Origin of the sequence: Ramlibacter sp., assembly GCF_050250995.1 — a bacterium.
Classification (GTDB): Bacteria; Pseudomonadota; Gammaproteobacteria; order Burkholderiales; family Burkholderiaceae_C; genus Ramlibacter.
Genome location: NZ_JBFWNP010000002.1, coordinates 110,273 through 333,414 on the forward strand (window position 1 = coordinate 110,273; position 223,142 = coordinate 333,414).

At 69.0% G+C, this 223,142-nt stretch carries 204 protein-coding genes and 3 tRNA genes (2 of these 207 running past the window's edge); 94 read left to right on the forward strand and 113 right to left on the reverse strand.

Annotation, left to right across the window (positions count from 1 at the left end):
- The 4 genes in view from AB7E83_RS02380 to egtB are tightly spaced (at most 10 nt apart) and all read right to left on the reverse strand, a layout consistent with a single transcriptional unit that may run on beyond the window.
- A protein-coding gene (locus AB7E83_RS02380) for a 2OG-Fe dioxygenase family protein (RefSeq protein ID WP_428565029.1) crosses the window boundary here: on the reverse strand, positions 1–372 show its 5' portion. 363 nt of this gene lie to the left of the window's left edge; 372 of the gene's 735 nt are visible here — the first part of the coding sequence; its start codon is at positions 370–372; the stop codon falls past the left edge of the window.
- Positions 369–650 (reverse strand): DUF427 domain-containing protein, encoded by a 282-nt coding sequence (locus AB7E83_RS02385; RefSeq protein WP_428565031.1) that lies wholly within the window; start codon positions 648–650, stop codon positions 369–371. The genes AB7E83_RS02380 and AB7E83_RS02385 overlap by 4 nt, the downstream gene beginning before the upstream one ends.
- 10 nt (positions 651–660) lie before the next feature.
- A complete protein-coding gene (egtD, locus tag AB7E83_RS02390; RefSeq protein ID WP_428565468.1) occupies positions 661–1,683 on the reverse strand; it encodes an L-histidine N(alpha)-methyltransferase in 1,023 nt (340 codons plus the stop codon).
- A complete protein-coding gene (egtB, locus tag AB7E83_RS02395) occupies positions 1,683–2,945 on the reverse strand; it encodes an ergothioneine biosynthesis protein EgtB (protein WP_428565033.1) in 1,263 nt (420 codons plus the stop codon). The genes egtD and egtB overlap by 1 nt, the downstream gene beginning before the upstream one ends.
- A 155-nt stretch (positions 2,946–3,100) precedes the next feature.
- Here egtB and AB7E83_RS02400 point away from each other — a divergent pair, with 155 nt between their 5' ends.
- Positions 3,101–4,156 (forward strand): NADP-dependent oxidoreductase, encoded by a 1,056-nt coding sequence (locus tag AB7E83_RS02400; RefSeq protein WP_428565035.1) that lies wholly within the window; start codon positions 3,101–3,103, stop codon positions 4,154–4,156.
- Positions 4,157–4,286: 130 nt separating this feature from the next.
- On the opposite strand, the gene AB7E83_RS02405 is transcribed toward AB7E83_RS02400, so the two are convergent.
- From AB7E83_RS02405 to AB7E83_RS02415, 3 genes are read right to left on the reverse strand one after another with little or no spacing between them, the layout of a single operon-like run.
- Complete coding sequence (locus AB7E83_RS02405) at positions 4,287–4,733, reverse strand: response regulator (protein WP_428565037.1); 447 nt, start codon at positions 4,731–4,733, stop codon at positions 4,287–4,289.
- Positions 4,733–5,752, reverse strand: a complete 1,020-nt coding sequence (locus AB7E83_RS02410) for a methionine synthase (protein ID WP_428565470.1) — start codon at positions 5,750–5,752, stop codon at positions 4,733–4,735. The genes AB7E83_RS02405 and AB7E83_RS02410 overlap by 1 nt, the downstream gene beginning before the upstream one ends.
- A 28-nt stretch (positions 5,753–5,780) precedes the next feature.
- Entirely contained in the window at positions 5,781–6,800 is a 1,020-nt protein-coding gene (locus tag AB7E83_RS02415) for an LLM class flavin-dependent oxidoreductase (protein WP_428565039.1), read from the reverse strand.
- Between the two features lie 58 nt (positions 6,801–6,858).
- Here AB7E83_RS02415 and AB7E83_RS02420 point away from each other — a divergent pair, with 58 nt between their 5' ends.
- Positions 6,859–8,208 (forward strand): NAD(P)/FAD-dependent oxidoreductase, encoded by a 1,350-nt coding sequence (locus AB7E83_RS02420; RefSeq protein ID WP_428565041.1) that lies wholly within the window; start codon positions 6,859–6,861, stop codon positions 8,206–8,208.
- On the opposite strand, the gene AB7E83_RS02425 is transcribed toward AB7E83_RS02420, so the two are convergent.
- On the reverse strand, positions 8,181–8,381 hold the full coding sequence (locus AB7E83_RS02425) for a hypothetical protein (RefSeq protein WP_428565043.1): 201 nt from the start codon (positions 8,379–8,381) through the stop codon (positions 8,181–8,183). The two genes, AB7E83_RS02420 and AB7E83_RS02425, sit on opposite strands and share 28 nt — an antisense overlap.
- A 13-nt stretch (positions 8,382–8,394) precedes the next feature.
- On the opposite strand from AB7E83_RS02425, the gene AB7E83_RS02430 reads away from it, so the two are divergent.
- Positions 8,395–8,784: a DUF488 domain-containing protein gene (locus AB7E83_RS02430; protein WP_428565044.1), complete on the forward strand. Its 390-nt coding sequence runs from the start codon at positions 8,395–8,397 to the stop codon at positions 8,782–8,784.
- A gap of 2 nt (positions 8,785–8,786) precedes the next feature.
- Here AB7E83_RS02430 and AB7E83_RS02435 read toward each other — a convergent pair whose 3' ends face one another.
- From AB7E83_RS02435 to AB7E83_RS02475, 9 genes are all read right to left on the reverse strand, one after another.
- Positions 8,787–9,023 (reverse strand): hypothetical protein, encoded by a 237-nt coding sequence (locus AB7E83_RS02435; RefSeq protein ID WP_428565046.1) that lies wholly within the window; start codon positions 9,021–9,023, stop codon positions 8,787–8,789.
- 84 nt (positions 9,024–9,107) lie between these two features.
- Positions 9,108–9,497: a polyhydroxyalkanoate granule-associated phasin gene (locus tag AB7E83_RS02440; RefSeq protein WP_428565048.1), complete on the reverse strand. Its 390-nt coding sequence runs from the start codon at positions 9,495–9,497 to the stop codon at positions 9,108–9,110.
- A gap of 95 nt (positions 9,498–9,592) precedes the next feature.
- Entirely contained in the window at positions 9,593–10,036 is a 444-nt protein-coding gene (locus AB7E83_RS02445) for a TA system VapC family ribonuclease toxin (protein WP_428565050.1), read from the reverse strand.
- A gap of 2 nt (positions 10,037–10,038) precedes the next feature.
- Entirely contained in the window at positions 10,039–10,284 is a 246-nt protein-coding gene (locus tag AB7E83_RS02450; RefSeq protein ID WP_428565052.1) for a CopG family transcriptional regulator, read from the reverse strand.
- 33 nt (positions 10,285–10,317) lie between these two features.
- Positions 10,318–11,211, reverse strand: coding sequence for an ion transporter (locus AB7E83_RS02455; RefSeq protein WP_428565054.1), 894 nt, complete (start codon positions 11,209–11,211; stop codon positions 10,318–10,320).
- Between the two features lie 75 nt (positions 11,212–11,286).
- The gene (locus AB7E83_RS02460) at positions 11,287–13,023 is read right to left on the reverse strand and encodes a response regulator (RefSeq protein WP_428565056.1); all 1,737 of its coding nucleotides are present in this window, start codon (positions 13,021–13,023) and stop codon (positions 11,287–11,289) included.
- A complete protein-coding gene (locus AB7E83_RS02465; protein WP_428565058.1) occupies positions 13,013–14,521 on the reverse strand; it encodes an ATPase domain-containing protein in 1,509 nt (502 codons plus the stop codon). Before AB7E83_RS02465 ends, AB7E83_RS02460 begins: the two co-directional genes overlap by 11 nt.
- 134 nt (positions 14,522–14,655) lie before the next feature.
- Positions 14,656–16,341 (reverse strand): long-chain fatty acid--CoA ligase, encoded by a 1,686-nt coding sequence (locus tag AB7E83_RS02470; RefSeq protein WP_428565060.1) that lies wholly within the window; start codon positions 16,339–16,341, stop codon positions 14,656–14,658.
- A 91-nt stretch (positions 16,342–16,432) separates the two neighbouring features.
- Positions 16,433–16,714, reverse strand: coding sequence for a hypothetical protein (locus AB7E83_RS02475; protein ID WP_428565062.1), 282 nt, complete (start codon positions 16,712–16,714; stop codon positions 16,433–16,435).
- Positions 16,715–16,878: 164 nt separating this feature from the next.
- Between AB7E83_RS02475 and AB7E83_RS02480 the strand changes: the two genes are divergently transcribed.
- Complete coding sequence (locus AB7E83_RS02480) at positions 16,879–17,877, forward strand: P1 family peptidase (protein ID WP_428565064.1); 999 nt, start codon at positions 16,879–16,881, stop codon at positions 17,875–17,877.
- Between the two features lie 6 nt (positions 17,878–17,883).
- Here the strand turns inward: AB7E83_RS02480 and AB7E83_RS02485 are convergent, their stop codons facing one another.
- The 4 genes from AB7E83_RS02485 to ettA form a co-directional block, all read right to left on the reverse strand.
- A complete protein-coding gene (locus AB7E83_RS02485) occupies positions 17,884–18,750 on the reverse strand; it encodes a hypothetical protein (protein ID WP_428565066.1) in 867 nt (288 codons plus the stop codon).
- Between the two features lie 270 nt (positions 18,751–19,020).
- Positions 19,021–21,963: a penicillin-binding protein 1A gene (locus AB7E83_RS02490; protein WP_428565068.1), complete on the reverse strand. Its 2,943-nt coding sequence runs from the start codon at positions 21,961–21,963 to the stop codon at positions 19,021–19,023.
- Between the two features lie 111 nt (positions 21,964–22,074).
- Positions 22,075–24,309 carry a DUF1631 family protein gene (locus tag AB7E83_RS02495; RefSeq protein ID WP_428565070.1) on the reverse strand — a complete coding sequence of 745 codons (2,235 nt, stop codon included), beginning with the start codon at positions 24,307–24,309 and terminating at the stop codon, positions 22,075–22,077.
- The gene (ettA, locus tag AB7E83_RS02500) at positions 24,306–25,967 is read right to left on the reverse strand and encodes an energy-dependent translational throttle protein EttA (RefSeq protein WP_428565072.1); all 1,662 of its coding nucleotides are present in this window, start codon (positions 25,965–25,967) and stop codon (positions 24,306–24,308) included. Before ettA ends, AB7E83_RS02495 begins: the two co-directional genes overlap by 4 nt.
- Before the next feature lie 138 nt (positions 25,968–26,105).
- Between ettA and AB7E83_RS02505 the strand changes: the two genes are divergently transcribed.
- Together AB7E83_RS02505 and AB7E83_RS02510 are read left to right on the forward strand one after the other, a co-directional pair.
- Entirely contained in the window at positions 26,106–27,083 is a 978-nt protein-coding gene (locus AB7E83_RS02505) for a Bug family tripartite tricarboxylate transporter substrate binding protein (RefSeq protein WP_428565074.1), read from the forward strand.
- Positions 27,084–27,087: 4 nt separating this feature from the next.
- Positions 27,088–28,146 (forward strand): amidohydrolase family protein, encoded by a 1,059-nt coding sequence (locus AB7E83_RS02510; protein ID WP_428565076.1) that lies wholly within the window; start codon positions 27,088–27,090, stop codon positions 28,144–28,146.
- Here the strand turns inward: AB7E83_RS02510 and AB7E83_RS02515 are convergent.
- The 7 genes from AB7E83_RS02515 to AB7E83_RS02545 form a co-directional block, all read right to left on the reverse strand.
- Positions 28,099–29,598 (reverse strand): Fic family protein, encoded by a 1,500-nt coding sequence (locus AB7E83_RS02515; protein WP_428565078.1) that lies wholly within the window; start codon positions 29,596–29,598, stop codon positions 28,099–28,101. The two genes, AB7E83_RS02510 and AB7E83_RS02515, sit on opposite strands and share 48 nt — an antisense overlap.
- 90 nt (positions 29,599–29,688) lie before the next feature.
- Positions 29,689–30,657, reverse strand: a complete 969-nt coding sequence (locus AB7E83_RS02520; protein WP_428565080.1) for a flavin reductase — start codon at positions 30,655–30,657, stop codon at positions 29,689–29,691.
- Between the two features lie 18 nt (positions 30,658–30,675).
- Complete coding sequence (locus tag AB7E83_RS02525; RefSeq protein WP_428565082.1) at positions 30,676–31,824, reverse strand: acyl-CoA dehydrogenase family protein; 1,149 nt, start codon at positions 31,822–31,824, stop codon at positions 30,676–30,678.
- On the reverse strand, positions 31,821–33,023 hold the full coding sequence (locus AB7E83_RS02530) for an acyl-CoA dehydrogenase family protein (protein ID WP_428565084.1): 1,203 nt from the start codon (positions 33,021–33,023) through the stop codon (positions 31,821–31,823). The genes AB7E83_RS02525 and AB7E83_RS02530 overlap by 4 nt, the downstream gene beginning before the upstream one ends.
- A 7-nt stretch (positions 33,024–33,030) precedes the next feature.
- Positions 33,031–34,005, reverse strand: coding sequence for a tripartite tricarboxylate transporter substrate binding protein (locus AB7E83_RS02535; RefSeq protein ID WP_428565086.1), 975 nt, complete (start codon positions 34,003–34,005; stop codon positions 33,031–33,033).
- 5 nt (positions 34,006–34,010) lie between these two features.
- Positions 34,011–35,192: an LLM class flavin-dependent oxidoreductase gene (locus AB7E83_RS02540; protein ID WP_428565088.1), complete on the reverse strand. Its 1,182-nt coding sequence runs from the start codon at positions 35,190–35,192 to the stop codon at positions 34,011–34,013.
- A gap of 33 nt (positions 35,193–35,225) precedes the next feature.
- Positions 35,226–36,041, reverse strand: a complete 816-nt coding sequence (locus AB7E83_RS02545; RefSeq protein WP_428565090.1) for an alpha/beta fold hydrolase — start codon at positions 36,039–36,041, stop codon at positions 35,226–35,228.
- A gap of 84 nt (positions 36,042–36,125) precedes the next feature.
- On the opposite strand from AB7E83_RS02545, the gene AB7E83_RS02550 reads away from it, so the two are divergent.
- Both AB7E83_RS02550 and AB7E83_RS02555 read left to right on the forward strand, forming a co-directional pair.
- Positions 36,126–36,950, forward strand: coding sequence for an enoyl-CoA hydratase-related protein (locus tag AB7E83_RS02550; RefSeq protein WP_428565092.1), 825 nt, complete (start codon positions 36,126–36,128; stop codon positions 36,948–36,950).
- Positions 36,951–36,955: 5 nt separating this feature from the next.
- Positions 36,956–39,100: an acetate--CoA ligase family protein gene (locus AB7E83_RS02555; RefSeq protein ID WP_428565094.1), complete on the forward strand. Its 2,145-nt coding sequence runs from the start codon at positions 36,956–36,958 to the stop codon at positions 39,098–39,100.
- Between the two features lie 9 nt (positions 39,101–39,109).
- Here the strand turns inward: AB7E83_RS02555 and AB7E83_RS02560 are convergent, their stop codons facing one another.
- Complete coding sequence (locus AB7E83_RS02560; protein ID WP_428565096.1) at positions 39,110–40,078, reverse strand: LysR substrate-binding domain-containing protein; 969 nt, start codon at positions 40,076–40,078, stop codon at positions 39,110–39,112.
- Positions 40,079–40,112: 34 nt separating this feature from the next.
- Complete coding sequence (locus tag AB7E83_RS02565; RefSeq protein WP_428565098.1) at positions 40,113–42,344, reverse strand: DUF1631 family protein; 2,232 nt, start codon at positions 42,342–42,344, stop codon at positions 40,113–40,115.
- Positions 42,345–42,615: 271 nt separating this feature from the next.
- On the opposite strand from AB7E83_RS02565, the gene AB7E83_RS02570 reads away from it, so the two are divergent.
- Positions 42,616–44,361 carry a DEAD/DEAH box helicase gene (locus AB7E83_RS02570; protein WP_428565100.1) on the forward strand — a complete coding sequence of 582 codons (1,746 nt, stop codon included), beginning with the start codon at positions 42,616–42,618 and terminating at the stop codon, positions 44,359–44,361.
- Positions 44,362–44,460: 99 nt separating this feature from the next.
- Here the strand turns inward: AB7E83_RS02570 and AB7E83_RS02575 are convergent, their stop codons facing one another.
- Together AB7E83_RS02575 and AB7E83_RS02580 are read right to left on the reverse strand one after the other, a co-directional pair.
- Positions 44,461–44,658 carry a ribbon-helix-helix protein, CopG family gene (locus AB7E83_RS02575; protein WP_428565102.1) on the reverse strand — a complete coding sequence of 66 codons (198 nt, stop codon included), beginning with the start codon at positions 44,656–44,658 and terminating at the stop codon, positions 44,461–44,463.
- Between the two features lie 89 nt (positions 44,659–44,747).
- Positions 44,748–44,975: a ribbon-helix-helix protein, CopG family gene (locus tag AB7E83_RS02580; RefSeq protein ID WP_428565104.1), complete on the reverse strand. Its 228-nt coding sequence runs from the start codon at positions 44,973–44,975 to the stop codon at positions 44,748–44,750.
- Positions 44,976–45,140: 165 nt separating this feature from the next.
- Between AB7E83_RS02580 and AB7E83_RS02585 the strand changes: the two genes are divergently transcribed.
- Together AB7E83_RS02585 and gloA are read left to right on the forward strand one after the other, a co-directional pair.
- Positions 45,141–45,674 carry a PaaI family thioesterase gene (locus AB7E83_RS02585; RefSeq protein WP_428565106.1) on the forward strand — a complete coding sequence of 178 codons (534 nt, stop codon included), beginning with the start codon at positions 45,141–45,143 and terminating at the stop codon, positions 45,672–45,674.
- 7 nt (positions 45,675–45,681) lie between these two features.
- Positions 45,682–46,077 (forward strand): lactoylglutathione lyase, encoded by a 396-nt coding sequence (gloA, locus tag AB7E83_RS02590; protein WP_428565108.1) that lies wholly within the window; start codon positions 45,682–45,684, stop codon positions 46,075–46,077.
- A gap of 29 nt (positions 46,078–46,106) precedes the next feature.
- On the opposite strand, the gene AB7E83_RS02595 is transcribed toward gloA, so the two are convergent.
- A complete protein-coding gene (locus AB7E83_RS02595; RefSeq protein ID WP_428565110.1) occupies positions 46,107–46,745 on the reverse strand; it encodes a bifunctional 4-hydroxy-2-oxoglutarate aldolase/2-dehydro-3-deoxy-phosphogluconate aldolase in 639 nt (212 codons plus the stop codon).
- The gene (edd, locus tag AB7E83_RS02600) at positions 46,736–48,559 is read right to left on the reverse strand and encodes a phosphogluconate dehydratase (protein WP_428565112.1); all 1,824 of its coding nucleotides are present in this window, start codon (positions 48,557–48,559) and stop codon (positions 46,736–46,738) included. The genes AB7E83_RS02595 and edd overlap by 10 nt, the downstream gene beginning before the upstream one ends.
- Before the next feature lie 98 nt (positions 48,560–48,657).
- On the opposite strand from edd, the gene AB7E83_RS02605 reads away from it, so the two are divergent.
- Positions 48,658–49,248 (forward strand): gamma-glutamylcyclotransferase, encoded by a 591-nt coding sequence (locus AB7E83_RS02605; protein ID WP_428565114.1) that lies wholly within the window; start codon positions 48,658–48,660, stop codon positions 49,246–49,248.
- On the opposite strand, the gene AB7E83_RS02610 is transcribed toward AB7E83_RS02605, so the two are convergent.
- Positions 49,229–49,786 carry a nucleotidyltransferase family protein gene (locus AB7E83_RS02610; RefSeq protein WP_428565116.1) on the reverse strand — a complete coding sequence of 186 codons (558 nt, stop codon included), beginning with the start codon at positions 49,784–49,786 and terminating at the stop codon, positions 49,229–49,231. The genes AB7E83_RS02605 and AB7E83_RS02610 overlap by 20 nt on opposite strands.
- A gap of 26 nt (positions 49,787–49,812) precedes the next feature.
- Here AB7E83_RS02610 and pdxH point away from each other — a divergent pair, with 26 nt between their 5' ends.
- The 3 genes from pdxH to AB7E83_RS02625 are packed head-to-tail and all read left to right on the forward strand — an operon-like array spanning position 49,813 to position 51,124.
- Positions 49,813–50,460 carry a pyridoxamine 5'-phosphate oxidase gene (gene pdxH, locus AB7E83_RS02615; RefSeq protein WP_428565118.1) on the forward strand — a complete coding sequence of 216 codons (648 nt, stop codon included), beginning with the start codon at positions 49,813–49,815 and terminating at the stop codon, positions 50,458–50,460.
- Between the two features lie 56 nt (positions 50,461–50,516).
- Positions 50,517–50,741, forward strand: a complete 225-nt coding sequence (locus AB7E83_RS02620; protein ID WP_428565120.1) for an AbrB/MazE/SpoVT family DNA-binding domain-containing protein — start codon at positions 50,517–50,519, stop codon at positions 50,739–50,741.
- The gene (locus AB7E83_RS02625; RefSeq protein WP_428565122.1) at positions 50,738–51,124 is read left to right on the forward strand and encodes a type II toxin-antitoxin system death-on-curing family toxin; all 387 of its coding nucleotides are present in this window, start codon (positions 50,738–50,740) and stop codon (positions 51,122–51,124) included. Before AB7E83_RS02620 ends, AB7E83_RS02625 begins: the two co-directional genes overlap by 4 nt.
- Positions 51,125–51,127: 3 nt before the next feature.
- Here the strand turns inward: AB7E83_RS02625 and AB7E83_RS02630 are convergent, their stop codons facing one another.
- From AB7E83_RS02630 to msrA, 5 genes are read right to left on the reverse strand one after another with little or no spacing between them, the layout of a single operon-like run.
- Positions 51,128–51,619, reverse strand: coding sequence for a DUF3299 domain-containing protein (locus tag AB7E83_RS02630; protein ID WP_428565124.1), 492 nt, complete (start codon positions 51,617–51,619; stop codon positions 51,128–51,130).
- A gap of 18 nt (positions 51,620–51,637) precedes the next feature.
- On the reverse strand, positions 51,638–51,877 hold the full coding sequence (locus tag AB7E83_RS02635) for a hypothetical protein (protein WP_428565126.1): 240 nt from the start codon (positions 51,875–51,877) through the stop codon (positions 51,638–51,640).
- A gap of 4 nt (positions 51,878–51,881) precedes the next feature.
- On the reverse strand, positions 51,882–53,084 hold the full coding sequence (locus AB7E83_RS02640; protein ID WP_428565128.1) for an ABC transporter permease: 1,203 nt from the start codon (positions 53,082–53,084) through the stop codon (positions 51,882–51,884).
- On the reverse strand, positions 53,081–53,782 hold the full coding sequence (locus tag AB7E83_RS02645) for an ATP-binding cassette domain-containing protein (RefSeq protein ID WP_428565130.1): 702 nt from the start codon (positions 53,780–53,782) through the stop codon (positions 53,081–53,083). Before AB7E83_RS02645 ends, AB7E83_RS02640 begins: the two co-directional genes overlap by 4 nt.
- A complete protein-coding gene (gene msrA / locus AB7E83_RS02650; RefSeq protein WP_428565132.1) occupies positions 53,783–54,322 on the reverse strand; it encodes a peptide-methionine (S)-S-oxide reductase MsrA in 540 nt (179 codons plus the stop codon).
- A gap of 91 nt (positions 54,323–54,413) precedes the next feature.
- On the opposite strand from msrA, the gene AB7E83_RS02655 reads away from it, so the two are divergent.
- Genes AB7E83_RS02655 through AB7E83_RS02680 form a run of 6 tightly spaced genes read left to right on the forward strand, consistent with a single transcriptional unit; the run spans position 54,414 to position 61,924 of the window.
- A complete protein-coding gene (locus tag AB7E83_RS02655; RefSeq protein ID WP_428565134.1) occupies positions 54,414–55,091 on the forward strand; it encodes a TetR/AcrR family transcriptional regulator in 678 nt (225 codons plus the stop codon).
- A complete protein-coding gene (locus AB7E83_RS02660; protein WP_428565136.1) occupies positions 55,088–56,221 on the forward strand; it encodes an efflux RND transporter periplasmic adaptor subunit in 1,134 nt (377 codons plus the stop codon). Before AB7E83_RS02655 ends, AB7E83_RS02660 begins: the two co-directional genes overlap by 4 nt.
- Positions 56,222–56,255: 34 nt before the next feature.
- Positions 56,256–59,468 carry an efflux RND transporter permease subunit gene (locus tag AB7E83_RS02665; protein ID WP_428565138.1) on the forward strand — a complete coding sequence of 1,071 codons (3,213 nt, stop codon included), beginning with the start codon at positions 56,256–56,258 and terminating at the stop codon, positions 59,466–59,468.
- 35 nt (positions 59,469–59,503) lie between these two features.
- A complete protein-coding gene (locus AB7E83_RS02670; RefSeq protein ID WP_428565140.1) occupies positions 59,504–60,193 on the forward strand; it encodes a protein-L-isoaspartate O-methyltransferase family protein in 690 nt (229 codons plus the stop codon).
- A 10-nt stretch (positions 60,194–60,203) separates the two neighbouring features.
- The gene (locus tag AB7E83_RS02675; RefSeq protein WP_428565142.1) at positions 60,204–60,548 is read left to right on the forward strand and encodes a rhodanese-like domain-containing protein; all 345 of its coding nucleotides are present in this window, start codon (positions 60,204–60,206) and stop codon (positions 60,546–60,548) included.
- A gap of 53 nt (positions 60,549–60,601) precedes the next feature.
- The gene (locus AB7E83_RS02680) at positions 60,602–61,924 is read left to right on the forward strand and encodes a TolC family outer membrane protein (protein ID WP_428565144.1); all 1,323 of its coding nucleotides are present in this window, start codon (positions 60,602–60,604) and stop codon (positions 61,922–61,924) included.
- Between the two features lie 65 nt (positions 61,925–61,989).
- Here the strand turns inward: AB7E83_RS02680 and AB7E83_RS02685 are convergent, their stop codons facing one another.
- From AB7E83_RS02685 to AB7E83_RS02700, 4 genes are all read right to left on the reverse strand, one after another.
- Positions 61,990–62,610: a hypothetical protein gene (locus tag AB7E83_RS02685; RefSeq protein ID WP_428565146.1), complete on the reverse strand. Its 621-nt coding sequence runs from the start codon at positions 62,608–62,610 to the stop codon at positions 61,990–61,992.
- Between the two features lie 139 nt (positions 62,611–62,749).
- Positions 62,750–64,060 (reverse strand): 3-deoxy-D-manno-octulosonic acid transferase, encoded by a 1,311-nt coding sequence (locus AB7E83_RS02690; RefSeq protein ID WP_428565148.1) that lies wholly within the window; start codon positions 64,058–64,060, stop codon positions 62,750–62,752.
- Positions 64,061–64,112: 52 nt separating this feature from the next.
- On the reverse strand, positions 64,113–65,123 hold the full coding sequence (gene waaC / locus AB7E83_RS02695) for a lipopolysaccharide heptosyltransferase I (RefSeq protein WP_428565149.1): 1,011 nt from the start codon (positions 65,121–65,123) through the stop codon (positions 64,113–64,115).
- Positions 65,124–65,180: 57 nt separating this feature from the next.
- Positions 65,181–66,566 carry a phosphomannomutase/phosphoglucomutase gene (locus AB7E83_RS02700; protein ID WP_428565151.1) on the reverse strand — a complete coding sequence of 462 codons (1,386 nt, stop codon included), beginning with the start codon at positions 66,564–66,566 and terminating at the stop codon, positions 65,181–65,183.
- A gap of 112 nt (positions 66,567–66,678) precedes the next feature.
- On the opposite strand from AB7E83_RS02700, the gene AB7E83_RS02705 reads away from it, so the two are divergent.
- From AB7E83_RS02705 to AB7E83_RS02715, 3 genes are read left to right on the forward strand one after another with little or no spacing between them, the layout of a single operon-like run.
- Positions 66,679–68,154 (forward strand): DNA-3-methyladenine glycosylase 2 family protein, encoded by a 1,476-nt coding sequence (locus AB7E83_RS02705; RefSeq protein WP_428565153.1) that lies wholly within the window; start codon positions 66,679–66,681, stop codon positions 68,152–68,154.
- A 17-nt stretch (positions 68,155–68,171) separates the two neighbouring features.
- Positions 68,172–68,681, forward strand: coding sequence for a methylated-DNA--[protein]-cysteine S-methyltransferase (locus tag AB7E83_RS02710; protein WP_428565155.1), 510 nt, complete (start codon positions 68,172–68,174; stop codon positions 68,679–68,681).
- A complete protein-coding gene (locus tag AB7E83_RS02715) occupies positions 68,678–69,577 on the forward strand; it encodes a DMT family transporter (protein ID WP_428565157.1) in 900 nt (299 codons plus the stop codon). Before AB7E83_RS02710 ends, AB7E83_RS02715 begins: the two co-directional genes overlap by 4 nt.
- Positions 69,578–69,588: 11 nt before the next feature.
- Here the strand turns inward: AB7E83_RS02715 and AB7E83_RS02720 are convergent, their stop codons facing one another.
- Entirely contained in the window at positions 69,589–69,897 is a 309-nt protein-coding gene (locus AB7E83_RS02720) for a hypothetical protein (protein ID WP_428565159.1), read from the reverse strand.
- Positions 69,898–70,016: 119 nt separating this feature from the next.
- On the opposite strand from AB7E83_RS02720, the gene AB7E83_RS02725 reads away from it, so the two are divergent.
- Positions 70,017–70,757, forward strand: a complete 741-nt coding sequence (locus tag AB7E83_RS02725) for a hypothetical protein (RefSeq protein ID WP_428565161.1) — start codon at positions 70,017–70,019, stop codon at positions 70,755–70,757.
- Positions 70,758–70,764: 7 nt separating this feature from the next.
- On the opposite strand, the gene AB7E83_RS02730 is transcribed toward AB7E83_RS02725, so the two are convergent.
- The 5 genes from AB7E83_RS02730 to AB7E83_RS02750 form a co-directional block, all read right to left on the reverse strand.
- Positions 70,765–70,908, reverse strand: coding sequence for a hypothetical protein (locus AB7E83_RS02730; protein WP_428565163.1), 144 nt, complete (start codon positions 70,906–70,908; stop codon positions 70,765–70,767).
- A 12-nt stretch (positions 70,909–70,920) separates the two neighbouring features.
- Positions 70,921–71,061: a hypothetical protein gene (locus tag AB7E83_RS02735; protein ID WP_428565165.1), complete on the reverse strand. Its 141-nt coding sequence runs from the start codon at positions 71,059–71,061 to the stop codon at positions 70,921–70,923.
- A gap of 27 nt (positions 71,062–71,088) precedes the next feature.
- Positions 71,089–71,250 (reverse strand): hypothetical protein, encoded by a 162-nt coding sequence (locus AB7E83_RS02740; protein WP_428565167.1) that lies wholly within the window; start codon positions 71,248–71,250, stop codon positions 71,089–71,091.
- A 27-nt stretch (positions 71,251–71,277) separates the two neighbouring features.
- Positions 71,278–71,433 (reverse strand): hypothetical protein, encoded by a 156-nt coding sequence (locus AB7E83_RS02745; RefSeq protein WP_428565169.1) that lies wholly within the window; start codon positions 71,431–71,433, stop codon positions 71,278–71,280.
- A gap of 93 nt (positions 71,434–71,526) precedes the next feature.
- On the reverse strand, positions 71,527–71,799 hold the full coding sequence (locus AB7E83_RS02750; protein ID WP_428565171.1) for a hypothetical protein: 273 nt from the start codon (positions 71,797–71,799) through the stop codon (positions 71,527–71,529).
- A 300-nt stretch (positions 71,800–72,099) separates the two neighbouring features.
- Here AB7E83_RS02750 and AB7E83_RS02755 point away from each other — a divergent pair, with 300 nt between their 5' ends.
- From AB7E83_RS02755 to AB7E83_RS02775, 5 genes are all read left to right on the forward strand, one after another.
- The gene (locus AB7E83_RS02755) at positions 72,100–72,408 is read left to right on the forward strand and encodes a hypothetical protein (RefSeq protein ID WP_428565173.1); all 309 of its coding nucleotides are present in this window, start codon (positions 72,100–72,102) and stop codon (positions 72,406–72,408) included.
- Positions 72,409–72,461: 53 nt separating this feature from the next.
- The gene (locus AB7E83_RS02760; protein ID WP_428565175.1) at positions 72,462–73,127 is read left to right on the forward strand and encodes a M15 family metallopeptidase; all 666 of its coding nucleotides are present in this window, start codon (positions 72,462–72,464) and stop codon (positions 73,125–73,127) included.
- A gap of 161 nt (positions 73,128–73,288) precedes the next feature.
- A complete protein-coding gene (glgC, locus tag AB7E83_RS02765) occupies positions 73,289–74,548 on the forward strand; it encodes a glucose-1-phosphate adenylyltransferase (protein WP_428565472.1) in 1,260 nt (419 codons plus the stop codon).
- Positions 74,549–74,711: 163 nt separating this feature from the next.
- Positions 74,712–76,151 (forward strand): NAD-dependent succinate-semialdehyde dehydrogenase, encoded by a 1,440-nt coding sequence (locus AB7E83_RS02770; RefSeq protein ID WP_428565177.1) that lies wholly within the window; start codon positions 74,712–74,714, stop codon positions 76,149–76,151.
- The gene (locus tag AB7E83_RS02775) at positions 76,148–76,777 is read left to right on the forward strand and encodes an HAD family hydrolase (RefSeq protein ID WP_428565179.1); all 630 of its coding nucleotides are present in this window, start codon (positions 76,148–76,150) and stop codon (positions 76,775–76,777) included. Before AB7E83_RS02770 ends, AB7E83_RS02775 begins: the two co-directional genes overlap by 4 nt.
- Positions 76,778–76,836: 59 nt before the next feature.
- Here AB7E83_RS02775 and AB7E83_RS02780 read toward each other — a convergent pair whose 3' ends face one another.
- Positions 76,837–77,160 carry a hypothetical protein gene (locus AB7E83_RS02780; RefSeq protein WP_428565181.1) on the reverse strand — a complete coding sequence of 108 codons (324 nt, stop codon included), beginning with the start codon at positions 77,158–77,160 and terminating at the stop codon, positions 76,837–76,839.
- A gap of 153 nt (positions 77,161–77,313) precedes the next feature.
- Here AB7E83_RS02780 and AB7E83_RS02785 point away from each other — a divergent pair, with 153 nt between their 5' ends.
- Positions 77,314–77,943 (forward strand): ATP-dependent Clp protease proteolytic subunit, encoded by a 630-nt coding sequence (locus AB7E83_RS02785; protein ID WP_428565183.1) that lies wholly within the window; start codon positions 77,314–77,316, stop codon positions 77,941–77,943.
- Positions 77,944–78,144: 201 nt separating this feature from the next.
- Here the strand turns inward: AB7E83_RS02785 and murQ are convergent, their stop codons facing one another.
- The 3 genes from murQ to AB7E83_RS02800 form a co-directional block, all read right to left on the reverse strand.
- Positions 78,145–79,065, reverse strand: a complete 921-nt coding sequence (gene murQ, locus AB7E83_RS02790) for an N-acetylmuramic acid 6-phosphate etherase (RefSeq protein WP_428565185.1) — start codon at positions 79,063–79,065, stop codon at positions 78,145–78,147.
- Entirely contained in the window at positions 79,062–79,280 is a 219-nt protein-coding gene (locus tag AB7E83_RS02795) for a hypothetical protein (RefSeq protein WP_428565187.1), read from the reverse strand. The genes murQ and AB7E83_RS02795 overlap by 4 nt, the downstream gene beginning before the upstream one ends.
- Positions 79,281–79,410: 130 nt before the next feature.
- Positions 79,411–79,893, reverse strand: coding sequence for a hypothetical protein (locus AB7E83_RS02800; RefSeq protein ID WP_428565189.1), 483 nt, complete (start codon positions 79,891–79,893; stop codon positions 79,411–79,413).
- A 143-nt stretch (positions 79,894–80,036) separates the two neighbouring features.
- Here AB7E83_RS02800 and AB7E83_RS02805 point away from each other — a divergent pair, with 143 nt between their 5' ends.
- Complete coding sequence (locus tag AB7E83_RS02805) at positions 80,037–80,270, forward strand: hypothetical protein (RefSeq protein ID WP_428565191.1); 234 nt, start codon at positions 80,037–80,039, stop codon at positions 80,268–80,270.
- Positions 80,271–80,280: 10 nt separating this feature from the next.
- Here AB7E83_RS02805 and AB7E83_RS02810 read toward each other — a convergent pair whose 3' ends face one another.
- Positions 80,281–80,532: a DUF3297 family protein gene (locus AB7E83_RS02810; protein ID WP_428565193.1), complete on the reverse strand. Its 252-nt coding sequence runs from the start codon at positions 80,530–80,532 to the stop codon at positions 80,281–80,283.
- A gap of 18 nt (positions 80,533–80,550) precedes the next feature.
- Here AB7E83_RS02810 and AB7E83_RS02815 point away from each other — a divergent pair, with 18 nt between their 5' ends.
- The gene (locus AB7E83_RS02815) at positions 80,551–80,910 is read left to right on the forward strand and encodes a hypothetical protein (protein WP_428565195.1); all 360 of its coding nucleotides are present in this window, start codon (positions 80,551–80,553) and stop codon (positions 80,908–80,910) included.
- A 43-nt stretch (positions 80,911–80,953) separates the two neighbouring features.
- Here AB7E83_RS02815 and AB7E83_RS02820 read toward each other — a convergent pair whose 3' ends face one another.
- Positions 80,954–81,655, reverse strand: coding sequence for a glutathione S-transferase N-terminal domain-containing protein (locus AB7E83_RS02820; protein ID WP_428565197.1), 702 nt, complete (start codon positions 81,653–81,655; stop codon positions 80,954–80,956).
- Between the two features lie 179 nt (positions 81,656–81,834).
- Here AB7E83_RS02820 and AB7E83_RS02825 point away from each other — a divergent pair, with 179 nt between their 5' ends.
- Together AB7E83_RS02825 and AB7E83_RS02830 are read left to right on the forward strand one after the other, a co-directional pair.
- Positions 81,835–84,597, forward strand: a complete 2,763-nt coding sequence (locus AB7E83_RS02825) for a TrlF family AAA-like ATPase (protein ID WP_428565199.1) — start codon at positions 81,835–81,837, stop codon at positions 84,595–84,597.
- Position 84,598: 1 nt separating this feature from the next.
- Positions 84,599–85,879 carry an ATP-binding protein gene (locus AB7E83_RS02830; protein ID WP_428565201.1) on the forward strand — a complete coding sequence of 427 codons (1,281 nt, stop codon included), beginning with the start codon at positions 84,599–84,601 and terminating at the stop codon, positions 85,877–85,879.
- Positions 85,880–85,894: 15 nt separating this feature from the next.
- Here the strand turns inward: AB7E83_RS02830 and AB7E83_RS02835 are convergent, their stop codons facing one another.
- Positions 85,895–88,594: an excinuclease ABC subunit A gene (locus AB7E83_RS02835; RefSeq protein WP_428565202.1), complete on the reverse strand. Its 2,700-nt coding sequence runs from the start codon at positions 88,592–88,594 to the stop codon at positions 85,895–85,897.
- A 142-nt stretch (positions 88,595–88,736) separates the two neighbouring features.
- Here AB7E83_RS02835 and AB7E83_RS02840 point away from each other — a divergent pair, with 142 nt between their 5' ends.
- The 3 genes from AB7E83_RS02840 to AB7E83_RS02850 are packed head-to-tail and all read left to right on the forward strand — an operon-like array spanning position 88,737 to position 90,770.
- Positions 88,737–89,042, forward strand: a complete 306-nt coding sequence (locus AB7E83_RS02840) for a hypothetical protein (protein ID WP_428565204.1) — start codon at positions 88,737–88,739, stop codon at positions 89,040–89,042.
- The gene (locus AB7E83_RS02845) at positions 89,035–89,943 is read left to right on the forward strand and encodes a hypothetical protein (protein ID WP_428565206.1); all 909 of its coding nucleotides are present in this window, start codon (positions 89,035–89,037) and stop codon (positions 89,941–89,943) included. Before AB7E83_RS02840 ends, AB7E83_RS02845 begins: the two co-directional genes overlap by 8 nt.
- Positions 89,944–89,975: 32 nt before the next feature.
- The gene (locus tag AB7E83_RS02850; protein WP_428565208.1) at positions 89,976–90,770 is read left to right on the forward strand and encodes an alpha/beta fold hydrolase; all 795 of its coding nucleotides are present in this window, start codon (positions 89,976–89,978) and stop codon (positions 90,768–90,770) included.
- A gap of 25 nt (positions 90,771–90,795) precedes the next feature.
- Here the strand turns inward: AB7E83_RS02850 and AB7E83_RS02855 are convergent, their stop codons facing one another.
- Complete coding sequence (locus AB7E83_RS02855) at positions 90,796–91,575, reverse strand: hypothetical protein (RefSeq protein ID WP_428565210.1); 780 nt, start codon at positions 91,573–91,575, stop codon at positions 90,796–90,798.
- 247 nt (positions 91,576–91,822) lie between these two features.
- Between AB7E83_RS02855 and AB7E83_RS02860 the strand changes: the two genes are divergently transcribed.
- The 3 genes from AB7E83_RS02860 to AB7E83_RS02870 all read left to right on the forward strand — a co-directional run bounded on the left by AB7E83_RS02860 (position 91,823) and on the right by AB7E83_RS02870 (position 93,868).
- Positions 91,823–92,191, forward strand: coding sequence for an Hpt domain-containing protein (locus tag AB7E83_RS02860; RefSeq protein WP_428565212.1), 369 nt, complete (start codon positions 91,823–91,825; stop codon positions 92,189–92,191).
- Positions 92,192–92,276: 85 nt separating this feature from the next.
- Positions 92,277–92,999, forward strand: coding sequence for a type IV pilus assembly protein FimV (locus AB7E83_RS02865; RefSeq protein ID WP_428565213.1), 723 nt, complete (start codon positions 92,277–92,279; stop codon positions 92,997–92,999).
- Complete coding sequence (locus AB7E83_RS02870; protein ID WP_428565214.1) at positions 92,996–93,868, forward strand: HpcH/HpaI aldolase/citrate lyase family protein; 873 nt, start codon at positions 92,996–92,998, stop codon at positions 93,866–93,868. The genes AB7E83_RS02865 and AB7E83_RS02870 overlap by 4 nt, the downstream gene beginning before the upstream one ends.
- A gap of 43 nt (positions 93,869–93,911) precedes the next feature.
- On the opposite strand, the gene AB7E83_RS02875 is transcribed toward AB7E83_RS02870, so the two are convergent.
- Positions 93,912–94,124: a hypothetical protein gene (locus AB7E83_RS02875; protein ID WP_428565216.1), complete on the reverse strand. Its 213-nt coding sequence runs from the start codon at positions 94,122–94,124 to the stop codon at positions 93,912–93,914.
- 265 nt (positions 94,125–94,389) lie between these two features.
- On the opposite strand from AB7E83_RS02875, the gene AB7E83_RS02880 reads away from it, so the two are divergent.
- Positions 94,390–94,647, forward strand: a complete 258-nt coding sequence (locus AB7E83_RS02880; RefSeq protein WP_428565218.1) for a hypothetical protein — start codon at positions 94,390–94,392, stop codon at positions 94,645–94,647.
- 34 nt (positions 94,648–94,681) lie between these two features.
- Here AB7E83_RS02880 and AB7E83_RS02885 read toward each other — a convergent pair whose 3' ends face one another.
- Genes AB7E83_RS02885 through AB7E83_RS02910 form a run of 6 tightly spaced genes read right to left on the reverse strand, consistent with a single transcriptional unit; the run spans position 94,682 to position 101,342 of the window.
- Positions 94,682–95,956: an MFS transporter gene (locus tag AB7E83_RS02885; RefSeq protein WP_428565220.1), complete on the reverse strand. Its 1,275-nt coding sequence runs from the start codon at positions 95,954–95,956 to the stop codon at positions 94,682–94,684.
- A gap of 14 nt (positions 95,957–95,970) precedes the next feature.
- Positions 95,971–97,224 (reverse strand): acetyl-CoA hydrolase/transferase family protein, encoded by a 1,254-nt coding sequence (locus tag AB7E83_RS02890; RefSeq protein ID WP_428565222.1) that lies wholly within the window; start codon positions 97,222–97,224, stop codon positions 95,971–95,973.
- On the reverse strand, positions 97,225–98,643 hold the full coding sequence (locus AB7E83_RS02895) for an MmgE/PrpD family protein (RefSeq protein ID WP_428565224.1): 1,419 nt from the start codon (positions 98,641–98,643) through the stop codon (positions 97,225–97,227).
- A 31-nt stretch (positions 98,644–98,674) separates the two neighbouring features.
- Positions 98,675–99,844, reverse strand: coding sequence for an acyl-CoA dehydrogenase family protein (locus AB7E83_RS02900; RefSeq protein ID WP_428565226.1), 1,170 nt, complete (start codon positions 99,842–99,844; stop codon positions 98,675–98,677).
- 33 nt (positions 99,845–99,877) lie between these two features.
- Complete coding sequence (locus tag AB7E83_RS02905) at positions 99,878–100,534, reverse strand: TetR/AcrR family transcriptional regulator (RefSeq protein ID WP_428565228.1); 657 nt, start codon at positions 100,532–100,534, stop codon at positions 99,878–99,880.
- Positions 100,535–100,571: 37 nt separating this feature from the next.
- Positions 100,572–101,342 (reverse strand): enoyl-CoA hydratase/isomerase family protein, encoded by a 771-nt coding sequence (locus tag AB7E83_RS02910; protein WP_428565230.1) that lies wholly within the window; start codon positions 101,340–101,342, stop codon positions 100,572–100,574.
- A gap of 126 nt (positions 101,343–101,468) precedes the next feature.
- Between AB7E83_RS02910 and AB7E83_RS02915 the strand changes: the two genes are divergently transcribed.
- A complete protein-coding gene (locus AB7E83_RS02915; RefSeq protein WP_428565232.1) occupies positions 101,469–102,293 on the forward strand; it encodes an enoyl-CoA hydratase/isomerase family protein in 825 nt (274 codons plus the stop codon).
- A 4-nt stretch (positions 102,294–102,297) separates the two neighbouring features.
- Here the strand turns inward: AB7E83_RS02915 and AB7E83_RS02920 are convergent, their stop codons facing one another.
- A complete protein-coding gene (locus AB7E83_RS02920; RefSeq protein WP_428565233.1) occupies positions 102,298–103,758 on the reverse strand; it encodes a sensor histidine kinase in 1,461 nt (486 codons plus the stop codon).
- On the reverse strand, positions 103,755–104,444 hold the full coding sequence (locus tag AB7E83_RS02925; protein ID WP_428565235.1) for a response regulator transcription factor: 690 nt from the start codon (positions 104,442–104,444) through the stop codon (positions 103,755–103,757). Before AB7E83_RS02925 ends, AB7E83_RS02920 begins: the two co-directional genes overlap by 4 nt.
- A 128-nt stretch (positions 104,445–104,572) precedes the next feature.
- Between AB7E83_RS02925 and AB7E83_RS02930 the strand changes: the two genes are divergently transcribed.
- On the forward strand, positions 104,573–105,064 hold the full coding sequence (locus AB7E83_RS02930; protein ID WP_428565237.1) for a tripartite tricarboxylate transporter TctB family protein: 492 nt from the start codon (positions 104,573–104,575) through the stop codon (positions 105,062–105,064).
- A 21-nt stretch (positions 105,065–105,085) separates the two neighbouring features.
- Positions 105,086–106,597, forward strand: coding sequence for a tripartite tricarboxylate transporter permease (locus tag AB7E83_RS02935; protein WP_428565239.1), 1,512 nt, complete (start codon positions 105,086–105,088; stop codon positions 106,595–106,597).
- Positions 106,598–106,636: 39 nt separating this feature from the next.
- On the opposite strand, the gene AB7E83_RS02940 is transcribed toward AB7E83_RS02935, so the two are convergent.
- Entirely contained in the window at positions 106,637–107,536 is a 900-nt protein-coding gene (locus tag AB7E83_RS02940; RefSeq protein ID WP_428565241.1) for a LysR family transcriptional regulator, read from the reverse strand.
- 102 nt (positions 107,537–107,638) lie between these two features.
- On the opposite strand from AB7E83_RS02940, the gene AB7E83_RS02945 reads away from it, so the two are divergent.
- Positions 107,639–107,932: a type II toxin-antitoxin system RelE/ParE family toxin gene (locus AB7E83_RS02945; RefSeq protein WP_428565243.1), complete on the forward strand. Its 294-nt coding sequence runs from the start codon at positions 107,639–107,641 to the stop codon at positions 107,930–107,932.
- 25 nt (positions 107,933–107,957) lie between these two features.
- Positions 107,958–108,257, forward strand: a complete 300-nt coding sequence (locus AB7E83_RS02950; protein WP_428565245.1) for an addiction module antidote protein — start codon at positions 107,958–107,960, stop codon at positions 108,255–108,257.
- Positions 108,258–108,278: 21 nt separating this feature from the next.
- Here AB7E83_RS02950 and AB7E83_RS02955 read toward each other — a convergent pair whose 3' ends face one another.
- Genes AB7E83_RS02955 through AB7E83_RS02970 form a run of 4 tightly spaced genes read right to left on the reverse strand, consistent with a single transcriptional unit; the run spans position 108,279 to position 113,214 of the window.
- Complete coding sequence (locus tag AB7E83_RS02955) at positions 108,279–109,886, reverse strand: AMP-binding protein (RefSeq protein WP_428565247.1); 1,608 nt, start codon at positions 109,884–109,886, stop codon at positions 108,279–108,281.
- A 55-nt stretch (positions 109,887–109,941) separates the two neighbouring features.
- On the reverse strand, positions 109,942–111,165 hold the full coding sequence (locus tag AB7E83_RS02960) for a CaiB/BaiF CoA transferase family protein (protein WP_428565249.1): 1,224 nt from the start codon (positions 111,163–111,165) through the stop codon (positions 109,942–109,944).
- On the reverse strand, positions 111,162–112,046 hold the full coding sequence (locus tag AB7E83_RS02965; RefSeq protein ID WP_428565251.1) for an HpcH/HpaI aldolase/citrate lyase family protein: 885 nt from the start codon (positions 112,044–112,046) through the stop codon (positions 111,162–111,164). The genes AB7E83_RS02960 and AB7E83_RS02965 overlap by 4 nt, the downstream gene beginning before the upstream one ends.
- Before the next feature lies 1 nt (position 112,047).
- Positions 112,048–113,214 carry an acyl-CoA dehydrogenase family protein gene (locus AB7E83_RS02970; protein WP_428565253.1) on the reverse strand — a complete coding sequence of 389 codons (1,167 nt, stop codon included), beginning with the start codon at positions 113,212–113,214 and terminating at the stop codon, positions 112,048–112,050.
- A 148-nt stretch (positions 113,215–113,362) separates the two neighbouring features.
- Between AB7E83_RS02970 and AB7E83_RS02975 the strand changes: the two genes are divergently transcribed.
- The 4 genes from AB7E83_RS02975 to AB7E83_RS02990 all read left to right on the forward strand — a co-directional run bounded on the left by AB7E83_RS02975 (position 113,363) and on the right by AB7E83_RS02990 (position 118,068).
- Positions 113,363–115,267: a flavin-containing monooxygenase gene (locus AB7E83_RS02975; RefSeq protein WP_428565255.1), complete on the forward strand. Its 1,905-nt coding sequence runs from the start codon at positions 113,363–113,365 to the stop codon at positions 115,265–115,267.
- A gap of 2 nt (positions 115,268–115,269) precedes the next feature.
- Entirely contained in the window at positions 115,270–116,277 is a 1,008-nt protein-coding gene (locus AB7E83_RS02980) for a Bug family tripartite tricarboxylate transporter substrate binding protein (protein WP_428565257.1), read from the forward strand.
- On the forward strand, positions 116,274–117,398 hold the full coding sequence (locus AB7E83_RS02985) for an FAS1-like dehydratase domain-containing protein (RefSeq protein WP_428565259.1): 1,125 nt from the start codon (positions 116,274–116,276) through the stop codon (positions 117,396–117,398). The genes AB7E83_RS02980 and AB7E83_RS02985 overlap by 4 nt, the downstream gene beginning before the upstream one ends.
- Positions 117,399–117,579: 181 nt before the next feature.
- Positions 117,580–118,068, forward strand: a complete 489-nt coding sequence (locus AB7E83_RS02990) for a glycine zipper domain-containing protein (RefSeq protein ID WP_428565261.1) — start codon at positions 117,580–117,582, stop codon at positions 118,066–118,068.
- An 89-nt stretch (positions 118,069–118,157) separates the two neighbouring features.
- Here AB7E83_RS02990 and AB7E83_RS02995 read toward each other — a convergent pair whose 3' ends face one another.
- Both AB7E83_RS02995 and AB7E83_RS03000 read right to left on the reverse strand, forming a co-directional pair.
- Positions 118,158–118,979, reverse strand: coding sequence for a YihY/virulence factor BrkB family protein (locus AB7E83_RS02995; protein WP_428565262.1), 822 nt, complete (start codon positions 118,977–118,979; stop codon positions 118,158–118,160).
- Between the two features lie 132 nt (positions 118,980–119,111).
- Positions 119,112–120,107, reverse strand: a complete 996-nt coding sequence (locus AB7E83_RS03000) for a zinc-binding dehydrogenase (protein WP_428565264.1) — start codon at positions 120,105–120,107, stop codon at positions 119,112–119,114.
- An 88-nt stretch (positions 120,108–120,195) separates the two neighbouring features.
- Between AB7E83_RS03000 and AB7E83_RS03005 the strand changes: the two genes are divergently transcribed.
- Positions 120,196–120,522: a hypothetical protein gene (locus AB7E83_RS03005; RefSeq protein ID WP_428565266.1), complete on the forward strand. Its 327-nt coding sequence runs from the start codon at positions 120,196–120,198 to the stop codon at positions 120,520–120,522.
- 12 nt (positions 120,523–120,534) lie between these two features.
- On the opposite strand, the gene AB7E83_RS03010 is transcribed toward AB7E83_RS03005, so the two are convergent.
- The 3 genes from AB7E83_RS03010 to AB7E83_RS03020 all read right to left on the reverse strand — a co-directional run bounded on the left by AB7E83_RS03010 (position 120,535) and on the right by AB7E83_RS03020 (position 124,367).
- Positions 120,535–121,509, reverse strand: coding sequence for a Bug family tripartite tricarboxylate transporter substrate binding protein (locus tag AB7E83_RS03010; RefSeq protein WP_428565268.1), 975 nt, complete (start codon positions 121,507–121,509; stop codon positions 120,535–120,537).
- The gene (locus tag AB7E83_RS03015; RefSeq protein ID WP_428565270.1) at positions 121,502–122,164 is read right to left on the reverse strand and encodes a hypothetical protein; all 663 of its coding nucleotides are present in this window, start codon (positions 122,162–122,164) and stop codon (positions 121,502–121,504) included. Before AB7E83_RS03015 ends, AB7E83_RS03010 begins: the two co-directional genes overlap by 8 nt.
- A 64-nt stretch (positions 122,165–122,228) precedes the next feature.
- Positions 122,229–124,367, reverse strand: a complete 2,139-nt coding sequence (locus tag AB7E83_RS03020) for an ATP-binding protein (protein ID WP_428565272.1) — start codon at positions 124,365–124,367, stop codon at positions 122,229–122,231.
- 118 nt (positions 124,368–124,485) lie between these two features.
- Between AB7E83_RS03020 and AB7E83_RS03025 the strand changes: the two genes are divergently transcribed.
- From AB7E83_RS03025 to AB7E83_RS03040, 4 genes are read left to right on the forward strand one after another with little or no spacing between them, the layout of a single operon-like run.
- Complete coding sequence (locus AB7E83_RS03025) at positions 124,486–125,586, forward strand: ABC transporter substrate-binding protein (protein WP_428565274.1); 1,101 nt, start codon at positions 124,486–124,488, stop codon at positions 125,584–125,586.
- Between the two features lie 12 nt (positions 125,587–125,598).
- A complete protein-coding gene (locus AB7E83_RS03030) occupies positions 125,599–126,564 on the forward strand; it encodes an alpha/beta hydrolase (RefSeq protein WP_428565276.1) in 966 nt (321 codons plus the stop codon).
- Positions 126,561–128,615, forward strand: a complete 2,055-nt coding sequence (locus AB7E83_RS03035; protein ID WP_428565278.1) for a hydantoinase/oxoprolinase family protein — start codon at positions 126,561–126,563, stop codon at positions 128,613–128,615. The genes AB7E83_RS03030 and AB7E83_RS03035 overlap by 4 nt, the downstream gene beginning before the upstream one ends.
- Positions 128,612–130,234 carry a hydantoinase B/oxoprolinase family protein gene (locus AB7E83_RS03040; RefSeq protein ID WP_428565279.1) on the forward strand — a complete coding sequence of 541 codons (1,623 nt, stop codon included), beginning with the start codon at positions 128,612–128,614 and terminating at the stop codon, positions 130,232–130,234. Before AB7E83_RS03035 ends, AB7E83_RS03040 begins: the two co-directional genes overlap by 4 nt.
- 139 nt (positions 130,235–130,373) lie before the next feature.
- Here AB7E83_RS03040 and AB7E83_RS03045 read toward each other — a convergent pair whose 3' ends face one another.
- The 5 genes from AB7E83_RS03045 to AB7E83_RS03065 are packed head-to-tail and all read right to left on the reverse strand — an operon-like array spanning position 130,374 to position 134,816.
- Positions 130,374–130,913, reverse strand: coding sequence for a hypothetical protein (locus tag AB7E83_RS03045; RefSeq protein ID WP_428565281.1), 540 nt, complete (start codon positions 130,911–130,913; stop codon positions 130,374–130,376).
- 37 nt (positions 130,914–130,950) lie between these two features.
- Positions 130,951–131,943 carry an acryloyl-CoA reductase gene (locus AB7E83_RS03050; RefSeq protein WP_428565283.1) on the reverse strand — a complete coding sequence of 331 codons (993 nt, stop codon included), beginning with the start codon at positions 131,941–131,943 and terminating at the stop codon, positions 130,951–130,953.
- Positions 131,940–133,154 carry a CaiB/BaiF CoA transferase family protein gene (locus AB7E83_RS03055; RefSeq protein ID WP_428565285.1) on the reverse strand — a complete coding sequence of 405 codons (1,215 nt, stop codon included), beginning with the start codon at positions 133,152–133,154 and terminating at the stop codon, positions 131,940–131,942. The genes AB7E83_RS03050 and AB7E83_RS03055 overlap by 4 nt, the downstream gene beginning before the upstream one ends.
- Positions 133,155–133,167: 13 nt before the next feature.
- Positions 133,168–134,157 (reverse strand): Bug family tripartite tricarboxylate transporter substrate binding protein, encoded by a 990-nt coding sequence (locus AB7E83_RS03060; protein WP_428565287.1) that lies wholly within the window; start codon positions 134,155–134,157, stop codon positions 133,168–133,170.
- Positions 134,158–134,168: 11 nt separating this feature from the next.
- Positions 134,169–134,816: a flavin reductase family protein gene (locus tag AB7E83_RS03065; RefSeq protein ID WP_428565289.1), complete on the reverse strand. Its 648-nt coding sequence runs from the start codon at positions 134,814–134,816 to the stop codon at positions 134,169–134,171.
- 169 nt (positions 134,817–134,985) lie between these two features.
- Here AB7E83_RS03065 and AB7E83_RS03070 point away from each other — a divergent pair, with 169 nt between their 5' ends.
- The 8 genes from AB7E83_RS03070 (at position 134,986) to AB7E83_RS03105 (ending at position 141,973) form a co-directional block, all read left to right on the forward strand.
- On the forward strand, positions 134,986–135,852 hold the full coding sequence (locus AB7E83_RS03070) for a fumarylacetoacetate hydrolase family protein (protein WP_428565291.1): 867 nt from the start codon (positions 134,986–134,988) through the stop codon (positions 135,850–135,852).
- Positions 135,853–135,879: 27 nt separating this feature from the next.
- Positions 135,880–136,983: a cupin domain-containing protein gene (locus tag AB7E83_RS03075; protein WP_428565293.1), complete on the forward strand. Its 1,104-nt coding sequence runs from the start codon at positions 135,880–135,882 to the stop codon at positions 136,981–136,983.
- A gap of 7 nt (positions 136,984–136,990) precedes the next feature.
- Positions 136,991–137,473 carry an aromatic-ring-hydroxylating dioxygenase subunit beta gene (locus AB7E83_RS03080; protein WP_428565295.1) on the forward strand — a complete coding sequence of 161 codons (483 nt, stop codon included), beginning with the start codon at positions 136,991–136,993 and terminating at the stop codon, positions 137,471–137,473.
- Positions 137,474–137,486: 13 nt separating this feature from the next.
- Positions 137,487–138,773, forward strand: coding sequence for an aromatic ring-hydroxylating dioxygenase subunit alpha (locus tag AB7E83_RS03085; protein ID WP_428565297.1), 1,287 nt, complete (start codon positions 137,487–137,489; stop codon positions 138,771–138,773).
- 44 nt (positions 138,774–138,817) lie between these two features.
- Positions 138,818–139,801, forward strand: a complete 984-nt coding sequence (locus AB7E83_RS03090) for a Bug family tripartite tricarboxylate transporter substrate binding protein (protein WP_428565298.1) — start codon at positions 138,818–138,820, stop codon at positions 139,799–139,801.
- A gap of 22 nt (positions 139,802–139,823) precedes the next feature.
- On the forward strand, positions 139,824–140,540 hold the full coding sequence (locus tag AB7E83_RS03095; protein WP_428565300.1) for a GntR family transcriptional regulator: 717 nt from the start codon (positions 139,824–139,826) through the stop codon (positions 140,538–140,540).
- A gap of 36 nt (positions 140,541–140,576) precedes the next feature.
- Entirely contained in the window at positions 140,577–140,891 is a 315-nt protein-coding gene (locus tag AB7E83_RS03100) for a non-heme iron oxygenase ferredoxin subunit (RefSeq protein WP_428565302.1), read from the forward strand.
- A gap of 119 nt (positions 140,892–141,010) precedes the next feature.
- Entirely contained in the window at positions 141,011–141,973 is a 963-nt protein-coding gene (locus tag AB7E83_RS03105) for a Tim44 domain-containing protein (protein WP_428565303.1), read from the forward strand.
- Positions 141,974–141,994: 21 nt separating this feature from the next.
- Here AB7E83_RS03105 and nhaR read toward each other — a convergent pair whose 3' ends face one another.
- Positions 141,995–142,885 (reverse strand): transcriptional activator NhaR, encoded by an 891-nt coding sequence (gene nhaR / locus AB7E83_RS03110; protein ID WP_428565305.1) that lies wholly within the window; start codon positions 142,883–142,885, stop codon positions 141,995–141,997.
- A 40-nt stretch (positions 142,886–142,925) separates the two neighbouring features.
- Complete coding sequence (locus AB7E83_RS03115) at positions 142,926–143,873, reverse strand: Bug family tripartite tricarboxylate transporter substrate binding protein (protein ID WP_428565306.1); 948 nt, start codon at positions 143,871–143,873, stop codon at positions 142,926–142,928.
- A 143-nt stretch (positions 143,874–144,016) separates the two neighbouring features.
- Here AB7E83_RS03115 and AB7E83_RS03120 point away from each other — a divergent pair, with 143 nt between their 5' ends.
- On the forward strand, positions 144,017–146,743 hold the full coding sequence (locus AB7E83_RS03120) for a LuxR C-terminal-related transcriptional regulator (RefSeq protein WP_428565308.1): 2,727 nt from the start codon (positions 144,017–144,019) through the stop codon (positions 146,741–146,743).
- An 18-nt stretch (positions 146,744–146,761) separates the two neighbouring features.
- Here AB7E83_RS03120 and AB7E83_RS03125 read toward each other — a convergent pair whose 3' ends face one another.
- Complete coding sequence (locus tag AB7E83_RS03125; RefSeq protein WP_428565310.1) at positions 146,762–147,862, reverse strand: CaiB/BaiF CoA transferase family protein; 1,101 nt, start codon at positions 147,860–147,862, stop codon at positions 146,762–146,764.
- A gap of 221 nt (positions 147,863–148,083) precedes the next feature.
- Here AB7E83_RS03125 and AB7E83_RS03130 point away from each other — a divergent pair, with 221 nt between their 5' ends.
- The 3 genes from AB7E83_RS03130 to AB7E83_RS03140 are packed head-to-tail and all read left to right on the forward strand — an operon-like array spanning position 148,084 to position 151,649.
- Positions 148,084–149,376, forward strand: coding sequence for a hypothetical protein (locus tag AB7E83_RS03130; RefSeq protein WP_428565312.1), 1,293 nt, complete (start codon positions 148,084–148,086; stop codon positions 149,374–149,376).
- A complete protein-coding gene (locus AB7E83_RS03135; protein ID WP_428565314.1) occupies positions 149,373–151,037 on the forward strand; it encodes a long-chain-fatty-acid--CoA ligase in 1,665 nt (554 codons plus the stop codon). Before AB7E83_RS03130 ends, AB7E83_RS03135 begins: the two co-directional genes overlap by 4 nt.
- 45 nt (positions 151,038–151,082) lie before the next feature.
- Positions 151,083–151,649 (forward strand): chlorite dismutase family protein, encoded by a 567-nt coding sequence (locus tag AB7E83_RS03140; RefSeq protein ID WP_428565315.1) that lies wholly within the window; start codon positions 151,083–151,085, stop codon positions 151,647–151,649.
- A gap of 14 nt (positions 151,650–151,663) precedes the next feature.
- Here AB7E83_RS03140 and AB7E83_RS03145 read toward each other — a convergent pair whose 3' ends face one another.
- Positions 151,664–152,548: a LysR family transcriptional regulator gene (locus AB7E83_RS03145; protein ID WP_428565317.1), complete on the reverse strand. Its 885-nt coding sequence runs from the start codon at positions 152,546–152,548 to the stop codon at positions 151,664–151,666.
- Positions 152,549–152,640: 92 nt separating this feature from the next.
- Here AB7E83_RS03145 and AB7E83_RS03150 point away from each other — a divergent pair, with 92 nt between their 5' ends.
- Positions 152,641–153,828 carry an Acg family FMN-binding oxidoreductase gene (locus AB7E83_RS03150; protein ID WP_428565319.1) on the forward strand — a complete coding sequence of 396 codons (1,188 nt, stop codon included), beginning with the start codon at positions 152,641–152,643 and terminating at the stop codon, positions 153,826–153,828.
- 177 nt (positions 153,829–154,005) lie between these two features.
- Here AB7E83_RS03150 and AB7E83_RS03155 read toward each other — a convergent pair whose 3' ends face one another.
- A complete protein-coding gene (locus AB7E83_RS03155; RefSeq protein WP_428565321.1) occupies positions 154,006–154,296 on the reverse strand; it encodes a hypothetical protein in 291 nt (96 codons plus the stop codon).
- Between the two features lie 89 nt (positions 154,297–154,385).
- On the opposite strand from AB7E83_RS03155, the gene AB7E83_RS03160 reads away from it, so the two are divergent.
- Positions 154,386–155,288 (forward strand): LysR family transcriptional regulator, encoded by a 903-nt coding sequence (locus AB7E83_RS03160; protein WP_428565323.1) that lies wholly within the window; start codon positions 154,386–154,388, stop codon positions 155,286–155,288.
- Positions 155,289–155,291: 3 nt separating this feature from the next.
- On the opposite strand, the gene AB7E83_RS03165 is transcribed toward AB7E83_RS03160, so the two are convergent.
- From AB7E83_RS03165 to AB7E83_RS03175, 3 genes are read right to left on the reverse strand one after another with little or no spacing between them, the layout of a single operon-like run.
- Positions 155,292–156,155 carry a TauD/TfdA dioxygenase family protein gene (locus AB7E83_RS03165; protein ID WP_428565325.1) on the reverse strand — a complete coding sequence of 288 codons (864 nt, stop codon included), beginning with the start codon at positions 156,153–156,155 and terminating at the stop codon, positions 155,292–155,294.
- 31 nt (positions 156,156–156,186) lie between these two features.
- A complete protein-coding gene (locus tag AB7E83_RS03170) occupies positions 156,187–157,515 on the reverse strand; it encodes an MmgE/PrpD family protein (RefSeq protein ID WP_428565327.1) in 1,329 nt (442 codons plus the stop codon).
- A gap of 1 nt (position 157,516) precedes the next feature.
- Positions 157,517–158,470 carry a Bug family tripartite tricarboxylate transporter substrate binding protein gene (locus tag AB7E83_RS03175; RefSeq protein ID WP_428565329.1) on the reverse strand — a complete coding sequence of 318 codons (954 nt, stop codon included), beginning with the start codon at positions 158,468–158,470 and terminating at the stop codon, positions 157,517–157,519.
- Positions 158,471–158,582: 112 nt separating this feature from the next.
- On the opposite strand from AB7E83_RS03175, the gene AB7E83_RS03180 reads away from it, so the two are divergent.
- Positions 158,583–159,779 carry an alpha-hydroxy acid oxidase gene (locus AB7E83_RS03180; RefSeq protein ID WP_428565331.1) on the forward strand — a complete coding sequence of 399 codons (1,197 nt, stop codon included), beginning with the start codon at positions 158,583–158,585 and terminating at the stop codon, positions 159,777–159,779.
- Positions 159,776–160,711 (forward strand): fumarylacetoacetate hydrolase family protein, encoded by a 936-nt coding sequence (locus AB7E83_RS03185; RefSeq protein WP_428565333.1) that lies wholly within the window; start codon positions 159,776–159,778, stop codon positions 160,709–160,711. Before AB7E83_RS03180 ends, AB7E83_RS03185 begins: the two co-directional genes overlap by 4 nt.
- A 38-nt stretch (positions 160,712–160,749) precedes the next feature.
- Here AB7E83_RS03185 and AB7E83_RS03190 read toward each other — a convergent pair whose 3' ends face one another.
- Genes AB7E83_RS03190 through AB7E83_RS03200 form a run of 3 tightly spaced genes read right to left on the reverse strand, consistent with a single transcriptional unit; the run spans position 160,750 to position 163,683 of the window.
- Positions 160,750–161,649 (reverse strand): fumarylacetoacetate hydrolase family protein, encoded by a 900-nt coding sequence (locus AB7E83_RS03190; protein WP_428565335.1) that lies wholly within the window; start codon positions 161,647–161,649, stop codon positions 160,750–160,752.
- Between the two features lie 15 nt (positions 161,650–161,664).
- The gene (locus tag AB7E83_RS03195; protein WP_428565337.1) at positions 161,665–162,747 is read right to left on the reverse strand and encodes an alpha-hydroxy acid oxidase; all 1,083 of its coding nucleotides are present in this window, start codon (positions 162,745–162,747) and stop codon (positions 161,665–161,667) included.
- Between the two features lie 18 nt (positions 162,748–162,765).
- Positions 162,766–163,683, reverse strand: a complete 918-nt coding sequence (locus AB7E83_RS03200) for a TauD/TfdA dioxygenase family protein (protein ID WP_428565339.1) — start codon at positions 163,681–163,683, stop codon at positions 162,766–162,768.
- A 207-nt stretch (positions 163,684–163,890) separates the two neighbouring features.
- Here AB7E83_RS03200 and AB7E83_RS03205 point away from each other — a divergent pair, with 207 nt between their 5' ends.
- From AB7E83_RS03205 to AB7E83_RS03220, 4 genes are read left to right on the forward strand one after another with little or no spacing between them, the layout of a single operon-like run.
- Entirely contained in the window at positions 163,891–164,793 is a 903-nt protein-coding gene (locus AB7E83_RS03205) for a TauD/TfdA dioxygenase family protein (RefSeq protein ID WP_428565340.1), read from the forward strand.
- Positions 164,794–164,831: 38 nt separating this feature from the next.
- The gene (locus AB7E83_RS03210) at positions 164,832–165,743 is read left to right on the forward strand and encodes a TauD/TfdA dioxygenase family protein (RefSeq protein WP_428565342.1); all 912 of its coding nucleotides are present in this window, start codon (positions 164,832–164,834) and stop codon (positions 165,741–165,743) included.
- Between the two features lie 4 nt (positions 165,744–165,747).
- The gene (locus AB7E83_RS03215; protein WP_428565344.1) at positions 165,748–166,512 is read left to right on the forward strand and encodes a 2-keto-4-pentenoate hydratase; all 765 of its coding nucleotides are present in this window, start codon (positions 165,748–165,750) and stop codon (positions 166,510–166,512) included.
- Positions 166,509–167,642: an NAD(P)/FAD-dependent oxidoreductase gene (locus tag AB7E83_RS03220; protein ID WP_428565346.1), complete on the forward strand. Its 1,134-nt coding sequence runs from the start codon at positions 166,509–166,511 to the stop codon at positions 167,640–167,642. Before AB7E83_RS03215 ends, AB7E83_RS03220 begins: the two co-directional genes overlap by 4 nt.
- A gap of 36 nt (positions 167,643–167,678) precedes the next feature.
- Here AB7E83_RS03220 and AB7E83_RS03225 read toward each other — a convergent pair whose 3' ends face one another.
- Both AB7E83_RS03225 and AB7E83_RS03230 read right to left on the reverse strand, forming a co-directional pair.
- On the reverse strand, positions 167,679–168,662 hold the full coding sequence (locus AB7E83_RS03225) for a Bug family tripartite tricarboxylate transporter substrate binding protein (RefSeq protein ID WP_428565348.1): 984 nt from the start codon (positions 168,660–168,662) through the stop codon (positions 167,679–167,681).
- A 128-nt stretch (positions 168,663–168,790) separates the two neighbouring features.
- On the reverse strand, positions 168,791–169,933 hold the full coding sequence (locus AB7E83_RS03230; RefSeq protein ID WP_428565350.1) for an acyl-CoA dehydrogenase family protein: 1,143 nt from the start codon (positions 169,931–169,933) through the stop codon (positions 168,791–168,793).
- 378 nt (positions 169,934–170,311) lie between these two features.
- Here AB7E83_RS03230 and AB7E83_RS03235 point away from each other — a divergent pair, with 378 nt between their 5' ends.
- From AB7E83_RS03235 to AB7E83_RS03250, 4 genes are all read left to right on the forward strand, one after another.
- A complete protein-coding gene (locus AB7E83_RS03235) occupies positions 170,312–171,289 on the forward strand; it encodes a Bug family tripartite tricarboxylate transporter substrate binding protein (RefSeq protein ID WP_428565352.1) in 978 nt (325 codons plus the stop codon).
- A gap of 51 nt (positions 171,290–171,340) precedes the next feature.
- Positions 171,341–172,546, forward strand: coding sequence for a CaiB/BaiF CoA transferase family protein (locus AB7E83_RS03240; RefSeq protein ID WP_428565354.1), 1,206 nt, complete (start codon positions 171,341–171,343; stop codon positions 172,544–172,546).
- A 102-nt stretch (positions 172,547–172,648) separates the two neighbouring features.
- On the forward strand, positions 172,649–173,458 hold the full coding sequence (locus AB7E83_RS03245) for an IclR family transcriptional regulator (RefSeq protein WP_428565356.1): 810 nt from the start codon (positions 172,649–172,651) through the stop codon (positions 173,456–173,458).
- Positions 173,458–174,264, forward strand: coding sequence for an IclR family transcriptional regulator (locus AB7E83_RS03250; protein WP_428565358.1), 807 nt, complete (start codon positions 173,458–173,460; stop codon positions 174,262–174,264). Before AB7E83_RS03245 ends, AB7E83_RS03250 begins: the two co-directional genes overlap by 1 nt.
- 28 nt (positions 174,265–174,292) lie before the next feature.
- Here AB7E83_RS03250 and AB7E83_RS03255 read toward each other — a convergent pair whose 3' ends face one another.
- The 5 genes from AB7E83_RS03255 to AB7E83_RS03275 form a co-directional block, all read right to left on the reverse strand.
- Positions 174,293–175,456: an acyl-CoA dehydrogenase family protein gene (locus AB7E83_RS03255; RefSeq protein ID WP_428565360.1), complete on the reverse strand. Its 1,164-nt coding sequence runs from the start codon at positions 175,454–175,456 to the stop codon at positions 174,293–174,295.
- A 109-nt stretch (positions 175,457–175,565) separates the two neighbouring features.
- The gene (gene tcuB, locus AB7E83_RS03260) at positions 175,566–176,687 is read right to left on the reverse strand and encodes a tricarballylate utilization 4Fe-4S protein TcuB (protein ID WP_428565362.1); all 1,122 of its coding nucleotides are present in this window, start codon (positions 176,685–176,687) and stop codon (positions 175,566–175,568) included.
- Positions 176,674–178,053, reverse strand: coding sequence for an FAD-dependent tricarballylate dehydrogenase TcuA (gene tcuA / locus AB7E83_RS03265; protein ID WP_428565364.1), 1,380 nt, complete (start codon positions 178,051–178,053; stop codon positions 176,674–176,676). Before tcuA ends, tcuB begins: the two co-directional genes overlap by 14 nt.
- Complete coding sequence (locus AB7E83_RS03270) at positions 178,050–179,015, reverse strand: LysR family transcriptional regulator (RefSeq protein WP_428565366.1); 966 nt, start codon at positions 179,013–179,015, stop codon at positions 178,050–178,052. The genes tcuA and AB7E83_RS03270 overlap by 4 nt, the downstream gene beginning before the upstream one ends.
- A gap of 51 nt (positions 179,016–179,066) precedes the next feature.
- The gene (locus AB7E83_RS03275; RefSeq protein WP_428565368.1) at positions 179,067–179,816 is read right to left on the reverse strand and encodes a carboxymuconolactone decarboxylase family protein; all 750 of its coding nucleotides are present in this window, start codon (positions 179,814–179,816) and stop codon (positions 179,067–179,069) included.
- A gap of 132 nt (positions 179,817–179,948) precedes the next feature.
- Here AB7E83_RS03275 and AB7E83_RS03280 point away from each other — a divergent pair, with 132 nt between their 5' ends.
- Both AB7E83_RS03280 and AB7E83_RS03285 read left to right on the forward strand, forming a co-directional pair.
- Complete coding sequence (locus AB7E83_RS03280; protein ID WP_428565370.1) at positions 179,949–181,373, forward strand: MmgE/PrpD family protein; 1,425 nt, start codon at positions 179,949–179,951, stop codon at positions 181,371–181,373.
- Positions 181,370–182,140, forward strand: coding sequence for a short-chain dehydrogenase/reductase (locus tag AB7E83_RS03285; protein WP_428565372.1), 771 nt, complete (start codon positions 181,370–181,372; stop codon positions 182,138–182,140). Before AB7E83_RS03280 ends, AB7E83_RS03285 begins: the two co-directional genes overlap by 4 nt.
- Before the next feature lie 9 nt (positions 182,141–182,149).
- Here the strand turns inward: AB7E83_RS03285 and AB7E83_RS03290 are convergent, their stop codons facing one another.
- Positions 182,150–183,802 carry a class I adenylate-forming enzyme family protein gene (locus AB7E83_RS03290; protein WP_428565374.1) on the reverse strand — a complete coding sequence of 551 codons (1,653 nt, stop codon included), beginning with the start codon at positions 183,800–183,802 and terminating at the stop codon, positions 182,150–182,152.
- Between the two features lie 140 nt (positions 183,803–183,942).
- On the opposite strand from AB7E83_RS03290, the gene AB7E83_RS03295 reads away from it, so the two are divergent.
- From AB7E83_RS03295 to AB7E83_RS03315, 5 genes are read left to right on the forward strand one after another with little or no spacing between them, the layout of a single operon-like run.
- A complete protein-coding gene (locus AB7E83_RS03295; RefSeq protein WP_428565375.1) occupies positions 183,943–186,057 on the forward strand; it encodes a hydantoinase/oxoprolinase family protein in 2,115 nt (704 codons plus the stop codon).
- Positions 186,054–187,715, forward strand: coding sequence for a hydantoinase B/oxoprolinase family protein (locus tag AB7E83_RS03300; RefSeq protein WP_428565377.1), 1,662 nt, complete (start codon positions 186,054–186,056; stop codon positions 187,713–187,715). Before AB7E83_RS03295 ends, AB7E83_RS03300 begins: the two co-directional genes overlap by 4 nt.
- Positions 187,716–187,769: 54 nt before the next feature.
- Positions 187,770–189,089: an aspartate aminotransferase family protein gene (locus tag AB7E83_RS03305; protein ID WP_428565378.1), complete on the forward strand. Its 1,320-nt coding sequence runs from the start codon at positions 187,770–187,772 to the stop codon at positions 189,087–189,089.
- On the forward strand, positions 189,082–190,512 hold the full coding sequence (locus AB7E83_RS03310; protein ID WP_428565380.1) for an aldehyde dehydrogenase family protein: 1,431 nt from the start codon (positions 189,082–189,084) through the stop codon (positions 190,510–190,512). Before AB7E83_RS03305 ends, AB7E83_RS03310 begins: the two co-directional genes overlap by 8 nt.
- A 30-nt stretch (positions 190,513–190,542) precedes the next feature.
- A complete protein-coding gene (locus tag AB7E83_RS03315) occupies positions 190,543–191,574 on the forward strand; it encodes a tripartite tricarboxylate transporter substrate binding protein (RefSeq protein ID WP_428565382.1) in 1,032 nt (343 codons plus the stop codon).
- A gap of 51 nt (positions 191,575–191,625) precedes the next feature.
- Here AB7E83_RS03315 and AB7E83_RS03320 read toward each other — a convergent pair whose 3' ends face one another.
- On the reverse strand, positions 191,626–192,408 hold the full coding sequence (locus AB7E83_RS03320) for an SDR family oxidoreductase (protein WP_428565383.1): 783 nt from the start codon (positions 192,406–192,408) through the stop codon (positions 191,626–191,628).
- A gap of 175 nt (positions 192,409–192,583) precedes the next feature.
- On the opposite strand from AB7E83_RS03320, the gene AB7E83_RS03325 reads away from it, so the two are divergent.
- Positions 192,584–193,498, forward strand: coding sequence for a LysR family transcriptional regulator (locus tag AB7E83_RS03325; protein WP_428565385.1), 915 nt, complete (start codon positions 192,584–192,586; stop codon positions 193,496–193,498).
- 141 nt (positions 193,499–193,639) lie between these two features.
- Here AB7E83_RS03325 and AB7E83_RS03330 read toward each other — a convergent pair.
- From AB7E83_RS03330 to gltX, 4 genes are all read right to left on the reverse strand, one after another.
- Positions 193,640–193,716: transfer RNA gene (locus AB7E83_RS03330), tRNA-Asp, on the reverse strand.
- A 50-nt stretch (positions 193,717–193,766) separates the two neighbouring features.
- Positions 193,767–193,842 (reverse strand) — tRNA-Glu (locus tag AB7E83_RS03335).
- Between the two features lie 31 nt (positions 193,843–193,873).
- A tRNA-Ala gene (locus tag AB7E83_RS03340) sits at positions 193,874–193,949 on the reverse strand.
- A 43-nt stretch (positions 193,950–193,992) separates the two neighbouring features.
- On the reverse strand, positions 193,993–195,381 hold the full coding sequence (gene gltX / locus AB7E83_RS03345) for a glutamate--tRNA ligase (RefSeq protein WP_428565387.1): 1,389 nt from the start codon (positions 195,379–195,381) through the stop codon (positions 193,993–193,995).
- 51 nt (positions 195,382–195,432) lie between these two features.
- Between gltX and AB7E83_RS03350 the strand changes: the two genes are divergently transcribed.
- Together AB7E83_RS03350 and AB7E83_RS03355 are read left to right on the forward strand one after the other, a co-directional pair.
- Positions 195,433–195,690 (forward strand): AbrB/MazE/SpoVT family DNA-binding domain-containing protein, encoded by a 258-nt coding sequence (locus AB7E83_RS03350; protein ID WP_428565389.1) that lies wholly within the window; start codon positions 195,433–195,435, stop codon positions 195,688–195,690.
- On the forward strand, positions 195,687–196,103 hold the full coding sequence (locus tag AB7E83_RS03355) for a type II toxin-antitoxin system VapC family toxin (RefSeq protein ID WP_428565391.1): 417 nt from the start codon (positions 195,687–195,689) through the stop codon (positions 196,101–196,103). Before AB7E83_RS03350 ends, AB7E83_RS03355 begins: the two co-directional genes overlap by 4 nt.
- On the opposite strand, the gene purF is transcribed toward AB7E83_RS03355, so the two are convergent.
- The 4 genes from purF to folC are packed head-to-tail and all read right to left on the reverse strand — an operon-like array spanning position 196,104 to position 200,220.
- Positions 196,104–197,621, reverse strand: coding sequence for an amidophosphoribosyltransferase (gene purF, locus AB7E83_RS03360; protein WP_428565392.1), 1,518 nt, complete (start codon positions 197,619–197,621; stop codon positions 196,104–196,106). It lies immediately after the preceding gene.
- A 28-nt stretch (positions 197,622–197,649) separates the two neighbouring features.
- Positions 197,650–198,138 (reverse strand): CvpA family protein, encoded by a 489-nt coding sequence (locus AB7E83_RS03365; RefSeq protein WP_428565394.1) that lies wholly within the window; start codon positions 198,136–198,138, stop codon positions 197,650–197,652.
- Between the two features lie 6 nt (positions 198,139–198,144).
- A complete protein-coding gene (locus AB7E83_RS03370) occupies positions 198,145–198,897 on the reverse strand; it encodes an SPOR domain-containing protein (protein ID WP_428565396.1) in 753 nt (250 codons plus the stop codon).
- Between the two features lie 33 nt (positions 198,898–198,930).
- Positions 198,931–200,220: a bifunctional tetrahydrofolate synthase/dihydrofolate synthase gene (gene folC, locus AB7E83_RS03375; RefSeq protein WP_428565398.1), complete on the reverse strand. Its 1,290-nt coding sequence runs from the start codon at positions 200,218–200,220 to the stop codon at positions 198,931–198,933.
- A 31-nt stretch (positions 200,221–200,251) separates the two neighbouring features.
- Between folC and AB7E83_RS03380 the strand changes: the two genes are divergently transcribed.
- The 4 genes from AB7E83_RS03380 to argG all read left to right on the forward strand — a co-directional run bounded on the left by AB7E83_RS03380 (position 200,252) and on the right by argG (position 203,170).
- Entirely contained in the window at positions 200,252–200,620 is a 369-nt protein-coding gene (locus tag AB7E83_RS03380) for an ArsC family reductase (RefSeq protein ID WP_428565400.1), read from the forward strand.
- Between the two features lie 94 nt (positions 200,621–200,714).
- On the forward strand, positions 200,715–201,422 hold the full coding sequence (locus AB7E83_RS03385) for a glycine zipper 2TM domain-containing protein (RefSeq protein WP_428565402.1): 708 nt from the start codon (positions 200,715–200,717) through the stop codon (positions 201,420–201,422).
- Positions 201,423–201,514: 92 nt separating this feature from the next.
- Positions 201,515–201,832: a pyrimidine/purine nucleoside phosphorylase gene (locus AB7E83_RS03390; protein WP_428565404.1), complete on the forward strand. Its 318-nt coding sequence runs from the start codon at positions 201,515–201,517 to the stop codon at positions 201,830–201,832.
- 9 nt (positions 201,833–201,841) lie between these two features.
- Positions 201,842–203,170 (forward strand): argininosuccinate synthase, encoded by a 1,329-nt coding sequence (argG, locus tag AB7E83_RS03395; protein ID WP_428565406.1) that lies wholly within the window; start codon positions 201,842–201,844, stop codon positions 203,168–203,170.
- A gap of 30 nt (positions 203,171–203,200) precedes the next feature.
- Here argG and AB7E83_RS03400 read toward each other — a convergent pair whose 3' ends face one another.
- From AB7E83_RS03400 to AB7E83_RS03410, 3 genes are all read right to left on the reverse strand, one after another.
- Positions 203,201–204,292, reverse strand: a complete 1,092-nt coding sequence (locus tag AB7E83_RS03400; RefSeq protein ID WP_428565408.1) for a hypothetical protein — start codon at positions 204,290–204,292, stop codon at positions 203,201–203,203.
- Between the two features lie 11 nt (positions 204,293–204,303).
- Positions 204,304–216,816: a YDG domain-containing protein gene (locus AB7E83_RS03405; RefSeq protein WP_428565409.1), complete on the reverse strand. Its 12,513-nt coding sequence runs from the start codon at positions 216,814–216,816 to the stop codon at positions 204,304–204,306.
- A gap of 64 nt (positions 216,817–216,880) precedes the next feature.
- Positions 216,881–223,142, reverse strand: partial view of a filamentous hemagglutinin N-terminal domain-containing protein gene (locus AB7E83_RS03410; protein ID WP_428565411.1) — the 3' portion only. It continues 611 nt past the right edge of the window; only the last 6,262 of its 6,873 coding nucleotides appear in the window; the start codon falls outside the window, past its right edge; the stop codon is at positions 216,881–216,883.

Genomic DNA, 223,142 nt, shown 5'->3' on the forward strand with positions numbered 1-223,142 from the left:
CGAACGCAGCAGGCAGCCCCATGAAGGCGCGGACACCACGTCGCCGTGCATCGGCTCGAACCACCGCTCCATGCCGCCGTGCAGCGCGTTGTATTCGACCGGCTGCCAGTGCGCGCGATGCGGGGCGGGCTCGACACGATCGCCCTCGACGACGAACGACGAATGGCGCCGCTTGCGGTAGCGACCGCCGTCCTTGAGATAGGTATCCGGCGGGAGATCGTTCCACGAGTCGCGCAGGCGCCCGAGCTCGTCGAGCGAGCACGTCGACAGCTCCTGCACGCCGCGCGGGCTCAGCACGGCCCAGCCCTGCTGGCGCAGCTGGACGTCGAGCTGGTCGGGGTAGGTGAAGGCGGGCGAAAGAATCGAGGTCACGCCTCGATTTTGACGCCCTTCCAGAAAGCCACCCGGTCGCGCACCATGTCCGCCTCGGGCTTGGGGTCGGGGTAGTACCAGACCGCCTCGGGATTGAGCTCCCCGTTCACGAGCAGCGAGTAGTAGCTCGCCGTGCCTTTCCAGGGACAGACCGTGTGGTTGTTGCTGAAGGTCGTGTATTCCTTCTTCAGCGAGGACGCGGGGAAGTAATGATTGCCCTCCACCACCACCGTGTCGTCGCTCTCCGCGAGCACGACGCCATTCCAGGTTGCCTTCATCGATCGCTCCTCATTCGGGTGCGTGCAGCCAGTGAACGCTGAACAGGCGTTCCGGATCGGTCCAGACCGGACCGGGCCGGAACCCCGCCTGCGCCGCCAGCGCGCGCAATCCCTCGACGGTGAACTTGTGCGAATTCTCGGTGTGCAGGCTCTCGCCCTCGGCGATGTCGAAGCCTTCGCCTTCCAGCGTCACGCGCTGCGCGCGACGGCTCACCAGGTGCATCTCGATGCGCGCGAGCGGCGCGTTGTAGAACGCATAGTGCGCGAAGCCGTCGAGGTCGAAATCCGTGCCCAGCTCGCGATTGGCGCGCGCCAGCACATTCAGGTTGAACGCCGCCGTGACGCCCTGCGCATCGTTGTACGCGGCATGCAGCACCGCGGGGTCTTTCACGAGATCGGCGCCGAGCAGCAACGCGCCGCCGCGCAACACCTGCGCCGCGGACTGGAGGAAATGCAAGGCCTCGGCAGGCGTGAAGTTGCCGATGGTGGAGCCGGGGAAGAAGCCCACGCGCTGCCCCGCGGTCGCAAGAGGCGCCGGCAACAGAACGCGCTGCGTGTAGTCGGCCGTGACCGGCTGCACATCGAGCGCCGGATAGTCCCGGCGCAGCGCCGCGGCGGATGCGTCAAGGTGCTCGCCCGAGATGTCGATGGGCAGGAAGCGCGAGGGCGCATCGAACGCATCGAGCAGCAGACGCACCTTGCGCAGCGAACCGGCACCGAACTCGACGATCTCGGCACGCGGGCCGGCGAGTTGCGCGATCTCGTTCGCGCGCTCGGCAAGAATGCGCAGCTCGGTGCGCGTCGGGTAGTACTCCGGCAACTCGCAGATCCGGTCGAACAGTTCGGAGCCGCGCGCGTCGTAGAAGTACTTGGGCGAGATGCTGCGCGGCCGCATCGCGAGCGCCTCCCGGAGGTCGTACGCGAACTCGGTCGTGCTCCGCTTCGCTGCAGCGGGAGCAGCAGCACGTACGTGGCCGCGGCCTTCGTGTCGACCCGCGTTCGACTCGGCCCGCGCCTGAACACCCGTCTCCATCAGCATGCCTGATCCTTCGCGAGCCGCAGCCCGCTGAACTGCCAGCGCGCGGCCGGCGGGAAGAAATTGCGATAGGTCGCGCGTGCGTGCCCGGCGGGCGTTGCGACGCTGCCGCCGCGCAGCACGAGCTGGCCGACCATGAACTTGCCGTTGTATTCGCTCACGGCGCCCGCAAGCGGACGAAAACCCGGATAAGGGTCGTAGGACGAGCGCGTCCATTGCCACACATGGCCCGTCGCCTGCGACAGGCCGGGCAGCGCGCAAGCCGCTTCCCATTCGAACTCCGTCGGCAGCCGCGCGCCGGCCCACTCCGCATAGGCCGCGGCCTCGTAGAAGCTGAGCTGGCTCACCGGCGCGGCCGGATCGAGCGGACGCACGCCATGCAAGCCGAACACCTGCCAGGCATCCGAAGGCGCGCGCGCGTCGCCCGGTGCGAGCCAGTACGCGGGCGCCTGCCAGCCCTGCGACTGCACCGCCGCCCACCCATCCGACAGCCACAGCGACGCGTCGCGGTAGCCGCCGTCGGCGATGAAGTCCGCATACTCGCCGCAGGTCACCAGCCGGTCGGCGATGCAATAGGGCCGCAGCAGCGCGGCGTGCCGCGGCGTCTCGTTGTCGAACGCGAAGCCATCGGCTTCGTGCCCGATGCGCACCTCGCCCGACGGACCCGCGATCCATTTCACGGGCGGCGCGGCGAGTCGCAGCGCAGGCGGCGGCGCGGGGTCGTAGGCCGGCAGCAGCGGATTGCACCAGAAGGCATGCAGGATGTCCGTGAGGAGCAGTTCCTGGTGCTGCTGCTCATGGTGCAGGCCGAGCTCGATCAGGGGCGCGGCGGCCCCCCAGGCATCGTCGGACGCATCCGCCATGAAAGACGCCATCGCTTCGTCGACGTGGGCGCGATACGCATGCACCTCGTCGCGCGAAGGGCGCGTGAGCAGGCCCCGCTGCGGGCGCGCATGGCGCGGGCCGAGCGACTCGTAATAGGAATTGAAGAGGAAGAAGAAGCGCTCGTCGTAAGCGCGATAGGAAGGGGCATGGGCGCGCAGCACCACGGCTTCGAAGAACCAGCTCGTGTGCGCGAGGTGCCACTTGGTCGGGCTCGCGTCGGGCATCGACTGCACGCACTGGTCTTCCGCCGAAAGCGGCGCGGCAAGGGCCAGGCTGTGACTGCGAACGGCCGTGAAGCGTGCCGCGAGATCGGCTGCGATGGCGGCTCGGACCGCGGTGCGCCTGAGGGGCGCATGCGACAGGTTGGCGGACATGGGCAGAAGCTCCTTCGTCAATGGGCGCGAAGGCGGGACGCGCCTCGAACAACAGTCTTCGTCCCCTCCGCGGCGATTACAGCACAGGGCTGCGCGTGCTGTCTGCTGTCACGTTCGCAACCGGCGGTGTGGCAGCGGGTGTCTACGATGCCGGCATGAACACCGCCGCCACCCCGCCCGCAACGATGCACGCCAGCACGCACAACCGCCAGATCCGCCTCGCGCGCCGCCCCGTCGGCATGCCGGTGCGCGACGACTGGTCGTTCACGACCGAGGCCGTCGTCGAGCCGGCCGACGGCGGGCTGCTGGTGAAGACGCGCGCCCTCTCGCTCGACCCCGCCATGCGCGGCTGGATGAACGAGGGCAAGAGCTACATCGCGCCGGTCGCCATCGGCGAAGTGATGCGCGCGGGCGGCATCGGCGAAGTGATCGCGTCGCGCAACCCGCGCTTCGCGGCCGGCGACCTCGTCACCGGCGCGCTGGGCGTGCAGGAGTACGCGAGCTTCACGGAGGCGGAGGCGAAGAAGGCGGGCCTCGCGAAGATCGACACGCGCCTGGGCAGCGTGACGCAGTGGCTCAACGTGCTGGGCATGCCGGGCATGACCGGCTACTTCGGCCTGATGGAGGTGGGGCAGGCGAAGGCGGGCGACACGGTCGTGGTCTCGGGCGCGGCGGGCGCTGTCGGGCAGACGGTAGGCCAGCTTGCGCGCATCAAGGGCTGCCGCGTGGTCGGCATCGCGGGCGGGCCGGCCAAGTGCGAGTGGGTGGTGAAGGAGCTCGGCTTCGATGCCTGCATCGACTACAAGGCCGGCAACGTGAAGGCGGCGCTGCGCGAACACTGCCCGAAGGGTGTCGACGTCTATTTCGACAACGTGGGCGGCGACATCCTCGACGACGTGCTGACGCGCATCGGCCGCGGCGCGCGCATCGTGATCTGCGGAGCGATCAGCCAGTACAACAACACCACGGCCGTGCAGGGTCCGAAGAACTACATGTCGCTGCTCGTGAACCGCGCACGCATGGAAGGCATGGTGGTCTTCGACTACGCCGACCGCTATCCGCAGGCCATCGCCGAGCTCGCAGGCTACCTGCGCGACGGGCGCATGAAGAGCAAGGAAGACGTCGTGCTCGGGATCGAGAATTTCCCCAAGGCGCTGCTGAAGCTGTTCTCGGGCGAGAACTTCGGCAAGCTGGTGCTCGAGGTGGCCTGAGGTTCTCAATCGATTCGTTCCTTGCGCCCTGTTGTAGTCGAGCACCCTCGCCTCGCCTTGTAGGCGGCGACGGACAGCTCGCGCGGGAAAACGCTACACGCAGGTAGGACGAGGTCGATTCGATCCGGCGCTACACGCGCGAGTGCCGGTTGGCCTCGTTGCAGGTGATCCAGAAGTCGTACACGCGGGACATCTTCACGCGCAGTTCGTCGAACACGACGGTCTTGCGCACCACGCTGTTGGCCCCGGCGCGGTACGCGCCATCGAGTTCCGACTTGTCGCTCGAACCGGAGAGCGTGACGACCGGGACCGACGCCGTCAGCGGATCGGCGCGCATGGCCTTGAGAACCTCGATTCCGTCCATGCGCTTCATGCGCAGGTCGAGGATGACCAGGCGCGGCTGCTTGCGCGCATCGCGTTTCGCGTACCGGCCGCGGCCGAAGAGATATTCGAGCGCCTCGACGCCGTCGGCCGCCGTGACGATGCGGGACCGCTCGCAGCGCGCCGCGAGAGCATCGAGGATGAGTTCGAGGTGGTCGGGGTTGTCCTCGACGACGAGAATGATCGCGTCGTCCATCAGGCGAGCCGCCCGGCGGCCAGCCGCGCGCCCTGCGCGAGCGCCTGAAGTTTCGCGACCGCGACCTCGCGGGCCATCGGCGCCATGCCGCAGTTGGTACAGGGCATCAGCCGCTCGCGCGGCACGAACTGCAGCGCGCGGCCGATGGTGTCGGCCACCTGCTCGGGCGTCTCGATCACGTCGCTGGCGACGTCGATCACGCCGACCATGACGTCCTTGCCCTTCAGCAGCGCCATCAGGTCGGGCGGCACGTGCGAGTGGTAGCACTCCAGGCTGACCTGGTCGATCGAGCTCGCGGCCAGCGCGGGAAACACCTGTTCGTACTGCCGCCACTCCTCGCCCAGCGTCTTCTTCCAGTCGTTGTTCGCCTGGATGCCGTAGCCGTAGCAGATGTGGACGGCGGTCGTACACGTGAGCCCCCGCGCCGCGCGCTCGAGCGCCTTCACGCCCCAGGTGGCCGCGTCCTTCATGTAGACATTGAATGCGGGCTCGTCGAACTGCACGATGTCCACGCCGTCCGCCTGCAGCGCCAGCGCCTCCTGGTTGAGGAGCTCGGCAAAGGCGAACGCCATCTGCTCGCGGTCGTTGTAGAAGCGGTCGGCCACCGTGTCGACGATGGTCATCGGCCCGGGCATCGTGAACTTGAGTTTCTTCTTCGTGTGCGCACGCGCCAGGCGCGCCTCGGCCTCATGCACGCGCCCCTTGAGCCGCAGCGGCGCCACCACCTGCGGCACCATCGCCTTGTAGCGGTCGTTGCGGATGCCCATCTCGACCTTGTGCGCGAAGTCGATGCCCTCCACCTGCTCGAGGAAGCCGTGGACGAAATGCTGACGCGACTGCTCGCCGTCGGTGACGATGTCCAGGCCCGCGTCCTCCTGCTCCTTGATCCACAGCAGCGTGGCGTCGGCCTTGGCCTGCTTCAGCGCATCGCCTTCGAGCTTCCACTGCGGCCAGAGCTTCTGCGTCTCGGACAGCCAGCCGGGCTTGGGCAGGCTGCCGGCGATGGTGGTGGGAAACAGCATGCGTGAATCTCCTCGTCGCCCTCCATCATGCCGCAAGGCCGAACGCCTCGGCCAGCAGCTCGTACGAGCGCCGTTGCGCGGCCGCATCCCAGGTCCAGGTGATCACGGCGACTTCGCTCACCTGCAATTCCCCGGCAATGCCTTCGATGCGCGCCTTCACCTGCGCGGCGGTGCCGACGATGGCCTTGCGCCGCAGTTCGCGCAGGTGCGGCTGCTCGTGCGCGCCGTAGTCGCGCGGCGCTTCCGCGGGCGGCCGCAGCGGCCCGGGCAGGCCGATGTTGCGGTCCATCCGCGCGCGCTCGCGGCTCGCGAAGAGATGCCACGCCTCCTCTTCCGTCTCGGCCGCGAGCGCCCAGACGCACACCGCGCCCTGCGGCTGCGCGATGACGCCCGGCTTGAACGTGTGGCGGTACAGGGCCATCGCTTCCTCGGCCGATTCCTCCGCGATGAAGTGCGCGAACGCATACGGCAGGCCCAGGTGGCCGGCGAGCTGCGCGCCATAGCCCGAACTGCCCAGCATCCACAACGCCGGCCTGGTCGCGGCCTGCGGAAGGGCCGCGATGCCCCGCGCGGGGTGGCCTTCGGGCCAGGCCACGCCGTCGATCCAGGCCTGCAGCTCCTGCACCTGCTGCGGGAAGTGCTGCGAGCTGCGCGGGTCGGGGTTGAGCAGCAGGGCCGTGCGCTGGTCGCTGCCGGGCGCGCGGCCCACGCCGAGGTCGATGCGGCCGGGCGCGAGCGCATCGAGCACCCGGAACTGCTCCGCGACCTTGAACGCCGAGTAGTGCGGCAGCATCACGCCCGCGCTGCCGATGCGGATGCGGCTCGTGCGCGCGGCGATCGCCGCCATCAGCACCTCGGGCGCCGTGCCCACGATGGTCGGCAGGCTGTGATGCTCGCTCAGCCAGAACCGGTGATAGCCGAGCGACTCGCAGTGCTGCGCGAGCGCGACGGTGTTGCGGATCGATTCGTCCTGGCCGCGGCCCAGACAGGCCACGGACTGGTCGAGCACGGAAAGACGGATCGGGTTCGGGTTCGGTGCCGGCATGCGGCCGAGCTTGTCACACCCGGGCGCGCCGCGCAGCCCGCGCTCCGATAATCCCCACATGAACGCGAACATGGAGCGCCCTCGCGTCGTCATCGTGGGCTGCGGATTCGGAGGGCTCGAGGCGGCGCGGGCGCTGGCGAAGGCGCCGGTCGACATCACGCTCGTCGAGCGGACGAACCACCATCTCTTCCAGCCGCTGCTCTACCAGGTCGCGACGGCGGGCCTGTCCGCGCCGGCCATCGCCGCGCCGGTGCGCCATCTCTTTCGCGCCCAGGCCAATCTCACCACGCTGCTGGGCGAAGTCACATCCATCGATGCCGATGCACGTCGCGTGCTGCTGCGCGACGGCGATGCCCTGCCCTACGACCACCTGATCGTCGCGGCCGGCGCCACGCACAGCTACTTCGGCCGCGACGAATGGGCCGCGCATGCGCCGGGCCTCAAGACGCTCGACGATGCGTTCGAGATCCGCCGCCGCGTGCTGCTCGCCTTCGAGATGGCGGAGAAGGAGCCCGACGAAGCGAAGCGCCGCGGGTGGCTCACCTTCGTGGTGATCGGCGGCGGTCCGACCGGCGTGGAGATGGCCGGCACGATGGCGGAGATCGCGCGCACCACGCTGCCCGGCGAGTTCCGCCGCATCGATCCGTCGAGCGCGGCCATCCTGCTCGTCGAAGGCTCGCCGCGCGTGCTGGGCGCGATGCCCGAGTCGCTGAGCGCGAGCGCGCGGCTGCAGCTGGAGCGGCTCGGCGTGGAGGTGCGCGTGTCTTCGCGCGTGACGGCCATCGATGCGAACGGCCTCGAAGTCTCGCCGCCCGAGCCCGCGGCGCCCTATCGCATCGAGGCGCGCTGCATCGTGTGGGCGGCGGGCGTGGCCGCATCGCCGCTGGGGCGCCAGCTCGCGAGCGCCGTCGGCGCGGAAGCCGACCGGGCAGGCCGCGTTGTCGTGCTACCGGACCTGAGCGTGCCGGGCCACCCGGAGATCAGCGTCATCGGCGATCTCGCGTCGGCGAAGAGTCACGTGGAGGGCCGCGAGCCCGTCCCTGTGCCCGGCGTTTCACCCGGCGCGAAGCAGATGGGCCGCGCCGCGGCCGGCAACCTCCTGCGCCGGCTGCGCGGCGAGGCGACGCAGGCCTTCCGCTATCGCGACTACGGCAACCTCGCGACCATCGGCCGCAACTCCGCCGTCGTCGACCTCACGACGCCCGTCGGCCCGGTGCGCTTCAGCGGCCACCTCGCGTGGCTCTTCTGGCTCTTCGCGCACATCTGGTTTCTCATCGGATTTCGCAACCGCATCGTCGTGCTGATCGACTGGGCGTCGGCGTACTGGAGTTCGCAGCGCTATGCGCGCGTGGTGACAGACATCGAGCGCGTGGTGGCGAATCAGTCGTCCAAGAAGCCGCCCTTGTAGAAACTCCAGGCGGTGCCGTCGTGCAGGTAGAAGTAGCCGTCGGCGCAGCCCTCCTTGCCGGGAAACTCGTCCCGGTACGCCTTCGGAATCACGCGAAGGAGTTCTTCGTCGGAGAGATCGTCGAACTCCTCGGGCGTGATCGCCATGCCGCTTCGCAGCCGCCGCCGTTCCATCTATAGTGGCCTCATGTCGATTCGCATCGTACAACTCGGCACGCCCCGTGCGGCAGACGAGGGCCTGCGAATGGGCACCGTGCGCAGGCCCCCGCGCGGCGTGCCCAAGGCCGATTTCGCGAAACGCGATTTCTACGACGTGTGGCTGCCCAATCTGTCTCCGAGCGCGGAACTCGTGGCCGAGGGACTCGCAGCCGACGACGCGAAGCAATGGAAGATTTTCACGCGGAAGTTTCGCGCGGAAATGAACCGGCCCGACGCATCTCGCTTGCTCGACGTGCTGGCCGCCCTGTCGCACCAGACGAATTTCGCGGTGGGCTGCTACTGCGAGGACGAGTCGCACTGCCACCGCGCGGTGCTTCGCGAGCTGCTGGCCGCACGCGGTGCGGCCCTCGCCGCCTGAGGTTACATCCCCAGCAGTTTCTTCGCGTCGCCGAGCGCCTTCATCGATTCGGTGTGCTTGCCGGCCTTGTGCAGCGCCTCGCCTTCGCTGCGCAGCTTCGATACCTTGTCGAGAACGTCCTTGGCCGGCTTGGCCGACGCGATCTTCGCGTCGATGGCCTTCATTTCGTTCGGGCAGTTGTGCGCCCAGGCGGCGCCCGCCAGCGTGAGTGCGGAAACGAGGACGAGAGTCTTGCGCATCGATGCCTCCAGAGCAGAGTGGAAAGCATCAAGTTAGCGCAGATGAGAGGCGGGCGAATGCGGGTTTTCCCGCCTGCCCCAAGCTCACCGGCCGCGCGAGAGACGCCGCGCGTTGGCCGTCACCGTGCGGTGAACGGGGGCGAGGCCGGCAGCGAACATCGCCGTGGACGCGCGCTCGATGGACTGCTGCAGGACGTTCTGCGAACCCCGTCCGCCGCCGAGCGACTGCACGAAGGCGGGCGCGAGGCGCATCGGCATCATCCACAGGTTCATCCAGATCGCGAGCCACGACTGCGAAAAAGCCGCGACCTTCTCGTCGACCATGCGGCGGTTCTCGGCCTGGTCGCGCGGAGACGGGCTCGCGCCCGCCAGCGCCATGCGCGACAGGCGCATGGCCATGACCTGCGGTGTGGCGAAGCCGACTTCGGCGAGTTTCAAGGCAAGGGGGGCGGCGCTGCGGGTGCTTCGGGACATGCGTTCATTCTGGCGCGGCGGGCCGCTGCCGTGAGCGCGTTCGGTGAAGTCGCGGCGGGCTCCTACGGAGTTTGCAACACGCGCACGCCGCAAGGCTAGAGCGCCAGCACCTGCTTGCGCGTCGCCCCGCGCACGGCCGTCACCGGCAAGGCGGCATCGAACGAGGCGATGGCGCCGCCGCGACGCGTGGCCAGCGCCAGCAGATACGCATCGGTGACTTGCCGATGGCCGTGCAGGCGGCTGAAATCGACGAGGGTGTCGTCGAGCATCGAGACCTCGTCGGGCCAGAACTCGTGGTCCATCGCTCCGGCGAGCGACCGCAGGCCCTCGGCCACCTGTTCCGGCGTGGCCCGGTGCGTGGCCGAATACGAAGGCGCGCTCATGATGCGGATGACGCCGTTCTCGACGATCGGGCAGGTCGCGATGCGGCGCGGCGCGGCATCGAGCCACTCGTTCGCGCGCCGGGAAAACACGTGCGCGTCGTCGAGCAAGGCGATCAGCACGTTCACGTCGAGCAGGACGCGCGGGCCGGCGGCCATGCTCAGACGCCTTCCGCGTCCTGCAGGCCGCGCACGTGCTCGACGGTGATGACCTCGTCGCGCTGCGGCAGGACCGCGAAACGTCCGCCGCGCCGCGCCTTGCTGCGCCCCGCGGGGGACGCGGGCGGACGCCGCAGCGCCTCGCGCGCGAGGCCGGAGATCACGGCGCCGAGCGACTTGCGCTCGCGCGCCGCGTGCTCCTTCGCCGCGAGGAGAACGTCTTCGTCGATGTCGATCGTGGTGCGCATGATGTGCCGCCGTGATGTCGAAGCATCATAGCATCACGACGGCGGTCGGTCGTGGGAAGGGCGCGATACGGCCTCCTGCGCCCCCAGCCCCGCGCCGCACAGCTGGCAGAACCGCGCCTCCGGCCCGTACCCGCTCGCGCCGCACGACGGACACGATCGCGCGATCGGCCCCGGCCGCAGCGCGTGCCGCCGCACCGTCATCTCCGCCGTCACGATCCCCGTCGGCACGGCCAGCGTGCCCCAGCCGATGAGCATCATCACGGAGGCAATGAAGCGACCGAGGTCGGTCTTGGGCGTGATGTCGCCGAAGCCGACGGTGGTGATCGTGGTGATCGACCAGTACACCGCCGTGGGAATGTCGCTGAAGCCGTGCTGGGGTCCCTCCACCACGTAGAGCAGCGTGCCCAGCACCAGGGCGACCATGAGCACGGCGGCAAGGAACACGAGGATCTTGCGCCGGCTCGCCACCAGCGCCTCCCACATCACCTGGTATTCGCTCACGTAGTTCGTGAGCTTGAAGATGCGGAAGATGCGCAACAGGCGCAGGATGCGCACGTCGATCAGCGCATGCAGTTCCGGGACGAACAGCGCAAGCCAGGTGGGTAGCACCGAGAGCAGGTCGACCACGCCGAAGAAGCTGCGCGCATAGCGCCACGGGCGCTCGACGCACACCAGCCGCGCGATGTACTCCGCCGTGAACAGCAGCGTGAAGAACCACTCGACCGTGTCGAACGCGATGCGAAAGCGCAGGCTCCAGTGCTGCACGCTGTCGGCGATCACCACCGCCACGCTCAGCAGGATGGCGACGATGACGATCTTGTCGAAGAGGCGGCCGGCCGGCGTGTCCGACTCGACGACGACCTTGAAGAGGCGAAGCCGCCAGCCGCCCGGCGGGCGGCCCAGTTCATGCTCGATGCCGGGCACCATCGGAATTCGCACCTCCTCGCCGCGCCACCGCGGCCCGGTGCGCAGCATAACCGCCGCCGCCTCGCGGCCCCGCGCTCAGAGCGGCGCCGCCTGCTGCTCCCGCTCCGGCTCCAGTTCGCGGTTCTTCGCGGCTTCGAGCACCTGGTTCACCGCATCGCCGAGCGCGGCGATGTCGAAGGGCTTGCGAAGGATGACGGGCTTGCCGGCCAGCCGTTCCACGGCGGCCATGTCGGCATAGCCGGTCGCGAGGATGACGGGGATTTCACCCAGTATCTCGCGCGCCTTCGAAATCACTTCGGCGCCCGTCATGTCGGGCATCGCGTAGTCGACGACCAGCAGGTCGGGCTTGACCGCTTCGAGCGCAGCCAGGCCTTCGGTTCCGTTCGCGGCTTCCGTCACGCGGTAGCCGATGAGGCTCAGGCACTCCACGATCACGCGGCGTACGTCGGCGTCGTCTTCCACCACGAGGATGTGGCAATTGCGGCTGCGCTCGGGCACGGCCGGCGCCTTCACCTCGATGCCCGGCGTGGTCGGCTCGTCGTCGGCTTCCGGGAACAGCATTTCGACCGTCGTGCCCTTGCCCTCCTCGCTGCGCACGAACGCCATGCCGCCCGACTGCCGCGCGAAACCGTACACCTGGCTCAGGCCGAGCCCCGTGCCCTTGCCGAGCGGCTTCGTCGTGAAGAAGGGGTCGAACACCTTGGCCAGCACGTTCGCGGGGATGCCCGTGCCGCCGTCGCTCACGGTGATGAAGACGTAATCGCCCTCCTTCAGGTCCCCCACCGCCTCGCGCGTGGTCGTGCCGGTGCTGATCTTCAGCTTGCCGCCCTCGGGCATCGCGTCGCGCGAGTTCACGGCGAGGTTGAGCACGGCCATCTCCAGCTGGCTCGGGTCGAGCACCACGGCGGCCGGCTGCTCGCACAGGTCGAACTCGACCTCGACGCCGGAGCCCACGGAGATCTCGAGCAGGTCCTTCATGCCCATGAGCAGCTTGTTCACGTGCGTGAGCTTGGGCATGAGCGACTGGCTGCGCGCGAACGAGAGCAGCTGGTTGGTCAGGCGCGAGCCGCGCTTGGCCGCGCTCTTGGCGCGGTCCACGACCGGCTTGACCTTCTCCTCCTTGGCGTACATCGACACCAGCTCGAGGTTCATGTTGACCACGTGCAGGAGGTTGTTGAAGTCGTGCGCGATGCCGCCCGTGAGCCGGCCGATGGCCTCCATCTTCTGCACCTGCGTGAGCGCGGCCTGCGCGCGCTCGCGCTCCGCGATCTCCTTCATCAGCCGGTCGTTCGCGCTCGCGAGCTCCTTCGTGCGCGTGAGGATGCGGCTTTCGAGTCCGGCGTTCAGCCGCTCCAGCTCCCCGCGCGTGCGGCCCAGCTCCTCGAGATGTTCGCGCGCCGCGTACTGGCGTCGCCGCGCACGCACCGCGGATTCGGCGGCGCTCGCGAGCGTCTCGGCATTCAGCGGCCGCTCGAGCAGGATCAGGTTGCCCAGGCTGTGCAGCGTCTCGAAGTCCTTCGGGCCGCGACGGCCCAGGCGCTGCGTGGCGAGCACGATGAAGGGAAAGTCGGACCAGGGCGGCTGTTGCTGCAGCCAGTCGACCAGGCGCTCGTTGTGCAGCAGCTCGGGCAGCGCCTCCTCGGTCAGGATCGCGCCGGCCGAGCCGGCGTCCAGGCAGTCGAGCAGTTCGGTGGGGGACGCGCAGATGTGCGGCAGCAGTTCCTGCTCGCGCAGCACCGTCTCCACCACGCTCGCATCGCGGCCGCGCGGTGCGTGGATCAACAGGCGCAATTCGGTCTGGTTACGCGGCATGGTCGTCGCCCAGCAAAGCCATCCGGCCGCGGTAGACGGTGGCGCCGGTCAGCACCCCCTCGAAGTCGATGAGCTCCTCGCCGAGCTCGAGGCCTTGCGCGCCGAGCTGGAACTCGCGAATGGTCGACTCATGCGGATTGGTGCGGCTCTTCACCATCGACACGGCCTTCAGCAGCTTGCCCCGGCCCTCGAAGAAGCGGAACAGGAGCACGCCGTCCGACAGGTAGCTCATGTCGACATCCGAGCGAACCTCGCCCAGCAGCCCGTGCTGCCCGAGGATGAGGATGGTGACGATGTTGCGGTGGTTGAGGTAGGTCAGCAGCTCGTGCATCTGGAGCATGAGATGCTTGCTGCCCGGCATGGCCTGGAGGTAGGCATTGAGGCTGTCGAGCACGATGGCGTGTGCTTCGAACTCCTCGACGGCGTGCCGCACCATGTACGCGAATTCGCCCGGCGACATTTCGGCGGGGTCGAGCGGAATCAGCTGCAGCTGGCCGGACTCGACGAAGGGTTCGATATCGAGGCCCAGCGCACGCGCACGCGTGAGCAGGGTCGCGACGCCTTCGTCGAACAGGTAGTAGGCCGCGCGCTCGCCGCGCATCAGCGCCGCGCGGATGCAGGCGATGGCCGTGGTCGTCTTGCCCGCGCCCGAAGGGCCCATGAAGAGCGTGTTGCTGCCGCGCGCGAGACCGCCGCCCAGCAGCTGGTCGAGCGCGGGAATCTCGGTCGTGGCCATGGAGAACTCGGTGGAGACGCGGTGCTCCGCGGCGATCAGGCGCGGGAAGACGCGAACCCCACCCGTCGCGAGCACGTAATCGTGCTCGCCGCCGCGGAACGGGATGCCGCGCATCTTCAACACGCGCAGGCGCCGCCGCTCCGGGCCGTACTGGTCGACCGACTGTTCCAGGTAGATGACGCCGTGCGCGATGCTGTGCAGCTGCTGTTCGGCTTCGCGGTTCGACCGGTCGTCCAGCAGCAGCACCGTGCAGTTGCGCTCGGCGAAGAAATTCTTCAGCGCCAGCACCTGGCGGCGGTAGCGCAGCGGGTTCTGCGCCAGCAGGCGCATCTCCGACAGGCTGTCGAAGACGACGCGCCGGGGCTGCAGGCGCTGCACGACCTCGATGATGCCGCGCACCGTTTCGCCGAGCTCGACTTCCGAGGGATGGAGGATCGACTGCTCCAGTTCGGCGCTGAGCCCGTCGTTGCTGATCAGCTCGAACAGTTCGATGGCATCGAGGCTCCAGCCATGCGAAGCGGCGACGGTGCGCAGCTCCGTGGCCGTCTCCGACAGCGTCACGTAGAGGCCGCGCTCGTCGTGGCGCGCGCCCTCCAGCAGGAACTGCAGGCCGAGCGTCGTCTTGCCCGCGCCGGGGTTGCCCTCGATCAGGTACAGGTGATTCACCGGCAGGCCGCCGCCGAGCACGTCGTCGAGCCCCGCGACGCCCGTGGACGCGCGCACTTGCGGCGGCGGCGTGAATTCGGATTTTCTTGTTTTCATTGAATGCACAAGTTGCGCACCTGCATGCACGGGACGCGCAGGCTCGTGAAAGCATCCTACGCTGTGGCTCGGCTGCGCGTTGTAGGCCGTATCCCACAGGTCCTGTCTTTCGCCATCCCAGGGGCCGGTAAGACTCAGGTCGCCGCCTCCCGCTCCTGCAGGGTGCGCCACATCACCTTGCCGCTGCCGCTCTTGGGCAGTGCGTCGGCGAATTCGACGATTCGCGGCGCCTTGTACACGGCCATGTGCTCGCGGCACCAGGCCAGGATGTCGGCTTCGCCCACCTGTCCCCGGTGCGACGGGCGCAGCACCACGATGGCCTTGACGGTCTCTCCCCGGTAGGCGTCCCGCGCGGCGATCACGCATGCTTCCTGGATCGCCGGGTGCCTGAACATCAGCGCCTCGACCTCCGCCGGCCACACCTTGAAGCCGGAGGCGTTGATCATGCGCTTGAGCCGGTCGGTGAGGAAGAAATAGCCGTCCTCGTCGACGCGGCCGAGGTCGCCGGAGCGGAAGTAGCGCTTGCCGTCGCGCATGAAGAACGCCGCCTCGGTCGCTTCCGGGCGCTTCCAATAGCCGTCGAACACCATCGGCCCGCTCATCACGATCTCGCCCTGCTCGCCGGGCGGCACGTCCGCGAGCGTCTCGGGATCGACCACGCGCGCATCGCAGCTGATGAAGGGCACCCCCAGGCACTGCTGCTTGGGCGCGTCGGGCGGGTTGCTGTGCGAGGGCGCGGCCGTCTCGGTGAGGCCGTAGCCCTCGACGTAGCGCAGGCCGTAGAGCTCGAACAGGCGCTGCGCCACCGCCTGCGGCATCGCCGCGCCGCCGCCGCCGATGTACTGAAGCGCGGTGAGGTCGAACCTGTCGAAGCCGGGGCTCGCCAGCAGGTCGATCACCATCGTCGGGATGTTCGTCCAGTTCGTCACGCGCCAGCGCGAAAGGAGCGTGCCCGCGAGCTCGCGGTCCCAGCGCGGCATGACGATCAGCGTCGAGCCGATGTAGATGCTCGCGTGCATCACGCTCACCATGCCGGTGATGTGGAACATCGGCACCACGAGCAGCGTGACGCTCTCGGCCGTGGCATGGGCCCAGGTGGCGCTCGCCACGGCGTTGTGGACGATGCTGCGGTGCGGATGCATGCAGCCCTTGGGCAGGCCCGTGGTGCCGCTCGTGTACGGCAGCACGGCGAGATCGGCGGGGCCGACGTCCAGCGGCGGCAGCGGCAGGTCGTGGCCGAGCGCGTCGTCCCACGCATGGACCGCGCCGTCCGCGAGCGCGGGCAGCGCGTGGCGCGGCAGGAGCCAGTCCCGCCAGGCATCGGGCAGCAGGGTCTGGGGCGAAGCGGGGTCGAACGCATCGGTGAAGTGCGTCACGACGAGGTGCGCGAGGCGTTCGCCCTCGGGCAGTTCCGCATCGGCCTTCGCGAGTTCGGGGGCGAGGTCGGAGGTCGTGATCGCGACGCGCGCATCGGGGTCGGCGATGTAGTGCTTCAGCTCCTCCGCACGGTTCATCGGGTTCACGGGGACCACGACGGCATTGGCCCGCAGGATCGCGAAGTGCGCAATCACGAGTTGCGGGCAGTTCTGCATGTCGAGCAGCACGCGGTCGCCCTTGGCCACGCCCAGCGCGTGCAGGCGCGCCGCGAGGCGTTCGGCCTGGCGGCGCAGCTCGCCATAGGTGAACACGCGGTCGAAGAACACGAGCGCGGGCTTGTCCGGGTAGCGGCGCGCGCTGGTCTCGAGGTTGTCCCAGAGCGAGGTGGCGAGCGGCCTCAGCGAACGCGGCATGCGCTTCGGCCAGAACTTGGGGATCGACATCCCGCAGAGGCTAGCGCGACGCGGGGCCGCGGGGCAGTCGGGGAAGTCCCGAGCGCGTCGCGAGCGCGACGCGCCCGGCCGCCGGGAGCGATCAGCGGCTGAAGAGCCGCGAGAAGACGTAGCCGGCGGCGAACGCGATGCCGACCGCGGCCAGCGGGTTGGCGCGCACCTGTTCGCGCGCCATGTCGCCGTACTCCTGGTGCATGCCCATGACCTTGTCGCTGCCCTGGCCGAGCTTCTCTTCCAGCATGTCCACGGCCTCGTGGACGCGCTGCGCCATGCGATGCACGGTGTTCTCGTTGCCGCCGCCATTGAGGCCGCTGCCGGACGTCTCGGCGCTGGTGGGGAAGGGAGTTGCGGTGTCGCTGTTCATGGGGCCGTCCTCTTTGGGAATGAGTGTGCAGGTTGGGTGGGAGAAAACCCCCTTAATGTAGGAAGCCCAGCGATAACGGGCTGTCGGAGAATGCCGCCCAGCCGTTGTAGGACGAATCCTCGGGTCGGCCGGGCGGCGCGCCGCCCTGCGCCCATAATCCTTCGATGCCCGACAGCAGTCTCCCCGCCACCGGATCCATCGTCGACGTCGCCGGCATCGAGGTCGGCCATTTCAGCGATGCCCGCCGGCCCACCGGCTGCACCGTCGTGATCGCGCGCGACGGCGCCGTCGGCGGCGTCGACGTGCGCGGCGCCGCGCCCGGCACGCGCGAGACCGACCTGCTCTCGCCCGTCAATTTCGTCGAGCGGGTGCATGCGGTGATGCTCGCCGGCGGCAGCGCCTGGGGACTCGCCGCATCGACCGGCGCGATGCAATGGCTGGGCGAGAACGGCATCGGACTCGACGTCGGACCCGCCCGCGTGCCCATCGTCCCTTCCGCCGTGCTCTTCGACCTGTACCTCGGGGGCGCGGACGTGTTTCCGGACGCGGCCGCCGGCTATGCGGCCTGCGCGGCGGCGTCGCGCGAGCGCCCGGCCGAGGGCAGCGTGGGCGCGGGCGCCGGCGCCATCGTCGGCAAGATCTTCGGACTCGACCGCGCGATGAAGGGCGGCATCGGCTCGGCCTCGGTTCGTGCCCACGGCGTCACCGTGGGCGCGCTGGTGGCTTGCAACGCGCTGGGCGATGTGATCGACCCCGAGACCGCGCGCATCGTCGCGGGCTCGCGCAGCGACGATGGAAGCACTCTGCGCGACACGCGCCGCGCCCTGTTGCGCGGCGATGCGCACAAGCGGCTCGTGGCGGGCACGAACACCACCATCGGCGTGATCGCGACCGACGCGGTGCTCACGAAGGCGGAGGCCTCCCGCCTCGCGACCGTGGGCCACGACGGCTTCGCGCGCGCCATCAATCCGGCGCACACGACCTTCGACGGGGACACGCTGTTCGCGCTGGGCACCGGCGCGTCGGGCCAGCGCGTGGACATGCTCACGCTCGCGACGATGGCGGCGGAAGCGGTGGCGCTGGCCATCGTGTCCGGCGTACGCGCCGCCGAGCGCCTGGAAGCGCACGGGCTGGTGCTGCCCGCGGCGCGCGAGTTCGCCTGAGCGCCCTCAGTTCAGGCCGACGGTCATCAGGCTCGGCGCGTTCGCGCGGGCGCGCACGGCGGCGAGCTGCGCCGACAGGTCGGCGGCCTCGGCGGCGCCGCGGCGCGCGTTGGCGATGTGGCGGCGCGTCTCGATGGGCAGCTTCGCGGTGTTGAGGCCGTTCCACACCGCGCGGCCCTTGGTCGAGAGGTTGTAGTAGATCGAGATGCCTTCGCGCAGCTTGGTGGCGCGAGCCTCCTCGCTCAGCTTGAGTTTGGCGATGCGCTTGGCGCTCCACTCGGCGGCTTCCTTCAGGTGCAGCGCAGCCACGTGGACGGCTTCCACCGGATCCTCGGGGTTGTGCAGGCCGAGCGCCTTCGCGGTCGCCGGCTCGAACTGCGCGATGCCGAGGTTGGGCGTGCCGTCCTTGCTGGCGCCCATGCGCGGAATCCACGAGGTCTCGGAATAGATGATTCCGTAGACGTCGCGATAGCTGAGCCCGACCTCCTTCAGGTCCGCCCTGCGCGCGGCCGCCTGCACGAGGAGGATTCGCGACGGATGGTCGGGGGTCTTCAGCATGTTGTCGCCCATGCGGATGTCGACCCAGCGCATCTTGTCGCGCAGCTTCGCGTAGTACGGATCCGGGTTGAGGCTCAGCACGGGACGCTCCGGCTCGGCGAATGCGATCACGGCTTCCTTCGCGGCGGAGCCTGCCTGCGCATCGATGCCCGCGACCTGGCCGGACTGCACGCGGTTCTCGAGCGCGACGGCGGGCGAAGTGATCGACACGGGCGCCCTCGAACCCGTCACGGCGGCGGCGGCGACGATGGCCAGCATCAAGCCGCCAACCATCTTGGTGTTGCGAGAAGTCTTGCGTTGCCCGTTGAAGCTCATCGTGGTCCCTGTCCTACAAGAAGTTCGGAAAGAACCTCAATGACACCCGGGACGCCGCAAAAGTTCTGAGCAAATCTTGCGTCTCGAAACAACGGCTGTGCTTCGCGTTGTGCCCATCCGTAGAAAAGCGAGCAACGGCGCGCGTCCTACAGGCGTGTAGGCGCAGTCCTGCGATATGTAAAAGTTTCGGCCCGCTGCGTCCGCTTGAAGCGACGTTACGCTGCTGCGTGAATATTCACGTAGCAGCGAAGCGCGGCCGTTAACCGGAAATTAATCTGAAACCGGCACAGCGGTGGCGGATCCGGTGCTTTGCGACACGCCCGAAGAGGCACCGGGGAAGCTCGGCAGGGAGGAATCCGTCGCCTGCCCCGAGGCCGGGGTGGGACGCGACGGCTCGATGGCGATTCGCGTTGGCGGCGAGCCCATCGTGGACGTGGAGTCGGTGGTTGCAACCGCCGGGGGATTCGAGCGAATCGTGATCGTGCGCGTGCCGCTGCCACCGACCGTTCCACCGGTCGCCATGTTGCTCGACGTGCTGCTCGACGTGGCGCTGCCCCTCAGGCTCGTGCCCGTCTCGTAGCTACCGCGGCCCGCATTGATCGAGCCGCCGCCGACGGCGCCGCCGCCCGCGCCCATCGGCGTCTGTGACATGCCTGCTCCGCTGGGCAGCGTCACCACTCGCGCCTGCGAGCTTTCGCGCGAACGCGCTTCGTAGGAAGTCGAGGGAAGACCGGTGGCAGGCGCCGGAATCGTGGCGATGGCCGGGGCCGGCGCGATGGGGGGTGCGCCCGCGGCGGGAGGCAGAGCGTTGGAGCGGCCGGTGGGCAGGCCCAGCGACAGGATGCTCAAGCCACCCCCCGAGGCGGACCCGGCGCTCTGCGTGCCCGAAACCGAACTCGAACCCGAACCCGACCCCAGCTCCGTGCCATACGTCTGCGGCATCGCGACGCTCGCGTCCGGCGCGCGCGGCGCGGGCTCGGACAAGGACGCGGACGGCATCTGGGGCAGCGGCACCTGCGGCGCGATCACGACCTCGGGGTTCTGTACGGCAGGCGCCGTGCTGCCGCTCGCGAAGATCCCGCCCAGCCAGTCGTTCACGCGGCCCAGCAGCGACGGGTCCTGCATGCCCTTGTTGCGCGGCGCGGCGAACTGCGAGTTGCCGTCGATGACCTTCGTGGCCAGCGACTTCTGGAACACCTCTCCCACGATGGGCAGCGCGCTGCGCGAGCCCTGCCCCCATTCGTGCTGCATCGTGACGCGCGCATCGTTGAAGCCGACCCACGCGCCGCCCACCAGCTGCGGATGCATCATCACGAACCAGCCGTCGGTGTCGTTCTGCGTCGTGCCCGTCTTGCCCGCCACGTCGGCCTTGAGGTTGTAGGTCGCGCGGATGCGCACCGCGGTGCCTTCGTCGATCACCGCGCGCATCACGTCGAGCAGCGTCTGCGCCGCGTCCTGCGACAGCGCGTTCTGCGGCGCCGCCGGGCCGAACTCCTCGAGCACGTTGCCCTCGCGGTCCTCCACGCGGGTGACGAGCGCGGGCTCCACGTAGCTGCCGTTGTTGGCGATGGTGCCGTAGGCCGCGACCATCTCCTTCAGGGTGACCGGACTCGTGCCGAGCGCGAGCGCGGGCACGACGTCGAGCTTGCTCTGGCGCACGCCCATCGCCTGCGCGAGCTGCGCCACGCGCTGCGGTCCCACGCGCTGCATGAGCTGCGCCGTGATCGTATTCTTCGACTTCGCGAGGCCCTCGCGCAGCGTCATCGGCTGGTTGGTGAAGCCGTCGACGTCGGTGGGCCGCCAGGTCGTGCGCTCGTCGATGCGGATTTCCACCGGCCCGTCCATCAGCTGCTCCATCGGGTTCATGCCCGCCTCGAAGGCCGCGCCGTACACGAAGGGCTTGAAGGTCGAGCCCGGCTGGCGGCGCGCCTGCTGCACGTGGTCGAACTGGTCCTTGTTGAAGTCGCGGCTGCCGACCCAGGCGCGCACGTAGCCGCTGCCCGGCTCCATGGCCATGAAGCCGGCCTGCAGCTGCGTCTTGTCTTCCCACATGTCCTGCATGAACTTCGCATCGCCCTGCAGTTGCTTGAGCGCCTCCGCTTCGGAGCGCCCGGCGGCGCGCAGTTCGCGGAACTGCGCCGTGTCGCGCACGAACGCATCGACGAGCGCCTTGTTGCCGCGCAGCGCGTTGCGGCGCGCATCGGCATTGCCCTGCAGCTTGTCCATGTGCTTCTTCACCGCCTCGTTGGCATAGGCCTGCACGCGCGAATCGATGGTCGTGCGCACCACCAGGCCGTCGGCGTAGATGTTGTAGCCCTTGCGGTCGGCCCAGTCGACGAGCCACTGGCGCAACTGGCGCGCCATGTGCGGCGCCGGTCCGGTCACCTCCGGCTGCCGCTCGAAATCCACGCCCAGCGGCCGGCCCTTGACCTGCTCGTACTGCGCCGAATCGAGCTTGCCGTACTTCACCATCTGCGCGAGCACGGTGTTTCGCCGCTCGATGGAGCGCTCCGGCGCGAGCACGGGGTTGTAGTAGCTCGTGCCCTTGAGCATGCCCACGAGCGTGGCCGCCTCGGTCACGTCGAGCTTGGCCGCCGGCTTGTCGAAGTAGGTGCGCGCGGCCATCTCGATGCCGAAGGCGTTGTACAGGAAGGGCACCGTGTTCAGGTACGTCTCGAGGATTTCCTCCTTCGTGTAGATCGCCTCGAGCTTGAAGGCCGTGATGGCCTCCTTCACCTTGCGCGTGATCGTCGGCGCGCGGCCCACCTCGTCGGGATAGAGGTTGCGCGCGAGCTGCTGCGAGATCGTGGAGCCGCCCTGCCGGTCGCCCGCGAGCGTGTTGACCAGCGCGCGGCTCGTGCGCACGAAGTCCAGGCCGTGGTGCTCGAAGAAACGGCGGTCCTCGGTGGCGATGAGGGCGTCGACCACGAGCGGCGAGATCTCCGTCATCTTCACCCAGTCCCGGTTCGCGCGCTTGTACATCGCGAGCTCCTTGCCGTCCGCCGACATGACGACCGTGGGGTACTCCTGCTTGGCCTTGCGGATGTCGCCGATGCTCGGGGTGAAAGGGATGAGGACCAGCACGTACACGACGACCGCGGCCGGCAACAGCCCGAGCGACAGCCAGGGATGGGCGCGCACGGCGCTCCAGGCTCGCCTACCCGTCCGGGCCGTGGCGTTACGGAACTTCTCGAGCGAGGTGTGGATCGTCATGGACGGCAATGGTCGCGGTGCCGCGTGTGACGATTTGTAGGACGGCCGCGCAAGCGCGGCGGTGGAAATCGCTGATGGGGCACGGGCGGCGCAGCCGCGCCGCGCCCGGCATCAGGGCTTCTGCGCGCTGTTGCGCAGTGCCTGCGTCGCGATGGCGTCGAGCGCGTGGCTCACGAGCGACTGCGAGGACACCAGCCGCAGCGCACCGGTCGCCACGAGGTTCTGCACGAGCGGGCGCGCCATCGACTGCGTCTTGCCGTTCGGATGGGTGAACAGGAACAGCGTGCCGTGCGGGCTGGCCCAGGTGAGCCGCCAGCGCCCCCAGGCGCCGGCCGCGTACAGGTCGACCCAGGCGCCGACCGTGAGCCGCACCTCCGGCAGTTCGTGCACCTCCTCGGTCAGCAACGCCGGTACCGAGGTGTTGGGCCGCGTCTCGCCGAAGATCGGCTGCACGTCGATCGGTTGCGTGACGTAGCCCGAATACTGCGCCTCCTGCGGCGCGAGCCAGGTGGACGACGGCATCTCGAACTGCGTCGCGGCGGGCTCGTCCCGCACCTGCGTGAGCTCGTTGCCCGGCCCGGAGTCCTTCTGCGCCGCATGCGGCCGCAGCAGACGGGCGTGATGCACCGCCAGCGACTCGAAGAATCGCCGCGCCTGCGGCTCGGGAAAGTCGATGCGGGCGAGACCCAGCCGGAGCGAGCGCGGAAGGTCGCGCGCCATGCGCGACAGGCTCTCGGGACTCGCGCCGCCACGCCGCGGCTGCACGCTCCACAGCAGGTCGGCCGCCAGCGTCTCCAGGCTGTCGACCTCCATGGTCGCCCCCGCCGAAAGCCGGGCCTGCGCGATGACCTGCGTCCAGGGTCCCATGACGAACTTCCACACCCAGGTCGGCGCCTCGTCGTCCGCATGGCGCTGCTTGAGTTCTTCGGCCACCTTGGCCGCGACCATGTTGCGCTGTTCGGCATTGAGCAGCGCCCGCACGGCCTTCTCGCGGCGGCGCCGCTCGCGTTGCTCCGCCTCGCCCCACGCCTCCCGCAGGGTGGCCAGCGCGAAGGCGAAGGGCTCGGCGCCGCTTGCGTGGGTTTCGCGCAGGACCTCCACCGCCTGACCCAGCGGCTCCAGGAAGCCGGCGAAGCCCGGCGACTGCACGCTCGACCAGGCGAGGCTGCGCTGCGTCATCTCGCCCAGGAGCTCGCGCGCCGGGTGCTTGGCGTCGCTGAAGAACCGGGGGTCGGCCATGGCCAGCGAAAGCAGCGCGGGCTCGAGGGCACGCACCAGTTCGCTCACCGGCGGGAGAATGCGCTCGTCCGCCGCGATGTTGCGGACCATGAGCCGCACCACCTCGCGCGCCAGCTGCTGGCTCGGGCTCAGGCCTTCGACGGCCGGCGAAGGGTTGTCGCGCAGGACCTGCTTGAGCTTGTCGACCTGACGCATCTCCTGCAGCAACTCGAAAGCGGCGGGCATGGTGGGTGCGTAATCGGTGCGCTGCGGCGCGGCTGGCGCGCCGGGGGGGGCGCCTTTCGGCGCGTCCGCCCCGGCCCCGCCACGCCCCGCCAGGAGCTGGCGAAGCTCGTTCACGTTCAGCAGCGCCTTGCGCTGCGCCTCGGAGGCCGCGGCGTCGTCGGCGGCGGTCGCGGCGGCGATCGCCGCCGATGCATGGGGCGACGGCGGCGGCCGGACGATGCCGTATTCCGCCTCCCGCACCCCCTGAGCACGCAGGGCCGCGCAGAGGTCCGAATAGCAGCGCGCCAGCTCGGGGCCGAACGCGGTGCCCAGCTCCGTGAGCCAGCGGCGGCGCATGCGCGGGTTGACGGGGCTTTTCTGCGTCACGGTGCGCAGGGCGCGCACGTACATCTCGGGGCGCAGCGGATTGCGCGCGGGCTGCACCGTCTTCAGCCCCTGCAGGGCGCACACGAGCGCGTTGAGCTCCGCCAGCTCCGCCTCGACCGCCGAGCCGACGGCCTGCTGCGTGCGCATGATCTCGACGCTCTCGTGCATCTGGTCGTCGCCCATGAGCTCGAGCGAGTCGAAGGTGACGCCGCCCGCGTCGCGGGCATCGCCGGCGACGGCGTGCGCGAATTCGACGAGCAGGGCATGCGGGTAGGCATCGACGACCATCGCCTGGTGCTCGGCGAGCAGGCGCGCCGCCTCGGCGAGGGCGGTGCGCTCGAACGCATCGGGGGCGCGGGCCGCGTGTTGCGGCATCTCCATCAGGGCGCGAGCCACCACGCGCTGCATCAGCGGGCGCCCCTGCGCCGACGCCTCCTTCATGAAGGCGCGGTACAGCAGCTGGGAGTCCGCCGCCGAGGACGCCGGTGATCCCCCCGGGGCCGCGCCCTGGGTCACTTGAGAGCCTTGTAGCGCACGCGGTGCGGACGCGCGCCCTCTTCGCCCAGGCGCTTCCTCTTGTCGGCTTCGTACTCCTGGTAGTTGCCGTCGAAGAAGACCCACTTGGCCTCGTCTTCCGCGGCCAGGATGTGCGTGGCGATGCGGTCGAGGAACCAGCGGTCGTGGCTGATGACCATGACGCTGCCCGCGAACTCGAGAAGTGCGTCCTCCAGCGCGCGCAGCGTCTCGACGTCGAGGTCGTTCGACGGCTCGTCGAGCAGCAGGACGTTGCCGCCCTGCATGAGTGTCTTGGCCAGGTGCAGGCGCCCGCGCTCGCCGCCCGACAGCATGCCGACCTTCTTCTGCTGGTCGCCGCCGTTGAAGTTGAAGCGGCCGGCGTACGCGCGGCTGGGCATCTGGAACTTGCCGACGTTGATGATGTCCAGGCCGCCGGAGATGTCCTCCCACACAGTCTTGTCGTTGCCCAGGTCGTCGCGCGTCTGGTCGACGAAGGCCATGCGCACGGTGGAGCCGATCTTCACCTCGCCCGAATCGGGCTTTTCCTTGCCCGCGATCAGCTTGAACAGCGTCGACTTGCCCGCGCCGTTGGGGCCGATGATGCCGACGATCGCGCCGGCGGGCACCTTGAAGCTCAGGTTGTCGATGAGCATGCGGTCGCCGAAGGACTTGCTCACGTTGATGAACTCGAAGACCTCGTTGCCCAGCCGGTCGCCGACGGGAATGAAGATCTCGTTCGTCTCGTTGCGCTTCTGGTATTCGTAGTCGGACAGTTCCTCGAAGCGCGCGAGGCGGGCCTTGCTCTTGGCCTGCCGCGCCTTCGGGTTCTGGCGCGCCCACTCCAGTTCCTTCTTCATCGCCTTGGCATGGGCCTCCTCGCCCTTCTGCTCGGCGACCAGGCGGGCTTCCTTCTGCTCCAGCCACGTCGAGTAGTTGCCCTTCCAGGGGATGCCGCGGCCGCGGTCCAGCTCCAGGATCCACTCGGCCGCGTTGTCGAGGAAGTAGCGGTCGTGGGTGATGCCGACGACCGTGCCGGGAAAGCGCGCGAGGAACTGCTCGAGCCATTCCACCGATTCGGCGTCCAGGTGGTTGGTGGGTTCGTCCAGCAGCAGCATGTCGGGCTTGGACAGCAGCAGGCGGCACAGCGCCACCCGGCGCTTCTCGCCGCCCGAGAGGTTCTTGATCGTCGCGTCCCAGGGCGGCAGGCGCAGGGCGTCCGCCGCGATCTCGAGCTGGTGCTCGTCGCCGCCGCCGGCCGCGGAAATGATGGCTTCCAGCCTTTGCTGCTCCTCGGACAGCTTGTCGAAGTCGGCATCCTCCTCGGCGTATTCGGCATAGACCTCCTCGAGCCGCTTCTTGGCGTTGCTCACCTCGGCCATGCCGCCTTCGACGGCCTCGCGCACGGTCTCGTCGGGCTCGAGCTGCGGCTCCTGCGGCAGGTATCCGATCTTGAGGCCCGGCATCGGGGTGGCTTCGCCCTCGATGTCGGTGTCGATGCCGGCCATGATCTTCAGCAGCGTGGACTTGCCCGAGCCGTTGAGGCCGAGCACGCCGATCTTGGCGCCGGGGAAGAAGGAAAGGGAGATGTCCTTGAGGATCTGACGCTTCGGCGGCACGATCTTGCCGACGCGGTTCATGGTGTAGACGTATTGGGCCATGGGGGGATTATCGCCATGGGGGCGTCGGGGGTTACCCGCAGAACAAACATCGATCCATGTAAAAATCGACACGATGCGCCGGCCGCGGTTACCATGACGCGCCGGGAAGCTGCAGGCACGTTCATCCGAGGAGACGGAATGAGAAGACGCGATTTCACTTTTTCGTCGGTGCTGGCCGCGGGCGCGCTCGTGCCGGGGGCCGGCGGCGCATGGGCCCAGCAGGGCTTTCCCAACAAGCCGCTGCGCATCATCACGCCCTATGCCACCGGCAGCAGCGTGGACGCCATCGCGCGCATCGTCGGCGTGAAGCTGGCCGAGGCGCTGGGGCAGCCCGTGCTCGTGGAGCCGCGGCCCGGCGCCAACACGATGATCGGCTCCGAGGCGATGGTGAAGTCGCCGCCGGACGGCTACACCTACCTCCTGATCTCAACCACCCACGTCCTCAACGGGCTGCTGATCAAGAACCTGCCGTACGACACGTTCAGGGACTTCGCGCCGGTCGCCACCATCGCGGGCAGCGAGCTGATCCTGGTCGCGAGCCCGAAGGTGCCCGCCTCCACCGTGGCCGAACTGATCGCCTACGGCAAGACGAAGCAGCTGACGTACGCCACGTCCAGCGCGGGCGGCCCCACGCACATCGCGGCCGAACTTTTCAGCTCGCTGGCCGGCATCAAGCTCACGCACATCCCTTACAAGGGCTCCGGCCCCGCGGTGACCGACCTGCTGGGCGGCCACGTCGACATCGGCTGGACCTCGCCGCTGGCGGTGATCCAGCACATCAACGGCGGCAAGCTCAAGGGGATCGCGATTTCCGGCAGCGCCCGCAATGCGGCCGTGCCGCAGGTGCCCACGTTCGGCGAGGCGGGCATCCAGGGCTTCGACATGCGGTTCTGGTACGCGCTCCTCGCGCCGGCCGCGACGCCCCGGCCCATCGTCAACCGGGTGTCCGCCGAGATCGCGAAGATCCTCGCCGCGCCCGACATGAAGGAAAAGCTCGCGGCGCAGGGCGCGGAGCCCTTCGTTTCGACGCCCGATCAGTTCGCCGCCATCATGCGGGCCGACTCGGCGCGCTACGAGAAGGTGATCAACGGGGCGGGCATCAAGGTTGCCGAGTGACGGCGTGAGCGGCGCCGCGCCCGCCGCCGTCGTCACGAGCGGCTCGTACGCGCCGTATCGCGACGACTGGCTGGCGCTGCACACGGAGCCGGCGCTCGAGCCGGACCTGCCCATCGTCGACGCGCACCATCACCTCTGGGACGCGCCGCGGCCGAAGTACATGTACGAGGACATGCGGCGCGACATCGCGGCCTCGGGGCACAACGTGGTCGCCACCGTGCATGTGGACTGCCGCTCGATGTACCGGCAGGACGGACCCGCCGAACTGCGCTCGGTCGGCGAAGTCGAGTTCGTCAACGGCGTTGCGGCCATGGCCGCGAGCGGCGCCTACGGGACCACGCGCGCCTGCGCGGGCATCGTCGGCTTCGGCGCCCTGCACCTGGGCGCCCGTGCGCGGCCGGTGCTGGAGGCTCTCGTGCAGGCGGGCGGTGCGCGCTTCAAGGGGGTGCGCCAGATTTCCGCATGGGACGACGATCCGCGCCTCGCGCCGCCGAATGCGGAGCGTCCACCGGGGCTGCTCGCGGACCGGACGTTTCGCGAAGGTTTCGCCCTGCTCGCGCCCCTCGGCCTGCGCTTCGATGCGTGGCTGTACCAGACGCAGATCCCGGAACTCACCGACCTTGCGCGTGCCTTTCCCGAGACACCCATCGTTCTCGATCACGCCGGCACGCCGGTGGGCATCGGGCGCTATGCCGGGAGACGTCGCGAACTCTTCGGTCCGTGGAAGAACGCCATCGTCGAACTCGCGTCCTGCCCGAACGTGTCGATCAAGCTGGGCGGGCTCGGCATGATCGTCGGCGGATTCGGATTCAACGAGCGCGAGCGGCCACCGACGTCGGTGGAGCTTGCCGAAGCCTGGAAGCCCTACGTCGAGACCTGCATCGAGGCTTTCGGCGCGAGCCGCTGCATGTTCGAGAGCAACTTCCCGCCGGACCGCGCGACCTGCAGCTACGGCGTTCTCTGGAACGCGTTCAAGCGGATGGCGGCCGGGGCGAGCACCGAGGAGAAGGCTGCGCTATTTGCGGGAACGGCGCAGCGTTTCTACGGTCTCTTCGCCCGCTGAGGCGACTTTCTCCAGAAAATCGAAAAGAGCTTCCGGCACGCGCCCCTTGTATTGCTTGCGCCGTCTCGCCGAGACGCGGCCGTCTTGAAAAAGGCAAAAACGCACCAGGTCCGCGAGCACATCTCCGCGGACATCGAATCGCTCGTCGGCAGCCCGATAGAGTCGGTCATAGCGCATCAGGAAATCGGTCTCGTGGCGCAGGTCGACATCGAGCGCCTGCTCGGCCATCGCAAAGCCGAACTCCACGACGCGTGTCGCGTCCCAGTAGCGATAGATCGAGTCGTCCGCCTTGAACCGGATGTCGTACTGGCCTTCGTCGATCCATGTCACGCTCCAGCGGTCCCTCGCCTTTGCCGAGAACGATTTCAAGGCGTCGAGGTATTGCTGCTCGTTGCGCTTCATCGCCACCGACACGGGCAGAAGCATGCCGTGAGTCAGCTCGCCCGACATGCACAAGGCATGGTGAATGAGAAAGCGCGAGAGCCTGCCGTTGCCGTCCATGAAGGGATGGATGAATACGAAACCGAACGAACTGATCGCGCCGGCAACGATCGGATCGATCCGGGCGGGAGCGGCATTCGCGAACTGCATCAACTCCCGCATCAGCGCGGGGACCGACTCCGGCGGCGGCGGCAGATAGGTGATGCCGCGGGCACCTCTCAGCGGACCCCTCAGACGGTTCTGCTCGGTGCGGAACTGCACGGCCCGCTCCAACGGATTGGTGATGGCCGCGTTCTGGAGTTCCACCAGATATTCTTCGGTCAGCGGCCTGCGTTCATGGGCCTGCTGAAGGAGAGCGGCAAATGCTTCGGCCTTGTCTTCCGTCGGCGCCTCCCGCTCGATCGCATAAGAGCCCTCGGTCTCGCTCAGATAGGCCCAGGTCAGCGCACGGTCCGCGAGTTCCGGCCCCAAACCCGCCAGGAATTCACGGGCTCGCCCAAGAACATTGCTCGCCAGCCCGGCCTCGACGCCTGCCGTCCTCTCGACCGTCGCACAGTAGTCCAGCGAGCCAAGCCCGTTGAACACGGTTCTCCAGCGTGTATTGCGCACCTCGGGACCCGTGACGTAGCGCATCGGGTCGAACAGCAATGCCAGAGGGCCGCCGACGGCTGGGAGGGCTTGCAGTTGCTGGTGAGTGAAGTGCTCCCAAAGCCAGCAGGCAATGCGTATGTAGCTGCCGTTCGGCGTCGCACGCAGGGCGCTCAGCATATCGCCGGCGTCGATTCGAGGAAGGGCTTGCGCGAGAATGGCGAGATCGACGCCCTCGTGCTTCAACGCGAAAAGCACGTGATCGAGTGGCGCCCCGGCGACGGGCGCGACGTGCGCCGGCACCTTGACTGCTGCTTCGTCGATGGAGATGCGGGTGACATTGGCGACGAGCGCCGGCCGCGCCGGCTCGAGCGCGGTCAGTCCGAGCGATTGCCGAAGATATTCATATCCGAGGTACGGCACCAGATTTCTTTAACCGAGCCAAGATTTTTTTCATTTTGCGGCACTTTGCCCGGAAAATCTTCTAGAACTTTAGATTCTTCACCATCGATCCTAGTTCCGCCCCAGCGCCCTCAACACCCGCGTTGCCGTCTCGAGTTCGGCCGCGCTGAACTCCTTCAACTGCGAAGCTTCGATGGCGACCGCGCGCTGGCGCCGCCTCGCGACGTGCGCGCGGCCCGCGTCCGTGAGGCGCCATGAACCGTCGGCCTCCACCCTCAGGAAGTCCGCTTCGGCCAGCGCCTGCACCGCGTCCTCCAGGCCCTGCGGGCTGATGTAGGCCTTGCGCGCGATGGCCTCGGCGCTCGCATTCGGAAAGCGCTCGATCAGCGAAATCACGCGCCCCTGGCTCACCGAGACGAGACCCAGCGCCTCGCGCTCCGACTGGAAGTCGTGGGACATGACCGTGAACGCATCCCACAGCAGGCCCAGCATCGTGGGCGGGTCGGTGCTCGGCACGGCCGGCACGACCGGCGCGGGCGGGTCGGCGGCGATGACCGGGTAGTCAACAGCGAGCCCGAAGCGGCCATGCGCGAACAGCAGGGGGTCGCGGTCGGCGCATTCGTAGCGCTCCACCCGGCCCAGCAGGATGAAATGGTCGCCGGCCTCGATCCGCGCCTGCTTGCGGCACTCGAAGGTCGCCGCGGCGCCCGGCAGGCAGGGCGCGCCGCCGGCGCCCGCGCGCCAGCCGATGCCGGCGAACTTGTCGGCGCCCGAGCGCGCGAAGCGGCTCGCCAGGTCGATCTGGTCGGCGGCGAGCACGTTCACGGCGAAATGCTCCGCGCGCTCGAAGAGCGGCAGGCTGTGCGACGACTTGTCGATGGACCAGAGCACCAGCGGGGGATCGAGCGAGACCGACGAAAACGAATTCGCCGTCATGCCCGCGAGCTGCCCCTCGCACTGCGCCGTGATGACGGTGACGCCGGTGGCGAAGTGGCCGAGCGCACGGCGGAACGCGCGGCGCTCGTCCGCGGCGCTCGCCTGCGCGGAGGCATCATGCGTTGGCGTCGTCACCGTCGTCATGTCGGGGCGCTGCCGGATTCAGGCGCCGGCCAGCGCAACGTAGCGATCGAGCGCCGTGCCCGCGTCGCCGAACGTGCGGTCGATGGCCACGATGCGCTTCAGGTAGTGCCCGACGATGTATTCGTCGGTGATCGCGATGGCGCCATGCATCTGCACCGCATCTTCGGCCGCGAGACGGCCCGTCGTGCCGATCCACGCCTTCGCGCCGGCCACGGCCTGCGCCGCACCGGGCTCGTTGGCGGACCACGCATGCGCGGCGAGCAGGCACAGCGCCCGAGTCTCTTCCTTCGCCACGTACAGGTCCGCGACGCGATGGCGCAGCGCCTGGTAGCTGGAAAGCGGCTTGCCGAACTGCAGCCGTTGCTTGTGGTATTCGATGGTGGCGGCGAGCGCGCCTTCGAGGCAGCCGACGGCTTCGCCGAGCAAGGCGATGGTGCCGAGCGCGCTCGCGCGTTCGATGTGCCGGGCGGCGTCGTTCAATTCACCGAGCACGTCGTTGCGGCCAACGCGCACGCCTTCGAGCTTCACTTCGGCCGCGCGGCGCCCGTCGATCGTGCCGTAGGGACGCAGACTCACGCCAGGCGCCGCGCGGTCCACGAGGAACAGCGTGATGCCGCGCTCGTCATGTTGCGCGCCGGCGGTCCGTGCGCTCACGACGAGGTGGTGCGCCGACGCCGCACCGAGCACCACACTCTTCTCGCCCGACAGCACGAAGCCGTCGCCGCTCGCTTCCGCGCGCGTCGCCACGTCGAACGAATCGTAGCCGCCCTGCGGCTCGGCGCAGGCGAACGCGAGGCGCGTCTCGCCCGACACCACGCCCGGCAGGATGCGCGCGCGCTGCCCCGCCGACCCGGCGTCCGCCACCGTCGCCGCACCCAGCAACGTCGCAAGAAAAGGCTCGACGGCCAGCGCGCGGCCGAACGCCTGCGCGAGCAGGAAGAGGTCGAGCGCACTCCCCCCGCCGCCGCCATCGGCTTCCGGCAGGGTCAAGCCCAGCCAGCCCATCCGCGCATAGGCGCGCCATTGCGCCTCGTCCACTTCCACGCCCGACGCAACGATGCGCTGCCGCTCCTGGAAGCCGTAGGCCTTCTCCATGTAGCGCGCCGCCGCCTCGTGCAGCATCTTCTGCTCGGGCGTCGGTTCGATCTGCAGGTTGAGGCCGCTCATTGGAACAGCGCCTGCGAAATGACGTTGCGCATGATCTCGCTCGAGCCGCCCGAGATCGTCGACTTGCGCCAGAACAGGTAGAACGGCGTGGCCGTCGTCGCGAACTCGGGGCCGATGGGTTCTTCGTCGGTCCAGCCGGTTCGCAGCACTTCGGGATGGAAGGGCACCGCATAGGGGCCCGCCGCTTCGCTCATCATCGCGAGCATCTCCTGCTGCAGCTGCGTGCCGCGCAGCTTGATCATCGCGCCTTCCGGGCCCTTCGCCTTCGCGGAGTCGCCGACGATGGACAGCAGCAGCACCTCGAGCGCGCGCATGCGGATCTCCAGCCACGCCATGCGGTCGCGAAAGCGCGCGTTCTCGATCAGCGGGCGGCCGTTGCGCCGCGTCTCGCGCGCGATCTTCTCCAGGCGCGCATAGTGCGCCTTGCATTTCCAGATGCCCGCCGCCGAAAGGCGCTCGTGCCCCAGGAAATACTTCATCAGCGGCCAGCCCTTGCCCTCCTCGCCCACGCGGCACGACACGGGGATGCGCACCTTGTCGAGGAACAACTGGTTGAGCGAGTGCATGCCGTCCAGGCCGATGATCGGCCGGATCGTGATGCCCGGCGTCTTCATGTCGAGCAGCAGGATGGTGATGCCCTCCTGCTTGACGCCGTCGCTGCTCGTGCGCACGAGCAGGAAGCACCAGTTCGCCCAGTGCGCCGCGGTCGTCCAGATCTTGCTGCCGTCGACCACGTACTCGTCGCCTTCGCGCCAGGCCGCGCACTTCAGGCTGGCGAGGTCGGAGCCCGAATTCGGCTCGGACAGGCCCTGGCACCACAGGTCGCTGCCGTCGAGGATGCGCTGCAGGTGGCGCTGCTTCTGCTCTTCGGTGCCCGCGGCCATCAACAAGGCTGCAACCTGGTTGAGCCCCATCATGATGAGGATGGGCGCGCCCGCGCGGGAGCACTCGTCCTCGAAGATGTATTTCTGCATCGGCGACCAGCCGGTGCCGCCGTGCTCGACGGGCCAGTTCGTGCCGGCCCAGCCGCGCTCGTACAGGGCGCGCTGCCACCGGTCGAGTTCGGGCTTGTCGAGGTAGTAGCCGGCCTTCACGCGCTCGGCGACATCGGGACTCAGGTTCGCGCCGAGGAAAGCGCGCACCTCCTGGCGGAAATCGTCGAGCCTCGCCCTCTCGTCTGCGGTCTGCGTGTCGTCCATCGCCCGCCTATTGGATCACGCCCGACTTGCGCAGGCCGGAGATGAAGGCTTCGTTCGCCTTGATGTCCACTTCGAGCTCGCGCGCGAGCTCGGCGGGGCTGTTGCCGATCAGGTCGAAGCCCTGCGCCTCCAGCTTCTGCACGATCGCCGGGTCCTTCAAGGTGGCCGCCACGGCCTGGTGGAGCCGCTCGACGATGGGGCGCGGCGTCGCGCCGGGCGCGAACATCAGCAGCGAGAAGCCGGCTTCGAATCCGGGGATGCCGGCCTCCGCGACCGTCGGCACGCCGGGCAGCGAGGGCGAACGCTTCGAGCCGGTCACCGCCAGGGCGCGCAGCTTGCCCGCGGTGACGGCGCCCTTCGCGGAAAAGGCGGCGTCGATGCCCGCGGGCGGCTGGCCCGTCATCATCGCCAGCGCCGCCGGCGCGTTGCCGTTGAACTGGATGGTCTGGAAGTCGAGCCGCGCGGCCTGCCGGAACTGCTCCAGCGCGAAGTGCGCGGCGGTCAGCGTGCCCGAGCACGCCATGCTCAGCGTCTTCGAGTTGGCCCGCGCGTACGTCAGGAACTCCTGCAGCGTGTTGATGTTGAGGCTCGGGTTCACCAGGATCGAGAACTGGCTGCCCACCACGCGGCTCACGGGCGCGAGGTCCTTTCGCAGGTCGAAGGTCACCTCCTTCATGCTCGGCGCGGACGCGATGCCGCTGCCGACGAACAGCAGCGTGTAGCCGTCCGGCGCGGACCGCGCGACTGCCGCCGCGCCGATGTTGCCGCTCGCGCCCGGCTGGTTCTGGATGACCACCGACGTGTTGAGAATCTTGCCGAGGCCTTCGGCCACGATGCGGGCGGCGATGTCGGTGGAGCCGCCGGCCGCATACGGCACGACGAGCCGGATCGGGCGGTCGGGGTACTGCGCGGCGGCGTTCCCCGCGAAGGCCGCGAGCGCGACGAGCAGGAGCTGGGCGAAGAAGGCGTGGATTTTCTTCATGGCATTCAGGCGACGGCCGCCTCGTGGGATTGGGTGAGCGCCTGCAGGCGCGGCATGACCTCGGTCGCGTACAGGCTCAGGCTGTCGCAGATCTCGTCGTGCGTCATGGGCCCGCCCAGCTGCACGAGCAGGTTGCCGAAGCCGCCGACCGAGTCGTAGAAGGTCTTGATCTGCGCGTACACCTGGTCGGGCGTGCCGGCGAAGAGCACGTGATTGATGATCTGCTCGCGCGTCGTCGGCGGATCGGACATCGGCGTCCCGTCTGGCAGGGTCTTGTTGCGGTGCGTCGTCGTCGTGCCGGCCTTCAGCAGCCGCGCGTTGTCCGCCGGCGGCATCATGCCGGGCGGGTTGATGAAGCGCGGATCGATCCGCTCGGACACCTCGTTGAAGCGCAGGAGCTTGCGGGCGCGTTCGTGCGCCGTCTTCTCGTCGCGCGCCACGACGACCTGCCCCAGGTAGCAGAGGCGGTCGAGCGGCGCGGGCTTGCCGTGGACCCGCTGATACTCCTCGCGATACACCGGAAAGCATGCGCGCGCGGCACGCGCCACGGCGGTGATGGCGATGACGTAGCCGCGCTGCGCCGCCTCCTTCGCCGTGAACGGCGACAGCGTGGTCATCCAGATCGGCGGAATCGGTTGCTGATAACAGCCGGGGATGACGTTGAGGTTGCGGTAGTTGAAGTTGTCGCTCTCGTAGCTGATCGGCCCGTCCTTCTTCGCGAGCGCGGCGACGATCAGGTCGTGCGCCTCCCAGTAGCGCGCGTTCGACGTGGCCGGGTTCGAGTTCGACATGTAGAGCTCGAAGGTCGAGCCCTTGATGAGGCCGAGCTCCAGCCGGCCGCGCGACAGGATGTCGACGTAGGCGGCCTCCTCGGCGACGCGGTACGGGTCCATGCGGTTCATGATCGGCACGCCGAGCGCGAGCAGACGCGCGCGCTTCGTGTGCGTGGCGAGCACGGCGAGCGTCATCAGGCTCGAGACGCTCATGCAGGTGTAGGCCGCATGGTGCTCGTTGGTCATGATGTTCATGCCCAGTTCGTCGGCGAGCTTGCACTCCGCGATGTACTCGCGCAGCAGGCGGTGCGCCGTCTCGGGGTCGACGAGGCTGCTCGGCGACGTGACCTTGGGCGTCACCGGCTCGTCCCACGCCGGGGCATAGGACTGTTCCGAGAAATACCAGCTTTGCATGTTCGGTTGCTCCGGCGTGATGCCTGCGCGCCTTCAGCGGCGCGCGGGCGAGTTGACGAATTGCTCCAGCGCGCCGACGAAGCGCCCGGGCTGGTCGGCGTGGACGTAGTGGCCCGCGTCCTCGACGACGAGCATCTCCGCGCCGGGGATGGCCTGCTGCCACTTGCGGCCGTAGTCGACGGGTACCACGCGGTCCTGCGCGCCCCACACGAGCAGCGTCGGCACCTTGATGCGGTGCAGGCGCTGGTGCAGGTGCCGGCTGTGGAGCGTGGGCGACCAGCCGAACAGGCCGAACGAACCGTGATTGCGCGCGAGCATCGTCGCCGTCTCGTCCGACAGGCCGGCGTAGTCGGGGTGGCGCAGCTTCTCGTCGTGGTGCAGCCACTGCGGATGCTGGTAGAGCGGCACGGAGAACAGGTCGACGATCTCGCGCGTCATCGGGTCGCCGAACTTCGCGCCGAGCGTGCCGGCGAGGCACAGCGCCGCCATGCGCGACGTGTTCTTCACCGCGATCTCGGCGGCGAGCCAGCCGCCGAACGAGAGTCCGACGATGATCGCGTCCTTCAGGTCCAGCGCCTCCATCAGGTCGAGGTAGAAATACGAGAGGTCGTCGACCGACTTCATGGCGCCCGGCCCGCCGGAGCGGCCGAAACCGGGGCACGACGGCGCGACGACGCGAAAGCGCTCGGCGAGCGGCGCGACGAAGGCCGCATCCGGATCGAACCCGTCGCCCGGATGCAGAAGAAGCAGGGTCCGGCCCGTGCCCCCCTCCCACACCTCGGTGTCGATGCCGCAGACCTGGATCTGCCGTGCCCGATGGGCGGGGTCGTGGGCGACGTGAGTGGACATGGGACCGCTGCTCCTTGGATGTTCCATCATACATGCTACGATGTTTTTTCTACAAGATCGCTCACTTCGGGGACATTGGCCGAAATGGAGAAATTCACGCCGCAGACACTGCAGGTCGAGCATCGCGGCCGCGTCGCCGTCGTCTGGCTCAACCGGCCCGACAAGCGCAACGCCATCAACCGGCGGATGCTCGACGAGATCGGCACCGCGATGCGCGTGCTGGGCGAGGACGACGCCACCCGCGTCATCGTGCTCGCCGGACGCGGCGAGTCTTTCTGCGCGGGCTTCGACGTGGACCGTGGCGGCGACGGGTTCGCTGCAGCCACCGATCCGGTGAGCGACACGATCGACCTCGAGGCACGCCTCGCGCGCTTCTTCGACCTGTGGAACAGCCCGAAGCCGGTGGTCGCGGCCGTCCACGGCCATTGCCTGGCGGCGGCGACCCTGCTGTGTACGCTGGCCGACCTCACCATCGTCGCGAACGATGCGCGCATCGGCTATTCCTCGATGCCGCTGGGCGGCGGCTTCCTGGAGCCGCTGTGGGTGCACCTCGTCGGCCCGAAGCGCACCAAGCAGATGGCGCTGATCCCCGGCTACACCATCAGCGGCGCGACCGCCTCGGACTGGGGCTGGGCGAACTACGCGGTCGCCCCCGAGCGCCTGCACGACGAAGCATTCGAGGTGGCCACGCGCATGTCGCGCATGCCCGCCGACGTGGCGCGCATGCGCAAGCAGGCCATCAACCGCATGGCCGAACTGGCCGGCCTGCGCGAGGGCGCGACGATGGGCGCGCAGACCGATGCGATCCTGCACCGCTCGCCCTCGGTGCTGAAGCTGCGCGCGGCCATCGCCGAACATGGCCTGAAGGAAGCGATCCGCCGCTTCCAGGCGGGGGAACTGGACTCGTGAACCGAATGAACGACGATGAAGGATGCTCGCCGGACGCGAGCGAATGGCTGGAGCGCCTGTACGCGCCGCGCTCGGTGGCCGTGGTCGGCGCCTCGGACGACATCAAGCTGCCGGGCGGGCGCCTGCTGCAGTTCATGCTGAACTACGGCTTCGCCGGGCACATCTATCCGATCAATCCGAACCGCGAGCAGGTGCAGGGACGTGCAGCGTTCAAGTCGCTGGCCGACCTGCCCGAGCCGCCGGACATTGCTATCGTGCTCGTCTCGGCGGCGGCTTCCGTCGGCGTGCTCGAGCAGTGCGCCGCATTGAAGATTCCGGCCGCGATGTTCGGCAACTCCGGCTTCGCCGAGATCGGCCCGGAAGGCGCGGCGCTGCAGGAGCGCGTGGCGCGCATCGCACGCGAGGGCGGAATCCGCCTCGTGGGTCCCAACACCAACGGCATCGTGGACGTGAAGAGCGGCTTCACCGCGACCTTCTCGCCCGTGCTGGACCAGAAGGGGCTCGCCCTGCGCGACGGACCCGTCGCCATCGTGTCGCAAAGCGGCGCGGTGGGCGCGGCGATGTTCTACGACGGCCAGCGCTCGGGCCTGGGCGTGGGGCGCCTCTACAACTCCGGCAACGAGATCGGCGTTACCCTCGAGATGGTGGTCGACGCGCTGCTCGACTCGCCACGCTTCACCACGGTCCTGTGCTACGTCGAAGGGCTGCGCCGGCCCGAGCTCTTCGCGGCCGCCGCACGCAAGGCGCAGCGCCTGGGCAAGCGCATCGTGCTGCTGAAGGCCGGCGCGACGGCCGCGGGGGCGAAAGCCGCGGCGGCGCACACCGCCAGCCTCGCGGGCGAGGACCGCGTCTACGACGGCGTGCTGCACCAGCTCGGCGTGGCGCGCGCGCGCGGCTACACGCACCTGCTCGACATCGGCCGCGTGCTGGCGACCTACCCGAAGCCATATGGGCGCCGCGCATCGATCCTCTCGATGTCGGGCGGCATCGGCATCATGCTGACCGATGCGCTCGAGCGTGCAGGCATGGGCCTCGCGCAGTTCGACGCGACGGTGCTCGCAGGCATCGAGCCGCTGCTGCCCGCCTTCCTGGGCGCGCAGAACCCGCTCGACGTGAGCGGCGGACCCTTCCATCACCTCGACCGGCTGCGCACGATGCTGCGGCTCTTCGACGGCAATCCGGGCAGCGACATCACCATCGTGGCGGTCGGTTCGTTCGAGCGTCGGCAGATGGAGATCGCCGAGGTGCTGGCCGACGAAGCGCCCCGGCTCGCGAAGCCGCTGTTCGTGCTGTGGTTCGGCGGCGGCGACGAGGCGACGCTCTACCTCAACGGCAGGAACGTCCCGACCTTCCCCGACGCCGAGCGTCTGGTTCAGGCCATCGCGCCCGGCGTGCGGCCCTCCGCGCATCGCCCCTCGCCCGTCGACGACCTCGTCCCCGACCGCGCGGCCGCGCGCGCCGTGCTCGCCGATGCGAAGTCCGCCGGCCGCAAGGTGATCGACGAAGTCGGCGGCAAGCGGATGCTCTCGGCCTACGGAATCGATGTCGTGAACGAGTCGGTCGTCGACTCGCCCGAAGCGGTCCGCACGGCGCTCGCGAATCTGCGCTTGCCGGTCGTGGCCAAGCTGCGCTCCGACGCGCTCGTCCACAAGGCCCGCGTCGGCGGCGTGCGACTCGGCCTTGCGACGAGCGAATCGGTCGCGCAGGCGGTCGCCGATCTCTTCGAACTCGCGAGGCGACTGGAATTGCCCGACGCCGACGTCGTGCTGCAGGAGCAGGTTCCCGCCGGCGTCGAGCTGCTGCTGGGCGCCAAGCGCGACGCGACCTTCGGCATGGTCGTCACGCTCGGCATCGGCGGCGTGCAGGCCGAGGCGTGGGACGACGTGCAGATTCGCCTCGTCGACGACGACGCGACCGGTCTGGACGTCCACGACATGCTCGCGCGCCTCGCGCATCGCTCGCTGCTCGACGGCTCGGGCGGACGAACCGAGGTGGATGCGACGGTCCTCGCACCCACGGTCCTGCGCTTCGCCCGCCTGGTGCGCGAGCTCGCCGACGACATCGATGCCATCGACGTCAATCCGATCATCGTGCGCGAGGGCGACCAGGCGCCGACGGCGGTGGATACGGTCTTCTTCCTGAAGGACTGAGCAGGCCGCTCAACCCGCGCCCGGCGCCCGCCCGCGCCAGGCCGCGCGCTTCACCACCGTCTTCGGAATTCCCGCGCAGATATCCGCCAGCGCGCGCACGGCCGAAGTCTGCGCGCGCGGGTCCCACGCCATCACCAGTTGCCAGTGCAGGTACTCCGGCAGGTCCACCACCGGCACGTAGGCGACGCCCTCCACCGGCAGGGCGCGCGTGTACTCCGACGTGAGCATCACGCCGAAGCCGCTCGCGACCATGCCGAGGCGGCTCAGCACCTCCGTGTTGTCGCCGGGCACGATGGTGGGCACGAAGCCGGCCGCGCGGCAGGCCGAGAGCGTGGCCTGATGCGTGGTGGGGCTCGTGTCGTTGGGCACGATGATGAACGGCAAGGGCGCGAGGTCGATCAGCCGCAGGCGCTTCGCCCGCGCCGCGGGCCAGCTCGCGGGCACGGCGGCCAGCACGCGCGCGCGCTCCAGCACGAGCGTCCGGAACTCGCCGGCCTTCAGCACGTCGCCGTTGACGAAGGCGACGTCGAGGGTGCCTTCGCGCAGCCGCTCGACGTGCTCGTAACTCTGCGCCTCCTGCATCAGGATGCGAATGTCGGGGTACTGCACGCGCAGCTTGCGCACGGCCTCGGGCAGCGCCCAGAACATCGCCACCGGCGTGAAGCCGATGCGGAGATTGCCGACCTCGCCGTTCTGCACCCGCCGCACGACGCTGCCCGACAGCTGCGCCTGCGCGATCAGGGTGCGCGCCTCCTTCTCGAAGATCTCGCCGGCCGGCGTCAGGGCGATGGAGCGGGCCGAGCGCACGAGCAATTGCGCGCCCAGCGCCTGCTCGAGCCGCACGATCGAGCGGCTCAGCGCGGGCTGGTCCATGCCGAGGCGTTCCGCCGCGCGACCGTAGTGGCGCTCCTCCACCAGCACGACGAAGTGGCGCAGCCGGTGCGCTTCGGACAACAGGGCGTCGGCGGGATCGGTCATGCGCCCGCGCGCTTCTTCGGTGGCATCGGATCCCTCAGTCCTTCGAGCTCAAGCTGTTCCTCAAGGCCGTCTTCGCCACCTGGTCCAGCGCCTCGTCCACGACGTTGCGGTCGGCGACCACCTTCACCAGCCCGTGCGCGCGCAGCTTGTCGAGCGTGCGACGCGACATCGAGTGCGCCGTCCCCGCCTGCGCGGTGAACATGAAAAGCGTGCCGTGCGGGCTGCACCACGTGAGCTGCGCACGGAGCCATTCGCCGCGAATGCACAGCTCGACCCAGCTGCCCAGGCGCAGTTCCTCCACGCGCAAGGGCGCGGGCGTCGCGGACTCCAGGTGCTGCTCCTGCAAGGGCGCCTCGGGGCTCGCCACCGCCTCCGCCGCATACGCGGCCTCCTCGTCGACGAAGCCCGACTCCCGGACCTCGTTGCGGTCGAGCCAGAACGAGCTTTCCTGCGCCTCCTCGGGCGCCGGGCTCGCCGCCGCCGGCTGTGCCCAGATCGTTTCGGCCGCGGCCTGCGCGTCGGGGTCGCGGCCCTCCTGCACCGCATCGCGGTGGATCGTGATCAGGTTGTCGAAGAACCGCTGCGTGAGCTCGGGCGGATAGCCGATGCGGCCCAGCCCTTCGCGCAGCTTGGCGAGCAGGTTCGGGATCATGCCCACGAGCCGCCGGGCGCGGCCGCGCTGCGCGGTGCTCTTCTGCACGCTCCACACGAGGTCGTCGACCAGTGCGCGATAGCCATAGGGGTCGGACTCGCCGTCCGCGCAGCTGAGCTGCGCTTCCGCCACCACCTGAGACCAGGAGTTGCGCAGGAAGTCGACGATGAAGTCCGCGACCTCGAGGCCCTCGATTCCCTGCATGAATTCGCCCGCGAGCTTCTGGGCGAGCAGGTTGCGCTGCTCCGCGTGCAGCAGCGCCTTCGCCGCTTCGGCGCGCCTGGCCTTCAGCGCCTTGTCGTGCTCGGTCCACTGTTGCTGCAGCCCGTCGAGCAGTTCGCCGAACGTGTCGGCGTCCACCACCTTGCTGTCGGCCACCCAGCGCGTCGCGGCTTCCACCGTGGACATGAAGCGCGCCCAGCCCTCGTCCTGCTCCGAGGCGAAAGCCAGGCTGCGCTGCGTGATCCGGTCGAGCAACTGGCGCGCGGGATGCGTGCGGTCGGAGAAGAAGCGCGAGTCCTGCTCGGCGAGGTCATGCACCGCCTTCTCCATCGCCTTCAGCTGCCGCTTGAACGCGGGCAGCAGGCGCGGGTCCTGCGCGAGCGTGTCGAACATGAGCCGCACCACTTCGTCGCCGAGCTGCTGGCCGATCTTCTGCGCGGCGCCCGGCGGCAGCTCGGGTGGCGCAGCGAGCATGTCGATCGGTTGCGGCGCGGGCGCGGCGCGGGGCCGCTGCTCGAGTCGCTTGATGAGCGCATCCGGCCCGCCCTTGAGCTGCTGCAGCATCGACATCGACGCGGGCACCGTATGCAGGAAATCCGGGCGCGGCTGCGGCGCATCGAAATCGCCCGCGAGCAGCTTGCGAAGCTTGTCGAGGGTCAGGAGGGTCTTGGCCACCGAATCGGCGACAGGCACGCCGGTGGCGCCGCTGGCCTTGTCGATGCGCCCGCCGATAGGCACGGCGGGCTCGACGCCGGTGGACGCGAGCCAGTCCGAAAGGTCGCGGTAGAGCCTGCGCAGGTTGATGCCCAGCAGGCCGGCGGCGGGCGCGATGAGCGCTTCGCGCACCGTGATCTCGGGCAGGTGGGACGCGAGCGCGTGCTGGAGCGCTCGCACGAACACCTCGGGCCGCACGGGGTTCAGGCCGGGCTGGATGGTGCGCCATCCGAGCAAGGTGCTGATGCGCGCGTCGGCCGCGGGCAGGACGTCGTCGACCGCGTTGTTGACCTCCTGCTGCGCGCGCGCCACTTCGATGCTTGCGTCGAGCTGGTCGTCCTCGAACAGCTTCAGGTCCTCGAAGCGCAGCAGTTCGGTGGCCACCTGGTCCTTGCCGCCGCCTTCGTACACGAGCCGCTTGAGCTCGGCCTTGAACGTTTCCGTGACCGCCTTCGCATGCGCATTCAGCTGCGCGATGCCGGCCTTGGTGCCGGGCTGCTGCAGGTGCAACAGGCGGCGCGGATGATTGGGGGAACTCGCCTGCATCAGGCCGGCGAGCACCTCGCCCATCAGCAGGTCGGCGTGCTGCAGCATGGCGTCGAGGCAGTCGTTCAGCGTCGGCTGCAACGCGCTGGGATCGTCGGCGACCCCCATTCGTTTCAACAGCTTCGTAGCCATGGGGCTTTCCGTAAGGGCACGGACTTTCATTGTATGCATCGCGCCCGCGTGCAGCGCGACCGTCCGCGTTATGCGACAATCCGCTCACTCGCGGGCCTCCAGTTGCTTCGCGAGCTCAGCGAATCCGCTGGGGACATGGCAGGGCACACAGACGCAACCACCGTCGCCCGCCGGGCTCCCGACCACCAGAAACCTCATCTGCTGCCGACTGGATCCGGTGAATAACCGGAACGGCCGATGCCCCCGCGCCCGGGAGGCGCTTTCCTGCTCCATGACTTTCGATGAACTCCAGCTTGCACCCGCCATCCTCAAGGCCGTGCACGAACAAGGCTACGACACCCCCACCCCCATCCAGGCCCAGGCCATCCCCGCGGTACTCGAGGGCCGCGACCTCCTCGCCGGCGCGCAGACCGGCACCGGCAAGACGGCGGCGTTCACGCTGCCCATGCTGCACAAGCTCTCCAAGGGCGTCGGCAAGACCAACAAGTTCGGCAAGGACGGCATCGCCGCCCTCGTGCTAACGCCCACGCGGGAACTCGCCGCGCAGGTCGAGGAGTCGATCCGCACCTACGGCAAGTACCTCCAGCTCTCGTCCACCGTGATTTTCGGCGGCGTCGGCATGAATCCGCAGATCGACCGCATCAAGCGCGGCGTCGACATCCTCGTGGCCACGCCGGGCCGCCTGCTCGACCTGCAGCAGCAGGGCAACCTCGACCTGTCCACGGTCGAGATCCTCGTGCTCGACGAGGCCGACCGCATGCTCGACATGGGCTTCCTGCCCGACGTGAAGAAGATCCTCGCGCTGGTGCCGAAGGAAAAGCAGAGCCTGCTGTTCTCCGCCACCTTCAGCGACGAGATCCGCGAACTCGCGAACCGCCTCCTGAAGGAGCCGCAGCAGATCCAGGTCACGCCGCGCAACACCACGGTGCAGCGCATCACGCAGGTCGTGCACCCCGTGGGCCGCGGCAAGAAGAAGGCCCTGCTCGCACACGTGATCAACGAGCACGAGTGGAGCCAGGTGCTGGTGTTCACGCGCACGAAGTTCGGCGCCAACAGCGTGGCCGAATACCTGTGCAAGAACGGCATCAAGGCGATGGCGCTGCACGGCAACAAGAGCCAGACCGCGCGCACGCAGGCGCTCGCCGGCTTCAAGAGCGGCGAGATCCGCGCGCTCGTGGCCACCGACATCGCGGCGCGCGGCATCGACATCGATGACCTGCCGCACGTGGTGAACTACGAGATCCCCAACGTTCCCGAGGACTACGTCCACCGCATCGGCCGCACCGGCCGGGCGGGCAAGGAAGGCCAGGCCGTGAGCTTCGTCTGCCTCGACGAAGAAGGCTTCATGCAGGAGATCGCCCGCTTCACCAAGCAGGACATCCCCACGCAGGTGGTCGAGGGCTTCGGCCCCGAGCCCGGCGAGAAGGGCGAGCCCATCGCCATGGGCCGCCAGGTGCTGTGGGGCGGCGCGGGCAAGATGCCCTCGCGCGAAGTCATGAATGCCGCGGCCAAGGCCGCGCGCCAGGAAATGATGCAGCGCATCCGCGAGAACAAGGCCGAGCAGCCGGGACGCGGCGAGCGCAAGGCGAGCGGCGAGCGTTCGTCGCAACCGCGCAGCGGTGGCGGCGGCGGCGGCGCGCGCACGCAGGGCGCGAATGGCGGTAGTGGCGCAGGCAACGGGGGCGCTGGGGGCAACGGCGCCCGCGGCGGCCGCTCGCAGCCGGCGAACGGAGGCAACGGCCAGCCGCGTCACGGCAGGCCAGCCCAGCCGCGCCAGGGCGGCTTCGGCGGGAATGCGGGCGGAAATGGGAGCGGCGGCAATGGCAATCGTCGGCCCCACACCCCGGCCGGCGAGGACCAGCCGCGCGACGGCGCGCACGAGAGCCGCAGCCCCTTCGTGGTCCGCGAGCCGATCCAGCGCTCGACGGACGGCCAGCCCGATCCCTTGCGCACGAGCGTCGACCTGATGTCGCGCGGCCGCGGCAACCGTTTCGGCGGCGGGCGCGGGCGTCGCTGAGGCCTCTTCTGCTCTCAACAAAAAAAGCCGGCTTGCCGGCTTTTTTTGTGCGTGAAACGCTGCGGCCTGTTCGGGCCCCCTCAACTCATCCGAAGGGCGTCAGCGACTGCGCTTGCGCGCCGGAGCCGCCGCCCGCTTGCGCGGCGCCGCCGCAGCCATCTGCTCGCTCATGTAGTCGCGGATGAGTCGCCGAACGACTTGCGACGGCGTCATGTCCTGGGAGCGGCAGAGTTCCTCGAATGCTTCTTTCTTGGAAGGATCGATCAGAACGGTGAGGCGAGCGGTCTTGAGCTCCATGCGATGGGTGTATTCGGATCGGGCCGATGATAACCGGATTGTAATTTCGCAGGGACCCTCCGGCCCCTGCGTTACAACCTGCCCCGATCTCACTGGGGTTTCGCGATCTCCGGCGTCGGCATCACGATCCCGTGCTTCATCAGGTAATCGCGGATCAACTGCCGGACAACCTGCGAGGTGGTGATGTCCTGCGACGCGCAGAGATCGTCGAATGCCTTCTTTTTCTCGGCGTCGATGAGGATCGTCAGGCGTGCGGGTTTCTCTTCCATAGGTCCCTGCTTTGTTGTGAACATGATAATAGTGTGCATGTTCAGCATGCGTCGAATGGTAGTGATACGAGCCCCCTCGGGATCGGAATTCGGCGCGCTGCGACTCGTCCCCGAACTCAGCCGTTTGTAGGCCGCAGCCCTGCGGCGTCAGCCATTCCTGCCGTTGACCTGAAGGTGCGGCTACGATGCGGCGCACTTCAGAAGGAGCAAAGGATGAGCGAACTCGAAACCTGGCTCGCGCAGGAACGCGAAATGCGCACCGTGCTCGCGGCGGGCCCCGGGGCGGGCGTGGCGCGGCCGGAGCAGGTCGCCGGAATGTCGGGCCTGGAGACAGTGCAGGCCATGCTGCGCGGCGAACTGCCGAGCGCACCGATCGCGGAAACGCTGGACTTCCTGCTGATGGAGGTGGGCGAAGGACGCGCCGTGTTCCAGGGCGCGCCCGGCCCGGCGCACCTCAACCCGATGGGAGGCATCCACGGCGGCTGGTACGCCACGGTGCTCGACTCCGCGCTCGGCGTGTCGGTGCATACGATGATGCCGCCGGGGCGCGGCTACACCACGGCCGAGCTCGGGGTGAACCTCGTCAAGGCCATCGGGCCGAAGGTGCAGCGCGTGCGAGCGATCGGCCGCATCCTCCACTGCGGCCGGCAGCTCGCCACCGCCGAGGCGAAGCTGGTCGGCCCCGACGGCACGCTGTACGCGCATGCGACCACGACCTGCCTCGTCTTCGAGATGCGAGAACGATAATCCCGCGATGCGAATCCTTCACACCATGCTGCGCGTGGGCGACCTGCAGCGCGCCATCGACTTCTACACGAACGTGCTCGGCATGAACCTGCTGCGCACGACCGAACGGCCGGAGCAGAAATACTCCCTCGCCTTCGTCGGCTACGGCACGAACCCCGAGCATGCGGAGCTCGAGCTCACGTACAACCACGGCGTGGACAGCTACGAACTCGGCACCGCCTTCGGCCACATGGCCATCGGCGTACCCGACGTGTACGCGGCCTGCGAAAAGATCCGCGCGAGCGGCGGCAACATCACGCGCGAGCCGGGGCCCGTGAAGGGCGGCTCGACGGTCATTGCCTTCGTGACCGATCCGGATGGGTACAAGATCGAACTCATCCAGCGCACGAACGAGGCCGCGTAGGCAGGGCCCGTCTGCCGCGGGGGACGCCCTCAGCGGCGCGCCAGCCCTTTCGCGTGCGCAGCCAACCCGGTGATGCCCTCCCAGTTCCCCGACGCCACCGCCTCCGGTGGGGTCAGCCAGGAGCCGCCCACGCACGCCACGTTGGCCAAAGCAAGATAGTCCGGCGCGTTCGATGCATTCACGCCCCCGGTGGGACAGAAGCGAACGTCGCCGAACGGCCCCTGCCAGGCCTTGAGCATCGCGACGCCGCCCGACTGCTGCGCGGGGAAGAACTTGAGCTCGGTGTAGCCATCCTCCTGCGCCGCGAGGATCTCGCTGCCGGTCGCCACGCCGGGCAGCAGCGGCAGGCCGATGTCCCGGCACGCCTGGCCGATGCGCGCCGTGTAGCCAGGGCTCACGGCGAAGCGCGCGCCGGCACGCAGCGACGCCTTCGCATCTTCGGCGCTGCGCACCGTGCCCGCGCCGACCACGGCGTCCGGCACCTCGCGCGCGATGGCTTCGATGCATCGCAGCGCAACGGGTGTTCGCAGCGTGACTTCGAGCATGCGGATGCCGCCGGCCACCAGCGCGCGCGCGAGCGGCACGGCGTGCGCGACATCGTCGAGAACGATGACGGGAATCACCGCCGCATCGCGCATCACGTCCAGCGCGGTCAGGGTCACAGCCATGTGCAGGCCCCCTCTTCCGCCGCGAGCGCGTTGCGGCGCATGCCGGCGAAAAGCGCGCGGCCCATGCCGTGGCGGTTCGCCTCCCTGCGCTCCTCGGACAGCACGGCCGCTTCGCGCGCGGCCCATTCGGCATCCGGCACGATCGCCTGCAGCGTGCCCGCCACCGCGTCGACCCGCACGAGGTCGCCGTCGCGCAGCTTCGCGAGCGGACCGCCCGCGGCCGCTTCGGGCGACACATGGATCGCCGCGGGCACCTTGCCCGACGCGCCGCTCATGCGCCCGTCGGTGACGAGCGCGACGTTGAATCCCTTGCCCTGCAGCACCGCGAGCGGCGGCGTGAGCTTGTGCAGCTCCGGCATGCCGTTGGCCTGCGGACCTTGCCAGCGCACGACGCACACGACGTCGCGATCGAGCTCGCCGGCCTTGAACGCGAGCTGCAAATCCTCCTGGCTGTCGAAGACGCGCGCGGGCGCCTCGATCACATGCCGGTCCTCGGGCACGGCGGAGACTTTGATGACGCTGCGCCCCAGGTTGCCCGTGAGGAGCCTGAGGCCGCCCGTGGGCGAGAAGGGATGCGACGCGGGGCGCACCACGGATTCGTCGCGCGAGGCGCCGATGTCGTTCCAGCGCAGTCCTCCTTCCGACAGCGACGCAGCCGGCATGCGCGTGTACTCGCGCAGCCCGCCCTCGCGCACCGTCAGCACGTCGGCATGCATCAACCCCGAATCGAGCAGTTCGCGGATCACGTAGCCCGGCCCGCCCGCATCCTGGAACTGGTTCACGTCGGCCTGCCCGTTCGGGTACACGCGCGACAGCAGCGGCACCACGGCGGAGAGCTCGGAGAAATCGTTCCAGTCGATCGTGAGGCCCGCCGCGCGCGCGACGGCCACCCAGTGGATCAGGTGGTTCGTCGAGCCGCCGGTCGCGAGCAGCGCCACCATCGCGTTGACGATGCAGCGCTCGTCGACGAGGCGGCCGATGGGCGCGAACCGCCTCGCCTTCAGGTTGCCAAGCGCCGTTCGCACCGCTTCCCGCGTGAGTTCTTCCCGCAGCCCGTCCTGCGGCTGGACGAAGGCCGAGCCGGGCACGTGCAGCCCCATCGCCTCCATCAGCATCTGGTTGCTGTTGGCCGTGCCGTAGAAGGTGCAGGTGCCTTGCGTGTGATAGGCGCGCGTCTCGGCCTCGAGGAGTTCGGCGCGGCCGACGAGCCCCTGCGCCGCCAGCTCGCGCACCTTCGCCTTTTCACCGTTGGAAAGGCCGCTCGGCATGGGGCCGCCCGGCACGAAGACCGTCGGCAGATGGCCGAAGTGCAGCGCGCCGATGAGGAGGCCGGGCACGATCTTGTCGCAGATGCCGAGCATGAGCGCCGCGTCGAACATGTCGTGGCTGAGCGCGACCGCCGTGCCCATCGCGATGACGTCGCGGGAGAACAGGCTGAGCTCCATCCCGGCCGTGCCCTGCGTCACGCCGTCGCACATCGCCGGCACGCCGCCCGCCACCTGCGCCGTCGCGCCGTGCTTGCGCGCCTCGTCCTTGATGACGGCCGGGTAGCCCGCGAAGGGCGCGTGCGCCGACAGCATGTCGTTGTACGCGGAGACGATGGCGATGTTGGGCGCGCGCTCGGCCACCACGCGCAGCCTGTCGTTCGCGGGAATGCCGGCGAAGGCGTGCGCCACGTTGGCGCATCCCATGCGGTCGGCGCCGCGTTCCTGCGCGGCGGCGGCGTCGACGCGGCGGAGGTAGGCCTCGCGTTCCGGCGCGCTGCGCTCGCGGATGCGCGCCGTGACGGCTTCGAGTCGGGGATGCGTTTTCATGCGTCGCTGCACAGGCATGTGGGCTTCATTCGATTCCATGCTAATGCCAATCCGGCCGCGGCGGTGTGACGCGCCGGTTACCGGTAGAGTTGCGATCCATGCATTCCCACGCGCCGAGTCCGCCCCGCGATGCGCAGGCCATGCTCGACCAGGTCATCCGTGCATGGGGCGGACACGACGACCTGTGGGTGTTCGGCTATGGCTCGCTGATCTGGAAGCCGGAGTTCGAGTACGCGGAGCGGCGCCCCGCCCTTGTGCATGGCTGGCACCGGGCGCTGAAGATGTGGAGCCGCATCAACCGCGGCACGCCCGAGCGGCCGGGGCTCGTCTTCGGCATGCTGTCCGGCGGCAGCTGCCGGGGCATGGTGTTCCGCATTCCGCGGGAACAGGGCCGCGAGACGCTCGTGCGGCTCTGGGCGCGCGAGATGAAGCTGGCGGTGTACGACCCCAAATGGCTGGCCTGCCACACGGCCCAGGGGCCGGTGACGGCGCTCGCCTTCACCCTGTCCCGGCGCAGCCCGAGCCACACGGGCGTGCTGACCGAGGCGCAATACCGCGCGATCTTCCGTGACGCGACGGGCATCTACGGCACGACGCTCGACTACGCCGACCGCACGCTGGAGGAGCTGAAGCGCCACGACATCCGCGACCGGCATCTGGAGCGGCTGCTCAGGATGATCCGGCGCTGAGCTTCGTTCGCACGGCCTGCAGGTCGGCGAGCGTGTCGATGTCCGTGACGATGCCGGGGTCGTCGATTTCGATCGTCGTCGTGGCGCCGCGGGCCGCCCACGCCTTGACGACCGGTGCGGCGCCGAGTGGACCGTTCAACGCGCGCAATGCCTCGCCGCATTCCCTTGCGAAGCCCACCGGGTGGCCCCGCACGCCACGATGCGTCGGCAACACGACGGCGCTCGCCTTCAGCGCCTCGGCCACGATGCGCAAGGACTGCGGATGCACGAGCGGCAGGTCGCCGGGCAGGATCAACCACCCGGCCGCGTCCCTCGTCGCTTCGACGCCCGCCGCGATGGAGTCCCCCATGCCCGGATGACCCGCGTCCTCCACGTGCCATGGCAGGCCGCTGCGGCGCACCGCGTCGAGCGTGCGGTCCAGCACCGTGCGGCCGCCGATCTCGGCCTGCAGCTTCGAGCCCTGGCCGCCCGAGGCGATGAATCGCTCGCCACGTCCCGAGGCGAGCACGACGACCATGGGCGAGTCCGGTATTGGCATGCGGAAAATGTAAGAGAGAATTCGGCATGAGCACCACTGCCTCCCGAATCGCCGACCTTCGCAAGAGCTACGAGCGCGCAGAGCTCGACGAGTCGGCATCCGACGCCGACCCGCTGAAACAGTTCGACCGCTGGCTGACCGAAGCCATATCGGGCGAGATCCCGGAGCCGAGCGCGATGACGCTCGCCACGGTCGGCAGCGACCTGCGCCCGAGCACGCGCGTGGTCCTGCTCAAGGGCTACGACGAGCACGGCCTGCGCTGGTACACCAATTACGAAAGCCGCAAGGGCCAGCAGCTCGCGGGCAACCCGTATGCCGCGCTGCAGTTTCATTGGGTCGAGCTGGAGCGCGTGGTGCGCATCGAAGGCCGCGTGGAGAAGACGAGCGCGGAGGACAGCGACGCCTACTACGCCACGCGCCCGCTGCTTTCGCGCATCGGCGCCTGGGCGAGCCCGCAGAGCCAGCCGATCGCCGGCCGTGCCGTGCTGGTCGCGAGTGCCGCCAAGTACAGCGCGCAGTTCCCGCTCAATCCGCCGCGCCCGCCGCACTGGGGCGGCTACAGGCTCGTGCCGGACCGGTGGGAGTTCTGGCAGGGCCGCAGGAGCCGGCTGCATGACCGGCTGATGTATTCGGCCAGCGGCGATGCATGGGAGCGCCAGCGCCTGGCGCCTTGACGCTTGACGGTGGGAGAGTCTCGCGTTAGTATTTACATCAGTAATAACGCGCGCAGATGTACACCCTCAAACTCACGCAGGTTGGCAATTCGGTCGGGGCTGTTTTCCCGAAGGAGTTGCTTGCGCGCCTCGACCTTCAAAAAGGCGACGAGCTGTATGTCACCGAGTCGCCCGATGGCGTCCGCATCACCAAGACGAACCCCGAGTTCGAGGAGCAGATGCGCGCGGCCAAGGCCGTCATGAAGAAACGCCGTGCAGTTCTCCGTGAACTCGCCAAGTGACGCGCTGGACCTGGTTGCTGCCTGAAGTCGTAGAGGCCATTCACGAAGCGCAACTCGCGGAACACGGAGGCGGCATGGGCGTTCGCGATCCGGGTCTGCTCGCATCGGCGCTGGCGCGCCCGGAGAACGTCGCCGCGTACGGCCATCCGGACGCAGCGGCCCTTGCGGCCGCGTATGGCTATGGAATCTCCCGCAATCACCCCTTCATCGACGGCAACAAGCGCACAGCGTTCGTCGCGATCGAATTGTTTCTCACGCTGAACGGCTACGACCTGGAAATCGACGACGCCCAGTGCGTACTCACGATATTGCAAGTGGCCGCGGGCGAAATCACCGAAGACGAACTCGCCGCCTGGATCCGCGACCACCTCGCGAAGCGCTGAGCCCTACTTCACCGCGACCGCATCCGTCACGCGGTAATACAACCCGTACGGGTCGTCGTTCAGCACGGCGAAGGTGCCCTCCACGATCACGGGGTCCATCGTGTAGCGCACCGGCGTCTTCGTGCGCACCTCGACCATGCTCTCGGGTCCGCCCGGGGTGCAGAAGCCGCAGGTGAGCGGCACCGAGCTCAGCAGGAAGTGCGTCTGCCGCTCGCCTGGCTCCAGCGGCATCATGAAGCCCTGCACGCGCTGCTTGCGCTTGTCCAGGGCAAGCAGGTCCTTCGTGTAGACCGGCACGATCTTGTTCTTCTCGTTCTTCGTGGTGACCGCCGTGAGCGTCGACCACTGGACCACGTCGTTACGCTGCGGCAGGGGCGCGAACGGGCTGTTGGGGCTGTGGACGCCCGCGCCCGAGCCCTGCGGCACGGGGGGCGACAGCTGCGCCCACGACGCGAACGCCAGGGTGGAGGCGAGCAAGGCGGCGGCGATCTTCATGGGTCGTACTCCTTCGGTTCAGTGCTCGTGCTTCATTCCGCAGTATTTTCCGATGCCCAGGCCCTTGCAGGCGCCTTGCAACTGCTTCTGGCACTGCTCGGGCTTCTGGCCCGTCTCCAGGCACTTCGCGGCCTGCTCGTGCGCGGCGGCCATGGCGCGGTGGCGCTCCACGTCCTTCTTGATCGCGGCCGCGTCGTGCTTGTCCGCGGCCAACGCGGCCAGCGGCGCGAACAGCATCAGGACAAGGATTCTCTTCATCGCATCACCTCGAATTCAACAGATGGGCCACATCGGTGCGGTAGGCGCTCGCCGCCGGGATCAGCGCGGCGGCGGCGGCCACGGCCATCGCCAGCGCGGGGATCCAGGTTTCTTCGGGCAGCCAGTGCCAGCCCGAGATCGGCAGCGACCCTTGCGCTTGCAGCAGCGAGCCTACCAAGGAAGTGAGCGCGTGTCCGGCCAGCAGGCCCAGGATCGACGCGAGAACGGCGAGCCACAGCGCCTCGCACAACAGCAGCGCCGCCACCTTGGCCGGCGTCGCGCCCAGCATGCGCAGCATGGCGAGGTCGGCGCGGCGTTCGCGCACTGCATTCCACAACGCCACGAAGACCGACAGGGCCGCGCTCAGCAGCAGCACCGCGCCGATGCCTTGCAAGACCTCGCTGCCCACGCCGAGCATGCGCAGCAGGCGCGTGATCTCGATGGCCGGCGCGGCGGCCTGCATTTCGGTCTGGGTGTTCACGTAGCGCGGGAAGGTCACGGCGGCGAGCGGCGTGCGGTACGAAATCAGCGCGACGGTGATCTCGCGCGCTTCCTCGAGCGCCTTGCGATCGTCCTCGTCCATCGCCATCTCCTTCTCATGGACCTGCCACACGGATTCGGTGGAGGTGACGATGAGGCGGTCGACCACGCAGCCGCAAGGCGCGAGCACGCCCGAAATCCGGTAGGGATGGTTTCCGTGCGCATCGCCCATGCCGCCCAGGCCGTGGTTGCCGACGAAGGCGTCGCCGGCCTTGAAGCCGAGCGTGCGCGCGACGTCCGCGCCGACCACCGCCTCCATCGTCTTCGTCCACTCGCTGCCGGAGGCCACGCGCATCCTGTAGTGCCGCAGGTACTCGGGCGTGGTGCCGACGATGCGGAAGCCGCGGAAGGCATCGCCCAGGCTGAGCGGAATGAGCTTCCTCACGGCCGGCGATTTCTCGAGCTCGCGCACGTCGGAGAGCGCGATGTTCCCCGCCGGCACGTCGATGTGGAAGACGCCCGAGAGGATCAGCTGCATCGGGCTGCCCTTGGCGCCGACCACGACGTCGATGCCGGCGAGGTCGCGCTCGAACGCGCGGCCGACCTGCTCGCCCACCAGCACCACGAAGGTGATCGAGGCGAGGCCGAGCGTGAGCAGCAGCAGGTTGAGCAGCGCGGCGAGCGGGCGCGACCAGAGGTAGCGGAAGGCGAGCGCGACGGTCTTCACGAAGCGGCCTCCGCCGTTGCGCCGAGACGGAGCACGGCCGCGTCCGCCATCGCATCGCGCACCCGCGCATCGTGCGTGGCGATCACGAGGGTGGCGCCGCACTCGCTGGCCGCGTCGCGCAGGAGCGCGAGCGCGGCCGCGGCCGCTTCATCGTCGAGGCTCGCCGTGGGTTCGTCGGCGAGCAGCACCTGCGGCCGCATGAGGATGCTGCGGGCGAGCGCGACGCGCTGCGCCTGGCCGCCGGAGAGTTGGGAGGGCTTGCGGTGCGCGAGTTCGGCCACGCCGAGCGCGCCCAGCGCATCGCGGACCCGACTTGCATCGTGCGGCAGCCCCGCCGCGTAGAAGCACAGGCCGAGATTGCCTTCGACGTCGAGCGCTTCGCTCAGGTGCAGCTTCTGCGGCAGGAAACCGATGGCGCGCGAGCGCCATGCGTCGCGGCGTGCGGCGCCGAGGCCGATGAGGTTCTGGTTGGCGACGACCAGTTCGCTCGCCCCGTCGGGGGAGCCCTGGATTCCCGCTTCCGCGGGATTGACGGCCGCGGGGGTCAGCAGGCCCGCGACGAGCGCGAGCCACGTCGACTTCCCCGACCCGGATCGTCCCTGCAGCAGCAAGTCCCCGCCCGCCGCCACGTCGACGTCGGGAAATGCAAGGGCGGGGCCGCGCGGATACCGGTAGCGAAGACCTCGCGTGCGAATCATTCAGCCGCGCGCCAGCGCCTTGAACGTCTTGCGGAATTTCTCGACCTTCGGCGCGGCGACCGCCATGCAGTAGCCCTGGTAGGGGTTCTTCTCGAAGAAATCCTGGTGGTATTCCTCGGCCGGCCAGTAGTTGTCGAGCGCCTTCACCTCGGTCACCACGGGCCGCGAATAGAACTTGCCCTCGTTCAGCTCGCGCACGATCGCCTCGGCCGCCTGCTTCTGCTCTTCGTTCGTGTAGTAGATGCCGCTGCGGTACTGCGTGCCGATGTCGTTGCCCTGGCGGTTCAACTGCGTGGGATCGTGGACGACGAAGAAAATCTCGAGGATCTGCCGGGTCGAGATCTGCGCCGGGTCATAGGCGAGCTTCACCACCTCGTTGTGGCCGGTGGTGCCGGTGCAGACCTGCTCGTACGAGGGCCGCTGCACGCCCCCATTGCTGTACCCCGACTCGACGTCGACGATGCCCTTCACTTCCTTGAACACGGCCTCGGTACACCAGAAGCAGCCGCCGCCCAGCACAATGGATTGTTGATCGCTCATGACACAAACCTCCTGACCCGCGACTGTAGCCCCTGGGTTGACGGTCGAGCTGCACGAGACTACATTACTAACCAGTCAGTCAGTAATAAAGATGACATCGCTCACGAAGGTCAAGGCAGCACATGCGGACGAGGCTCCGGCGAAGCGCGGGCGCCGCAAGGAAGCGCGCCCGGGCGAACTGCTCGACGCCGCGCTCGACCTGTTCGTCGAAAAGGGCTTCGCGGCCACGCGCGCCGAGGAAGTCGCAGCGCGCGCCGGCGTGTCGAAAGGCACCCTCTTCCTGTATTTCCCGTCGAAGGAAGAACTCTTCAAGGCCGTGATCCGCGAGAACCTCTCGGGCCGCTTCAAGGAATGGAACGAGGAGTTCGACCTGTTCCAGGGCTCGACGGTGGACATGGTGCGCTACTGCATGAAGGTCTGGTGGGAGCGCATCGGCGCCACGAAGGCCTCGGGCATCACCAAGCTCATCATCTCCGAGGCGCGCAACTTCCCCGACATCGCGGCCTTCTACCAGCAGGAGGTGATCCGCCCCGGCAACGACCTCATCCGCCGCATGCTCGAACGCGGCGTGGCGCGCGGCGAGTTCCGCGACCTCGACATCGACTACGCGGTCTACAGCGTGATCGCGCCGATGATCTTCCTCATCATGATGAAGCACTCGCTCGCGCCCTGCGCGCCGCAGGACTACGCCCTGGACCCCGAGCGCTACCTGCAGTCGCAGATCGACACGCTGCTGCACGGCTTCTGCCCAGGGAAGGTTTCGCGATGAAGCGTTCGTCGAAGTGGGTCCTCGGACTCGCCGCCCTCGCGCTGCTCGGCGCCGGCGCCTGGCAGGGCGTGGCGTCGCAAAAGGCGAAGCGCGCCACCGCCGCGGAAGCGGCCGCGCGCAAGACCGAAGCCGTGATCGAGCTCGCCGCGACCGACGTGGTGAAGGCCGAGCCGCGCGAGATCGTGCGCGGACTGCCGATCTCCGGCTCGCTCAAGGCGGTGAACTCGGCGCTCGTCAAGGCGCGCGTCGCGGGCGAGCTGCAGGGGCTGACCGTGCGCGAGGGCGACACCGTGAAGGCGGGGCAGCTGATCGCGCGCGTGGACCCCGCCGAAACGCAGTCGCGCCTGAAGCAGGCGCAGGAGCAGGCCGACTCCGCGCGGGCGCAGATCGAGATCGCGCAGCGCCAGTGGGCCAACAACAAGGCGCTCGTCGACCAGGGCTTCATCTCGAAGACCGCGCTCGACACCTCGTGGAACAACTTGGTGGCGGCCGAGGCCAACCACAAGGCGTCGCTCGCCAACGTGGACGTGGCGCGCAAGGCGCTCGACGACACGGCCCTGCGCGCGCCCATCGGCGGCGTGGTGGCGCAGCGCCTGGCGCAGCCGGGCGAGCGCGTCGGCGTGGATGCGCGGGTGATCGAGATCGTCGATCTCGCGCGGCTCGAGGTCGAAGCCACGCTCACCGCGGCCGACTCGATGGAAGTGGCGGTGGGTCAGGCCGCCGTGCTGCAGATCGAGGGCCGCACGCGCCCCGTGGCCGCGCGCGTGGTGCGAATCAACCCGAGCGCGCAGGCGGGCAGCCGCAGCGTGCTCGCCTACCTCGCCGTCGAAGACGGCGCCGGCTTGCGCCAGGGCCTCTTCGCGCAAGGCACGCTCGCGACCGGCAAGGTGTCGGCGCTCGCCGTGCCGCTGGCGGCCGTGCGCACCGACCGGCCCGCGCCCTACGTGCAGGTCGTCGAGGACAACAAGGTCGCGCACAAGTCCGTGCAGCCGGGCGCGCGCGGCGATTCGGCGAAGGAAACCTGGATTGCCGTCGACGGCCTGGCCCCCGGCGCCACCGTGATCAAGGGGCACGTGGGCCCGCTTCGCGAAGGGACGACCGTGAAGTTCACCCGCCCGCCCAGCCCGTGACGGCGATCGCGCACCGCCCCGGCCGAGCCTGACCATGTGGTTCACCCGCGTCAGCCTGCGCAACCCCGTGTTCGCCACGATGGTGATGCTCGCCATCGTCGTGCTCGGCCTCTTTTCCTACCAGCGGCTGAAGGTCGACCAGTTCCCCAACATCGACCTGCCGGTGGTCGTCGTGACGGCGGAGTATCCGGGCGCGTCGCCCGAAGTCGTGGAGTCGGAGGTCACCAAGAAGATCGAGGAGGCCGTCAACTCGATCTCGGGCATCAGCGCGCTCACCTCGCGCAGCTACGAGAGCCAGTCGGTCGTCATCCTCGAATTCCAGCTGCACGTCGACGGCCGCAAGGCCGCCGACGACGTGCGCGAGAAGGTCGCGGCAGTTCGCCCGCTGCTGCGCACCGAGGTGAAGGAGCCGCGCGTGATGCGCTTCGACCCGACGAGCCGGCCGGTGTGGTGGCTCGCGGTGCTGCCCGATGCGACGAGCGGCCGCGCGATGTCGCCGGTGGAGCTCACCAACTGGGCCGACCAGACGCTGAAGAAGCGGCTGGAGAACGTGCGCGGCGTCGGCTCCGTGCGGCTCGTCGGCGGGACGCGGCGCGAGATCAACATCTACCTGCAACCCGCCGCGATGGAGGCGCTCGGGATCACCGCCGACCAGGTGGTCGCGGCCGTGCGCAACGAGAACCAGGACCTTCCGCTCGGCGCGATCCGCTCGCTCGCGCAGGAGCGCGTGGTGCAGATCGATGCGCGCATGCAGCGGCCGGAGGACTTCGCCCGGATCATCGTCGCACGCAAGGGATCGGGCGGCGCCGGTCAAGCCGGCGCGGGCGCGCCCATCCGAGTCGAACAGATCGCCCGCGTTTCCGACGGCGCGCAGGAACTCGACAGCCTCGCGCTGCACAACGGCCAGCGCACGCTGCTGCTCACCGTGCAGAAGGCGCAGGACGAGAACACCATCGGCGTCGTCGACGGCCTGCGCGCGACGATCGAGGAGATGAAGGCGCAACTGCCGCCGGGCGTGAAGCTGGAGCCCGTCGCCGACACGTCGCGGCCGATCCGCGTGGCCGTGGCGAACGTGCAGCGGACCCTCCTCGAGGGCGCGGCGCTCACCGTCCTGATCGTCTTCCTCTTCCTCAACTCGTGGCGCTCGACCGTGATCACGGGCCTCACGCTGCCCATCGCGCTGATCGGCACCTTCCTCTTCATGTACGCCTTCGGCTTCACGATCAACATGATCACGCTGATGGCGCTGTCGCTGTGCGTGGGCCTGCTGATCGACGACGCCATCGTCGTGCGCGAGAACATCGTGCGGCACGTGCAGATGGGCAAGACGCCGTACCAGGCCTCGCTCGACGGCACGCAGGAGATCGGCCTCGCGGTGCTCGCGACCACCTTCTCGATCGTCGCCGTGTTCCTGCCCATCGGATTCATGGGCGGCATCATCGGGAAATTCTTCCACGAGTTCGGCGTGACCATCGTCGCCGCGGTGCTCATCTCGATGTTCGTGAGCTTCACGCTCGACCCCATGCTCTCGTCGGTCTGGCACGACCCCGAGATCGACGCGCACGGCAAGCCGCGCGAGCGCAGGACGCTCTACGACAAGACCATCGGCCGCGTGACCGGCGCGTTCGACGCCATGACCGAACGCCTGGTCGAGGGCTACCAGGCGCTCTTGCGCTGGTCGCTCGCGCACAAGCTCGCCACCGTGCTCGGCGCCGTCGCCATCTTCTTCACCAGCGTGTTCATGGTGCCGCTGCTCGGCACCGAGTTCGTCCCCAAGGCGGACTATTCGGAAACCTACGTCAACTTCTACACCCCCGTCGGCTCGTCGCTGGAACTCACCGAAGCCAAGGCGAAGCAGGTCGAGACCATCGTGCGGCAGTACCCCGAGGTACGCTACACGGTCGCCACCGTCAACACCGACAACCTGCCGGGAAAGATCTACGCCTCGGTCTATGTGCGCATGGTCGACCGCAAGGACCGCGCGCGCAGCGTCGACGACATGGCTGGCGTCCTGCGCGAACGCCTGCGGCAGGTGCCGGGCATCACGGTCACGCACGTCGGCCTGCTCGATTCGGTCGGCGGCAACAAGCCCATCGAGTTCTCGCTCACGGGGCCGGACCTCGGCGAGCTCGAACGGCTGGCCCGCCTCGCGATGGACAAGATCCGTCCCATCGACGGCCTGGTCGACATGGACTCGAGCGTCAAGCCCCCCAAGCCGGTGATCGGGGTCGAAGTGAAGCGCGACGCCGCATCCGACCTCGGCCTGAGCGTCGCGCAGATCGGCGCCTCGCTGCGCACCCTGGTGGCGGGCCAGACCGTGGGCAACTGGCGCGCCCCCGACGACCAGACCTACGACGTCAACGTGCGCCTCGCGCCCGAGGCGCGGGTGTCGCCGCAGGACCTGGAGCGCCTGCCCTTCGCGGTGGGCACGAATGCCGACGGCAGCCCGCGCGTCGTGCGCCTGAGCCAGGTGGCGGCGGTGAAGGAGTCGACCGGGCCGAACCAGATCAACCGGCGCGACCTGACGCGCGAGGTGTCGATCAACGCCAACACCTACGGCCGCGCGGCCGGCGACGTGTCCGCCGACATCCGCGCGCAGCTCGACACCCTCCGCTTCCCGCCCGGCTACCGCTACCAGTTCGGCGGCTCCACCAAGAACATGCAGGAGTCGTTCGGCTACGCGGTGTCCGCGCTCGCGATGGCGGTGATCTTCATCTACATGATCCTCGCCAGCCAGTTCAAGAGCTTCCTGCAACCGCTCGCGCTCATGACCTCGCTGCCGCTCACGCTGATCGGCGTGGTGCTGGCGCTCATGGCGTTCCGCTCGACCGTGTCGATGTTCTCGGTGATCGGCGTCGTCATGCTGATGGGCCTGGTCACCAAGAACGCGATCCTGCTGGTCGACTTCGCGATCCGCATGCGCGAGCAGGGCATGGAGCGCTCGGCCGCGCTGCTGCACGCCGCGAAAGTTCGCCTGCGCCCCATCCTCATGACCACGCTGGCCATGATCTTCGGCATGGTGCCGCTCGCCTTCGCGCTGACCGAGGGCTCGGAACAGCGCGCGCCGATGGGCCAGGCCGTGATCGGCGGGGTCATCACCTCGTCGCTGCTCACGCTCGTGGTGGTGCCCGTCGTCTACTGCTGGCTCGACGACCTCGCGCAATGGGCGCGGGGCCGCAAGCGGGTCGCCGGAGGCGGCGCGGGAGCCGAGCCCGTCGCGGCTTCTAGAATCGACGGTTTGTCCTGAAGTTTGTCCTGAAATCGAAGCCGGAACCTCACGCTATGAACGCCCCCCTCGACCTCGAACGCGCCCGCTTCAACATGATCGAGCAGCAGATCCGTCCCTGGGACGTGCTCGAGCTCGACATCCTCGACCTGCTGGGCGCATTGAAGCGCGAGGACTTCGTCCCTCCGGCACACCAGGCGCTCGCCTTCGTCGACATGGAAATTCCCCTGGTGGAGGACGCGGAAGACGCGGCGCGCAACGGCCTGTGCATGCTGCCGCCCCGCGTCGAGGCGCGCCTGTTGCAGGACGCCGCGATCAAGCCTGCCGACAAGGTGCTGGAAGTCGGCGCGGGCTCGGGCTACATGGCCGCCCTGCTCGCCCGCCGCGCCGAGCGCGTCGTGACCCTGGAGCGCCACCCCGAAATGGCGAAGCTGGCACGGGCGAACCTGCAGAAGGCCGGCATCTCCAACGCCGAGGTGCGCGAGGCCGACGGCGCACGCGGCCTGCCCGGCGAAGCGCCGTTCGACGTGATCATGCTCTCGGGCTCGGTGGCCGAGGTGCCCCGTGTCCTGCTCGACCAGCTCAAGCCCGGGGGCCGGCTGGTCGCCATCGTGGGCGACGACCCCGTGATGCGCGCGACTTTCGTGACGCGCGCCGGCGACGGCACGTTCGAGACCCGGCAGCCCTGGGACACCTCGGCGCCGCGCCTCATCGGCTTCCCCGAAGCCTCGCGTTTCCGTTTCTGAAGGCCGAGTCATGATCGATCAGGTCAGCCCCACCGATTTGCCCGCATGGCTCGCGTCCGCCTCGGCCGGCGGCGCCGCGCCCTTCGTGCTCGACGTCCGCGAGCCCTCCGAACTGCGCACGGCCAGCGTGACCCCCGACGGCTTCGAACTCGTCGCCATTCCGATGAACGAGATTCCCGGCCGGCTCGCGCAACTCGATCCCGAGCGGCCCGTGGCCTGCCTGTGCCACCACGGCGGACGCAGCCAGCGCGTGGCCATGTTCCTCGCGCAGCAGGGCTTCGCCCGGGTCGCGAACATCGCCGGCGGCATCGACGCGTGGTCGCTCGAACGCGATCCGTCGGTGCCGCGCTACTGAATCGGCCGCGGTAACGAACACGACGACCACGAAGAATCGAAGGACGAAAACGAATGACTCCCGTGCGGCTTCTCCCCCTCACGCTGGCGCTGGCCACGGCCCTGGGCGCCCCCGCGCACGCGGAAAGCCTCCTGGAGCTCTACGACTCCGCGCGCGCGACCGACGCGACGTGGCAGGCGGCGAAGGCGACCTACGAGGCGAGCATTCCCCGCGCTGCACAGGCGCGCGCCGGCATCCTGCCATCGGCCAACCTGACGGCAAGCCAGTCGCTCACGCACTTCGAGACCAACAATCCGCCGACGAGCCGCACCTTCCCGACGCAGAACGCCGTCGTGTCGGCTTCCCACCCGCTCTATCGGCCGGTGGCTCGCCTGGAGCTCCGGCAAGCCGAGCGGCGGGCAGAGCTGGCGGAGTACCTGCTGACGACATCGGGCCAGGACCTGATCATCCGTGTGAGCCAGGCCTACTTCGACGTGCTGGCGTCGCAGGATACGCTGGCATTCGTTCGCGCTCAGAAGACGGCCGTCGCGGAGCAGTTGGCATCGGCACGGCGCAACTTCGAGGTGGGCACGGCGACGATCACGGACACGCGCGAAGCCCAGGCACGCTACGACCTCGTGCTCGCGCAGGAAATCGAAGCCGAGAACGACCTGCGCGTGAAGCGGCTGCAGCTCGACACCGTGGTCGGCAAGACCGGCGCGCAGCCGAATCCGCTCGGCGTTCCGATCGAACTTCCGGCGCCGCAGCCGGCCAGCCCCGAGGCGTGGGTGTCGCAGGCCGAGGAAGCGCATCCGCTGGTGCTGCAGCGACGCAAGGAAGTCGAGATCGCGCAGATCGAAACCGAGAAGCAGAAGGCTGCCAACAAGCCAACCGTCGATCTCACGGCGTCGCATTCGATCACCCGGTCACCCGACGGGAACGCGACCACCGCGGCAAACATTCGCCCGCGGAGTACGAGCGTGAACGTGTTGTTCGCCATGCCGCTGTTCAACGGCTACCTCACCCAGAATCGCATCCTGGAAGCGCTGGCGCTGGAAGAACGGTCGAGGGCAGACCTGGAAGCCGCACGCCGCACCGTTGCGCAGGCGGTGCGGACCGCCTATTTCGGCATTGTTTCCGGTCAGGGCCGCGTGCGCGCGCTGGAAGCCGCGGAGGCGTCGAGCCAGAGCGCGCTGGAAGCGAACCGCCTGGGCTACCAGGTGGGGGTGCGCATCAACATCGATGTGCTCAACGCGCAGAGCCAGCTGTTCCAGACCAAGCGCGACCTCGCGCGGGCGCGCTACGACGTGCTGCTGGGGCACCTGCGGCTGCGGCAGGCGAACGGGACCCTGTCGCCCGAGGATCTGCAGCGGCTGAATGCGTTGCTGGCGAAGTAGGCGCGTAGCAGGGACGCCCGACGTCGCTTCGTCCGCCTGAATGCGCTGCGACGAAGCGCGGCGCGTCAGGACAGAAGGATCGCGGCCTGCGGAATCTCGGCGACGCCGACGACCCCGACCGGGGCATGCACGGCCGCAATGTCACTCGCGGGCGATTCGGCCGACGCGGTGCGGCCGGGTCCGAACAGCGCCTCGAACAGCATGATGTCCGTTTCCTCGTCATCCCAGCGGTAGGGAGGCGACGGGTCGGGGTACGCCGACGCCTGCGCGCCCTGCCCTCCGCCCAACTGCGCGAGATCGGACGCCAGGGAGCTCTTCAGCCGCGAGGAGGCGGTGCCGTAGGCGGGCATGAGGCCGGGGTCGAGATTGCAGGCGGCATTCACGAGATTCAGGATCACGACCCCTCGCTCGTGCGCGTAGGTATCGAAAAAACCCGCAAGGGTGTGCGCCAAGGACGAGTAAACGCCCGTACCGAGCGCTTCGCTCGTGAATCCCAGGTTGGAAAGGATGCGCGTGGCGAGTTGGTCGGCGGGCGCTTGCATGACGGCGGCGCTGGCGCTCGTGGCGAAGGTGAGGAGGTCCACCGTGGCCGCCTCGGCCAGGAGGTCGGCGTTGCGCGGCGCCTGGCCCTCGAGGGCGCGATGGAAACGCAAGGCGGCAGCTTGCGCGGCGGTGACATGCGTCATGAGAGGGATTCCGTTGCTCCGGGACAATGCGGCGACTATATAAGTCGAATGGCGTGAATGGACCCATACCTTCGGGTGGTCCACGTCATGACGGCTGCATCGACGCGCGCGTTCGCGCTTGCCGGACGCCGATGCAGCGTCAGAGCGTCTTGAACGCTTCGTCGTCCTCTCGGCTTGACCACTCGGTCATGAATCCGGGTGCGATGCGCTCGAGAATCGCCGCGCTCGTGCGCCGCGCCGCGCCCCGATGCGCTTCGGCAAACGCCGCGGCCGCGCGCGATGCGCCGGCCAGTGCATGGCGGCGAGCGAGCGCCGTCGCGGACGCGATGCCGTGCGCCATCGACTCCACGCGGAAGGCCGCGCCGGCCTCCAGCGCCAAGGAGGCCGCTTCCTCGAAATTGAAGGTGTGCGGCCCCATCACGACCGGGCACCCGCAGGCCGCGGCCTCGATCAGGTTCTGGCCGCCGAGGGGCGCGAAGCTGCCACCGAGCAGCGCAACGTCGGCCAGGCCGTAGTACAGCGCCATCTCGCCGAGCGAGTCGCCGAGCCACACGTCGGCGGGTCGCGGACCCTCGGTCCACTCGCTGCGCCGCGAGAGCGAGCGCCCCGACTCGCGCACGAGCGCCGCGACTTCGTCGAAGCGTTGCGGATGACGCGGAACGATCAGCCACTGCACGCCTGCGTCCCCCTCCTGCGGCAACTCGCGGAGAAACTCGGCCTCCTCGCCCTCGCGCGAGCTCGCGAACATCACGACGGGACGCTCCTTCGCGCCACACACGTCACGCCAAGCTCGGCCCTTCGCGAGCAGCGCAGGATCCGGCGTCGCATCGAATTTGAGATTGCCGTACACACCCTCGACCGTCGCGCCCGCCTGCGCGAGGCGGCGCGCATCGGCCTCGGTCTGCGCGTACACGGCCGCGAGCGATCCATACGCGGGCCTCGACAACCACGCGAGCCGCCGCGCCTGCGCCAGCGACTTGGGCGAGAGCCGCGCATTCGCGAGCAGGAGCGGCACGCCGCGCTCACGGCATGCGAACGCGAGGTTCGGCCAGACCTCGGTTTCCATCAGCACGCCGGCGCAGGGACGGAAGTGATCGAGGAAACGGCGCACTGCATCCGGCGTGTCCCAGGGCTGCCAGGCCTGCGCGTCGCCTTCGCGCAGCAGGCGCGCGCCCTCCGCGCGGCCAGTGGCGGTGCCGTGGGTCAGCAGGAAGCGAAGCGACGGACGCTCGCGCCGCAGCGCCTCGACCAGGATCGCGGCCGCGCGCGTTTCGCCGAGCGATACGGCGTGGATCCACAACGCGCCCGGTTCCGCTGGATTCGCGTAGTGGCCGAAGCGTTCCTCGACGTGTTCGAGGTAGCCGGGCTCCGCGGCGCCGCGGCGCTTCAGCTTGCGTCGCAGCGAGGGCTGCGCGGCACGCATCACCCACGAGTAAAGGTGGCGCATCATGCGCGGCGACGCCCCACGTCGCGCCCATCGCACCCGGAATCGAGCGGACCCGTCATGTGGTGCGAGCCGTCACGTCGCGCCATGCATCCCATACCGCGTCGACCGAGGGTGACGGCGCCGAGAACACGCTGCGTTGCCGCGCCCGCATGGCGTCGAGCGGCCCCGTGCGCCAGGCCGTGTCGAAGTTGTAGATCTGCACGTGCGGCAGGTCGAGCGCGACCGCGATGTGGCTCAGGCCGCTGTCGACGCCGACGGCGCCCGCGCAAGCTGCCAGGCGGTCGGTGAGCGCATCGAGCGGCATGCGGGGCCACACTTGCGCGCCGCTGCCGAGGCCGCTTGCGATGCGGTGGCTGCGCGCCTCTTCTTCGCCGCCCCCATGGGGCAGGACGATGCGGTTGCCGGATTCGATCAGGCGGCGACCCAGCGCCAGCCAGTGCGCCTCGGGCCAGAGCTTGTCGTCGCGGGAGGTGCCGTGGATGAAGGCGACTTCGCCACCCGCACGTACCCCGAGCGCATCGGGCAGCGCGGCCTGCCGGCTTGCATCGCGTGCATGCAGGCCGAAGCGCAGCGCCTCCTGCACGGCATACCCCAGCGCCCGCGCGCACAGCTCGCGCGAGCGCTGCACCGCATGCGTGTGCGGCGCGATCTCGAAACTCTCATGGGCCACCCAGCGCGTGGGCGCTTCGTAGCTCGATCCTTCGGTGCGGTTCGCCAGCGCATAGCGCTTGCCAGTCGCCGAAAGGCGCGCCACGCGCGCCACGAGGGCCGACTTCGTGAGACCTTGCAGGTCGATCACGGCGTCGTAGGCCTGCCGCTGCAGGTCGGCACGAAATTCGCGCCACTCGCGGCGCGTGTCGCGCGCGAGCGGGGCCTTGCGCCACTTGCGCAGCTCGCACGGAATCGGGCGCGCCACACCCGCGCAGCGCTCCACCAGCGGCGCGAAACCGCGCTCGACCACCCAGTCGATGCGCGCCTGCGGCAAGGCGCGACGCATGTCCTGCACCGCCGGCATCGCATGCACGACGTCGCCGAGCGAACTGAGTTTGACGAGGAGGATGTTCAAGGCAGACGCATTATCCGGGTGGCGCTCCCCGGGCCACCCCGTACGTTCAGGCCGCGCTCAATGCGCCGCTTCCCCGATCTTCGCGTCCGGCTTCACGGTGCGCAGCAGCTTCAGCATCGTCTCCTCGATGCGGTGCATCGCCTCCTGCGTATGCCCTTCGAAGCGCAGGACCAGCACGGGGGTCGTGTTCGACGCGCGAATCAGGCCGAAGCCATCCGGCCAGTCGACTCGCACGCCGTCGATGGTGGACACCTGCGCCGGCGCGTCGAACTTCGCCTCGCGCACGAGTTGCGCGACGAGCCGGTGCGGCTCGCCCTCCTCGCACTTCACGTTGAGTTCGGGCGTGGAGAAGCTCGTGGGCAGCGCATCGAGCACGGCGCTCGGGTCTTCGTTGCGCGACAGGATCTCGAGCAGGCGGCAGCCCGCATAGGTGCCGTCGTCGAAGCCGTACCAGCGCTCCTTGAAGAAGATGTGGCCGCTCATCTCGCCGCCGAGCGGCGAGCCGACCTCGCGCATCTTCGTCTTGATGAGCGAGTGGCCGGTCTTGAACATGAGCGGCGTGCCGCCCGCTTCCCGGATCGCCGGCGCGAGGCGCTGCGTGCATTTCACGTCGAACAGGATCGTGCCGCCCGGCACGCGCGAGAGCACGTCGCGCGCGAACAGCATCATCTGCCGGTCGGGGTAGATGTTGTTGCCGCCGCGCGTGATGATGCCCAGCCGGTCGCCGTCGCCGTCGAAGGCGAGGCCGAGGTCGGCGCCCGTCTCCTTCAGCTTCGCGATGAGGTCGCGCAGGTTCTCGGGCTTGCTCGGGTCGGGATGGTGGTTCGGGAAGTCGCCGTCGACCTCGCTGAAGAGCTCCGTCACCTCGCAGCCGATGGCGCGAAAGATTTCCGGCGCCGACGCACCGGCCACGCCGTTGCCCGAATCCACCACGATCCTGAGCGGACGCGCGAGCTTGATGTCGCCCACGATGCGGTCGCGGTACGGCGCGAGGATGTTGATGTTGCGGATGCGCCCCGGCTTCTCGGCCTTCGCGCCGCCGCCCTGCTCCATCCGCTGGCGCAGCGCCTGGATCTCGTCGCCGTGGATCGCGCGACCGGCCATCACCATCTTGAAGCCGTTGTAGTCCTTCGGGTTGTGGCTGCCCGTCACCTGGATGCCGCTCGTGCAGAGCGTGCTGGCCGCGAAGTACAGCATCGGCGTGGTCACCATGCCGACGTCGATGACTTCCACGCCCGACGCCGACAAGCCGCGGATGAGCGCGGCCGAGAGCGACGGCCCGCTCAGCCGGCCATCGCGGCCGACGGCCACCACTTTCTCGCCCTCGCGCTGCGCGATCTCGCCGAACGCGCGGCCGAGGGATTCGGCGACTTCCTCGTCCAGCGTCGCCGGCACGATGCCGCGCACGTCGTAGGCCTTGAAGATGGTGGGGCTGAGCTGCATCGGGGGTGCGTCCTGGGTTGCTTTCGTTGCGAAAGATTGTAGGCCGCGCAAGCGGCAGGAGATGTCCGAAAACGGCGAGTCGACTCAGCCGCGCTGCGTATCATCCACCCGCATGCCCGACCATGACGTGACCCTGCAGCCCGACGCCTGCTACCTCGCCCTCAAGGCGAAGGATGCGCGTTTCGACGGCCGCTTCTTCACGGGCGTGACGAGCACGGGCATCTATTGCCGGCCCGTGTGCCGCGTGCGCACGCCCCGGCGCGAGAACTGCCGCTTTTTCGCGCATGCCGCGCAGGCCGAAAGCGCGGGCTTCCGGCCGTGCCTGCGCTGCCGCCCGGAGCTCGCGCCGCGCGCGCAGGCCTGGTCGATCCAGGACGCGAGCGCCACGCTCGCGCAGCAGGCCGCGCACCTGCTGGATGAGCCCGAAGCGTGGGGCGACGAGAGCCCTTCCGTCGAGCAGGTGGCCGCGCGGCTGGGCGTGAGCGACCGGCACCTGCGCCGCATCTTCGAGGCGCAGCTCGGCGTCTCGCCGCTGCAGTACCTGCAGACGCGACGGCTGCTGACGGCAAAGCAACTGCTCGCCGATACCGCCTTGCCCATCACGCAGGTCGCGCTCATCAGCGGCTTCGCGAGCATGCGCCGCTTCAACGCCGCCTTCGTCCAGCACTATGGCCTGAGCCCGACGCAGCTGCGCCGCGAGGGCGCGGACGATGGCGAGACACGCACGGTGAAGCTGGGCTACAGGCCGCCGTACGACGTGCGCGCGATGCTCGGCTTTTTCGCGGCGCGCCGCATCGACGGCGTGGAGCTCGTCGACGTCGAGCGGTCACGACTGGGGCGGACGCTCGCCATCGAGGCGCAGGGCCGCACGCACACGGGCTGGCTCACGGCGACCTTCGACGAGCCGCGCACCCAGGTCGTTCTTGAGGTGAGCGAAGGCCTGTGCGAAGCCTTGCCCGCGGTCATCCGCCGCGTGCGGGCGCTGCTCGACCTCGACGCCGACCCGCAGGCGATCAACGCCGTGCTGCATGCGAGCTTTCCGCAGGGCGACGGCCTGCGCGTGCCGGGCGCCGCGAACGGCTACGAACTCGCGGTGCGTGCGGTGCTCGGCCAGCAGATCACCGTGGCGGCCGCGCGCACGCTCGCGCAGCGGCTCGCGGACCGTTTCGGCGATCCCATCGAGACGCCGGTGCCGGCCTTGCGAAGGCTGTTTCCGCGCGCCGAAGTGCTCGCGGCCGCCGAGGGCGATGCGCTGGGCCAGCTCGGCATCGTGCGGCAGCGGCAGGCCGCCATCGTCGCGATCGCGAAGGCGGTGGCCCAAGGTCGCCTGCGACTGCATGGCGGCGCGCCGCTCGATACGACCGTCGCTGCGCTGAAGGAAATTCCCGGCATTGGCGACTGGACCGCGCAATACATCGCGATGCGCGCGCTGCGCTGGCCCGATGCCTTCCCCGCCAGCGACGTCGCGCTGCACAAGGCGCTGGGCGTGCGCGAGGCGAAACATCCCGCGCGCGAGGCCGAGGCGGCATCGACGCCCTGGAAACCCTGGCGAAGCTACGCGGTCATCCGCGCGTGGAGTTCGCTGTGACAATTCGAAGGACGGACATGGACTATCTGAACTACGCGAGCCCGCTCGGCGAGATGATCGTCGCGGCTACCGACCGCGGCCTCGCGGGCGTCTGGTTCCGCGGACAGAAGCACGGGCCGGAGATTCGCGACTGGCGCGAGGCGCCCGACCACCCGCTGCTGAAGGAAGCAACACGCCAGCTCGACGATTACTTCGCCGGCCATCGCGCGACCTTCGATCTGCCGCTGGACCTGCAGGCGGGCACGCCGTTCCAGCAGTCCGTGTGGCAGGCCCTGCTCGCCATCCCGTCCGGCCGCACGATGAGCTACGCGCAGATCGGGCAATGCATCGGCAAGCCGACGGCGTCGCGCGCGGTCGGCGCGGCGGTCGGGCGCAACCCCTTGTCCATCGTCGTGCCCTGCCACCGCGTGCTGGGCGCGGGCGGCTCGCTCACGGGTTACGCGGGCGGGCTCGACCGCAAGACGGCACTGCTCCGACTCGAAGGCGCATGCCAGGGCGCACGCGCCGCGGAAGCCTCCACGCGATGAGCACCGCCTCCATCGTCGACTTCATGCTCCTCGCGGCGATCTGGGGCTCGTCGTTCCTCTTCACGCGCATCGCGGTCGTCGAATTCGGCGCGGTGCCCACGGCCGCCGTGCGCGTGGCCATCGCCACCGCGTTCCTGCTGCCGCTCGTGCTGATGCGCCGTCAGGGCGCGGAACTGCGGCGGCACGCGAAGCCGATCCTGCTCATCGGCCTGTTCAACTCCGGCCTGCCCTTCGTGCTGTTCGCGTTCGCCGTGCTGTCGATCACGACCGGCCTTTCGGCGATCCTGAACGCGACGGTCCCGCTCTTCGGTGCGATCGTCGCGTGGCTGTGGCTGAAGGACCGGCCTTCCGGCACGCGGGTGGTCGGGCTTGCCATCGGTTTTCTCGGCGTCGCGATGCTCGCGGGCGACAAGGCGGGCTTCCGGCCGGAGGCCACGGGGCTCGCGCCGCTCTGGGCCGTGCTGGCCTGCCTGCTCGCGACCACGTCATATGCGGTGGCGGCCAGCGCGACGAAGAAGCACCTCACCGGCATCCCGCCGCTGGTCACCGCCACCGGCAGCCAGCTCGGCGCGACGCTCGGCCTCGCGATCCCGGCGCTGCTGCTGTGGCCCGCGAAGATGCCCAGCCTGCAGGCCTGGGGCGCGCTCGCCATCGCGGGCGTGGTCTGCACGGCGCTCGCATACATCCTGTATTTCCGGCTGATCGAGAGCGCCGGCCCGGCGCGCGCGCTGGCGGTGACCTTCCTCATTCCGGTGTTCGCGGTGTTCTACGGCACCGCGTTCCTGCACGAGCCGCTGACTGCCTGGATGCTGATCTGCGGCGCGGTGATCGTGTGCGGAACCGCGCTGTCGACGGGGCTGCTGAAGCTGCCCGGTGCGCTGCGAAACCGGGCCTGATGGACGAGGTGTCAGAACCGCGGCAGATCCGCGAGCCGCTTGCCGGGCGTCTCGAAATCGAGCGCGAGGGTCTCGGTGCCTTCGGCCAGCACGTCCACCAGGACTTGCGGGCCGGCTTCGAAGCCGCCGTCGTCGTGGGGAAACAGCGTGATGACCGTATCGCCTTCCACGAGCCGGTCGACCACGCCCACGACGCGCGTGGGTGCGGGACCGACGTCCCAGCGATTCATGTTCTCGTCGACGAGACCCATCATCGCTTCGACGATCTGATTGCCCGAATAGCGGACGGCGGTGATGCCATAAACTGTTTTCTCGACCATGGCGACATTGTGTGCACCCACTCGGAGCGCTCGATAAGCGCACCGCGCGAGCAGGCGTGGGAGCGTGCCTACTGGCGCTGTCCTCTACACTCCGCGCTCGCGACCCGCAGTTTCCGGTCATGACTTCCCCCGACACTTCCGCCAGCCCTTCGGCCGCCCTCGGCCGGGCGCATGCGCGCCGCCTGCGCGAGGTGTACCGCTCGGCCGGGTGGCCCTGCCAGGACGCCCTGGAGATCGACCTTCTCGCGGCCGGGCTCCTCGAGCGCATCCGCTCGCCCCTCGGGCACGAGACGCTGCGCGTCACCGACACGGGCGTGCAATGGATCGCGCGTTCGCTCGCGACGAATCGCCGCGCGTTGTCCGCGCACGAGGCGCTGGTGGAGCAGGTCGCGCTGGAGATGTCACGGGCCGGACGGCTTGCATGGCGCGGCCTGAGCCTGCGCGCACAGGTGCCGACCGGCGACGAAGCGAAGCCGCTGCGCTGGTGCATCGCGAAGCCGGACGTGTTCTCGATCCGGCACACCTCCGTGGAAACCTACGTCGAACCCATCGTCCACGAGGTGAAGGTGCGGCGCGCCGACCTGCTGGGCGACCTGAAGCAGATCGCGAAGCGCTCTGCGTATCTCGATCTCGGCGAGTGCTGGTACGTGCTCGGTTGCGACGCGAAGGGACGGGCCATCGGTTCGCCCGACGAGATTCCCGGGGAATGCGGTGTGATGATGCTCGAGGGGGGTCGCCTGCGCGTCGCACGCGCGGCGAAGCGCCACGCGCGGACCTCGCTACCCTTCGGCGTGTGGATGGCGCTCGCCAAGGCAACGCCCGTGCCGCTGGGCGACGAGGGCGTGCAGGCGTCCTTGTAGGCCAAGCCTACTGCTTCGGATGCTCCGACTTGTTCTCGTCGGGCGTCTTCACGCGCCCCTTCTCCGGGTCCATCGGCGCCGTGGTCGGCTCCGGGTTCGTCGGCTTCGGCGCCTCGGTGGGGGATGGCGGCGGCTCGGGGGTCGTCGTCATGGCGCGGGCGGCCTACTTATCGACCGTGTCGAATTCGGCAAGCGCCCAGCCGCCATCGTCGCCGGGAATGTCGGCTTCGGTGACGTCGAATTCGGGCTCCTCGCGATCGAGGCCGGGCGTGGGGGGCGTGATGCCCTGGGGGGTGGTCTTCATGGCGGATCTCCTGCGTTGCGTGAAGGGTCAGATCTTGGGTTGCGGCACGCCGGGCACGTCGGGGTCGAGCGGCGGCAAGGCCTGGCCGAACTCCGGCTCCACCGGAAGCTGCGTCGGGTTGGGCTCCTCCGAGGGCGGGTCCGAAGGCAGCGTGTCGGGCTGTGCGGGGGCGTGCGTGGGCGTATTCATGGGGCGGCCAGTTCAGGATGGAAAAAATCAGAAGTCGCTCTTGCTCGCCAGGGCCTCTTCCAGCGCCTCCTCGCGCGCGGCCGGCGCGTCGTCGGCAGGCGGCGGCGGCGCGAAGCCGTCGTCGAGGGTCTGGGGTGCGGGGTCGGCGTTGTGCAGGCTGGGGTCGATGTCGTAGGGAATCATCGCGATCTCCTTTGCCCCCATGGTGCGGCGTCCACTTCATTGCGCGCTTCGGAGCCCGCGCCTAAACGCTGTAGTCCCTCGCGCCCGCAGCCCTCAGTGATCTTCCGTGCGGCGCTGCGCCTCGCGGCGCACCACGACGCTCGGCTCGTGCGTGAACGGCAGGCGGGGCAGCCCGATGAGCGCCTGCAGGCGTGCATGCGCGCGGTCCATGTCGGCGCCCACCATCGCGAGCGCGACTTCGTGGCCCGGCTCGTTCTTCGCGATATCGAGGTAGGCATTGCGCAGCCGCTGGTAGTCGGCTTCGGCACGCGCGACCTCCTGCTGCAGCGCGAAGATGTTGGCGTATTCGGCGCGGTCGTAGCGCATGGCGGGTTTGTCCGATCCTTGCGGTGTCGCGTGCGGGGTCGCTTGCGTTCTCATGGAAATAATCTAGGCCCGCCGGATGGCGCGCGCGTGTAGGAAGCGACGGATGCGCGGCGCAGGCAGTGTGCTGATCCTGACTGCATCGCGACCGATACCCGGCGAAATCCCGCGCGGGGCAGCGTCCGCGAGTGACGCAGCCTGCGCCTGCCGTCCTACACGGCAGGAAGGGCGGCGCGGCGCACGATTCACTCCAGCGAACGCATTCCCCTCCGAGCAAGTGCGTCGCGCCACCGGGAGCCCTTCATGAGAAAGATCCTTCTTTGCGCCGCACTGGCCGCCACCGCGCTCGCGCCCGCCTTCGCCGACGAACTCGTCGCGCGCCAGGGCAACGACAGTGTCCGCCTCGCCGAGCAGCCCTGCACGAGCGAGCAGGTTCTCGGACAGTTGCCCACCGGCCTGCGCGAAGACTACAAGGCGGCCTCCGCCACCGTGGATGGCCGCAGCTACCGGGCCTGCTGGCGTCCCATGGGCGGCGCCGCCCACCTGCTCTACGAAGATGGCGACCAGGGCCTCATCCCCCTGAGCGATCTCAAGCCCGAACTCGCCGCCTGACCCGTTCAATCTCCGTCGCGCGGCGCAGCCGCCGCGAGGGTAAGCTCGACGGCATGAATTCCCTGCATGCCGTCCCCATCCGGGAATGCGGCGAGCCGCTGGTCGACCTCCGCCGCGAAGGCGGGCTCCTGTGGGGCCCGCCGCCCGAACGTCCCGAGACCGAACCCGACTACCTCTGGATGCGCCGCGGCGTGTACGAGCGGCTTTTGCGCGTGCAGGCTTCCCTGCCCGCCGGCCTCCGGCTGCGGCTCTACGAAGGCCTTCGCAGCCTCGAGATCCAGCGCTGGCTGTTCGAGGAAGAGAAGCGGCGCGTTGCGCAGACGCACCCACAGCTGACGGCGCAGCAGGTCCACGAACGCGCGACCCTGCTCGTCTCGCCCATCGTGCACTGGGACGGCACGCCCAACATCCCGCCGCACAGCACGGGCGGCGCCGTGGACCTGGAACTGGTCGATCCGGAGGGCCGCGTCATCGACTTCGGAATGGAGGTCAAGGACTGGGTCGACGTCGCCTCCGAATTCTGCGAGACGCGCCATGCCGGGCTCGCACCGGCCGCGCAGGCCAACCGGCTGCTGCTGTGCGAGGCGATGGAGGCGCAGGGCTTCGCCAACTACGTGCGCGAGTGGTGGCACTATTCGTACGGCGACCGCTACTGGGCAGCGCGCCGCGGCGAGCCGCACGCGATCTACGCGCCGGTCGAGCGGCCCATGAGCCCATGAGCGCGCCGGACAAGGCCGCGTCCTACAAGGCGGGACGCGCCACTGCGGGAAAGTCATCCGCGAGAGGTACTCAACGCATGGCAGACGAACGAGGCAAGGAACGCTTTCCCAACGGCACCACGCCGGACGACGAATCGCACGATTCGCAGGCGGAGCGCGCGATGCGCTCGCGCCGCCTGCCGCAGCGCACCGTCGCGCTGGTGCTCGCCGGCGGGCGCGGCTCGCGGCTTTTCAACCTCACCGACCGGCGGGCCAAGCCGGCCGTGTACTTCGGCGGCAAGTTCCGCATCATCGACTTCGCGCTGTCGAACTGCATCAACTCGGGCATCCGCCGGATCGCGGTGCTCACGCAGTACAAGTCGCACTCGCTCCTGCGCCACCTGCAGCGCGGCTGGAATTTCCTGCGCGGCGAAGCCGAGGAATTCATCGACCTGCTGCCGGCGCAGCAGCGCGTGAACGAGGCGTTCTGGTACCGCGGCACGGCCGATGCGATCTACCAGAACATCGACATCCTGCGCGCCTACGGCCCGGAGTACATCCTCGTGCTGGCGGGCGACCACATCTACAAGCAGGATTACTCGCTCATGCTGCTCGACCATGTGCAAAGCGGCGCGAAATGCACGGTCGGCTGCATCGAGGTGCCGCGCATGGAGGCGACCGCGCTCGGCGTGATGCACATCGACGAGAGCCGCCGCATCACGGCCTTCCTCGAGAAGCCCGCGGACCCGCCGCCGATGCCGGGCAAGCCCGACAAGGCGCTGGGCAGCATGGGCATCTACGTCTTCGACGCGGAGTACCTGTACACCCTCCTAGACGAGGAGATGCGGCAGGAAAAGACCGAGCACGACTTCGGCAAGAACGTCATTCCGCGCGTGGTGAAGGAAGGCCAGGCCATCGCGCACCCGCTCAACCTGTCGAGCGTGCCGTACACCACGCGCGAGAACCCGTACTGGCGCGACGTCGGCACGGTCGACGCGTTCTGGGCCGCCAACCTCGACCTGGCGTCGCAGATGCCCGAGCTGAACCTGTACGACCGCGAGTGGCCGATCTGGACCTACCAGGAGCAGCTGCCGCCCGCGAAATTCGTGCCCGACGAGCGCGGCCACCAGGGCGAGACGGCGAACGTGCTGGTCTCGGGCGGCTGCATCGTGGAGGGCTCGGCGCTGCGCGAAGCGGTGCTCTTCTCCAGCGTGCGCGTGCGCTCCTCGTGCAACATCAGCCAGGCCGTGATCCTGCCGCAGTGCGAAATCGGCCGCGGCGCGCGCCTGTCGTGCGTGGTCATCGACCGCGGCTGCACGATCCCGGACGGCATGGTGATCGGCGAAAACGCCGAGGAGGACGCGCGGCGCTTCTTCCGCACGGACAACGGCGTGGTGCTCGTCACCAAGGAAATGCTCGACAAGCTCGCGGCGGCGGCGTGACGCGCGCCGCCTGCGCGGTGAGCCAGCGGGCCTGACCCTCCGGGGCGTCGCGCGAGACGCCGCCGCCGCGTGCCCCGACCGGCCGGAACCGGAGCGTGGCGGGGGTTTTCCGGCTTCAGCGAGAATGCGGCTTCCTTTCGCCACCGAAACCGCGAGCACCGCCATGACGTATCCCAACACCCAGCTCTTCATCAATGGCCAATGGCAGGACGCCGCCGACGGCCGTTCCCTCGCCGTCCACAACCCGGCCACGGGCAAGGAAATCGGCCGCGTGGCGCATGCCGGGCGCGCCGACCTCGACCGCGCCCTCGAGGCCGCGCAGAAAGGCTTCGAGACCTGGCGCGACATGACCGCCGCCGACCGCAGCAAGATCATGCGCAAGGCCGCCGGCTTCATGCGCGAGCGCGCCGGCGACATCGGCCGCCTGCTGACGCAGGAACAGGGCAAGCCGCTGGTCGAGGCCAAGGGCGAGGCGATGGCCGCCGCCGACATCATCGAATGGTTCGCCGAGGAAGGCTTCCGCGTCTACGGCCGCATCGTGCCCTCGCGCGGCAACCTCGCGGTGCGGCAGATGGTGCTGAAGGACCCGGTCGGCCCCGTCGCCGCCTTCACGCCCTGGAACTTCCCGATCAACCAGGTCGTGCGCAAGGTCGCCGCCGCGCTCGCCGCGGGCTGCTCGATGCTGGTGAAGGCGCCCGAGGAAACCCCGGCCGGCCCCGCCGCGCTGATCCAGGCCTTCATCGACGCCGGCATCCCGCCCGGCGTGCTGCAGCTCGTGTACGGCAACCCCGCCGAGATCTCGAGCTACCTGATTCCGCACCCCGTCATCCGCAAAATCACGTTCACCGGCTCCACCCCGGTGGGCAAGCAGCTCGCCGCGATGGCCGGCCAGCACATGAAGCGCGTGACCATGGAGCTCGGCGGCCACGCCCCGGTGATCGTCTGCGAGGACGCCGACATCGCCACCGCCGTGAAGTCCGCGGGCGCGGCGAAGTTCCGCAATGCCGGCCAGGTCTGCATCTCGCCCACCCGCTTCCTCGTGCACGAGAGCATCAAGAACGAGTTCGCGCAGGCGCTCGCCAAGCATGCACAGGGCCTGAAGGTCGGCGACGGCCTCGAGGAGGGCACGCACATGGGTCCGCTCGCGAACCCGCGCCGGCTCACCGCCATGACCGAGATCACGAAGGACGCCGTCGAGAAGGGCGCGAAGGTGCTGGCGGGCGGCGAGCGCATCGGCGACACGGGCAACTTCTGGCAGCCGACCATCCTGGCCGACGTGCCCCTGCAGGCGAAGATCTTCAACGACGAGCCCTTCGGCCCCGTCGCCGCGCTGCGCGGTTTCGAGCGGCTGGAAGACGCGATCGCCGAAGCGAATCGCCTGCCCTACGGCCTGGCCGGCTATGCGTTCACGAAGTCGCTGAAGAACGCCGACCTGCTGTCGCGCAGGGTCGAAGTGGGCATGCTGTGGATCAACATGCCGGCGCTGCCCTCGGCCGAGATGCCTTTCGGCGGCATCAAGGACTCGGGCTACGGCTCCGAGGGCGGCCCCGAGGCCGTGGAGGCGTACCTCAACGTGCGCGCCGTGTCGGTGATGAACGTTTGAGGCCACGCGGGGAAGCGGGGCCGATCCGCGCCCTGCTCTTCGACCTCGGCGGCGTGGTCGTCGACGTCGATTTCGAGCGCACGCTTTCGCACTGGGAGAAGGCCTCCCGGCACCCGCCCGCGCGCCTGCGCGAGCTGTTCCATTTCGACGCGCCCTATCAGGCGCACGAGACGGGGCATCTTGCCGCGAACGAGTACTTCGCGCACGTGCGCGAACTGATGGCGCTCGATGGCGACGATGCTTTCATCGAAGCCGGCTGGAACGCCGTGTTCGTGGCGCCCATCGCACCGACGGTGTCGCTGATCGAGCGCGTCCGCTCGCGGCTGCCCTGCTACGCGCTGTCCAACACGAACCCCACGCACATCGCGGCCTACGACAAAATGTGCCCCGGCACGCTCGGCCTGTTCGAGCAGGCGTTCTTCTCGCACGACATCGGCTTTCGCAAGCCGCATCCGTCGTCGTTCGCCTATGCCCTCGAGCGCATGGGCGTGGACGCGCCGGAGGTGCTGTTCTTCGACGACCTCGCGGACAACGTCGACGCCGCGCGGGCGCTGGGCCTGCAGGCCGCGCTCGTCCGCTCGCCCGAGGATGTGCGCGGCGAGCTGGCCGCGCGGGGCCTGGCCTGAGCTTCCGCCTGCCGGCCGCGCAGTGCGGGGCGCGGGCACGCGTCCGTCGAAGAATTCCGCTAATGCTCCTGGCGTTTTTGAGTCAGCGTCAGCCACGCCGTTGCGGTCATGACGCCGAAGGCCAGGCAGCCGGCGCTCGCGGCGTAGAGGAAGCGCGGCAGGATGTCGAGTTCCAGGCCGAGCTCCAGCACGCCGGCCACGCCGTAGAAGAAGAAACACCAGCCCAGCCATCGGAACATGTACTTCGGCAGCCATGCGGCCTGGCGGCGGTTGTGATGGAGGGCGAGGCCGCGCTCGAAGGGATCGACGTTGTCGACCTCCTTGAACAGCCAGCCGAAGAAGAAATAGCGGTACAGCAGCGTCTTGAAGGGCAGAGGTTCCACGGCGGTTCCTGCTTGGATGCGTTGGCGAATCGGCGGTGTGTCACCGAGTTTCGGCCCGAGCGCCGCCGGTCCTTGTAGGAGACATTCCCCGCCTGCCGTCCGGCGCCCCGCCGCTGGTGCATGATCGGGTTTTCGACGCCACGGACCACGACAATGAACGTCTACGACAACGACCCCGACGAGCAAGAGCAGGAACCGGGCTCCGGCCCCGGCGCCTCCACCTCGGAGCCGCGCACGAACTTCCTGGAAGAAAAGACCTTCAAGGCCCGCACGGTGCTCGTGTTCGGCGCGATCTCGGACAAGTCCGCCGCCGACATCGCGCGACGCCTGCTCGCGCTCGATGCCGACTCGCAGATGCCCATCGACATGCTGGTGAGCTCGCCCGGCGGCCACCTCGAATCGGGCGACGCCATCCACGACATCATCCGTTTCATCGGCGCGCCCGTGAACATGATCGGCACGGGCTGGGTCGGCAGCGCGGCGACGCACCTTTACCTTGCGGTGCCGAAGGAGCGCCGCTTCTGCACGCCCAACACCCGCTTCCTGATCCATCAACCGTCCGGCGGCGCGGGCGGCCCGGCGAGCGACATCGCGATCCACGCGCAGGAGATCATCAAGGCGCGCGAACGCATCGCGCGCACGATTTCGCGCGAAACCGGCCGGCCCTACGACAGCGTCGTCCTCGACATCGAGCGCGACCGCTGGCTGTCGGCGGAGGAAGCGATCGAATACGGCCTGGTGGGCCGCATCATCAACAACAAGTCCGACATCGCCGCCAAGTGATCGGCGAACCGGTCTTCGCCGGGGCGTCCCGGCGAGGGCAAGCCCCGCAGGCCAATTTTCGTCACGCTGCGCAGCAGCAGTGGGGTCCTTCGTTGTAGGGTTGTGACAGCCGCGAACCCACAGATTCTGTGGACAAGGCTGTGAAGAAGCTTGGTGCAGCAGCGCCAAGCCCGCGCCGGCGCTGGATGTGCGCTGGACCGATCACGCAACAGGCAGGGTACCGACCAATTCCGTCACCGAGCCGCCGGCCGCATCGAGCCGCTGCCGCGCCTCCTGCGCATCCAGCGACCGGCTCGCCATCACGATCGCCGTCTTCACGTGTCCGCCGGACTCGTCGAGCAGGCGCTGCGCCTCCTCGCGCGAGACGCCCACCGTCGCCATCAGGATGCGCTCGCCGCGGTCCTGCAGCTTCTGGCAGGTGACCTGCAGGTCGACCATCAGGTTGCCGTAGACCTTGCCGAGCTTCACCATCGCGGCCGTGCTGATCGTGTTCAGCACGATCTTCGTCGCGGTGCCGGCCTTCATGCGGGTCGAACCCGTGATGACCTCGGGCCCCACGAGCGGCGCGATCACGACGTCGTGCGTCTTCATCAGCGCCTCGGAGGGCCAGGAGCACAGCAGGAAGCCCGTTCGCGCGCCGCGTTCGCGCGCGCGCTGCAGAGCGCCGTGGACGTACGGCGTCGTGCCCGAGGCCGCGATCCCCAGCACGAAATCGCGGGCGTCCACGTTCTTCTCGTCCATCGCCGCCGCGCCGTCGCCGGCATGGTCTTCCGCGCCCTCCTGCGCGCGCACTAGCGCGTCGAGCCCGCCGGCGATGATGCCCTGCACGAGCGCGGGGTCGGTGCGGTACGTGGGCGGCATCTCCGACGCATCGAGCACGCCCAGCCGCCCCGAAGTGCCGGCGCCCACGTAGAACAGCCGCCCGCCCGCGCGCAGGCACTCGACCACGATGTCGATCGCGCGAGCGATCTGCTGGCGCTCCTCGCCGACGGCGGCGGCGACCATGCGGTCCTCGGCGTTGATCAGGTCGACGATTTCCAGCGTCGCGAGCTGGTCGATGCGCGCCGTGCGCGGATTGCGCTGCTCGGTCAGGCGCGCGTCGAGCGAGCGCGGTGCATTCACGGCAGCGTGATGTCCGGCGCCGGCCGCGGCCGCTTCTCATCGCCGATCAGGCGCTGCGCGTCGGCCGGACGGATCAGGCCATCCGCCACCGCGTCCAGCATCTCGCGGTGCGTGAGCCCAATGCGCCCGCCCCAATCGAACAGATCGTGCGCCGGCCGGCGGATGAAGGAAGGGTCGCTGTCGTGGAATTCGCGAGGAGTTTGCGTCTGCGTCATCGTCGAGGTCTCCGAGTTGCACAACGTAAGCGGTGCAACTCGGCCTCACTGTAGGACTGCATCCACTCTTGCGTGCATGGACACGCTGCGCGAGCGAGCCGACGGAAACGTCGGCGCGTCCCGCCGCCGATCAGTGGTGGTAGTTCGCGCGCAGCTTGAAGGACTTCGCGGTGCCCTTGTCCACGGAGAGCGTCGCGCGGAACGTGTGTGCCACGCCGGGCTGAAGCGCCACGTCGTTGCAGGCCATCGAGAGCGTGTAGCCCGGCCCCTGGTTCGCCTCGCGCGGGTAGCGCTTGCCGTTGCACTTCTGTCCGTTCGCGAACACGTCGATCTCGATCGAGCCGCCGGGTTCGAGGCGCGCATCGGAGATGGCCGCGAGGTCGACCTTGAGCGGCCCGGCTTGCGGCGCAAGCGTGAGCTCGGCCGACGTGGCGCCATCGACTTCCTGCGGCGGGGGCACGGGCGTCTGCGGCACCGCCGCGACCGCCGGGACGGCCGTGCGCGCGGGCTTTCGCTCCTGGGTCTTGACCGCGGCCAGCACCGCCATTACCACCACGACGAGCGTCGCCGCGACAACGATGCCCGTGCGAAACCGCTTCCTTCCGGGGTCCATTTGTGTGTCCATACTCTTCAATGGTAACGTTCCGTGACAATCAAAGCCTTTAGTTAACGGCGGCGCAAGGGTTCGTCAATTCTGACAGTGGACGCGGCGATGTCGCGATGTTCGAATCATCCGCATCGACAGAGGAGGTCGACATGTTGAAGGCAATCGGTGCGCTCACTGTCCTGGCCCTGTGCGGGACGCCGGCCGCAGCTCACAGCGTCCACGCGCTGTGCAAGCAGGAGGCCCGTGGCCTCAAGGGCGCCGAGTACCAGAAATACATGAAAGTGTGCGTCACGTACGAACGCGTGGTCGCGTCACAGCGGTCCTGCCAGCCGAAGAGCGCCAACGGCTTCGTCCAGGCCCGCACCTGCGTCGCCAGCCGCTGAGGCTCTCGCGCTACTTGTAGAAGGCCTCGACCTTCCCCTTGATCTTGATCATGAGCGGTTGGCCCTTGCGGTCGACCGTTCGCCCCGCGGGAACGCGGACCCAGCCTTCGCTCACGCAATATTCCTCGACGTCCTCGCGCTCCTTGCCGTTGAAGCGGATGCCGACGTCGTGCCTGAACACGTCCGCCACGTGGTGCGGGCTGCGGGGATCGATCGAGAGGCGGTCGGGGAGCGCGGGACGCGCGGAGGCTTCTTCTTCCATGGCGCTATCGTAGCGCGCATGGCACGCGCAGCCCCGCCCCCCCGCCCCTCTCGACGCTCGCGACTTCACTACCACGTGTATGTCGTCGAGCTCGACGACCGTGTGTGGAACGTCGCGCGCTTTCGCCGCGCCAATCCCGATTACCTTCTCGGCAAGCCCTTCGTGTACGTCGGCATGACGGGGCTCGACCCGGACCTGCGCTTCGACCGGCACAAGGCGGGCATCCAGGCGAACGCCTATGCGCGCGAGTACGGCCTGCGCCTGCTGCCCGCCCTGTACGAGCGCTACAACCCGATGCGCTACGCGGATGCGAAGGCGATGGAGGTGGAACTCGGCATCGCGCTGCGGGCGATGGGCTACGGCGTCTGGCAGGCGTGACTTCCGTCATTCCCGCGAAGGCGTGAATCCAGCGATCCCGCTTTCAACGCGGCGGAATATTCAGCCCACGCTCCACCGCCGGCCGCTTCACGAAGGCATCGAATACGCGCCTCACCTCGCCGAACTCTTCGAAGCCCACGAGGTCCCCCGCGCCATAGAAGCCCACGAGGTTGCGGATCCACGGGAAGGTCGCGATGTCGGCGATGCCGTAGTCGTCGCCCATGATCCACGCCCGGCCTTTGAGGCGCCCGTCGAGCACCCCCAGCAGGCGCTTCGACTCGGCGACATAGCGGTCGCGCGGACGCTTGTCCTCGTGGTCCTTGCCGGCGAACTTGTGGAAGAAGCCCACCTGGCCGAACATCGGGCCGATGCCGCCCATCTGGAACATGAGCCACTGCAACGTTTCGAATCGGCCCGGATCGTCGCGCGGCATCAGCATGCCGGTCTTCGAAGCGAGGTAGACGAGGATCGCGCCCGACTCGAACAGCGCGAACGGCTTGCCGCTGGGACCGTCCGGATCGAGGATCGCCGGGATCTTGTTGTTCGGATTGAGCGACAGGAACTCCGGCGACATCTGGTCGTTGCTGTCGAACGAGACCTTGTGCATCTCGTAGGGCAGGCCCGTCTCCTCCAGCACGATCGACACCTTCACGCCGTTGGGCGTGGGCAGCGAATACACCTGCAGCCGGTCGGGGTGGCGCGCGGGCCACTTCTTCGTGATGGGGAAGGCGCGGAGGTCGGTCATGGGCGACGACTCTAGCGCAGCGGACCTGTTCGACGCGAACCGGGAAGAGCGACCGCCTCGAACCCCAGCGGGATCGGTCAGAATTCGACGTCGCGAACTGGCGTAATCCAAACACGTAATCGATGCAGCCGGGTCCGTCGGTTCGCAACGGAAGCCGGACGTCCGAGGGGCCACATATCATGACCAACATCACCCTGAATTATCCGGGATCACGCTGGTGGAAGTTCGACTTCCACACGCACACGCCTGCTTCGACAGATACCCCCTGGCATCGGGAGGGTCTGGATTTGACGCCCCCGGAATGGTTGCTGAAGTACATGGCCGCGGAAGTGGACTGCGTGGCCGTCACGGATCACAACAGCGGTGCATGGATCGACCGGCTCAAGGCTGCCTATGCCGAAATGAAATCGGCTGCGGATCAAGGGCGTCCGCCGACGGGGTTTCGCGAGTTGACACTATTCCCGGGCGTGGAACTTTCGGTGCAAGGCGGCGTCCATGTTCTGGCGTTGTTCGAGCCCGATTCGGACGCTAGCCGAATCGACTCCCTGCTGGGACGAGTCGACTACGACAGTTCGAAGGGCGATCGAGAAGGCCAGACGCGGATGGGCTTGCCCCAGGTCATCGAGGCAGTGCTGAGTGCCGGGGGCATTCCGATCCCCGCGCATGCAGACGCCGGAAATGGGCTCCTCCGGGTCAAGCCCGGTACACGTCAATGCGCCTTGAGCGCCGCATGGGTAACACAAGCGCTTGAAGTGAACGGGCTGCTCGCGATCGAGTGGTGCGATACGGCCAATCCAGTTCCCCAGGCTGTCCAGCGCCTCGTCGAGCCGCTGGCCCGCGTTCTCGGCAGTGACTGTCACAGCTTCCGTGGCGCGAACGTCCCCGGCACCCGTTTTACGTGGGTGAAGATGGCGAGTCCGACACTGGAAGGACTTCGCTTGGCGCTGCTGGACGGCAACGACGTGTCGGTCCGTCGCAGCGAGGACTCGCAAGGCTTCGATCCGTTTCACGTGCCCGCCCACATGATCGAAGCCGTGGAAATTTTGGAAGGACGCGTGATCGGTAGACCCGATCCAGTGCGGTTGACACTGACTCCATATTTCAACGCCATAGTCGGCGGACGTGGAACCGGAAAATCCACGATCGTTCATGCGTTGCGACTGGCGACGCGGCGCGAGTTGGAAGTGACTCAACTCCCCGACTCCAGCGGTCCGCGCGACCAATTCACGTCCTTTCGAAAGGGCGCACTCACACCAAAGACTGAAGTCCGTGTCGAGTGGGCGAACGAAGACCTTCGCCTGCGGCTGCGTTGGCGCGAAGATGGTCAAGGCCCTTCGGTCGAGGAATGGGACGGCGCTGCGTGGCGGCCCTCAGCCAGCCAAAGCATCAATCCGTCACGATTTCCCGTCCGCATCTTTTCTCAGGGTCAGATCGCGGCGTTGGCAGGCAGCGGACGTCAAAGCCTGCTAAAGATCGTCGACGAGGCGGCAGGAGTCGAGCCCTCGGGACAGGCGTTCGAGGAAGCCCGGCGGACCCTCTTCACCTTGCGAGCACGGCTGCGCGAACTCGATGGGAAACTTGGCGCGGTGCCCGAACTCGAGCGCAAGCGTCAGGAAGTCGAACGAAAATTGGGCGCATTCGTCCAGGCGGATCATGCTGCGGTCCTGCAGTCCTACGCTCGGGGCCAACAGCAGAATCGTGAAGTTGAATCGACACTCGCGCAGTTGCGCGACGGCGAGGCCGTACTCCGCGAAGCCGCAGAACGCCTTGTCTTGGACGACTGGCCCCCCCAGCACTTCGCGAGCGTCGACGTCGACATTCTCGCGTGGCGCTCTCACGTCGATCGGGCCGTGCAGGAACTGCGAGCGCGACTTCAGATGGAGGCTCAGACGCTCAAAGATCTCGTCGCCACGTCCGCGCATGACGAACGGGTGCTGGCGTGGCGAGCGCGAGTGGACGCGGCGCGCGCTGCGAATGCCGAACTGCAGATTCGTCTTGCGGAGCAGGGGGTGGGTGATCCGCAGGCGTTCGCGCGGCTGACACAGGAAGGACAGCAGTTGGAAGAACAACTGAAATCGATGCGACTGATGGCCGGCGACCGCGACGCACTGCAACGGCAAATCGAGTCGCAGCAGACGCTCCTGCTGGAGCGTCGTCAGGCCATCACCAACCGGCGCAAGGAGTTCGTCGCACGGGCATTGCAGAGCAACGAGCATGTCCGCATTACGGTCGTGCCCTTCGGCTTCGATGCGCGTCGAATCGCAAGAGAGTTGCGCGAACTGATCGACGCCGTGGACGAGCGATTCGCAGATGACATCCTCGCGTCAACCGATGGCGAGCCTTCCAGCGGTCTGGCGTGGAATCTCGCGCAGGCATCCGAGGGCAGCAAACTGGAAATTTTGGAAGACGTGAAACGACAATTGACGAGTCGCGACATCCGGCTTAAGGGACATTTTCGAAACTACCTCGAGCGCAAGAACGAGAAGCCCGAGTTCGCCGACCACCTCGGAACCTGGTTTCCGCAAGACGACTTACGAATCGAGTACTGGCAGGGTTCCGAGTGGAAGTCGATCAGCGAAGGGTCCCAGGGACAACGATCGGCGGCGCTGCTGGCATTTCTGCTCGCGTTCGGAGAAGAACCCCTCGTCCTCGACCAGCCCGAGGATGACTTGGACAATCACTTGATCTACGACTTGATTGTCCGGCAGATTCGCGAGAACAAGCTCCGTCGCCAATTGATCGTGGTGACGCACAATGCCAACGTGGTCGTCAACGGCGACGCCGAGATGATGCACGTCATGGAGTTTAGTGGGGGACAATGCCGGGTGATGAAGAAGGGATCCCTGCAGGACGAGCCCGTGCGCGAAGAAGTATGCCGGGTCATGGAAGGCGGACGGGAAGCCTTCAGCCGGCGTTGGAAGCGTCTGGGACGCAAGGCCTGACATGCTCAACACACGCAGCGAGTTGCTTGAAAAGATCCGACTGGGCGAAGACAGCTATCTCGAGCTGAAGGAAGTGCGCTTTGCCGGTTCCACTGTGAGAGGCCCCAGCCAGGAATCGGTGGCGGACGAACTGGCAGCCTTTGCGAACAGCGCAGGTGGTGTGCTGCTCTTGGGAGTCAACGACGCGCGCGAAGTCGTCGGAATTCCGATCGATCGTCTCGACCCCGTCGAAGCCCTGCTTCGGCAGGCATGCGAGGATTCGATCAGACCGACGCTTGCGCCGATCATCGAGCGGATAAGCCTCCCCGATCTGGGCGGCACGGAGCAACCCGTGATTCGCGTGGAGGTCAGCCGAAGCCTTTTCGTTCATCAAAGTCCCAGCGGCTATCTGCATCGGGTGGGCTCTTCGAAACGTCCGATTGCCCCAGACCATCTGGCCAGGCTGTTTCAGCAGCGCAGCCAGTCCCGCCTGATCCGATTCGACGAAACCCCTGTGCCGCGCGCAGTGCTTACCGAACTCGACGACGCACTATGGCGCCGCTTCGCCTCCTCGTCGCAGGCCAGCGAACCGCCCGAGGTGTTATTGGGTAAGCTGGCGATGGCCGCTCAAGACGAACAGAAGGTCTGGCGGCCAACGGTGGCCGGACTTCTGATGGGGTCCAAAAAGCCACAGCAGCATCTGACGAACGCATTCATTCAGGCAGTTGCCTACCGCGGCATCAATGCTGTGCCGAGCGGCGACACAAGTTATCAGAGGGATGCCCAGGACATTTACGGACCGCTCGATCTGCAGATCGCGGACGCCTGCGCCTTCGTCAGAAAGAATATGCAGGTTCCCGCTCGCAAACGGGCGACCGGGGGACGCGAAGACCTTCCGCAGTTCGACATGCTGGCGGTCTTCGAAGCCGTGACCAACGCGGTCGCGCATCGCGACTATTCCATGGCCGGAGCGAAGATTCGCTTGCGGCAATTCGACGATCGGCTGGAGCTGTATTCCCCCGGCATGCTTCCCAACACGATGACAACGGACAGCCTCCCCTATCGTCAGGCCGCGCGCAACGAGGCGCTGACTAGTCTTTTGGCCCGATGCCCGGTGCCCGATGGCACGGATGCAGGACCACGCAGCCGAATCATGGACAAGCGCGGCGAAGGCGTATCCATCATTTTGAACAAGAGTGAGCAACTTGCGGGGACGCGACCAGTCTATCGAATGGACGACGACAGCGAGCTGATTCTCACAATCTACGCTGCATCCGCTGCTGGCGAGGACACGCCGCCTTAGAAGTTGCGAAGTTTCTCACCGCGCCTTGCCGAGGGCTTCGCGCAGGAACGGCGCGGTACGGCTTTCGCGCGAGCGGGCCACCGCGTCCGGCCTGCCGCTCGCCACGATCCGCCCGCCTTCGGCACCCGCCCCCGGCCCGATGTCGACCACCCAGTCCGCACGCGCGACCACGCGCATGTCGTGCTCGACCACCACCACGGTGTTGCCTTCGTCCACCAGCCGGTCGAGTTGCGCCATGAGCCGGTCCACGTCGGCGGCGTGCAGGCCGGTGCTCGGCTCGTCGAGCACGTACAGCGTGTCGCCGCGGTGCGCGCGTTGCAGCTCGGTCGCGAGCTTGATGCGCTGCGCCTCGCCGCCGGACAGCTCCGTGGCCGGCTGGCCGAGGCGCAGGTAGCCGACACCGATGTCCTGCAGCACCTGCAGCGGCTTCGCGACGGCCGGCTCGTCGGCGAAGAAGCCGAGCGCCTCGTCGACGGTGAACCCCAGCACCTGGGCGATGTTGCGGCCCTTGTACGTCACATCCAGCGTCTTGTCGTTGTAGCGCGCGCCATGGCAGTCGGGGCACGGCGCGTACACGCTCGGCATGAAGAGCAGCTCGACCGAGACGAAGCCCTCGCCCTCGCATGTGGCGCATCGGCCCTTCGGCACGTTGAACGAGAAGCGGCCCGCGTCGTAGCGCCGCTTGCGCGCCTCGGGCGTCGCGGCGAACAGCTTGCGCACGGCGTCGAAGAGGCCGGTGTAGGTGGCGAGATTCGAACGGGGCGTGCGGCCGATCGGCTTCTGGTCCACCTGCACCAGGCGGCGGATCGCGTGCAGGTCGCCGCCGAGCGTGCCGCCCGCATCCACGCGGGGCGCATCGACTTCCCCGGTGTCCTCTTCCGATGCCGGCAATGCGCTGCCGAGATGGCGCGAGACGAGGTCCAGCAGGGCCTGGCTCACCAGCGTCGACTTGCCGGAGCCGGACACGCCGGTGACGGCGGTGAGGCAGCCGACGGGGAACTCCGCTTCCAGCGCATTCAGGTTGTTGCGCGTGATGCCGTGCAGTCGCAGCCATCCGCGCGCCTCGCGCAATCGTGAGCGCGCCAGCGGCACTTCGTCGAACAGGTAGCGGCGCGTCTGCGATTCGGCGACCTGCGCGAGACCCGCGGGCGGCCCGCTGTACAGCACCCGGCCGCCCTGCTCGCCGGCCTCCGGGCCGACGTCCACGAGCCAGTCGGCCTGGCGCATGGTGCCGATGTCGTGCTCGACCACGTAGACCGTGTTGCCCGCCGCCTTCAGCCGGCGCAGGGCCGCGAGCAGCGCCTGGCTGTCGGCGGGATGCAGGCCGGCCGAGGGCTCGTCGAGCACGTAGATCACGCCGAAGAGCTGGGACACGAGCTGCGTCGCCAGCCGAAGGCGCTGCAGCTCGCCCGGCGACAGGGTGGGCGTGGCGCGGTCGAGCGAGAGATAGCCGAGCCCGAGTTCGACGAGCGTGTCGGCACGCATCAGCACCTCGTGCGCGAGCCGCTGCGCCGCGATGCGCTTTTCCTCGGACAGATGCGGCGTCAGGCGCACGTCCGGCGCGGCGGCATGCGATGCGCCGCCGTGCGCGACGCGCTCGCGGCTGGCTGCGCGCGAGGCCTCGCGGGTGATGCGTGTTCCGCCCTCGCCTTCGTCGAATCGCCCCTCGGCCGTCGGCCGCAGCGCTTCGGCCAGCGCCGTCAGCGGCAGGTGCGACAGCGCGCCGATGTCGAGCCCGGCGAAGGTCACCGACAAGGCTTCGCGCTTGAGCTTCTTGCCCTCGCACGACGGGCAGCGGCTCGCCACCATGTACTGCGACACGCGCTTTTTCATCAGCGCGCTCTGCGTGGTCGCGAAGGTCTGCAGCACGTAGTTGCGCGCGCTCGTGAACGTGCCCATGTAGCTCGGGTCGAGCTTGCGCTTCAGCGCCGCGCGCGTCTCCTTCGGCGTGAACCCGGCATAGACCGGCACCGTGGGGGTCTCGTCGGTGTACAGGATCCAGTCGCGCTCCTTGCGCGGCAGGTCGCGCCAGGGAATGTCGACGTCGTAGCCCAGCGTGACGAGGATGTCGCGCAGGTTCTGTCCATGCCAGGCGGGCGGCCAGGCGGCGATGGCGCGCTCGCGGATCGTCAGCGAATCGTCGGGCACCATCGAGGCCTCGGTCACCTCGTACACCGAGCCCTGCCCGTGGCAGCGCGGACACGCGCCCTGCGGCGTGTTCGGCGAAAAATCCTCGGCGAAGAGCATCGGCTGCTTCGCCGGGTAGCGCCCGGCGCGCGAATAGAGCATGCGCAGGTGGTTCGAGATCTGCGTGACGCTGCCCACGGACGAGCGCACGCTCGGCGTGCCGCGTTGCTGCTGCAGCGCCACCGCGGGCGGCAGGCCTTCGATCGCGTCGACGTCGGGCACGCCCGCCTGGTCGATCAGCCGGCGGGCGTACGGCGACACCGATTCGAGGTACCGGCGCTGGGCCTCCGCGAAGATCGTGCCGAAGGCGAGCGAGGACTTGCCCGAACCCGAGACGCCGCTGAAGACGACGATCGCGTTACGTGGGACCTCGACATCGACGTTCTTCAGGTTGTGTTCGCGTGCGCCGCGCACGCGCACGAAGCCCCCCGGGGACCCGCCGCGCGTGTCGCGTTGCGGCTCATCGGCATCCTTGTCCGGGCCGCTGTCGTTGCCGTTGCCGTTGCCGTGTTTGCGTTCCTTCGCCATCGTCGAGGAAGCTACCGTCGCGACGGCGAGGGCGCAGTGGGCGGCGCGCGCTTTGCTGTGTAGGCCGCCACTGAACGATTGACAGCCCGACTGCGCCGCAGATAATCGATTCGATGAAAGATAATCGAGTACGGGTGCCGCGATGAGCCTCGCCGACTTCAAGCGGACGCTGCCTTCCAACCGGATGATCTTCGACGTGCGCCGCGACCCGGCGCTGGTGGCGCGTTTCGCCGCCGACCTCGAAGGCCTGATGCGCGACTACGCCCTCGGCGACGACGAGCGCGAGGCCTTCCGCGCGCAGGATCTCAAGCGCATGCTGGCGCTCGGCCTGCATCCCTACTTCATCACGCAGGTCACGCGGCTCTTCCACGGTTCGCGCAACAACCATGCGGGCGCGGCGGTCGATGCCTACCGCAAGGCACTGGTGGAGGATTCCCCCCGTGGCTGAGCTCGTGTGCTCCTTCGCGCTCGCGCATGCGCCCGGCATGACGGGCTGGTTCCACCAGGCCACGGAGTCGCAGCGCGCGAACCTCACCGCCGGCTATGCCGAACTCGGCCGTTTGCTCCACGAGGCGAAGCCCGACGTGCTCATCGGCTTCGGCAACGACCACCTGCTCAACCTGCCCTTCGACAACCCGGCGGACTTCTGCATCGGCACCGCGGCGCAGTGGACAGGTCCCGCCGCGTGGTTCCAGGACTGGCTCGCGCTGCCTCCCTACGAGGTGAAGGGGCGGCCCGACGTCGCGCAGGCGCTGGTGCATGCGATGGACCGGCGCGGCGTCTCGCTCGCGTTCCGCAGCGACCTGCTCTTCGACGACAACTTCTCCGTGCCGCTCGCGACGCTCACGCCGCGGTTCGACATCCCGTTCGTCCCGATCCACATGAACTGCCTCGTGCCGCCGGTGCCCACGCCGCGGCACTGCTTCGAGGTCGGCGAGAAGCTCGCGCAGTCCATCCGCGACGATTTGCCCGCCGGGCTGCGCGTCGCGCTGATGGGCACGGGCGGCCTGTCGCACGACCCGGGCGGGCCGCGCTATTTCGAGATCGACGAGGCGTTCGACCGCTGGTTCCTCTCGCTGCTCGAGTCCGGCGATACGCGCAAGGCGTTCGACGAATGCACGCTCGAGCGCATGCGCGAAGCGGGCGCGGGCGGCACGCCGGAGCTCATCGCGTGGTTCGTCGCCTGGGGCGCCGCCGCGGGCGCGAAGGCGCGCGTCGTCTGCTACGAACCCACGGCCGGCCTGCGCTGCAGCATGGGCGGTGTATCTTGGCCCACCCCCGAAGCGCCTACGGCGCTTCCCCCTCGAGGGGGCGCCACCAGCGGCCCGGCAAAGCCGGTTCCGCGGTGACCTCCGAACAGTCACGGCTCACGGAATCAAGCATGGCGCATCTTCCCGACCACACGATCACCCACGACGCCGGCCGCGTCACCGTCTACCTGCTGCACGGCATCTACGGCGCCAAGGAATACTGGCGGCCGCTCACGCGGCGCCTCGTCGCCGAAGGGTATCGCGTCATCGCATGGGATGCGCCCGGCTACGGCCTCTCCGCGCTCGATGCGAACCACAGCTTCGACAGCGTCGCCGAAGCCGGTGCGCGGCTCGTGCGCGCGACGGCGGGCGAGCGCAACGTGATCTTCGGCCACAGCATGGGCGGCCAGATCACGCCGCGTCTCGCGGGCAAGGTGAAGGATCTCGTGCATGCGGCCGTCATCACGGCCACCATCGGCTATTTCGGCAACCGCACGCCGGAGGAACAGGCGGCGTTCGTGAAGGCGCGTTCCGCGCCGCCGCCACCCGGCACGAGTCCGCTCGACGCGCAACTTGCGCTGGTGAACTCGATGTTCGGCGCGGGCGCATCCGGGCCCGACGTCGACGTCGTTCGCCAGGTCGCGATGCAGACGCCGCCCGCCGCCGTGCAGGCCTCGGTGAAGGCGGTGCAGGCCTACAAGGACGAAGACGCGGTCGGCGCCCTGCGCGCCCTGCACGTGCCCACGCTGCTCGTCGCGGGCGAGGTCGACAAGGTCGGCTACGCGGAAGGCATGCGCCGGCTCACGGCGCTGATCCCGCGGTCCGAATTCCACGTCGTCTCCGGCGCGGGGCACTACCCGTGGGCCGAGAACCCGGAGGAATTCACGCCGATCCTCATGCAATTCCTGAGGCAGAGCGTCGCCTAGACCTGGGGAATTCGGCGCCGCGTCGTCAACTCTCCTCTTCCACGACGTCGAGGGGTTGCCGCGCCATCCGCAGCGCCATGGCGACATGCGCCTCGTAGCCCGGATCGTCGATCAGGCGCCCGAGCTCGTAGTCCCGAACCGTGAGGGTCTCCAGCATCTCCTGAAGCAGGGCGGCGGTGCGTTGAAGCTCGTTGCGAAGCGACCCGGGCGGGCGGTGGCGCAGGTTCGCGCAGAGGTCCGCTGCGGACAGTTCGACGATGCGCTTCAGTTCGTGATACTCGTCCTTCAGCAGCCGGACGTCGTTGCGACCGGCTGCGACACCCATGCTCTCCACGCGTCCCTGAAGTTCCGCGGCGACCGGCCGGAGGTCGGCGGCCATCGACGGGTCCAGTCCATGCAACCTGCCGAGCCACTTCGGCATCCGGCTCAGGTCGTGGCGGATCATGTCCGCGATCACCTCGCCGTTTTTCGGCGGCGGCGAGTAATCCGCCGCCGCCCGTTCGTTGACGTGCGCCTTGATGTATTTCAGCGCGGCCCGCGCCCGCGTGCCGTCGTCGGGCGTGTCGGCGAGTCGCCGCGATACGCCCGCGAGGTGGAGCAGCCTGTTGCACAACTCGACCACCGAACGCCGATCCGCCTGGGGGACTTCGCTGGCCAGGCAGCCGCACATCAGCTCCAGCTCGTAGCGAGCGTCACGGAAGGCCTGCGCTTGCGGCGAAGGCAGGCTGCCGGCCACCCGGAGAAAAAGCGGGTCGGTGTCGAACAGAACCTGATCCGGCGAGACAGGTCCGCGTGCCGCGCCCATTTGCTTGATGGGCGTGTGGGTCGAAGCCGGCATGGCGGCGCATCCGCAGATGAAGTTCATGATGAAGCGGGAGTGAAGACGTGTTCGCGATCTTCATGCGGTTGCGTGTTCCTGCGTCCCCCTCCATTCGGGCTCCCGCCCCTCCGTCTTCGTACCAACCGCTTAAGCCGGGTAGGCAAGAGCCCTAAGCGCCTCCGCGGTCCCTCGCCTAAATTTGCGGCTTCCGACCACGACTGGAATACCGCGCATGACGACTTCGATCACGACCTCGACCTCCGCCGACCTTCCGCTGGTGGAGAGCAAGGCCATCGGCGTGATGGAGCGTTATCTGCCGGCCCAGGAGGTGCGCGTGCTGGTGGAAGCGGGACTTGCCGCCTGCGAACGCTTCTGCATCACGCTCAAGTCGGGCCGGGCCGAGGCGCAGCTCGTCCGGTCCGAGGCGCACAAGCTCAGGGGTTCGGCCGGCACGCTCGGCTTCGCCCGGGTCGCCAGCATCGCGGCTCGCATCGAGCACGCCAGCGCGCTCGATGCGGCGCTCGTGAGCGAGCTGGAGCACGCGGCCACGGCGACTTCTGCGGCCGTGCGGGATCACTACTTCAATTTTTCCGCAGCCTGACGCTTCCCGCGCGATGACGCGCACCGCGAGGTGTGCTCCACTACGAGGATTGCAGGCCGAATGGCGGCCGGAGGAATTTCGCGCAGTGCCCATCGTTTCCATCGCCACCCTCGCGATGATCTTCCTGACCCTCGTCGGCCTCGGCGAGGACGCCACCGCGCTGGGGCTCGGACGAATCGCGGTCCAATCGCATTCCGGGGAGCCGGTGCGCGCGGAAGTCGAGCTGCCCGACGTCACGGCCGACGACGCAGCCGCGCTCCAGATCGGTGTGGCGCCGGCCGAGACCTTCCGGAAGGTGGGACTGGACCTGCACCCTGCGCTGGAGGATGCCGAAGTATCCGTCGTCCGGCGCGACGATGGCCGGTATGTCGCGCGCGTCGCCACGCGCCAGCCGGTCGACAAGGAGTTCGTCGACCTGCTTCTCCGTGCCCGCTGGCCGGGCGGCGAGGTCGTGCGCGACTACACCCTGTGGTTCCAGCCGGCGCCCCCATCCGCACCCGCGGTCGCGCCGGCCCCCCCCGCCGGTCGAGGCCGTGGCCCGGCGCGCGAAAGCAGGGAAGGCAGGGCTGGCCTTGAAGGACGTCGCGGCAGTGAAGTCCTTCAAGTCCGTGAAATCCGACAAGTCCGTGAAGGCTGTGAAGTCTGTGAAGTCCGCGAAGGCCGCGAAATCGGCGAAGGCGGTGAAGGTCAACAGGACCGCGAAAGCCAAGAAGGGCAAAAAAGTCCGCCGAGGCAAGGCTCGGCAGCCGCGCCTTCTGGCGACATGAATTTCGTTCTCGCGATCGACGACACGCGTACCCGCCCATGACCACCGACACCTCGCGCCCGCTGCGCTCCGCCCTCTACCTCCCAGCGACCAACAAGCGCGCCATCGACAAGGCGCGCACGCTCCCCGCCGATGCCGTGGTCTTCGACCTCGAGGACGCGGTCGCGCCCGAGGTCAAGGACGAGGCACGCCGCAATCTCGTCGAAGCCTTCGCCAGCGGCCCCGTGAGCGCCTCCGCCGCGAACGTGATCCGCACCAACGCGGTCGGCTCGCCCGACTTCGCCGCCGACCTCGAAGCGGTGAAGCGCTGCCGCCCCGACGCCCTGCTCGCGCCCAAGGTCTCGCATCCCGATGAAGTGGCCGCGCTGCGCCGCGCCCTGGACGCCGCGCTCGGCCCGGGGACGACGGCCCTGTGGTGCATGATCGAAACGGCGCAGGGCCTGCTGCAGGTCGCGAACATCGCAGCGGCGCGCCATGGCGCTTCGGCCGCGGTCGACTGCCTGGTGATCGGCACCAACGACATCGCGCGCGAAACGGGCGTCACGATGGCGCACGGGCGACAGTTCATGCTGCCATGGCTGATGAGCGCGGTGCTCGCCGCCAAGGCGAACGGCGTCGCGATCCTCGACGGCGTGTGGAACGACTTCCGCAACGTCGAGGGCTTCGACGCCGAGGCGCTGCAGGGCCAGCGGATGGGCTTCGACGGCAAGACGCTCATCCACCCCACCCAGGTGGAGCCCGCGAACCGCATCTTCTCGCCCTCGCCGGAGGCCGTGGCCGAGGCACAGGCCATCGTCGCCGCCTTCGCGGATCCGGCGAATGCCGGCAAGGGGGTGATCAATCTCGACGGGAAGATGGTGGAACTGCTGCACCTCGAGATGGCGAAGCAGGTGCTGCGCAAGGCAAGGTAGGCCCGCAAGGCGCGTCGCCCTGCGGCCGCCTCGCCCTCGCCTCTCAGTGCTGCTGCATCTGCCGCGCAACCAGGAGCAGGCGCTCAAGGCGGCGACCGGCTGCGCCCCCACCGGCGTGCGAGGCGAGGCCGGCATCGGCGAAGCCGCGTCGGAACGCAGGGCCCTCTCCCATGTCGCTCGCCGCATGATGCAGGGCGGCCGCCGGTTGCGCGGCGAGCGTGCGCTGGCGGGTGCGGGGAGTGTTCGAGGTGTTCATGATGCAATGGTGGGCGACGCGGCCCCGGCGCGAAAGAGCCGGTTTTCGCCGTCGCGCGTGGGCGCAACCGATGCCACCAGGGCCCGCACAGCCAACGCGGCCGTAGGCCGGCGCGCATTGCAATGCAGGCGCAATTCAGCCGATGGAAATCGCGACGGGCGCGCCCCGGCAGCGGACGACGCCATCGAGGCGACGCGGCCTACACGAACGGCGCGCGGGCCGGGCCGACACTTCGTTCCATCAACAACGCCCCCAGGGGAACACGATGAACATCGAAGCCGTGGCAGTGAACACCCAAGCCGTCGCCGTGAACACCGAAGCCGTCGCGGACATGTGCCGCCTGCGCTCGCAACTCGCCGCGACCAGCCGCCACGCCGAAAGCGCGTTCGAACGTGCATTCGACCTGCAGCAGGCGGGCGCTCCCGCCGACCGGGTGGACGCGGCCATGGCGGAGATGACCCGACTGCAGGAAGCCGTGCGCAGCCTGCAGGAACGCCTCGGCCAGCAGCCGGTGCTGCACTGACCGGGCCGAAGCGGCGCGCGCAAGCGCGCCGTCCTCAGCCGGCCTGCGGCGACAGCTGCATGGGCCGCCCGCTTGCGGCGCCGCCGCGCCCCACGAGCATCACGACCACGGCCGCCACGAAGCACAGCACGCCCGAGATCACGAAGGCCTGCGTGTACGAGCCGAGGTTCACGCGCATCACGCCGCCCAGCCAGGCGGCCGACGCGCCGCCGATCTGGTGGACGACCAGCACCCAGCCGTAGATCACGCCGGTCTGATTCTTGCCGAAGGCGTCGCCGATCAGGCGCACCGTGGGCGGCGCGGTCGCGATCCAGTCCAGACCGTAGAAGATCGTAAACAGCAGAAGCGTGAAGAACGAATCGAATGCGTAAGGCAGCACGACGAGCGAGATGCCTCGCAGCGTGTAGTAGACGAGCAGGAGCTTGCGTGGATCGTACCGGTCGCTGAGCCAGCCGGAGCCCGTCGCGCCGATGAAGTTGAAGATGGCCATCGAAGCGAGCATGCTCGCCGCCACCATCTCCGTGATGCCGCGGTCGCTGCACATCGGAATCAGGTGCGTGCCGATCAGGCCGTTGGTCGATAAGCCGCAGACGAAGAAACTTGCCGCGATCAGCCAGAAATCGCGCTTTCGCGAAACGTGCTTCAAGGTGGCGAAGGCCGACGAGATCGCATTGCCCGCGGGCGCTCGCGCGGCCACGGGCGCATCCGGCGCCTCGCCATAGGCACGCAGGCCGATGTCCTCCGGCCGGTTGCGCATCCACAGCCCGATGGGCACGAGCAGCAGCAGCGCCACGCCGGTGAGGGTGAGCGCCATGGCGCGCCAGCCGAAGTGGGAGATGACGGCGGCGAAAAGCGGCAGGAACAACAGTTGCCCCGCCGCCGCCGATGCCGTGAGGACGCCCGTCACCAATCCGCGCCGAGTGCTGAACCATCGCACCGCCACGACGGCGGCCAACACGTTGGCGGCCATCCCGGTGCCGCCGCCGACGACCACGCCCCACAGCACGACCAGTTGCCAGGGCTCGCGCATCAGCGGGGTCAGCGCGACGCCGGTGGCGATGAGGACCATCGCCATCAGCATCATGCGCCGCAGGCCGTACGACTCCAGCATGGAGGCGGCGAACGGGCCGATGGCGCCGTACATGAGGATGTTCACGGCCACCGCGAACGAGATCGTCGCGCGCGACCAGTGGAACTCCTGCTCGAGCGGAACGATCAGCAGGCCCGGCGTCGCGCGGATCGCGCCGGAGACGAGCAAGGTGGCGAAGGTGACCGCCGCGACGATCCAGGCATAGTGAAGCTTGCGCATCGGGTCCCTGGACACTAGAGCTGGCCGCGCCGCAACGCGGCGCGATGATCCGGGTGCGCGATCGAGATCAGCGCATCGCGCCGGTCCCGGTCGGACAGGTTGAACAGGCGCGCGATGCCGTACTCGGTCACCACGGTGTGCACCGCATGACGGGGCAGCGTCACGGCCGTGCCCCCGGCGAGCATGGGCACGATGCGCGAGTGGCCCTTGTTGGTCGTCGAGGGCAGTGCGACGACGTTGAAGCCGCCTTCGGAGAGCCACGAGCCCTCCATGAAATCGGTGCTGCCGCCGATGCCGCTGATCTGCTTGCCGCCCAGCATCTCCGAGCCGCACTGGCCCAGCAGGTCGATCTCGAGGCACGAATTGATCGAGCAGAAGCCGCGCAGCTTGCCGAGCTCCATCGGGTTCTGCATGCGCGTCGAGGGCACCATGTGGACGCGCTCGTTGCGCGCGATGTAGTCGAAGCACTTCTGCGTGCCGAGCGTCTCGACGGCCACGATGGTCGGTCCGCCCGGCACGAGCGGACAGGTGCCGCCGGCCAGCGCGAGATCCACGCCCTCGTCCGTGATGATCGAATGCAGCGTGACCTGCCGTCCCAGCCGCTTCAGTCCGGTCAGCACCGCCGAGGGAATGCCGCCCACGCCGATCTGCAGCGGCGAGCCGTCGGGAATCAGTTCGGCCACGATGTCGCCGATCGTCGCGAGCACGGGGTCGTGCGTCGTCGGCTGGTCGAAGGGGTCGAGCGTGCGCGAGGTCTTCACGATCGTGTCGACGTCCGAAGGCGCGACGCGCGAATCGCCGAAGCTGAGCGGCATGCGGTCGTTCACCTCGGCGATCACGGTCTTCGCGAACCGGATCGCGCTGCGGTGATAACCCACGCTCACGCCCAGGCTGTATTCGCCGGCTTCCTCGGGCGACAGGCTCACGAGCGCGACGTCGGGCTGCAGGTCCTGCACGAAGCGGTGGATGCGCCCCCAGGAAATCGGCAGGAACTCCACACGCGCGCCGGCCACGCCCTTCATGAAGGCGGTGGGCATGTGCCACGTGACGTAGCGCAGGCGCTCGTCGTAGGGCGGCGCGATGAAGCCGTAGTTGCCGGGGCCGCAGAGCATGCCCGAATAGAGCGTGACGCCCGGCAACTCCTCGGACTTCTCCATGATCGCGCGCAGCAGCTCGGCGGGCACGCCGGAGCAGCCGGCGACCACGACCTTGTCGCCCGGCTTGATGGCGGCGATGGCTTCGCGCGCGGTTTGAACTTGAGTGGGCATCTACAGCTTCGAGAAAACCTGCGCGATCCGCAGCGCACCCTGCTCCGGGTCCCACAGCAGATCGGCGAAATGACGGCCAGGCGCGCCTTGGCCTTGCTCGGCGAGGCCGTCGGCCTTGGCGAGAATTTCCTCGCGCGAAAGCGGCTTGTCGGGCGTGCCGCGGCTTTCGATCACCACGGCGGACCGGCTCGTGCCGTCCCTGAACTGGAACTCCACGCCCGTCGCATAGCGCTGCGGGTAGTAGGCCGAGAGTTCCTCGCTCTCCTCGAAGCGCACGCGCTCGACGATGTCGAGGATCTTGCGGTCGTTCAGGTAGTCGCCCGAATACGCCGCGAAGCGCCGCGGACCGTAGGCGAGCGTCGCGCCCACGATGTACGGGCAGCTGTACTGCGCGGCCATCGGCGAGGTCGGGCGCATCTGCATGTGCTGGTTGCGGATCAGCGCGTGGCCGCGCACGGTGATCCGCTCGATGCGGTCCGGCTCCATCGTGAAGCCGTCGGTGAGCTGGTCCAGCGCATCGATGGTCGAGTGGAACAGGCGGCAGGTCGAATACGGCTTGAGGCTGATGCGGTGGATCTGCAGCATCGAGGCCGGCTCCACGTGGCGCAATTCGCCGCCGAACATCGCGGCGAGGCCGTACGTGCCTTCGATGGGCTGCGCGGGGCCGGTGATGGCGGGCAGGCGCGCGAATTCCGCCGACTCCACGCCGTTGCGCGCGCCGTAGCCGGCATGCACGCGCTTGACCGCGCCGCCGCCGGATTCCGCGGAGAACTGCATCGAGCCGCAGGCCTGTGACAGGCCGTGGCCCCATGCGCGCACGATGAGATCGGCCGTGACCTTCTCGCCGTCCTTGTACGCCCGCAGGCTCGCGCACGCCGCCGCTGCGCCGAGCGAGCCGAACGTGGAGGTCGGGTGGAAGCCGGCATGCACCGTGTCCATGCCGCTCGCCGTGCAGCCGACCAGCGCCATCGATTCGTAGCCGACGGTCACCGCGCGCATCAGGTCCATCTGCGACGAACCGAGCGTCGCGCCCACGGCGAGCGCGGACGGAATGATGACCGAGCCAGGATGGCTCAAGGTCTCGTCGTGCGCGTCGTCGAGTTCGTAGCTGTGCGACGCCGTGCCGTGGATCAGCGCGGCGATCGAGGCGTCGGCCGTCCAGTCCGCGCCCAGCACGGGGCTCGTCCCCGTGCCGGCGAAGCGCTTCGCCCAGTCGCGCAGTTCGCGCGTCCAGGGCTGGCGCTCGCCCCACAGCGAGATGATGAAGTTGTCCAGCATCAGGCGGCGCACCGCCTCGACGTCCGCCTCGGTCAGCGGCGCGTTCGCCACGCGCGCGATGTACTCGGCGAGACGCACCGACATGCCCTCGCGCTGCTGCGGCGTCGCAACGCCGCGGGTGAGTTGTCCTGTCGTCGCCATGGGATGCTCCTTCGCGGTGGAAGTGATGGACTCAGTACGAGCGGGGCAGCCCCAGCACGCGCTCGCCGATGAAGTTCAGGATCATTTCGCGGCTCACCGGCGCGATGTTCGGCACCATGATCTCGCGGTAGTAGCGCTCGACGTCGTACTCGGCGGCGTAGCCCATGCCGCCCAGCGTGCGCACGGCCTGCTCGCACGTCTTGAGCGCCGCTTCGGCCGCCATGAACTTCGCCGCGTTCGCCTCGGGCGCGCAGGGCTTGCCCGCGTCGTACAGCTGCGCCGCGCGCCACACCAGCAGGTCGGCCGCTTCGAGCTCCATCCAGTTGCGCGCGAGCGGATGCTGGATGCCCTGGTTCTTGCCGATGGGCCGGCCGAACACCACGCGCTCGTTCGCATAGTTGGTCGCCTTCATGAGCGCGCGCCGGCCGATGCCCACGGCTTCGGCGGCCACCAGGATGCGCTCGGGGTTGATCGCGTCCAGCAGGATGTGGAAGCCGCGGCCCTCCTCGCCGATGAGGTGCTCCTGCGGCACGTGCAGGTTGTCGATGAACACCGCGTTGGAGTCGACCGCCGCGCGGCCGAGCTTGCGGATCTCGCGCACCTCGACCTTGCTGCGGTCGAGGTCGGTGTAGAAGAGCGACATGCCGTCCGTGCGCTTCTTGCACTGCTCGATGGGCGTCGTGCGGGCGAGCACCATCATCTTGTTGGCGCGCTGCGCGGTCGACATCCACATCTTGCGGCCGGTGAGCGTGTAGCCCGTGCCGTTGCGCACGGCGCGCGTGGAGATGTTGGTGGTGTCCAGCCCCGCGTCGGGCTCGGTCACGCCGAACGCGGTGATGTCCGTGCCCTTGATCAGCGGCGGCAGGATGTCCTTCTTCTGCTGCTCCGTGCCGTGGACCACGATGGCGTGCGGAGCGAAGATGTTGATGTGGATCGTGGTGCAGGCCGCGAGCGCGCCGGCCGAATTGCCCACGATCTGCATCAGCATCGACGCCTCGGTCAGGCCCAGGCCCGCGCCGCCGAACTCCGGCGGCATCATGATGCCCAGCCAGCCGGCCTCGGCCATGGCCTTCTGGAATTCGTCGGGGTAGGTGTGCGTCGCGTCCTTCTCGCGCCAGTAGTGGTCGTCGAAGCGGTCGACGAGCGCCTGCACGGCATCCTTGATCTGCTGGCGTTCGGGGGAGAGTTCGAGTTCGAGCATGGCTTTGCTTTTCGTGGGAGTAATGGGTGGGGTTCAGGGCCGCAGCACTTTTTCGAGGTGCGCCTTCTGCTGCGCGATGTAGCCGTCGAGCGTCATCACTTCGCGGAACAGGCCGCGCTTGAGCGACCACATCTGCCCCATCGACATGATGTTGTGCGTGACGAAGCGCGTGTCGACGCCGTCCAGGCCGTCTTCCGCCACGCGCTGCTCGACGATGTGCCGCAGCGCCTCGAACACGCGCGCGTCGTTCTCGGCGATGTAGCGCTTGGTGAGCCGGCCGAGGTTCGCGTATTCGTGGAAGAACAGGTCGATGCTCTCGCTGTTCTCGTCGAGCATGCGGTAATACACCTCGATGGCGCGGTCCATGCGCTCGCGCGCCGATGACGCGCCGGCCTCGAGCGGAAAGAGCCGCGCCTCGTAGGTGCGGATGATCTTCTGCAGGATGAGGACCAGCAGGTCCTCCTTCTGCTCGATGTACTGGTAGAGCGCCCCCGCGCTCATGCCCGCGGCGCGGGCGATGTCGCGCGTGGACGTGTGATGGAAGCCGCGCTCCCGGAACAGCCGCACCGCCGTGTCCGCGAGCTTCTCGCGGTTGGCCGACAGCAGCTCGCGGTCGTCCACCAGGCTGCGGATGCTGCTGACGTAGGTGTCGAGGCTGCGCGCCCCGAGGGTGGAAAACCCGGCGTCCATCGCGTGGTCGCGTCGTTCGCGTCGTTCGCGGACCGTCTCAGCGGCCCGTGAAGCGCGGCTGGCGCTTCTCGAGGAATGCCTTGAAGCCTTCGATGCCGTCCTCGGTCTGGAAGCTTTGCTGCATCACGCCCTTGCCGTGCTCGAACGATGCCTGCCAGTCCATCGTGAGCGAGTCGTACGCGAGCTTCTTGGTGTCGCGCACCGCGCGCGGGCTGAAGCCGGCGATGGTGGTCGCCCATTCGCGCGCCGCTTCGCGCAGCTGCCCCGGCTCGACCACGCGCTGCACCAGGCCGTATTCCAGCGCTTCCTGCGCCGTGATGAAGCGCGACAGCAGCAGGATCTCGAGCGCCTTGCCGAACGGCACGAGCTTCACGAGCCGCTCGGTCTGCTGCGCGCCGGGCACCACGCCGCGCTTGAGGCCGCTCGGCCCCATCTGCGCGGTGGACGCGGCCACGCGCAGGTCGCAGCCGATCGCGAGGCCGAAGCCGCCGGCCAGGCACCAGCCATTGATGGCGGCGATGATCGGCTTGGTCATGCCGTCGGGCTTCGGAATGGACGTGGGCTCGCCCGAGCTGCCTTCGCCGATGGCGCCGCTGGCCACGTAGGCGTCCATCTGGCCGCCGCTCGAGAAGGCCTTCTCGCCCTCGCCCGTGACGATGGCGACGCGGATGTCGGGGTTGCGCTCGATCTCGTCGAAGGCTTCGCGGATCTGGCCCGCCATGTCCTTGCTGATCGCGTTCATCTTGGTCGGGTTGTCCAGGATGATCCACGCGATGTGGCCTTCACGCTCGAATTTGACGGTTCCCATGGGGGTTGGATGCTCCACTGTTTCGGAAGACGGCCAGACGACTGACTGGCGCGTCAGTCGGGCGACTATAGGTGCCTCGCCACGCGCGTGTCGAGGGCGATATCCGCCATGCGGAACGGATCTGGCTTGAAGAATTTCGAACGCGGCAAGGGTGCGGGGCCGCACTATCCTGCGTGCGTGAACCAGTACGCGCAATTCAGCCAGTTCGAGCAACTCGAATACACGGTCCAGGACCGCTACGCCCTCATCCGGCTCGACCGGCCGGAGCAGCTCAACGCATTCACCACGAAGCTCTATGGCGAGGTGAAGTCCGCGCTGCGCCTCGCCGCGGCCGACGACAACGTCGACGTGATCGTCTTCACCGGCACCGGACGCGCCTTCGGCACGGGCGGCGACCTCAAGGAGGTGCTGGAGAAACTCGACGACCCGAATCCGCTCGCGCTGCATGCCTACGACGACATGATGCCGTTCGAGCAGATCAAGTACTGCGAGAAGACGACCATTGCCGCCATCAACGGCATCTGCGTCGCCGGCGGCCTGGCGCTCGCCTGCGTGTGCGACGTGCAGATCGCCGCGCGCAGCGCCACCTTCGGCATCCCCGAGGCGCGCATCGGCATCGCGAGCTCGATGATCCCCAGCCTGCTGTTCGGCAAGGTCAGCCTCGCGAAGCTGCGCTACCTGCTGGTGACCGCGAAGATGATTTCCGCCGAAGAGGCCGAACGCATCGGCATGATCACGGAAGTGGTGGACGATGCGGCGCTGATGGATCGCACGCGCGAAGTCGTGCGCGAGATCGGCAAGACCTCGCCGAATGCGCGCGCGCTGTACAAGGAGTACATCAACCAGATCGTGCCGAGTGCGCCGAGCGCGCACCTGTACAAGTCGCTCACCGATCCGGAATGCCGCGAAGGGCTGCGCGCGTTCGGCGAGAAAAGGAAAGCGCGGTTCTGATCCGTCATCCCCGCGAAGGCGGGGATCCAGGGCTTTCGAAAGCGGCGTGGGAGCCGGGGGTCTCCGCCGTCGCGGGGACGACGGCCGCCGGGAACGCGACCGCGCACCGCCAGCCCCGTCCACCCTCGCCGCTGCCCAGCGAAACATCCGCCCCCATCAGCCGCGCGTACTGCGCGACCAGCGAGAGCCCCAGCCCCGCGCCCTGCCCCAGCAGTTCGCCCAGCCGCCCCTGCGCGCCGCGCGCCACGAGCGCCGCCTGCTGTTCGCCCGGTACATGCGCCCCGTTGTCCTGCACCGAGAGCACGACCTTCCCGGACGCGCGTTCGAGCGACACCGTGACGGTCGACGCCTCGCCGTCCGGCGCGGCGCCGTAGCGCAGCGCGTTGTCGACCAGGTTGTTGAGCATCGCCTCCACCAGCGTCGCATCGGCCATCACATGCACGGGCGAATCGACGCCGGTGGCGCCAAGATCGACGCCGGCCGCGTCCGCGCGCGGCAGGAAGCGCATCACGGCATCGGCCGCGAGCTCGTGCAGGGCCACCGGCACGAACTTCAGCCCGGCCGCGGCCTCCTCGGCGAGCGCGAGGTCGAGCAACTGGTCGACGAGCCGGCTCGCGCGCGCCTGGCTCGCGGCGATGCGCTCCAGCTGCTCGCGCCAGGCCGCCGGGTCCGACTGCGCGAGCCCGTATTCCGCGAGCGCGCGAATGCCGGCGAGCGGCGTGCGCAGCTCGTGCGCGACGTTGCCCGCGAACTCGCGCTGCGCGCGCACGCTCGACGCGAGCCGCGCGAGCAGGCCGTTGATCGCGCCCGTCAGCGCCGCGAGCTCCTGGCTCGTCGCGTCGGCCTTCACCGGCGCGAGGTCGGTGCCGCTGCGCGCGGCCACCGCCTGCTGCAGCTGCGACAGGGGCTCCATGTCGCGGCGGATCGTGCGGCGCACCCACAAGGCCATGACCAGCAGCAGCGTCGCTTCGGGCAGCAGCGACGACCAGATCAGCCGCCGGAATGCGTCGCCGCGGTCGAGCGTGGTCTCCGCCACCACCACCTGGACCGCCTGCGGGCTCGCGAGCCGCAGGTGGACCGCGCGCAGCACTTCGCCCCGCACGTCGATGTCGTCGAAGCGATACGTGGCACCCGCGTCCGGCGCCTCGACGCGCAGCGCGGCGTTGCCCGCGACGAGCACGCCCCTGTCGTCCCGGATCGCGAAGTGGACGGTCTCGACGCGGTCGAACAGCGCGCGGCGCACCTCGTCTTCGCTGAGCGCGAGTTCCAGCCGGTCGCCGCCCGCGCGCACGTGCGTCGCGAGAAGGTAGGCGTCCTCCAGCAGGGTGCGGTCGAAGGCGCTGCGCGCGAAGTACCACGCGGTGCCGAAGGACAGCGCCGTTCCCGCGAGCCAGGCCACGGCCAGCGGCACGATGAGGCGGCGCAGCAGCGCCGAGGCGAGGCGCGGCAGCGGCCGGCGCGTCATTCGCCGGGCTCGATGAGGTAGCCGAGCCCGCGCAGCGTGCGGATGCGCGCGCCGCTGCCCGCGAGCTTCTTGCGCAGGCGCGACACGAAGGCCTCGAGCGCGTTCTCGCCGAGATAGTCTTCCAGGCCCGACAGTTTCTCCGCGAGCTGGCGCTTGTTGACCACGCGACCGGGCGGCGTCATCAGCTCCCACAGCACCTCGAACTCGCGCGAGGGCATTTCGAGCGGCTGCTCGCGCACGCTGAAGCGGCGCGCGCGCCGGTCGAGCGCGAGCTCGCCGAGCTGCACCTGGTCCGCCGTGGCATGCGTGCGCCGAGCGATGGCGCGCAGGCGCGCTTCGACCTCGGCGAGGTCGAAGGGCTTGCCGAGGTAATCGTCCGCACCCGCGTTCAGGCCCGCGATGCGTTCGTCGGTGCGATTGCGCGCGGTCAGCACCAGCACCGGCGTGCGGTCGCCGCGCTCGCGCGCCGACTTCAGCAGTGCGAGGCCGCTGCCGAGGCCGCTTCGCGGCTGGCTCGTGTGCGGCAGGTTCAGGTCGAGGAGCACCGCGTCGAATGCCTGCGCCTTCCACAGCGCATCGGCATCTTCCATGGAACCGGCGACGTCGACCCGATGGCCGCCGTCGCCCAGGCTCATCAACACGACGTCCCTCAGCACCGGGTCGTCTTCCACCAGCAGGATCCGCATCCGCAAGGTGTAGCCGAGGATTCGCGCGCGGCGCTACGCAGTTCCGCGTACCCCCCGGGTCAGTGGCGGGTCAGGCGTGGCGGGCGGTAATCGGCGGGCGGGGGACGTTTCACCCCATGGAGACACACGTGAGGATCAAGAGCCAGCAGGATTTCTATTCGGGACTGATGTTCTGCGTCGTCGGCATCGCATTTGCCATCGGCGCGACAACGTATTCCATCGGCGATGGAGCGCGCATGGGGCCGGGTTATTTCCCGCTCATGCTCGGCGTCATCCTCGCGGCGGTCGGCGCATTCATCACCTTCGAGTCGCTCGTCGTCGAGACCGCGGACGGCGAGCCGATCGGCACCTGGGCCTGGAAGCCGCTCGGCTACATCATCGGCTCCAACGTCCTCTTCGGAATTCTTCTGTCGGGCATTCCGAAGCTGGGCATCCCGTCCTTCGGGCTGATCGTCGCGATCTACGGCCTCTGCTTCGTCGCCGCCATGGCGGGCGAAGAGTTCGTCGCGAAGGAAATCGCGGTCCTCGGCACCGTGCTCGCCATCGGCAGCTACGTCGCCTTCATCCTGCTGCTCAAGCTGCAGTTTCCCGTCTGGCCGTCGTTCGTCGTCGGCGCCTGAACCCAGGACAACGAGGTCATCATGGAACTCTTCAGCAACCTGGCCCTGGGCTTCGGCGTCGCCTTCACGCCGATCAACCTGCTCTACTGCTTCATCGGCTGCGTGCTCGGCACCGCCATCGGCGTGCTGCCGGGCATCGGCCCCGTCGCGACCATCGCGATGCTGCTGCCCGCCACCTACGCGCTGCCGCCCGTGTCGGCGCTCATCATGCTGGCCGGCATCTACTACGGCGCGGCCTACGGCGGCTCCACCACCGCCATCCTGGTGAACCTGCCCGGCGAGTCGTCCTCGGTGGTGACCATCATCGACGGCTACCAGATGGCGCGGCAGGGCCGAGCGGGTCCGGCGCTGGCCGCGGCCGGCATCGGCTCCTTCTTCGCCGGCTGCGTCGCCACCCTGATCCTGGCCGCGTTCGCCGCGCCCCTGACCGAAGTCGCGTTCAAGTTCGGCCCCGCCGAATACTTCTCGCTGATGATCCTGGGCCTGATCGGCGCGGTGGTGCTGGCCTCCGGCTCGCTCATCAAGGCCATCGCCATGATCCTGCTGGGCCTGCTGCTCGGCCTCGTCGGCACCGACGTGAATTCCGGCGTCGCGCGTTTCTCGTTCGACATCCCGGAGCTCACCGACGGCATCGGCTTCATCGTGATCGCGATGGGCGTATTCGGCTACGGCGAGATCATCATGAACCTCGGCAAATCCGCCGAGGAGCGCGAAGTGTTCACCGCCGGCGTCACCGGACTGTGGCCGACCAAGGAAGACTTCAAGCGCATGGCGCCTGCCATCCTTCGCGGCACGGCGCTCGGCTCCATGCTCGGCATCCTGCCGGGCGGGGGCGCGCTTCTGTCCGCCTTCGCGGCCTACACGATCGAGAAGAAGACCAAGCTGAAGCCGGGCGAAGTGCCCTTCGGCAAGGGCAACATCCGCGGCGTGGCATCGCCCGAGGCGGCCAACAACGCCGGCTCGCAGACCTCGTTCATCCCGCTGCTCACGCTGGGCATTCCGCCCAATGCCGTGATGGCGCTGATGGTCGGCGCGATGACCATCCACAACATCCAGCCGGGCCCGCAGGTGATGACCAGCAACCCGCAGCTGTTCTGGGGCCTGATCGCCTCGATGTGGATCGGCAACGCCATGCTGATCATCCTGAACCTGCCGCTGATCGGCATGTGGATCAAGCTGCTGTCCGTCCCCTACCGCTGGCTGTTCCCCGCCATCGTGCTGTTCTGCGCCATCGGCGTGTACTCCACGAACAACAACACGTGGGACATCTGGATGGTCGCGATCTTCGGCGTGATCGGCTACATCTTCATCAAGCTCGGCTGCGAACCGGCGCCGCTGCTGCTCGGCTTCATCCTCGGGCCGATGATGGAAGAGAACCTGCGGCGTGCGCTGCTGCTGTCGCGCGGCGACTGGAGCGTGCTGGTCACGCGCCCGCTGTCCGCCAGCCTGCTGGCCGCGGCCGCCGTGCTGCTCGCCATCGTGCTGCTGCCGTCGATCAAGACGAAGCGGGAAGAGGCGTTCGTGGAAGACTGAGGCTGCGTCTTCGATCGGCGGCGCGAGCCGCCGGCCACGTCAGAACGGCGTGCGGCGGAACTCGCTGCACGCCGTTGCCGCTTCCACGACCTCGTCGATGATGGTGCTGCTCGAATCGGCCATGGTCACGACCGACAGTTCGATCGTGTCGCAAGGCGGCAAGTCCGGCAGCGGCACCAGCACACCGCGCGCGAGCTCGTCGCGCACCATGCTTTCCGACACGAGGCCGATGCCGCAGCCCGCGCTCACGATCTTCACCACGGCCAGCGTGATGCCCGTGGCGTTGTTGCGCTCGACGTTCGCGCCCTGCGCCCGCAGCACCTTGGTCGCCGGCCCGAAGTAGAACGAATCGGCATGCACGCACCAGATGGGCAGGCCCGCGAGCCGCTCGGACGCGGGCACGTCGGCGCGCTGCCGGAGCACTTCGCGCGACGTCACCCAGAGCATGCGGTCGTAGCCCAGGCTGCGCGTCCGGAACTTGTGCGGGTCGACCGGCCCGGAGAGCATCGCCACGTCGATCTTGCGGGCCTCCAGCAGATCGAGTTGCCGCGCCGCGCGGTCGATGTCGACCTCGAAGGACACCAGCGGCATGGTCTGCGCCAGCTGGTTGCCGACCTTCGCGAGCAGATCGAGGCACATGCTGCTCGCGCCCAGCCGCACGACGCCGGCGATGCTGGACTTGGCGAAAGAGATCGACAACGCATCGAGCTGCCGCAGCAGGTTCTCCGCCTTGCCGACGAATTCGCGGCCTTCCGGCGTGAGCTCCACGCCGCGGCCCTGCCGCACGAAGAGCTTGTGACCGAGGATGTCCTCCAGCTCCTTCACGCGCGCCGACACCGCCGGCTGCGTCGTGTGCATGCGCTCGGCGGCCGCAGTGAAGCTGCCGAGTTTGCCGATCCAGACGGCGAGTTCGAGGTTGGTGATGGTGAGCTTGCGCACGGACTGAAGCTTAGCCCCATCCATGCGCCCGACATTTCAGCACTCCGCGCGCGCCGAGAACCCCGTCGCAAGCCTGCAGAACAGTATCATTTAGAATACCATATGAATCTGCGACTCTACACGGATAGCCGGGGCCGCGTGCCCCTGTCGCAGTGGTTGGACAAGCTGAAGGATGCGAAGGCGCGAGCGCACATTCGCGCGCGGTTGGCGCGCGTGGCTGCCGGAAACTTCGGCGACTGCAAGGCGCTGCGCGAGGGTGTCCAGGAATTGCGCATCGACTTCGGCCCTGGGTATCGGGTGTATCTGAGCCGGCAGGGAGACGTTCTGGTGTTGCTTCTATGCGGCAGCAACAAGGCCGACCAGAGCCAGGCGATCAAGCAGGCCGTCGATTTTTGAAGGACTGGAAGCAAAGGGGTAGACCATGAGTGCATCGCGGGACGTGAGTTGGGATGACTACATGGGCGAGGCGATGAAAGATCCGGCCGAGGCTGCCGCCTACCTGGACGCCGTGCTGGCGCTGGAAGACCCGGCGGCGCTGCTGGTGGCCCTGCGGCACGTCGCGAAAGCGCACGGAATGGCCGAGGTTTCTCGTCGCGCGGAAGTGGGCGAGAAAACTCTTTTCCGCGCCTTGAGCGACAAGGGAAATCCGACCCTCGGAACGCTCAACAAGGTGCTGCATGCAATGGGTCTGCGGCTGAGCGTCGAGCCTTTGGCCACCTGAGCTTCCGTTCAGGCCGATCGCTTACCCGCGTTCGAGCGCGGCCTCCGCCATATCCCTCAACTTCGTCTTCTGCACCTTCGTGCCGTTGGCGCTTGCCGTCGTCGGAAAAGCATCGAGCGCGATGATGCGAACGGGGACCTTGTACTTCGCCAGCCGCGCCGCGACGTGCGCGACGATATCCTTCTCCGGCACCGGCTGCCCCGGACGCGCGATGACGAACGCCACCGGCCGCACCGCCTCCTTCGTGCGCGCGCCCACCACCTGGCAGCTTTCGATGGCGGGATGCTCCTGCACCACCGCCTCGATCTCGGCCGGGCTCACGAGGAAGCCGCCCAGGCGCAGCGTGTCGCCGATGCGCGCGAGGTAGGTGAAGGTCTCGCCGTCGCCGTCCATCGTGCCGAGGTCGCCGGACCTGAAATAGCCGTCGTCGGTGAACGCCGCCCGCGTCGCCTCGGGGTCGTTGAAGTAGCCGACGAAGCCGCTCTCGGGCGCGAGGAATTCGAGCTCGCCGGGCACGCCCGGCGCGCAGAGCGCCTTCGTTTCGGGGTCGCGCGTGCGCACCCGGGCCACCGCGCTCGCCGGCGTGCCGCCCGCGCGGCCGCGCACTTCCGGCTCGCCGGCCGGGTCGCACAGCGAGAACAGCGCCTGCATCTCGGACGAACCGTAGAGGCCGCTCACGACGATGCCGCGCTCGGCCGCGCGCAGCGGCACGTCGGCATGCGCCGGATTCAGGTTGGCGGAGACGACGAGCTCCAGCGAGGCGAACGCATCCTCGCTGCCCGGCGCATCGAGCAATTGCGCCACGGCTTCGTTCGACGCGGCGAAGTGCGTGATGGCGTGCTGCGCGATGAGTTCGCGCGCCTGCGGCGGGCTCCACGCGGCCTCGAGCACAAGCAGGCTGTCCGAGACCAAAGCGGCCATCGCGCTGCAGAACCCGTACACCCCGCAAAACGGCGGCAGCAGAAGGAAGCGCTTGCCGGCGTCGAGTCCGTACTGGCGCGCGACGTTGCGCGCATGCGCGAGGACGTTCTCCTGCTTGTGCAGCACGAGCTTCGGCGCCTTGGTCGTGCCCGAAGTCGTGAAGATCACGCAGGGGGCATCGGCGCCGCCCTCGTCGTCCTTCATCTCCGCGCGGCCCAGCAACTGCGCGAACGCCACGGCTTGCTTGCCCGCGGGCGCCGGCGGCAGGACGCCATCGCCTTCGCCGTAGAGGACGACGGTGCGCAGATGCTGCAGGGCCTCGGCGCCGCACTGCGCCAGGATGCCTTCGAAATCGATGGCCTTGTAGCCGGGCCAGTACACGAGCACGCCCGCGCCGCTGCGGTACAGCAGGTCGCCGACTTCGGCGCTGCGAAAGCGCGTGTTGATCGAGACCGCGATGGCGCCGAGCCGCGCGCAGGCGAGAAAGGTCGCGAGCCACGCGGACCGGTTGGGCAGCCACAGGCCGACGCGGTCGCCCCGCTTCACGCCGAGCCCGGCCAGGCCCGTGGCCAGGCTGCGGCTGCGCCGCGCGAGCTCCGCCCACGTCAGCGATACGCCGCCGTCCACCATGCAGCGGTCATCGCCCTGCCCGCCTTCGGCGCGCGCGTCGAGCCACTGCGCGAGCGTCCTTGCCCGGTCTTCGTCCATGGAGCCTCCTTGCATCGAGCGTCCCATTTTCAGGCACAAACGCCGGACCCGAACCTCACGAAACAACCTCGGGACCCACGAGCGTGCCGCCCGCCTGCAGCCGATCCATCGCGTCGCCGTCGTAGCCGAGTTCCGCCAGCACCTCGCGCGAATGCTGCCCCAGCGTCGGCGGCAGGCGGTTCAGCCGCATGGGCGTCTGCGTGAACTCGATGGGGAAGCCGATCAGCCGGACCTGGCCCTCCGACGGATGCTCCACCAGCGGGAACATGTCGAGCGCGGCCAGGTGCGGATCGGCCATCAGGTCGTCCGGCGTGTTGACCTTGCCGAAGAGAATGTCTGCGTCGAGCAGCGCCTGCACCCACTCGTCTGTCGTGCGCTGCGGCATGACCTCGTCGATGAGCGAATACAGTTCGCGGAAGCGCTTGCTGCGTTCCACAGGATCGGCGAGGACCGGGTCTTTCGCGAGATCGTCGCGGCCGATCAGCGCGAAGAAGCGCTGCCACTGCGGCGTGGTGTAGGGCAGCACGCAGAGCCAGCCGTCCTTCGTCTTGTACGGTCGCCGCTCGGGATTGATCACGCGCGAATAGCCGGCCCCGCCTTTGGGCGGATCGAAGGTCATGCCCGCGATGTGCTCGGGCATGGTGAACGCCACCATCGTCTCGAACATCGGCACTTCGATGCGCTGGCCCTGGCCCGTCTTCATCTTGTGGATGAGCGCCGCCATCACCGCGCCCACGAGCGCCTGGCCCACCGCCTTGTCCGCGACGACGTTGGCGACGAGCGTCGCCTTGCCGTAGGCGAGCTGCTGCAGCCCGGCCACGCCGGACATCGCCTGGATCGTGTCGTCCGCTGCCGGCCGGCCCGCGTAGGGACCGCGCTCCGAATAGCCATACGCGGCGGCGAAGATGATGTCGGGCTTGATCGCGCGGACCGATTCGTAGTCGAGGCCGAGCGCCTTCATCGCCGAGGGCCGCACGTTCGACAGCACCACGTCGGCGGTCTTCAGCAGCTTGCGCGCGGCCTCCAGGCCCTCGGGCTTCTTCAGGTCGAGCGAAACGCTGCGCTTGTTGCGGTTGAACTGGATGAACGCGTGGCTCATGCCGGGCGTGCCCTGGGGCAGCACGTGGCGGAACACGTCGCCCGTGGGCGGCTCCAGCTTGATGACATCGGCGCCATAGTCGCCGAGGATCTGCGCGGCGAGCGGGCCCATGCCCAGCGAGGTCATGTCGATGACGCGGATGCCGTGGAGCGGCGATTCGGCGGTGGCGCTCGTCGTCATTTCCGCAGGCTCCTCGCCAGCGCGATCTTCTGCTTCGCCGTGGCGAAGTGCGCGGTGTCGATGTGCTCGCCCTTGTACATGACGGAGGCGCGACCGTTGGCCAGGCCTTCCTCGTAAGCCTTCACCATGCCCTCGTAATAGGCGACGTCCTCGGCGGTGGGCATGAAGATCTCGTTGACCACCGCCGCATTGCTCGGATGCAGGATGGTCGTGCCGCCCATGCCCAGCTTGCGGTCGATCTGCGCGTAGCGGCGCAGTCCGTCGAGGTCGTGCACCTGCTGCCAGATGCCGCCGATGGGCTGCTTGCCCGCGGCGCGGCAGGCCATGATGACACGCGACTTCATGTACTTCGACTCGAGCGAATCCTCCTGCCACTCCCACTCCATGGCGCGCTGCAGGTCGGCGTTCTTCGCGCTCGCGCCGACAAGCGCGACCACGCGTTCGGCCTGCGCGCATTCCCACGCATGCTGCAGGCCGCGCGGCGTCTCCAGCGCGGGAATGATGCCCACGCTGCCTTCGGCCACGCCGTTGCGTTCCTCGGCCTCGGCCACCAGCGCGGATGCGATCGCGACGTCGAGCGGGCCGTCGGGCATCGACAGCATGATGCCCTCCAGCCCCGGCTGCACGACCGCGAGGATGTCCTCGAAGCTGTAGAGATGGCGCGTGCGGTTGATCCGCACGTAGGTGCGCTGCCCCTTGGCGGCGAGCCCGGCGAGCTTGCCCGCGACGAGTTCGCGCGCGGCCACCTTGTCGGGCCCGGGCACGCTGTCCTCGAGGTCGAGGACGACGGCATCGGCTCCCGCAGCGGCGCATTTGTCGATCATCGATTCCCGGTGGCCGGGGACGAACATCAGGGAGCGGATGGCGGCGATCTTCGGCATGTCAGTACGACTTGGTGAGGCCGAGCACGCGCTCGGCGATGTAGCAGAGGACGAGGTTGGGACTCACCGGCACCAGCCGCGTGAGCAGCGCCTCGCGCATCAGGCGCTCGACGTGGAACTCCTTGGCGTAACCATAGCCGCCGAAGGTCATGAGCGCACGCGTGCAGGCTTCGAAAGCGGCCTCCGCGCACATGTACTTGGCCGTGTTGGCCTCGGCGCCGCATTCGCGGCCCGCGTCGTAGAGCGACGCCGCCTTGTGCATCATCAGGTTGGCGGTCTCGACCTTCATCCAGCTCTCGGCCAGGGGATGCTGCACGCCCTGGTTCTGGCCGATGGGGCGGCCGAACACCACGCGCTCGTTCGCATAGTTGCTCGCCAGGCGCAGCGCCGCGCGCGCAAGGCCGATGGCCTCCGCCGCGACCATGATCCGCTCGGGGTTCAAGCCGTCGAAGAGGTAGTACAAACCCTTACCCTCTTCGCCGATGCGGTCCTCCTCCGGGATCGGCAGCCCCTGGAAGTGCAGCTGGCACGACTCCATCGTGTTGCGCCCGAGCTTGGGGATCTTCTTCGCTTCGACATACCGGCGGTCGAGCTTCGTGTAGAACAGGCTCAGGCCGTCGATGGGCCGCTTGCATTGCTCGATGGGCGTGGTGCGCGCGATGAGCAACACCCGGTCGGCCGTGCTGCCCATGGTCGGCCACACCTTCTCGCCGCTGAAGAGGTAGTGGTCGCCCTGTTTCACGGCGCGGTAGCGCAGGCGCGTGGTGTCGATGCCGGCATCGGGTTCGGTGATGCCGAGGCAGGCGCGCTCCTCGCCGCTGATGAGCGGCGGCAGCATGCGCGCCTTCTGCGCCTCGCTGCCGTGCAGGGCGATGGCCTTCGGGATGAACACGTAGGAATGCACGGTGGAGGCGCCGCTCATGCCCGCGCCGGACTCCGCGATGGTCTGCATGACGACGGCCGCGGTCTCGATGCCGAGCCCCGCGCCGCCTTGCTCCGCCGGCAGCGTGATGGCGGTGTAGCCGCCCTTGACCATGTCCTGGAAGAATTCCTCGGGGAACGACTCCTCGGCGTCGCGTTGCGCCCAGTAGTTGAGGTCGTAGCGGGCGCAGATCGACTCCACGCTGCGCTGGATGTCGATCTGTTCGGGGGTGAGGGAGAAGTCCATCGTTGTCCTGCCAATGCTGTGCAAGCTCCGGGGGCGAGCCCCGGAAGTATCGGCACAGGCGGGGCCGCGAGCCATCGTCTTTGCCGACGGTCTTGCATAAGCGATGGTGATTTGTCGGCCGGGGCAGTCGTCCCTAACATCCCCCGGGATGTCCGCAGCCACCGATTTTTCCACCGACGAAGGGTTGCGGCGTGTCGTCGCCGACATGCACATCGTGCCCATGGCGATGTCGCTGATCCACCTGACGGGCGACGAAGCGATCCTGGACCAGGTGCGGCCGTACGTGAACGGCCCCTGGGACTATTCCGAGAAGCTGCCGCCGGAGCTGAAGGCCGAACTGCGCGAGCGCATGCTGCCGGCGCTGAAGGCGCACCTGCGCGACGGCCGGCCGCTGGCGCCGATTTCGCCCGCGCTCATGCTGCGCATGATGAGCGGCGCGGTGGGCGAGGAGGTCGACGCGGAATACGAGCCGATGATCCGCGCGCAGATGGGCCTGGAGGTCGAGGCGCCGGTGGCTTCCGCGGCGCCCGAGCGCGGCGACTTCAAGGTGCTCATCGTGGGCGCCGGGGTCTCGGGCCTGCTCGCCGGCATCAAGCTGAAGGAAGCCGGCATCGCATTCGACATCCTGGAGAAGGACACCGACGTCGGCGGCACCTGGTGGGAGAACCGCTACCCCGGCTGCGCCGTGGACACGCCCAACCATTTCTACCAGTTCACGTTCGAGCCGAACGACGACTGGCCGCACTACTACTCGCGCCGTGCCGACATCCAGCGCTACTTCGCGCACTGCGCCGACAAGTACGGCCTGCGTTCGCACATCCGCTTCGGCCGCGAAGTCGTCGCCGCGACCCTCGACGAAGCGACCGGCGAATGGGAGATCGGGCATCGCGCCTCGCCGGACGGCCCCATCGAAACGACGCGCGCGAACGCCCTCGTCACCGCGGTGGGCCAGCTCAACCGGCCGATGATTCCCGACCTGCCGGGCCTCGAGGATTTCCGCGGCACGGTGGTCCACACCGCCGAATGGCCCGAAGGGTACGACGTCGCCGGCAAGAAGGTCGCGCTGATCGGCTCGGGCGCGAGCGCGATCCAGGTCGGCCCCGCGATCGCATCGACCACCGACAAGCTCACCGTGTTCCAGCGCTCCGGCGCGTGGATCGTGCGCAGCCCCAACATCCACCGCTCGGTCACGGACGAGATGAAGTGGGCGCTGAAGCACGTGCCGCACTTCGCCGCCTGGTACCGCTTCCAGCTGTTCTGGGGCTTCGCGGACGGCCTGTTCCCCGCACTGCGCATCGACCCCGGGTGGAGCGGCCACCCGAGCGCGATCAACGAGAAGAGCGACCGCATCCGCGCCGCCATCACGCGCTACATGGAGCGCGAGCTCGAAGGCCGGGAGGACCTGCTCGCCAAGGTCGTGCCCGACTACCCGCCGTACGGCAAGCGCGTGCTGCAGGACCCGGGCTGGTTCAGGATGCTCAAGCGCGACAACGTCGCGCTCGTGACCGACGGCATCGCGCGCATCGAGCCCGAAGGCATCCGCACGCAGGACGGCGTGCTGCACGAGGTCGACGTCATCGTCATGGCCACGGGCTTCCACGCCGGCAAGATGCTCTGGCCGATGGAGATCACCGGCGCGGGCGGCAAGACCGTGCGCGAGGTGTGGGGCGACAACGACCCGCGCGCCTACCTCGGCATGACCGCGCCCGACTTCCCCAACATGTTCGTGCTGTACGGCCCCAACACCGGGCTGAGCCACGGCGGCAGCTACACCTTCCTCGCCGAGTGCCAGGTGCGCCTGCTCATGGGCTGCCTGACGGCGATGGCGGACCGCGGCGTGCGATCGCTCGCCGTGAAGCGCGACGTGTTCGAGCGCTACAACCGCGACATCGAGGAAGAGCTGAAACATCTCGTGTGGAGCCATCCCCGGGTCCGCACCTGGTACAAGAACGCGAACGGACGCATCATCATCAACAGCCCCTGGCGGCTGCTCGATTACTGGCGCTTCACGCTCGCCCCCGACTTCGCCGATTACGAACTGCAGGAGACATGACCATGCCTTTCCACCCGATCCGCCGCCGCCTCGCCGGCGCCCTCGTCCTTCTCCCCGCGCTGTGCGCCTTCGGCCTGCCGGCCGTGGCGCAGGACAAGTACCCCAGCAAGCCGCTCACGCTCATCGTGCCCTTCGGTCCCGGCTCGGCCACCGATGCGGTGGCGCGCGTCGTCGCCGAGGGCCTCGCGCGCGAACTCGGCCAGCCCGTGGTGCCCACCAACAAGCCGGGCGCCAACGGCATGATCGCGATCCAGACCGCGAAGGCCTCGCCCTCCGACGGCTACAACCTGCTCTTCCTCGCCAACGGCGTCGTGAACGAGCAGGTCATCAAGAAGACCGCGTTCGACATCCGCAAGGACCTCGTGCCCGTGGCGCGCGTCGTGCAGGCGCCGCTGGGCGTCTTCGCGAGCAACCAGGTGCCGGCCAACTCGATGAAGGAACTCGTGGAGTACGCCCGCAAGAACCCGGGCAAGCTGAACTTCGCGAGCGCCGGCGTCGGCTCCATCGCGCACCTCACCACCGAGCGCATCAAGCTGGCCACGAAGACCGACATGGTGCACGTGCCCTACCCCGCCGGCACGGCGCCGATGACGACCGCGCTGATCGCCGGCGACGTCGGCCTGTTCGTCAACGAGATGGGCAGCATGAAGGGCTTCGTCGCGGACAAGCGCGTGAAGGTTCTCGCCACGCTCGCGGACCAGCGCAACCCGATCTACCCCGATGCGCCCTCCGCGCCCGAGACCGGCGTGCCCGAGCTGCGCAACTTCTCCGCCAACTTCTTCTTCGGCATCTTCGTCGAGCCGGCGACGCCGCCGGACCGCGTCGAGCTCCTGAACCGCGCGATCAACAAGGTGCTCACCGAGCCCGCCGTGCGCGACCGCCTCGTCGGCCTCGGCTACAACCCCGCGTCCATCGGCGGCATGACGCCCGTGCAGTTCCGGGGCATGGTGAACGACGAACTCTCCCGCATCGAGGCGGTGGCGCGCGACGCCAAGATCCAGGTGCAATGAGCGAGGGTTCGACCCCGGCCGATCCGGCGCTCGACGATGCGTACCTTGCCGAAGTCCGTGGCCTGATCGGCCGCGGCGTCGGGCAGGCCGGCTTCGACGCCCCGGCCGCCGTGAGCGACGCGGCGATCCGGCGCATGGTCGATGCGGTCGGCGACCGCAATCCGATCTACACCGATGCGAAGGCGGCATCCGCGACGCGGCACGGCGGCATCGTCGCACCGCCCCTGTGGCTTTATAGCTGGATGATGGCGGGGCTCGGCATCGAGTCCGACGAGGCGGTGCTGGCCGACGGCACGCCTCTGTTTCGCGCCGCGCCTGGGGGCCAGAAGCGCTCGCGCCCCGCGGCGCCCACGGTGCGCGACGAAGTCAACGCCGTGCTCGAGTCGCGCGGCTTCGCCTCGCCCGTCGTCACGGACATGTCGTACACCTTCGACCGCTACCTGCGGCCGGGCGAGCTGCCGCGCTTCTCGTCCTGGATCGTCGACGACATCGTCGGGCCGAAGACGACGAAGATCGGCACGGGCTTCTTCGTGTCGCTCCGGCTCGAGGTGTTCGTGGGCGATGAGCGCGTGGCGAGCATGGTGCAGCGCTATCTTCGCGTGAAGCCGCACGCGGCCTCGTCGCCCGCGGGACCGCGCGAGCCCCAGCCCGTGCCCGAGAGCAGCGAACCGGCGATCGCATCGTGGCGCGATGTGTCCGGCGATGCGCCGCGCACGCGCGCGGTCGACACCGTCGCGATCGGCGACACGCTGCCCGGGCTCGTCGTCGACGTCTCGCCCACCCTCGTCATCGCGGGCGCGCTTGCAAGCAACGATTTCCAGGACGTCCACCACGACTTCCTGAAGATCCGCGAGCGCGGGCACCCGACCGTGTTCATGAACATGATGACGATCTCGGGACTGGTCGGCCGCTTCGTCACCGACTGGGCGGGGCCGGACTGCATGATCCGCTCGCACACGCTCAAGCTCGGCCGTCCGAACTATGCGGGCGACAAGCTGCGCCTGTCGGCGACGGTGACGCGCATCGAGGAAAAGGACGGCCAGCGCCTCGTGCATCTCGACTTCCTCGGCCGCAACAGCCTGGGCAAGGCGATCGACGGCGAAGTGGTCGTCGCGTTCTGATCGCACGCCGCCGCACGCGATTCGCGTCGCGGCCGTCGCGGCCTTCTCGGCTGCAGCCTGCTCGACATTTGTCTGCTGCTGTGTCTGCATCGGCCGACAGTCCCTCGGGCTTCGCGCTCCCAGTTCGCACCGCAGGCTCTGCCTACGATGGGGCCTTGCAAACGAACTGGAGATCAAGCACATGAACGAAGAAAAGAAGAAGGACGCCGGCACCGGCGTCGGCATCGTTGCGGGCGCGGCCGCGGGCGGCGTGGCCGGCGGTGCGGCTGCCGGCGCCGCCGTGGGCGGCATGACCGGCCCGGTGGGCGCGGCGGTCGGCGCGGCGGTTGGCGCGGTGGCGGGCGCGGTGCTCGGCCGCAAGGCTGCCGACCCGGTGATCGAAGACAAGTACTGGCGCGACAACTACGCCAGCCGTCCCTATGCGCAGAAGGACGTGACGTTCGACCACTACAGCCCGGCCTATCGCGCCGGCGTGGAGTCGTACTCGCGCAATCCGGGCCGCTCTTGGGACGACGTCGAGCCCGAGCTGAAGCGCGACTGGGCCAGCACCCGCGGCACCTCGTCGCTGGAGTGGGACCGTGCACGGCCCGCCGCCCGCGATGCGTGGGACCGCGTGAGCAACGCCGTCGAGCGCGCGATTCCCGGCGACTCGGACAAGGACGGCCGCTGATCGCTTCGCGATGAGTACCGGCAAAGGCGGCTTCGGCCGCCTTTTTCATTGTGCGGTCCGCGCCTGCGTCCGTCGCACGCGCCGTGAACTCACTCCTCCCTCAGCACCCCATTGATCTCCGCCCCGAAGATCAGCGTGACCGCGCTCGCGTACAGGAACACCAGCGTGGCCACCACGCCGGCAAAGCTGCCGTACAGCAGCGCCAGCTTGCCCACCGTCCGAAACGCGTACGACAGGCCCGCGGCCGCGGCCACCCACATCGCGGCGCCGACCACCGCGCCGGGCAGCACCGTGAGGAAGCGCTGGCGGACGTCCGGCAGCAGCCCGTACAGGAGCGCGTACAGCCCCGTCAGCACGGCGAACGCGATGCCGTAGCGAACGGCGTTGTACAGCCGGACCGTCTGCTCGCCCGCCTCGGCATGGGCAGAAAGCCACTGCCACACGTAGGGCATGACGACGACCGAGCTGAAGGCGACGAGGACGCCGGTGCCGACGACCACGGTGAAGATCGTGACCTTGATGCGCGCCTTCCAGAACGACAGGCCGTGCTCCACGCCGTAGGCGCGATTGAGCGCGGAGCGCGTGGCCTGCATGCCCGAGGACGCCGTCCAGAGCGTCGCAAGCAGCCCGATGGCGAGCAGCGCCTGATTGCGCCGCGCGAGCACTTCATGCACCGCGGGCTTCATCACGTCCTGCACGGCCTGCGGCGCGAAGTCGAGCACGCGCACGGCCAGCGCCGCCGCATCGCCGGGCTCGCCGAGGAAGGCCGCTGCCGCGGAAAGCAGGATCAGCAGCGGAAACATCGCCAGCACGCCCGAGAACGCGAGGCTGCCCGCCGCGTTCGCGCTCTGGTGCGCGATGTAGTTGCGGATCGCGCGCACGAGCACGCGCGCACCGCGTGGCGGTTTCACATTGACCAAATGCATTTGAGACGGTGCCGCGGGAAGTCTTCGACCAACCGGCATTGAACGCGCTATCGGCGCGCCAACCTGTCGATGGGCTGCGTCACACCTTGTAGGACCAATGCCGGTCTTGCTCCACGCTCATCCGACCATCAGCACCATCTTGCCGAAATGCGCATTGAGCGCCATGCGCGCGTACGCAGCTTCCGCTTCGGCCATCGGCTGGACGCTGTCGACGATCGGCCGCAGCGCCCCGGTCGCCAGCGCCGTGCCGAGGCTGGCCTCGAACGCCTGCACGACGGCGACGCGCTGCTCGAGCGTGCGTGTGCGGTTGGTCACCCCCACCATCTCGATGCGCTTGCGCGAGAACTCGTCGATGTTGAACTTCGCCTCGGTGCCCGCGACGCGGCCGGCGCAGACGATGCGCGCGCAGACCGCCGCCGCATCGATGGCCGCGCCGAAGTCCGGCCCGCCGGCATAGTCGATCACGACGTCGACGCCCCGGCCCTCCGTTCGCTCGCGGACAACGGCGGCGATGTCGGCCGAGCGATAGTCGATGGGCACGTCGCAGCCGAGCGAACGCAGGCGCTCGAGCTTCGCCGGCGTGCCGGCCGTCCCGAAGACGATCGACGCGCCGAGGTGGCGCGCGATCTGCACGGTGGCGATGCCGGCGCCCGTGCTGGCGCCCAGGACCAGCACCGACTGGCCTTTCGCGAATCGACCCGCGGTCGCGAGCGCATCGTGCCCGGTGACGAAGGAGATCGGCACCGAAGCCGCGCTTTCCCACGACATGCCGAGCGGTATGCGAAACGCGAAACGATGATCGACGGCGACGCGCTCGGCGAACGCGCTGCCCGCCATCGCCATCACGCGGTCGCCGACGGCGAAGCCGTCGACGTCCGCGCCGACGCTCACCACTTCGCCCGCGAGTTCGAGACCGGCGATCGCCGCGCCCTTCGCGCGCTTCGCGCCCTCGCTCGCCGCGAAGTGAGACGCCGCCCGGCGCAGGTCGGCGCGGTTGAGGCCTGCCGCGCGCACTGCCACCAGCAGTTCGTGCGGCCCCGCCTCGGGGTCGGGCACGTCCTGCCAGTGCAGCTCGCGGCCGGGGCTGGATTCGTCGATGACGATCGCTTTCATTTCGATTCCTTCATGGGTGAGCGGACATCCTGGTCTGTCCGTGAAAACACATCGGCCCGGCAATACCCCACTGGGTTAGAGTCCCGCCATGAACCCGTTCAAGGCGCGCATCGCCCGCAATCCCAAACCCTATGTCGTCGTCGGCAAAGGCATCTTTCTCGTGGGCGCGATCCTGATCCTCGGCGCGGTGTTCGCGCGCGCGGGACTGATGAACGTGAATGCGCAGCGGGCCGAAGCGAAGCAGCCCGTGCTGCGCACGCTGGCCGAGGCTTATCCGCAGTATCCGACCTGGATCGTGCCCGAGGGGCCGGTGGGTTTCACCATCGCCGGCGTGCTCGTGCTCGCCGGCATGGCGCTCGTCGTGCTCGGCACGGACGCGATCAAGCGCGACGAGCTGCGCAAGCCGAAGTGGTGAACGGCGCCGGGCTCACTCGGGCTTGAGGCCCGCTGCCTGCACCACCACCTGCGCCTTTTCCATTTCCTTCTTCAACAGCGCCGAGAGCTCGGCCGGCCCGCCGATCATCGGGTCGAAGCCGGTCGCCTGGATCTTCTGCACCGAGTCGGGGTCCTTGAGCACGACGGCCAGTTCGTCGCTGATCTTCTTGATGGCCGCGGCCGGCGTGCCCACGGGCGCGAAGACGCCGACCCACGCCGAGTATTCGAAACCGGGCAGGCCCGACTCGGCCACCGTGGGAAGGTTCGGCGCGCTCGGCAGCCGCTGCGGGCTCGTCACGCCGATGGAGCGCACCTTGCCCGACTGGATGTGCGGCAGCGAGGTCGCCACCGGCTCGCACACGAGCTGCACCTGGCCGCCGATCAGGTCGGTGATGGACGCGGCCGAGCTCTTGTAGTTCACCATCGTGATGTTCGTCTTGGTGAGATTCTTGAGCATCTCCACGCAGATCTTCGAGCCGCTCGTGCCCGTGCCGTAGTTCAGCGTGCCGGGCTTCGCCTTGGCGAGCGCGATGAATTCCTGCAGGTTGTTCGCGGGGACCGACGGATTGATGATGAAGGTGTTGAACGAATTCTTCACCGCCATCGCCACCGGCGCCAGGTCGTTCAGCGGGTGGAACGGCAGGCTCTTGCGCAGGTAGAAGTTGGCGGCGAGCGTGGTGCTCGAACCGAGCACGAGCGTGTAGCCGTCGGCTGGCGATTTCGCGCCGGCATCGACGCCGATCACGCCTTCGGCGCCGGGCTTGTTCTCCACCACCACGCTCTGGCCGAGGCGCTCGGACAACTTGGTCGCCAGTACGCGGGCCACCGCGTCCGTCGCTCCGCCCGCGCCCAGCGGCACGATCAGCTTGATGGGCTTGGTGGGAAAGGTCTGCGCGTGCGCAGCCGTGAAGCACGCGGCCAGCACGAGGGGAAGCACGGCCCGTGAGGCCAGGTGGAATTTACGCATGTCGGTCTCCTTTGTCTTGAATCAGTTCGCGCAACCGGTGGACCGCGCAGGTCGGCGTGTCCCACACCGGAATCTTGCAGGCCGCCCGCGCGGCGGGCGCGGCGACCGCCATCGAGAATTGCGCAAATGCCAACGCCTCGTAGCGGCCTTCGAGTTCGAGGCAGGCCGCAAGTACCTTCTCGTCGTGGTCCGGCCGCATGAACGCATCGGGCACGAAATGGAATTCCACATTGCCCTTCGCGCCGCGCGCATCCGCCATCGCGATGAATTCTCGTTGCAGCGAAGCGACGGAGGCTTCGAAAGTGACCAACACGGCCACCGGCCCCGGCGTCGCGAGGATGCGCTCGAACAAGGCCTCGTTCGGCGTGAGCACGGGGAACGCATGCCGGCGCTTCACCTGGCCGATGGCGTCCGCGAACGCGGAACAGGTGAAGAGCACGGCATCGGCGCGCGCCGCGGCGCAGTAGTCGCCGATGAGCGCGAAGCGCGGCAGGAAATCGTCGGCGACCCAGCCGGCGTCCGCGTCGGCCGACAGCGATTCGTCGAGGATGTGGAAGGTGCGCGCCTCGGGCCACTCGGCGGCGAAGGCGCGTTCCGCGGGCGGCATCGACACCTGGCCGGCGGAGACGAGATAGATCTTGGGCGGGGCGTTCAAGGTGCGGCGATTGTCCGCCGCACCGGCTCGCGGGCGAAAGCTGGAAAGCCCGACGAACTATCGGCTAGACATCGGAAGTTCCAAGGTCGGCCGGCGCATCGATCGTGCCGCGCACGCGCTGCAGGAGGACGAAACGGTCGAACTCGGCCTGGATGTCCGCGGCCAGCGCCTCGTGGTGCGCGCGAGCGCTGCCGGCCGCGTCGTTCTCCAGCGCCTGCGCCGCGGCCGCGAAGCGGCGCGCGGCCACCATCGCGCCCGCGCCCTTGGCCGAGTGCGCGAGCCGCTCGACGTCGGCCGCGTTCTCCGCCGCCACGGCCGCCTGCAGCTGGCGCAGCAGCTTGGGCGTGAGTTCGACGAAGGAATTCAGGGCGAGCTTGCCGAGCGCCTCGTCGCCGCCGAAGCGTTCGTTGAATTCGCGGTGGTCGAAGACGAGCGGGGACGCGGGCACCGCAGCGGCAGGCGGCGTCGGCGCCGGTGAAGGAACCGGAGAAGGCGCCGGCGAAGGCGCGGCCGACGCCGTGCCCAGCAGCCCCATACCCGAGGTCTGCGCCCAGCTCCCCACCGGATTCGTCCAGCGCTCGAGCGCCTTCGCCAGGTCCTTGGGCATCACCGGCTTGGTGAGGTAGTCGTCCATGCCCGCGGCCAGGCAGCGCTCGCGGTCGCCCTTGATCGCGTTGGCCGTCATGGCGATGATCGCGGCGTGGCAGCCCGACGCGCGCAGACGCCGCGTCGCCTCGTAGCCGTCCATGCGCGGCATGTTGCAGTCCATGAGGATCACGTCGTAGCGGCGCTTCGCGTAGGCCTCGAGCGCGGCGACGCCGTCCTCCGCGACCGTCACGTCCGTCTGTCCGAGCGTCGCGAGGATGCCCTTCGCGACGAGCTGGTTGGTCGTGTTGTCCTCCACGAGCAGGATCGCGAACGGCCCGCTCGCCGGCGCGAGGCCCTGGAACAGCGAGCCCTCGGCGGGCGCCTCGTCGGCCAGCTTGCAGGGCAGCGTCACCGTGAAGAGCGAACCGCGGCCGGGCTCGCTTTCCACCTCGATGCGCCCCCCCATCATCTGCGCGAGCTCCGCGACGATCGCGAGGCCGAGGCCCGTGCCGCCGAACTCGCGCGTGGTCGACGTGTGCGCCTGCGCGAAGCGCTGGAACAGGCGCGAGCGCACCTCCGGCGGAATGCCGATGCCCGTGTCCGCCACGGCGAAGCGCAGCTCGTTCGGCACGCAGCGCACGCTCAGGCCGACCCAGCCCGAGCGCGTGAACTTGAGGGCGTTGCCCAGCAGATTGGTGAGGATCTGGCGCACGCGCGTGGGGTCGCCCATCACGTACTGCGGCGCGGCCGGGTCGAGGTCCACGCGGAACTCCAGACCCTGGTCGCGCGCGCGCAGCTCGAAGATGGCCGCGACCTCGCGCAGCAGCCGCTGCAGGTCGAACGGCACTTCCTCCAGCTCCAGCCGGCCGGCCTCGATCTTGGACATGTCGAGGATGTCGTTGACCAGCGCCATCAGCGTCTGCGCGCTCGCTTCGACCACACCCGCGCGGTGCGCCTGCTGCGCGTCGAGCCCGGAGTCGATCAGCAGCCGCGTCATGCCCACGATGCCGTTGAGCGGGGTGCGGATCTCGTGGCTCATGGTCGCGAGGAACTCGCTCTTGGCCGCATTGGCGCGCTGCGCCTCGTCGCGCGCGGCCATGAGTTCGGTGATGTCGAGCGACATGACGAGGAAGCCCTTCACCTCGCCCTCGGCGATCCGCTCGCCGTCCGGGTCGACACCGCGGTCGGGCACGTAGTGGACGCGCATGGTGCGCAGTTCGCCGTGCGCGCCCTTCTCCCGCCGGTCGATCACCTGCGCCTCGCCCCTGAGCGTCCGGTCGACGGCCTCCCGCCGCGAATTCCAGAAGTCGTTGCCGAAGATTTCGGCCGCTGTCCTGCCGATCACCGCCTCGCGCGGCTTGCGCGCGTACTCGCAGAACTCGCGGTTGGCGAAGAGGCAGCGCATTCCGGCGTCCCAGTACGCCACCCGGCCCGGCAAGGCATCGGTCACGACGCGCGTGAGATGCTCGCTCGCCCGCAGGCCCGCCAGCGTCTGCCGCGCGAGAGCCTGCGCCTGCCGGCGGTTCGCGGCGGCGACGAAGACACCCGTGGCGAGGGCGAGCAGGAGCACCAGTGCGCCGCCCAGCGCGGCGGCCAGGATGTGCTCTTGGGTCATCGGGCAAGTGTATTCGTGCCGGCGCCCGGCGGCCCGCGCATGTATCCGGCGATACAGACATCCGGCCACCGGCTCTGAACACTGGGTTTTTTTCCAACACGAAGCTCGAGGTTCGACCATGGCCAACATGCCCTCCCGCCGCCGCTCCGCCCGCGCCCGATTGCTGGCGGGAGCGGCACTTTGCCTGTCGCTCTTCGCGCTGCCCACCGCGCCGGCCCGCGCCCAGGACTCCGCCTGGGCCGGCGGCGACGCCAATGCGAAGGCGCTCGCCGCCCTCTATGCGGAAGCGCAGCAGGCCAAGCAGGGCAAGGTCGTCGTCTATGGCGGCTATTCGGCGCTCTTCAAGCCGCTGTGGGAGGTGTTCAGCAAGCGCTATCCGGCCGTGGAGATCGTGCCCAACCCGCTGTCCGGCGCGCGCCTGGTCAGCAAGCTGGACGCCGAATTCGCGAGCGGCCAGCACGAGGCCGACATCCTGATGGCGGGCATGACCGAGCTGCTGTCGACCGTGTCGAAGGACCGCGCGCAACCCTTCCGCCCGCCCAACGTCGGCGCCCTGCCCGCGCGCTACGTCGACGGCCAGGGCCGCTTCGTCATCCAGTTCGCCGACGTGTTCGGCATGGTCTACAACACGGCGCAGATGAAGACCGCCGATCTGCCGAAGACGCTCGCCGACCTGGGGGACCCGAAGTACAAGGGCATGGTCATCGACAACCCGCTCGCGGGCGGGTTGACCACGCTGACCTGGATCGAGCTGTACAACAGCGGCAAGCTCGATGGCAAGACGATGAAGGCCCTGCGCGACAACGCCTCGGTGGTGCCGAGCGTGACGCCGTTCTACGCGAACCTGAGCACGGGCTCGATCAAGCTCATTCCCTGGGGCTCGTTCACGCGCTACATCCAGATGAAGGAAGCCGGCGCGCCGGTCGGCTACCACGCCGTGCCCGGCATGGTGGTTCCGCTCTACGGCGGCACGGCCATCCTCAAGGGCGCGCCGAACCCGAAGGCCGCGCAGCTGTTCCAGGCCTGGTTCGTCACGCCCGAGGCGCAGAACGCGCTGATCACGCGCGGCTACAGCTTCCCGCTGCTGCCCGGCGTGAACACGCCCGCGGGCTGGCCGGTGCTGAAGGATCTTGTCGATTCGCTGAAGGTGATCTCCCCGGCCGACTACACGACGGTGCGCGGACGCTTCGAAAGCGCCGTCAAGGACTCCCTGAAGTAAAAGGACGACGACATGCCGCACGCGAACATGGGCCACTGGCGCTCGCTCATCTCGGGCGAGAAGACGGAATACACGCCGTCGCGCTCCGTCGCGGAAATGGTGGAACGCAGGACGCGCGGCGCCAGCATGTTCACGCGGCTGAACGTGAACCTGCCCGACGTCGCGCAAAACCACGAGAAGGTGGTGATGCGCACCTCGGGTCGCTCCACGCCCACCGCCGAGATCTACGTTCCGCACGGCACGGGCCCCTTCCCCGTGCTGCTGCACATCCACGGCGGCGGCTGGTTCACCGGCAGCGCCGAGGGCGAGCGCAAGCTGGCGATGCAGTTCTGCGCCGGCGGCTTCGTCGTGGTGAATCTCGACTACGCGCTCGCGCCCGAGAACCCATACCCCACGGGCCTCGAGGACTGCGTGTACGCCGCGCGCTGGATCGTGAAAAACATCGCGCGCTACGGCGGCGACCCGGATCGCCTGATCATCGGCGGCGGCTCGGCCGGCGGCAACCTGAGCGCCTGCACGGCGCTTGCGCTGCACGGTTCGGACGAGGGCCTCGACGGCGCGGACCTGGCCGGCGTGAAGGTGAAGTTCTCCGGCGCGGTGCTGCAGTTCGGCGTGCTCGACGTGCCGCGCTGGCTGCACGAGCCCCACTACTACGCGGGCGTGTCGGAGATCTTCGTCATCTCCTACCTCGGCATGAACTTCACGGACAAGATCCGGCTGCCGCTCGTGAGCCCCATCCACAACCCGCATCTCGCGAAGATGCCGCCGGTGTACCTGTCGTGCGGCGACGAGGATGCATTCCTCAGCCACACGCTCGCGATGGCGAACGCGCTCACGCTGGTCGACGTGCCGACGACCGTGTCGGTCGTCGAGGGCGCCGACCACGAGTTCCTGAAGATTCCCGACGTGGTGGAGCAAGCCGGACCCGAGCGCGAACGCATCATCGCGTGGATGCACCGGCGAACGAAGCCTCGATGACGGCACCCGGCCCGCGAACGACGCGCGCGGGCGTCGAGGTGGGGGGCACGTTCACCGACCTCGTCGCCTTCGACGGCCAATCCTTGCGGGTCGAGAAGGTGAGCAGCACGACAGCGCAGCCGGAGGCGGCGGTGTTCGATGCGCTGTCGGCCGCTCACCTGTCGCTGGATGCGCTCGACGATCTGGTGCATGGGTCCACCGTCGCGACCAATGCCGTGCTGGAGCGGCGCGGCGCGCGCACGGCCTTCGTCACCACGGCGGGTTTTCGCGACCTGCTTCAGTTGCAGCGACACGACCGGCGCAACGTCTACGAGCTCGCGTATCGCGCGCCGCTGCCCCTGGTGGCGCGGGAGCACTGCCACGAGGTGCGCGAGCGGATGCTCGCGGACGGAACGGTCGCGCTCTCGCTCGATGAAGACGACGTCCTTCGCCGCCTGGTGCCCGCGCTGCGCGCGAGCGGGTGCGAGGCCGTGGCGATCTGCCTGCTGAATGCGCATGTGGCGCCACGCCACGAGCAGCGCGTAAGCGCCCTGCTGCGCGAGCATCTGCCCGGCGTGTTCGTCACCGCGTCGCACGAGGTCGCCCGCGAGATTCGCGAATACGAACGCGCATCGACGACGGCGATGGCCGCGTACGTGCAGCCGGTGATCGACCGCTACCTCGGCGGCCTCGAAGCGCGCCTTGCCGCCGACGGCTTTCGCGGCCTGCTGACGGTGATGCAGTCCAACGGCGGCCGGCTGCACGCGGGCGCCATGCGCCGCAATGCGGTCACGGCGATGTATTCCGGGCCGGCCGCGGGCGTGATCGGCGCGGTGCATCAGGCCTCGCTCTCGGGCTTCGAGAACCTCGTCACCTTCGATATGGGCGGCACGAGCACCGACGTGAGCCTCGTGCAGCAGGGGCGTCCCACCCTTGCCGCGGCCAGCGAAGTCGATGGCCTTCCCGTTCGCACGCCCGTGCTCGACATCGTGACGGTCGGCGCGGGCGGCGGCAGCATCGTCGAGCTCGACGAGGGCGGCATGCTGCAGGTGGGGCCGCGCAGTTCGGGCGCGCAGCCCGGTCCCGCCTGTTACGGGCGCGGAGGCGACCAACCGACGGTGACGGATGCGCACGTGCTGAGCGGCGCGCTGCAGCCGGACATGTTCCTCGGGGGTCGCATGGCGCTCGATGCGGATGCCGCGCGAAACGCTTTTGCCTCGCTGGCCGAGCGCTTCGGCAGCACGCCCGAGGCCGTGGCCGCCGATGCGCTGAAGCTCGCCGACGCGAGCATCGTGCGCGCGATCCAGCTCGTGTCGACGCAGCGCGGCCTCGATCCGCGCGACTTCGTGCTCGTGCCGTATGGCGGGGCGGGGCCGCTGCATGCCGCTTCCGTTGCCGCCGATCTCGGCATCCGCACGATCGTGGTCCCGCCGAATCCCGGCGTGATGTCGGCGTTCGGCCTGCTTGCCGCGCCGGTCGCGCGCCATCTTGCGCGCACGGTGCATCGTCCACTGGACGCGTCCGCCGCTGCCATCCTGCGCGGCATGCGCGACGCGATGCGCGAGGAGGTCGATGCTTCCCTGCGCGAACTGGGACTGGACGAAGCGCCGCGCCATACGCTCGCGCTCGACCTGCGGTTCGTCGGGCAGGGATTCGAAGTCGGCGTGGAGGTGGACGCTTCGGTGCTCGACGGGGCCGACGGTTGCGCATCGGCTGCCGCGCTCGAATCGCTGTTCCTCGCCGCCTACGAGCGCATCTACCAGCAGCGCCTGCCCGCCGGCCGGCCGATCGAGGTCATGGCGATGCGCGTGGCCGGCCTCATCGCGCCGGCGTCCGTGCCCCGCCTCGTCGAGGCGCCGCAGGCACAGGCGCGCATCGAATCGCGCGAGGTGTGGATCGATGGCGAGCGCGTGCGCACGCGCTTCGCGCCGGTGGGCAGCCTGCGCGTCGGCGAGCCGGACACGGGGCCGCTCGTCCTGCAAAGCAACACGTCGACCATCGTCGTGCCCGCGGGCTGGTCGGTGTTTCGCGACGTTCACGAGAACCTCATCCTGCGCAGGGCCGTGTCATGACCCCGATGTCGATATCCCGCACGCTCATCGGCCAGATGCTGATCGCGGCGGCGCAGGAAATGAGCGCCAAGCTGATGCAGTCGGCGTTCTCGCCGATCCTGCGCGAAGCGCGCGACGGTTCCTGCGCGCTCCTCGACCGCGAGGGCAACGTCGTCGCGCAAGCGGAGTCGATCCCGATCCAGCTCGGGTCGCTGAGCGCGGCGGCGAAGCCGTGCCTGGCGAAGTTCCCCATCGACACGCTGGGGCCGGACGACTTCCTCATCGTCAATGATCCCTTCCACGGCGGGCAGCATCTGCACGACGTGTTCATCTTCAGTCCGATCCACGTCGACGGACACGTGCTCGGCATCGCGGCGAGCGTGGCGCACCACGTCGACGTGGGCGGCACGCCGAGCACGTCGGCGGCCGACATGCACGAGGAAGGCCTCGTGATCCCGCCGACGAGGGTCGACATCCGCCGCGACTGGCGTGGCGGCATGTTCGAGTCGCTGCTGCGCGCCAACGTGCGGCTGGCCGACGCCATGGTGGGCGACATCGACGCGCAGCTCGCCGCGAACGCGGTGGGTGAAATGCGTGTGCGCGCGCTGGCCGGCAAGCACGGCGCGGAAGCGGTCACGGATGCGATGGCTTCGCTCATCGACTATTCGGAGCGTCGGTTGCGCGCCGCGATCGCGGCCTTGCCCGATGGCACGTGGCGCGGCGAAGCGGTGCTCGACGACGATGGCGTGTCGCCCGATCCGCTCGTGGTGCGCGCATCCGTCACCATCGCGGGCGACCAGGTGCGTGTGGATTTCGCGGGCACGTGCGAGCAGGCGCCGCGCAACCTGAACAATCCGTTCGCCTCCACCGTGGCGGCCGCGGTGAGCTGCCTGAAGTCGATCCTGACCGATGCATCGATCCCGTACAACGAAGGCGTGGCGCGGCCCATCGAGGTCGTCGCGCCGCTCGGCTGCCTGCTGAATCCGCGGCCCGGCGCGCCCACGCGTTCGCGCATGCAGGCGTCGTATCGCGCGTTCAACGCCGTCATGGGCGCGATGGCGCAGGCCGCGCCCGAGCGCGCCATCGCGCAGGGTTTCGACACGACCACGGGCATCCTGTTTTCGCAGCGCGGCCCCGCCGGCTATCGCGTGTCGGTCGAAGTGTTCGGCGGCGGGTATGGCGCGTCGTCGAAGGCCGATGGCTGCGACGCCGTGGACTCGCCCTTGTCGAACTGCGCGAACACGCCCGTCGAGGCGATGGATGCGGGCTTCCCCTTCATCCGGCTCACGCGCTATGCGCTGGCGCCCGACTCGTTCGGCGAAGGCGCGCAGCGGGGCGGCGCCGGCTTCGTGCGCAGCTACGAGGTGCTGGGCGACGGGGTGACGCTGGTCCTGTTCGGCGACCGCTTCAAGTTCGCCGCGAAGGGCCTGTTCGGCGGCGCCGACGGCCAGCCGGGACGGTGCATCGTGCATCGCGACGGCGAGTCGATGGCGCTCGCGGCGAAGTCGACGACGCCGCTGCGGCGCGGGGATCGGGTGGATCTGCACCTCGGTGGAGGTGGTGGGTATGGGGACCCGGCGCTTCGGGATGCGGAGGCGGTGCATGCGGATCTGCGCAGCGGCTTGCTGACGACGCGATAGCGCTAAGGCGGTGGCGAGACGTACGTCGTTCCATTGCGCCGGTTGTGGGCGCCACCGACGAGCCTGAACTCCCCCGTATCGAGACCCAGGTCCTGCGCGACCCTCTGTGAGGGGAGCCGAACCGATGCCGTCGAGGCAATCAGGACTCGATGCGCCCCTCGACACGCCCGCGCGCAACCGCCAGCGTCCCCACGACGAAGTAGAACTCGGTCCCCGGGGGCAGCTTCGGCAACGCGACGGCTGGCCGGAGAAGTTCGAGTTCGACGACACCCGGGGCGGCCTGCGCGATCGACTGCCCGATCGAATGCGCGAGCGGCTGCGAAATCCGGCAGGTGAACCCTTCGCCGCCGACCAGCGCGATGCAGCCTCGCAATTGCGGATCGAGCGCAGGCGGATTGCCGGACACGGGCAGCGCCTCGAAGCTCACGCGCAACTGCGGCACGAACTCCGAGTTCCGCGGAAACCCCGGACTCGTGGACGGCCGCCGCCGGATCTTCCCGAGCAGGTGGCCGACGATCATGCCCAGCGTCGGCAGCCACAGCACGAGCATCAAGGTCCCGAGGTCGCGCGCGGTGGATGGATTCGGCGCGTAGTAGCGGATCACGCCGCCCAGGGTGGCAAGGACCATCAGGACGATGACGACGAGGCGCCGTCGATGCGGCGTGGCGACAAGAGGCATGCGCCCATTGTCCCCGACGCGAAGAAAGCGGCCTCGTTCAGCGCCCGAAGCTCACCACCGCCCGCCCCCGCACGCCCCCGGCGATCAGGCGATCGCAGTGCGCCTGCAGGTCCTCGAACGCGATCGTGTGGCAGATCTCGCGGGTGTGGCGCGGGCACAGGTCGCCGCCGGGCATCATGCGCTGCCACACGTCGCCCCGCTCGGGCACGGGATGGTTCCCGTTGACGCCGACGAGCTGCACGCTGCGCAGGATGAAGGGATAGATCGACGACGTGAAGGTCTCGCCGGCCGCATTGCCGAACGCGCAGACCACGCCGCCCTTCTGCACCGAGCGCAGCAGGTTGGCGAGCGGCTCGCCGCCCACCACGTCGATGGCGCCGGCCCAGAGTTGCTCTTCGAGCGGCTTGTCGCCGGTGGTGAGGCCGTCGCGGCCGATCACTTCCTTCGCGCCCAGCGACTTCAGGTACGCGTGCTCGGCCGTCTTGCCGGTGCTCGCAACCACGTGAAAGCCGAGGTTCGCCAGCATGTCGATGGCGAAGGACGAACTGCCGCCCGTGCCGCCGGTCACGACGATCTTGCCGCTGGCGGGCGTGACCCCGTGCTTCATCAGCGCGTCGATGGCCACGGCCGAGGTGTACGCGGCCAGCCCCATGCCCACCATGTCGAAGGTATCGCTGCCCTCCGGCACGCGGCCGAGCCAGGCGGCGGGCACGCGCACGTACTCGCTGTAGCCGCCGTCGCGGCGCATGCCGAAGTCGCGGCCGCCCTGCACCGTGACCTTGTCGCCGGGCCGGAACGACGGGTCGGCCGACTCGTGGACGACGCCGGCGACCTCGACGCCCGGCACGCACGGAAAGCGCGAGATGACGTTGCCGACGCCCGTGACGGCGCGCGCGTCCTTGTAGTTCACGGCCGCGTACTCGGCGCGAATGACGACGTCGCCCGCATCGAGGTCGTCGACCGTGTTCTCGACCATGCGGCTCACGCGCCGGCCGTCTTCCCTGTACAGGCGCAGTGCCTTGAATTTCATGAGCTAATCTCCTTCTGCCTGATCGCCCCCGCGGAAAGCAGGGCGTCGATCTCGTCGGCCGCGAAGCCGAATTCCGCCAGCACCTCGCGGCTGTGTTCGCCGATGCCGGGCGGCCCGCGCCGCACGCGCGACTGCGCGTCGCGGTCGCCGAACGCCGCGCCGGGCATGCGCACCGTGCCGGCATCGACGTTGCGCATCTCGACGATCACGCCGTTGTGCGCGAGCTGCGGCGAGGCCGCGAGCATGTCGTAGTCGGCGATGGGGCCGCAGATGATGTCGGCGGCCTCGAGCTTCTCCTGCCACGCCTGCGTGCCGTGCGCCGCAAGAAGCGCGGAGACGGAAGCCATCAACGCGTCGCGGTTGTTCACGCGGTTCGTGTTCGTCGCGAAGCGCTCGTCCGTTGCCAGCGACGCATCGCCAATCAGCTCGCAGAACTTCGGCCAGCGATCCTCGTGATACGCCGCGATCATGATCCAGCCGTCCTTCGTGGGATACGCCTCGTTGGGCGCCGAGTACGGCGCGGCGGAGCCGCTGCGGATCGGCTTGTCGCCCGTCGAGAAGTACGACGCCACCGCGGACTGCTGCAGCATCACCGCGCTGTTGAACAGGCTCACGTCGACGTGCTGCCCTTCGCCGCTCGCATCGCGCACGCGCAAGGCCGCCATGATGGCGCCCATCGCGATGTACGCGGTGGTGATGTCGACGGCGGGAACCGCCACCTTCATCGGCGCCGACTCCGCATCGCCGATGTTGCTCATGAGGCCGGACACGGCCTGGATGATCCCGTCGACGCCCGGCTTGTCGCGCCAGGGGCCGGTCTGTCCATAGGCCGAGACCGAGCAGAACACCAGACGCGGATTGACTCCGCGCAACGCCTCGTAGCCGATGCCGAGCCGGTCCATGACGCCGGGACGAAAGCTCTCCAGCAACACGTCGGACCTCTCGACGAGCCGTCGCACGAGCGCCGCACTCCCGGCCTTCTTCAGGTCGATGGCCAACGAGCGCTTGTTGCGGTTGAAGCTCATGGAGACGACCGATTCGCCGTTCTGCCAGGGCGGGCCGAGCTTGCGGCCGATGTCGCCACCGGGCGCCTCGATCTTGACGACGGTCGCGCCAAGGTCACCGAGCAGCATGCCGCAGGTGGGGCCCGCGCCCACCTGGGAGAAGTCGAGCACCGTCACGCCCGCGAGCGCGTCGTTCAGGGTCGCCATGGCTGCGCGGACCTCAATCGACCTTGATGCTGCCGATGTCCTTGAAGGTCTTCTGCCAGCGCGCCATGTCGCTCTTCATGAGCGCGGCCATCTGGTCGGGGTTCAGGTACTGCACGTCGAAACCCTGCGCGACGAGGCGGTCGCGCACGTCGGGCGACTGCAGCGTCTTCGCGATGTCGCCAGACAGCCGGTTGAGCACGTCGCGCGGCGTGCCCGCGGGCGCGAGGATCGAATACCACAGCGGCACCTCGAAGCCCGGCAGGCCCGACTCGGCAATGGTCGGGATGTTCGGCGCGGCCGACGAGCGCTTCGGCGTCGTGACGCCGAGCGCGCGCAGCTTGCCGGCCTTGATGTGCGGGTCCACCGACGCGAGCGTGGCGATGGCGCTTTGCACCTGGCCGCCCAGCAGGTCGGCGATGGCAGGGCCCGTGCCTTTGTAGGGCACGTGCGTGACGTTGATGCCCGCCGCATGATTCAGCACCTCGAAGGCGATGTGCTGGGGCGTGCCGCCGCCGGGCGTCGCATGGTTCAGCTTGCCGGGGCTCGACTTCGCGAGCGCGATGAACTCGCGCACATTGTTGGCCTGCACCGACGGATGCACGACCAGCACCATCGGCACCGACGCGGCCTGCGCGACCGGCACGAGGTCCTTGTCGATGTCGAAGGGCAGCTTCGCATGCAGGTACGGATTCATCGTGACCTGGTTCGATGCGATGACGATCGTGTAGCCGTCCGGCGGGCTCTTCGCCGCGAGGTCCGTGCCGAGGTTGCCGCCCGCGCTGGCGCGGTTGTCGATGAGGACGGGCTGGCCCAGCGCCTCGGCGAGCTTCGGCTGCAGGGCGCGCGCGAGGATGTCGTTGCCGCCGCCCGGCGGGAAGGGCACGATGAAGCGCACGGCCTTCTCCGGGAATTTCGATTGCGCGTGGAGCGTGGGTGCGCCGAGGGCGCAGACGGCGACCAGCGCCAGCGTTGTTTGCTTCAGGACGGTGTGGATGAGTTTCATGGAAGTGAAGTTCACGGATAGGCGGGCCGCGGAATGTCGAGCAGCGAGCCGAGCGTGCCATAGATTTCGCCGCCCAGGCGCAGCAAGGGATTCGCTGCCTTCGAATCGAAGCGGCCCTTCTCGTCGAGGAACTCGCGGCGCACATGCACGCCGACGACGCGGCCGATGATGACGGTGCTGACCGTCTTGCCCGTGGCGTCCGGGTCGAGGTCGACGATCTGGACGACGCGGCATTCGATGTTCGCCGGCGCGTCGGCGACGCGCGGCGGCCGCACCACCTGGCTCGGCGCCTTGCGCAGGCCCGCGAACTCGAATTCGTCCTGGCCTGTTGGCAGCGGCGCGGACGTCCTGTTCATGCGGTCGCGCAGGTCGTAGGCCACGAGGTTGTAGACGAACTCGCCCGTCTCCCGCACGTTGCGCAGCGTGTCCTTGGTCGCACGGTCCGCGGGCGGGTTGCACGCGAACATGAGCATCGGCGTCGTGACGCAGATCGCATTGAAGAAGGAAAAGGGCGCCAGGTTGACCTCGCCCGCGGCGGAGAGCGTGCTCATCCAGCCGATCGGCCGCGGCGCGACGATGGCATTGAGCATGGTCTTTGGAAAGTCCGCCGCCGCCATGAAGAGCGCATCGCCCTCCTGCGTTTCCACCGTCTGCGTCATGTCGCTTCCCATACACAATGCATGCAAAGCGCAGATTATGCGAAGTGGACTACGCGTCTTCGGCGCGGGTTTTCCCGCGAAGTCATCTCGCCGAGCCCTGATAAGGTTTCGAGTCTGTGCATGCATTGGGCCTGCCGTTGCGCCGCATTGCGCCTCACGAGGAATCCGCTTGAAACTCATCAGCTTTCGCCGCTCCGGCAGCGCATCTCGCGACGAATGGGGCGTCCTCGCGGACGACGGCATCGTGGTGCTGTCGGATGCCTGGCCCCGTCTGCAGGACGCACTGGCCACCGGCTTGCCCGCTATCGCGGAAAGCGCGAAGCGCAGCGGCGCCGCACGCGTCGCATTGGCGGACGTGCAACTGCTGCTGCCCGTCACGCAGCCCGGCAAGATCGTCTGCGTCGGCCTCAACTACCGCAGCCATATCGCGGAAGCCGGCCGCAAGGAATCGCCCTACCCCTCGCTCTTCATGCGGCACATCGGCTCCTTCGTCGGGCACGGCGGGCAGATGGTGCGGCCCTTCCTCTCGGAGCATTTCGATTTCGAGGCCGAGCTCGCCCTCGTCATCGGCAAGCGGGGCCGGCACGTCGCCGAAGCCGATGCGCGGGAGCACATCGCCGGCTACACCTGCGCGCAGGAGAACTCGGTGCGCGACTTCCAGAAGCACGGGCCGCAGGTCACGCCCGGCAAGAACTTCGACAACAGTGGCGTGCTCGGCCCGTGGATCGTCACCGCCGACGAGATGCCGCCGCTCGACCAGGTGCGCGTCGTCGGCCGGCTCAACGGCGAGCAGATGCAGGACGGCGCGGTGGCCGACCTCATCTTCACCGTTCCCTATCTCGTCTCCTACATCAGCAGCTTCATGACGCTCGAGCCCGGCGACATCATCCTCACGGGCACGCCCGAGGGCGTGGGGTCGGCCCGCAAGCCGCAGCTGTGGATGAAGGCGGGCGACACTTACGAAGTCGAGATCACGGGCATCGGCAAGCTCGCCGCCACCGTCGTCGACGAACCGCGCGAATCCGCGCGCACCTGAATCACGGACCCCACGAGGACACGCACCATGGCACATCGCTTCGTCGACATTTCCGGCGCCCCGCCGCGCGCGCAGAACGCATGGAAATCCATCATCGTCCCCGGCAAGGACATCGCGATGGAGGCCGAGCGCCTTGCCAGCGCGGGCAAGCCGGCCAACGGACGCCGCGGCTCGCTCATCGTGCATCCGATGGCGGGCGCGCCGGGCCTCGGCTTCACGCCCGGCATCGACGTCACCATCAACGTCGTGAATCCCGGCGAGCGCACGACCAACCTGCGCAAGAACTCGAACATGCTCGAGATCTGCGTGTCCGGCTCGGGCGTCGCCACGGTGTCGGGCCGCGACATCCGGGTCGAGAAGAACGACGTGTGGAACACGCCGTCGATGCAGATCCACTCGTACCGCAACGACGGGCAGACGCCGTGGGTGCGCCTGTCGTACTCCAACGCGCCGCTGCTGGAGAAGCTGGAGATCCACTTCGTGGAGGAGTTCGAAGGCGAGACGCCGCCGACCGACCGCTACACGCAGGCACGCGAGCGCGCCGAGGGCCAGAAGTCCGCGCGCGAATTCGCGATGCGCAAGCAGATCACCGACGAAGGCGCCTGGCTCTACGGCTACGAGTACCTGATCGACATCGACGTGATCGAGTCGAAGGCTCTGCACTGGCCCTGGGCGAAGGTCGCCGAGTACCTGCCCAAGGTCAACGAAATCGACATGAAGTACAACGGCCGCCGCCTGTACGTCCTCTACAACCCCGCGACGGAGCGGCGCATCGGCACCACGCACAGCTTCTTCGCCACGCTGTCGTCGACGCCGCCCAACAGCCACCACGTGCCGCACCGCCACAGCTCGGCGGCGATCAACTATTACCTGCGCGGCCACGGCTACAGCTTCGTCGACGGCGAGCGGATCACCTGGAAGGCCGGCGACCTGCTGCTGTCCGCGCCGGGCTGGGTCATGCATGCGCACCACACGGAAGACGAGAGCACCTCGGCGCTCACCGTGCAGGACCATCCGCTGCAGATCGCGATGGAGTCGCTGATCTGGCAGGAGCGGGTGGAGGAGCCCATCCTCGCGCTCGGCAGCCAGAAGGGCTTCGAGAGCAACATCGCGCAACTGGTGAAGGCCTGAAGCGATGATGACGCTCGAGTCCCCCGCCGCGCTGCGCGCCGCCCTGCGCGATCTGTACGAGGATTACGCCGCCACGCTCGACGACGTCGACCTCGAACGCTGGCCCACCTACTTCACCGAGGACTGTCGCTACCGCGTGCTCTCCGCGGAGAACTACGACGCCGGCCTGCCGCTGTCGCTCATCTACTGCGACGGCATGAACATGCTGAAGGACCGCGTGACGGCCCTGCGCGAAACGACGGTGTACGAGCCGCGCTTCCTGCGGCACTTCATCAGCAACGTGCGCGTGCGCTCCCGCGAAGACGGCATCATCAAGGCGACGGCCAACTTCATGATCGTCGAGAGCCTGGCCGACGACGAGCCCGCGCTCAATATGGTGGGCCGCTACGTCGACACGCTGGTCGAGACCGACGACGGCTTCCTCTTCAAGGACCGGTTCTGCGTGCATGACAACTACCGCGTGCGCAACTCGCTGATCATCCCTGTCTGACGCCGGAGCCGCCATGGACCTCACCACTTCTTCCGAAGTCGCCTGCCCCGCCACCGCGCAGGAGCCGCAGCCCCAGCCGATCGCCGTGCGCCGCAAGTGGCCCGAAGAGGGTTACATCCGCGTGCCGAACTGGGTCTACACCGACCCGCATCTCTTCGAGCGCGAGATGCAGCAGTTCTTCGCAGGCGACACCTGGAACTACATCGGCCTCGAATGCGAGATCCCCGAAGTCGGCATGTACCGCCGCAGCTGGATCGGCACGCGGCCCGTCATCATGGTGCGCGACAAGACCGGCGAGATCAACGTGCTCGAGAACCGCTGCGCGCACCGCCAGGCGCTCATCTGCTGGAACAACGGCGGCAAGGTGAAGGACTTCACCTGCCCCTACCACCAGTGGAACTTCGCGCTCGACGGCAAGCTGCAGGGCCTGCCCTTCAAGCGCGGCGCGCTCGGCAAGGGCGGCATGCCCGCGGACTTCGACATGGCGGCCAACAGCCTGAAGAAGCTGCGCGTGGTGAACCGCGGCGGCTCGATCTGGGCGACCTTCTCCGAGACGGCGCCGAGCTTCGAGGACTACTGCGGCCCGCTCGTGCTCGCCGAGGTCGACCACATGTTTCCCGGCCGCAAGCTGCGCCTGCTGGGCTACACGCGGCAGCTCATTCCGGCGAACTGGAAGACCTACCTCGAGAACCTCAAGGACCCCTACCACGCGACGCTGCTGCACACCTTCTACATCACCTTCGGCCTCTGGCGCGCGGACAACGGCGCCGACTGCATCCCGCAGGGCGGCGGTTCGCACAGCGTGATGATCTCGAAGAACCAGGGCAAGAAGACGTCGGAGGCCACGCCCGAGATGGCTAACTTCCGCGGCGAGTTCGAACTGCTCGACAAGGAAACTGTCACGCCGCGCAGGGAGTTCAACGAGGGCCGCGTCGGCGGCGCGTGGGTCTTCCCCGCGGCCAACCTCGGCATCCAGGCGAACACGCTGAAGATGCGGCACGTGATCCCCAAGGACCCGAACTCGTTCGAGCTCGTGTTCACGCACTACGGCTTCGAGGACGACGACGAGGAGATGCAGCGCCTGCGCCTGAAGCATGCCAACCTCCTCGGCCCCGCCGGCTTCGTGTCGATGGACGACAGCGAGATGCTGAAGATGGTGCAATCGGGCGCGCGGGGCTACCCCGACCGCCGCGGCGTGATCGAGATGGGCGGCAAGGACATCGAGCCGGCCGACTACATGGTCACCGAAGTGATGATCCGCGCCTTCTGGGCGTGGTATCGGAAAGAGATGGATCTTTGAGCGTTCTTCCTCGTCAGACAACACAGCACCGGAGACACAGACCCATGAATTTCGCCCGCACCGCACGGACCCTGGCCCTCGGCCTGTTCGCCATCGCCCCCGCGCTCGCGCCGCTCGCGGCCTCCGCGCAGGACTACCCCAGCAAGCCGATCCGCTTCATCGTGCCGGGCGCGCCCGGGGGCTCGCCCGACGTGTTCGCCCGCGTGCTGGCGGAGAAGCTGCAGCCCATCCTGAAGCAGCCCGTGCTGGTGGAGAGCCGTCCGGGCGCGGGCGGCCTGATCGGCGTGCGCACGATGGACACCGTGAACGACAAGCACGGCATCATGATGATGGTGACCTCGGTGGCCGCCGTGCTGCCCGTGATCAACAAGGAGGCCAACTTCGACGTGCTTCGCGACATGACGCCCATCGTCAATCTCGGCTATACGCCGATGATGGTGGTCGCCTCGCCGTCCACGGGCGTGAAGACGCTGGCCGAAGCCGTGGCCTGGTCGAAGAAGCAGGCGGTGCCGCCGGTTTTCGCGCACGCGGGCCCGGGCACGATGTCGAACCTCTCGCAGGAACGCACCGCCAAGATGTCGGGCATGAACTACCGCTCGGTCTCGTTCGGTTCGCCGGCCAAGACGCTGACGGCGCTCGTGGGCGGCGACGCGCATTTCTACGCGGACGCGGCGAGCGTGATGACGCCGATGATCCAGGGAAACCGCGTCGTGCCGCTCGCCGTGCTCGGCCGCGACAAGCTGTATGGCCAGGAGAACGTGCCGATCGCGCGCGACAGCATTCCCGGCCTCGAGGCCGTGGGCGCCTTCGGCATCGTCGGCCCGAAGAATCTCACCGCGGCGGAAGCAGGCATTCTCTCGCGCGCCTTCCTCGAAGTGCTGAAGCAGCCCGACATGGTCGCGCGCGCCCGCGACCTCGGCATCTACCTCGAACCGGGCGACTCGGCGTCGTACTCGAACACGCTCAAGCAGGAGCAGCAGGTGTGGGGCAAGGCCGCGGCCGAACTCAACCTGCAGACGAAGCAGTAAGCGAAACGAAGGCGGCGCACCGGTGGCATCCCAGATCGAGCGCATCGCCGGCGAGTTGCGCGGCCAGATCGTGTCGGGGCAGCTCCTGCCCGGGCAGCGGATCTTCGAGGTCGACTTCGCGGCCGCCTTCAAGGTCTCGCGGACGCCGCTGCGCCTGGCGCTGTCGGAGCTCGAGAAGGAGGGCCTGCTCGAGCGGCGCTCGTCGCGCGGCTACAGCGTCAAGACCTTCTCGGTCGACGAGATCATCGGCGCGGTGGAAGTGCGCGGCGCGCTCGAAGGGCTGGCCGCGCGCGTCGCGGCGGAGCGCGGGCTCTCGGCCGCGCATCACGCGGCGCTGGCGCAGTCGGTGGCCGACGGCGCCGTCTTCATGGCGCAGGTGCGCGCGAGCACGCTCTTCGGCGAGTCGCTCGAACGCTGGCGCTCGATCAACCTCGTCTTCCACCGCACGGTGCTCGACGCGTGCGGCAACCCGGCGCTCTCGGCGGCCGTGGCGCACAACAACCGTATTCCCTTCGCTGGGCCGGGCGCCATCGCGTTGCCGGCCGTGCCCACCGAGATCGACGTGCAGTCGATGCGCCGCGCGTTCTCGGACCACGAGGACCTGTTCTCCGCGCTCGTGAACCGCCAGCCGGTGCGCGCGGAAAGCATCATGCGCGAGCATGCGTACCGCAGCGGCGAGGCGAAGCGGCGTTCCATCGAGGCGCTCGCCGCCTCCGGCCTGCTGCGCAAGGCCGCCTGATTTTCAACCTTTCGTTCATTTTCTTTCGGAGTCTCCATGGCCTGGCACCGGTGCGCGAAGCACGAAGACATCTGGGACGGCGGCGTCCTCGGCGTGGTGGCCGAGGGCGTGCCCATCGCCCTGTACCGCATCGACGGCAACGTCTACGCCACGAGCAACATCTGCACCCACGCGACCGCGGCCATGTCCGACGGCTTCCTGGAGGGCGACTGCATCGAGTGCCCCTTGCACCAGGCCGTGTTCCACGTGCCGACGGGCGAGGTGCGCGGCGGACCGGCCGACGAGCCGCTGAAGACCTATCCGGTGCGCGTCGAGGGCGACGACGTGCTCGTGGATCTCGATCCGGCCTGAGCCGCGCCTTAAGAACTTCGGTTTTCCAGGAACGATCATCCCGAATCTTCTGCTTTTTCTTTCTCGATTCGCGCGTTAAGTTGCGTGCTCGCATTCCTGCGACCGTGGAGTAGACATCAATGAAAATCGCAACCGCATTCCTTGCCGCCGTGATGGCGGTCGGCATGGCCACCTCGTTCGACGCAGAAGCCGCCAAGCGCCTGGGCGGCGGTAAATCGAGCGGCATGCAGCGCCAGCAGACGACGCAGCCGGCCGGCTCGCCGGGCTCGCCCGCCTCGCCGTCGCAAGCCGCACCCGCCACGGCCGGCGCCGCCGCCGCTGCCGCACCCGCGGCCGCCGCCGCCAAGCGCAGCTGGATGGGCCCGCTCGCCGGCCTCGCCGCCGGCCTGGGCCTGGCCGCCCTCGCCTCGCACTTCGGCTTCGGCGAGGCGCTCGCCAACTTCATGCTGTTCGCGCTGCTCGGCGTGGTGATCCTCGCCGCCGTCGCGTTCTTCATGCGCAGGCGCGCGGCGAACGCCCAGTCGGGCGGACCGGCGTATGCCGGCGCGGGCGCCGGGGGCATGGGCAACAACACGCTGCGCTCGGGCCTCGGCTCGCAAGGCGGCAACGAAGGCGCCGCGTCGGGCGGCGCGGGCTCCGGCCTGCGCATCGGCTCGGGCCTGGCGCCGGTCACCGCGGCATCGGTCGGCACGGCCGGCACGATTCCCGCCGACTTCGACGTGCCGGCGTTCGTGCGCAACGCCAAGTCGCAGTTCATGGCCCTGCAGGCCGCGAACGATGCGGGCGACCTCGATCGCCTGCGCGACTACCTGACGCCGGAGATGTTCGACGCCATCGCCGCGGACGTGCGCGAGCGCAATGGCGCGACGCAGCATACCGAGGTGTTCGGCCTCGAAGCGAGCGTCGTCGAGGTGGTGGAGGAAGCCGACCGCTACATCGTCAGCGTGCGCTTCACCGGCAGCACGCGCGGCGAGCACGGCGCGGTGCCGGACGACCTCGACGAGATCTGGCACCTCGTGAAGCCGCGCGCCGGCTTCGGCGGCTGGGCCATCGCCGGCATCCAGCAGGTCACGGCGCAGTAAGGCGCCGACGCGCGCCGGCGCTCAGTGCGCCGGATGCGCGTCCACCAGGCGCTGCACCAGCGGATGCTGGATGCGGCGCTCGGCCGTGATCAGGTAGAAGGCCTCGACGAGCTCGCGCGTTTCGCCGATCTGCACGAGTTCGCGGCCGGCCAGCAGCTCGTCGCGCGCCCACACCGACGCCGGGAACGCGCCCATGCCGCTGCGCCCGAACGCAACGAGCAGCGCACTGTCCTCGAACTCGCCCGCGATCCGCGGGCGAAGGTCGTTGCGTTGCAGCCATTGGTCGATGCGCGGGCGCACGGCCGTGTGATCCGTCGGCAGCAGCATCGGCATGTCCGCCAGGCACTCGGGAAAACGCAGCTTGCGTTTGCCGGCCATGGCCAGCGGCGCGAACCACGCGAGCGGCGCTTCGCCGATGCGCCGGCTGTACAGGCGCAGGTTGGGGTTGGCCGGGGCGGCCCGGTCGGACAACAGCACGTCGAGCCGATGCAGCGCGAGGTCGGCGAGCAGGCGGTCGAATTCGTCCTCGTGGCACAGCAGGCGCGTCTTCGCGTCTTCCACCACGGGCTGCAGCAGGCGCCGCACCACGAGCTTCGGCACGCCGTCGGAGATTCCCATTCGCAGGCGCAGCGCCTGGCCCTCGGCGGCATCGCGCACGACCGCCGCGAGCTCCTCGCCGAGCTGGAAGATCTGGTCGGCCAGGTCGAGCGCGGCGCGGCCCGCCTCGGTCAATGCGATGCCGCGCCCGGCGGGCTTGAAGAGCGCATGGCCCAGCGAATCCTCGAGCGCGCGCACCTGCGCGCTCACGGTCTGCACCGCCATGCCCAGCCGCTCGGCGGCGCGCATCATGCCGCCTTCTTTCGCGACGACCCAGAAGTAGTGGAGGTGGTGGTAGTTGAGCGGAGCGGCCATGCCGGCGAGTGTGCATGAACCGCCGCGGCGCGCGTGCCGCCTACTTCACCGCCTCCACGATCTTCTGCCACGTGACGAGGTCGCGCGCGAGATAGGCGCGGAACTCCGCCTGCGTCATGCGCATCGGCTCGTTGCCCATGTCGATCAGGCGCGGGCTGAGCGCCGCGATCGTCTCGCCGATCGCCGTGTTGAGGCGCGCGACGATCTCGGGCGGCGTACCGGCGGGCGCCACGAAGCCGTAGAAGGGCACCACGTCGTAGCCGGGGAAGGTCTCGGACACCGTCGGCACGTCGGGCAGCTTGGCGATGCGCTGCGCGCTGCTCACGGCGATGATCTTGATCTTGCCGGTCTGCACCGTCGGCGCGGTGGCCGCCACGCCGCCCAGCGCCATGTGGACGTCGCCGGCCATCAGGCCCTGGAAGATGCCGCGGCCGCCGTAGGTGATGTGCGTGATGTCGGCCTTGCCCAGGCGCACCATCCACTCGGTGGCCATGCCGCCGAACGTGGCCGGGCCGGCGGATGCATAGTTGAGCTTGCCCGGTTGCGCCTTCGAAAGCGCCACCAGCGACTTGAGGTCGTTCACGCCCAGCTGCGTGCCGACCACCACCACCATGGGCACCCGCACCATGGGCGCGATCGGGATCAGGTCCTTCTGCGGATCGTAGGGCGTCTTGATGCCCGCGGTCGTCTGGTTCAGCGAATGCGAGCTGCTGATCACGCCGATCGTGTAGCCGTCCGGCGGCGCCTTGGCCACGATGTCGGGGCCGATCGTGTCGTTGCCGCCGGGGCGGTTGTCGATGACGAAAGGCTGGCCCAGCCGTTTTTCGATCTCGGGCGCCATCAGCCGCGCCACCAGGTCGGCGCCGCCGCTGACGGCCTGCGGAATGACGAGCCGGATCGGCTTGGCCGGCCAGGCCTGCTGGGCGTGCGCGCCGCTCGCGGCGAGCAGGAGCGCGGCGAGCGCTCCCAGGGGCTTGAAGAAAGGCATGCGGTCTCCTCTTGATGGGTGGCGCGATCGTCGCGCGGACCGGCGGATGCGTCCATCGTCCGAAGCGATGAACCGCAAGCGTCGCACGTTCGCCGCCACTCTTAGAATGGCCCGGCCTCCTTCCGCCGCGCCCCGCCGCCTCCATGTCGACCTCGCCTCCCGAATCGCCCATTGCGCCCGAGCCCGCGGGAACACCCGCGCAATCGCATGCGGGCAAGTTCGACCTGCCGGGGCATGCCGCCTCGGTGGTTCGCCGCGAGGACATCCGCGCGCAGGTCGAACGCGCGGGCGCGGCGAAGCTGCTGCTCGTGCGCGCACCCGCCGGCTTCGGCAAGACGACCGTGCTGCGGCAGATCCACGAGCAGTTGCAGGACGCCGGCGTCGCCACCGCGTGGATCACGCTCGACGCCGCCGACAACGACATGCCGCGCTTCCTCGACTGCCTGGCCGAGGCCGTGGGGCGATTGCAGCTTGCCGATGGCGGCCGGCCGGAACGCGATGCCGATGCGGTCGCGTTGCTGGAACGCGAAGGTTCTCCCTTCGCCCTCTTTCTCGACGAATTCGAGGCGCTGCAGTCGCCCGCCGTCCACGCGCTGCTGCGCGAGATCGTCGACCGCCTGCCGCGCGGCGGGCAGCTCGTGATCGGCTCGCGCAGCCTGCCCGACCTCGGGCTCGGGCGGCTGCGCGTGCGGGGCCAGCTGCTGGAGATCGGCGTCGACGCGCTGCGCTTCAGCCCCGCCGAGACGCGCGACTTCCTTCGTATGCGCGGCGTGGCGGAGCTGCCCGCGGACGTGCTGGCGACGCTCCAGGATCGAACCGAGGGCTGGGTCGCCGCGCTGCTGCTCGCCGCGATCGCGCTCGATCGCGACGAGGAGCCGGCGCAGCTCGTGCGGCGCCTGTCCGGCACGGGCGGCGCGCTGGCGGAGTACCTCGCCGAAGACGTCCTGCGCCGCCAGCCGCCGGAGGTGCGCGACTTCCTGCTGCGCACCAGCATCTTGCGCCGGCTGGCGCCGTCGCTGTGCGGCGCGCTGCTGCCCGGTGTCGACTGCGCGCGCATGCTCGAAGGCCTGCATGCCTCGAGCCTGTTCCTGCTGCCCATCGACAGCGAAGAGGCCGAGCCGCATTACCGCTTCCACAGCCTCTTCGCCGCCTTCCTTCGCGCGCAGCTCGCGCGCGAATTTCCGGGCGAGGTGCGTCGCCTGCACCTGGCCGCGTCGGCCTGGTACGCATCGGCAGGCCGGCCCGTGCCGGCTATCGACCACGCCATCGAGGCGGGCGAGTATCCGCATGCGATGGTGCTGCTGGAGCGGCATGCGCAGGACTTCCTGGAGCAAGGCCGCATGCGGCTGCTCGCGCGCTGGTTCGCAGCCATTCCGCGCGACGTGCTGCGCCGCCATCCGCCGATGCAGGCCATGGAGATCTGGGCGGTGCTTCTCACGCAAGGGCCGGCCGAGGGCGCCGCCCAGCTGGCGGCCAGCGGAATCGCCGCGAGCGCGGACCCCACCATCGCCGCGCATGTGAACGCGCTGCAACCCGTGCTGCAGGCGATGCAGGACCGCTACGACGAAGCGCATGCGATCGGCCGCGCGGGCATGGCCCGCCTGCCGACGGTGGTGGCCTTCGCCGACACCGTGCTGACCAACTGCATGGCCCACGTGACCGCGGTCCTGGGCGAGCTGCACGAGGCACGGCGCCTGCTCGACTCGGCGCGCAGCGCGCAGTACGGCAGCGTGTTCAACCGCATGTACGCGGAGTCGACGGCGGGCATGCTCGACTTCGAGCGTGGCCTGCTGCGCCAGGCCCTCGCGCGCTTCCGGCTGGCGGTGGACGCCGGCCCGCGCACCGGCGCCTACAGCCACACGGGCGGCAATGCCTGGGCCGGCGTGCTGTACGCGAGCGCGATGTACGAGGCCGACGAACTCGAAGCGGTGGAGAGCCTGCTTCACGTCTATCTGCCGCTCGCGCGCGACGTCGGCATGCCGGACCACATGATCGAGAGCTACGCCATGCGCTCGCGCCTGCTGTTCCGCCGCGGCGACGTGGACGGCGCCTCGCGCGTGCTGACCGAGCTCGAGACGCTCGGCCACCTGCGCAAGCTGGCGCGCGTGGTGGCGTCGGCGCGGCTCGAACGCGCCTCCATGCTGATGCGGCAGGGCAACGCCTTCGGCGCCCGCGACGAACTCGAGCGCGCCGACGACCCGGCCGTGTGGGAGCGCGTCGCGCGTCAGCGGCTTCCGGCGCACGAGCTGTTCGATCTCGGCATCGTCCGGTTGCGCTGGGAGGTGCAGTTCGGCGATGCCGCCGCGGCCGCCCGCGGCATCGCGGCGCAACTCCCCGCCGTGCACGCGCAGTCGCGCATGCGGCGTGGCCGCAAGCTGCGGGTGCTGCTGGCAATGGCGCAGTGGCGCTGCGGGAGTTTCGACGCCGCGCGCGCGACGCTGGCGGAGGTGCTGGTCGAAACGAGCCGCGAAGGGTCGCTGCGGCTGGTGCTCGACGAGGGGCCGGGCGTCGCCGGTCCGCTGCAGGCGGTGCTGCAGTCGCTGCGGCTTTCCCCCACCGCCGTCGACCCGGTCCTGCTCGAACACGTGCAGCGCCTGCTTGCCGCGTTCGGCGCGGACGCGGCGCCGGCCGGCGGCAACGCACCGCAGGCCGCCCCCGCCGGGTCATGGCAAGGCGAGCCGCTGACCCAGAAGGAGATGCGCGTGCTGAAGCTTCTGGCGGAGGGCTACTCGAACGCCGCGATGGCCGAAAAGCTGTTCGTCGCCGAATCCACCGTGCGCACCCATCTGCGCAGCATCAACACCAAGCTGGCCTCGCAGAACCGCACGCAGGCGGTATCGATCGCGCGGCGTCACGGGCTGCTCGGCTGAGGACGTCGACAGTCGGGCTCAGCCCCGCGCAGCGCCCCCGGGCGTCGCGCTCCATGCGTCCAGCACGGACTCCACGCTGTCGCTCGCGCCGGCGCGCGGATGCGCCGCCGGCGTGCGCGAGAAGCGCGGCGCGGGCGCCGGCTGCACCACGCCGTCGAGCGTGACGAAGGTGCTCCGCGCGCGGTTGTGCGGATGCTGCGGGGCTTCGTCGAAATCGAGCACGGGCGCGAAGCAGGCATCGCTGCCTTCGAGCAGCGCGCACCATTCGTCGCGCGTGCGGGTGCGGAACATGTCCGCGAGCCGCAGCTTCATCATCGGCCACTGGGCACGCTCCATCTGGGCGGCGGCGAAGGCCTCGTCGAGCCCGCACAGCTCGCACAGGCGGCGGAAGAACTTCGTCTCGAGCGGGCCGATGGCGACGAAGCGGCCGTCCGCGCAGGCATACGTGTCGTAGAAATGCGCGCCGCCATCGAGCAGGTTGCCGCCGCGCTCGCCGCCCCACTCTCCGGCTGCCTTGAGTCCGTAGAACATGGAGGACAGCAGGGCCGCGCCATCGGTCATCGCGGCGTCGACCACCTGGCCCTGCCCCGAGCGGCGAGCCTCGTGCAGCGCCGCCAGCAGACCCACCGCCAGCAGCATCGCGCCGCCGCCGTAGTCCCCGACGTAGTTGAGCGGCGGCGGCGGCGGCTCGCCCGCGCGTCCGATCGCGTGCAGCGCGCCGGTCAGCGCGATGTAGTTGATGTCGTGGCCGGCCGCGGCGGCCAGCGGCCCCGTCTGGCCCCAGCCGGTGATGCGCCCGTAGACCAGGCGCGCATTGCGCGCATGGCACTCGGCCGGACCCAGCCCCAGGCGTTCCATCACGCCGGGCCGGAAGCCCTCGACCAGCAGGTCGGCCTTGCCGATCAGCGCCAGCGCGGCCTCGCGCGCGGCGGACTGCTGCAGGTCGAGCGCCAGCCGGCGCTTGCCGCGCGCGGTCACACCGCCGGGATCGGGCGGCGCGCCGGGTCGGTCGATGACCACCACCTCCGCACCGAGGTCGGCGAACAGCATCCCGCAGAACGGCCCGGGTCCGAGCCCCGCCATCTCCACCATTCGCAATCCATCCAGAGGTCCCGCCATGCCGTGCTCCTGCGTGCCTTGCCGCTGCGTTCGCCCCGATGGTCGCCGCGCGTGGCGTGCGGCGCCATCGTCCGAACCGACATTTTCGACGCGGCGCTCACGCATCCGCGCCGCGCGCCCCGATCCGTCGGATCGGACGATGGCCCCGGCCGCCGGCCCGGGCCTAGACTGCGCACACCCGATGAGATGAACATCGTCTTCAACGCCCTGCGAGGTCACCGATGAGTTCCCGACTGCTCTCTGCCACCTACTGGCGCGCCAGCTGGGTGCGCTTCCGCGAACCCGTGCGCGAGTTCGCGAACTGCGAGCCCGTGCTGCTGAACACGCACGACGGCGTGCAGGTGCGCGGCCTGCACTGGACGCCGCGGAACAACCCGCGGCCGAAGGTGGCCGTGATCGCCGCCCATCCGCGCGTCGACTTCTCGCAGCACTACGCCTTCCCCGCGCTGCTGCGGGCCGGCTATGCCTGCGTGGGCGCGAACCTGCGGTCGCTGAACAACGACCTGAACTGCGTCCACGAGCAGTTGCTGATCGACCTGGCCGCCTACGTGAACTGGCTGCGCAACGACTGCGGGGTCGAGAAGGTCGTCTGGCTGGGCAACTCCGGCGGCGGCTCGCTCGGCTGCTTCTACCAGCAGCAGGCCAAGGCCGCGCCTTCCGCGCGATTGAAGCGCACGCCCGCGGGCCGGCCGGTGCCGCTCGCGGACATCGCGATGCCGCCCTTCGACGCGATGATGATCACGGCCGCCCACATCGGCCAGGGCCTCGTGCTCAACGAGACCATCGATCCCTCGGTGGTCGACGAGAACAAGCCGCTGCTGACCGACGCCTCGCTCGACATGTACAACCCCGAGAACGGCTACCGCGACGCGCCGCAGTGGACGCACTACGACCCCGAGTTCCTGCGCCGCTACCGCGCGAAGCAGCTCGAGCGCATCGCGCGCATCGACGCGATCGCGCATGCGCTCATCGCCGAGCGGGGCCGCGCGGAAGACCTGTGCAACTGGCCGGGGTTCGAGAACGCGCCGCTCGCTCAGCAGCGCGCGGCGATGCAGCAGGCGACCTTCGTGCCCGTCATCACGACCTATCGCACCATGGCGAACCCGCACTACGTCGACAACACGATCGACCCGAGCGAGCGCGGCTACGGCAGCCTGTTGAGCGACCGGCCCGACATCATGAACTTCCAGCTGCTCGGCTTCGGGCGGCTGCAGACGCCCGACGCATGGCTGTCGACCTGGTCCGGCCTGAGCAGCAACGCGAGCATTCCGAAGACGGCCGCTTCGGTGACGGAACCCGTGGCCGTGGTGCATGCAGGCCGCGACCTCGACGTGTACCCGAACACGCACACGAAGGTCATCCTCGACACCCTGGGCAGCCGCGACAAGACGGTGTTCTCGTTTCCGCACCGCCTGCACTATTTCGAACCGGACGGCGACGAACCGCAGAACGCCGGCGCGCTCGAACAGATGGCGAAGCTGGTGCCCTGGCTGCAGGAGCGCTGCGCGCCATGACGACTGCCGCAACCACTGCCGCCCGTCCGGTCGCGTCCACCATGATGGACGACGAGCTGTCGCTCAACCACCTGCTCGAGCGCGCCGGCCGCCTGTTCGGCGAAAGCGTCATCGTGTCGCGCCTGCCGGACAAATCGCTCGTCCGGCACACCTACGCGCAGTGGTACCAGCGCACGCGCGCGCTCGCCGCCGCGCTGCAAGGCCTGGGCATCGCGAAGGGGGACCGCGTCGCGACCCTGTGCTGGAACCACCACGCGCACCTCGAGGCCTACTTCGCCGTGCCGGCGGCCGGCGCGGTGCTGCACACGCTGAACCTTCGGCTCGCACCGGCGGAGATCGGCTGGATCGCCGCGGACGGCGGCGCGCGCGTGCTCGTGGTCGACGACATCCTGCTGCCCCTGTACCGCCAGTTCGCGCATCTGCACCGCTTCGAGCATGTGGTGGTGTTTCCGTTCTCCGGCGCGCCCGTGGACCCGGAGTTCCACGACTACGAGCGACTGCTGGCGCAAGCCGACGGCGAAGGCTTCCGCTACGTCCCGCACTTCGAGCGCGACCCCGTGGCCATGTGCTACACCTCGGGCACCACGGGCCAGCCCAAGGGCGTGGTCTATTCGCACCGCTCGGCGCTGCTGCACACCTTCACGGCCAGCCTGCCCGACTACTGGGACCTGCGCGGCGTCGATGTCGTGCTGCCGGTCACGCCCATGTTCCACGCGAATTCCTGGGGCATCCCGTACGGCGCCGTCATGCTCGGCTGCAAGATGGTGTTCCCCGGCCCGCACCTGCATGCCGAGGACCTGATGGACCTCATGACCGAGGAGCAGCCGACCTTCTCGCTCGGCGTGCCGACGATCTGGCTCGGCATCGCGCAGACCTACGCGGCGGCGCAGGAGCCGTCGCATCCGCATCACGGCCGCTGGCGGCTGCCGCGCGGCATGCGATCGATCGTCGGCGGCGCGGCGGTGCCCGAGTCGCTCATTCGCGCGCTCGACGCACTCGGCCTCGGCATCGTGCAGGGCTGGGGCATGACCGAGACCTCGCCGCTCGCCACCGTCTCGTACATCAAGCCCGAGCTTGCCGGCGCCTCGCCGGACGAGCGCTATCGCCGCACCGCGATGGCCGGCGTGCCCCTGCCGCTGGTGCGGCTGCGGCTGCAGCGGGACGACGGCACGCTGGCCGACTGGGACGGAAAGTCGCCCGGCGAGATCCAGGTGCGCGGCCCGTACGTGACGGGCGCCTACGCGGGTGTCGGTTCGCCCCCGGACAAGTTCACGTCCGACGGCTGGCTGCGCACCGGCGACGTCGGCACCTGCGATGCGCACGGCTACGTGCGCCTGACCGACCGCACCAAGGACCTGATCAAGTCGGGCGGCGAGTGGATCAGCTCGGTCGACCTGGAGAACGCATTGATGGCGCACCCCGCGGTGGCCGAGGCCGCCGTGATCGCGATCCCCGACGAGAAGTGGAGCGAACGGCCCCTCGCCTGCGTCGCGTTCCGTCCGCAGCGCAGCGCGGAGCCTGCCGAGCTGCTCGCGCATCTGGCGCAGCACGGCTTCGCCAAGTGGCAATTGCCGGATCGCTACGAGATCGTGGAGGCGATTCCGAAGACGGCGACGGGGAAGTTCTGGAAGGTGCGGCTGCGGGAGATGTTTCCGCGTTGAAGGGCGGTACAGGACTTGCTTGGGGAATTGCGCTGCGATTCAAACATGCAAACACCTCGGCTCTTCCACTTCTCCGCCGGTCCGCTCGGCCCCTGGCACATCGAGCAGGTGCGCGCCGTTCGCGGCGACGCGCTGCCGGCCGCCGAGCGGCTCTCGGTCCACACGAACGCGACCAGCCTGCCCGGAGCGAGCTGGACCCTTCGCGGCATCACGAGCAACGAGCGCTACGTCGAGCGTGCGGAACGCGTTCAGCTCGTGTCGGTGCAGGAAGGCCTGGGCCGCCCGCACGCGACGTGCGCCGCGCTGATCCCGATTCGCAAGAGCGCCGCATGGTGGCAGCTCACGCAGGACGAGCGGCGCGCCATCTTCGAGGCGCAGTCGCGGCACACGGCCATCGGCCTGCGCTACCTGCCCGCGATCGCGCGGCGCCTGCACCACTGCCGGGACCTGGGCGACTCGGAGTCCTTCGATTTCCTGACCTGGTTCGAGTTCGCTCCCTCGGAAGCGCCCGCGTTCGACGAACTTCTGGCGGCGCTGCGGGAAACGCCGGAGTGGGCATTCGTGGAACGCGAGGTGGAGGTGCGACTCGTCCGGGATGACGTTGGGGTCTGAGAAGCCCTGTTGCCTCACAGCGCCACCGACACCCCATCGGCCAGAAAATCGTAGACGGCGCGGATCCGCCGGTTGCTCCGGATCTCCCGATGCACGACCAGCCACAGCGGCAGCGCGGGAATCCTGAGCATCGGCAGCAGCCGCACGACCTCCGGGTCGTCGCGGGTCACGTAGTCCGCCACGAAGCCGATGCCCAGGCCGGCGCGCACGAGCTGCCAGTAGGCGATCAGGTCGTCGGTGCGGGTGGCGAACGCCTCGCGCCTCACGGCAACTCCCAAGGCCGCGAAGCCGTCGATCATCTCGGTGGAACGGTCGGCGCCCACCAGCTCGTGGGCCAGCAGGTCGCCGGGCTCGCGCGGCGTGCCTCGGCGACGCAGGTAGTCGCGGTGGGCACAGGCGCTGAAGGTGACGCGGCCCAGCCGGCGCGCGACGAGGCTCGCCTGCGCGGGCTGCACCATGCGCAGCGCGATGTCGGCCTCGCGCTGGAGCAGGTTGCTCACCGCATTGCTCGCGACCAGCTCCACCTGGATCTCGGGCAGCGCGAGGCGCAGGCGCGCGAGGATGGGCGGCAGCAGCCAGCAGGCGACTGGGTCGCTGGCGCTGATGCGCACCGTGCCCTCGAGCGCGCTGGCGCCGCCCGTGGCCTGATGCGCGAACTCGCCCGCGCTCGACTGCATGGCCCGCGCCGCCGCCGCGAGCGCGAGCGCGCGCTCCGTCGGCAGCAGGCCGCGGCCGGTGCGCTCGAAGAGCACGCAGCCCAGTTGCTCTTCGAGCAGGGCGATGTGCCGCCCGAGCGTCGGCTGGCTGCCGCCCAGGGCGCGGGCCGCGCCGAGCAGGCTCCCATGGTCGAGGGCGGCCAGGAACGAGGGGACCAGGTTCCAGTCGAAGGGTGTATTCATTCCTGCATAGGTGCTGTGCGGCGGTAGGCAATTGTCGAATAGCGCGCGGCTTTCCACAATCCGCTTCACCTTCAACGAACGAGGATCGCATCATGGAACGCAGGAACTTCATCCGGCTGGCGGGCGGCGGCATCGTCGCCGCGGCGGCGGCCGGCGCGGCGGGCGCCTTCGCCCTGAGCCCCGCCTATCCGGCCGAGGCCATCGAGGCATGGCAGGGCCCCCTCAGTGGCGAGACCGATCCACGCCGCCGCGCGCTGGCCTACGCCATCACCGCGCCGAACCCGCACAACCTGCAGCCCTGGATCGCCGACCTGCGGACGCCGGGCGAGATCACGCTGCACACGGACCCCAAGCGCGTGCTGCCCTCGACCGACCCGCAGGGCCGCCAGATCCTCGTCGGACACGGCGCGTTCATCGAGCTTCTGGCGATCGCGCTCGCGCAGCAGGGATTGCGTGGCGACGTGGAGATGTGGCCGCAAGGCGAGTTGCCCGCCGCGCTGGACGCCTGGGACGCGCGCCCGGTCGCGCGCATCCGCCTGGGCGCCCGCGGCGATGGCGGCGCGCCGGACCCGTTGTTCGCGCAGATCCTGCGCCGCCACACACCAAAGGTGGACTTCGACACCACGAAGCCCGTGAGCGGCGCGACGCTGGCAGCCCTGCTGGCCGGTGCCGGCCGGGGCGTCCGTTGCGCAGGGACGGTGGACGCCGACGCGCTGCCGCCGCTGCGCAAGTTGTGCTGGGACTCGGCGGTGGTCGAACTCACGACCGCGCGGACGGTCATGGAGAGCGTGCGGCTCACGCGCATCGGCCCGGGCGAGATCCTCGCGCATCGCGACGGCATCTCGATCAACTCGGCCCTGCCCCGCATCGCCAGCGCGCTGGGACAGTTCGACCGTTCCGCGCCGCCGCTGCCCGGCAGCCCCGGCTACACGCAGATGATGGCGCGCTTCGCGGGCCACAGTCGCACCGCCATGGGCTTCGTCTGGCTGTCGACACCCGGCAACTCGCGCACGCAGCAGGTGGAGGCGGGACGGGCCTACGTGCGCCTGCAACTCAAGGCCACCGAACTCGGGCTCGGCGTCCATCCCATGAGCCAGGCCCTGCAGGAATTCGCGGAGATGCGTCCGCACTACGAGCAGGTCCACCGGGCACTGCTGGGCAGGGATGCACCGAGTTCGGCGGGCGACGAGACGCTGCAGATGTTCTGCCGGATCGGGTATCCCGGCGATGCCGTCGTGGCGACGCCGCGGCGCGCATTGCGACAGTTCGAGCGGGCTTGACGCTGCGGCAGCCCGAGCCTCTGTTGGGTGTTGCTCTTGCCGAGGCTTGCGGCCTTTCCCAAGGCTTGGGCGACGGACTCACGCGCGAAATCGGCCAGCCTGTTGTCGTCGACAACCGTGCCCCAGCGTGCCTCTCTCACCTCGCAGTCGACGGCCGTGTACGCGTCGAATCCGGGTTCAGGCGAGCGCGTTGAGGCGCTCTTCGAGCAGGGCGAATTGCTGCTCGAAGCGTGCCGTGTTGGACTTCCTCAGCTTCACGAGGTTCTCTATCCTCCAGCGTACGGCCGGAAACTGTTCCACATGGCTGTGCTCCAGAAGCGTCCAGTCGGGCTCCAGCCGCACCAGCGACAACAGGAAGTCGCGTTGCTTCTGCGTGAGTGAGCGGGGCAACTCGTGAATCAGCCAGCCGTCGGCGCTGAGCCTGGCCACCGCCTTTGCGCTCAGGCCTTCCTGCTTGAGTCGCTCCAAGTTGACGGGTGTACCCCGAGGGAGCCCAGGGAGCAGCTGCTTCCCATCTCACGGAAGTTTCTCTGAAAACCCTTTCTATACTGGGCTCCATGCGCTACCTCAACGTCGCCAACCTCGAGACCGCCCTATGGATCGCGCGGCTCGGCAGCTTCACGGCGGCGGCGGAGCGGCTGCATACGACGCAGCCCGCGATTTCCACGCGCATCCGCGAACTCGAATCCGCGCTGGGCATCAAGCTGTTTTCGCGCTCCGCGCGCGGCGTGGAGCCGACGCTCGAAGGCCGCGCCTTCCTCGACAAGGTGCAGCCCCTGCTGCAGCATCTCCAGGAATTGTCGGCGTCGGTGAAGACCGGCGGCGGGGTGCGCGGCACGGTGCGCATCGGCGCGGGCAACATCTGCATGGACTGGTTTCCGTCCATGGTTATCGCACTGCGGCAGGCCCTCCCCCATGTGACCTACGACGTCGAACTCGGCCTGGGCAGCCGCATGCTGCAGCGGCTCGAGACGCGCAAGCTCGACATCGCGATCATTTCGGGGCCGGTCGACGGCGCGAAGTTCGACGCGCAAAGCCTCGGCTACGACCGCATGGTGTGGATGACGGCGCCGCACCTGCTGGACGAGGCCGGCGGCGACATGCCGACCTTCCTGCGCGAGATGCCGCTGTGGTGCGTGCAGCGCGACTCGTACTACTGGCAGGCCGCCGTCCGCGCGCTTGGCGGCGACGAGGTGGTCGGCCACCTCAACGCCATCGACAACATGGCGGCGGCGGCGCACATGGTGCTCCGCGGGGGCGGCGCGGCGCTGTTGTCCGAGACGCTGGTTCGTGCCGACCTGGCCGCGGGACGCATCGTGCCCCTGCCCGGCATCCCGCCGGGCGAGCCGGTCGAGTTCTCGGTCGCCTGGTCGAAGGGCGACCGGCATCCCGTGCTCGCGCAGGTCGTCGAGGCGGCGACGCGCGCGAGCACGTTCGCGCGGACCGCCGCGCCGGCTTGAGGGCTACACCGCTTCCAGCTCGCGCGCCGAACACCACCGCAGCTCGCGCCGGTACTTCTGGTCGTCGAACGGCCGCGAGCGATGCAGCGTGCAGCTGTCGTCCCACATCAGCACGTCGCGAGGTTGCCAGACGTGGACGTAGCGGAACTTCGGCTGCGTGGCGAATTCGGTGAGTTCCTCGAGCAGCGCGCGGCCCTTCTCCTCGGGCCAGCCGACGATGTGCGAGGCATGCGCGCCCATGTAGAAGCACTTGCGGCCGCTGCCCGGATGCGTGCGCACGAGCGGGTGGTGCGCAGGCGGCAGCAGCTTGCGCGTCTCTTCGTTGAAGTTCGTGTAGCCGACCTTCGCCCGCGAGGCATACACGCTGTGCTCGACCACCAGGCCTTCCAGCTCCTTCTGCCGCGAGGCCGGCAGCGCTTCCCACGCGGCGCGCATGTCGGCGAATTCGGTGTTCGGCGCATCGACCTCGGGCAGCACGCGAGCGGACAGCACCGTGACACGCGCGGGCGGCTGGCGCATCGACATGTCCGTATGCCAGAACAGATTGGCCTGCAGGTAGTGCCGCCGCTCGTGCTCCTCGGTCATGATGTTGCCGTTCTCGTCGGTGTTCGAGACGTCGTAGAAGTACGGGTTCTTGTTCGCCGCATTGCTCATCTGCTTGGCCAGCGCATTCGGCGGGCCGAACCAGCGAATGAAGGCCTCCTGGTGCTCGTCGTCGATGGGCATGTTGCGGAAGTAAATGACGCCGTGGTCGGACAGCGCGCGCTCGACTTCCTCGTACTGCTCGCGCGTGATGGGGCGCGTGAGGTCGATGCCGGAAATGCCGGCGCCGAAACCCGATGGGGTGGGATCGATCTTCAAGGGCATGGGGGACTCCTGGTTCCTGGATTCAGAGAATTCAGCGCGTACACAGCGCGAGCAGCGCATCGGCGCTGCCTTCGCGCTCGAACGTCTTCACGCATTCGGCGAGGCGCTCGAAGCGCGAAGCCGCATCCGGCAGCGGCCATTCGCCGGTGAGCGCCTGCAACAGCCGGCGCGTGTCGTCCCAGCCGAGCGCGAAGCTCGACTGGTCGCGGAAGACGTCGTCGAACGCGCGTCCGTCCTTCAGCGTCACGCGCAGGTCGCACGCCCACGGCGCGAGGTCGTCGCGTTCGACCAGCCTGACCTTGCGGCCCTCCGCATGCACGGGATGCTCCCCGTAGCGTTCGCGGAAATGAGCGGCGGTCACGGTGCCGTCGCGCAGCATCGTCGCCACCATGAACGCGAGGCTCATCACCGCGCCGGTGGCCTGGGTGTAGGGGCCGTGCTGGTCGATGCCCGGATAGCGCGCTTCGCGGGGATTCATGCCGACCACGACGCTTTCGACGTCCGCGCCGGCGAATCCGTTCGCATCCATCATCCGGCGCAGCATGTAGATCGCCGCCTGGTTGATCATGCAGCCGGGGTACGGCTTGAAGACCGTGTCCTTCAATGCCCAGTCGCCCCAGTGCAGCTCGGGCACCCGGCCGAAGAACGCGGCATACCAGCCGGCCTTGCCTTCGAAGGACTCGGCCGCCGCCACCGCGCCGGCTTCCGCGAGCAAGGCGGCCTGCACACCCGCCTGCGCGCTGTGTCCCACTTGCAGGCGCCACTCGGGCGTGCCCTCGGTCCAGCACTGCATCGTGCCGGCGGAGAACTGCGTGCCGAGCGCGAGTGCATGCGCGATGCGTGCCTCGTCGAGGCCGATCAGCTTCGCAACGGCGCCCGCCGCGATCACCGGGCCGAACACCGACGTCGCGCGCAGTCCGCGCGCCACCGCGAGTTCGGCCACGTCGCCGGCCAGCTTCGGCAGCAGTTCGTAGCCCACCGTCAGGGCTTCGAGGATTTGCTCGCCCGAACTGCCGCGTTCCTGCGCCACCGCGAGCACCGCCGGCACGACGATGCAACCCGCATGGCCGATGGCCTGCGGATGCGTGTCGTTCTGGCCGCGCGAGCAGGACACGGCGCCATTGGCGAAAGCGGCATCCGACGCGCGGCGGCGCGCGCCGTTCACGAAGAGGCTTGCCGCGCCTTCGCCGCCGGCCACCGTTCGCGCCGCGAGCGCCGTGGGGTCCGCATCCTCGTAGCCCGCGACGGTCATGCAGGCGGTGTAGAGCAGGCTCGATTTCACGTGCGCCAGCGCATCGGCGGGCACCGCGGCCAGTCGCAGGGCCGCGATCTCGCGCGCGATGGAATGGACGAGCGCCATGTCAGTTGATCGCGATGTTGCGGCTGCGGATCACGTGTTCCAGGCGCGTGTGCTCCGACTTCAGGAGCTTCACGAAATCGTCCGCGGTGCCGGTGCCCGGCTGGATGCCGAGCTGGTCGAGCCGCGCGCGCACGGCCGGCGTGCGCATCGCTTCGTTCAGGTCGGCGTTGAGCTTCTGCACGGTCGCCGCGGGCGTTTTCGCGGACACGAGGAAGCCGTACCAGCTGCCCGACTTGAAGGTCGGCAGGCCGGACGCGGGCGCGGTGGGCAGCTCGGGCCAGCCCGGGAACGGATCCTTCGCGCCGAACATCAGCGCCTTCAGCTTGCCCGACTGCACATGCACGCGGCTCGAAGGCGCATCGAACACGGCATCGACGTGCCCGCCCTGGATCGCGGGCTGGAACGCGCCCGATCCGGTGTACGGGACGTGCGTGATCTTGATGCCGGTGAGCCCGGCGAATTCCTCGGCGCCGATGTGCGGGCTGCTGCCCACGCCCGAAGACGCGAAGCTCACGCCCTGCGGCTGCTGCTTGGCCCACTGCACGAACTCGGCGATCGTGTTGGCCGGAATGGTCGAACGGATGTAGAGCACCGTGCCCTGCCAGCCCATGTACGCCACGGGCGTCATGTCGTCGGGGTTGAAGGGCGAGCCGCTCGGGCGGAACTGCGCCGTGGTGTACGGCAGGCCGCCGACCATGATCGTGCGGCCATCGGCCGGTTGCTCCAGCGTGTACTTCACGCCGAGCACCATGCCGGCGCCGGGCTTGTTGGCGGGCACGACCGGCTCCTTCCATTTCGCGGCGAGCTCGACGCCCACGGCCCGCGTGGCCGCGTCGAGCGCACCGCCCGCGGCGATGGGGATGACGAGTTCGACGGCTCGCTGCGCGAAGGCCGGGGTGACGAGGGCGGCGGCGGCTGCCGCGACGAGAAGACGGAGGATGGAAAGCTTGGGCATGCGCCGAGCCTAGCCCGCGACCGGGACGGCAACCAAATCAGCCGTATTTATCCCACTCCATCGCACATCCTTATGTGTGCACCGCCGCAGCCGCCCTACACTCGCGTCCTTCGTGTCCGCCGTCCTCCACGCCCACAACATCGACGACCTGCGCCGCATGGCGCGTTCGCGGCTGCCGCGCGGCCTGTTCGAGTTCGTGGATCGCGGCGCCGAAGACGAGGTCAGCCTGCGCGGCAACGCGGAAGCCTACGCACGCCTCGCCTTCCGCACGCGCGTGATGCGCGACGTGTCCTCGCGCTCGATCGCGAGCCGGCTCTTCGGCCGCGACGTCGCGATGCCCGCGGCCATCGCGCCTACCGGCGCGACCGGGCTCATGTGGTTCGACGGCGAAGTGGCCGCCGCGCGCGCCGCACGTGCGGCGGGCATTCCGTACACGCTCTCCACCGCGTCGATCACGCCGCTGGAAACCATCGCCGAACGCGCGGGCGGCGACCTCTGGTTCCAGCTCTACGCGTGGCCGCGGCTGGAACTCTCCGAAGAGATCGTGCTGCGCGCGAAGGCGGCCGGCTACCGCGTGCTGATGCTCACCGCGGATTCGCCGGTACCCTCCAACCGCGAGTACAACAAGCGCAACGCCTTCACGGTTCCGCTGAAGCTCAGCGCGCGCAACATCGCCGATGTGCTCGCGCATCCGCGCTGGTTCCTCGACGTCATGGGCCGCTCGGTGCTCAGCGGCGGCGTGCCCGAGTTCGCGAACCTGCCCGCCGAGTTCCGCACCGACCTGCGCGGCAAGGGCAGCCGCAGCCTCATGCCGCAGAACACGCCGGTCACGCCCGAGGTGATGCGGCGCATGCGCGAACTCTGGCCCGGACCGCTGCTCGTCAAGGGCGTGCTGAGCCCGGAGGATGCGCGGCTCGCCGCCGACTGCGGCATGGACGGCATCGTCGTGTCCAACCACGGCGGGCGCAACCTCGACGCGGCGCTCGCCTCCGTCGAAGCCCTGCCCCGGATCGTGGACGCGGTGCGGGGCCGCCTGACGGTGCTGGTCGACGGCGGCATCCGCCGGGGCAGCGACATCGTGAAGGCGCTCGCGCTCGGCGCCAACGGCGTGCTGCTCGGGCGTGCGCCCCTGTGGGGCACCGCCGTTGCGGGCGAGGCGGGCACGAAGCACGCGCTCGACCTGCTGGCAGCGGAGATGGCGCGCGTCATGGCGCAGGTCGGCGTGGCGAACGTCGAGGAACTCGGGCGCGAGCTGCTCTGCCTGCGCGGCGAGGGGCTGCGCGAAGCACTGGAAGGCGAAACCTCATGAGACTTGCAAGATTCACCCTGGCCGATGGCGCGGAGCGCGTGGGCGTCATGCGCCTGCGTGACGGCCGAGACACGCTGCTGGACGTCACCGCGGCCGGTACAGCGCGCGATGCGAAGTCCGTTGCGCCGTCGATGATGGACCTCGTCGCCGGTGGCACGCGCGCGCTCGACGCCCTGCGCGAACTCGTCGCCTGGTCCGATGCGCGCGGCGAGTCGTGGCTTCACGATGCCGGGTCCGACGCCGTGCAATGGCTTACGCCGGTGCCGCCGCGCACCCTCTTCGCCGCCGGCCGCAACTTCGGGCGGCACAAGATGGAATCGGTGCGCGGCAACCCGGCCACCACGAGCAAGCTGCACAGCGACTTCCCCACCGGCTTCACCAAGCTCGGGCGCACGCTCGTGCCGCACGGCGCGAAGGTCAGGCGGCCGCCCGACGTCGTCCAGTTCGACTACGAAGTGGAAATCGCGGTGATCGTCGGCCAGCCGCTGGAGAACGCGAGCCGCGAGCAGGCACGCGATGCGATCTTCGGCTACACGGTCTTCAACGACCTGTCGGCGCGCGAATGGCAGCTCGCCGAGATGCACAACAACCTGCTGATGCTCGGCAAGAACTTCCCCGGCTTCGGCCCCATCGGCCCGTGCATCCTCACCGCCGACGAGGTGCCCGACCCGACGAAGCTCGTGCTGTGGCTGAAGGTGAACGGCGAGACGCGCCAGCACTCGGACTGCAGCGATCTCATCTTCGGCTTCGACGAGATGGTCGCATTCTGGTCGCGCATGGGCCTGACGCCGGGCGACGTCATCAGCACCGGCACGCCGGAAGGCGTGGCGCTGCATCGCAAGCCCGACCCCGGGCCGTACTGGCTCAAGCCCGGCGACGTCGTCGAAGCGGCCGTCGACGGCATCGGCACGCTGCGCACGATCATCGTCTGAGGCGGCGGCCTGCGCCGCGCGCCGCAGCGAGCCGCCGCTCAGCCGACCGTATTGCGCAAGGTGCCGATCCGGTCGATCTCGATTTCCACCACATCGCCCGCGGCGAGAAGCCGCTTCGGGTCCATCGCGAAGCCGACGCCCGCCGGCGTGCCCGTGGCGATCACGTCGCCCGGCTCCAGCGTGAGCCCTCTCGACAGGTCGCTCACGATGGTGGCGACGTCGAAGATCATGTCGCGCGTGTTCGCGTTCTGCCGCAGCTCGCCATTGACGGTGAGGCGCACGCCGAGGGCGCCCGCGTCGGGGATGTCCTCGCGGTCGGCGATCCACGGACCCATCGGGCAACTGCCGTCCAGGCCCTTGCCCTTGAACCACTGCACGTGCTGCAGTTGCAGCTCGCGGCCGGTGACGTCGTTGACGATCGTGTAGCCGAAGATGTAGTCGCCCACCTTGTCCTTCGGGATGTCGGTGCCCCTGCGGCCGATGACCACCGCGAGTTCGGCCTCGTAGTCCAGCGCCTTCGTCGTCGCGACGTGCGAGGGGATGGTCGCGCCCGGCCCGATGATCGTGGTGGGCGGCTTGCTGAAGTAGACGACGTGCGAGGGCGCGGCGGGCCGCTCGTCGCGCAGCTTCGCGCCTTCGGCGACGTGGTCGAAGTAGTTGCGGCCGACGCAGAACACGTTCTTCGCCAGGCCCGCGAGCGGCGCGGCGAGCTCCGCGCCCTGCACGAGCGGCGGATTGGCGACGGACAGCAGACCCTGCGCCAGTTCGCGCAGGCGGTCCGCATGTTGGTGGACATCGCCCAGCATCGCGGGGAGTGTGTGACCGGCGGGTTCGACGCCGAGCAGTTGCAGCAGCGGCGCGAGCCGCAGCCAGCGGCCGTCGCCGGTGCCGATGGCGGGCACGAGCCGGCCGGAAACGTGAAGCGTTGCAAATTTCATGGGAGGGGTGCAGGTTCAGCGGAGATCGCGTGATTGATGTTTGGCGAGCAGCGGGAATGCGCCGTGCAGATTCTCTGCCGCGACGTTGCGCGCCTTGGCGAGATGGCGCGGCTTCAGCTCGGCCACCGAGGTGACGCCCAGCAGTTGCAGGCACATGCGCATCTCGATTTCCAGCAGTTCGAGCACGCGCGTGACGCCCGCCTCGCCCGCCGCGGCCAGGCCCCAGCAATGGAGCCTGCCGAGGCCGACGAGGTCGGCGCCCATGGCAAGCGCCTTCACGACGTCGCTGCCTCGGTAGAAGCCGCCGTCGACGATGAGCGTGGCCTTGCCTTTCAGCTCGGCCACGATCTCCTGCAGCGCATCGATGCTGGCGACGCCGTGGTCTACCTGCCGTCCGCCGTGATTGGAGACGTAGATGCCCTCGATGCCCATTTCGACGAGGCGCTTCGCATCGTCCACACCGTCCACGCCTTTGACGATCAGGGGCACCGGGCAGTACTTTCGCACGGCCTCGAGTCCGCGCCAGTCGAACGCGGCCTGGAAATCCAGATCGGGCGTGCCGCGCGGGCTGCCGCGCAGGTGGCGGTTGGCGATGTCGCGCTCGCGCCGGCTGATCACCGAGGTGTCGACCGTGATGCAGATCGCCCGGAAGCCGTTCGCCACGGCGCGGTTCACCTCGGCTTCGAGCCACCGCGCGTCGCCGCGCACGTAGATCTGGTGGATGCGCAGATCGCCGGGCGCCGAACGCGCGATCTCATCCTGGTCGGCTTCCTGGTTGACCGAACTCAGCATGGCCGGACAGCCGAAGGCCTGCGCCGCGCGGAACACCGCTGGCGGACCCCCACCGAAACGATAGCGGCCGACGGGCGCCATGCACACCGGCGTGCGCATGCGCATGCCGAACACGGTGGCGCCGAGTTCGACCTTGCGGACATCGACGAGCACGCGCGGCCGCAGCGCGATCTCTTCGATCGCCGCGCGATTGCGGCGCAGCGAGGTTTCCGTTTCGGCGCCGCCGTTGAGCGTGTCCCAATCGTTGGGGCTCAGGTTGCGACGGGCCGCGGCCACGATCTCATGCAGCGTCTCGAATTCTTCCATCGTCGATCCTCCGGCCGATCAGGCGAACGCCACCGATTCGCTCGGCCGCTCGAGTTCCTTCACCGCCGTCCGCGCGAGCACGCGGCGCTCCTTGAACTCGTCGAAGTCGTCGGCGGCGCGGTGCATCGTGCAGCGCTGGTCCCACAGCAGCACGTCGCCCACCTTCCAGTGGTGGACGTAGCAGAAGCGCGGCTGCGTCGCATGCGCGGTCAGCCTCTCGATGAAGTCGCGGCCTTCCTGTTTGGGCCAGCCGACGATGTGGTGCGAGTGGCTGCTCAGGTAGAGATTGGTCCTGCCCGTCCGCGCGCTCGTGCGCAGGATGGGCTGGGTGACGGGCGTGAGGCGCTTCGCCTCCTCTTCGGAAAATTTCACCCCCAGCCGGCCGCGCGACCAGAGCGTGTCGTGAACCACGCTCAGTCCTCGCAGGCGATGCTTCTCCTCGTCGGACAGGGCATCCCAGGCGGCGCGCATGTCCGCGAACTCGGTGCCGCCGCCGCGAGAAGGCACCTCCTTCGCGGTGAGGATGCCGACACGCGACGGAATCTCGTGGAAGGTCTTGTCCACGTGCCAGACGCGGTTGGACAGCGCGAAGTAGCGGCGCTCGTCGCCGTCCTGCACGATCTCGTCCTTGTCGTCGAGGTTGGAGATGTCCGCGAAGTCGGTGCGCTTCAGCCGCGTGCGCTTGATGCGGTCGGAGAACACGCCATAGGTTTCCTCCGGCACGCCGAACTTCTTGGTGAACGCGATCTGCTGGTCGTCGTCGAGGAACTGGTCCTCGAAGATCAGCACCGGAAACTGTGCATGCGCCTGCAGGAGCCGCTCGAACGTGGCGTCCTCCATCGACTGCCGCAGGTCGAGTCCGACGACGCGCGCGGCGAGCTCGCCGGACGTACCGTGTGCGTGGGGGCGGTTGAGGGGTTCGACGCGAAAGATCAATGTGAGGGCTCCTTGACAGTTCATTCCGTTATCGAAATGATGTTTGTTTATGGGAATTTTGAGGAGTTTCAGGATCTCTGTCAACGGGCCGATCCGCGTGCAACGGTACTTGACGGACGTTCCGACACCGGCAAGAATATATTCCAATAAAGAAACGTTGTTCTGATAACAGTACAGTCGAAATCACAGTTCCACCCCGACACGCCCATGACCACACTTACCGTCACCCCGATCCAGCCCTCATTCGGCGCCACCGTCGAAGACGTCCGCCTCGGCGACGAACTGGACGACGCGGTTGTCGAGTCGATCCGGCAGGCGCTCGACCGCCACCTGGTTCTCGTCTTCCCGGGCCAGCACGACTTCTCGGGCGAACAGCAGGTGCGCTTCGCCGCGCACTTCGGCCCGCTCGACGTGAGTGCGATGAAGACGCTCAGCAAGGACCTCGGCCGGCCCATGGCCAACCAGAGCTACGGCGAGGTGTCGAACGTCGATGCCGAAGGAAAGATCTGGTCGAGCCAGAGCCGCCGCCGCCTCTTCCTGATGGCCAACCAGCTCTGGCACACCGACACTTCGTACAAGGAAATCCCGACGCGCGTCACTTTTCTCTGGGCACGCGAGGTGACGCCGACCGGCGGCGAAACCGAGTTCGCCGACATGTGCGCGGCGTGGGAAGCACTGCCCGCCGAACGCCAGCGCTCCCTGATCGGACTGCGCGCGGTACACAGCCTCTTCCATTCGCGCGGCCTCGTCGGCTTCACCGATTTCTCGGACGAGGAACGCGCCGCGTTCCCGCCCGTGGCGCATCCGCTCGTGCGCAAGCATGCGTCGGGCCGCACCGCGCTGTACCTGTCGTCGCACGCCTCGCACATCGAAGGCATGCCCTACGAGGAAGGCAGCCGCCTGCTGCAGGAGTTGACCGAGCATGCGACGAAGGAGCGTTTCGTCCTCTCGCACACCTGGCGCCAGGGCGACCTCGTGATCTGGGACGATTCCGCCACCTTGCACCGCGGCCGCCCCTACGACGAGTTCAAGGACCGCCGCGTGCTGCAGCGCACGAGCGCGAACGAAGCCCAGCCCCTGCGTGCCGCTGCAATGGCCGAACTCGGCTGAAGCCACGGGCCGCCGCCTCGACGAACAGGACGTCCACGATGACCATCACCCATGTCCCGCTGACCGGAACCCATCCTCGCGGCCTTTCGTCATCCCTCGCCGCGCAGGTGCATGGACTCGACCTGCGCCAGGAGGTCGATCCTCGCGATGCCGACGCGATCCGGGAACTGCTGGCGCAGTATCCGGTGCTCGTGTTTCCCGACCAGGTCATCGACGAGGACCAGCAGATTCGCTTCACGAACATCTTCGGCAGGCCGCACCTCTCCTACCTCGCGCTCGCGATGAACCAGAAGCGGCGCATCGCGCGGGACGACTTCAACGACATCTCCAACCTCGACGAGAACGGCGAGCTGCTCGATGCGACGAACCCGCGCCGGCTTACCTCGCTCGCCAACCGGATGTGGCATACCGACACGACCTTCCGCGCCATTCCGAGCAAGGTCGGCATCCTCTCGGCCAAGGAAGTCCCCAGCGCCGAAGGGCACACCGAGTTCGCCGACATGCGCGCCGCCTACGACGCGCTGCCGCAGGCGATGAAGGAGAAGCTGGAGACCCTGCAAGCGGAGCACAGCACGGTCTACTCGCGCGGCAAGCTCGGCGTGAAATTCACGGAGGAGCAGAAGCGGCAGTTCCCCGCCGTTCATCATCCGCTGCTGCGCGTGAGCGAGCGCACGGGGCGCAAGAGCCTCTATCTGTCCAGCCATGCCTCGCACATCGTCGGAATGCCGGTGGACGAAGGGCGCGAACTGCTGCGGCAGCTCACCGAGCACGCGACGGCCCCGGCCTTCTGCTACGTGCAGCAATGGAAGGTCGGCGACCTGCTGGTGTGGGACAACCGATGCACGATGCACCGCGCGGGCGAGTTCGACGAATTCAAGGAGCGGCGCGTGCTCGCGCGCACGGGCGTCGACGAACTCGTGGCGCCGCTCGAGTCGCCGGCCTACAGTTGAGGCCATGGAAGACATCTCACGCACCGCCCAAGCGATCGCCTCGGCCTACGGTTCTGCACCCCTCAAGCTCGCGGCGGCAGACCGGCCGAAGAATCTGGAAGAGGGCTACGCCGTCCAGGACCGCGTCGCGCAGTTGAAGGGCTGGACGCGCGCCGGCTGGAAAGCGGGTATCACGAGCGCAACGACGCGCGCGACATGGGCCGTCGACACGCCGCTGGTGGCCGGGCAGTTGTTCGCGCATGCGATCCACCCTTCGCCGCACGCTGCCGCGTCGACCGGGTCCGTCATCGTCGAGGCCGAGTACTGCGTGCGCCTCGCCAGCGACATCCCGGCGCGCGCGCATCGCTACACTCGCGAGGACATGATCGGTTTCATCGCTTCCGTCGCGCCTTCCATCGAAATGGTGGCCTCGCGTTTCGATCCCGCGTCCGGCCCCCACCTCTTCTCCTCCGTCGCCGACAACTCGAGCCACGGCCTGCTGGTCCTCGGCGAAGCGGTGCGCGAGTGGAAGCACGCCGACCTGCTGACGTCCGAAGTCACCCTGTCCGTGAACGGCGAAGTCGCCGCGCAGGGCCGCGGCGCCGACCTGCTCGGCGACCCGCTCGAAGTCGTCGCGTGGTTCGCCAACTGGCGCGCTTCGGTGGGCCAGCCGCTCCGTGCCGGCGATCTCATCGCGACCGGCGCATGCGCCAAGGCCACCGTGAACGGGCCGGGGGAAGTCACCGCCGATTTCGGCCCGCTCGGAACCGCATCCCTGGCACTGCTGTGAGCGGGATCGAAAGCGACGCCGCGGGCGACTTCGACGCGGTCGTCATCGGCGCCGGCGTCGTCGGCCTCGCCATCGCCGCGCGGCTCGCGCGCGAGGGCCGGGAGACCCTGGTGCTCGAAGCCGAGAACATCTACGGCAGCGGCGTCAGTTCGCGCAACAGCGAAGTCATCCATGCCGGCATCTACTACCCGCGCGGCTCGCTGAAGGCGCGCATGTGCGTCGAGGGGCGCCAGGCCCTCTACACCTTCTGCGAGTCGCACGGCGTCGCACACCGGCGCTGCGGCAAGCTGATCGTCGCCGGACCGGGCGAACTGGACGAACTGCGCGCCATCGAACGCGCGGGCCTCGCCAACGGCGTGGCCGATCTGCGCTGGCTCGACCGGGCGGAGGCGCTCGCGCTCGAGCCGCGCCTCGACTGCGCGGCGGCGCTCCTGTCGCCCTCCACCGGGATCGTGGACAGCCATGGCCTCATGACCGCGCTGCTCGGCGAGGCGCAACACCACGGTGCGATGCTGGCCGTCGGCAGCCGCGTGGTGGGCGGACGCATCACCCGGCGCGGCGTGTCGCTCGACGTCGCGGCCATGGGCGAGACCACCCGCATCGAGGCGCGAACCGTGGTCAATGCCGCGGGGCTCGGGGCGCAGCAGGTCGCACGCGGCATCGCGGGCATTCCCGCCGATGCCATTCCGCGCGAACGCTTCGCCAAGGGCAGCTACGTGGCGCTCGCGGGCAGGTCGCCCTTCACCCGCCTCGTCTATCCGGTGCCCGAGCCCGGCGGACTCGGCGTGCATCTCACGCTCGACCTGGGCGGCCAGGCGAAGTTCGGCCCGAACGTCGAATGGGTGGATGCGCCGGACTTCGACGTGGATGCGTCCTGCATTCCCGCGTTTCGCGCGTCGGTCGCGCGCTACTGGCCCGGCATCGTCGACGCCGAGCTGCAGCCGGGCTATGCGGGCGTGCGGCCCAAGCTTTCGGGCCCTGGGGAGCCCGCCGCCGACTTCCACATCGCCGGCCCGGCGGACCACGGGGTGCCCGGACTCGTGCAGCTGTTCGGCATCGAGTCGCCGGGGCTCACCTCGTCGCTGGCGATCGCGGAGCTCGTGGCGAGCAAGCTCGCGCCCCCACCCTGATCGCCGGCGCGGAGCGAACGAACCGGCAGGCGACCGTCAATCCGCCTTGATGTTGTTGGCCTTGGCCGCGGCCGTCCACTTCGCGACGTCCGCGTCGAGGAACTGCGAGAACGCGCGGCCTTGCGTTCCCACCGGCACGAAGCCGAAGCCGACCAGCTTGGCGGTGACTTCGGGCGACTGCAGCCCCTTGCGCACTTCCGCCGTCAGGCGGTCCACCACGGCGGGCGGCGTGCCGCGCGGCACGAACACGCCGTTCCAGCCCGCGAGGTCGAACATCGGGTAGCCCTGTTCGACGAAGGTCGGGATGTCCGCGTACTGCGGCATGCGCTCGGGCCCCGTCATCGCGAGGATCTTCAGCTTGCCCGCCTTCACGTGCGGCTCGAAGGTGCCCGCCGAACCCCAGGTGGCCGCGAGCTGGCCGGAGAGCACGTCGTTCAACGCGGCGGTCTCGCCCTTGTAGGGCACGTGCGTCACCTGGAGCTTGGCGACGTTGCTCAGCATCTCGCCGTAGATGTGGGCCGTGGAGGCGACGCCGAACGAGCCGTACGACAGCTTGCCGGGCCGCGCGCGGACGTATTCGACGAAGTCCTTGAGCGTGCTCACGCCGAGGGACGAGGGCACCGCGAGCACGGTTCCGGAGCGGCCGAGCAGCACGAGCGGAATCATCTCCGACAGCGAATAAGGCTGGTCGCTGCGCAGCGCGAGGTTCTGGGTGTAGGCCGTGTGGATCAGCAGCATGGTGTAGCCGTCGGGCGGCGAACCGGCCACCGCCTTCACGGCCACGATGCCGTTGGCGCCCAGCCGGTTGTCGATGACGACCGACTGGCCCATGCTCGCCGACATCTTCTCCGCGAGCGTCCGCGCGACGACGTCGGTGGTGCCGCCGGCCGTCGCGGGCACGACGATCTTCAGGCTCCGCGAGGGAAAGTTGTCCTGCGCATGGAGCGGCGCGGCGAACAGCAGCGTCGACACGACGGCGAGCGCGCCCGCGAAGGCGCGGCGATTGGAACGGTAAGGCACGGGGTTCACTCCATTTCTAAATAGGAACACTATTTTGAAAAGAGAATACGGCGGCCGGCCGCCCCTGTCAATCGAAGCGACCCGCCCACCCCCGTGCGCCGCTGCCGCGGCCCGTCGTTACCCGAGGCTCATCGAATGCCCATCGTCTTCGAGATGATGTTGCGCTGGATCTGCGAGGTGCCGCCGCCGATGGTCGCCTGCATCCCCTCGCGGAAGTAGCGTTCCATGTTCGACTCCGGCAGCATGCTGTGGCCGCCCAGGATCTGCATGCCCTGCCGCGTGATCGTCTGGAGCGTCTCGGAGGCGAACAGCTTCGCCATGCTCACTTCGCGCGTGCACGGCTGGTCGTTGGAGGCCATGTCGGCCGCGCGGTACGTCAGCAACCGGGCCGCGTCGACGGCGGTCTGCATGTCGGCGAGCATGTGCTTGATGGCCTGGAACTCGTAGATCTTCCGCTCGAACTGGATCCGCTCGTGCGCGTACTTCAGCGCATCCGTGACCGCCTGCTGCGCGTTGCCGACGTACGCGGCCGCGACGGCGATGCGTTCGAGTTCGAGGTGGCTGCCGATGATCTCCCAGCCCTTGCCTTCGACGCCGAGGAGGTTCTCCTCGGGCACGATCGCGCCGTCGAGAAAGATCTCGGTGGTGCCCGTGGCCCGTCGCGCCATCGTCGGGAGCTTGCGGATATCGACGCCGGGCGTGTCGTTCGGCACGAGCAGCATCGACAGGCCGCTGTGCTTCTTCGCGTCCGGGTCGCTGCGCACGAGCATCGCGATGACCACGTTCTCGGCGGCCGCGCCCGAGCACCACAGCTTCTGTCCCTGGATCTTCCAGCCATCGGGCGTGCGCGTGGCGCGCGTGCGCGCGCTCGCCGCGTCGGAACCCGAGGAGGGCTCGGAGATGGAGATGGAAAAGCGAAGCTTCCCGCGCATGAACGCATCGAGGTAGCGGTCCTGCTGCGCCTTCGTGCCGTACTTCACGATGTTCATCGCCGTGAAGGTGGACACCATGAAGGCCGTGGCGAAGTCGAAGCCGTAGCGGGCGAGTCCTTCGCACATCAGCGCGTACTCGAAGATCGCCCCGCCGTCGCCGCCCTGGTCCTCGGGGATCAGCATCCGCAGCCAGCCGGCTTCGGCGACCTTGCGATAGGCCTCATACGGATATTCGCGGGCGGCGTCGCAGCGCTGCACGTATTCGCAGCCGACTTCCTTCTCCATGAAGCGGTGTACGTTTTCGCGCCACATCTCCTGCTCGGCGGTGAGGAAGTTCATTGCGTTTCTCCGCAACGTTCGGCCATGGATGACTTGAAGTTCAAGGCGCACTCCTGAGTGATTGACGGCGGTATCGTAGACAGCGCCCGACCATCCGACAACGGCCAAATTCCATTCGAGGGACATGCCGCGCGCTGGGGAAAGTCCGCACGCGCATGCGCGAGAAATGGAAATCGGAAATGCCTGCTCGGGCCAGTGCCGCACGGGCGGGCGAAATTCAAATTCCATTTCGCGGCCACCGGCCGGTGCGCACGGCGCCGAGGGAAAGCGACGATTGACCCGGTCCACCCGCTTCCTATGATCCGCGCATCGATGGCGCCGCGGCGCAGTTCGGCCCAGTGCCATCGCATCGCAACGCAACGCAACTGGAGAAGCCCCATGTTCCGCAATCTCGCGATCGGCCTTGCCTGCTCCGCGCTGGGCCTGATGATCCATGCGCCCTCGGCGCACGCCCAGGCCTGGCCGACCAAGCCGGTGACGATCATCGTTCCCGCGGGCGCGGGCGGCGTGACGGACCTGCTCGCACGCACCATCGCGCCGCTGCTGTCGAAGCGGCTCGGCCAGACCGTCGTGGTGGACAACAAGCCGGGCGCGAACGGCGTGCTCGGCGTCTCCGCGGCCGCGAAGTCCCGCGCGGACGGCTACACCTTCGTCATCGGCACCAGCACGAGCATGGCGGCGAACGTCCACCTCTACAAGAACTTCCCCGTCGATCCGATCCGCGATTTCGCGCCGCTCGCCCTCATCGGCGAGATTCCGTTCGCGCTGGCCGTCCCCGCCGACTCGCGGTTCAAGACGATGAAGGATCTCATCGCCGAGGCCCGCCGCTCGCCCGGCAAGATCAACTACGGCTCCGGCACGAGTTCCGCGGTGCTCTGCGCGGAACTGGTGATGCGCGAGACGAAGATCGAACTCACCCGCGTGCCCTACAAGACCGGGCCGGCGGCGCTGACCGACCTGATGGCCGGCCGGGTCGACGTGGTGTGCGAGTCCATCACGAGCATGCTCGCGGATGCACGCGGCGCCAGGCGCCTGCGTTCCCTGGCACTGGTCATGGACCAGCGGACGCCGCTCGCGCCGGACGTCGAGACCGTTTCGGAAGCGGGCTTCGGCAAGGTGCACTACGCCGCATGGCTCGGTTTCTGGGCGCCGGCCGCCACGCCCAAGGACGTCCTGGCGCGCCTGAGCTCTGAACTCGTCGCCGTCATCAAGGACCCCGAGATGCAGTCCCGCCTGCCGTCCTTCGGCGTCAACGTTCCCGCGTCCCCCGGCCCCGAAACGCTGGCCGAGGCGCAGCGGGAAGAGGTGCAGAAGATCGGCGTGCTCGTGAAGGCCGCGAAGATCGAGGCCGAATAAGGCCACACCGATCGACGTCGACACAGCCCTCAGCCAAGGACAGGCCCATTCGTGACGGACGACAGCGACCAGCACCCTCCCCTGCGCGGCACGCGCGTCATCGACCTCGGCACGCGCGTCGCGGCGCCGCACTGCGCGACGTTGCTGGCCGAGTTCGGCGCCGACGTGATCAAGGTGGAGGTGCCCGCGGGCGACCCGTACCGGCGCATAGGCACGACGCTCGAAGGCGAGGACGCGAGCCTGAGCTTCCAGAACGACAACCGCAACAAGCGAAGCCTCACGCTGGACCTTCGCACCGAGGCGGGCCTCGACGTCTTCAAGAAGCTCGTGGCGTCCGCGGACTTCCTCGTCGAGAACTTCAGGCCGGGCACGCTCGAGGGCTGGGGCCTCGGCTATGACGTGCTGCAGGCCCTGAACCCGCGACTGATCCTCGTGCGGGTCTCGGCCTACGGCCAGACGGGGCTGTACCGCGAGCGCACCGGCGTCGCGCTGGTGGCCTACGGTTTCGCCGGCATCTCCTACCTGTGCGGCAATGCGGACAGCCCGCCGGCGCATCCGGGCACGCACGCCCTGGGCGACTACATCGCGGGGCAGTCCGCGGCGACGGGCGCGCTGCTCGCGCACATCGCGCGGGCGCGCCACGGCAAGGGGCAGGTCGTCGACGCGACCTTGTACGAGAGCCTGCTGCGGCTGCTCGACGAGCTGGTGCCCGCCTACTCCACCACCGGCTTCATCCGCGAACGCGAAGGCGCGAGCAGCCCGCACACGGTGCCGAGCAATCACTACATGACGAAGGACGGCCAGTGGGTCGCCCTCTCCACGGCCTCGCAGGACATGTACGTGCGCCTGTGCCGGGCGATGGAGCGCCCCGACCTGGCCGAACGCTTTCCGACCGGCGCCGCGCGACTCGAAGGACGCCGCGAACTCGACGCCGTGGTGAGTGCGTGGATCGCCGGCCTGTCACGCGACGAAGTCGTGCAGCTCAGCGAGCGCCACGACTTTCCGGCGGGCCCGATCTTCAACGTGCGCGACATCGTCGAGAACGAGCACGTGCGCTCGCGCGGCACGCTCGAATCGGTGAAGAGCAGCAGCGGCAAGGACGTCACGGTGGTCGCCACCGTGCCGCGCCTGAGCCGCAACCCCGGCGTCATCGAGCACCTCGGCCCGCGCCTGGGCGAGCACACCGATGCGATCCTGGGCGAACTCGGGTTCACGCCCGATCGCATCCGCGAGCTTCGCGCAGCGCGCGTGGTCTGAGCCGACGCGGCCGACCTCGCGGCGCAGCGGGCGCCATGGAAGCACGCAGGAAGCACGCGGACCGCAAATTCCGGTCTGCTAGGATCGTTTCCACTTTCCGTCATGTCCAGCAGAGCCCATCCCGTCGCGGCGCCGGCGGAGGCCGGCGGCGAAATCCGCGTGCTCTCCCGCGGGCTCGCCGTGCTCCGAGCCTTCCGCCCGAGAAACGCGCCCTTGACCAACAGCGATCTCGCGACGCTCACCGGCCTTGCGCGTTCCACCATCTCCCGCATCACCGCGATGCTGCTGCAGCTCGGCTATCTGGATTACGAACCGGCGCGCGGCCAGTACCGCCTGTCCGCGTCGGTCCTGACGCTGGGATTCGGCAGCGTCGCATCGTCGTACGTGCGCCAGATCGCGCAGGACCACATGCAGCGCTTCGCCGAGGCGAACGACCTCCTGATCGTGCTGGCGGTGCGCGATGGCGTGGCCATGGCGTGCCAGACCGTGGTTCGCGGACGCGGCGCGCTCACCATCCGCATGGAGGAAGGATCGCGCGTCGCCTTCTCGCATGGCGCCATGGGCCGGGCGTGGCTGGCGTCGCTGCCGGCCAAGGACCGCGATTCGCTCTGGAAGGAAGTGCAGAAGGCCTATCCGGGCGCCATGACCCGCGCGGAACTGGAGCAGTCGCTGCGGCAGTTCGCGCGCCACGGCTTCTGCGTGGCGGCGAGCAAGCTGGAACCGGATCTGCTGGGCGTCGCGACCATGCTGCACCTGCCGGGAGAGGCCGAGACCTGCGTGCTGGCGTGCGCGGTCCCCGCGTTCCGGCACCTCGACACGCGGTCGCAGGAAGCGCTCGGCATGCGCTTGAACGGCCTGCGAGACGACATCGTGCAAGCCCTTCGCGCCATCGGGCCGGAGGGCGGGGACTGATGCGGCGGCGCACCACGCTGCCCGACCGCGCGGTCGAGTCGCCGGGCAAGGCCAGTTCGCTGGAGCGCGGCCTCGACGTCCTGCGCTGCTTCGACGCGGCCGAGCCCATGCTGAGCGCCGCGCAGATCGCCGAGCGGCTCCGCATGCCGAGAGGCTCCGCGCTGCGCCTGCTGGCCACGCTGTGCGACGCGCAGTATCTCGCGCATCTTCCCGAGCCGGACCTCTACAGGGTCCACAGCGAGGCGATCCTGCTCGGACAGGCCTTCCTGAGCGGATCGCAGCTCGTGCGGCGCGCGCGGCCGGTGCTCCAGGGCTTCGTCGACCAGCACCGCTGCCATGCCGTCCTGTGCGTCGCGCGGCCCGAGGGCCTGATCGCCCTGCTCTATGTCCACGGCAGCAGCGCCCGCGCGAAGCCGGGCCTCGGCACAGGGACGATCTTCTCGCCGGAACATTCGGCGGTGGGCCACGCATGGCTGTGGACCGAGGGACCGCACGCCCAGGCCGAATGCATCGCGCGCCTGCGTGCGGCCGACACGACCGGGCGTGCCGGCGGCGCGGCGGAACTCTACCGCGCCTTCCACGAACTGGAGCGCACCGGCGTCTGCACCCTGCCGGATGCGCGACGCGGCACGGTCATGTCGGCAACGCCCATCGACGCAGGCAACGCGGCCAAGGCGATCCTCGGCAGCATCCTCGATCTGGACGATCCCCTTGCGGAATCGGACGCCTACGTGCAAAGCCTGCGCAAGGCCGCCGAGCGCATCACCGACGTCATTCTGGGGCACCGGCGCGCGGCGAGCTGGTAGCTCGCCCCAGGCTCCCGAAGAAGGCCGCTCAGTAGGACCTGGGCAGGCCGAGCACCTTGTCCGAAACGTAGTTCAGCACCATCTCCTGGCTGATCGGCGCGATCTTCAGGTGCCGCGTCTCCATCCAGAAGCGCGAGACGTGATACTCCGTCGCCATGCTGAATCCGCCATGGGACTGCATGGCCTGGTCCGCGGCGCCGAAGCCGGCCTCCGACGCGAGGAACTTCGCGGCGTTGGCCTCCGGGCCGCAGGGCTTGCCTTCGTCGAAGAGCCGGGCCGCGTTCTGCGTCACCATGTAGGCCGCTTCGAGCCGGATCCAGCTGGCGGCGAGCGGGTGAGCCACGGCCTGGTTCTGGCCGATCGGGCGGTCGAAAACGACGCGGTCCTTGGCATATTGCACCGCCAGGTTCAGCGCCCCGCGGCCGAGGCCGATGGCGGTGAAGGCGACCGCGATCCGTTCGGGGTTGAGTCCGTCGAGCAGGCATTTGAAGCCCTTCCCCTCCGCGCCGACGATCTCGTCTTCGAACACTTCGAAGTCGTCGAACACGATCTCGTTGCTGTCGACCGCGTTGCGCATGATTTTCTCGATGGCGGTGATCTCGACGCCCTTCTTGCCCTTGAGGCGCGTGAGGAACAAGGTCATGCCGTCGAAGGGGCGCTCGGGGTTGCGCGGGCTGGTGCGGGTAAGCAGCAGGACCCGGTCCGCGTGCTGCGCGTTCGAGATCCACACCTTGCGTCCGCGGACCGTGTAGCGGTTGCCGTCCTTCTTCGCGAAGGTCGTGAGGCGCGACGTGTCGACCCCGTTGTCGGGCTCGCTGACGGCGAAGCACATCATCTCCTCGCCGGTAGCGAGCTTAGGCAGGAATTCATCCTTCATCGCTTGCGAGCCGTGATGAATGACGGGGCCGGGAGGAAAGACCCAATACTGGAAGAGCGAACAGGCGTTGAAGCCGCAGCGCTGGCCCAGTTCGTCGAGGACGATGCCGACCTCGGCCAGGCCGAGGCCCATGCCGCCGTACTGCTCGGGCATGAACATGCCCAGCCAGCCGCCGCGGGCAAGCGCATCCTTGAAGTCCCAGGGGTACGCCTTGGTGTCGCCCTTCTGCTTCCAGTAGTTGAGGTCGAACCCCTCGGCGATCTTGCCGATGGAGTTGCGGATCATGTCGAGGTCGGCTTTTTCTGTGACGGCCATGTGTGAGGTTCCTTCCGGGTCGGGTCGCGGGGGCGCAGCTTCGCGCCCGCTGTGGAATGTAGTCGAGCGGACGCGGCGCGTGGAGCGCGCCGGACGCCGTTCTACGAGCTCAATCCCCGCCGATCCGCAGGCGATTCGGCTGCCGCCGCTCGATGGACCACTTCAGCAGCGCCGCCGAGCGATAGACGGCGTGTGCGAATTTTCCGTAGGGTAACGTCAGGAACAGGGCCATCACGGTGCCCAGATGCACCGCCAGCAGCGCCGCCATCGCGCCCGTGTCGCGCCACGCGAGCAGCGCGAGGCCCGTGAGGCTGGTGGCGAACAGCAGGACGATGAAGGCGCGGTCCATCGGCCGCTGGGCCGCGTCGCCGTGCATCGGGTCGCGCCGCAGGTTCAGCCACAGCAGGCCGGCCGGGCCAATCAGCAGGCCGATGCCGCCGACCGTGCCGAGGATGACGGGCAGGCTCGTGAGTGCGTACGGCGCCTGCAGTCCCAACGCGTAGTGGTACAGCGTCGCGACGCAGGTGGATGCGAAGCAGAGCATGAAGCCGTAGAAGGTGAGATGGTGGAAGCGCCGCCGTGCGAGCGTGAACCGGTCGTCTTCCTCGTTGCAGCCATCGCCATGCCCGCCGTCGAGGTAGGTGAGCGCGAGCGCGTTCTTCGTCGCCTCCACGGCGGCGGCGGAGCCGACCGCGCCCGGCGACTGCCCCCGCCAGAAGCGAACGGCCCCGATGGCCAGCGCGAGCACCGCCCAGCCGAAGGCCGCGCCGAACATCCACACGAGCATCGAATGCGGAAAGATCGCGTAGAAGTTGCCTGCCAGCGGTTCGTGGAAAAGCGATCCCTTCATCGCGATCGCGAGGAGCAGGAACAGCGCCAGGCCGCCCGCGGTCGCGAGCGCCAAGGTCACGCCGTTGCGGCGATAGAGCGCGCCCAGCGGTTGCGGCCACGCGAACGCCTCGTACGTTTCGCGCCGCACGCGCGCCATCGCCTGCGGCACGTTCACGGCGAACTCGTGGGGCGGCGCGTACTGGCAAGCGTGCAGGCAGGCGCCGCAGTTGTGGCACAGGTTCGCGAGGTAGTGCGCGTCGGCGGCGCCGAACTCGAGGCGCCGCGTCATCGCCGGGAACACCGCGCAGAAGGTCTCGCAGTAGCGGCAGGCGTTGCAGACCTGCATCTGCCGCGACACTTCGTTCTCGGCCGCGCGGATGAGGGATTCAAGCTGCTGCACGCGCCGCCTCCGTTCCCGCGATGCGGCCGAAGGCCGTGCCGATCGTCATGCCCACGCCGGCCGTGTAGCCCTTGCCGAGCACGTTGCCGGCCATCATCTCGCCGGCCACGAAGAGGTTGTCGCTCGGCGCGCCGCCGAAATGCACCTGCGCCCGCTCGTTGGTCTTCAGTCCGAGATAGGTGAATGTGATGCCGGGCCGCAGCGCATAGCCGTAGAAGGGCGGCGTGTCGATCGGCCGCGCCCAGTGTGTCTTTGGCGGAGTGAGCCCCTCCGTGTGGCAGTCGTCGAGCACCGTGTGGTCGAACGTGCCGATGCGGCAGGCCGCGTTGAAGTCGTTCAGGGTCTGCATGAAGGTGGTGTCGTCGAGGTCGAGCGCGCGCGCGAGCGCGGGCAGCGTGTCCGCCTTCACGCCCGCGAACACGGGCGGCATGAAGCGGCCGATGGCCTTGCTGTCGATGATGCAGTAGCCGATCTGCTGGGGCTGCAGCGCGACGAGCCGGCCCCAGATCGCGTAGCGCTTCGGCCAGAAGTCTTCGCCCTCGTCGTAGAAGCGGCGGGCCTCGCGGTTGACCATCACGCCCAGCGACACCGCGTCCACGCGCGTGACGATGCCGCCGTCGTACAGCGGCGCGCGCGCGTCGATGGCGACGCAATGCATCTGCGTTGCGTCGCCGATGATGTCGGCGCCCTGATCCATCATGTGGCGGATCAGCACGCCCTGGTTGAAGCGCGTGCCGCGCACGAGGAAGTTGTCCGCGGGCCATTCGCCGCGCTCGTTCTGTCCCCAGGCGGCGCGCATCCATTCGCGATTGGATTCGAAGCCCCCGGCCGCAAGCACGCACGACTTCGCTTCGATGCGCTCGCCGCGGCAGAAGGCGGCGACGAAGCGGCCGTCCTTCAGCTCGAGTGAATCCACCGGCGAGTCGTAGCGGATCTCCACCCCGAGGTCCCGTGCGCTGCGGTAGTAGGCATTCACGAGCGCCTTGCCGCCGCCCATGAAGAAGGCGTTGGTGCGCGAGAGATGGAGCGTGCCGGCCAGCGAGGGCTGGAAGCGCACGCCGTGGCGGCGCATCCAGCCGCGGCAGGTGGACGAGTCGCGGATCGCGAGGCGCGCGAGCCGCTCGTCCGTGTTGCCGCCGGTCACCTTGAGCAGGTCCTGCCAGAACTCCTCTTCGGAATAGGCATCGACCAGCACGTCCTGTGGCGCGTCGTGCATGCAGCGCAGGTTGCGCGTGTGCTGCGAATTGCCGCCGCGCCATTCGCGCGGCGCGGACTCGAGCAGCAGGACGCTCGCGCCCGCTTCGCGCGCCATCAGCGCGGCGCAGAGGGCGGCGTTGCCGCCGCCGATCACGAGGACATCGATCAACTTGCTTTCACTCCCGCACCTTCGCTTCTGAAATGTTCGACCAGCGCCTGTGCCTGCGCGCCGATGCGGCCCATCGGCGCGGCGCACAGGTCGTACCGGCGCGCCGCCCACGGCTCGTTGAGGCGGAGGATCGCCATGCCGCTGTTCGCGGCGACCTTGCCGGTGTACGTGTCCGGGACGATGGCGACGCCGAAGCCCGCCTGCGCCATGTTGAACGCCGCGTCGTAGGTGTTCACCTGCACCCGCGTGCGCAAGGGGCGACCGAGCGACGCGGCCGAGCGTTCCAGCAAGGCCTGGACCGTGCTGTTCGACTCCTGCTGGATCAGTTCGTAGTCGAGCACGTCGACGAAGCGCACCGACGTCAGCTCGCTCAAGGGATGGCCCTGCGGAACGACGACCATCAGGTGGTCGACGAAACAGTGCATGACCTGCGTCTCGTCGGCCGGCGCGGTGCCCCAGAAGATGCCGACGTCGACGTCGCCGTCGAGCACGGCCTGCACGATGCGCGAGCTCACCATCGTGCGCAGGTCGACGCGGATCGTCGGGTTCTTCGCATTGAACGATTCGAGCACGCGCGGGAGGTACGACACCAGCGCGGTCTCGGCCGCGGCGATGCGCACGATGCCTCGCATGCCGGCCGCGTGGTCGCCGAGCTCGCCCTCCAGCCGCGAGAGATCGCGCAGGATGGATCGCGCGTAGCGGACCACGGCTTCGCCGGCTTCGGTGGGGCGGATGCCCGTGCGCCGGCGCTCCAGCAGCTGCACGCACAGCGCAGACTCCAGGTCGGCCACGCGCTTGCTGACCGCCGAAGGCGCGATCGCCTCGCGCTCGGCGGCCTTGGCGATGCTCTGCTCCTCGACGATGGCGAGGAACAGCTTGAAAGTGACGAAATCGACGCGGCCGACAAGGTTCACGGAACGGCGGAGAAGGTTCGTGTCGGGGCTCGCGATGCGCTTGGACATGCGCCGATTCTGCGGCAATCCGGCGCGTTCGCCGGGCGCACCGCAGCCGGCTTATCCGCGGGCTGCGGCCTCCTCTTCGGCGACCTGCATCACGCCCGCGCCGCCCGTGTGATAGACCGCGTGGCCGCCGGCCATCATCGCGAGGGCGACGATCTCGGCCATCTGCCGCACCGTCGCACCATCCCGGACCGCCTGGCGCGCATGCATGCGCGAGCCCCAGGTCAGTGCATACGAGATGTCCATCGCGATGATGACGAGTTCCTTGATCGACTTCGGCAGCGCGCCGCCGTCCTTCAGCAGCCCCTGGCGGATCATCATGTACCCGTTCAGGGCGTAGGGCGCGACGGTCTCCAGCTTGAGCCACATGTCGGGCAGCGTGATGCCCAGCGCCTCCGCGATGTAGGCGCGGATGTCCAGCAGCTGCTCCTGGCCGTCGACGGGGTACTTGTATTCCTCGCCGCATTCCTTCTCCGCGGCCAGGATGGCCGGCAGCGCGGACATCTTGAAGCCGGGCATGCCGCGGCAGATGATCGCGAGCACGCCGACTTCCACCACTTCGGCGATCGTCGCCCCGGCGCGGATCGCGGCGCGGGCATGGAGCTGCGCGGCCGATGCGAAGGCATGGGCGTTCGCGATCGACATCGACAGCAGCTCCTTGTCCTTGCGGCTCAGGCCGTCGGGGTGCGAGGCGGTCGCCGCCTTCGCATCGAGGAAGTGAAGGCGGGCGGCGATCTCCTCGGCCACGCATTCCTCGACGAGCGGATGGATCACGTCGGGCTCGGGCGGGGCGGTCGGTTTCATGGGGTTGGAGGAGCGGATGCTGGAGAGGCCCCGATCTTGACGCAAGCGCGGCCCGCTGCGCATCGCGAGTCGCGAATCGAGATTCGCGAAGTGCGTGGCGGCGGCGCGCGGACATGTGAGAGGCTCGGCGCCATGACAACGAGCACCTCCCCCGCCGCCCCGACCGTCGCCGAAACGCTTTCGCAAGCCATCGTGGACCTGCGCTACGAGGATCTTCCCCCGGAGGTGATCGCGAAAGCGAAGGCCTGCGTGCTCGACAACCTCGGCCTCGCCCTCGGCGGGTTCGATTCGAACGCGGCGCGCGCGGTGCGGGCGGTGCTGAAGGACATGGGGGCGACCGGGACCGTGCAGGTCCTCGGCGACGATCTGCGCCTGCCGGCCAACCTCGCCGCGCTCGCCAACGGCACGCAGTGCCACAGCAACGACTTCACCGACACGATCCTGAAGACCGTGATCCACTGCGGCCCCGCCGTGGTGCCCGCGGCCCTCGCGATGACCCAGCGGCAGCGTCTCGACGGGAAGTCGCTGATCCTGCTGACGGTGATCGGCTACGAAGTGGCCGGCCGCGTGGCGGCGGCCATCAATTCGAAGCCGGCCATGATGCACCACAAGAAGGGCTTCCATGCGACGAGCACCTGCGGCGTGTTCGGCACGGCCGCGCTCGCGGCCCGGGCGCTCGGGCTGTCCGCGGACCGGATGGCCGATGCGCTCGGTCACGCGGGGAGTTCGTCGTCCGGGCTGATCGAATCGATCACCGGCCCCACCGGCGCCGACACCTTCCGCAGCCACCCGGGCAAGGCCGCGCACGACGGCATCCTCGCGGCGCTGTATGCGCAGCAGGGGATGACCGGGCCGCACACGGTGTTCGAGGGGCGCGACGCATTCCTCCACGCCTACTCGGACGGCGACCGCTACACGCTCGAGCCGCTTCAGCGGCGCATGGGCGAGGCCTTCCAGATCCTGGACGTCGCGGTGAAGTTCCACAACGGCACGCACGCGATCGCATCGGGCGTCGACGCCATGCTCGCCATCACCGGCGAGCATTCGCTGGACATCGACCGGGTGTCGGAAATCGAAGTTCGGGTGCCGAAGATGCATGCCTACATCGGCGGCGACGACCAGGAGGCGCTGTACCGGCCGCCCAACTACAGCAAGGCGCAGATGAGCCTGCCGTTCGCGCTCGCCACCGCCATCACGCGAGGCGAGCTGTTCCTGGACCAGTACACTGAGGCGGCGCTGGCCGATGCGGCCACGCTCGGCTTCGCGCGCAAGGTGCGCGTGATCGCCGACCCGCAGATGGACGAGATGCTGAACGCGGGGAAGTGGCCAGCGAGCGTGCGGGTGACGATGACCGATGGCACGCGCCTCACGGGCGGCGTCGACTTCCCCAAGGGCTCGCCGCAGAACCCGCTCTCGGCCGAGCAGCATCAGCGCAAGTTCCGGCGGCTCTCCGAGAAGCGCATCGACAACGCGCGCTGCGATGCGATCATCGCCCTGGTCGACGATCTCGAAAGCCTTGCGGACGTCGAAACCCTCACCTCCAAGCTCGTGCCGTGATCGACCTGCAGCTGCAGGGACTGCGGGCGGTGGTGACGGGCGCCACCGGCGGCATCGGCAACGCCATCGCCGAGAAGCTTGCACTGGAGGGGTGCGCGCTCACGCTGGTGGCGCGCGATCCGCCGGCGCTGGATCGGGAGGCGGCGCGGCTGGGCGCCCTCGCCTCCGGCGCACCCGTGGCGACCATCGCCGCGGACCTCGGCCGGCCGGAAGACATCGCCCGCGTGGCCGTGTCGCTCGAAAACGCGGACATCCTCGTCAACGCGGCGGGCGCCGTGCCGCGCGGCCAGCTTCTCGACACCACGGCCGAAGCGTTCCGTTGGGGCATGGCGGTCAAGGGCTTCGGCACCATCGACCTGTGCCGCGAAGCGTTCCGCCACATGAAAGCGCGGCGGCGCGGGGTCATTCTCAACATCATCGGCAACTCGGGCCAGCGGCCGAACCCCAAGTCGGTGGGGACCTCCACGGTGAACGCGGCGCTGATCGCCTTCACGGAAGCCGTGGGGAGCATCAGTCCCGACGACAACGTGCGGGTGCTCGGCATCAACCCCGGCCTCGTCGCGACGCCGCGAACCGCCGGACTCCTTCAGGCGAGCGCCGATCCGAACGACCTCGCGTACACCCATCTGACGCGCGACCTTCCCTTCGGCCGCATGGCGCGTCCGGAGGAGATCGCCGACTTCGCGGCCTTCCTCGTCTCGGCCCGCGCCGGCTATTGCAGCGGCTCGGTCTACACGATCGACGGCGGCGCCCGGCTGCGGGTTTGAAGGGCGGCGTCAGGCGCCTGGCTCGAAGCGGACCGGCGTCGGTGACAGCAGCCCCTGCGCCACGCGCACCGCGACGTCGCGCTTCAGGATCTTTCCGCTGGGCGTGAGCGGGATATCCGCGAGCGCGAGGAAATATTCGGGCATGTCGTAGCGCGACAGCCCCGCGCGGTCCAGGTGCGCGAGCAGTTCCTCGGGCGGCACGTTGCGCCCCGAGCGGAACATGACCGCCAGGCACACCTTCTCGCCGAGTCGCTCGTCGGCCACGGGCACGGCGCACGCGCGCTCCACGGCCGGATGCTGCATCGCGAGGCCTTCGATGCGCGCGGGGTGGATGTTGTGCCCGCCGCGGATGATCAGGTCCTTCTTGCGGCCGGTGATCCGCAGATAGCCCTGCGCGTCGATGCGGCCCAGGTCGCCGGTCATGAACCAGCCGCCCGCATTGAATGCCGCGTCGTTGGCGCGCTGGTCGTCGAAGTAGCCGAGCATCAGGCTCGCACCCCGGCCGCCGATCTCGCCGATCTCGTCCACGCCCGCTTCGAGGTCCGGGTTCTCCTGCGAGAACACGCGGACCTCGAAGCTGTCGCAAACCTGGCCGGAGGTCTCCACGATCCTGTCGACGGCGTCGTTCATGCGGGTGTAGTGCGTGGAGCCGGACTCGGTCATGCCGTAGCCGCTTTGCGGGGTCACGCCGCGTTCGAGCAACTGCGCGATCAGGCTGCGAGGCGGCGACGCGCCCGAGACGCGAAAGCCCACGAGCGAGGCCGGCGGCCGCGCGTCGCGCGCATCCAGCTCCGCCAGCAGGTCCATGGCATGCGTGGGCACGCCGACAGCGAAGGTGGCCCCGACCTCCCCGAGCCGATCGAGCAGGCTGGCGCCACGCGCGAGATCGTGAACGACCAGCTCGCCGCCGACCGCGAGCGTCGTCACCATGGAGAGCATGCCGAGGCTGTGGCTGATCGGGCTGAGGGTGTAGAGCACGAGGCGTTCGTCGAACCGCCAGTCGGCGATCATCGAGCGGGCATTCGCGAGCAGCGTGTTGTCGCTGTGCATGACGCCCTTGGGCTGGCCTGTCGTGCCCGACGTGAACGCGAGCGAGCTGACGCAGTCCGGATCGGCGCACGGCCCCGGCTGGCCCGGCGCAGGCTCCGCCGGCAGCGGTCGCGGATCGTCCGACCCGGGCCGGCCGAGCTGCCAATGGACCTTGAGCGTGGGAGCCGTGCCGAGCTCGGCGAAGATGTCGCGGCGCGAGGCGTCCGCGCCGTATCCGGACTCCCCGACGAACGCGGCTGCGCCCATGCGCTGCATCAGTTCCAGGACCTGGGCGCTCGTGTGGTCGCGGTGCAGCGACGGGCAGCAGACGAAGCCCGACCGCGAGCACGCGACCATGACGACCACGGTTTCGATGCGGCTCGACAGCCAGGCTGCGACGCGGTCGCCGCGCCGCAAGCCAGCGGCCGAGAGATGCGTGGCGAGCGCTTCCGCTCGCTGCAACAGGTCGCGGTAGGAGAGCGAGCCTGCGCTGCTTCTCACCGCCGTGCGCGCGCCACGGGCGGCCGCATGCGACTGCGCCAGCGAGAACAGCGTGTCGCGCTTCCAGTGGCCGGCGGCGTAGCAGCGTTCGAGCGCTTCGCGCGAGAGCAGCGTAAGGAGGGTGTGCGTCATCGGCTTGCGCATCTTCGGCGAAAGCCGGAGGCCGGTGAATCTCGATCCGCGAAGGTCGCTTCGCGAAGCAAGAGCGTGGCGGGTTCGGGATATGCGACTCTCGGGTTTGTCAGCCTTGCAATGTGAGCCACGGAGCCTGAATGAGCAGAATCGGATTCGACATCGGCGGGACCTTCACGGACTTCGCCCTCGAACGCCCCGGTCGACCCCTGTTTTTCCACAAGGTCTCGAGCACGCCCGCCGATCCGTCGCAAGCCGTGGCGCGCGGCATCGCCGAGCTGGTCGAGCTCGCCGGCGTGAAGCCGGAGGAAATCGCGAGCGTCCTGCATGCCACCACGGTGGCGACGAACGCCATCCTGGAGCGCAAGGGTGCGCGCACCGCGCTGATCACCACCGCGGGCTTCCGCGACGTCATCTTCATCGGCCGCCAGAAGCGCTACGACGTCTTCGACCTCTACCTGAAAAAGCCCCGGCCGCTGCTGCAGAGGCGCGACGTCTTCGAGGTGGAGGAACGCCTGGCCGCGGACGGCACGGTGCTGCGCGGCCTGGACGCCGAAAGCCTCGACCGCGCGGTCGAGGCGGTGGTCGCCGGCGACTATGCGAGCGTGGCGGTGTGCCTGCTGCATTCGTTCGCGAATCCCGGGCACGAGCGGCAGGTGTTCGAGACGCTGCGGTCGCGGGCGCCGGGTCTGTCCGTGACGATCTCTTCGGACGTGTCGCCGCGCTATCGCGAGTACGAGCGAACCAGCACCACGGTGACCAACGCCTACGTGCAGCCCACCGTGAGCCGCTACGTCGACCAGCTCCAGCGCGTCCTGGAGACGCTGCGCATCCGCAGCGCGCTGTCGATCATGCAGTCCAACGGGGGGCTCGTCTCGCCGGAGGTCGCGCGCACCTATCCCGTGCGCATCGTCGAGTCGGGCCCTGCGGCCGGCGTGCTGATGTGCGCCGAAGTGGGGCGCGAACTGGGCCTGAGCCAGCTCCTGAGTTTCGACATGGGCGGCACCACCGCCAAGCTGGGCGCGATCGACGGCGGGCGTCCCTCCATCGCGGCGACCTTCGAAGTCGACATGGTGCGATTCCTCAAGGGCAGCGGGCTGCCGCTGAACATCTCGTCCATCGAGCTGCTCGAGATCGGCGCGGGCGGCGGCAGCATCGCCGGCGTGGAGATGGGCCTCATCACCGTGGGTCCGCACAGCGCGGGCTCGGACCCCGGACCGATGTGCTACGGAGCGGGCGGCACGAAGCCCACCGTGACGGATGCGAACGTCGTGCTCGGCTACATCGACCCGGACAACTTCAATGGCGGCGCGATCCGCCTCGACCTCGATGCCGCGCGTCGCGGTGTGCGCGAGACCATCGCCGAGCCCCTGGGCCTGTCGGAAGGGCACGCCGCCTGGGGCATCCATGCGATGGTCAGCAGCAGCATGGAGCGCGCGCTGCGCATCGTCTCCATCGAGCGCGGCCGCGATCCGCGGGAGTACGCGATGGTCGCCTTCGGCGGCGCGGGTCCGATCCATGCGGCGCGTCTGGCGCGGCAGGTCGGCATTCGCCGCGTGATCGTTCCGCATGGCGCCGGCGTCGGATCGGCCGTGGGGCTCCTGCGGGCGCGGCCGAAGGTCGATGCCTCCTTCACGCGCATCGTCGAGATCCGGGAGGAGCGGCACGAAGCGATCCGCACCGTCTTCGCGGAGCTGCGCGAGCGTGTCCTGCGCGAGCTGGCGCAGATGGGCGAGCGCAGCCAGGCCCTCGCCTGGAGCAACGCGGCCTCCATGCGGTATCGCGGCCAGGGCCATGAACTGCGCGTCGAGCTGAGCGAGGATCCGTCGAGCCCGACCTACGTGCAGCACGTGCTGCAGCGCTTCGAGGAAGCCTACAAGCGCAACTACGGCTACACGGAAAACGGCGCGCCCGTCGAGGCGACGGAGTGGTATCTCGCGGCGGAACTGCAGGCCGAGGGCGGCGAAGCGCAAGCGGCGGACGCGGCGGTATCGTCGAGCGCATTGAAGGCCCCGGACGCAGCCACGCCGGGCCGCAAGCCCGCGCGCCGCCAGCGCCTCGCCTATTTCCCGGAAGCCGGCGAATACCGCAGCGTCCCCATCGTCGAGCGCGCGAGCATCGCGCCCGGCGAGCGGATCGTCGGGCCGGCCGTCATCGAGGAACGCGAAGCGACCACCGTCATCCTCGAAGGCGACGAAGCCTTCGTCGGCCGCAACGGCCATCTGATCATCGACATCGCGGGGCAGCAACCATGAGCGCTCGACTCGACCCCATCTCGGTTTCGGTCGTCTGGAATTCGCTGCTGTCCATCTCCGAGGAGATGGGCAGCACCTTGCGCCGCACCGCCTACTCGGAGGCCGTGCGCGAAGGTGACGACTTCTCCACCGGCCTCTTCGACCGCCGAGGCCGCCTGATCGCACAGGGGAACTACTCGCCGGGCCACCTGGGCGCGATGCCCTACGTGATGGAACACGTGCTCCAGCGCTATCCGGCGGACTCCTTCGTTCCCGGCGACTCGGTCGTTCTCAACGATTCCTACCTCGGCTCCGGCCACCTGCCGGATTTCTTCATGGTGACGCCGGCCTTCCGGGGCGCCGATCTGATCGGCTTCGCGGTGAACGTCGCGCACCACGTCGACGTCGGCGGCGCGGGTCCGGGCTCGCAGGTCGTGCAGGGCGTCACGGACGCCTATCAGGAAGGCATCCGCGTGCTGCCGGTGAAGCTGGTGCGCGGCGGCGAGTTCGAGCCCGACCTGCTGCAGCTCATTCTCGGCAACGTGCGCATTCCGGCCAAGGTACAGGGCGACCTGCGCGCCCAGCGCAACGCGAACTTCGTCGGCGCGAACCGCCTGTGCAAGCTGTACGAGGACATGGGCGAGGCGACCGTCGAAGCCTCCATCGACGAGATCCTGGCGCGTTCCGAGGCGCAGATGCGAAAGCTGCTGTGCGCCATCCCGAACGGCACCTACAGCTTCGAGGATAGCCTGGACGACTACGGCACGGGCACGGCGCCGATCCGCGTGGCGGTGGACGTGACCGCGCAGGATGGAACGGTGACCGTCGATTTCTCGCGCAGCAGCGACCAGGTCGCCGCGGGCATCAACTCGTACATCAACTACACCCGCGCCTACGTCGGCTTCGCCGTGCGGACGATCGCGGGCGCGCTCCTTCCGCAGAATGCCGGCACCATCGGCGCCGTGAAGGTGCAGGCGCGCGAAGGCTGCTTCTTCAACCCCGTGCATCCCGCGCCGAGCGGCGGGCGCGCGACGGTGCAGATCCGCATCTACGAAGCCATCGCGGGTGCGATGGCCCAGGCGCTGCCGAAGCGGGCGATGGCGGCCTTCTCGCATTGGTCGAACCCCAACATCGGCGGCTTCGACGAGACGCGGCAGCGCCGCTTCGTGATGTACGACCTGCTGCTCGGCGGCTATGGCGCGCGCTTCGATTCGGACGGCACCGAAGCGCTGTCGCCGGTGTTCAGCTGCTCCAACATTCCGGTCGAAGTCCACGAGATGAACAACCCGGTCCTGGTGCGCAAGTTCGCGTTCATCCCGGACAGCGGCGGCGCGGGCGAGTTCCGCGGCGGCACCGGGATCTGCAAGGAGCTCGAGATCCTGTGCGGCGAAGCGACGCTCTCGCTGCTCGGCGACCGGCACGCGTTCGAGCCCTTCGGCATCCACGGCGGCCAGCCGGGATCGCTCGCGCGCACGACGCTCGTGCGGCAGGGCGAGGAACGACCCCTCGGATCGAAGCAGGTCGTGTCGCTGCAGCGTGGCGACATCGTGCGGCTCGAGCTCAACGGCGCAGGCGGCTGCGGCGACCCCGCGAAGCGCTCGCCCAAGGCGGTCGCGGACGACCTGGCCGATGGATTCATCACCGAACAGGCGGCGAAGTCCGTCTACGGCGGCGGATAGGCGAGCTTTCGATTCGCCGTCCCCACTCCACAAACCCATCCAGAGCATTCAACGATGAACACGAAGACAGTCGAGAGGCAGACACCCGCCGTCATGGACAAGCACCTCGTCCCGGGCTCGAACATGGCGCAGCCCACCATCGTGGAGGGCAGCGGCTGCATCGTGACGGACATCGACGGCAAGCGCTACCTCGACCTGGAGGCCGGCCCCGGCGTCGTGTCGGTCGGGCACTGCCATCCGCGCGTGACCGCCGCCATCCGCGAGCAGGCCGGCAAGATGCTACAGGGTCCGGGCCGCTACTTCAGCCCGCTCACGAGCGGGCTGGCGGAACGCATTTCGAATCTGAGCGACGACCGCCTCTGCCGCGTGTTCTTCGCCAACAGCGGCGCGGAGGCGAACGACGGCGCGATCAAGATCTCGTTCAAGCACGCGACGAAGACGCACCGCCAGGGCTACGGCGTGCTGTCGCTGGAGCACAGCTTCCATGGCCGGCTCTCCCTGCCGCTCAGCCTGACCGGCAACGCGAGCCGCAAGAAGGGGTTCGGTCCGTACGCGGCCTTCCCCGGCATCGTCCATGGACCCGCGCCGTACTTCTACCGCAGCGGCGCGAAAAACGAACTCGACTTCGGCAAGGCCTGCGCGCTGCAGATCGAGGACATCATCAAGACGCGCGCGCCGGGCGAGATCGTCACGATGATCCTGGAGCCCATCATCTGCGTGGGCGGCGTCTTCGTGCCGCCGGACAACTACCTGCCCGAAGTGCAGCGGATCTGCCGCAAGCACAACATCACGATCGTCATGGACGAGGTGTTCAGCGGCTGGGGACGCACCGGCAAGCTGATGGCCCACCATCACTGGGACGTGGAGCCCGACATCGTGACCTTCGCCAAGGCGATCGGCGGCGGCGTTCCGCTGGCCGGCTTCATGGCCACGGAAAAGCTCGGCATGGCCTTCGACGAGGGCGACCACTTCACCACCTTCGGCGCCAACAACCAGATCGGGATGGCCGCGGGCCATGCCGTGCTCGACATCCTCGCGGAAGAGAAGCTCGCGGAGAACGCGCAGGACCTCGGCGAGCGCTTCCTCAATGGCTTGCGACAGCTGAAGGAGAAGCATCCCGCCATCGGCGACGTCCGCGGCCGCGGGCTGATGATCGGCGTGGAGCTCGTGAAGGACCGCGCGACCAAGGAGCCGCATCCCGCGCTGACGACGCACGTGCAGAAGACGCTTCGCGAACGCGGCGTGCTGGTGTCGACCACCGGCGTCCATGGCTGCGTGCTGCGCATCACCCCGCCGCTCGTGCTTACCGCCGACCAGGTGGACGAAGCCCTGCGCCAGATCGACGGCGTGCTGGAGGATTCCCGCCATGTCTGAACGTCCCTACCTCTCCCAGCTGCTGATTCGCGGCGCGCGCGTGGACGGCGAATCGTTCGAGACGCTGCACGAGAAGTACCGGCACCAGCCTTTCGGGCGCATGGCGATCGCCTCGCCGGCGCAGATCCAGGAGGCCGTGACCGGCGCGCGCGAAGCGTTTGCAGCGCATGTGCTGGAGCCATCGCAGCGCTTCGAGATCCTCTCGAGGGCCGCGCGCCTGATCGTCGAGTGGACCGAGGAGTTCTGCGACCTCATCATCGACGAGACCGGCTTCACGCGGTCCGACGCGGAGAACGAAATCCGCCGCTGCGCGCAGACCCTGCAACTGTCGGCGGAAGAGGCGAAGCGCCTGCAGGGCGACATGGTGCCGATGGATGCCACGCCGGGACTGAAGAACCGCATGGGCTTCACCATCCTCGTGCCGCGCGGTGTCGTGTGCGCGATCACGCCCTACAACTCGCCGCTCAACACGGTCGCGCACAAGCTCGGCCCCGCGCTGGCGGGAGGCAACGCCGTCGTCCTGAAGCCGTCGGAGATCACGCCGCTCACGGCCTCGCTGCTGTGCCAGGCGATCATCGAGGCGGGCCTGCCGCCGGGCCTGCTGTCGCTCGTCCATGGGACGGGCGCCGATGCGGGACGCGCGCTGCTCGCGGATCAACGGATCTCGTACTACACCTTCACCGGCAGCACGCGCGTCGGCAAGGAGATCCAGCAGGCGGCGGGCCTGCGCGGCACGCAGCTCGAACTGGGCTCCATCGCCAGCACCATCGTCTGCCACGACGCCGATCTCGACCTCGCCGTGACGAAGCTGGCGGGTGCCTGCTTCCGCAAGGCCGGGCAGGTCTGCACCTCCGTGCAGCGCGTGCTGGTGGACCGGCGCATCTTCGACACCTTCGCCGAGAAGCTGGTCGCGGCCTCGCGCGCGGTGCCGTTCGGCGATCCGCGCGATGCGCGGACCATCGTCGGCCCGATGATCAGCCTCGACCACGCGAAGCGCGCGCAGGCGTGGATCGAGGAGGCGGTGAATGCGGGCGCACGGCTGCTGCTGGGCGGCGTGCCGGATGGCGCGGTGCTACCGCCCACCGTGCTGACCGACGTGAGCGCGGAGATGAAGGTCGTGTGCCAGGAGATCTTCGCGCCCGTGGTCTCGCTCGTGCCCTTCGACAAACTCGACGATGCGATCGCGCAGGCGAACGGCACCCCGTTCGGCCTCGCGGCCGGCATTTTCACGCGCGACATTTCGACGGCGCTTCGTTCGGCGCGAAAGCTGGACTTCGGCGGCATCCACATCAACGAGACCTCCAGTTCGCGGGTCGACGTCATGCCCTTCGGCGGCGTCAAGGACAGCGGCTTCGGGCGCGAAGGCCCGCGCTACGCCGTGCGCGAAATGATGGAAGAGCGTCTCGTCACCATTTCCTACTGAACTTATTCACCATTTGCAAGGAGCGATCCAATGAGCAATTCGAGCAGGTTGAAGTCGAACGACAGCGCGCCGGAGCCGAAGCGGCAAGGCGTGCAGCGAGGCAGGCGTGTGCTTCTGGGCCTGGCCGCGGCCGGCGGCCTGCTCGGATTCGCGCAGAACGCCGTCGCGCAGGCGTTCCCCAGCAAGCCGATCCGCATCGTCGTCGCGTTCGCGCCGGGCGGCACCTCCGACGTGCTCGGGCGCCACATCGCCAAGCAGATGAGCGCGCAGATCGGGCAGTCCGTGGTGATCGAGAACAAGCCGGGCGCGTCGGGCGTCATCGGCGCGGACTTCGTCGCGAAGGCCGCGCCGGACGGCTACACGATCGGCATGATCAATTTCTCGCACGCGGCGATTCCCGCGGTGACGAAGACGCCCTACGACCTGAAGGACCTGACGCCGATCAGCATGATCGGCACCCTGCCCGTGCTGGTGAGCGTGAACGCCGCCGTGCCGGTGAAGAACCTGCAGGAACTGATCGCGATGGCGCGCAGCAAGCCGGGCGGGCTGAGCTATGCGAATGCGGGCACGCTCACGGCCGGCCACCTGGCGATGGAGATGCTGAAGTTCCAGGCGGGCGTGGACGTGGTCGCGGTCAACTACAAGGGCGGCGGCCCCGCCATGAACGACCTCGTCGCAGGACAGGTGCAGATCGGCGCGGCGGGCCCGACGGCCCACCTGCCCTTCATCAAGGCCGGCAAGCTGCGCCCGATCGCCACCACGGGCCCGAAACGCTCGACGATCCTGCCCGACACGCCCACGATGTCGGAAAGCGGACTCTCCGGCTTCGACCTGAACGACTGGTACGGCATGTTCGCGCCTCCCGGCACGCCGGCCCCCATCGTGGCGGAGCTGAACCGCCAGCTCGTCCTCGCGCTGCAGGCGCCGGAGGTTCGCAACTCCTTCGCCACGCTCGGCGCCGAAGCGGGCGGGAGCAGCCCGGAAGAACTCGCGCGGTTCACGGCCAGCGAGATGGACAAGCTGCGCAAGCTCGCGACGTCGATCAAGTTGAAGGTGGAGTAGCGGGCGGGGCGGGCCTGCGGTCCGACGCGTGGCGCCCGCCCTTCGCGAGGACTACACCGTGGGGACCGTGCCGCCATCGATCACGTGCTCCGTGCCCGACACCGACGCGGCACGGGGCGACACGAGGAACGTGATCAGGTCGGCCACCTCCTGCGGTCTGGCGGGACGTCCAACGGGGATGCCGCCGAGCCAATTCATGACGAGCTTCTTGCCACCCTCGTAGTCCGTATTCGCCTCGCTCGCCATGCGCTGCGCGAACGCGACCGACGCCTCCGTTTCGATCCAGCCCGGCGAGACGCGCAGAACGCGAATCCCTTTCGGCGTCACCTCCTTCGACAAGGATTTGCTGTACGTGGAGAGGGCGCCTTTCGCCGCCGCGTACGCGGTCGTCGACTCGGGAAGCGGAAGCACACGCTGGATCGAAGTCACGTGCAGGATGACGCCCGCGCCTTTTTCCAGCATCGCGGGAAGTAGCGCACGGTCGAGACGGACTGCGGACATGAGGTTCAGGTTCAGCTCGTCGAACCAGGCCGTGTCGTCCAGGGCCGCGAAGCCGCCTGCCGGCGCGTGGGAGCCCCCCACCGAGTTGACCAGGATGTCGACGGCGCCCCAGCGCTGCGCGACTGCGCGCGCCACCGCCGTCGCGCCTTCCGCGGTCGCCAGGTCGGCCTGAACGTATGTCACGCCCTCCACAGGCGTCTCGGGCGCGGTGCGTGCAGTCGTCACCACCTGCACTCCGGCGTCGCGCAGACTCATGACGATTGCAGCGCCCAGGCCTTTCGTGCCGCCCGTCACCAGCGCACGCTTCCCATTCAGTTGCAGATCGAAGCTCATGCCGTGAACTCCAGCGATTCGGTCAGGCCGCGCGCGGGGCGAAATGGCGACGTCAGAGTCAAGCTGTGCATGTCAATGGTTCCAGGAAGTTGATGACGATGCGTAGGATGCAGCGCGAACGGCGTTCAGTGAATGGCCTATGATCTGGATGGTCTGTGAAGAGAACAATACATAAATGCGCGGATCGGAATTCGCAGAACTGAAGGCCTTTGCCGCCATCGTCGAGCGGGCGAGCTTTGCGCGCGCGGCGGAGCATTTGGGCCTGTCGCCATCTGCGCTCAGCCAGACCATTCGCCAGCTCGAAGGTCGCCTGGGCGCACGCCTTCTGAATCGCACGACACGAAGCGTCGCGCCGTCGGCGAGCGGGGATTTACTCTACAAACGCATCGCGCCGTTGTTTCGGGAGATGGAGGCCGCGGTCGCCGAAGCGAGCGAGGCAACCGCACGGGTCAGTGGCACGCTTCGCATCAATACGCTGGGCATCGCCGCACGGGAAATCATCTCGCCCCGGCTGTCACGGTTTCATCGGGCGTACCCCGGCGTGGTCCTCGACGTCTTTGTCGATGACGCCTTGACCGACATCGTGGCAGGCCGATTCGACGCCGGCATTCGCGTCGGCGGACGGCTCGAGAAGGACGTGATTGCCGTGCGCCTCACGGCCGATCTCGACATGGTCGCCGTGGCATCGCCGGACTACCTCGCACGCCGAGGGGTGCCCAGGACGCCCGCCGACTTGCATCGACACGCATGCGTCAACTGGAGACTCCAGATGGACGGGAGGCAGTATCGCTGGGAATTCGAGAAGAGAGGAAAGCGACTTGAAGTGGCGGTGGACGGCCCGATCGTCACCAATCATGCCGACGTGGGCATCTCGGCTGCGCTGAATGGCCTTGGCATCGCTTATCACTTCAAGCAAGACGGCGTGTCCGAACATCTGGCGGAGGGTCGCCTGGTGGAAGTCCTTTCGGACTGGTCGATTTCGCGGCCGGGGCTGTTCATCTATTACCCGAACAGGCAGCATCGGCCGGCGCTTCTTGGGGCGTTCATCGACTGTCTGCTGGACAAGATGCCGGATCGACTTCGAGAATGAAGTCTTCGACATGTTCTGGCCCCCTGCCGCTCGCCGCTTCATAGAAGCCCACGAGGCGAACACCTATGCGCCCGGTCGGCGCACGGGATGACCAAAAAAAACGCCACGAAGCCGAAGCTTCGTGGCGTCTCTCGTATCGCTTGGCGGAGTGGACGGGACTCGAACCCGCGACCCCCGGCGTGACAGGCCGGTATTCTAACCAACTGAACTACCACTCCGCGTGGTGTGACGTTCCCCCGGATTGCTCCGGGGCAAGTGCCACAAAACTTGGCGACCCTACGGGGATTCGAACCCCGGTACTCACCGTGAAAGGGTGATGTCCTAGGCCTCTAGACGATAGGGTCAAAACCTGGACTGTTTCCGTTCTCGACACTCTGGTGGAGGTAAGCGGGATCGAACCGCTGACCTCTTGCATGCCATGCAAGCGCTCTCCCAGCTGAGCTATACCCCCGTTGGGTGTCGAGCCTCGAATTATAGCCTGAAAAATTCAGCGGTCAGATCGGCATCGCCGCCAATCGCGCCAAAACCTGCTCGCGCGTACACAAAGCGAGCACCGCGTCGAGCGACGGCGTCTGCGCCGTCCCCATCACCAGCACGCGCACCGGCATCGCGAGCTGCGGCATCTTCAGGCCCGTCGCGCGCAAGGTCTCCTTGACCGACACGCCGATGGCCTCCTTCGTCCACTCGCCGCCTTCGAGCATCTTCGCGAGCATCGCCACCGCCGGCTTCACGGTGTCGGTCAGGTGCTTCGCGGCCTCTTCCGCATCGGGCACGATCGGCTGGTAGAAGCGCTGCGCCCAGTCGGCCAGGGCCACGGTCGTGTCGCAGCGGTCCTTGAACAAGCCGCAGATCGCGGCCAAGCGCGCGTCGGGCGCGATGCCGCGCTGCTTCAGATGCGCCTCGACATGCACCGCCAGCGCCTCGTCGCTCATCGCCTTCAGGTGCTGCGCGTTCACCCAGCGCAGCTTCGCCTCGTCGAACTGCGCGGCACTGCGGCCCAGGTGGTCGAGGTCGAACCACTGAAGGAACTGCTCGCGCGTGAAGATCTCCTCGTCGCCGTGCGACCAGCCCAGGCGCGCGAGATAGTTGACCATGCCCTCGGCCAGGAAGCCCTCGTCGCGGAACTGCGTCACGGGCTTCGCGCCGTTCCGCTTGCTCATCTTCTCGCCCTTCTCGTTCAGCACGGTGGGCAGGTGCGCATACACCGGCGGCTCGTGGCCGAGCGCGCGGAAGATGTTGATCTGGCGCGGCGTGTTGTTCACGTGGTCGTCGCCGCGGATCACATGCGTGATCGCCATGTCGATGTCGTCGACCACCACGCAGAAGTTGTACGTCGGCGTGCCGTCGGGCCGCGCGATGACGAGGTCGTCGAGTTCGTCGTTGCCGATCTCTATGCGGCCCTTCACCTTGTCGTCCCACGCGACCACGCCGCCCACCGGATTGCGGAAGCGGTACACCGGCTGCACACCCTCGGGCACCGGCGGCAAGGTCTTGCCGGGCTCGGGGCGCCAGGTGCCGTCGTAGCGCGGCTTCTGCTTCGTCTCGATCTGGTGCTCGCGCAGCGCGTTCAGCGCCTCGATGCTCATGTAGCACGGGTAGACAAGGTCCTTCGCCTTCATCTGCTCGATGACTTCGCGGTAGCGGTCCATGCGCTGCATCTGGTAGAACGGCCCCTCGTCGTGCGTGAGCCCGAGCCACGCCATGCCTTCGAGGATGACGTCCACCGCCGCCTGCGAGGAGCGCTCGACATCGGTGTCCTCGATGCGCAGGATGAAGTCGCCGCCCTGCGAGCGCGCGAACGCCCAGGGGTAGAGCGCCGAGCGGATGTTGCCGAGGTGGATGAAGCCGGTAGGGGACGGCGCGAAACGGGTGCGGACTTTCATATGCGCGATTTTATCGGTACACTGATTCATCAGTCTTACCTGGTAAGAAACATGAGCACCGTCACCGTCTCCGAAAAGGGGCAGGTCGTCATCCCGGCCGCCATCCGTCGCGACCTGGGAATCAAGCCGGGCATGACCCTCGATTTCGAAGTCGAGGCGGGTTCGATCCGCGTCAATGTGCGGCATGGCGTCCCGCCTTCGAGCATCGAAAGCGGCTACCTCATGCTCAAGGCCAAACCATCCGCAAAGCCGCGCAGGCTGCTCGACTTCGACGTCGCCGAAGCCATGAGGCGCGAGACGCGGCGATGATCGCGCTCGACACGAACGTTCTTGCAAGGTTCTATGTCGAAGACCGGTCGGACCCGGAAGCGCAATACCAATCCGCCGTGGCCCGCGACATCTTCGCGGGAGGCGGCGCGCTGTTCATTCCAGTCTCGGTCGTGCTCGAACTCGAATGGGTGCTGCGCTCGCTCTATCGGTTCGATCCGTCCGGCTTCCGCGATGTCGTCACGCACCTGGCAGGCCTGCCGAACGTGACCGTGGAGAGCCTGTCGACCGTCCTGGCCGCGCTCGACGATCACATGAAGGGGCTCGACTTCCCGGACGCCCTGCACCTGCGCTCGAGTCAGCTATGCGACGCGTTCGCCAGCTTCGACGATCGCAAGTTCGCGCGCCGCGCCACGAAACTGAAGCTCAGCCCCGCCGTCCGCGTGCCCGCCTGATCAAGCCTCCTGCGGATTCGGAATCGACAGCCGCGAGCGGCTCTCGCCCGCCTCCTCCAGCGGGTCTTCCTGTCCCACGCGCGCCTCGTTGATGCGCGCGATGTCTTCCGGGTTGATGTCGCCCGTGACGTAGACACCGTCGAAGCACGACGCATCGAAGCCTTCGATCCGCGCATTCAGCGAACCGATGGCCTTCTTCATCGCGTCGACGTCCTGGTAGATCAGTTCGTCGCAGCCGATGATCGCGCGCACCTCGTCGACCGTGCGGCCGTGCGCCACGAGTTCGCTCGGCGTCGGCATGTCGATGCCGTAGACGTTGGGGAAGCGCACGGGCGGCGCGGCGCTTGCCATGTAGACCTTGCGGGCGCCGGCTTCGCGCGCCATCTGCACGATCTCGCGGCTCGTCGTGCCCCGCACGATGGAATCGTCGACCAGCAGCACGTTGCGGCCCTTGAATTCGCTGCCGATCACGTTGAGCTTCTGGCGCACCGACTTCTTGCGCACCGCCTGCCCGGGCATGATGAAGGTCCGGCCGACGTAACGGTTCTTGACGAAGCCTTCGCGGTACGGAATCCCCAGCAACTGCGCGAGCTGCATCGCGCTCGGGCGGCTCGATTCGGGAATCGGGATCACGACGTCGATTTCGCTGGGCGGCAGCGTGGAGATCACGCGCTTGGCCAGGGCCTCGCCCAGGTTCAGGCGCGCCTGGTACACGGAGATGCCGTCGAGCTCCGAATCGGGCCGCGCGAGGTAGACGAATTCGAAGATGCACGGGTTGAGCCGCGCCGACGCCGAGCATTGCTGGGCCGACACCTTGCCCGCAAGGTCGACGAACACGGCCTCGCCCGGCTCGAGGTTCCGGTCGAACTTGTGCCCCGTGCCCTCGAGCGTGACGGACTCGCTCGCGACCATCACCGTGTCCTGCGCGCTGCGGCCCATGCACAGCGGCCGGATGCCGTACGGGTCGCGGAACGCGAGCAGCCCATGGCCCGCGATCAGACACACCACGGCGTACGAGCCGCGCACGCGCTTGTGGACGTTGGCGACGGCGGTGAACACGTCCTCGGGCTTCAGCGTGAGGCCGCGCGTGGACTTCTCGAGTTCGTGCGCGAGCACGTTGAGCAGCACCTCGGTGTCGCTGTCGGTGTTGATGTGGCGATGATCGGCCGAGAACAGCTCGGCGCGCAGGGCCTGCGCGTTGGTGAGGTTGCCGTTGTGCGCGAGCGTGATACCGAAGGGCGCGTTGACGTAGAACGGCTGCGCTTCCTCTTCGCTGTCGGCGTTGCCGGCGGTGGGGTAGCGCACCTGCCCCAGGCCGACGGTGCCCGGCAGCCCGCGCATGTTGCGCGTGCGGAAGACGTCGCGCACCATGCCCCGCGCCTTGTGCATGTAGACCTTGCTGCCCTGCTGCGTGACGATGCCCGCCGCATCCTGGCCGCGATGCTGCAGGAGCAGCAGCGCGTCGTAGATCAGCTGGTTGACCGGCCCACTGCTGACGACGCCGACGATTCCACACATACGCTATCGCTTTCCTTGATACCCGCGCTTACCCGGGAAGATACTGGCCGAAAGTTTCCGGCAACACCGGCTTCAGTCCGCGCAACGCGGCGGTCGACACGTCGGCCGCCTTCGATTCGATCCACCACGCCTCGCCCTTCAGCGGCGTGAGGTTCACCACCACCGCGAGCGCCAGCACCAGCACGCCGCCGCGCACGAGCCCGAAGGCCGCGCCCAGCGTGCGATCGACGGGCCGCAGGCCGATCGCCTCGATCAGCTTCTTCGCGAGCCACGCGAGCAGCGCGCCCGCGAACACCGTCGCGATGAACACCACCACGAAGGCCCCCGCATACCGCAGGCTTTCGCCCGCTTCGCCCATCGGCAGCATCGGCGCGACCCGGGGCGCGAGGAACTGCGCGACCACGAACGCGGAGATCCAGCTCAGCACCGACAGGACCTCGTACACCAGTCCCCGCCACGCGCCGATGGCCAACGAGGCCAGCAGCACCGTGAGCACGACCCAGTCGAAAGCCGCCACGCGTGCCTACAAGGTGAGGATGGCGGCCGGCAAACCAAGGCTCTTGATCCGCTCCGCGGCCTTGGTGGCATCGGCCCGCGTGGCGAACGGCCCCACGCGCACGCGGATGCGCCTGCCGTCCTTGGTCTCCGCCACGTGCGTGTAGGTCTTCAGGCCCGCCCGCTCGACCTTCAGGCGCGCCTCCCGGGCCTTGTCGGGCTCGGCGAACGCGCCGACCTGGACGATGAAGCGGCCCTCGGCCGCCGCGGCGGACGCGGCCTTGCCCTCGAGCAGGGCCTGCGCGCGCGCCGCGTCGGCGGGGGGCGCAACGGGCGGCTTCGGCTCCGGCTTCGCTTCGGCGGGCGCAACCGGCTTCGGCTCGACCTTCGCTTCGACTTTCGCCTCGGGCTTCGATTCGACCTTCGGCTCCGCCACGGCGGCCGGCTTCGCGGGAACGACGGGCTCCACCTTCGCCACCTTCGACTCCGTGGCCGTTTCGCCCGAGCCGACGACGCCCGCCACGACCGGCGCGGGCACCGTGCCCGGCACGGCAAGCGGCTTGACCTTGTTGCGGTCGGGGATCTCGATGGGGATGTCGACGGGAATCGGACGCGGCTGCGTGTCGAACACGAGCGGGAAGCCCACCACGCCCGCGACGACGAGCACCGCCGCGCCGATGAGTCGGTGGCGCGCCCGGCGACGCAGGGTCTCGATGCTTTCGGCGGGGGGAGCGGCGGCCACGGACCCGTCGCCACCTTTGCGTTTCTTGAACAAGGCCATTGATCGTGTCGTGTCGCGTCGCGTCGCCTGACGTCAGAGGTGCGGAGCCGGGGTGCGGGGAATCCCGTCCTTCAAGACGCCACCCACCGTATAGAACGATCCAAAGACCAGAATTCTATCAGTGGGGTCCGCGGCGGCCATCGCGGCGCGCAGCGCCTCGTCGGGCGATGCGTGCGTGCTCGCGGGCACGGGCTTCGCCGCGACCTTCGCCCACTGAGCCGACAGGTCCCGCGCCGACGCCGCGCGCGCCGTGGGCAGGTCCGTGAAGTACCAGCGGTCCACGAGCGGCGCCATCTTCGCGAACATCGGCGCGAGGTCCTTGTCCGCCATCGCGCCGAACACGGCGTGCGTCGCCGGGAAGAAGCCCATCGCATCGAGGTTCGCCGCGAGCGCCGCGACGGCATGCGGGTTGTGCGCGACGTCGAAGACGAGCGTCGGCTGGCCGGGCACGATCTGGAAGCGGCCGGGCAGCTCGACCATCGCCAGGCCATTGCGGATCGCCTGCGCCGTCACGGGCAGGCGCGGACGCAACGCCTCGAATGCGGCGAGCACGCCCGAGGCGTTGAGCAACTGGTTCGCGCCGCGCAGCGCGGGATAGGCCAGGCCCGGGTAGCGCCGCCCTCTTCCGGCCCAGGCCCACTGCTGCTTGTCGCCGGAAAAATTGAAGTCGCGGCCGAGCCGCCACAGGTCCGCGCCGATGGCTTCGGCATGCGCCGTCACGCTCGCGGGCGGCATCGGGTCGGCCACGATGGCGGGCTTGCCGGCGCGCATGATGCCCGCCTTCTCGCGGCCGATGCTCTCGCGGTCGGGCCCGAGGAAGTCCATGTGGTCGAGGTCCACGCTCGTGACGATGGCGCAGTCGGTGTCGACGATGTTCACCGCGTCGAGCCGCCCGCCGAGGCCGACTTCGAGGATCGCGAGGTCGACCTGCGCCTCCATCATCCGCGACAGGATCGCGAGCGTCGTGAACTCGAAGTACGTGAGCGACACGCCTTGCCGCGCGGCCTCGACGCGCGCGAAGTGCGCCACGAGTTCGTCGGGCCGCGCGATCTCGCCCGCGATGCGCAGCCGCTCCTCGAAATGCACGAGGTGCGGCGACGTGTACACGCCCGTGCACCAGCCGGCCTGCAGCGCGATGGCTTCGAGCATCGCGCAGGTGGAGCCCTTGCCGTTGGTGCCGGCGACGGTGACGACGGGGCAGTCGAAGCGCAGGTCGAGACGCTGCGCGACGTCGCGCACGCGAGCGAGCCCGAGCTCGATGGTGGTGGGGTGCAGCCGCTCGCAGTGCGCGAGCCAGGCGTCGAGGGAATCCATGGGCCGCATTGTCCCAGCACGGCGGACCTATGATCCGCGCATGGGCAAGGACACTTCGATCACGGTCTACGGCATTCCCAACTGCGACACGGTGAAGAAGGCTCGCGCCTGGCTGGCCGAGCATGGCGTGGCGCACACCTTCCACGACTTCAAGAAGCAGGGCGTGCCCGAGGCCGAGCTCGACGCATGGCTGCGCGACGTCGGCTGGGAAAAGGTGCTCAACCGCAAGGGCACGATGTGGCGCAAGCTCGATGCGCAAACGCAGGCGTCGGTGGTCGACGCGAAGACCGCGCGCAGCGTCATGCTGGCTCAGCCGAGCGTGATCAAGCGGCCGGTGGTGGCCTGGGCGTCGGGCAAAACGACGGTGGGCTTCGACGCGGCTGCGTGGCCGTCGCTCGCCGGCCTCTGACGCGCGGCTTTTTACCGCAGCTTTACCGTAAAGCTCCGGCGGGCAACGTTCCGCTGCCTAGAATTTCTCCATCGAGAAACCTCAAGGCGTTGTCATGAAGAAGTTGTTGTTGTCCGCCGTCGGGCTCGCAAGCATGGCCGCAGCGCCGGCCTTCGCGCAGGAGATCGTCGGCCGCGTGATTTCGGCCACCCCCATCGTCCAGCAGGTCGCGGTGCCGCGGCAGAACTGCGCGCCGCAGGCCTACTACTCCGACCCCGCTCCCGCCACCAGCGGCGCGGGCGCCGTGATCGGCGCCATCGCGGGCGGCCTGCTCGGCAACCAGATTGGCCACGGCGCGGGCCGTGCGGCGGCCACCGCCGCCGGCATCGTCGGGGGCGCGGCCCTCGGCAACACGGTCGAGAGCAATCGCCCGTACCCGCAGCCCATCGCGAACTGCGTGACGCAAACGTTCACCGAGAACCGCACGGTCGGCTACAACGTCACATACGAGTACGACGGTCGCCAGCACACCGTGCAGATGGCCCAGGACCCGGGCCCCACCGTGCGCCTGCAGGTGACGCCCGTGGGCGCGACCGCAGCCATGCCGGGCAACTACGGCGCGCCGCCGGTGTATCCCCCGAGCTATGCGCCCAGCTACGCACCGAGCTATGCACCGCCGGTCAGCTACGTGGTGCCGCAGACCATCATGCCGGTGGTCGTGCCGAACTACTACTACCGCCCCGCGTACTACGCGCCCCCGGTCAGCCTGAGCTTCGGCTTCTACGGCGGCGACCGCCGCTGGCATCGCCGCGGCTGGCGGTAACGGGTCCGACTCCCGCAGACGGGAGGGGTGCGACGGGCCACGGTCGCCACCGCCGTAAAATCGCGGGTTTCCCCTCCCGCAGCACCCTCCCCATGACCACCGAAAAGATCGACGGCGTGTCCGTCACCACCCGCGCCAACGTCTACTTCGACGGCAAGTGCGTGAGCCACGGCATCGAGTTCGCCGACGGCACGAAGAAATCGGTGGGCGTGATCCTGCCCGCCAGCCTCACCTTCAACACGGGCGCGCCGGAGATCATGGAATGCGTCGCGGGCGCGTGCGAGTACAAGCTCGCCGGCACGAGCGAGTGGAAGAAGTCCGCCGCCGGCGAGAAGTTCGCCATCCCCGGTAACTCGAGCTTCGAGATCCGCGTGGCCGAGGCGTATCACTACGTCTGCCACTTCGGCTGATCGCGCCCCATGAGCACCATCCTCGAAAATCTGCCCGCCGGCCAGAAGGTCGGCATCGCCTTCTCGGGCGGCCTCGACACGAGCGCGGCGCTGCACTGGATGCGCCAGAAGGGCGCGATCCCCTACGCTTACACCGCCAACCTCGGCCAGCCCGACGAGCCCGACTACGACGACATCCCGCGCAAGGCGATGGAGTACGGCGCCGAGCAGGCGCGCCTGGTCGACTGCCGCAAGCAGCTCGCGCACGAGGGCATCGCCGCCCTGCAGTGCGGCGCGTTCCACATCACCACCGCGGGCGCGACCTACTTCAACACGACGCCGCTCGGCCGCGCCGTCACCGGCACGATGCTCGTGGCCGCGATGAAGGAGGACGACGTCCACATCTGGGGCGACGGCAGCACGTTCAAGGGCAACGACATCGAGCGGTTCTACCGCTACGGGCTGCTCACGAACCCGTCGCTGAAGATCTACAAGCCCTGGCTCGACCAGCAGTTCATCGACGAGCTGGGCGGCCGCGCCGAGATGTCCGCGTTCATGCAGGCCGCCGGCTTCGCGTACAAGATGTCCGCCGAGAAGGCGTACTCGACCGACAGCAACATGCTCGGCGCGACACACGAGGCGAAGGACCTCGAGAACCTGAACTCCGGCATCAAGATCGTCAACCCGATCATGGGCGTGGCCTTCTGGCGCGACGAGGTCGCGGTGAAGGCCGAGGAGGTGCGCGTGCGCTTCGAAGACGGCCAGCCGGTGGCGCTGAACGGCAAGACGTTCGACGATCCCGTGGAACTGATCCTCGAGGCCAACCGCATCGGCGGCCGCCACGGCCTGGGCATGAGCGACCAGATCGAGAACCGCATCATCGAGGCCAAGAGCCGCGGCATCTACGAGGCCCCCGGCCTCGCCCTGCTCTTCATCGCCTACGAGCGGCTCGTCACCGGCATCCACAACGAAGACACCATCGAGCAGTACCGGGACAACGGCCGCCGGCTCGGGCGCCTGCTCTACCAGGGCCGCTGGTTCGACCCGCAGGCGATCATGCTGCGCGAGACGGCGCAGCGCTGGGTGGCTCGGGCGGTGACGGGCGAAGTGACGCTGGAGCTGCGGCGCGGCAACGACTACTCGCTGCTGAACACCGAGTCGCCCAACCTGACCTACGCGCCGGAGCGCCTCTCCATGGAGAAGGTCGAGAACGCGCCGTTCTCGCCGAAGGACCGCATCGGCCAGCTGACGATGCGCAACCTCGACATCGCCGACACGCGCGCGAAGCTCGGGGTGTATTCGCGCGCGGGGCTCCTGTCGAACGACGGCGACGCGCCGCTGCCGCAGCTGGGCGAGTGATGGTCATCCCCGCGGAGGCGGGGATGACGCTCAGGGCGTTGCCGGGTACTTCTTCCACCACCGCCCGAACGCGGCCGAAGTGCGCGAGAGCGCATCGTTGGCCGGGGCGGCGTAGGTGTCGTCGGTGGTCGTCGCCACGGCCTTCTTCACGCTGCGCGCGGCGCCGCCCGCGTTCGCGATGCCGGCGAACATGCCGAGCACGTTGACGGCCGTGCGCACGGCGCGGTTGTCGTCCTCCGAGATCGTCTGCATCGTGCCGAACTGCATCGGGCTCGCGATGGCTGCGGCCATCTGCAGCGAGCCCTCGTCGCCCTTCATCAGCATGCCGTTGCGGAATTCCTCGGTGCGGATGTAGATGCTGTTGAGCGCCGCCACCGACATCGAGAGTTCGCCGCCCGTCTCCGCCGTGCGCGACATCAGGCCGCTCTGGTTGCCGCTCGACGACATGCGCGCGAAGTTGACGACGAGCATCGGCGCGATCACGGTCGCATTCACCTGCGACGAAATCTCCTGCAGCTTGCGGTAGTTCGTCAGGTCGAAATTGCCGAAGCCGCCCCAGCCCGTCTCGAAGTGCGTGAACACGAGCGGCATGCCGGTGGGCGAGAAGAAGGTCGCGGTCTGCCCGTTCTGCTCCTTCGTGTGGGGCTGTTGCGGCGAGCCGGTCACCTTGAAGCCGGCGAACGAGTCCCGGAACTGCTCCATGGGCACGACCTCGCGGCCGCTCGCGGCGATCTGCTGCAGGAAGTCGGCGTAGGCGCGGTCGGTGATGGCCTGGAGCGTCTTCGGCTCCACGCCCTTGAGCGTCACGTAGAACGACGAACGCGCGCCGCTCATGTCCATGCCGGGCAGGTACGCGCCGCGCACCTGCGCGGTGATGCTGTTGTCGGTGACGAAGGCGACGCGGAAGGCCGCGACGGCGACGCGCTTCGTCGCAGGCATCACTTCCTGCACGCTCTTGCCGAAGGTGCCGCCCATGCGCCCCTTGAACACCGCGTCGGGATCGGGTGCCGCGACGGCGTCGGCCGGTGTTTCGGTGGACGCGGGCGCGGGCTGCGTCTGCGCGAACGCCAGGGACGCCGAACTCGCGACAACGAGAGCGAGGACGAGGGGACGCAAGGGCATCGATCGGTTTCCTATTTGCATTGGGTGTCGGTGATGATGGCGTCGGTCGACTTGCCGCTTTCCTTCGCCTCCTTCTTCTCTTCCTCCTTCTTCACCTCGGCCTGCTGCTTTTCTTCCTGCACGAGCAGCGTCACGAAGGTCGTGAGCGTGTTCTGCTGCTCCGTCACGATCTTCTCGACGAGCGAGGGTTCGACGTCCGGCAGGATCTCGAGCAGGCGCTCGGCGGTGACCGTGGCGCCCGCGACCGGCGCCGGCGCGGGCGTCGGCGCCGCAGTGGGTGCCGGCGAGGGCGCGGGGGCGGAGGTCGGCGCCGGGGTGGGTGCCGGCGTCGGCACCGGCGTCGGCGCCGGGGTGGGCGCAGGTGTCGGCGCCGGAGTGGGTGCCGGCGTCGGTACCGGGGTCGGTACCGGGGTCGGTGCCGGTGTGGGCGCCGGTGTGGGCGCCGGTGTGGGCGCCGGCGTGGGGGCCGGTGTCGGTGCGGGCGTCGGCACGGGGGCGGTCACCGGGTTGCTTGCCGCCTGGTAGCTGACCGAAGGCGCGTTCGTCTGCACGCCTGGCGCGAAGGACACCGACGTTCCCGCCGAAGCCGTGACCGACGTCGCCGCGCTCACGTTCGCGTTCTGCACGATGGCGTCCGCCGAACTCAGCATCACCGCGCCGCCCGTCGAGTTGACGGGGCCGTTGAGCGTGATGTTGTCGTTGCCCGCGCTGCCGGTGGCGACGAGGCTGATGCTTCCGCCGGCCGTGATGCCGCCCGCGCCGATCGTGATCGGGCTGTGCGTGACGACGGTGGCCGCACCCGCGGGCACGACCACCGGCCCCGTGGTGATGAGGCCCCCGGTGTTCTCGATGTCGAGACCGGTGGCATTCACGGACGTCAGTTCGAGCGGAGCGGACGTGTTGATGACCTTGAGCATCCCGCCGTCGAACCCGAGCGACGCGACCTGGTTCCCCGCATTCGTCAGATGGGCCGTGCCGGTCGGGCCGGTCGTGATCGACAGCACCGTCGTCTGGAGCGGACCGTGCTGCACGATATCGGCGCTCGGCACCATGAGCGTCAGGCCCGGCGCCGTGAACGTCGCGATGTTCATGGCCGTCGTCCGCGTATGCGTGATGTTGGCCGAGCTGCCGAGGACCACCTGGCCGCCGGTCTGCGAGAACGAGTCCGTCACGGTGATGTCGTTCGCCAGCACGGTACCCGCGGTCTGCGAATACGCGACGGTCGAGAGCGACCCCGAGAGGTTCAGCGTGCCGCTGGCGATCGCGAGCGTGCCGGCGCTCGAGATGTACTGCAGGTTGGTGGTGCCTGGCAGGTTGTAGTTGACGTTCGCGCCGCTCGGAATCGACACGTTCTCCACGTTCGAGAAGTCCGGCAGCGCGTCCCAGTTGCCCGCATCCCCCCATGACCGCGTGCCGGCGCCGCCGGTCCAGGTGGACAGGGGCCGCGGATTGATCGTGCTCGTCAGGTTGGGGGTGTACGCGACCGCGTAGTTCGCGCCGCCATTGCCATCGTTGACGGTGATGCCCGAGACCGTGACCGTCTTGCCGGTGCCGGCATGCCGGTCGGCGAAGGCGAATGTTCCGCCCGACAGCGTATCGCTGCTGAACAACGCGCCCAGGCCCACCATCGCCACCCCCGACGCGGCCGTCGTGCCATCGTAGATCTTGGTCACGTCCTCCGTGGTGAGCGTCACCGGCGCGGGCGTGATGGTGCCCGCGGCCGTCACCTTGGCCACGTTGTAGTTGTTGCCGCCGTTGCCGTCGGAAATCAGGTAGCCGCCGTCGACGGCGAGCGTGCTCCCGCCGGTGCCCATCACGTGCCGGCTCGTGTACGACTGCGTCGCGCCCGTCACCGTGTCGGTGCCGAAGAGGCCGCTGGCGGCCACCGCGCCGAACGACTGCGTCGTTCCGTCGTAGGTTCGCGAATCCGTCGAAGCGCTCAGCGTGAGCGTCGCACGCTCGATGGTGCTCGCGCTGTTGGGCGCGACCGAAACCGTGTAGTTGCGCCCGCCGTTGCCGTCGCTGATGCCCACCCCGGAGACGGTGAGCGACTTGCCGGTACCGGCGTTCGCATTGGTGAAGGCAAAGGTTCCGCCGGCGAGCGTGTCGGTCGAGTACAGCGTGCCGCTCGCGACGGTGGCCGTCGCGCCCGGCGCGGCCGTGGTCGCGTCGTAGGTCTTCGTCACGGGCGTCACGCTCAGCACGATCGGCGCGGGCGTGATGGTGCCGGAGGCGACCGTCGTCGTGGCCGGGTGGTAGTTCGCGCCGCCATTGCCGTCGTTGACGACCCAGCCCGCGTTGACCGCGAGCGTGCTCGCGCCCGTGCCCAGCACGTGGCGGCTGGTGAACGACTGCGTGAGCGAGACCACCGAGTCGCCGGCGCCGAGGCCGGAAATCGATACCGGCGCCGACGAGGCCGTCGTGCCGTCGTACTGCTTCGAGTCGGTGACCGCGGCGAGCGTGAGCGTCGCCTTGTCGATCGTGCTCGTCGTGTTGGGCGCGTAGCTGACCGTGTAGTTGGCGCCGTTGTTGCCGTCGTTGACCGTGACGCCTGCGACGGTGACCGTCTTGCCGGTGCCGGCGTTGCGGTTGGTGTACGCGAACGTGCCGCCGGAGAGCGTGTCGCCCGTGAACACGGTGCTGCCGGACGCGGTCACCGCGACGCCGTTCGCGCTCGTCGTGCCGTCGTAGGTCTTGACGACGTCGCTCGTCGTCACCGTCAGCGGCGCGGGCGTGATCGTCGCCGTCGCGCCGTTGAAGGTGGTCGCATAGCCGGGCGGCGCGGCCACGGTGCCCTGCGCGATCGTGTAGCTGCCGACGTTGCGGCCCGGGCTGGACACCGCGAGCGAGCCGGACAGCACGTCCTGCGAGAACACGCCGCCGTACGCCGACGCATCGACCAGCGGCGTCGCGGTGTACGTGAGCGCGCCCGCCGTCGACGTCCCGTCGTAAGTCCGCGTGCTCGCGTCGGCCGTGATCGTCACGCTCGGCTGGTGGCTGAAGACGTAGCGGTTGCCGGCGGGCAGCGTCGACGGCGCGTCGGAGACGGGCGTCGCATTCCACACCGCGTTGTTCCCCGACACGAGTCCGCCGTACGTGTTGCCGCCGGGCGTGGAAGAGTAGACGACCCAGCGGCCGCTGCCCGCGTTCAGTGCCGAGCTCGTCGCGTTGTTGATGAAGTGGGTGCCGGCGAGCACGATCGCATCGCCGCCGCCCGAAGCCGCGATCGGCTTGTTCAGTACCAGGTCACCGCCGTTGTTGAAGGCCATGACCTTGCCGCCCGCCGAGATGCCGTCGACGCCGCCGCCGCTGCCGACCGTGAGCGTGGGCCGGGCCGAGCCCAGGCTGAAGTCGCCGCTCGACGTGCCTGCGACGACGCCGATGCTGTTCGCGGCGGCTGCGAGGTTCACCGATCCGAGCGAGCGCACTGCCACCTTGTCGGCGGTCAGCACGCCGGCGGACGTTTGCGTGATGTCGCCGTTGTAGTCGAGTGAGAGCCCCCCGGCGAAGCTGGGCGAAACCGGCGCGGAGATGTTCAAGGTCCCGCTGTTGGCCAGGTTGCCGAAGCGCAGCAGGGTGCCGCCGGCGAACTTGCCGATCTCCGCGTTCGACAACTCGAGCGTGCCCGCCGCCGCGTCGGTCGTGGATCCGAGGTCCATGTTCCACGTGCTGCTGAACGGACGCACCGTCGCGATCGTCGTCGACGTGATCGCGCCGCCTGCGAGGTCCATGCGGTTCGCCTTGAGGTGGACCGAGTCGCCGCTCAGGGTGACGCCGGCGTTCTGCTTGAGCAGGTTGCCCGCCCCGAGCGCCAGCGACGCCGTGCCCGTCGCGATGTTGTTCGTCGCCGTCAGGTCCTGCGAGGCGAAGACGGACACCGCCGCGTTCGCTCCGGTGCCGCCGAAGGCGAGCGAGGCATCGCCGTTGTGGCCGACGAAGTAGCCCCCGGTTCCGCTGCCACCCAGCGACAGCGCCGCCGTGCCGCTGTTCGACGCCGTCTGGATCGCGGCGCCGGAGGCTCCGACCGAGCCCGTGCCGCTCGCATTCAGCGCGATGGCGTTCGACTTCAGCAGGCCGCCCGCGCCCTGCACCACGCTCGAGGTTCCGGCGTCGATCGTGAGACTCGAGTTCGCCCCCGTCTGCACAAGGGCGCCGATGGTGATGTTTCCGCCCGAGCCGACGATCGAGATCGCCGAGGCATCGGCGCTCGCCTGGCTGATCGGGCCCAGCGTGGTGGCGGCAATCGGCTTGAAGAGGATGAGGCCGCCCGTGCTGCCGGTCTGCGTGGCGGTGAACTGCGCGGCGTCGCTGGCGCCGGCGAGGTTGATCGCGCCTGCGGCGGTGGCGTTCAGCGTGCCGGCGGTGAGGAAGGCCGAGGCATCCTGGACGACCGAGCCGGCGGGCGCGGACAGCGTGAGCGTGCTGCCCACCGCATCGACGCCGGCATCGGCGACCAGGCTCAGGTTGCCTGCCTGCGCGACGAGCGAGGTCGTGCCGCCCGACACGCCGGCCACGTCCATCGCGCCGCCGCTCGCGATGCGGATCGAGCCATTGGCGAACACGGCCAGATGCGTCGGCAGGACGTTGGTCGGGTCGGGGATGCCGACGCGCAGCGGGCCGCTGTTGACGAAGTCCAGCGAGTCGAGAAAGCCGGTGCCGATCGACGCGACGTTGTTCGTGGCGCTCGTGAGCGTGGCGGTGCCGGCCGTATCGAGGTACAGGCCGCGCGCCGTGACGAGCGGCGCATCCGCGTCCTGGGAGATCGAGGTGCCGCGCAGCTCGATGCCGACGCCGTTGGGAGGAAGCGAGGCGGACGACTGCTCGACGCCCGCGATGCCCGCCACCGTGCTGAGGTGGATGCCGTTGACGCTCTTGTAGACGAAGCTGCCGTCCGCGCCCGATCCCGCGCCGGTCGCACGTCCGGCGATCACGCCCGTCGGGTTGTCCTCGGTCAGCACCACGCGCTGCCCCTGCGCGGAGACCGCCTTGCCGCCCAGCAATGCGCCCGACTGCTGCGACAGCGTGCCGCCGGAGAGCAGCGCGATGACGGTGTTGGGGCTGAGCGGATTGAAGCCTGTGCCGTCCCCGTGCGACTGGATGCCGTTGAGCCCGTCCATCGGCTGCGACGGAGAATGCGCGGCCACGGCGAGGTCGCCGCTCGTGACCAGGGTCACGTTGCGGTTGGTGTGGGTCGCATCGCCGACGGACATGGCCACCACCGGCAGGCTGTTGGCGGCGTGGTCGAGCGTCACGTCGCCGAGGGCGCGCACGCCCAGGCGCGCGACGCTCATCGGCGCGTCCGAGGCCTGCGTCACGGTGCCGCCGGTCTGCAGCACCAGCAGGCCCGATGGGACGGAGAGCGAGCCGCTCACGTGAATGTCGCCCGAAGTGAGCGAGCCGATGCGCAGCGCCCCCCCGGCGCCGGGCGACAGTGCGTCGAGTTCCGCCTGGGAAAGTTCGAGCGCGGGCGGCGGGGACGAGAACGAGAGCGCCGAGAAGCCGCCGCTGGCCGCAGCGAGGTCGATGGCGAGCCCGTCGGTGGCCGGACGCAGACTGATGGTGCCAGCGCTGGCGATCGAGCCGCTGGCGCCCTGCAGGTCCATGTTGTCGGCCACGAGCGTGATCAGGCTGCCCGACATGTTTGCGCCGGGTCCTTGCGTGAGGAGGTTGCCGGACGTGAGCGAAAGGGCCGAAGTGCCCGCGGCGAGCGCGGTGCGCACGTCGAGGTCGCCGCTCGCCGTGACGTTGACCGGTGCGTTGGCGCCGAGCGACCAGCCGCTCGCGAGCACCGCATCGCCGGTGTGCGAGATCCTCACCGCGCTCGCGCCGCCGCCGACGCCGATCGACGTCGGCCCCGCGTTCGACTCGGTGAGCAAGGCGTTGCCGCCGCCCACGGCGCCGCCGGCATTCAGCAGGAGCGCATCGGTCTTCAGCAGGCCGGAGGCGCCCTGGACGATCGACGCGGTGCCCGCATCGATGGAGATGGAGCCGCTTGCGCCCGATTCGACCGTGCCGCCGATCGTGATGTTCCGGTCCGCGGTCGAGATGGCCACCGCATCGGAACCGGTGCCCGTCTGCGTGACGCCCGCGACAGTGAGCGCGGAGACGCCGCGGAAGGAGATGGCGCCGCCCGAGGCGGCGGTCAGCGAAGCGACGTCGTTGGTGCCGGCGGTGAGCGAGACCAGCAGGGAGCCCGTCGCGTTCAGGCTGCCGGCCGTGATCTTCGAGCCGGCCGTCTGGTAGACGGCGCCGGCATCCGCGGTGAGGGTCACGTTGGCGGTGCCCGCGCTGACGCCCTTGGCCGTGTCGACGATGCCCAGGTCCCCGCTCGCCGTGTGCAGGGTGATGGGATGGTTGCTCGTGCTCACGCCGTCCACGCCCATCGCGCTGCCGATGGTGAGCGCGCCGGCGCCGGAGAAATTGAAGCCGCCGCCGGCTGCCGCGCCCGCGAGCGTCGATACCGCGTTCGCGCCGCCCGCGAGGTTCACGGCCCCGCCGGCATCCACCACCAGCGTGTCCGCCTGGATGGAGGGCGCCACCGGCCCGGCGGCCCCCTGCCCCACGTTGCCCGTCGTGAAGAGGCCGACGACGGAGGGGGTGAAGACGACGGGTCCGGACACGTAGATCGACGAAGCCGTCTTCGTCTCGCCGTTCTGGCCGAAGCGCAGCTCGCCGGACCCGGCGAAGCTGGTCAGCTCCGCGGCGGTCAGTTGCAGCTTCGTGGCGTCGCCGTGGTCCGGCGCGCCGAGCTGGACGGCGCGGGCCGTCAGCGGGGCCACGCTCGTGAGCTCGCTCGACGTGATGCTGCCGGCGCCGCCCGCCAGGCTCATCTGGCTGGCCGCGAGCGTGACGACCTTGCCCGAGAGCGACGCGCCCGCGTTCTGCGTGAGCATGCCGCCGGCCGAGAGCGAAAGGTCGGCGCCGGACGTGGTGTCGATGCTGTTCGTCACCGCCAGGTTGCCGCTCGCGCTCACGGTCAGAGGAGCCGTGGCGATGGCGCCGCCGTCGTAGACGAGCGAAACATTGCCGGTGTGCGCGATCGCGAAGGCCGTGCCCTCGCCCGTCAGGCTCAGGGTCGTGGTGCCGCCGTTCGATTCGGTGGCGAGCGGTGTCGGCGAGCCCGAGGTCCAGGGCGCGTACGAAGTGATCGAGATGGCGTTCGCCTTCAGCAGGCCGGCGGTGCCCTGGATCACCGAGCCGCCGCCTGCGTCGATCGCGATGCTCGACGCGGAGCCGGCGAGGACGGCGCCGTCGATGGTGATGTCGTCGCCCGAGAGGCTCGTGATCTCGATCGAACTCGCGGCGGACGTCGCCTGCGAGATGCCGGCGATCGCGAGCGGTCCGTCATTTGCGATCCGGATGGCCCCAGGCCCCGACGTGCCGGTCTGCGTGGCCGCGAAGCTCGTCACGTGGGCGCCGTCGATCAGGATGCTGCCCTGCGCGGCCACCGTGAGCGCGCCGCCTTCGACGAGACCGCCCGCGCCCTGCGTCACCGAGCCCGCCGCCGCGGTCAGGGAGATGGAACCGCAGGCGCAGGCCAGGACCTTGCTGTCGTCACTCAGAGCCAGGTTGCCGGCCTGCGCCACGAGCGTGATGTCCGCGCCGCTTTCCACCTCCCTCACCGTCATGGCGCCCGTGCTGGTGATGCTCACGCCGCCGAAAAGCGTGGTCAGCGGAGTGACCGTCGTGCTGGGGCTCGGCAAAAGAATGCCGACGTCGAGCGGCCCGTTGTTGTGGAACTGCAGCGTGCCGAAGACCGTGCCGCCGATGGAGCCCACGGTGTTGCCCGTCGCGAGGAGTTCGGCGTCGCCGAATGCGCCGAGCGTCAGCCCGTGCGGCGTGGAGAGGGGCGCGTCGGCGTCCTGGATCAGCCCCGAGGTGCCCAGGGCGATGCCCACGCCGTCGACCGCCGCCGCGCTCGACTGCGTGATGCCCGAAACGACGGTCCCCGAAAGATCGCGCACCGAGCCGATGCGCAGGTCGCCCGCCGACACGAATTCGAATCGACCGTCCTGCAGGCCGGTCGCTCCCGTCGCCTTGCCGGCGACGACCTCCACGGCATTGAGTTCCAGCAGTTGCACCTGCCGCGCCTCGGCATGGAGCGCCTTGGCGGAAATCACCGCGTCGACGTCCTGCGAGAGCTTGCCGCCCGACTGGAGCGCCACCACGCCGTTGGGGCTGTTGCGGTCATAAGGCGCGCCGTCGCGCTCGACCGCGATGCCGGACAGGCCATCGAGATTCGCAAGCGTCAGGTCCGAGGTGGACTTGAACTTGACGTTGCGGTTCTTGTTGTCCGCGTCCCCCACCGCCATCGCCACCTGCTCGACGACGTTGCTCTCCGTGAGCGTGACGTCGCCGAGCGCACGCACGGCGAGCCGCTGCACGGTGATCGTGCCGGCCGGCACCGGCGTCGCCCCCGGAGTCGCGGCCGCCTGGGTCACCGTGCCGCCCGATTCCAGCGCCAGCAGCCCGGCGAATCCGGGCGCGATGGGGCCGACGACGCGCAGATCTCCCGCTTCGAGGGAGCCGATGCGCAACACGCCCTGGCCACCCGCGCTCGTCGAGCGGAATGTGGCCAGCTCCGAGGTCGAAAGCTGCATCGTGCCCGCAGTCGTGTCGCCGGTCGAACCCAAGTCCACCTTCCAGCCCGGCGTGACCGGCTTGACGGTCGTGGTCTGGCTCGACGTGATGGAATCGGCGGCGCCGAGCAGCACCATGCGGTCGGCCGCGAGCGTCACGTGCCCGGCCGTGAGCGTGTTCGCCGCGCCTTGCGTGAACACGCCAGCCGCCTGGAGGGAAATCACGCCCGTCGTGACCGCCCGATGGAACGTGAGGTCGCCGCCGTCGGTCGTGGCGATGCTGAGCGTGGTGGTGCTGTGATTCTTGACCCCGAAGCCGCTGGTGGGCACTGCCAGGTTTCCCGAGTGGCTGAGGAAGAACCCGCTCGGGCCGCTGCCGTCGTCGCCGGAGCGCAGGATCGTCGTGTCTCCGGCAAGGGAGCTGGTCAACAGCGGCGCTTCCTCCTCGCCCACGGCGCCGGCAGTGTACGTGCCTTGCAGGTCGAGGTTTGCCGACTTCAGCAAGCCGTTCGCGCCGCCTTGCAGCAGGCTCGCCGTGCCCGCGCTGATGGTCAGCGAGCCGGAACCGGTCGTCTGCACGAGGCCGGCCACCGAGATGGTCTGGTTCGCCGTCGTGACGTCGATGTTCGACGTGGCGCCCGTGGTCTGCAGCGCATTCAGCGTGAGCGGCGCCGAGCCCTTGAACGCGATGTTGCCGCCGGAGCTGCCGGATAGCGCGGAGATGGGATTGGCGACGGCGTCCAGCGTGACGTCGCCCGCCGCGCTGACGTGCAGCGCGTTCGCCGAGACCGGGGCACCCGCGGACTGCGTGATGCCGCCCGATGCCGAGATGAGCGAGACATCGCTGACGCCCGCGTCGATGCCCGCGGTGCCGTCGATGGCGCCGACGGTGATCGTGCCGGCATTGGAGAAGGTGAAGCCGCCATTGCCAACGCCCGCGACCGTGGTCACGGCGTTGCTCGCGTTGTCCAGGGCGACGCTGCCGCTGGCCGACCTCGCCAGCAGGCTCGCGACCGTGATGGGCGCGGCCTGCGTGATGTTGCCGTCCGCCTCGAGGGAAAGCGCCGCGACGTTCGAGGGCGCGAGCGCGCCGGCCACGTGCAGCGTGTCGGTCGCCACCAGGTCGCCCAGGCGCAGGATGCCGTTGGCGCCGGTGCGGAACTTGTTCACTTCCGACGCTGTGAGCACGAGCGACGTGGCCGTGGGGCCATCGTCGTCGGTGGCACCGCCCACGATCATGCCCCGGCGCCCGTTGAAAGGCTTGGCCACGAGCGCGCCGCTGCTGCTGATCGTGCTGCTGCCGATGGTCATCCGGTCGGCCGCGAGAATGACGCTCGTGCCGCCGACGAGGGTCTTGCTGGCGGGCAGCGTCAGGAGACCGCCCGCGCTCAGCGACACGTCGCCGCTGGCGTACAGGTTGTCCGTCAGCGTGAGGTCGCCGCTCGCGTGAAGGCCGACGTTGCTCGAGCCGGCGCCGCTGTACAGCATGAAGCTCCCCACAGAGAGGCTGCCTTCGTGCGTGACGTAGACGCTGCTCGGCCCGCCGTCGCCGCCGGCGAGGATCTGGGTCGCCGCGGCGGACTTCGACTCCGTCTGCACGGGCTCGCCCGGCTCGCCCACCGGACCGTAGCCCGGCGCATTGACGAAATAGACGCGGTCCGCCCGCAGCTTGCCGCCGGCCTGCAGCACCGTGCCCGAGCCCGAATTGACGGTGATCGAGGCGGCCTCCACGGTCCCGCCGATGGAGATGTTCCGGTTCGCGGCGGTCAAGGTCAGGGCACCGGTCGTCGAGGCCTGCTGGGCCCCCGTGACCGTGTAGTGACGCTGGCCGTGGAAGTCGACGCCGCCGCCGCTGCTGACCAGCGAGACCGAATCGACGTAGTTGAAGCCGGAGGACAACTGCACGCTCGCGTCGCCGGAGGCCTGCAGGCTGCTGGCAATGATCTGCGCCCCCCCGCTCATGATGATGTTGCCGCCGCTCGAGACGAGGCTGCCGCCGAGGTCCATGTCGGCCGTGACGGCCGTGAGCGTCACCGCGCCGACGTCCGCATTGATGCCCGCCGCGTCGTCGATGTTCAGGTCGCCGCCCACCACCTGGATCGAGATCGGCTGCGTGTCCTCGGTGCGCACGCCTTCGATGGCGCCGATCGTGGCGCCCGTGCCGCCGCCGATGGAGAGATCGCCGTTGTTCTTGAAGGCGATGGGGCCGACGTAGTTGTGGGCGCTGAAGTTCTGCACCGCGTTGCCCGCGCCCGCCAGCGAAATCGACGAGCCCGATGCCGCCGTCGCACGAACCATCGCGAAAAGATTCGAGACCGAGATGCCGGCGCCCGTCGCCTCCTGCTCGATGTTGCCCTTGGCGTCGATCGACAGCGTGCTGCCGGCGCCGCCCGTGACGGGCGCCTTGATGTAGACGTGCTTGTCGGCGAGCAGGGTCAGCTCGTTGCCAGTCGTCCAGGCCACCGGATCGAGCAGCTTGATGAAGCCGTCGCCGGAGCCGGCGCTCGTCGTCTGGACGATGACGTTGCTGTTGTTCAGCGCATTCGACAGGGTCTGGTTGTTCAGGTAGGAGTCGGAAACCGCGCCGCTCGCTTGGAATGTATGGGACGCTGGCGTTGGCGGTGGGGTCGGCTCGCTGATGTCGTTTCCGCCGACGCCCAGCGACTGCGCGCGTGAGAGGCTCGCGATCCAGATGTTCGTCGGATCGAGCAGCAGGTCGCCCGTCTTGCCTTTCGGCGCTCGCGTGTCGACCAGCGCGTCGAAATGCAGGGTCTTGCCCGAAGTCTCGACCTTGCCGCCGTCGCCGCCCTGCTCGCCGCCCCGCGCGGTGATCGTCGACGCCGCCCGCGTGGTGCCGTCGCTCCACAGCACCGCCGTGCCGCCGTCGCCCTTGTCCGTGGCGTCCACGCGAATCGTGGACCCCGCTTCGGCCGTCGTTTCCTTCGCATTCGCGATGCGCGCATCCCTGCCCTGCCAGCCGCCGCCCACGAGCACTTCGCCGCCGCCCGCCGGGCCGCTCGCGTCGATCACCGCGCCGCTGCGCAGCATGACCCTGCTCGCCGTGACGTGGACTTCGCCGCCGCGGTCGGCGCGACGCGCCTCGATGCGGCCGTCGATGTCGACGAGATCCCCGCCCCTGAGCACCACCTTGCCGCCTTCGCTCGCGAGCGCATTGGCGCGCACGAGGCCGCTGTGCTTCAAGGTGCCCGCGAACATGCCCACCGCGTCGCCGGACAGGGCGCCGAGGTTCACCGCCCGGTCGTCGGGCGCCTGTACCTGGAGCTGGATGCCTTCGAGGCCGCGCCCGGTGATCGCCACCTTGCGGCCTGCCGCGACCACCGTCGCCCCATCGGTCGCCTGGACCAGGGCCGCCGCGCCCACCTGCACGTCCGGCGAGATCAGCACGAGGTCGCCCGAGCGCGCGATCACGCGGCCCGCGACGGACAGCGGACCGCCCAATCCGCCGTCGCCGAACACGAGCCGCCCCGCGATCGCGTCGGCATCGCTCATGCGAAGCGTGGAGGCCGTGAAGGCCGCCGTGTCGACCACGGCGCCCGCGCCGACGGCGATGCCCGCCGGGTTGACCAGCACGAGCCGCCCGTTCGACTGCAGCGTGCCGAAGATGCGGCTCGGGTCCGCGCCGAGCACGCGATTGATCGACGTGCTCGTGGCCGAAGGCTGCAGGAACTGCGTGGTCGTGCCCGCGGGTACGGAGAAGCTCTGCCAGTTGATGGCGGAGTGGTTCGCGCCCGCGGCATTCTGCGTCGTGACGCGCAGCACCGAGCCCTGCTGGCTCAGGGTCGCCTGTCCCGCGACCGCCTGCGCCCCCGTGGGCTGCGCCGCGAGCGGTCCGCTGAAGGCGGCGCACAACGCCAATGCAAGCACCGCCGGCGGCGATGCAGGCGCCGGCGCCCATGCGGCGCGACGAGATCTGTCCTTGGCCATGTCAGCCCCTCTCGATTCATTCTTGCACGCCCCCCCGCGGGCGCACCAGCACTATCGTGCTAACTCAGGGTTTGCACTGCTCGCCCACCTCGGACCGGATCGCCTCCTTCGCGAGCTCCTTGTCCTTCTTCTCCTCCTTAGCCTCCGCCTGCGCCTTCTCCTCCTTCACGAGAAGGCTGACGAAGGTCGTGAGCGTGTTCTGCTGCTCGGTGACGATCTGTTCGACGACGGCGGGCGCGACGTCCGGCACGATCTCGCGCAGGCGCTCGGCGACGATGCTCGCGACGGGCGCCGGAGCGGCCGTGGGCGCGGCCGTGGGCGCGGGCGTGGGCGCAGAGGTCGGCGCTGGCGTCGGGGCCGACGTCGGCGCGGGCGTGGGCGCGGCGGTCGGTACAGGCGTGGGGGCGGCCGTCGGCGCGGGCGTCGGAGCGGCGGTCGGCGCTGGCGTGGGCGCCGCGGTCGGCGCGGGGGTGGGTGCGGAAGTGGGTGCCGGCGTGGGTGCGGAGGTCGGCGCGGGCGTGGGCGCGGCAGTCGGTGCCGGCGTGGGCGCCGAGGTCGGCACAGGCGTCGGCAAAGGCGTCGGCCCGGGCGTCGGCGCGGGCGTGGCCGTCGGCGCGGGGGTGGCGGTCGGCGTCGGCGTGGCGGTGGGCGCGGGGGTCGCCGTCGGCGTCGGCGTGGCCGTCGGCGCGGGGGTGGTCGTCGGCGCGGGCGTCGTGGTCGGCGTGGGCGTCGAGGTGGGCGCGGGCGTCGAGGTCGGCGCCGGACTCGCGGTCGGCGGCGCCGCGGACTGGGCGACGAGGCGCACGAACACCGGCGAGGGCGCAGACGTCACCGAACTGTTGAAGCCGGTCACGGTCGGCGCGCCGCCCTGGATGTCGCCGGTCGCGCTCTCCATCGCGTTGAATGCATCGCCCGCCGCATAGGTCGCGCCGGGGATCGCGGCCGTCTGGATCACCGTGCCGCCGCCCAGCACGATGCGGCCCCAGGCCCAGACCTTGTCGTACTGCGAGGTGTTGCGCTGCTCGAGCTTCAGCGTGCCGTTCGACGTATCGAAGTTGCCGTACACGTAGAGCGTTCCCGCGCTCCCGGCCCCGCCCGGCTCGACGGCGCCGAGGTTCACCACGGCGCCGCGCTGGGACGGCGTGGAGTAGTAGTAGTCGTAGAACCCGCCCGAGCCGCGCCACGTGACGCCCGCGCCGAGGGTGAGCGACTGCTGCGTCCCGGTGGGATTGAAGTAGATGTAGCCGCCGTTGGAAGCCAGCGTGGCGGTGCCCGTCGTGGTGATGCTCTGCGTCCCCGACATCAGCAGGTAGTTCGAGCCGATGTCCAGCGTCGCGCCGTTGGCGAGCGGCAGGCCGTTCACGACCGAGAGGTAGCCGCCGGCGAGCGCGAGGTGGCCGCCGATCGACACGGTGTCGAGCGTGCCGCTGTTGCTGGTGAGCGTCTGGCCGGTGGGCGCGACGATGGCGGCGTTGCGGATCGTGCCGGTCAGGCCGTTGAGGCCGCCGGTACCGAACGGACCGGCGCTGCCGATGTCCAGCGTGCCGCCGGCCATGTTCAGCGTGCCGGAGAGATTGAAGATGCCGCCCGTGCGCGTATAGCCCGTGCCGAACAGCGTGGGGCTCACGTTGCCGCCGAGGTTGAGCGTGCCGCCCGTGAATTCGATGATGCCGCCGTTGGCGAGCCCCTGCGTCGCATCGAGCGTGCCGCCCGCGATCACGAGCGTGCCGGCCGGCGACGAGGGCGCGGCGTTGACGAGCGGGCTGTACGCGTACAGATTGCCGCCGCTCAGTTTCAGCAGGCCGCGGTTGGTGAACGTGCCGCTGATGTAGGTCGTCTGCCCGGCATTGCTCGACTCCACCGTGCCGCGGTTCACCACTTCGCCCAGCAGGGAGCCGGTGGTGTACGAATAGAGCGAGGTGTGGCCCTTGACGTGCAGGCCCGTGTCGAGCGTGACGACCTCGCCGTAGTTGTACGCCTGGATGCTGCCGCCCGCGGTGAGGATCGTCGCGCTGCCCGACACCGGCGCGATGGACTGCGTGCCCTGCAGCACGAGCGAGTGCGAGCCCTTGTTCACCGTGACCCCGTTGGCGAGCTTGAGCGAGTTGCGCACGTAGGTCGTGCCGAACGCGTTGAACGCGAAATTCGAGCCGAGCGTGACCGCGTCGAGCACGCCTGAACTCGAGGTCAGCGTCGGGCTGGCGTCGGTGCTGGTGACGGTGCCGTTTCGGATGACGCCGGAATTCAGCGCGCTCAGACCGCCCGTGCCGAAGAGCCCGGCCGAGCCGATGTCGAGCGAGCCGCCCGCGAGGTCGAGCGTGCCGGTGAGGTTGACGAGGCCGCCGGTGCGGCTGAAGCCGGCGCCGAAGGTCGACGTCGAGACCAGGTTGCCGAGGTTCGTTGTCCCGGCGGTGATGGAGAAGGTGCCCGCGTTGGAGATCCCCTGCGTGAGATCGAGCGTGCCCCCGTTCACCGCGAGCGTGCCGCCCGCCGCATTGTTGAAGGTGGGCGACAACTGCATGTTGCCCGTGGAGACGAGGACGATGCCGTTGTTCGTGAAGTTGCCGTTGCCGTTGAAGTAGATCCAGTTGCCGGCCGAGGCCGAATCGATGGTGCCGTTGTTGACCACCGCGCCGACGTTCGCGCCGCTGGTCCACGACGTGATCGAGGTGTAGCCCCGCACCAGCAGGCCGCTGCCGAGCGTGAGCACGTCGCCGTAGTTGTAGGCGTAGAGCGAGCCGCCGGCCGACAGCACGGTGGCCGTGCCGGAGACGGGCGCGAGGGACTGCGAGCCCTGGAAATACAGCGTGTGCGCGTTCTTCGTCAGCACCGAGCCGTTCGCGAGCTTCAGGCTGTTGCGGATGTAGGTGTGGCCGTTGTTCAGCGCGAGATTGCCCGCGAGAGTCATCCCGTCGAGCGTGCCGCCGGCTCCCGCGAGCGTGTGGCCGTCGCTGCTCACGAGCGTGCCGCTCTTGATCGTGCCGCCGTTGAAGGCGTTGAGGCCGCCCGTGCCGAAGATGCCGCCCGAGCCGATGTCGAGCGAGCCGCCGGCCAGGTCGAGCGTCGCGTTGCTGAAATTGACCGTGCCCCCGGTGCGCGCGAATCCCGAGCCGAAGCCGCCCGCCGAGAGCGTGCCGCCGAAGTTCACGGTGCCGCCGACGATGGCGAAACTGCCGGCGTTGCCGATGCCGCCGAACAGGTCGATCTGCCCGCCACTGACCGCAAGCGTGCCGGTCGACGAATTCGCGAAGGCCGGATAGACCTGCATGTTGCCCGGCCCGACGCGCACGACGCCGTTGTTCGTGAAGTTGCCGCTGCCGTTGACGGTGATCCCCTGGCCGGCCACGTTCGCGTGGATCGTGCCGTTGTTCACCACCGCGCCGACGTTCGCGCCCGAGGTGTGCGAGGTGAGCGTGACCGCGCCCTGCACCGTGAGACCCGCGCCCAGCGTCAGCACGTTGCCGTAGTCGTAGGCATAGAGCGAGCCGCCGCTCGAGACCACGGTGGCGGTGCCCGCGGCCGGCGCGATCGACTGCGAGCCCTGCAGGTACAGCGTGCTCGCGTTCTTGTTCAGGATGGCGCCCGGCGCGAGGGTCAGGCCATTCTTCACGTAGACGTGGCCGCTGTTGAGCGCGAGGCTGCCGCCCACGGTCACGCCGTCGAGCGTGCCGCCGCTCGTGACGAGGGACGTGCCGTCGCCGCTCGCGACGGTGCCCGACTTGATCGCGCCGCTCGAGCCCAGCGTCCCGAGCCCGCCCGTGCCGAAGAGGCCTGCCGAGCCGATGTCGAGCGAGCCGCCCGCGAGATCGAGCGTGCCGGTCAGATTGACGAAGCCGCCCGTGCGCGTGTAGCCACTCGCCAGGACCGCTGGCGTGAGGCTGCCTCCGAGGTTCGTCGTGCCGCCGCCAACCGCGAGGGAACCCGCGTTGCCGAGGAAGTTCTGCAGGTTCAGCGTGCCGCCGGCGTTGACGAGCGTGGCGCCGGCCGAGTTGGTCAGCGGGGACTGGAGGGTGGCCGTGCCCGCGCTCACCTGCAGCAGGCCGTTGTTGGTGAAGCTCGTGCCCGTGCCGCTGGTGTCGAGGGAGCCGCCGGCCGCCGCCAGGAGCGTGCCGTTGTTGACGACGATCGCCGGGTACAGGCCCAGCGAGCCGCCGCTGGCCGGCGTCTGCATCGTGCCGTTGTTCACCAGCGCGCCGCTCGCATGCCACTGGTGGAAGGCCGTGTTGCCCTGCCACAGCAGGCCGCTGCCGAGCGTCAGCGTCTGGTTCGTCGCGCCGTAGTTCACGTACACCGTGCCGCCGGTCGACAGCACGGTCGCGGAGCCGCTCACCGGCGCGATGCTCTGGTTGCCCTCGATGTAGAGGGTGTGGTTGCCCTTGTTCAGCACGGCGCCGCTCGCGAGCCTCAGGCCGTTGGAAACGTACGACTGCCCGTTGTTCAGGGCGAGGCTGCCGGCGACGGTGATGCCGTCGAACCTGCCGCTCTGGGAAACGAGCGAGGCGCCGTCGCCGCTCGTGAGCGTGCCGTTGCGCAGCGCGCCGCCCGAGCCGAGCGTGCCCATGCCGCCCGTTCCGAACGCGCCCGAGCCGCCGACGTCGAGCGTGCCGCCGCCGAGATCGAGCGTGCCCAGGAGGTTGAGCGCGCCCCCCGTGCGCGCGACCCTGCCCGCGACGTCGGACAGGGTGAGGTTGCCCAGGTTGAGCGTGCCCGCGGTCTGGACGATGGCGCCCGTGTTGCCGAAGCTCGTGCCCGTGGCGATGCTCAGCGCGCCGCCGTTCACCACCAGCGAGCCGCCGTTCGAGAGCGTGCTGCCCTGGAAAACGATGTTGCCGGAGGTCGTGCGTGCGATGCCCGAATTGGTGAAGTTCGTCGGGTTGATCGTGATCTGCTGGCCGGCGCTGCCGGTCGCATCGATCAGGCCTGCGTTGACGACGCCTCCGCCGTTCGACGAAATGGCGCCGTAGCCGCGCACCGTGACGCCGGGCGCGAGCGTGAGGTTGTCGGTGCTGTTGGCCGCGTTGAGCGTGCCGCCGGCCAGGAGCACCGTGGCCGTGCCGCTCGCGGGCAGCAGCGTCTGCGGGCCGCCGCTGAACTGGACCGTGCCGGCGACGGAGAAGGTCGAGCCGCTCGCGAGCTTCAGGCCGGCACGCACGGTCGCGTTGCCCGTCGTCGCCACCGACGTGCCGAACGAAAGGTTGGTGAGCGTTGCCGAACCGAAGACGAGGCTGCCTTGCGGCACGTTCAGCACGAGGCCGCCGCTGGACGGGCTGGCGGACACGCTGTTGTCGATCCGCACCGTCGGTGCGTCCAGCGTCAAGCCGCGCGCGCCGGTGCCCCCGTAGTTCACGCCACCGCCGGAACTGGTGAGACTGATGGCGGAGCTCGCGGCGAGCGTCACGTCGGCGGTCGCCAGCACGTTGTTCAGCGCGGTGTAGGTGATGCGGCTGGTCTTGCCGGCCTGGTCGCCGCTCGCGCTGTCGAGGTCGCCGGGGCCGGTGAAATCGTCCGTCGGCGTGGTCGACGAGGCGTCCATGTCCGCCGTCGTGCCCACCAGGATCGTGTTCGGATCCAGCAGCAGCATGCCGCGCCGGCCGCGCCGCGCATCGAGGTCCGCCGTGCCGCGGAAGTACAGCACCTGCTTGCCGGAGGTCTCGCCGAAGCCGCCGTTGCCGCCCTGCTCGCCGCCGCGTGCGCTCAGGTGGCCGTCGAAGTGCGTCGCTTCGTCGGCCCACACGATGACGCGCCCGCCGTCGCCATAGGCACGTGCATCGGCGCCGAGCACCACGCCGGGCGCGACGCGCGTCTCGGCGGCGTTTCGCACCGCGGCATTTCCCCCCTGGAAATCGCCGCCGACGAGGATGGTGCCGCCGCCCGTGTCGCCCGACACGTCGACCGACGCGCCCTTGTCGAGCGAGACGGTGCGGCCGAGGATCTCGACGCGGCCGCCCTGCGCGTTCGCGGCAGCCGCGGGAGGCTCCACGGCCGGCACCGAAGGCAGCGCGGGCAGCGACTGCGCGCTCACGATACCCGCGACCTCCGCGCGCTCGCCCGCCTCGACGGTGATGTGCCCGCCCGCATGCCCCGGAGCGCCCTCGGCCAGTACCTGCGCGCCGGCCGCGATGCGCAGGTCCTTCTGCGCGCGGATGACGACGCGGCCGCCTTCGAGCGTCGCCGCCTCCGTCCGCACGATGCCGCTGTGGCGCAGCGTGCCGGCGAAGATGCCCACGGCGTCCCCCTTGAGCGTGCCGAGGTTCACCGCCCGGTCCTCCGGCGCCTGCACCTGCATGCGGATGCCTTCGAGTCCGCGGCCCGTGATCTCGACCTTC

Excerpts from the sequence above, each read along its gene's own strand:
- AB7E83_RS02385 (WP_428565031.1), bottom strand. The coding sequence starts at position 650 with ATGAAGGCAACCTGGAATGGCGTCGTGCTCGCGGAGAGCGACGACACG.
- egtD (WP_428565468.1), bottom strand. The coding sequence starts at position 1,683 with ATGGAGACGGGTGTTCAGGCGCGGGCCGAGTCGAACGCGGGTCGACAC.
- egtB (WP_428565033.1), bottom strand. The coding sequence starts at position 2,945 with ATGTCCGCCAACCTGTCGCATGCGCCCCTCAGGCGCACCGCGGTCCGA.
- AB7E83_RS02400 (WP_428565035.1), top strand. The coding sequence starts at position 3,101 with ATGAACACCGCCGCCACCCCGCCCGCAACGATGCACGCCAGCACGCAC.
- AB7E83_RS02405 (WP_428565037.1), bottom strand. The coding sequence starts at position 4,733 with ATGGACGACGCGATCATTCTCGTCGTCGAGGACAACCCCGACCACCTC.
- AB7E83_RS02415 (WP_428565039.1), bottom strand. The coding sequence starts at position 6,800 with ATGCCGGCACCGAACCCGAACCCGATCCGTCTTTCCGTGCTCGACCAG.
- AB7E83_RS02420 (WP_428565041.1), top strand. The coding sequence starts at position 6,859 with ATGAACGCGAACATGGAGCGCCCTCGCGTCGTCATCGTGGGCTGCGGA.
- AB7E83_RS02425 (WP_428565043.1), bottom strand. The coding sequence starts at position 8,381 with ATGGAACGGCGGCGGCTGCGAAGCGGCATGGCGATCACGCCCGAGGAG.
- AB7E83_RS02430 (WP_428565044.1), top strand. The coding sequence starts at position 8,395 with ATGTCGATTCGCATCGTACAACTCGGCACGCCCCGTGCGGCAGACGAG.
- AB7E83_RS02435 (WP_428565046.1), bottom strand. The coding sequence starts at position 9,023 with ATGCGCAAGACTCTCGTCCTCGTTTCCGCACTCACGCTGGCGGGCGCC.
- AB7E83_RS02440 (WP_428565048.1), bottom strand. The coding sequence starts at position 9,497 with ATGTCCCGAAGCACCCGCAGCGCCGCCCCCCTTGCCTTGAAACTCGCC.
- AB7E83_RS02445 (WP_428565050.1), bottom strand. The coding sequence starts at position 10,036 with ATGGCCGCCGGCCCGCGCGTCCTGCTCGACGTGAACGTGCTGATCGCC.
- AB7E83_RS02450 (WP_428565052.1), bottom strand. The coding sequence starts at position 10,284 with ATGCGCACCACGATCGACATCGACGAAGACGTTCTCCTCGCGGCGAAG.
- AB7E83_RS02455 (WP_428565054.1), bottom strand. The coding sequence starts at position 11,211 with ATGGTGCCCGGCATCGAGCATGAACTGGGCCGCCCGCCGGGCGGCTGG.
- AB7E83_RS02460 (WP_428565056.1), bottom strand. The coding sequence starts at position 13,023 with ATGCCGCGTAACCAGACCGAATTGCGCCTGTTGATCCACGCACCGCGC.
- AB7E83_RS02465 (WP_428565058.1), bottom strand. The coding sequence starts at position 14,521 with ATGAAAACAAGAAAATCCGAATTCACGCCGCCGCCGCAAGTGCGCGCG.
- AB7E83_RS02470 (WP_428565060.1), bottom strand. The coding sequence starts at position 16,341 with ATGTCGATCCCCAAGTTCTGGCCGAAGCGCATGCCGCGTTCGCTGAGG.
- AB7E83_RS02475 (WP_428565062.1), bottom strand. The coding sequence starts at position 16,714 with ATGAACAGCGACACCGCAACTCCCTTCCCCACCAGCGCCGAGACGTCC.
- AB7E83_RS02480 (WP_428565064.1), top strand. The coding sequence starts at position 16,879 with ATGCCCGACAGCAGTCTCCCCGCCACCGGATCCATCGTCGACGTCGCC.
- AB7E83_RS02485 (WP_428565066.1), bottom strand. The coding sequence starts at position 18,750 with ATGAGCTTCAACGGGCAACGCAAGACTTCTCGCAACACCAAGATGGTT.
- AB7E83_RS02490 (WP_428565068.1), bottom strand. The coding sequence starts at position 21,963 with ATGACGATCCACACCTCGCTCGAGAAGTTCCGTAACGCCACGGCCCGG.
- ettA (WP_428565072.1), bottom strand. The coding sequence starts at position 25,967 with ATGGCCCAATACGTCTACACCATGAACCGCGTCGGCAAGATCGTGCCG.
- AB7E83_RS02505 (WP_428565074.1), top strand. The coding sequence starts at position 26,106 with ATGAGAAGACGCGATTTCACTTTTTCGTCGGTGCTGGCCGCGGGCGCG.
- AB7E83_RS02520 (WP_428565080.1), bottom strand. The coding sequence starts at position 30,657 with ATGACGACGGTGACGACGCCAACGCATGATGCCTCCGCGCAGGCGAGC.
- AB7E83_RS02525 (WP_428565082.1), bottom strand. The coding sequence starts at position 31,824 with ATGAGCGGCCTCAACCTGCAGATCGAACCGACGCCCGAGCAGAAGATG.
- AB7E83_RS02530 (WP_428565084.1), bottom strand. The coding sequence starts at position 33,023 with ATGGACGACACGCAGACCGCAGACGAGAGGGCGAGGCTCGACGATTTC.
- AB7E83_RS02535 (WP_428565086.1), bottom strand. The coding sequence starts at position 34,005 with ATGAAGAAAATCCACGCCTTCTTCGCCCAGCTCCTGCTCGTCGCGCTC.
- AB7E83_RS02540 (WP_428565088.1), bottom strand. The coding sequence starts at position 35,192 with ATGCAAAGCTGGTATTTCTCGGAACAGTCCTATGCCCCGGCGTGGGAC.
- AB7E83_RS02545 (WP_428565090.1), bottom strand. The coding sequence starts at position 36,041 with ATGTCCACTCACGTCGCCCACGACCCCGCCCATCGGGCACGGCAGATC.
- AB7E83_RS02550 (WP_428565092.1), top strand. The coding sequence starts at position 36,126 with ATGGAGAAATTCACGCCGCAGACACTGCAGGTCGAGCATCGCGGCCGC.
- AB7E83_RS02555 (WP_428565094.1), top strand. The coding sequence starts at position 36,956 with ATGAACGACGATGAAGGATGCTCGCCGGACGCGAGCGAATGGCTGGAG.
- AB7E83_RS02560 (WP_428565096.1), bottom strand. The coding sequence starts at position 40,078 with ATGACCGATCCCGCCGACGCCCTGTTGTCCGAAGCGCACCGGCTGCGC.
- AB7E83_RS02565 (WP_428565098.1), bottom strand. The coding sequence starts at position 42,344 with ATGGCTACGAAGCTGTTGAAACGAATGGGGGTCGCCGACGATCCCAGC.
- AB7E83_RS02570 (WP_428565100.1), top strand. The coding sequence starts at position 42,616 with ATGACTTTCGATGAACTCCAGCTTGCACCCGCCATCCTCAAGGCCGTG.
- AB7E83_RS02575 (WP_428565102.1), bottom strand. The coding sequence starts at position 44,658 with ATGGAGCTCAAGACCGCTCGCCTCACCGTTCTGATCGATCCTTCCAAG.
- AB7E83_RS02580 (WP_428565104.1), bottom strand. The coding sequence starts at position 44,975 with ATGCTGAACATGCACACTATTATCATGTTCACAACAAAGCAGGGACCT.
- AB7E83_RS02585 (WP_428565106.1), top strand. The coding sequence starts at position 45,141 with ATGAGCGAACTCGAAACCTGGCTCGCGCAGGAACGCGAAATGCGCACC.
- gloA (WP_428565108.1), top strand. The coding sequence starts at position 45,682 with ATGCGAATCCTTCACACCATGCTGCGCGTGGGCGACCTGCAGCGCGCC.
- AB7E83_RS02595 (WP_428565110.1), bottom strand. The coding sequence starts at position 46,745 with ATGGCTGTGACCCTGACCGCGCTGGACGTGATGCGCGATGCGGCGGTG.
- edd (WP_428565112.1), bottom strand. The coding sequence starts at position 48,559 with ATGAAAACGCATCCCCGACTCGAAGCCGTCACGGCGCGCATCCGCGAG.
- AB7E83_RS02605 (WP_428565114.1), top strand. The coding sequence starts at position 48,658 with ATGCATTCCCACGCGCCGAGTCCGCCCCGCGATGCGCAGGCCATGCTC.
- AB7E83_RS02610 (WP_428565116.1), bottom strand. The coding sequence starts at position 49,786 with ATGCCAATACCGGACTCGCCCATGGTCGTCGTGCTCGCCTCGGGACGT.
- pdxH (WP_428565118.1), top strand. The coding sequence starts at position 49,813 with ATGAGCACCACTGCCTCCCGAATCGCCGACCTTCGCAAGAGCTACGAG.
- AB7E83_RS02620 (WP_428565120.1), top strand. The coding sequence starts at position 50,517 with ATGTACACCCTCAAACTCACGCAGGTTGGCAATTCGGTCGGGGCTGTT.
- AB7E83_RS02630 (WP_428565124.1), bottom strand. The coding sequence starts at position 51,619 with ATGAAGATCGCCGCCGCCTTGCTCGCCTCCACCCTGGCGTTCGCGTCG.
- AB7E83_RS02635 (WP_428565126.1), bottom strand. The coding sequence starts at position 51,877 with ATGAAGAGAATCCTTGTCCTGATGCTGTTCGCGCCGCTGGCCGCGTTG.
- AB7E83_RS02645 (WP_428565130.1), bottom strand. The coding sequence starts at position 53,782 with ATGATTCGCACGCGAGGTCTTCGCTACCGGTATCCGCGCGGCCCCGCC.
- msrA (WP_428565132.1), bottom strand. The coding sequence starts at position 54,322 with ATGAGCGATCAACAATCCATTGTGCTGGGCGGCGGCTGCTTCTGGTGT.
- AB7E83_RS02655 (WP_428565134.1), top strand. The coding sequence starts at position 54,414 with ATGACATCGCTCACGAAGGTCAAGGCAGCACATGCGGACGAGGCTCCG.
- AB7E83_RS02660 (WP_428565136.1), top strand. The coding sequence starts at position 55,088 with ATGAAGCGTTCGTCGAAGTGGGTCCTCGGACTCGCCGCCCTCGCGCTG.
- AB7E83_RS02665 (WP_428565138.1), top strand. The coding sequence starts at position 56,256 with ATGTGGTTCACCCGCGTCAGCCTGCGCAACCCCGTGTTCGCCACGATG.
- AB7E83_RS02670 (WP_428565140.1), top strand. The coding sequence starts at position 59,504 with ATGAACGCCCCCCTCGACCTCGAACGCGCCCGCTTCAACATGATCGAG.
- AB7E83_RS02675 (WP_428565142.1), top strand. The coding sequence starts at position 60,204 with ATGATCGATCAGGTCAGCCCCACCGATTTGCCCGCATGGCTCGCGTCC.
- AB7E83_RS02680 (WP_428565144.1), top strand. The coding sequence starts at position 60,602 with ATGACTCCCGTGCGGCTTCTCCCCCTCACGCTGGCGCTGGCCACGGCC.
- AB7E83_RS02685 (WP_428565146.1), bottom strand. The coding sequence starts at position 62,610 with ATGACGCATGTCACCGCCGCGCAAGCTGCCGCCTTGCGTTTCCATCGC.
- AB7E83_RS02690 (WP_428565148.1), bottom strand. The coding sequence starts at position 64,060 with ATGATGCGCCACCTTTACTCGTGGGTGATGCGTGCCGCGCAGCCCTCG.
- AB7E83_RS02700 (WP_428565151.1), bottom strand. The coding sequence starts at position 66,566 with ATGCAGCTCAGCCCCACCATCTTCAAGGCCTACGACGTGCGCGGCATC.
- AB7E83_RS02705 (WP_428565153.1), top strand. The coding sequence starts at position 66,679 with ATGCCCGACCATGACGTGACCCTGCAGCCCGACGCCTGCTACCTCGCC.
- AB7E83_RS02710 (WP_428565155.1), top strand. The coding sequence starts at position 68,172 with ATGGACTATCTGAACTACGCGAGCCCGCTCGGCGAGATGATCGTCGCG.
- AB7E83_RS02715 (WP_428565157.1), top strand. The coding sequence starts at position 68,678 with ATGAGCACCGCCTCCATCGTCGACTTCATGCTCCTCGCGGCGATCTGG.
- AB7E83_RS02720 (WP_428565159.1), bottom strand. The coding sequence starts at position 69,897 with ATGGTCGAGAAAACAGTTTATGGCATCACCGCCGTCCGCTATTCGGGC.
- AB7E83_RS02725 (WP_428565161.1), top strand. The coding sequence starts at position 70,017 with ATGACTTCCCCCGACACTTCCGCCAGCCCTTCGGCCGCCCTCGGCCGG.
- AB7E83_RS02730 (WP_428565163.1), bottom strand. The coding sequence starts at position 70,908 with ATGACGACGACCCCCGAGCCGCCGCCATCCCCCACCGAGGCGCCGAAG.
- AB7E83_RS02735 (WP_428565165.1), bottom strand. The coding sequence starts at position 71,061 with ATGAAGACCACCCCCCAGGGCATCACGCCCCCCACGCCCGGCCTCGAT.
- AB7E83_RS02740 (WP_428565167.1), bottom strand. The coding sequence starts at position 71,250 with ATGAATACGCCCACGCACGCCCCCGCACAGCCCGACACGCTGCCTTCG.
- AB7E83_RS02745 (WP_428565169.1), bottom strand. The coding sequence starts at position 71,433 with ATGATTCCCTACGACATCGACCCCAGCCTGCACAACGCCGACCCCGCA.
- AB7E83_RS02750 (WP_428565171.1), bottom strand. The coding sequence starts at position 71,799 with ATGCGCTACGACCGCGCCGAATACGCCAACATCTTCGCGCTGCAGCAG.
- AB7E83_RS02755 (WP_428565173.1), top strand. The coding sequence starts at position 72,100 with ATGAGAAAGATCCTTCTTTGCGCCGCACTGGCCGCCACCGCGCTCGCG.
- AB7E83_RS02760 (WP_428565175.1), top strand. The coding sequence starts at position 72,462 with ATGAATTCCCTGCATGCCGTCCCCATCCGGGAATGCGGCGAGCCGCTG.
- glgC (WP_428565472.1), top strand. The coding sequence starts at position 73,289 with ATGCGCTCGCGCCGCCTGCCGCAGCGCACCGTCGCGCTGGTGCTCGCC.
- AB7E83_RS02770 (WP_428565177.1), top strand. The coding sequence starts at position 74,712 with ATGACGTATCCCAACACCCAGCTCTTCATCAATGGCCAATGGCAGGAC.
- AB7E83_RS02785 (WP_428565183.1), top strand. The coding sequence starts at position 77,314 with ATGAACGTCTACGACAACGACCCCGACGAGCAAGAGCAGGAACCGGGC.
- AB7E83_RS02795 (WP_428565187.1), bottom strand. The coding sequence starts at position 79,280 with ATGACGCAGACGCAAACTCCTCGCGAATTCCACGACAGCGACCCTTCC.
- AB7E83_RS02800 (WP_428565189.1), bottom strand. The coding sequence starts at position 79,893 with ATGGACCCCGGAAGGAAGCGGTTTCGCACGGGCATCGTTGTCGCGGCG.
- AB7E83_RS02805 (WP_428565191.1), top strand. The coding sequence starts at position 80,037 with ATGTTGAAGGCAATCGGTGCGCTCACTGTCCTGGCCCTGTGCGGGACG.
- AB7E83_RS02810 (WP_428565193.1), bottom strand. The coding sequence starts at position 80,532 with ATGGAAGAAGAAGCCTCCGCGCGTCCCGCGCTCCCCGACCGCCTCTCG.
- AB7E83_RS02815 (WP_428565195.1), top strand. The coding sequence starts at position 80,551 with ATGGCACGCGCAGCCCCGCCCCCCCGCCCCTCTCGACGCTCGCGACTT.
- AB7E83_RS02820 (WP_428565197.1), bottom strand. The coding sequence starts at position 81,655 with ATGACCGACCTCCGCGCCTTCCCCATCACGAAGAAGTGGCCCGCGCGC.
- AB7E83_RS02825 (WP_428565199.1), top strand. The coding sequence starts at position 81,835 with ATGACCAACATCACCCTGAATTATCCGGGATCACGCTGGTGGAAGTTC.
- AB7E83_RS02830 (WP_428565201.1), top strand. The coding sequence starts at position 84,599 with ATGCTCAACACACGCAGCGAGTTGCTTGAAAAGATCCGACTGGGCGAA.
- AB7E83_RS02835 (WP_428565202.1), bottom strand. The coding sequence starts at position 88,594 with ATGGCGAAGGAACGCAAACACGGCAACGGCAACGGCAACGACAGCGGC.
- AB7E83_RS02840 (WP_428565204.1), top strand. The coding sequence starts at position 88,737 with ATGAGCCTCGCCGACTTCAAGCGGACGCTGCCTTCCAACCGGATGATC.
- AB7E83_RS02850 (WP_428565208.1), top strand. The coding sequence starts at position 89,976 with ATGGCGCATCTTCCCGACCACACGATCACCCACGACGCCGGCCGCGTC.
- AB7E83_RS02855 (WP_428565210.1), bottom strand. The coding sequence starts at position 91,575 with ATGGGCGCGGCACGCGGACCTGTCTCGCCGGATCAGGTTCTGTTCGAC.
- AB7E83_RS02860 (WP_428565212.1), top strand. The coding sequence starts at position 91,823 with ATGACGACTTCGATCACGACCTCGACCTCCGCCGACCTTCCGCTGGTG.
- AB7E83_RS02870 (WP_428565214.1), top strand. The coding sequence starts at position 92,996 with ATGACCACCGACACCTCGCGCCCGCTGCGCTCCGCCCTCTACCTCCCA.
- AB7E83_RS02875 (WP_428565216.1), bottom strand. The coding sequence starts at position 94,124 with ATGAACACCTCGAACACTCCCCGCACCCGCCAGCGCACGCTCGCCGCG.
- AB7E83_RS02880 (WP_428565218.1), top strand. The coding sequence starts at position 94,390 with ATGAACATCGAAGCCGTGGCAGTGAACACCCAAGCCGTCGCCGTGAAC.
- AB7E83_RS02885 (WP_428565220.1), bottom strand. The coding sequence starts at position 95,956 with ATGCGCAAGCTTCACTATGCCTGGATCGTCGCGGCGGTCACCTTCGCC.
- AB7E83_RS02890 (WP_428565222.1), bottom strand. The coding sequence starts at position 97,224 with ATGCCCACTCAAGTTCAAACCGCGCGCGAAGCCATCGCCGCCATCAAG.
- AB7E83_RS02895 (WP_428565224.1), bottom strand. The coding sequence starts at position 98,643 with ATGGCGACGACAGGACAACTCACCCGCGGCGTTGCGACGCCGCAGCAG.
- AB7E83_RS02900 (WP_428565226.1), bottom strand. The coding sequence starts at position 99,844 with ATGCTCGAACTCGAACTCTCCCCCGAACGCCAGCAGATCAAGGATGCC.
- AB7E83_RS02905 (WP_428565228.1), bottom strand. The coding sequence starts at position 100,534 with ATGGACGCCGGGTTTTCCACCCTCGGGGCGCGCAGCCTCGACACCTAC.
- AB7E83_RS02910 (WP_428565230.1), bottom strand. The coding sequence starts at position 101,342 with ATGGGAACCGTCAAATTCGAGCGTGAAGGCCACATCGCGTGGATCATC.
- AB7E83_RS02920 (WP_428565233.1), bottom strand. The coding sequence starts at position 103,758 with ATGACGCGCCGGCCGCTGCCGCGCCTCGCCTCGGCGCTGCTGCGCCGC.
- AB7E83_RS02925 (WP_428565235.1), bottom strand. The coding sequence starts at position 104,444 with ATGCGGATCCTGCTGGTGGAAGACGACCCGGTGCTGAGGGACGTCGTG.
- AB7E83_RS02935 (WP_428565239.1), top strand. The coding sequence starts at position 105,086 with ATGGAACTCTTCAGCAACCTGGCCCTGGGCTTCGGCGTCGCCTTCACG.
- AB7E83_RS02945 (WP_428565243.1), top strand. The coding sequence starts at position 107,639 with ATGAATCTGCGACTCTACACGGATAGCCGGGGCCGCGTGCCCCTGTCG.
- AB7E83_RS02950 (WP_428565245.1), top strand. The coding sequence starts at position 107,958 with ATGAGTGCATCGCGGGACGTGAGTTGGGATGACTACATGGGCGAGGCG.
- AB7E83_RS02955 (WP_428565247.1), bottom strand. The coding sequence starts at position 109,886 with ATGGACGAAGACCGGGCAAGGACGCTCGCGCAGTGGCTCGACGCGCGC.
- AB7E83_RS02960 (WP_428565249.1), bottom strand. The coding sequence starts at position 111,165 with ATGACGACGAGCGCCACCGCCGAATCGCCGCTCCACGGCATCCGCGTC.
- AB7E83_RS02965 (WP_428565251.1), bottom strand. The coding sequence starts at position 112,046 with ATGCCGAAGATCGCCGCCATCCGCTCCCTGATGTTCGTCCCCGGCCAC.
- AB7E83_RS02970 (WP_428565253.1), bottom strand. The coding sequence starts at position 113,214 with ATGGACTTCTCCCTCACCCCCGAACAGATCGACATCCAGCGCAGCGTG.
- AB7E83_RS02975 (WP_428565255.1), top strand. The coding sequence starts at position 113,363 with ATGTCCGCAGCCACCGATTTTTCCACCGACGAAGGGTTGCGGCGTGTC.
- AB7E83_RS02980 (WP_428565257.1), top strand. The coding sequence starts at position 115,270 with ATGCCTTTCCACCCGATCCGCCGCCGCCTCGCCGGCGCCCTCGTCCTT.
- AB7E83_RS02985 (WP_428565259.1), top strand. The coding sequence starts at position 116,274 with ATGAGCGAGGGTTCGACCCCGGCCGATCCGGCGCTCGACGATGCGTAC.
- AB7E83_RS02990 (WP_428565261.1), top strand. The coding sequence starts at position 117,580 with ATGAACGAAGAAAAGAAGAAGGACGCCGGCACCGGCGTCGGCATCGTT.
- AB7E83_RS03000 (WP_428565264.1), bottom strand. The coding sequence starts at position 120,107 with ATGAAAGCGATCGTCATCGACGAATCCAGCCCCGGCCGCGAGCTGCAC.
- AB7E83_RS03005 (WP_428565266.1), top strand. The coding sequence starts at position 120,196 with ATGAACCCGTTCAAGGCGCGCATCGCCCGCAATCCCAAACCCTATGTC.
- AB7E83_RS03010 (WP_428565268.1), bottom strand. The coding sequence starts at position 121,509 with ATGCGTAAATTCCACCTGGCCTCACGGGCCGTGCTTCCCCTCGTGCTG.
- AB7E83_RS03020 (WP_428565272.1), bottom strand. The coding sequence starts at position 124,367 with ATGACCCAAGAGCACATCCTGGCCGCCGCGCTGGGCGGCGCACTGGTG.
- AB7E83_RS03025 (WP_428565274.1), top strand. The coding sequence starts at position 124,486 with ATGGCCAACATGCCCTCCCGCCGCCGCTCCGCCCGCGCCCGATTGCTG.
- AB7E83_RS03030 (WP_428565276.1), top strand. The coding sequence starts at position 125,599 with ATGCCGCACGCGAACATGGGCCACTGGCGCTCGCTCATCTCGGGCGAG.
- AB7E83_RS03035 (WP_428565278.1), top strand. The coding sequence starts at position 126,561 with ATGACGGCACCCGGCCCGCGAACGACGCGCGCGGGCGTCGAGGTGGGG.
- AB7E83_RS03040 (WP_428565279.1), top strand. The coding sequence starts at position 128,612 with ATGACCCCGATGTCGATATCCCGCACGCTCATCGGCCAGATGCTGATC.
- AB7E83_RS03045 (WP_428565281.1), bottom strand. The coding sequence starts at position 130,913 with ATGCCTCTTGTCGCCACGCCGCATCGACGGCGCCTCGTCGTCATCGTC.
- AB7E83_RS03050 (WP_428565283.1), bottom strand. The coding sequence starts at position 131,943 with ATGAAATTCAAGGCACTGCGCCTGTACAGGGAAGACGGCCGGCGCGTG.
- AB7E83_RS03055 (WP_428565285.1), bottom strand. The coding sequence starts at position 133,154 with ATGGCGACCCTGAACGACGCGCTCGCGGGCGTGACGGTGCTCGACTTC.
- AB7E83_RS03060 (WP_428565287.1), bottom strand. The coding sequence starts at position 134,157 with ATGAAACTCATCCACACCGTCCTGAAGCAAACAACGCTGGCGCTGGTC.
- AB7E83_RS03065 (WP_428565289.1), bottom strand. The coding sequence starts at position 134,816 with ATGACGCAGACGGTGGAAACGCAGGAGGGCGATGCGCTCTTCATGGCG.
- AB7E83_RS03075 (WP_428565293.1), top strand. The coding sequence starts at position 135,880 with ATGGCACATCGCTTCGTCGACATTTCCGGCGCCCCGCCGCGCGCGCAG.
- AB7E83_RS03080 (WP_428565295.1), top strand. The coding sequence starts at position 136,991 with ATGACGCTCGAGTCCCCCGCCGCGCTGCGCGCCGCCCTGCGCGATCTG.
- AB7E83_RS03085 (WP_428565297.1), top strand. The coding sequence starts at position 137,487 with ATGGACCTCACCACTTCTTCCGAAGTCGCCTGCCCCGCCACCGCGCAG.
- AB7E83_RS03090 (WP_428565298.1), top strand. The coding sequence starts at position 138,818 with ATGAATTTCGCCCGCACCGCACGGACCCTGGCCCTCGGCCTGTTCGCC.
- AB7E83_RS03100 (WP_428565302.1), top strand. The coding sequence starts at position 140,577 with ATGGCCTGGCACCGGTGCGCGAAGCACGAAGACATCTGGGACGGCGGC.
- AB7E83_RS03105 (WP_428565303.1), top strand. The coding sequence starts at position 141,011 with ATGAAAATCGCAACCGCATTCCTTGCCGCCGTGATGGCGGTCGGCATG.
- nhaR (WP_428565305.1), bottom strand. The coding sequence starts at position 142,885 with ATGGCCGCTCCGCTCAACTACCACCACCTCCACTACTTCTGGGTCGTC.
- AB7E83_RS03115 (WP_428565306.1), bottom strand. The coding sequence starts at position 143,873 with ATGCCTTTCTTCAAGCCCCTGGGAGCGCTCGCCGCGCTCCTGCTCGCC.
- AB7E83_RS03120 (WP_428565308.1), top strand. The coding sequence starts at position 144,017 with ATGTCGACCTCGCCTCCCGAATCGCCCATTGCGCCCGAGCCCGCGGGA.
- AB7E83_RS03125 (WP_428565310.1), bottom strand. The coding sequence starts at position 147,862 with ATGGCGGGACCTCTGGATGGATTGCGAATGGTGGAGATGGCGGGGCTC.
- AB7E83_RS03130 (WP_428565312.1), top strand. The coding sequence starts at position 148,084 with ATGAGTTCCCGACTGCTCTCTGCCACCTACTGGCGCGCCAGCTGGGTG.
- AB7E83_RS03135 (WP_428565314.1), top strand. The coding sequence starts at position 149,373 with ATGACGACTGCCGCAACCACTGCCGCCCGTCCGGTCGCGTCCACCATG.
- AB7E83_RS03140 (WP_428565315.1), top strand. The coding sequence starts at position 151,083 with ATGCAAACACCTCGGCTCTTCCACTTCTCCGCCGGTCCGCTCGGCCCC.
- AB7E83_RS03145 (WP_428565317.1), bottom strand. The coding sequence starts at position 152,548 with ATGAATACACCCTTCGACTGGAACCTGGTCCCCTCGTTCCTGGCCGCC.
- AB7E83_RS03150 (WP_428565319.1), top strand. The coding sequence starts at position 152,641 with ATGGAACGCAGGAACTTCATCCGGCTGGCGGGCGGCGGCATCGTCGCC.
- AB7E83_RS03160 (WP_428565323.1), top strand. The coding sequence starts at position 154,386 with ATGCGCTACCTCAACGTCGCCAACCTCGAGACCGCCCTATGGATCGCG.
- AB7E83_RS03165 (WP_428565325.1), bottom strand. The coding sequence starts at position 156,155 with ATGCCCTTGAAGATCGATCCCACCCCATCGGGTTTCGGCGCCGGCATT.
- AB7E83_RS03170 (WP_428565327.1), bottom strand. The coding sequence starts at position 157,515 with ATGGCGCTCGTCCATTCCATCGCGCGCGAGATCGCGGCCCTGCGACTG.
- AB7E83_RS03175 (WP_428565329.1), bottom strand. The coding sequence starts at position 158,470 with ATGCCCAAGCTTTCCATCCTCCGTCTTCTCGTCGCGGCAGCCGCCGCC.
- AB7E83_RS03185 (WP_428565333.1), top strand. The coding sequence starts at position 159,776 with ATGAGACTTGCAAGATTCACCCTGGCCGATGGCGCGGAGCGCGTGGGC.
- AB7E83_RS03190 (WP_428565335.1), bottom strand. The coding sequence starts at position 161,649 with ATGAAATTTGCAACGCTTCACGTTTCCGGCCGGCTCGTGCCCGCCATC.
- AB7E83_RS03195 (WP_428565337.1), bottom strand. The coding sequence starts at position 162,747 with ATGGAAGAATTCGAGACGCTGCATGAGATCGTGGCCGCGGCCCGTCGC.
- AB7E83_RS03205 (WP_428565340.1), top strand. The coding sequence starts at position 163,891 with ATGACCACACTTACCGTCACCCCGATCCAGCCCTCATTCGGCGCCACC.
- AB7E83_RS03210 (WP_428565342.1), top strand. The coding sequence starts at position 164,832 with ATGACCATCACCCATGTCCCGCTGACCGGAACCCATCCTCGCGGCCTT.
- AB7E83_RS03215 (WP_428565344.1), top strand. The coding sequence starts at position 165,748 with ATGGAAGACATCTCACGCACCGCCCAAGCGATCGCCTCGGCCTACGGT.
- AB7E83_RS03230 (WP_428565350.1), bottom strand. The coding sequence starts at position 169,933 with ATGAACTTCCTCACCGCCGAGCAGGAGATGTGGCGCGAAAACGTACAC.
- AB7E83_RS03235 (WP_428565352.1), top strand. The coding sequence starts at position 170,312 with ATGTTCCGCAATCTCGCGATCGGCCTTGCCTGCTCCGCGCTGGGCCTG.
- AB7E83_RS03245 (WP_428565356.1), top strand. The coding sequence starts at position 172,649 with ATGTCCAGCAGAGCCCATCCCGTCGCGGCGCCGGCGGAGGCCGGCGGC.
- AB7E83_RS03250 (WP_428565358.1), top strand. The coding sequence starts at position 173,458 with ATGCGGCGGCGCACCACGCTGCCCGACCGCGCGGTCGAGTCGCCGGGC.
- AB7E83_RS03255 (WP_428565360.1), bottom strand. The coding sequence starts at position 175,456 with ATGGCCGTCACAGAAAAAGCCGACCTCGACATGATCCGCAACTCCATC.
- AB7E83_RS03270 (WP_428565366.1), bottom strand. The coding sequence starts at position 179,015 with ATGTCCAAGCGCATCGCGAGCCCCGACACGAACCTTCTCCGCCGTTCC.
- AB7E83_RS03275 (WP_428565368.1), bottom strand. The coding sequence starts at position 179,816 with ATGAAACCGACCGCCCCGCCCGAGCCCGACGTGATCCATCCGCTCGTC.
- AB7E83_RS03280 (WP_428565370.1), top strand. The coding sequence starts at position 179,949 with ATGACAACGAGCACCTCCCCCGCCGCCCCGACCGTCGCCGAAACGCTT.
- AB7E83_RS03290 (WP_428565374.1), bottom strand. The coding sequence starts at position 183,802 with ATGACGCACACCCTCCTTACGCTGCTCTCGCGCGAAGCGCTCGAACGC.
- AB7E83_RS03295 (WP_428565375.1), top strand. The coding sequence starts at position 183,943 with ATGAGCAGAATCGGATTCGACATCGGCGGGACCTTCACGGACTTCGCC.
- AB7E83_RS03300 (WP_428565377.1), top strand. The coding sequence starts at position 186,054 with ATGAGCGCTCGACTCGACCCCATCTCGGTTTCGGTCGTCTGGAATTCG.
- AB7E83_RS03305 (WP_428565378.1), top strand. The coding sequence starts at position 187,770 with ATGAACACGAAGACAGTCGAGAGGCAGACACCCGCCGTCATGGACAAG.
- AB7E83_RS03310 (WP_428565380.1), top strand. The coding sequence starts at position 189,082 with ATGTCTGAACGTCCCTACCTCTCCCAGCTGCTGATTCGCGGCGCGCGC.
- AB7E83_RS03315 (WP_428565382.1), top strand. The coding sequence starts at position 190,543 with ATGAGCAATTCGAGCAGGTTGAAGTCGAACGACAGCGCGCCGGAGCCG.
- AB7E83_RS03320 (WP_428565383.1), bottom strand. The coding sequence starts at position 192,408 with ATGAGCTTCGATCTGCAACTGAATGGGAAGCGTGCGCTGGTGACGGGC.
- AB7E83_RS03325 (WP_428565385.1), top strand. The coding sequence starts at position 192,584 with ATGCGCGGATCGGAATTCGCAGAACTGAAGGCCTTTGCCGCCATCGTC.
- gltX (WP_428565387.1), bottom strand. The coding sequence starts at position 195,381 with ATGAAAGTCCGCACCCGTTTCGCGCCGTCCCCTACCGGCTTCATCCAC.
- AB7E83_RS03350 (WP_428565389.1), top strand. The coding sequence starts at position 195,433 with ATGAGCACCGTCACCGTCTCCGAAAAGGGGCAGGTCGTCATCCCGGCC.
- AB7E83_RS03355 (WP_428565391.1), top strand. The coding sequence starts at position 195,687 with ATGATCGCGCTCGACACGAACGTTCTTGCAAGGTTCTATGTCGAAGAC.
- purF (WP_428565392.1), bottom strand. The coding sequence starts at position 197,621 with ATGTGTGGAATCGTCGGCGTCGTCAGCAGTGGGCCGGTCAACCAGCTG.
- AB7E83_RS03370 (WP_428565396.1), bottom strand. The coding sequence starts at position 198,897 with ATGGCCTTGTTCAAGAAACGCAAAGGTGGCGACGGGTCCGTGGCCGCC.
- folC (WP_428565398.1), bottom strand. The coding sequence starts at position 200,220 with ATGCGGCCCATGGATTCCCTCGACGCCTGGCTCGCGCACTGCGAGCGG.
- AB7E83_RS03380 (WP_428565400.1), top strand. The coding sequence starts at position 200,252 with ATGGGCAAGGACACTTCGATCACGGTCTACGGCATTCCCAACTGCGAC.
- AB7E83_RS03385 (WP_428565402.1), top strand. The coding sequence starts at position 200,715 with ATGAAGAAGTTGTTGTTGTCCGCCGTCGGGCTCGCAAGCATGGCCGCA.
- AB7E83_RS03390 (WP_428565404.1), top strand. The coding sequence starts at position 201,515 with ATGACCACCGAAAAGATCGACGGCGTGTCCGTCACCACCCGCGCCAAC.
- argG (WP_428565406.1), top strand. The coding sequence starts at position 201,842 with ATGAGCACCATCCTCGAAAATCTGCCCGCCGGCCAGAAGGTCGGCATC.
- AB7E83_RS03400 (WP_428565408.1), bottom strand. The coding sequence starts at position 204,292 with ATGCCCTTGCGTCCCCTCGTCCTCGCTCTCGTTGTCGCGAGTTCGGCG.
- AB7E83_RS03405 (WP_428565409.1), bottom strand. The coding sequence starts at position 216,816 with ATGGCCAAGGACAGATCTCGTCGCGCCGCATGGGCGCCGGCGCCTGCA.